Annotated in this window: 217 protein-coding genes, 1 pseudogene and 1 other annotated feature; of the genes and pseudogenes, 205 read left to right on the forward strand and 13 right to left on the reverse strand. The window is 40.9% G+C overall.

Annotated elements, in window-relative coordinates; genetic code table 11:
- Positions 1-291: 291 nt before the first annotated feature.
- Positions 292-1,173: a hypothetical protein gene (locus tag CSV67_RS06700; RefSeq protein WP_099630832.1), complete on the reverse strand. Its 882-nt coding sequence runs from the start codon at positions 1,171-1,173 to the stop codon at positions 292-294.
- A gap of 127 nt (positions 1,174-1,300) precedes the next feature.
- On the opposite strand from CSV67_RS06700, the gene CSV67_RS06705 reads away from it, so the two are divergent.
- On the forward strand, positions 1,301-2,347 hold the full coding sequence (locus CSV67_RS06705) for a SepM family pheromone-processing serine protease (RefSeq protein WP_099630833.1): 1,047 nt from the start codon (positions 1,301-1,303) through the stop codon (positions 2,345-2,347).
- A 4-nt stretch (positions 2,348-2,351) separates the two neighbouring features.
- Here CSV67_RS06705 and CSV67_RS06710 read toward each other — a convergent pair whose 3' ends face one another.
- A complete protein-coding gene (locus CSV67_RS06710) occupies positions 2,352-3,530 on the reverse strand; it encodes a nucleotidyltransferase (RefSeq protein WP_099630834.1) in 1,179 nt (392 codons plus the stop codon).
- 126 nt (positions 3,531-3,656) lie between these two features.
- On the opposite strand from CSV67_RS06710, the gene CSV67_RS06715 reads away from it, so the two are divergent.
- The 44 genes and pseudogenes from CSV67_RS06715 (at position 3,657) to pyrE (ending at position 48,503) form a co-directional block, all read left to right on the forward strand.
- Positions 3,657-4,187, forward strand: coding sequence for a YceD family protein (locus CSV67_RS06715; RefSeq protein ID WP_099630835.1), 531 nt, complete (start codon positions 3,657-3,659; stop codon positions 4,185-4,187).
- A 24-nt stretch (positions 4,188-4,211) separates the two neighbouring features.
- Positions 4,212-4,385, forward strand: a complete 174-nt coding sequence (gene rpmF / locus CSV67_RS06720; RefSeq protein ID WP_099630836.1) for a 50S ribosomal protein L32 — start codon at positions 4,212-4,214, stop codon at positions 4,383-4,385.
- Between the two features lie 106 nt (positions 4,386-4,491).
- Positions 4,492-5,253, forward strand: a complete 762-nt coding sequence (locus CSV67_RS06725; RefSeq protein ID WP_099630837.1) for an enoyl-CoA hydratase/isomerase family protein — start codon at positions 4,492-4,494, stop codon at positions 5,251-5,253.
- A gap of 136 nt (positions 5,254-5,389) precedes the next feature.
- Positions 5,390-5,605, forward strand: coding sequence for an acyl-CoA carboxylase biotin carboxyl carrier protein subunit (locus CSV67_RS06730; RefSeq protein WP_099630838.1), 216 nt, complete (start codon positions 5,390-5,392; stop codon positions 5,603-5,605).
- Between the two features lie 81 nt (positions 5,606-5,686).
- Complete coding sequence (locus CSV67_RS06735; RefSeq protein WP_099631022.1) at positions 5,687-7,174, forward strand: acyl-CoA carboxylase subunit beta; 1,488 nt, start codon at positions 5,687-5,689, stop codon at positions 7,172-7,174.
- 55 nt (positions 7,175-7,229) lie between these two features.
- Positions 7,230-8,123 carry a ketopantoate reductase family protein gene (locus CSV67_RS06740; RefSeq protein WP_099630839.1) on the forward strand — a complete coding sequence of 298 codons (894 nt, stop codon included), beginning with the start codon at positions 7,230-7,232 and terminating at the stop codon, positions 8,121-8,123.
- Positions 8,117-8,497, forward strand: coding sequence for a DUF3397 family protein (locus CSV67_RS06745; RefSeq protein WP_158231992.1), 381 nt, complete (start codon positions 8,117-8,119; stop codon positions 8,495-8,497). The genes CSV67_RS06740 and CSV67_RS06745 overlap by 7 nt, the downstream gene beginning before the upstream one ends.
- Positions 8,498-8,581: 84 nt before the next feature.
- Entirely contained in the window at positions 8,582-10,198 is a 1,617-nt protein-coding gene (bshC, locus tag CSV67_RS06750; RefSeq protein WP_158232896.1) for a bacillithiol biosynthesis cysteine-adding enzyme BshC, read from the forward strand.
- A 531-nt stretch (positions 10,199-10,729) separates the two neighbouring features.
- Positions 10,730-11,161: a division/cell wall cluster transcriptional repressor MraZ gene (gene mraZ / locus CSV67_RS06755; RefSeq protein WP_099631023.1), complete on the forward strand. Its 432-nt coding sequence runs from the start codon at positions 10,730-10,732 to the stop codon at positions 11,159-11,161.
- A gap of 17 nt (positions 11,162-11,178) precedes the next feature.
- A pseudogene (gene rsmH, locus CSV67_RS06760) lies at positions 11,179-12,110 on the forward strand (16S rRNA (cytosine(1402)-N(4))-methyltransferase RsmH).
- A 17-nt stretch (positions 12,111-12,127) separates the two neighbouring features.
- Positions 12,128-12,499 (forward strand): cell division protein FtsL, encoded by a 372-nt coding sequence (ftsL, locus tag CSV67_RS06765; protein WP_099630842.1) that lies wholly within the window; start codon positions 12,128-12,130, stop codon positions 12,497-12,499.
- A complete protein-coding gene (locus tag CSV67_RS06770) occupies positions 12,496-14,721 on the forward strand; it encodes a penicillin-binding transpeptidase domain-containing protein (RefSeq protein ID WP_099630843.1) in 2,226 nt (741 codons plus the stop codon). Before ftsL ends, CSV67_RS06770 begins: the two co-directional genes overlap by 4 nt.
- A 71-nt stretch (positions 14,722-14,792) precedes the next feature.
- Positions 14,793-16,688, forward strand: a complete 1,896-nt coding sequence (locus CSV67_RS06775) for a penicillin-binding transpeptidase domain-containing protein (RefSeq protein WP_099631024.1) — start codon at positions 14,793-14,795, stop codon at positions 16,686-16,688.
- Between the two features lie 45 nt (positions 16,689-16,733).
- Positions 16,734-17,705 carry a phospho-N-acetylmuramoyl-pentapeptide-transferase gene (gene mraY / locus CSV67_RS06780; protein WP_099630844.1) on the forward strand — a complete coding sequence of 324 codons (972 nt, stop codon included), beginning with the start codon at positions 16,734-16,736 and terminating at the stop codon, positions 17,703-17,705.
- Positions 17,706-19,055, forward strand: coding sequence for a UDP-N-acetylmuramoyl-L-alanine--D-glutamate ligase (gene murD, locus CSV67_RS06785; protein ID WP_099630845.1), 1,350 nt, complete (start codon positions 17,706-17,708; stop codon positions 19,053-19,055). It begins immediately after the preceding gene.
- A gap of 57 nt (positions 19,056-19,112) precedes the next feature.
- Entirely contained in the window at positions 19,113-20,201 is a 1,089-nt protein-coding gene (gene ftsW, locus CSV67_RS06790) for a putative lipid II flippase FtsW (RefSeq protein WP_099630846.1), read from the forward strand.
- 14 nt (positions 20,202-20,215) lie between these two features.
- Positions 20,216-21,076 (forward strand): cell division protein FtsQ/DivIB, encoded by an 861-nt coding sequence (locus CSV67_RS06795; RefSeq protein WP_099630847.1) that lies wholly within the window; start codon positions 20,216-20,218, stop codon positions 21,074-21,076.
- On the forward strand, positions 21,051-21,776 hold the full coding sequence (locus CSV67_RS06800) for a DUF881 domain-containing protein (protein ID WP_099630848.1): 726 nt from the start codon (positions 21,051-21,053) through the stop codon (positions 21,774-21,776). Before CSV67_RS06795 ends, CSV67_RS06800 begins: the two co-directional genes overlap by 26 nt.
- A gap of 19 nt (positions 21,777-21,795) precedes the next feature.
- Complete coding sequence (locus tag CSV67_RS06805) at positions 21,796-22,512, forward strand: DUF881 domain-containing protein (RefSeq protein ID WP_099630849.1); 717 nt, start codon at positions 21,796-21,798, stop codon at positions 22,510-22,512.
- 7 nt (positions 22,513-22,519) lie between these two features.
- Positions 22,520-22,885: a small basic family protein gene (locus CSV67_RS06810; RefSeq protein WP_099630850.1), complete on the forward strand. Its 366-nt coding sequence runs from the start codon at positions 22,520-22,522 to the stop codon at positions 22,883-22,885.
- 169 nt (positions 22,886-23,054) lie between these two features.
- Positions 23,055-24,272 (forward strand): cell division protein FtsA, encoded by a 1,218-nt coding sequence (gene ftsA, locus CSV67_RS06815; RefSeq protein ID WP_369802722.1) that lies wholly within the window; start codon positions 23,055-23,057, stop codon positions 24,270-24,272.
- A gap of 49 nt (positions 24,273-24,321) precedes the next feature.
- Positions 24,322-25,491: a cell division protein FtsZ gene (gene ftsZ, locus CSV67_RS06820; RefSeq protein WP_099630852.1), complete on the forward strand. Its 1,170-nt coding sequence runs from the start codon at positions 24,322-24,324 to the stop codon at positions 25,489-25,491.
- 179 nt (positions 25,492-25,670) lie between these two features.
- Complete coding sequence (locus CSV67_RS06825; RefSeq protein ID WP_099630853.1) at positions 25,671-26,519, forward strand: sigma-E processing peptidase SpoIIGA; 849 nt, start codon at positions 25,671-25,673, stop codon at positions 26,517-26,519.
- Complete coding sequence (sigE, locus tag CSV67_RS06830; RefSeq protein ID WP_099630854.1) at positions 26,513-27,223, forward strand: RNA polymerase sporulation sigma factor SigE; 711 nt, start codon at positions 26,513-26,515, stop codon at positions 27,221-27,223. Before CSV67_RS06825 ends, sigE begins: the two co-directional genes overlap by 7 nt.
- 104 nt (positions 27,224-27,327) lie before the next feature.
- Positions 27,328-28,113 carry an RNA polymerase sporulation sigma factor SigG gene (gene sigG / locus CSV67_RS06835; RefSeq protein WP_085133171.1) on the forward strand — a complete coding sequence of 262 codons (786 nt, stop codon included), beginning with the start codon at positions 27,328-27,330 and terminating at the stop codon, positions 28,111-28,113.
- Positions 28,114-28,881: 768 nt separating this feature from the next.
- Positions 28,882-29,127 carry a PRC-barrel domain-containing protein gene (locus CSV67_RS06840; protein ID WP_099675178.1) on the forward strand — a complete coding sequence of 82 codons (246 nt, stop codon included), beginning with the start codon at positions 28,882-28,884 and terminating at the stop codon, positions 29,125-29,127.
- 66 nt (positions 29,128-29,193) lie between these two features.
- Entirely contained in the window at positions 29,194-29,886 is a 693-nt protein-coding gene (locus CSV67_RS06845) for a YggS family pyridoxal phosphate-dependent enzyme (protein WP_233192574.1), read from the forward strand.
- Positions 29,883-30,380 (forward strand): cell division protein SepF, encoded by a 498-nt coding sequence (locus tag CSV67_RS06850; protein ID WP_143560692.1) that lies wholly within the window; start codon positions 29,883-29,885, stop codon positions 30,378-30,380. Before CSV67_RS06845 ends, CSV67_RS06850 begins: the two co-directional genes overlap by 4 nt.
- Before the next feature lie 65 nt (positions 30,381-30,445).
- Positions 30,446-30,736 (forward strand): YggT family protein, encoded by a 291-nt coding sequence (locus tag CSV67_RS06855; RefSeq protein ID WP_099630857.1) that lies wholly within the window; start codon positions 30,446-30,448, stop codon positions 30,734-30,736.
- 69 nt (positions 30,737-30,805) lie between these two features.
- Positions 30,806-31,582 carry a YlmH family RNA-binding protein gene (locus CSV67_RS06860; protein ID WP_099630858.1) on the forward strand — a complete coding sequence of 259 codons (777 nt, stop codon included), beginning with the start codon at positions 30,806-30,808 and terminating at the stop codon, positions 31,580-31,582.
- Positions 31,583-31,681: 99 nt separating this feature from the next.
- Positions 31,682-32,248 carry a DivIVA domain-containing protein gene (locus tag CSV67_RS06865; RefSeq protein WP_099630859.1) on the forward strand — a complete coding sequence of 189 codons (567 nt, stop codon included), beginning with the start codon at positions 31,682-31,684 and terminating at the stop codon, positions 32,246-32,248.
- 42 nt (positions 32,249-32,290) lie between these two features.
- Positions 32,291-32,511, forward strand: a binding site (T-box leader).
- 104 nt (positions 32,512-32,615) lie between these two features.
- A complete protein-coding gene (ileS, locus tag CSV67_RS06870; protein ID WP_099630860.1) occupies positions 32,616-35,375 on the forward strand; it encodes an isoleucine--tRNA ligase in 2,760 nt (919 codons plus the stop codon).
- Positions 35,376-35,513: 138 nt separating this feature from the next.
- Complete coding sequence (gene lspA, locus CSV67_RS06875) at positions 35,514-35,990, forward strand: signal peptidase II (RefSeq protein WP_099630861.1); 477 nt, start codon at positions 35,514-35,516, stop codon at positions 35,988-35,990.
- A complete protein-coding gene (locus CSV67_RS06880) occupies positions 35,990-36,895 on the forward strand; it encodes an RluA family pseudouridine synthase (protein ID WP_099630862.1) in 906 nt (301 codons plus the stop codon). The genes lspA and CSV67_RS06880 overlap by 1 nt, the downstream gene beginning before the upstream one ends.
- A 227-nt stretch (positions 36,896-37,122) precedes the next feature.
- The gene (pyrR, locus tag CSV67_RS06885) at positions 37,123-37,671 is read left to right on the forward strand and encodes a bifunctional pyr operon transcriptional regulator/uracil phosphoribosyltransferase PyrR (RefSeq protein WP_099631026.1); all 549 of its coding nucleotides are present in this window, start codon (positions 37,123-37,125) and stop codon (positions 37,669-37,671) included.
- A gap of 20 nt (positions 37,672-37,691) precedes the next feature.
- Positions 37,692-38,978, forward strand: coding sequence for a uracil-xanthine permease family protein (locus tag CSV67_RS06890; protein WP_099630863.1), 1,287 nt, complete (start codon positions 37,692-37,694; stop codon positions 38,976-38,978).
- A 54-nt stretch (positions 38,979-39,032) separates the two neighbouring features.
- Positions 39,033-39,911, forward strand: coding sequence for an aspartate carbamoyltransferase catalytic subunit (locus tag CSV67_RS06895; RefSeq protein WP_099630864.1), 879 nt, complete (start codon positions 39,033-39,035; stop codon positions 39,909-39,911).
- Position 39,912: 1 nt separating this feature from the next.
- A complete protein-coding gene (locus CSV67_RS06900; RefSeq protein ID WP_099630865.1) occupies positions 39,913-41,190 on the forward strand; it encodes a dihydroorotase in 1,278 nt (425 codons plus the stop codon).
- Positions 41,190-42,290: a carbamoyl phosphate synthase small subunit gene (locus CSV67_RS06905; protein WP_099630866.1), complete on the forward strand. Its 1,101-nt coding sequence runs from the start codon at positions 41,190-41,192 to the stop codon at positions 42,288-42,290. Before CSV67_RS06900 ends, CSV67_RS06905 begins: the two co-directional genes overlap by 1 nt.
- Positions 42,283-45,480, forward strand: a complete 3,198-nt coding sequence (carB, locus tag CSV67_RS06910) for a carbamoyl-phosphate synthase large subunit (RefSeq protein ID WP_099630867.1) — start codon at positions 42,283-42,285, stop codon at positions 45,478-45,480. The genes CSV67_RS06905 and carB overlap by 8 nt, the downstream gene beginning before the upstream one ends.
- The gene (locus CSV67_RS06915) at positions 45,477-46,256 is read left to right on the forward strand and encodes a dihydroorotate dehydrogenase electron transfer subunit (RefSeq protein WP_099630868.1); all 780 of its coding nucleotides are present in this window, start codon (positions 45,477-45,479) and stop codon (positions 46,254-46,256) included. Before carB ends, CSV67_RS06915 begins: the two co-directional genes overlap by 4 nt.
- A complete protein-coding gene (locus CSV67_RS06920; protein WP_099630869.1) occupies positions 46,253-47,167 on the forward strand; it encodes a dihydroorotate dehydrogenase in 915 nt (304 codons plus the stop codon). Before CSV67_RS06915 ends, CSV67_RS06920 begins: the two co-directional genes overlap by 4 nt.
- The gene (gene pyrF, locus CSV67_RS06925) at positions 47,164-47,877 is read left to right on the forward strand and encodes an orotidine-5'-phosphate decarboxylase (protein ID WP_099630870.1); all 714 of its coding nucleotides are present in this window, start codon (positions 47,164-47,166) and stop codon (positions 47,875-47,877) included. The genes CSV67_RS06920 and pyrF overlap by 4 nt, the downstream gene beginning before the upstream one ends.
- Positions 47,874-48,503 (forward strand): orotate phosphoribosyltransferase, encoded by a 630-nt coding sequence (pyrE, locus tag CSV67_RS06930; protein ID WP_099630871.1) that lies wholly within the window; start codon positions 47,874-47,876, stop codon positions 48,501-48,503. Before pyrF ends, pyrE begins: the two co-directional genes overlap by 4 nt.
- A gap of 401 nt (positions 48,504-48,904) precedes the next feature.
- On the opposite strand, the gene CSV67_RS06935 is transcribed toward pyrE, so the two are convergent.
- Positions 48,905-50,590 (reverse strand): Rqc2 family fibronectin-binding protein, encoded by a 1,686-nt coding sequence (locus tag CSV67_RS06935; RefSeq protein WP_099630872.1) that lies wholly within the window; start codon positions 50,588-50,590, stop codon positions 48,905-48,907.
- A 400-nt stretch (positions 50,591-50,990) separates the two neighbouring features.
- Between CSV67_RS06935 and gmk the strand changes: the two genes are divergently transcribed.
- The 13 genes from gmk to spoVM all read left to right on the forward strand — a co-directional run bounded on the left by gmk (position 50,991) and on the right by spoVM (position 63,495).
- A complete protein-coding gene (gene gmk, locus CSV67_RS06940) occupies positions 50,991-51,608 on the forward strand; it encodes a guanylate kinase (RefSeq protein WP_099630873.1) in 618 nt (205 codons plus the stop codon).
- Between the two features lie 3 nt (positions 51,609-51,611).
- On the forward strand, positions 51,612-51,836 hold the full coding sequence (gene rpoZ / locus CSV67_RS06945; RefSeq protein ID WP_099630874.1) for a DNA-directed RNA polymerase subunit omega: 225 nt from the start codon (positions 51,612-51,614) through the stop codon (positions 51,834-51,836).
- Between the two features lie 77 nt (positions 51,837-51,913).
- Positions 51,914-53,134, forward strand: a complete 1,221-nt coding sequence (gene coaBC, locus CSV67_RS06950) for a bifunctional phosphopantothenoylcysteine decarboxylase/phosphopantothenate--cysteine ligase CoaBC (RefSeq protein ID WP_099630875.1) — start codon at positions 51,914-51,916, stop codon at positions 53,132-53,134.
- The gene (gene priA / locus CSV67_RS06955; RefSeq protein WP_099630876.1) at positions 53,124-55,532 is read left to right on the forward strand and encodes a primosomal protein N'; all 2,409 of its coding nucleotides are present in this window, start codon (positions 53,124-53,126) and stop codon (positions 55,530-55,532) included. Before coaBC ends, priA begins: the two co-directional genes overlap by 11 nt.
- Before the next feature lie 29 nt (positions 55,533-55,561).
- The gene (gene def, locus CSV67_RS06960) at positions 55,562-56,053 is read left to right on the forward strand and encodes a peptide deformylase (protein WP_099630877.1); all 492 of its coding nucleotides are present in this window, start codon (positions 55,562-55,564) and stop codon (positions 56,051-56,053) included.
- Positions 56,050-56,988, forward strand: a complete 939-nt coding sequence (gene fmt, locus CSV67_RS06965; protein WP_099630878.1) for a methionyl-tRNA formyltransferase — start codon at positions 56,050-56,052, stop codon at positions 56,986-56,988. Before def ends, fmt begins: the two co-directional genes overlap by 4 nt.
- Positions 56,985-58,325 carry a 16S rRNA (cytosine(967)-C(5))-methyltransferase RsmB gene (gene rsmB / locus CSV67_RS06970; protein ID WP_099630879.1) on the forward strand — a complete coding sequence of 447 codons (1,341 nt, stop codon included), beginning with the start codon at positions 56,985-56,987 and terminating at the stop codon, positions 58,323-58,325. Before fmt ends, rsmB begins: the two co-directional genes overlap by 4 nt.
- A gap of 28 nt (positions 58,326-58,353) precedes the next feature.
- On the forward strand, positions 58,354-59,112 hold the full coding sequence (locus tag CSV67_RS06975) for a Stp1/IreP family PP2C-type Ser/Thr phosphatase (protein WP_099630880.1): 759 nt from the start codon (positions 58,354-58,356) through the stop codon (positions 59,110-59,112).
- The gene (pknB, locus tag CSV67_RS06980; RefSeq protein ID WP_099630881.1) at positions 59,109-61,103 is read left to right on the forward strand and encodes a Stk1 family PASTA domain-containing Ser/Thr kinase; all 1,995 of its coding nucleotides are present in this window, start codon (positions 59,109-59,111) and stop codon (positions 61,101-61,103) included. The genes CSV67_RS06975 and pknB overlap by 4 nt, the downstream gene beginning before the upstream one ends.
- 12 nt (positions 61,104-61,115) lie before the next feature.
- Entirely contained in the window at positions 61,116-61,997 is an 882-nt protein-coding gene (gene rsgA, locus CSV67_RS06985) for a ribosome small subunit-dependent GTPase A (RefSeq protein WP_099630882.1), read from the forward strand.
- A gap of 2 nt (positions 61,998-61,999) precedes the next feature.
- The gene (gene rpe, locus CSV67_RS06990; RefSeq protein WP_099631027.1) at positions 62,000-62,668 is read left to right on the forward strand and encodes a ribulose-phosphate 3-epimerase; all 669 of its coding nucleotides are present in this window, start codon (positions 62,000-62,002) and stop codon (positions 62,666-62,668) included.
- Positions 62,665-63,318 carry a thiamine diphosphokinase gene (locus CSV67_RS06995; protein WP_099630883.1) on the forward strand — a complete coding sequence of 218 codons (654 nt, stop codon included), beginning with the start codon at positions 62,665-62,667 and terminating at the stop codon, positions 63,316-63,318. Before rpe ends, CSV67_RS06995 begins: the two co-directional genes overlap by 4 nt.
- A gap of 15 nt (positions 63,319-63,333) precedes the next feature.
- Complete coding sequence (gene spoVM, locus CSV67_RS07000) at positions 63,334-63,495, forward strand: stage V sporulation protein SpoVM (RefSeq protein ID WP_099630884.1); 162 nt, start codon at positions 63,334-63,336, stop codon at positions 63,493-63,495.
- A gap of 105 nt (positions 63,496-63,600) precedes the next feature.
- Here the strand turns inward: spoVM and rpmB are convergent, their stop codons facing one another.
- Entirely contained in the window at positions 63,601-63,789 is a 189-nt protein-coding gene (gene rpmB, locus CSV67_RS07005) for a 50S ribosomal protein L28 (protein ID WP_029052334.1), read from the reverse strand.
- A gap of 214 nt (positions 63,790-64,003) precedes the next feature.
- On the opposite strand from rpmB, the gene CSV67_RS07010 reads away from it, so the two are divergent.
- The 122 genes from CSV67_RS07010 (at position 64,004) to CSV67_RS07615 (ending at position 188,683) form a co-directional block, all read left to right on the forward strand.
- Positions 64,004-64,366 (forward strand): Asp23/Gls24 family envelope stress response protein, encoded by a 363-nt coding sequence (locus CSV67_RS07010; RefSeq protein WP_099630885.1) that lies wholly within the window; start codon positions 64,004-64,006, stop codon positions 64,364-64,366.
- 18 nt (positions 64,367-64,384) lie between these two features.
- Positions 64,385-66,040 carry a DAK2 domain-containing protein gene (locus CSV67_RS07015; protein WP_099630886.1) on the forward strand — a complete coding sequence of 552 codons (1,656 nt, stop codon included), beginning with the start codon at positions 64,385-64,387 and terminating at the stop codon, positions 66,038-66,040.
- Between the two features lie 118 nt (positions 66,041-66,158).
- Positions 66,159-68,198 carry an ATP-dependent DNA helicase RecG gene (gene recG, locus CSV67_RS07020; protein ID WP_099630887.1) on the forward strand — a complete coding sequence of 680 codons (2,040 nt, stop codon included), beginning with the start codon at positions 66,159-66,161 and terminating at the stop codon, positions 68,196-68,198.
- Positions 68,199-68,298: 100 nt separating this feature from the next.
- Complete coding sequence (gene fapR, locus CSV67_RS07025) at positions 68,299-68,871, forward strand: transcription factor FapR (RefSeq protein ID WP_099630888.1); 573 nt, start codon at positions 68,299-68,301, stop codon at positions 68,869-68,871.
- Positions 68,872-68,877: 6 nt separating this feature from the next.
- The gene (plsX, locus tag CSV67_RS07030; protein ID WP_099630889.1) at positions 68,878-69,870 is read left to right on the forward strand and encodes a phosphate acyltransferase PlsX; all 993 of its coding nucleotides are present in this window, start codon (positions 68,878-68,880) and stop codon (positions 69,868-69,870) included.
- On the forward strand, positions 69,867-70,811 hold the full coding sequence (fabD, locus tag CSV67_RS07035; protein ID WP_099630890.1) for an ACP S-malonyltransferase: 945 nt from the start codon (positions 69,867-69,869) through the stop codon (positions 70,809-70,811). Before plsX ends, fabD begins: the two co-directional genes overlap by 4 nt.
- Complete coding sequence (gene fabG, locus CSV67_RS07040) at positions 70,811-71,557, forward strand: 3-oxoacyl-[acyl-carrier-protein] reductase (protein ID WP_099631028.1); 747 nt, start codon at positions 70,811-70,813, stop codon at positions 71,555-71,557. Before fabD ends, fabG begins: the two co-directional genes overlap by 1 nt.
- 111 nt (positions 71,558-71,668) lie before the next feature.
- Positions 71,669-71,908, forward strand: a complete 240-nt coding sequence (locus CSV67_RS07045; RefSeq protein WP_085133672.1) for an acyl carrier protein — start codon at positions 71,669-71,671, stop codon at positions 71,906-71,908.
- 106 nt (positions 71,909-72,014) lie between these two features.
- Positions 72,015-72,782: a ribonuclease III gene (rnc, locus tag CSV67_RS07050; protein ID WP_099630891.1), complete on the forward strand. Its 768-nt coding sequence runs from the start codon at positions 72,015-72,017 to the stop codon at positions 72,780-72,782.
- A 2-nt stretch (positions 72,783-72,784) separates the two neighbouring features.
- Positions 72,785-76,342 carry a chromosome segregation protein SMC gene (smc, locus tag CSV67_RS07055; RefSeq protein WP_158232897.1) on the forward strand — a complete coding sequence of 1,186 codons (3,558 nt, stop codon included), beginning with the start codon at positions 72,785-72,787 and terminating at the stop codon, positions 76,340-76,342.
- Between the two features lie 12 nt (positions 76,343-76,354).
- Positions 76,355-77,377: a signal recognition particle-docking protein FtsY gene (ftsY, locus tag CSV67_RS07060; protein WP_099630893.1), complete on the forward strand. Its 1,023-nt coding sequence runs from the start codon at positions 76,355-76,357 to the stop codon at positions 77,375-77,377.
- A 63-nt stretch (positions 77,378-77,440) separates the two neighbouring features.
- The gene (locus CSV67_RS07065; RefSeq protein ID WP_085133213.1) at positions 77,441-77,767 is read left to right on the forward strand and encodes a putative DNA-binding protein; all 327 of its coding nucleotides are present in this window, start codon (positions 77,441-77,443) and stop codon (positions 77,765-77,767) included.
- A 12-nt stretch (positions 77,768-77,779) separates the two neighbouring features.
- Entirely contained in the window at positions 77,780-79,135 is a 1,356-nt protein-coding gene (gene ffh, locus CSV67_RS07070) for a signal recognition particle protein (protein WP_099630894.1), read from the forward strand.
- A gap of 92 nt (positions 79,136-79,227) precedes the next feature.
- Complete coding sequence (gene rpsP, locus CSV67_RS07075; RefSeq protein WP_029052320.1) at positions 79,228-79,500, forward strand: 30S ribosomal protein S16; 273 nt, start codon at positions 79,228-79,230, stop codon at positions 79,498-79,500.
- A gap of 15 nt (positions 79,501-79,515) precedes the next feature.
- Positions 79,516-79,749, forward strand: coding sequence for a KH domain-containing protein (locus tag CSV67_RS07080; protein ID WP_099630895.1), 234 nt, complete (start codon positions 79,516-79,518; stop codon positions 79,747-79,749).
- Between the two features lie 76 nt (positions 79,750-79,825).
- Positions 79,826-80,341 carry a ribosome maturation factor RimM gene (gene rimM, locus CSV67_RS07085; RefSeq protein WP_099630896.1) on the forward strand — a complete coding sequence of 172 codons (516 nt, stop codon included), beginning with the start codon at positions 79,826-79,828 and terminating at the stop codon, positions 80,339-80,341.
- Complete coding sequence (trmD, locus tag CSV67_RS07090; protein ID WP_143560695.1) at positions 80,341-81,078, forward strand: tRNA (guanosine(37)-N1)-methyltransferase TrmD; 738 nt, start codon at positions 80,341-80,343, stop codon at positions 81,076-81,078. Before rimM ends, trmD begins: the two co-directional genes overlap by 1 nt.
- A 127-nt stretch (positions 81,079-81,205) precedes the next feature.
- Positions 81,206-81,550: a 50S ribosomal protein L19 gene (rplS, locus tag CSV67_RS07095; protein ID WP_099630898.1), complete on the forward strand. Its 345-nt coding sequence runs from the start codon at positions 81,206-81,208 to the stop codon at positions 81,548-81,550.
- Between the two features lie 103 nt (positions 81,551-81,653).
- Positions 81,654-82,220 carry a signal peptidase I gene (gene lepB, locus CSV67_RS07100; RefSeq protein WP_369802711.1) on the forward strand — a complete coding sequence of 189 codons (567 nt, stop codon included), beginning with the start codon at positions 81,654-81,656 and terminating at the stop codon, positions 82,218-82,220.
- A gap of 18 nt (positions 82,221-82,238) precedes the next feature.
- Positions 82,239-83,093, forward strand: coding sequence for a ribosome biogenesis GTPase YlqF (gene ylqF / locus CSV67_RS07105; RefSeq protein ID WP_099630900.1), 855 nt, complete (start codon positions 82,239-82,241; stop codon positions 83,091-83,093).
- Between the two features lie 115 nt (positions 83,094-83,208).
- Positions 83,209-83,982, forward strand: coding sequence for a ribonuclease HII (locus CSV67_RS07110; RefSeq protein ID WP_099630901.1), 774 nt, complete (start codon positions 83,209-83,211; stop codon positions 83,980-83,982).
- A complete protein-coding gene (locus CSV67_RS07115) occupies positions 83,979-86,195 on the forward strand; it encodes a hypothetical protein (RefSeq protein ID WP_099630902.1) in 2,217 nt (738 codons plus the stop codon). Before CSV67_RS07110 ends, CSV67_RS07115 begins: the two co-directional genes overlap by 4 nt.
- Positions 86,192-86,479 carry an EscU/YscU/HrcU family type III secretion system export apparatus switch protein gene (locus tag CSV67_RS07120; protein ID WP_099630903.1) on the forward strand — a complete coding sequence of 96 codons (288 nt, stop codon included), beginning with the start codon at positions 86,192-86,194 and terminating at the stop codon, positions 86,477-86,479. The genes CSV67_RS07115 and CSV67_RS07120 overlap by 4 nt, the downstream gene beginning before the upstream one ends.
- A gap of 134 nt (positions 86,480-86,613) precedes the next feature.
- Entirely contained in the window at positions 86,614-87,774 is a 1,161-nt protein-coding gene (sucC, locus tag CSV67_RS07125; protein WP_099630904.1) for an ADP-forming succinate--CoA ligase subunit beta, read from the forward strand.
- A gap of 18 nt (positions 87,775-87,792) precedes the next feature.
- On the forward strand, positions 87,793-88,695 hold the full coding sequence (sucD, locus tag CSV67_RS07130; protein WP_099630905.1) for a succinate--CoA ligase subunit alpha: 903 nt from the start codon (positions 87,793-87,795) through the stop codon (positions 88,693-88,695).
- A 73-nt stretch (positions 88,696-88,768) separates the two neighbouring features.
- Positions 88,769-89,647: a DNA-processing protein DprA gene (gene dprA, locus CSV67_RS07135; RefSeq protein WP_099630906.1), complete on the forward strand. Its 879-nt coding sequence runs from the start codon at positions 88,769-88,771 to the stop codon at positions 89,645-89,647.
- 125 nt (positions 89,648-89,772) lie between these two features.
- Positions 89,773-91,848 (forward strand): type I DNA topoisomerase, encoded by a 2,076-nt coding sequence (gene topA / locus CSV67_RS07140; protein ID WP_099630907.1) that lies wholly within the window; start codon positions 89,773-89,775, stop codon positions 91,846-91,848.
- 43 nt (positions 91,849-91,891) lie between these two features.
- Entirely contained in the window at positions 91,892-93,202 is a 1,311-nt protein-coding gene (trmFO, locus tag CSV67_RS07145) for an FADH(2)-oxidizing methylenetetrahydrofolate--tRNA-(uracil(54)-C(5))-methyltransferase TrmFO (RefSeq protein WP_099630908.1), read from the forward strand.
- Between the two features lie 381 nt (positions 93,203-93,583).
- Positions 93,584-94,483, forward strand: a complete 900-nt coding sequence (gene xerC, locus CSV67_RS07150; RefSeq protein ID WP_099630909.1) for a tyrosine recombinase XerC — start codon at positions 93,584-93,586, stop codon at positions 94,481-94,483.
- 8 nt (positions 94,484-94,491) lie between these two features.
- On the forward strand, positions 94,492-95,031 hold the full coding sequence (hslV, locus tag CSV67_RS07155; protein ID WP_099630910.1) for an ATP-dependent protease subunit HslV: 540 nt from the start codon (positions 94,492-94,494) through the stop codon (positions 95,029-95,031).
- 3 nt (positions 95,032-95,034) lie between these two features.
- Positions 95,035-96,423, forward strand: coding sequence for an ATP-dependent protease ATPase subunit HslU (gene hslU / locus CSV67_RS07160; RefSeq protein ID WP_099631029.1), 1,389 nt, complete (start codon positions 95,035-95,037; stop codon positions 96,421-96,423).
- Positions 96,424-96,509: 86 nt separating this feature from the next.
- Positions 96,510-97,286, forward strand: a complete 777-nt coding sequence (gene codY / locus CSV67_RS07165; RefSeq protein WP_099630911.1) for a GTP-sensing pleiotropic transcriptional regulator CodY — start codon at positions 96,510-96,512, stop codon at positions 97,284-97,286.
- Between the two features lie 542 nt (positions 97,287-97,828).
- Positions 97,829-98,218 carry a flagellar basal body rod protein FlgB gene (flgB, locus tag CSV67_RS07170; protein ID WP_099630912.1) on the forward strand — a complete coding sequence of 130 codons (390 nt, stop codon included), beginning with the start codon at positions 97,829-97,831 and terminating at the stop codon, positions 98,216-98,218.
- A gap of 2 nt (positions 98,219-98,220) precedes the next feature.
- On the forward strand, positions 98,221-98,682 hold the full coding sequence (flgC, locus tag CSV67_RS07175; protein ID WP_099631030.1) for a flagellar basal body rod protein FlgC: 462 nt from the start codon (positions 98,221-98,223) through the stop codon (positions 98,680-98,682).
- A gap of 30 nt (positions 98,683-98,712) precedes the next feature.
- Positions 98,713-99,021, forward strand: coding sequence for a flagellar hook-basal body complex protein FliE (gene fliE / locus CSV67_RS07180; RefSeq protein ID WP_099630913.1), 309 nt, complete (start codon positions 98,713-98,715; stop codon positions 99,019-99,021).
- 61 nt (positions 99,022-99,082) lie between these two features.
- Positions 99,083-100,684, forward strand: coding sequence for a flagellar basal-body MS-ring/collar protein FliF (gene fliF / locus CSV67_RS07185; protein WP_099630914.1), 1,602 nt, complete (start codon positions 99,083-99,085; stop codon positions 100,682-100,684).
- A 13-nt stretch (positions 100,685-100,697) separates the two neighbouring features.
- Positions 100,698-101,711 (forward strand): flagellar motor switch protein FliG, encoded by a 1,014-nt coding sequence (fliG, locus tag CSV67_RS07190; protein ID WP_085133234.1) that lies wholly within the window; start codon positions 100,698-100,700, stop codon positions 101,709-101,711.
- The gene (gene fliH / locus CSV67_RS07195) at positions 101,704-102,477 is read left to right on the forward strand and encodes a flagellar assembly protein FliH (RefSeq protein WP_158232898.1); all 774 of its coding nucleotides are present in this window, start codon (positions 101,704-101,706) and stop codon (positions 102,475-102,477) included. Before fliG ends, fliH begins: the two co-directional genes overlap by 8 nt.
- A complete protein-coding gene (gene fliI / locus CSV67_RS07200) occupies positions 102,474-103,814 on the forward strand; it encodes a flagellar protein export ATPase FliI (RefSeq protein WP_099630916.1) in 1,341 nt (446 codons plus the stop codon). Before fliH ends, fliI begins: the two co-directional genes overlap by 4 nt.
- Positions 103,811-104,263, forward strand: coding sequence for a flagellar export protein FliJ (gene fliJ, locus CSV67_RS07205; RefSeq protein ID WP_099630917.1), 453 nt, complete (start codon positions 103,811-103,813; stop codon positions 104,261-104,263). Before fliI ends, fliJ begins: the two co-directional genes overlap by 4 nt.
- Position 104,264: 1 nt before the next feature.
- Entirely contained in the window at positions 104,265-104,876 is a 612-nt protein-coding gene (locus CSV67_RS07210; RefSeq protein WP_099630918.1) for a MotE family protein, read from the forward strand.
- Positions 104,877-104,905: 29 nt separating this feature from the next.
- Positions 104,906-106,312: a flagellar hook-length control protein FliK gene (locus CSV67_RS07215; protein WP_099630919.1), complete on the forward strand. Its 1,407-nt coding sequence runs from the start codon at positions 104,906-104,908 to the stop codon at positions 106,310-106,312.
- 3 nt (positions 106,313-106,315) lie between these two features.
- Complete coding sequence (gene flgD, locus CSV67_RS07220) at positions 106,316-107,005, forward strand: flagellar hook assembly protein FlgD (RefSeq protein WP_233192575.1); 690 nt, start codon at positions 106,316-106,318, stop codon at positions 107,003-107,005.
- A gap of 17 nt (positions 107,006-107,022) precedes the next feature.
- Complete coding sequence (locus CSV67_RS07225) at positions 107,023-107,394, forward strand: TIGR02530 family flagellar biosynthesis protein (protein WP_099630920.1); 372 nt, start codon at positions 107,023-107,025, stop codon at positions 107,392-107,394.
- Positions 107,395-107,477: 83 nt separating this feature from the next.
- Positions 107,478-108,293 (forward strand): flagellar basal body rod protein FlgG, encoded by an 816-nt coding sequence (gene flgG / locus CSV67_RS07230; RefSeq protein ID WP_099630921.1) that lies wholly within the window; start codon positions 107,478-107,480, stop codon positions 108,291-108,293.
- 54 nt (positions 108,294-108,347) lie between these two features.
- On the forward strand, positions 108,348-108,572 hold the full coding sequence (locus tag CSV67_RS07235; protein WP_085133241.1) for a flagellar FlbD family protein: 225 nt from the start codon (positions 108,348-108,350) through the stop codon (positions 108,570-108,572).
- Positions 108,562-108,993, forward strand: coding sequence for a flagellar basal body-associated protein FliL (gene fliL, locus CSV67_RS07240; RefSeq protein WP_099630922.1), 432 nt, complete (start codon positions 108,562-108,564; stop codon positions 108,991-108,993). Before CSV67_RS07235 ends, fliL begins: the two co-directional genes overlap by 11 nt.
- 48 nt (positions 108,994-109,041) lie before the next feature.
- A complete protein-coding gene (fliM, locus tag CSV67_RS07245) occupies positions 109,042-110,043 on the forward strand; it encodes a flagellar motor switch protein FliM (RefSeq protein ID WP_099630923.1) in 1,002 nt (333 codons plus the stop codon).
- On the forward strand, positions 110,036-111,214 hold the full coding sequence (gene fliY / locus CSV67_RS07250) for a flagellar motor switch phosphatase FliY (RefSeq protein WP_099631032.1): 1,179 nt from the start codon (positions 110,036-110,038) through the stop codon (positions 111,212-111,214). The genes fliM and fliY overlap by 8 nt, the downstream gene beginning before the upstream one ends.
- Positions 111,215-111,236: 22 nt before the next feature.
- Positions 111,237-111,599 (forward strand): response regulator, encoded by a 363-nt coding sequence (locus CSV67_RS07255; protein ID WP_099630924.1) that lies wholly within the window; start codon positions 111,237-111,239, stop codon positions 111,597-111,599.
- Positions 111,600-111,608: 9 nt separating this feature from the next.
- The gene (locus CSV67_RS07260; RefSeq protein WP_099630925.1) at positions 111,609-112,274 is read left to right on the forward strand and encodes a flagellar biosynthetic protein FliO; all 666 of its coding nucleotides are present in this window, start codon (positions 111,609-111,611) and stop codon (positions 112,272-112,274) included.
- Positions 112,267-112,932, forward strand: coding sequence for a flagellar type III secretion system pore protein FliP (gene fliP / locus CSV67_RS07265; protein WP_083035438.1), 666 nt, complete (start codon positions 112,267-112,269; stop codon positions 112,930-112,932). Before CSV67_RS07260 ends, fliP begins: the two co-directional genes overlap by 8 nt.
- Positions 112,933-112,943: 11 nt before the next feature.
- Entirely contained in the window at positions 112,944-113,213 is a 270-nt protein-coding gene (fliQ, locus tag CSV67_RS07270; RefSeq protein ID WP_099630926.1) for a flagellar biosynthesis protein FliQ, read from the forward strand.
- Positions 113,214-113,217: 4 nt separating this feature from the next.
- Complete coding sequence (gene fliR / locus CSV67_RS07275; protein ID WP_099630927.1) at positions 113,218-113,994, forward strand: flagellar biosynthetic protein FliR; 777 nt, start codon at positions 113,218-113,220, stop codon at positions 113,992-113,994.
- Positions 113,987-115,078 carry a flagellar biosynthesis protein FlhB gene (flhB, locus tag CSV67_RS07280; protein WP_099630928.1) on the forward strand — a complete coding sequence of 364 codons (1,092 nt, stop codon included), beginning with the start codon at positions 113,987-113,989 and terminating at the stop codon, positions 115,076-115,078. The genes fliR and flhB overlap by 8 nt, the downstream gene beginning before the upstream one ends.
- Positions 115,079-115,102: 24 nt before the next feature.
- Positions 115,103-117,133, forward strand: a complete 2,031-nt coding sequence (flhA, locus tag CSV67_RS07285) for a flagellar biosynthesis protein FlhA (protein WP_099630929.1) — start codon at positions 115,103-115,105, stop codon at positions 117,131-117,133.
- Positions 117,133-118,245 (forward strand): flagellar biosynthesis GTPase FlhF, encoded by a 1,113-nt coding sequence (gene flhF, locus CSV67_RS07290; RefSeq protein WP_099630930.1) that lies wholly within the window; start codon positions 117,133-117,135, stop codon positions 118,243-118,245. Before flhA ends, flhF begins: the two co-directional genes overlap by 1 nt.
- Positions 118,238-119,104 (forward strand): MinD/ParA family protein, encoded by an 867-nt coding sequence (locus CSV67_RS07295; RefSeq protein ID WP_099630931.1) that lies wholly within the window; start codon positions 118,238-118,240, stop codon positions 119,102-119,104. The genes flhF and CSV67_RS07295 overlap by 8 nt, the downstream gene beginning before the upstream one ends.
- A gap of 52 nt (positions 119,105-119,156) precedes the next feature.
- Entirely contained in the window at positions 119,157-120,236 is a 1,080-nt protein-coding gene (locus tag CSV67_RS07300; protein WP_233192576.1) for a protein-glutamate methylesterase/protein-glutamine glutaminase, read from the forward strand.
- A 15-nt stretch (positions 120,237-120,251) separates the two neighbouring features.
- A complete protein-coding gene (locus CSV67_RS07305) occupies positions 120,252-122,321 on the forward strand; it encodes a chemotaxis protein CheA (RefSeq protein WP_099630933.1) in 2,070 nt (689 codons plus the stop codon).
- A 13-nt stretch (positions 122,322-122,334) separates the two neighbouring features.
- Complete coding sequence (locus tag CSV67_RS07310) at positions 122,335-122,802, forward strand: chemotaxis protein CheW (protein ID WP_099630934.1); 468 nt, start codon at positions 122,335-122,337, stop codon at positions 122,800-122,802.
- Complete coding sequence (locus tag CSV67_RS07315) at positions 122,792-123,424, forward strand: chemotaxis protein CheC (protein WP_099630935.1); 633 nt, start codon at positions 122,792-122,794, stop codon at positions 123,422-123,424. Before CSV67_RS07310 ends, CSV67_RS07315 begins: the two co-directional genes overlap by 11 nt.
- Positions 123,425-123,919: a chemotaxis protein CheD gene (locus CSV67_RS07320; protein ID WP_099630936.1), complete on the forward strand. Its 495-nt coding sequence runs from the start codon at positions 123,425-123,427 to the stop codon at positions 123,917-123,919. It begins immediately after the preceding gene.
- A gap of 115 nt (positions 123,920-124,034) precedes the next feature.
- Positions 124,035-124,811 carry a FliA/WhiG family RNA polymerase sigma factor gene (locus CSV67_RS07325; RefSeq protein ID WP_099630937.1) on the forward strand — a complete coding sequence of 259 codons (777 nt, stop codon included), beginning with the start codon at positions 124,035-124,037 and terminating at the stop codon, positions 124,809-124,811.
- Positions 124,808-125,104: an RNA polymerase subunit sigma gene (locus tag CSV67_RS07330; RefSeq protein ID WP_099630938.1), complete on the forward strand. Its 297-nt coding sequence runs from the start codon at positions 124,808-124,810 to the stop codon at positions 125,102-125,104. The genes CSV67_RS07325 and CSV67_RS07330 overlap by 4 nt, the downstream gene beginning before the upstream one ends.
- A 4-nt stretch (positions 125,105-125,108) precedes the next feature.
- Positions 125,109-125,621 (forward strand): hypothetical protein, encoded by a 513-nt coding sequence (locus tag CSV67_RS07335; RefSeq protein ID WP_099630939.1) that lies wholly within the window; start codon positions 125,109-125,111, stop codon positions 125,619-125,621.
- Positions 125,622-125,774: 153 nt separating this feature from the next.
- Entirely contained in the window at positions 125,775-126,512 is a 738-nt protein-coding gene (gene rpsB, locus CSV67_RS07340) for a 30S ribosomal protein S2 (protein ID WP_099630940.1), read from the forward strand.
- 98 nt (positions 126,513-126,610) lie between these two features.
- Positions 126,611-127,498: a translation elongation factor Ts gene (tsf, locus tag CSV67_RS07345; RefSeq protein ID WP_099630941.1), complete on the forward strand. Its 888-nt coding sequence runs from the start codon at positions 126,611-126,613 to the stop codon at positions 127,496-127,498.
- A gap of 79 nt (positions 127,499-127,577) precedes the next feature.
- Positions 127,578-128,306 (forward strand): UMP kinase, encoded by a 729-nt coding sequence (gene pyrH / locus CSV67_RS07350; RefSeq protein ID WP_099630942.1) that lies wholly within the window; start codon positions 127,578-127,580, stop codon positions 128,304-128,306.
- A complete protein-coding gene (gene frr, locus CSV67_RS07355; RefSeq protein WP_099628101.1) occupies positions 128,303-128,860 on the forward strand; it encodes a ribosome recycling factor in 558 nt (185 codons plus the stop codon). The genes pyrH and frr overlap by 4 nt, the downstream gene beginning before the upstream one ends.
- 132 nt (positions 128,861-128,992) lie before the next feature.
- Complete coding sequence (locus CSV67_RS07360; RefSeq protein WP_099630943.1) at positions 128,993-129,784, forward strand: undecaprenyl pyrophosphate synthase; 792 nt, start codon at positions 128,993-128,995, stop codon at positions 129,782-129,784.
- Positions 129,781-130,575, forward strand: coding sequence for a phosphatidate cytidylyltransferase (locus CSV67_RS07365; protein ID WP_099630944.1), 795 nt, complete (start codon positions 129,781-129,783; stop codon positions 130,573-130,575). Before CSV67_RS07360 ends, CSV67_RS07365 begins: the two co-directional genes overlap by 4 nt.
- Before the next feature lie 19 nt (positions 130,576-130,594).
- On the forward strand, positions 130,595-131,749 hold the full coding sequence (dxr, locus tag CSV67_RS07370) for a 1-deoxy-D-xylulose-5-phosphate reductoisomerase (protein ID WP_099630945.1): 1,155 nt from the start codon (positions 130,595-130,597) through the stop codon (positions 131,747-131,749).
- Positions 131,750-131,785: 36 nt separating this feature from the next.
- Positions 131,786-133,045 (forward strand): RIP metalloprotease RseP, encoded by a 1,260-nt coding sequence (gene rseP, locus CSV67_RS07375; RefSeq protein ID WP_099630946.1) that lies wholly within the window; start codon positions 131,786-131,788, stop codon positions 133,043-133,045.
- Between the two features lie 18 nt (positions 133,046-133,063).
- Positions 133,064-134,758, forward strand: a complete 1,695-nt coding sequence (locus CSV67_RS07380; RefSeq protein ID WP_099631033.1) for a proline--tRNA ligase — start codon at positions 133,064-133,066, stop codon at positions 134,756-134,758.
- A 64-nt stretch (positions 134,759-134,822) separates the two neighbouring features.
- Positions 134,823-139,130 (forward strand): PolC-type DNA polymerase III, encoded by a 4,308-nt coding sequence (locus CSV67_RS07385; protein WP_099630947.1) that lies wholly within the window; start codon positions 134,823-134,825, stop codon positions 139,128-139,130.
- A 141-nt stretch (positions 139,131-139,271) separates the two neighbouring features.
- On the forward strand, positions 139,272-139,742 hold the full coding sequence (rimP, locus tag CSV67_RS07390) for a ribosome maturation factor RimP (protein ID WP_099630948.1): 471 nt from the start codon (positions 139,272-139,274) through the stop codon (positions 139,740-139,742).
- An 83-nt stretch (positions 139,743-139,825) separates the two neighbouring features.
- Complete coding sequence (gene nusA, locus CSV67_RS07395; RefSeq protein WP_099630949.1) at positions 139,826-141,019, forward strand: transcription termination factor NusA; 1,194 nt, start codon at positions 139,826-139,828, stop codon at positions 141,017-141,019.
- 21 nt (positions 141,020-141,040) lie between these two features.
- Positions 141,041-141,319 carry an RNase P modulator RnpM gene (gene rnpM, locus CSV67_RS07400; protein WP_099631034.1) on the forward strand — a complete coding sequence of 93 codons (279 nt, stop codon included), beginning with the start codon at positions 141,041-141,043 and terminating at the stop codon, positions 141,317-141,319.
- Positions 141,316-141,666 (forward strand): YlxQ family RNA-binding protein, encoded by a 351-nt coding sequence (locus CSV67_RS07405; RefSeq protein WP_099630950.1) that lies wholly within the window; start codon positions 141,316-141,318, stop codon positions 141,664-141,666. Before rnpM ends, CSV67_RS07405 begins: the two co-directional genes overlap by 4 nt.
- The gene (infB, locus tag CSV67_RS07410; protein WP_099630951.1) at positions 141,644-143,929 is read left to right on the forward strand and encodes a translation initiation factor IF-2; all 2,286 of its coding nucleotides are present in this window, start codon (positions 141,644-141,646) and stop codon (positions 143,927-143,929) included. Before CSV67_RS07405 ends, infB begins: the two co-directional genes overlap by 23 nt.
- Positions 143,926-144,204 carry a DUF503 domain-containing protein gene (locus CSV67_RS07415; protein WP_099630952.1) on the forward strand — a complete coding sequence of 93 codons (279 nt, stop codon included), beginning with the start codon at positions 143,926-143,928 and terminating at the stop codon, positions 144,202-144,204. Before infB ends, CSV67_RS07415 begins: the two co-directional genes overlap by 4 nt.
- Before the next feature lie 22 nt (positions 144,205-144,226).
- A complete protein-coding gene (gene rbfA / locus CSV67_RS07420) occupies positions 144,227-144,577 on the forward strand; it encodes a 30S ribosome-binding factor RbfA (RefSeq protein ID WP_099630953.1) in 351 nt (116 codons plus the stop codon).
- Between the two features lie 97 nt (positions 144,578-144,674).
- On the forward strand, positions 144,675-145,586 hold the full coding sequence (gene truB / locus CSV67_RS07425; protein WP_099630954.1) for a tRNA pseudouridine(55) synthase TruB: 912 nt from the start codon (positions 144,675-144,677) through the stop codon (positions 145,584-145,586).
- Between the two features lie 12 nt (positions 145,587-145,598).
- Positions 145,599-146,537: a riboflavin biosynthesis protein RibF gene (gene ribF, locus CSV67_RS07430; protein ID WP_099630955.1), complete on the forward strand. Its 939-nt coding sequence runs from the start codon at positions 145,599-145,601 to the stop codon at positions 146,535-146,537.
- A gap of 131 nt (positions 146,538-146,668) precedes the next feature.
- The gene (gene rpsO / locus CSV67_RS07435) at positions 146,669-146,938 is read left to right on the forward strand and encodes a 30S ribosomal protein S15 (protein WP_083035469.1); all 270 of its coding nucleotides are present in this window, start codon (positions 146,669-146,671) and stop codon (positions 146,936-146,938) included.
- 140 nt (positions 146,939-147,078) lie between these two features.
- Positions 147,079-149,199 carry a polyribonucleotide nucleotidyltransferase gene (gene pnp / locus CSV67_RS07440; RefSeq protein ID WP_099630956.1) on the forward strand — a complete coding sequence of 707 codons (2,121 nt, stop codon included), beginning with the start codon at positions 147,079-147,081 and terminating at the stop codon, positions 149,197-149,199.
- A 79-nt stretch (positions 149,200-149,278) separates the two neighbouring features.
- Positions 149,279-150,538, forward strand: a complete 1,260-nt coding sequence (locus CSV67_RS07445; RefSeq protein WP_099630957.1) for a M16 family metallopeptidase — start codon at positions 149,279-149,281, stop codon at positions 150,536-150,538.
- A gap of 57 nt (positions 150,539-150,595) precedes the next feature.
- The gene (locus tag CSV67_RS07450) at positions 150,596-150,874 is read left to right on the forward strand and encodes a YlmC/YmxH family sporulation protein (protein WP_099630958.1); all 279 of its coding nucleotides are present in this window, start codon (positions 150,596-150,598) and stop codon (positions 150,872-150,874) included.
- A complete protein-coding gene (locus tag CSV67_RS07455) occupies positions 150,867-151,673 on the forward strand; it encodes a hypothetical protein (protein WP_099630959.1) in 807 nt (268 codons plus the stop codon). Before CSV67_RS07450 ends, CSV67_RS07455 begins: the two co-directional genes overlap by 8 nt.
- Complete coding sequence (locus tag CSV67_RS07460; RefSeq protein WP_099630960.1) at positions 151,646-152,236, forward strand: dipicolinate synthase subunit B; 591 nt, start codon at positions 151,646-151,648, stop codon at positions 152,234-152,236. Before CSV67_RS07455 ends, CSV67_RS07460 begins: the two co-directional genes overlap by 28 nt.
- Before the next feature lie 117 nt (positions 152,237-152,353).
- The gene (gene asd, locus CSV67_RS07465) at positions 152,354-153,379 is read left to right on the forward strand and encodes an aspartate-semialdehyde dehydrogenase (RefSeq protein WP_099630961.1); all 1,026 of its coding nucleotides are present in this window, start codon (positions 152,354-152,356) and stop codon (positions 153,377-153,379) included.
- Between the two features lie 37 nt (positions 153,380-153,416).
- Positions 153,417-154,316, forward strand: a complete 900-nt coding sequence (gene dapA / locus CSV67_RS07470) for a 4-hydroxy-tetrahydrodipicolinate synthase (RefSeq protein WP_099630962.1) — start codon at positions 153,417-153,419, stop codon at positions 154,314-154,316.
- 113 nt (positions 154,317-154,429) lie between these two features.
- A complete protein-coding gene (locus CSV67_RS07475) occupies positions 154,430-156,097 on the forward strand; it encodes a ribonuclease J (RefSeq protein ID WP_099630963.1) in 1,668 nt (555 codons plus the stop codon).
- Between the two features lie 88 nt (positions 156,098-156,185).
- Entirely contained in the window at positions 156,186-158,528 is a 2,343-nt protein-coding gene (locus CSV67_RS07480; protein WP_099630964.1) for a DNA translocase FtsK, read from the forward strand.
- Between the two features lie 339 nt (positions 158,529-158,867).
- Entirely contained in the window at positions 158,868-159,956 is a 1,089-nt protein-coding gene (locus tag CSV67_RS07485; RefSeq protein ID WP_099630965.1) for a BMP family lipoprotein, read from the forward strand.
- Between the two features lie 260 nt (positions 159,957-160,216).
- A complete protein-coding gene (locus CSV67_RS07490) occupies positions 160,217-161,785 on the forward strand; it encodes an ABC transporter ATP-binding protein (protein WP_099630966.1) in 1,569 nt (522 codons plus the stop codon).
- Positions 161,775-162,821, forward strand: coding sequence for an ABC transporter permease (locus tag CSV67_RS07495; protein WP_099630967.1), 1,047 nt, complete (start codon positions 161,775-161,777; stop codon positions 162,819-162,821). Before CSV67_RS07490 ends, CSV67_RS07495 begins: the two co-directional genes overlap by 11 nt.
- A 1-nt stretch (position 162,822) precedes the next feature.
- Positions 162,823-163,776, forward strand: coding sequence for an ABC transporter permease (locus CSV67_RS07500; RefSeq protein ID WP_099630968.1), 954 nt, complete (start codon positions 162,823-162,825; stop codon positions 163,774-163,776).
- 207 nt (positions 163,777-163,983) lie between these two features.
- Positions 163,984-165,258: an EF-P 5-aminopentanol modification-associated protein YfmF gene (gene yfmF, locus CSV67_RS07505; RefSeq protein ID WP_099630969.1), complete on the forward strand. Its 1,275-nt coding sequence runs from the start codon at positions 163,984-163,986 to the stop codon at positions 165,256-165,258.
- Positions 165,255-166,550 carry an EF-P 5-aminopentanol modification-associated protein YfmH gene (yfmH, locus tag CSV67_RS07510; RefSeq protein WP_099630970.1) on the forward strand — a complete coding sequence of 432 codons (1,296 nt, stop codon included), beginning with the start codon at positions 165,255-165,257 and terminating at the stop codon, positions 166,548-166,550. The genes yfmF and yfmH overlap by 4 nt, the downstream gene beginning before the upstream one ends.
- 2 nt (positions 166,551-166,552) lie before the next feature.
- Entirely contained in the window at positions 166,553-167,281 is a 729-nt protein-coding gene (ymfI, locus tag CSV67_RS07515; RefSeq protein ID WP_099630971.1) for an elongation factor P 5-aminopentanone reductase, read from the forward strand.
- Positions 167,282-167,413: 132 nt separating this feature from the next.
- Complete coding sequence (locus CSV67_RS07520; RefSeq protein ID WP_099630972.1) at positions 167,414-168,208, forward strand: DUF3388 domain-containing protein; 795 nt, start codon at positions 167,414-167,416, stop codon at positions 168,206-168,208.
- A 27-nt stretch (positions 168,209-168,235) separates the two neighbouring features.
- Entirely contained in the window at positions 168,236-169,045 is an 810-nt protein-coding gene (locus tag CSV67_RS07525) for a helix-turn-helix domain-containing protein (protein WP_158232899.1), read from the forward strand.
- 74 nt (positions 169,046-169,119) lie between these two features.
- Positions 169,120-169,698 carry a CDP-diacylglycerol--glycerol-3-phosphate 3-phosphatidyltransferase gene (gene pgsA, locus CSV67_RS07530; protein WP_099630974.1) on the forward strand — a complete coding sequence of 193 codons (579 nt, stop codon included), beginning with the start codon at positions 169,120-169,122 and terminating at the stop codon, positions 169,696-169,698.
- Positions 169,699-169,714: 16 nt separating this feature from the next.
- Positions 169,715-170,971, forward strand: coding sequence for a competence/damage-inducible protein A (locus CSV67_RS07535; RefSeq protein ID WP_099630975.1), 1,257 nt, complete (start codon positions 169,715-169,717; stop codon positions 170,969-170,971).
- Between the two features lie 166 nt (positions 170,972-171,137).
- A complete protein-coding gene (recA, locus tag CSV67_RS07540; protein WP_085133293.1) occupies positions 171,138-172,199 on the forward strand; it encodes a recombinase RecA in 1,062 nt (353 codons plus the stop codon).
- Positions 172,200-172,751: 552 nt separating this feature from the next.
- Entirely contained in the window at positions 172,752-174,311 is a 1,560-nt protein-coding gene (gene rny / locus CSV67_RS07545; protein WP_099630976.1) for a ribonuclease Y, read from the forward strand.
- 67 nt (positions 174,312-174,378) lie between these two features.
- Positions 174,379-175,176 (forward strand): TIGR00282 family metallophosphoesterase, encoded by a 798-nt coding sequence (locus CSV67_RS07550; RefSeq protein ID WP_099630977.1) that lies wholly within the window; start codon positions 174,379-174,381, stop codon positions 175,174-175,176.
- A 92-nt stretch (positions 175,177-175,268) separates the two neighbouring features.
- Positions 175,269-175,538 (forward strand): stage V sporulation protein S, encoded by a 270-nt coding sequence (locus CSV67_RS07555; RefSeq protein ID WP_099630978.1) that lies wholly within the window; start codon positions 175,269-175,271, stop codon positions 175,536-175,538.
- 150 nt (positions 175,539-175,688) lie between these two features.
- Positions 175,689-177,236: a tRNA (N6-isopentenyl adenosine(37)-C2)-methylthiotransferase MiaB gene (miaB, locus tag CSV67_RS07560; RefSeq protein ID WP_099630979.1), complete on the forward strand. Its 1,548-nt coding sequence runs from the start codon at positions 175,689-175,691 to the stop codon at positions 177,234-177,236.
- Entirely contained in the window at positions 177,236-177,670 is a 435-nt protein-coding gene (locus tag CSV67_RS07565; RefSeq protein ID WP_029053137.1) for a YlbF/YmcA family competence regulator, read from the forward strand. The genes miaB and CSV67_RS07565 overlap by 1 nt, the downstream gene beginning before the upstream one ends.
- A 117-nt stretch (positions 177,671-177,787) precedes the next feature.
- Positions 177,788-178,348, forward strand: a complete 561-nt coding sequence (gene cotE, locus CSV67_RS07570; RefSeq protein ID WP_255397300.1) for an outer spore coat protein CotE — start codon at positions 177,788-177,790, stop codon at positions 178,346-178,348.
- A 116-nt stretch (positions 178,349-178,464) separates the two neighbouring features.
- Positions 178,465-178,737 (forward strand): hypothetical protein, encoded by a 273-nt coding sequence (locus CSV67_RS07575; protein ID WP_099630982.1) that lies wholly within the window; start codon positions 178,465-178,467, stop codon positions 178,735-178,737.
- A complete protein-coding gene (locus CSV67_RS17115; RefSeq protein WP_369803160.1) occupies positions 178,734-178,964 on the forward strand; it encodes a hypothetical protein in 231 nt (76 codons plus the stop codon). Before CSV67_RS07575 ends, CSV67_RS17115 begins: the two co-directional genes overlap by 4 nt.
- A 196-nt stretch (positions 178,965-179,160) precedes the next feature.
- Positions 179,161-181,728 (forward strand): DNA mismatch repair protein MutS, encoded by a 2,568-nt coding sequence (gene mutS / locus CSV67_RS07585; RefSeq protein ID WP_099630984.1) that lies wholly within the window; start codon positions 179,161-179,163, stop codon positions 181,726-181,728.
- 5 nt (positions 181,729-181,733) lie between these two features.
- Positions 181,734-183,557: a DNA mismatch repair endonuclease MutL gene (gene mutL, locus CSV67_RS07590; protein WP_099630985.1), complete on the forward strand. Its 1,824-nt coding sequence runs from the start codon at positions 181,734-181,736 to the stop codon at positions 183,555-183,557.
- 27 nt (positions 183,558-183,584) lie between these two features.
- A complete protein-coding gene (locus CSV67_RS07595; RefSeq protein ID WP_099630986.1) occupies positions 183,585-185,225 on the forward strand; it encodes a glycerol-3-phosphate dehydrogenase/oxidase in 1,641 nt (546 codons plus the stop codon).
- The gene (locus CSV67_RS07600; RefSeq protein ID WP_099630987.1) at positions 185,222-186,148 is read left to right on the forward strand and encodes an alpha/beta hydrolase; all 927 of its coding nucleotides are present in this window, start codon (positions 185,222-185,224) and stop codon (positions 186,146-186,148) included. The genes CSV67_RS07595 and CSV67_RS07600 overlap by 4 nt, the downstream gene beginning before the upstream one ends.
- Entirely contained in the window at positions 186,132-187,064 is a 933-nt protein-coding gene (gene miaA, locus CSV67_RS07605) for a tRNA (adenosine(37)-N6)-dimethylallyltransferase MiaA (RefSeq protein WP_099630988.1), read from the forward strand. The genes CSV67_RS07600 and miaA overlap by 17 nt, the downstream gene beginning before the upstream one ends.
- 40 nt (positions 187,065-187,104) lie before the next feature.
- Entirely contained in the window at positions 187,105-187,329 is a 225-nt protein-coding gene (hfq, locus tag CSV67_RS07610) for an RNA chaperone Hfq (protein WP_099630989.1), read from the forward strand.
- A 94-nt stretch (positions 187,330-187,423) separates the two neighbouring features.
- The gene (locus CSV67_RS07615) at positions 187,424-188,683 is read left to right on the forward strand and encodes a methionine gamma-lyase family protein (RefSeq protein ID WP_099630990.1); all 1,260 of its coding nucleotides are present in this window, start codon (positions 187,424-187,426) and stop codon (positions 188,681-188,683) included.
- Between the two features lie 54 nt (positions 188,684-188,737).
- On the opposite strand, the gene lexA is transcribed toward CSV67_RS07615, so the two are convergent.
- The gene (gene lexA, locus CSV67_RS07620) at positions 188,738-189,358 is read right to left on the reverse strand and encodes a transcriptional repressor LexA (RefSeq protein WP_099630991.1); all 621 of its coding nucleotides are present in this window, start codon (positions 189,356-189,358) and stop codon (positions 188,738-188,740) included.
- A 192-nt stretch (positions 189,359-189,550) separates the two neighbouring features.
- Here lexA and yneA point away from each other — a divergent pair, with 192 nt between their 5' ends.
- The 6 genes from yneA to CSV67_RS07650 all read left to right on the forward strand — a co-directional run bounded on the left by yneA (position 189,551) and on the right by CSV67_RS07650 (position 193,878).
- Complete coding sequence (gene yneA / locus CSV67_RS07625; protein ID WP_143560693.1) at positions 189,551-189,880, forward strand: cell division suppressor protein YneA; 330 nt, start codon at positions 189,551-189,553, stop codon at positions 189,878-189,880.
- Positions 189,877-190,530: a YneB family resolvase-like protein gene (locus CSV67_RS07630; protein ID WP_199173151.1), complete on the forward strand. Its 654-nt coding sequence runs from the start codon at positions 189,877-189,879 to the stop codon at positions 190,528-190,530. The genes yneA and CSV67_RS07630 overlap by 4 nt, the downstream gene beginning before the upstream one ends.
- A gap of 67 nt (positions 190,531-190,597) precedes the next feature.
- The gene (locus CSV67_RS07635; protein WP_099630993.1) at positions 190,598-190,834 is read left to right on the forward strand and encodes a DUF896 domain-containing protein; all 237 of its coding nucleotides are present in this window, start codon (positions 190,598-190,600) and stop codon (positions 190,832-190,834) included.
- Positions 190,835-190,942: 108 nt separating this feature from the next.
- Entirely contained in the window at positions 190,943-192,949 is a 2,007-nt protein-coding gene (gene tkt, locus CSV67_RS07640; RefSeq protein WP_099630994.1) for a transketolase, read from the forward strand.
- 141 nt (positions 192,950-193,090) lie between these two features.
- Entirely contained in the window at positions 193,091-193,531 is a 441-nt protein-coding gene (gene sirA / locus CSV67_RS07645) for a sporulation inhibitor of replication protein SirA (RefSeq protein ID WP_099630995.1), read from the forward strand.
- Positions 193,532-193,641: 110 nt separating this feature from the next.
- Entirely contained in the window at positions 193,642-193,878 is a 237-nt protein-coding gene (locus tag CSV67_RS07650; RefSeq protein ID WP_029053123.1) for a YneF family protein, read from the forward strand.
- Positions 193,879-193,939: 61 nt separating this feature from the next.
- Here CSV67_RS07650 and CSV67_RS07655 read toward each other — a convergent pair whose 3' ends face one another.
- Both CSV67_RS07655 and CSV67_RS07660 read right to left on the reverse strand, forming a co-directional pair.
- Entirely contained in the window at positions 193,940-194,866 is a 927-nt protein-coding gene (locus tag CSV67_RS07655; RefSeq protein ID WP_099630996.1) for an alpha/beta hydrolase, read from the reverse strand.
- A gap of 21 nt (positions 194,867-194,887) precedes the next feature.
- Complete coding sequence (locus CSV67_RS07660) at positions 194,888-195,586, reverse strand: beta/alpha barrel domain-containing protein (protein WP_369803161.1); 699 nt, start codon at positions 195,584-195,586, stop codon at positions 194,888-194,890.
- A 198-nt stretch (positions 195,587-195,784) separates the two neighbouring features.
- On the opposite strand from CSV67_RS07660, the gene CSV67_RS07665 reads away from it, so the two are divergent.
- The 3 genes from CSV67_RS07665 to CSV67_RS07675 are packed head-to-tail and all read left to right on the forward strand — an operon-like array spanning position 195,785 to position 197,435.
- Positions 195,785-196,042, forward strand: a complete 258-nt coding sequence (locus CSV67_RS07665) for a YqkE family protein (protein ID WP_099630997.1) — start codon at positions 195,785-195,787, stop codon at positions 196,040-196,042.
- 46 nt (positions 196,043-196,088) lie between these two features.
- A complete protein-coding gene (locus CSV67_RS07670; protein WP_158232900.1) occupies positions 196,089-196,553 on the forward strand; it encodes a hypothetical protein in 465 nt (154 codons plus the stop codon).
- A gap of 30 nt (positions 196,554-196,583) precedes the next feature.
- Positions 196,584-197,435, forward strand: a complete 852-nt coding sequence (locus tag CSV67_RS07675; protein WP_099630999.1) for an STAS domain-containing protein — start codon at positions 196,584-196,586, stop codon at positions 197,433-197,435.
- A gap of 40 nt (positions 197,436-197,475) precedes the next feature.
- Here the strand turns inward: CSV67_RS07675 and serC are convergent, their stop codons facing one another.
- Complete coding sequence (gene serC, locus CSV67_RS07680) at positions 197,476-198,570, reverse strand: 3-phosphoserine/phosphohydroxythreonine transaminase (RefSeq protein WP_099631000.1); 1,095 nt, start codon at positions 198,568-198,570, stop codon at positions 197,476-197,478.
- A gap of 217 nt (positions 198,571-198,787) precedes the next feature.
- Here serC and ypfJ point away from each other — a divergent pair, with 217 nt between their 5' ends.
- On the forward strand, positions 198,788-199,630 hold the full coding sequence (gene ypfJ, locus CSV67_RS07685) for a KPN_02809 family neutral zinc metallopeptidase (protein ID WP_099631001.1): 843 nt from the start codon (positions 198,788-198,790) through the stop codon (positions 199,628-199,630).
- A 43-nt stretch (positions 199,631-199,673) separates the two neighbouring features.
- Here the strand turns inward: ypfJ and CSV67_RS07690 are convergent, their stop codons facing one another.
- From CSV67_RS07690 to CSV67_RS07700, 3 genes are all read right to left on the reverse strand, one after another.
- On the reverse strand, positions 199,674-200,954 hold the full coding sequence (locus CSV67_RS07690; RefSeq protein WP_099631002.1) for an L-lactate MFS transporter: 1,281 nt from the start codon (positions 200,952-200,954) through the stop codon (positions 199,674-199,676).
- A 205-nt stretch (positions 200,955-201,159) separates the two neighbouring features.
- Entirely contained in the window at positions 201,160-201,975 is an 816-nt protein-coding gene (gene fdhD, locus CSV67_RS07695) for a formate dehydrogenase accessory sulfurtransferase FdhD (protein ID WP_099631003.1), read from the reverse strand.
- A gap of 14 nt (positions 201,976-201,989) precedes the next feature.
- Entirely contained in the window at positions 201,990-202,331 is a 342-nt protein-coding gene (locus CSV67_RS07700; protein ID WP_099631004.1) for a Na-translocating system protein MpsC family protein, read from the reverse strand.
- 260 nt (positions 202,332-202,591) lie between these two features.
- On the opposite strand from CSV67_RS07700, the gene fdhF reads away from it, so the two are divergent.
- From fdhF to purU, 3 genes are all read left to right on the forward strand, one after another.
- Positions 202,592-205,516 (forward strand): formate dehydrogenase subunit alpha, encoded by a 2,925-nt coding sequence (gene fdhF, locus CSV67_RS07705; protein WP_099631005.1) that lies wholly within the window; start codon positions 202,592-202,594, stop codon positions 205,514-205,516.
- An 18-nt stretch (positions 205,517-205,534) separates the two neighbouring features.
- The gene (locus CSV67_RS07710) at positions 205,535-206,023 is read left to right on the forward strand and encodes a helical membrane plugin domain-containing protein (protein WP_099631006.1); all 489 of its coding nucleotides are present in this window, start codon (positions 205,535-205,537) and stop codon (positions 206,021-206,023) included.
- A gap of 118 nt (positions 206,024-206,141) precedes the next feature.
- A complete protein-coding gene (gene purU / locus CSV67_RS07715; protein ID WP_099631007.1) occupies positions 206,142-207,050 on the forward strand; it encodes a formyltetrahydrofolate deformylase in 909 nt (302 codons plus the stop codon).
- 38 nt (positions 207,051-207,088) lie between these two features.
- On the opposite strand, the gene CSV67_RS07720 is transcribed toward purU, so the two are convergent.
- Complete coding sequence (locus CSV67_RS07720; protein ID WP_099631008.1) at positions 207,089-207,952, reverse strand: YitT family protein; 864 nt, start codon at positions 207,950-207,952, stop codon at positions 207,089-207,091.
- A gap of 160 nt (positions 207,953-208,112) precedes the next feature.
- On the opposite strand from CSV67_RS07720, the gene CSV67_RS07725 reads away from it, so the two are divergent.
- The 9 genes from CSV67_RS07725 to CSV67_RS07765 all read left to right on the forward strand — a co-directional run bounded on the left by CSV67_RS07725 (position 208,113) and on the right by CSV67_RS07765 (position 218,521).
- Positions 208,113-210,011, forward strand: a complete 1,899-nt coding sequence (locus CSV67_RS07725) for a PrkA family serine protein kinase (protein WP_369803158.1) — start codon at positions 208,113-208,115, stop codon at positions 210,009-210,011.
- 368 nt (positions 210,012-210,379) lie between these two features.
- Positions 210,380-211,540 (forward strand): sporulation protein YhbH, encoded by a 1,161-nt coding sequence (yhbH, locus tag CSV67_RS07730; RefSeq protein ID WP_099631010.1) that lies wholly within the window; start codon positions 210,380-210,382, stop codon positions 211,538-211,540.
- A complete protein-coding gene (locus CSV67_RS07735) occupies positions 211,537-212,928 on the forward strand; it encodes a SpoVR family protein (protein ID WP_099631011.1) in 1,392 nt (463 codons plus the stop codon). The genes yhbH and CSV67_RS07735 overlap by 4 nt, the downstream gene beginning before the upstream one ends.
- Before the next feature lie 165 nt (positions 212,929-213,093).
- A complete protein-coding gene (locus tag CSV67_RS07740; protein ID WP_099631012.1) occupies positions 213,094-213,897 on the forward strand; it encodes an amino acid ABC transporter substrate-binding protein in 804 nt (267 codons plus the stop codon).
- Positions 213,898-214,006: 109 nt separating this feature from the next.
- Positions 214,007-214,666 (forward strand): amino acid ABC transporter permease, encoded by a 660-nt coding sequence (locus CSV67_RS07745; protein ID WP_099631013.1) that lies wholly within the window; start codon positions 214,007-214,009, stop codon positions 214,664-214,666.
- Positions 214,667-214,678: 12 nt separating this feature from the next.
- Positions 214,679-215,428: an amino acid ABC transporter ATP-binding protein gene (locus CSV67_RS07750; RefSeq protein WP_099631014.1), complete on the forward strand. Its 750-nt coding sequence runs from the start codon at positions 214,679-214,681 to the stop codon at positions 215,426-215,428.
- Between the two features lie 243 nt (positions 215,429-215,671).
- Positions 215,672-216,682: an ABC transporter substrate-binding protein gene (locus CSV67_RS07755; protein ID WP_099631015.1), complete on the forward strand. Its 1,011-nt coding sequence runs from the start codon at positions 215,672-215,674 to the stop codon at positions 216,680-216,682.
- Positions 216,683-216,705: 23 nt separating this feature from the next.
- Positions 216,706-217,749: an ABC transporter permease gene (locus CSV67_RS07760; RefSeq protein WP_099631016.1), complete on the forward strand. Its 1,044-nt coding sequence runs from the start codon at positions 216,706-216,708 to the stop codon at positions 217,747-217,749.
- Complete coding sequence (locus CSV67_RS07765; RefSeq protein ID WP_099631017.1) at positions 217,724-218,521, forward strand: ABC transporter ATP-binding protein; 798 nt, start codon at positions 217,724-217,726, stop codon at positions 218,519-218,521. The genes CSV67_RS07760 and CSV67_RS07765 overlap by 26 nt, the downstream gene beginning before the upstream one ends.
- A gap of 49 nt (positions 218,522-218,570) precedes the next feature.
- On the opposite strand, the gene CSV67_RS07770 is transcribed toward CSV67_RS07765, so the two are convergent.
- The gene (locus CSV67_RS07770) at positions 218,571-219,671 is read right to left on the reverse strand and encodes a branched-chain amino acid aminotransferase (protein WP_369803159.1); all 1,101 of its coding nucleotides are present in this window, start codon (positions 219,669-219,671) and stop codon (positions 218,571-218,573) included.
- A gap of 130 nt (positions 219,672-219,801) precedes the next feature.
- On the opposite strand from CSV67_RS07770, the gene CSV67_RS07775 reads away from it, so the two are divergent.
- The 3 genes from CSV67_RS07775 (at position 219,802) to CSV67_RS07785 (ending at position 222,681) form a co-directional block, all read left to right on the forward strand.
- Positions 219,802-220,926, forward strand: coding sequence for an NAD(P)/FAD-dependent oxidoreductase (locus CSV67_RS07775; protein ID WP_099631019.1), 1,125 nt, complete (start codon positions 219,802-219,804; stop codon positions 220,924-220,926).
- Positions 220,927-220,990: 64 nt separating this feature from the next.
- A complete protein-coding gene (locus tag CSV67_RS07780) occupies positions 220,991-221,902 on the forward strand; it encodes a pseudouridine-5'-phosphate glycosidase (RefSeq protein WP_099631020.1) in 912 nt (303 codons plus the stop codon).
- A gap of 20 nt (positions 221,903-221,922) precedes the next feature.
- Positions 221,923-222,681, forward strand: a complete 759-nt coding sequence (locus CSV67_RS07785) for an exodeoxyribonuclease III (protein WP_099631021.1) — start codon at positions 221,923-221,925, stop codon at positions 222,679-222,681.
- The last annotated feature ends 231 nt before the right edge of the window (positions 222,682-222,912 follow it).

The raw sequence follows: 222,912 nt of genomic DNA on the forward strand, positions 1-222,912 counted from the left end.
ATGGGATTGTGCCTATTGAAAAAGTAATGGAGATTTACAATGATCAAAATGAAGAGATTACGAAGGACGGCTTTTGCGATTAAAAGCGGTGCGTTAAGAGCATGTATTTGCACTTAGCGACGAGGAGGCTCAAGCGCGCCTTTTGAAGCGTAGGAGAACGGACTGTTTTTTTAAGTTATGTCCCAGCCACCTTTTGTGTAGCAGTAAGTTTTCCAACGAACACTTCCCTTTGAAGCGCACATGCTCTCCCAAACAACTAGACGTGTCACAGCGGTAGTTTTCAATACTTTCTCAATAAATCCAAATGAACAATACAGGGACGAGTAACGTATTCCAGACCCTTGCAAACACGTAAGGAAGTATGCGAATACCAGCGCTCCTCGCGATCGTCATAACCTGCATATGAATACTCATACCGTTGATCGAAAGGATAGCCGCAATGAGCATCGGATAAATCGCATCATCGGCAAAATGCTCGGTAGCCGACTGGACACCTGAAGTCATCTCGAACACTGCGAGCAATAAAGTTTTGGTAACGCCCATATCCACAGTGATGATAGAAGATATGGAATGCGAAAGCACATTACTGAGGGAAGAGAAGAAAATGACCGTGGTGGCCACTAACAATATGACGGATGAACTGTCTTTAATAGAGCGCAGCAAAGGTGACGTTTTATGTTGTTGGGGGATGAATGGGACAGATGGCTGCTGATGCCGACTTCCCACAAGCGACATGGCCAATATGAAAAACACGATATTAGCCAGATGAATGGCGAGCAACAATTTCCAACCACTTGTCGTGCTGCCGAATAATTCGTTACCCACAAAGCCAATAATGAACATAGGTCCTGGTGCATGACAGGATGCGACAAGCAAACAACTTTCAGCGGCAGAGATCTCTCCATTTTTTTTCATTTCGCTAACGGTCACGGCTCCTACCGGAAAGCCTCCAAATGAACCTAGCACATAAGCTTTTATGTAACGACTCCATTGACTAGTGCCTTGTTTGCTAGGCATTTTCAATAACCACTGCGTTAAAATAATATATGGTAGCAAATAGGGAAGTAACGCATGAGTGAATAATTGGATGCCTGAAATGGCTCCTTCATGTGCGACATCTGGTTGCAAAATAAATAAAATAATTAGCGCCCAGATGAAGAGTACGTTACTCATTGTTCAATACGGCAGGGTCGTAAATAAAAAGCATCTGTCGCACTCCTTCCTAATTTTTGAAATACAAGAAAATCTACCGTAATATATATGTAGTATTCGTACAGGCTATTAATGGAGGTGAGCTTTTATGAACATGCGTAAGTGGGGAATCGCTGCGGTAATCCTACTAGTAGTGGCTTTTTTAGCACTTTATCCGTTAGATATGTATAATTCTCGACCCGGCGGAGCTTATGATTTGGCGCCACTCGTAGAAGTAGTAGGCGGAGATACTGACGATGTAGGAACATTTAGCTTGATGACAATTGCGATTGGCAAGGCGACACCTGTAACGTACGCTTGGTCAAAAATTTCAGATAAAATGAAGTTGTTGCCGGCCACGCAAGTGAGAAGACATGGTGAAAGTGATGCGGAGTATGGAGTGCGTCAGAAAAAAATGATGGCTGATTCTAAAACACATGCCATATCGGTAGCATTTGAGAAGGCGGGATTACCTATCAATAGAAAATTCACAGGAGTCTTTGTTGCAGGTGTATTACCAACAGGAGCTTCTGCAGGAAAGCTCGAAGTAGGAGATATCATTCGATCGATTGATCAACTAAAGCTTGCTTCCACAGAAGCATTTATGCGTGAAATCGGTGATATGCATGAAGGTCAGAAAGTGCATCTGCAAGTACAACGTGGACAACAGCTGTTAGATGTTCCGGTAGAATTAAAAGAACTTCCGGGGACGGACGGACGAGTAGGTCTTGGAATAGAGTTTGAAGAACAGATTAAATTGGAGACAGAACCAAAGGTTGATATACGTACAGAAGAAATCGGTGGGCCTTCAGCGGGTTTAATGTTCACACTGGAATTGATGAACCGCCTAGTGGATGTCGATTTAACGAAAGGCTATACTATCGCAGGGACTGGCGAGATGCATGAAGATGGGTCAGTGGGACGAATTGGTGGAATTGATTTTAAAATCATAGCAGCTGATCGTCAAGATATGGAGATATTTTTCGCGCCTGACGATGAATTACCGGAGGAAGTGAAACAGAAGAATCCGCAGCTTCTCTCAAATTATGAAGAAGCGAAAGCAACTGCGGATAAAATCGGCACAAAGATGAAAGTTGTACCGGTCAAAACGATTGACGATGCACTAAGTTATTTGGAAAAACTACAGGAAAAGTGAGTCATCACAGCAATATGGGCGGCGTTTTAAAATCAAGACCTGGCTCTTTGTGAATACCACACATATAAATATCTGTACTTTTACTATCTAACAAAAGTGATGGGTCTTTGTGAGAACCTACCCGAGTGATAAGTGGCAAAGTCATTTCTTTTTTCACTGTGCGTAAATAACTTCGTCCGTTTGCAGACATACCTAATAGCCGTAAATAAGATGGACTCGTAATTTGTGCACGGGTTGATTTTCGATAACCAATCAAAACATGTACTAGCATTCGTTGTATGCGCGTCCATGTGTAACGTTTGGATTTGACGGCATGCATAAATTCTTGAAATGTAGCATGTTCTTTTGCAGCGCGCCATAAAGCAAACTCAATACCTTCCGTAATATCTGCAATGGACGCTAATTGCTCAGGTCCTTCACGAAGAATTGTGTACCGAAGAAATGGGTAGAGATGATTCCAGCTTTGATGAGGCTGTTGACGAAGAAGCTTAAAGGCAGTTGTAGGCATGAAAGACTGAACGTGCGCGACATCGGTCGCAAACAATTCCTTGCGTATTCCCGTTGCGCTAGCAATAGTATCCTCAGGTAATGCGGCATCATGATAATGTGTTCCTTTTCGCTCAAGCGTGACGGCGATCAATCTCGATTGAATTTCTTTTACGGCTTGCATATAATGGAATCCTAGAATGTTATTTGGCTCTGATAAATCAGCGAGTGGTTCTTCAGTGGTGCGTGCAATTGCTTCATATGCAATTCGCAATGCATTCGGATAACTGATCCCTTCCTGTATGGAACTCTTTATGGTTTTTTCATAAAGTTCTTTCTGTGTATTCATTGTGTCCAAACTATTCAAAAATGGTGCGATACGTCCTTCTTCACTTCCGAAGCAAATATACTCGCAGCGGAGAGCGTCTAGGATTTGTACGGCCCCTTTCGCGAATTGAGGAGCATGTGCTGTGGAAAAAGCATATGGCAACTCGATGACAAGGTCTGCACCACTAGCAAGGGCCATGCGTGCTCGTGTCCATTTATCGACTATCGCTGGTTCACCGCGTTGAAGAAAATGTCCACTCATCACAGCAATCATAACATCTGCATCTGTTAGCCTTTTAGCTTCGTTGAGATGGAACAAATGGCCGTTATGAAAGGGATTATATTCGACGACAATACCAGTAGCTATCAATGAAATCCTCCTCTGTACTTGCGTATATTGAATTATACCGTTAAACTTGTTAAGGTGACAAGAAAATATCTTGACATCCCTTATTTAAAATACTATAATCAACATTGTTGTCTTGAGGTGATAGACATGAAATGGTCCATTCATCAATTACGGAAACATAGGCAAGGCCCGCTACTGTTTGACGAAGCAGTGAATTTGGATTCCGTGAAAAATAGGAATGAAGAAATTAGGGCAATTCAGCCTGTTCGAGTAAGTGGAACATGTACAATTGGTGAGAAAAAGTTAACATGCCAGCTTCGGCTAGAAGGTTCAATGATTTTGCCTTGTGCACGTACGTGGGAAGACGTCGATTATCCATTCTCCATTGAAACAGTTGAGCAATTCAGCTGGGACGACGAGACACTTCAGATGGATGATGAAATTCATCCGGTTGATGGGGAAACAATTGATTTTACTCCTGTATTGGAAGAACTGATTTTGCTTGAAATCCCGCTGCAAGTATTCTGTGAAAATGCAGATGAGATGCGACAGGTGGAAGGTAAAGGTTGGTCCTATACAACCGATGAAGAATTGGAAGCGCAACGACAAGAAGCAGAAGAAAAAGTGGATCCTCGTTTAGCGGGATTGGCTAATTTTTTTGAAACCGATAAAGAGTAAACCCTTATAAGGAGGTGCCCCCCAATGGCAGTACCAAAGAGAAGAACTTCTAAAACGAAGAAAAATTTGCGTCGAACTCATTTCAAAATTGAAGCGCCAGGTATGACTACTTGTAACAACTGTGGCGAAATGAAATTGGCACACCACGTTTGCAAATCTTGCGGACACTACAAAGGAAAAGACGTTGTAGGCGAATAATTTAGATTCTACACAACGAATGAAAGGCTATCTTGAGACCATGGCTCAAGGTAGTCTTTTTTGTTGTGCATAAAAATGGTATGCTAAAAGAAAAGGGGGAATTTTTTTGTCTTATTCTATAAAGATCGATCAATCAATTGCATATTTTACAATTAATCGTCCTGCCATGCGAAATGCGGTAAATTATGATGTCATGGAGGGACTCGAATTCTTTCTAGATAAAATCGAGGATGACCCTGAAGTTTCTTTTGCTGTCATTACAGGAGAAGGTGACTTGGCATTTTGTTCTGGTGGAGATCTTAGTGATTTTCACGGCTTTCAGACCGCGGAGGATGCGTTTCCGATGCTTAGCAGGGGGGCAAGTATTTTATATCGTATCGCGACATTACCGATGCCTACAATAGCGCTGGTAAATGGGGCAGCTGTTGGTGGCGGATGTGAACTGGCAACGGCTTGCGATTACCGATTGGTTGCATCACATGCAAGAGCTGGATTCATTCAAGGTACTTTGGCGATCACGGCTGGTTGGGGTGGAGCTACCCTATTATTCGAGAAAAACGGCCCACGTGACCGTTTGCTTCAATTCACGGGCGGTGCTAGCATTCATTCACCTGAACACCTACTAGATCTTGGATGGGCGACTGAAGTGTATGAGGGGGATACGCAAGCAGCTCTTGATCAATTTCTAGCTCCCCAGCTTAAAGTACATAGAAATGTACACCGTGCGTATAAATCTATCGCCACTAGGAAGTGGGAGGCTAACGGGCTTGAACACGCCATGCAGGAAGAAGCTCGCGTCTGTTCCATTCTTTGGGAAAGTGACGCGCATCATGAAGCTGTCCAAAACTTTTTAACAAAAAGTAAGTAAACTTTCAGTCCCGACAGGCATACACTATCGGGACTGTTTAAAATGTACTTGAAAACGGTTTCATAGATAAGATACACTATCTGTAAAGAAGTTATTTTCAGCGAGTGTTTGCATTCGAAATGTGAGGAGTGATTGTATGCAAGATGTAAAAGCCACTATGGCAGGTACGATATTTCAAATTGAAGTAAAAGAAGGAGATCCTGTGACAAAGGGACAAGTTGTCGTCATTTTGGAATCCATGAAGATGGAGATTCCGCTAGAAGCTGAAGTAGATGGAACGATTAGTAAGATCCACGGTGCTGAAGGTGATTTTGTAGATGAAGATGAAGTGTTAGTTTCCATTCAATCGTAATGAAAGGAGGGAAGTTCTTTGACAAACGAATCAACAAGGACGACGTATAATGAAAAACTTCAAAAAATCACTGCACATGTTATGGCGGGTGGTACAGAAAAATATCATGAAAAATTGGAAGAGCAGGGTAAGTTATTCGTCAGGGAACGGTTGCGCCTTTTATTTGATGACGGTAAGTATGCAGAGGATGGAAAATTTGCGAACTGTGAAGCGAAAGATCTACCTGCTGATGGAGTGGTTACAGCCACTGGGAAAATCAACGGTCAAACGGTTTGTGTTATGGCTAACGACTCTACAGTTAAAGCAGGTTCTTGGGGTGCAAGAACGGTAGAGAAGATTATCCGCATTCAAGAAACAGCTGAAAAGCTTCGTGTGCCATTACTATATTTAGTGGATTCTGCAGGTGCACGTATTACAGATCAGCTAGACATGTTCCCGAATCGTCGTGGAGCCGGTCGTATTTTCCATAATCAAGTACGTTTATCAGGTGTCATCCCACAAGTATGTCTTTTATTCGGTCCCTCTGCGGCAGGCGGTGCCTATATTCCAGCTTTCTGTGATATTGTCATCATGGTAGAAGGCAATGCCTCAATGTATTTAGGTTCACCAAGAATTGCTGAAAAAGTTATAGGTGAGAAAGTGACGCTAGAAGAAATGGGTGGCGCACGCATGCATTGTACGGTAAGTGGATGTGGGGATGTGCTAGTAAATACTGAAGAGCAAGCGATTGTAGAAGCGCGTAGGTATCTATCCTACTTCCCAGCGAACTTTGAAGAGTCTACTAGAATAGCGGAACCTCGTGGGGTAAAGGAAGGTCGTTCGTTGGAAGAAATCATTCCCGAAAATCAAAATGCTCCTTTCGATATGTATGAGGCGATCGATCAATTAGTGGATAACGGTAGCTTGTTCGAAATCAAGAAGTTGTTTGCGCGGGAAGTCATCACTACACTTGCACGTATTGACGGACGTCCTGTAGGAATTATTGCCAATCAGCCCAAAGTAAAGGGGGGCGTGCTGTTTGTGGACTCAGCGGATAAGGTAACGAAGTTCATTACATTATGTGATGCTTTCTCTATTCCGTTGTTGTTCCTTGCGGATGTACCAGGGTTCATGATAGGAACGAAGGTGGAACGACAAGGTATTATTCGTCATGGAGCCAAGCTAATTATGGCAATGAGTTCCGCCACTGTACCAAAAATTTCAGTTATTGTACGTAAAGCATACGGAGCGGGACTGTACGCGATGGCAGGTCCTGCATTCGAGCCGGATGTCTGTATTGCGTTGCCGACTGCGCAAATCGCTGTAATGGGTCCTGAAGCAGCTGTCAATGCGGTATATTCGAATAAAATCGAAGCCATTGCGGACCCAAAAGAGCGTATTGCATTTATAAAGAAGAAACAGCTAGAATATAAAGAAGAAATCGATGTCTATAAAATGGCTTCGGAACTTATCATTGATGAAATCGTTGCACCTCATAATCTACGGTCAGTGCTTGCTGAAAGATTCGAATATTATAAAACGAAAAAAATTGTGAATTCTTCGAGAAAACATCCTGTCTATCCTGTATAATAAAATGTACCAACAGAGACGCCTTCACTGGGTCTCTTTTTTAAGGAGGTAAACTATGCGATTTGTAGTGGTAGGAGCAGGATCCATTGGATTATTAATTGGTACCTATTTAGCTCAACACCAGGCAAATGTCATCTTTTGGGTAAGACGTGAGGAACAAGTAAAACACTTACGTAGTGGTCTAGTAAGAGAACCAGAAAACTTTACATATGAAGTAGATTCAACCATACATATTAAAGAGTTGCCGTTAGACGCATTATGGATTATTGCTGTCAAGTATGATGCGTTACACGCTGTATTATCCGAAATCAGTGCTCTACCTATACAACCGGATTTATTATTCATTCAAAATGGAATTGGGCATCTATCGCTGATTGAGCAGTATCCACTTGGACATGTGTCGTTTGCGACGGTCGAGCATGGTGCAAAGAGAATAGATAATCGGACAGTATCGCATAATGGTATTGGACCTATTAACATCGTGGGAAATGAAAAGATTGCTCCCACCATACAGTGGATGCAAGAAATAGATCCACATAATTTTCCCATTACTACACAACAAAATGCAAAACAGTTATTATTTCGTAAAGTCCTCATCAATTGTGCGATCAACCCACTAACAGCATTGTTGGAAATTAGGAATGGACAGTTATTAGAAAACCCCTACTTCCATTTATTATTCCGTCAGCTGTGTGAAGAGTTGCTCAATAACTTTGAAGAGTATAGTGATCTATTGAGTTATGACGATATAGAAGAGGTATGCCGTAAAACAGCCGACAATCAATCTTCTATGCTGGTAGATAGAATAAAGGGTCGGAATATGGAAATTGAAACTATTTTAACGGCAGTGTTGAAAGAAATTAATCAAAAAGGCGGCGATGCTCCCTTTTTGCAAATGCTTGAGACTACACTGCTTGGAATAAACAGGAGTGAATGTGGCGGATGTTGACGAATATACTTGGAGCGTTATTATTGTTCCCTTTTATAATTTTAGTTGTATTAATTATTGTTGCAAAGAAAATAGGGTTACCTAAGAAGAAGAGGGTCGGTTGGGCAGTAGACTGGACTACGCCGTTTATGGTACTCACCGTTTTGATTTTGATTCGTGCAATTTGGGATGCTTGGCTTCCCATTTTGTTAATCGGAATATTGTGTTTGGTTGCTATCGGGTTTGCAGTAATAGAACGTTCGAGGGAAAAAGAGTTTCGGACGTCTTGGGTATTACGCAGAACGTGGAGAGCGTATTTTCTACTCTTAACAACAGCATACTTTCTACTGTTCATTACCGGAATTACAGTGCAGATCATCCGCTACGTGAACTAATGAGTCCTCATAAGCGTATCTATTCAACCAGATCGGATGAGGTGATATACTGGCTGTAGTATGGTACAAAAAGGAGTTTGTGAGATGGACTTGGACACAATGGAGTTGCCGAAAAAGAATAAATTGATGGAAGCGTATCGTCACGATCCACAATTTTTCCATAAATTTTTTGAATATGAAATGACACCTATAGGGTATGAAGAAAGAGCGGCAGAATTACAACGACGGTCTTTTCAAAGGGAACAGCTGGCTGCTACTGTAGAAAATTATATGAAGCCATTTGGAATATCAGACTTGGCTGCACGATATATTCAAGAGCTTTCTGAAGATGCGTTGGTAGTAATTGGTGGACAGCAAGCAGGGGTTTTGACAGGACCTTTATATTCTGTTCATAAAGCTATATCCGTGGTTTTATTGGCACAAAAACAACGAAAAGAATTAGGCAAATCTGTAGTGCCAGTGTTTTGGATTGCTGGGGAAGATCATGATATTAACGAAATCAATCATACATATACTGCGGAGGCAGGAAAAGCAATGAAGCGGCAGTTTAAACAGCCGACCATTTTAAAAACGATGGCTTCAGACACACATTACGATCAAAAAGAAATGACCGTGTATATTAGAAAGATTTTTAAAAGTTATGGAGAGACATCTTATACGCAAAAATTGTTGCGTGATGTGCTACAAACCGTAGAACAACAACAGAATTTCACAGATTTCTTCACTTCGTTAATGAATGACCTATTTACTGCGCATGGATTATTATTTATGGACGCAGCTTATAAGCCATTGCGTCAATTGGAGTCACCTTATTTCTCACAGATGATTGAAAATACGGAAGCAATGGCGAAAAGCATTTACTATGCAGAACAACAGCTTCACACGTATGGTCATGCAAAGCCCATCGAATCGGAAGAACAGGATGCCAATCTGTTTTATGTTCATGATACAGGTAGGGTACTACTCAGAAGAAAAGATGGCAAATTCATTAATGAACAAGTAGGTGTATCTTTTACAGAACAAGAAATGCATACTATTGCGAAAAATGAGCCATGGTTGCTTAGTAACAACGTAGCCACAAGACCCATTATGCAAGATCTCGTATTTCCAGTATTGGCATTTGTCGGTGGACCAGGAGAAATAGCATATTGGTCTTTATTAAAAGAGGCATTTCACATAATGGGAATCAATATGCCGGTAGTCGTACCAAGGCTTTCAATTACTTTGGTCACTAGGCAAGTTCAGGAAGCGTTAAAGCTTACGGGTACTACTATGAATCAAGTAATGAATTACGAACTACCGGAACTACTGGAAAAATGGCAAGAACAACAGCGAGATGAGCAATTCGATCGTTTGTTGGCAGAAACGAAGAATCAATTACAAATGCAGTACGAACAATTGCAGTCACATCTAGAAGCGACAGATCCGGGACTGCTGCAATTGCTCGATAAAAACCTGCAATTCCATAATAGTCAGTTTGAATATTTACAGAGGAAAAAAGAGCAGTCGATTTTGCTTAAGAACCACGTGCAATACGAACGTTTTCACATTATTTCGGAACAGCTATTTCCGGAAGGCTCCCTGCAAGAGCGTCTCTATTCGCCATACTTTTATATGAACCAGTTCGGTGAAGGAATGATTGACGAGCTACTGAAACAACCTTATACGTATAATGGATCGCATCAGTTAGTCTTTTTATAAGAAACCACTTAAACCCGTCATTCGTTCTATACATGGCGGGTTTTGTTTGCGTGTAAAAGATTGGTAAGCAAATTTGTTGTGGTAGGGATTGTCGTTTCAGAGGTGATGTATTTCCGGAATATCGCAGAGAATTAATCGTCTAAGTGATACTCCTCTTATGTTTCGCTTTTTCCGGATGAACTGAATGTAAAATTGAACGCAGATAAGTTTAAATGCAACACAATCCCCCATACTAACTTCAATAAAAGATCTGTAGTCCACTCCGCTTTCTCGGCAGACAAAAAGCAACTCTAACGACAGCTTCCGGCCTTCGTACTCACTTGTAGACTTTCCGATTGATAGTGAACATTCTCAAAGGTGCTAACTTGAGAAAATTGCGAAAAAAGTAGTTTTTTCGGGATACAGAAGGGAAAATAAATTAGAAAGAAGTACTATTGACACATTTTAAAAATTATGCGAAGAAAAATGGTGTAGTGGGTGGAGGAAAGTGGGGGGATGTGGTACATTATTTCATACAGTGGGGTGAATTATATGTTCATGGGTGAGTATCAGCATTCAATCGATATAAAAGGTCGACTGATCGTTCCTTCAAAATTTCGGGAGCAATTAGCAGAAGGCTTTATTTTAACCCGTGGACTGGATAATTGCTTGTTTGGATATCCACTGGATGAATGGCAAAAGCTTGAAGAAAAATTGAAAGCATTGCCGGTTACAAAAAGAGATGCACGAGCATTCACTCGTTTTTTCTTCTCAGGAGCAAGCGAAGCGAATCTCGATAAGCAGGGGAGAGTAAATATACCTGCAAACCTACTAGAATTCGCGAAGATTGAAAAGGACTGTATGATTATCGGCGTATCCAGCCGGATTGAAATCTGGTCTACAGAACTATGGGAAGCGTATTACGAGGAATCTGAAGAATCATTCAATGACATTGCAGAAAACCTTATTGATTTTGAATTTTGAAAGCAGGCGGAATAACCATGTTTAACCACACGACAGTATTACTACATGAAGCCGTTGAAGGCTTGAATGTAAAAGAAGATGGCATTTACGTGGACTGCACACTTGGTGGTGCAGGTCACAGTGAAGAAATTGTCAAACTTCTATCATCCGAAGGACAACTAATTTGCTTCGACCAAGATATGACAGCTATTGAAGCAGCACAAAAAAACTATCAAACTATACTGCACAAGTACACTTCGTCCATGCAAACTTCAAAGACTTGAAAAGTGAATTAGTGAAATTGGGGATCTCTCATGTAGATGGGATTTTATATGACCTAGGAGTTTCATCTCCGCAATTGGATACACCGGAGCGAGGCTTCAGTTACCATCATGATGCACCGCTAGATATGCGTATGGATACCTCTGCACCATTGACAGCTTTTGAAGTAGTCAATGAATGGTCGTATTCCGATTTGGTCAGAATATTCTTCCGCTATGGTGAAGAAAAGTTCTCGAAACAAATCGTTCGCAAAATTGAAGAAGCACGTGCTAATGCACCTATCCGTACAACAGGTGAACTGGCTGAGCTTATTAAGATGGGTATTCCGGCTGCTGCGAGAAGAACCGGAGGTCACCCCGCGAAACGTGTGTTTCAGGCTATACGAATTGCGGTAAATGATGAGTTGGGAGCAGCTGAACAATCTTTGACCGATGCACTCACGTTATTGCGAGAAAATGGTCGGATTAGCGTAATTACCTTTCATTCACTTGAAGACCGTTTATGTAAAACTATTTTTAAGGAAGCATCTTCCATGCCGGAGTTGCCGCCAAACTTACCAATTATACCTGAGGGCATGGATCCGGAATTCCGTCTTATTACACGAAAGCCGGTCATCCCTACAGATGAAGAAATAAAGCATAATAAACGTGCCAGATCAGCGAAATTACGAATTATAGAGAGAAATTAGAAAAGGGGAATAGAGCAATGGGACTAGAACAACGGAACCTTAATACGTCACTGACACCGGAGATAGAACAACATACAGACTTAAATCAGCCGCAGGTTGTCCGTCGTGTAAAAAAACGTTTTTCTAAGGGTGAAAAGATATTGTTTACTTTATTTGCGGCATTTACAATCGGATCTTCTTCAATGCTTTTACAGACACATTCAGATATAAACGCTGTAAATAAAGAAGTGCAGTTGATGAATTCCGAAATTGAAGATACTGCAAAACAGAATACTGAATTGTCCATTCAAGTAAGTGACAAATCCACATACGAACGTATTTGGAAAAAAGCACAAGAGAATGGTTTAAACCTTAACGAAAGTAACGTAAAGGTCGTACCAGGACGATGAAGAAGTTTCGCTTTCAATGGGGAGCCTTTCTAATGTTTGTAGTATTCGGAGGGCTCTTTTTCATATTATTCGGTAGAATTCTTTTTATTCAAATGACCGGCCAAGTAGATGGTAAAGAGTTAGCGAAAATCGCTGCGAACCAATATGAAAAACATGCCGTCTTACAAGCAAACCGCGGGGCAATTGTAGATCGAAACGATGTGCCGATTGCATCGGATACGTTAAGTTATCATGTAGTTGCTGTTCTTAATGAAGCGGCTAGTAAAAACAGCAAGAGAAAATATCATGTTGTTGATTATAAAGAGACGGCTAGAGTACTGGCTAAGTATTTACCTTTAAAAGAACGTGAAATTTACGATAAAATGAAAAATGCTAGAGAAGGCGCGTGGCAAATTGAATTTGGACATGCGGGTAAAGATCTGAACCGTGAAACGGTTTTGAAAATGAAGGAAGAACTCGATAGAAAAAAATTATCGGGTATTTTGTTTGTGGAAGGTAAAAAACGATTCTATCCTAACGGTCGATTCGCATCTTACTTAGTGGGCTTTGCTCAAAAAGAAGAATTGGAAAACAATCTTACCGTCACCAAAGGGAAAATGGGGCTTGAGAAAACATATAATGAGCAACTAACTGGTATCGATGGAAAAGTGAATTATCAATCGGATGGTTGGGGATATTTATTGCCCACAGCTAGCAAACAAATTACAGAACCCAAAGATGGCCAGACGATTAAGCTTACTTTGGACAAGACGATCAGTAACTTTGTAGAAGAAGCAATGGATCAAGTAGAAGAGGAGTATTCTCCAAAGAAAATGATGGTTCTCGTATCTAATCCTAAAACCGGTGAAATCCTGGCAATGAGTCAGCGACCGACATTTAACCCGATGACGCGAGAGGGTCTGACGGAAAACTGGTTGAATGATGCAGTTGAACAGACGATTGAACCAGGTTCCCCTATGAAGATGTTCACATTGGCTGCTGCAGTAGAAGAAGGTAAATGGGCACCGGACGATTACTTCAAATCTGGATCTTATCGGATCTATGACCGAGTGATCAGAGATGTGAATGTAGACGGTTGGGGTACGATTACGTTTATGGAAGGGTTGCAACGCTCCTCTAACGTGGGAATGGCATATCTTCTGGAAAGAATCGGCGATCAGAAATTCATTGAATATGTTCATAAGTTTGGCTTTGGTAAACAAACTGGAATTGATTTACCTAATGAAGCGGCAGGAGTAGTACTCGACAATTATCCGGCTGAACGACTAACGACCTCCTATGGGCAAGGTTCTACAGTTACACCATTACAAATGATACAGGCTGCTTCTGCTATTGCGAATAACGGTGTCATGATGAAACCATATGTAATTGACCAAATCATTGATCCGAATACAAAAGAAGTGCTGGAGAATCATGAACCTGAAGAAAGTGGAACACCGATTTCCGCAGCAACAGCCAAAGAAGTGCGGGAAATCCTTGCGACAACAGTGACATCAGAAAATGGTACTGCACAAAAGTATCATCTTGAAAATTATGCAGTAGGTGGTAAAACAGGTACGGCGGAACTTCCCAAAACAGATGGAAAAGGGTATATGTCTGGCCCCGGGAACTATTTATATTCGTTCCTTGGAATGGCACCGATTGATGATCCGCAGCTTCTGATTTATGTAACTGTTCAGCAACCTAAATTAAAAGCTGGTGAACAAGGGTCTGATCCTGTATCCAAAGTGTTTAATCCAATTATGGAAAACAGCTTAAAATATTTGAACATTGCTCCTGATGATGAACAAGTGATTCCTGTCAAAAAAGTTGGGGATTATGAAAGAGAAGACGCGGAAACAGCAGCTTCTCTAGCGGTGGAAGATGGTTTCCAAACTGTATTAATCGGAGAAGGTGGCAAAGTAACGAAACAAATACCAAAAGCAGACACGAAATTACCGGAGGATTCAATTATTTTGTTGGAAACAAAAGGGGATACGACATTCCCGGATATGACAGGTTGGTCTAAAAAAGTGGTGCTCTCATTTATGAACCTTTCGAAGTTAGACATTCGAATCAACGGAGAAGGTTACGTTGTGGGACAAAGCGTAACAGAAGGAACAGTAGTAAACAAAAAAGATCCGATTGTTGTTGAACTTCGGACGCCTGAACAGCAGTATAATAAAAAGAAAAGTAATGAAGATAAGGAACAGAACGAAGAAGTGCAAATCATGGGAGGCTAATGAATAGCGCATGATTTCACAGCATACCTTAATAGAAAAAAGGTAGTGAGTCATTGCGTTCATTTATTGATATGCAGTCCAAAAAACGTTTACGTGCAGTCTTCCTAGGCTTTCTTATCTGTCTATTACTTGTCATAGGAAAACTATTTCATGTCCAAATCGTCAAGCATGAGTGGCTGACCGAAAAAGCAGAAGAAAATTGGGACATCGAAATCCCTTTCGGTGCCATGCGTGGAAATATTACGGACCGAAGTGGTAAGTTGATTGTTGGTAATAAACTAGCACCCACACTGTATTTCATGCCAGCTCAAAATCCTGACATTTCTAGCGACATACCTGCAATTGCCAAAATCCTTAACATGCCACCGGAAACGTTAGAAGAAAAACTGAAGAAAAAAACCTATATGGTGAAATTAGCTCCGGAAGGAAAAAACATCACGAAGGAGCAGGGAGATGAAATTACTAAACTACAAGTAGCTGGCTTGTATGTAGGTGTAGATTTCGTCCGCCATTATCCATATGACGATCTGTTGGCACGTTTAATCGGTTTTACTGGCTATGATGGCAACGGCTTGGCGGGTATTGAGTATGCGTATGATGAAATTTTAAACGGAACAGGGGACAAAGTGCGATTGTTCACGGATGCCAAAGGAATTGCATTGCCTCATGTAGAGGATAGTTTTGAACATGGAAAAAATGGATCCACCTTAGAACTAACTATCGATTTGAAGATGCACCAAATTGTGGAACGCGAACTGATCCAAGCAATGGAGAAGTATGATGCAACACAGGCACTGGCTATCATAATGAATCCGAAAACGGGCGAATTATTGTCACTGGCCTCCGTACCTGGTTTTGATCCACGGGAATACCAATCAGCCGATTCCACTATCTATAACCGGAACTTGCCTGTATGGATGACATACGAGCCAGGTTCCACATTCAAAATTCTTACCTTGGCGGCAAGTTTGGAAGAAGACGTCATCGACTTGGAGAATGAAAACTTTTATGACCCTGGTTATAAAGTCGTTGCAAACGCTAGATTACGGTGTTGGAAACGAGAAGGACATAAAGATCAAACATTTTTAGAAGTTGTAGAAAACTCATGTAACCCTGGTTTCATTACGATGGGGCAACGACTCGGTAGTGAAAGATTAGATCGCTATATTCGAGAATTCGGTTTTGGTAGCTCGACAGAGTCAGGTATTGCTGGAGAATCGAAAGGTATTTTGTTTTCCAAAGAAGCATTTGGACCGGTAGAGCAGGCAACCACTGCGTTCGGGCAAGGAATCTCAGTCACGCCCATCCAACAAGTGCAAGCAGTTGCCGCAGCAATTAATGGCGGTAAACTCTATAAGCCCTATATCGTCAAATCGATAAAGGACTCTGAAGGCAAAACGTTAAAAGAATTCGAACCTGAATTAAAAAGACAAGTAATTAGCGAGGAGACATCAGCTAAAGTGCGGCATGCGCTTGAATCGGTTGTAGCAAATGGATCGGGGCGTAATGCATTTGCGGATGGACTTCGGATCGGCGGTAAAACAGGGACAGCACAGAAGGTAGAGAATGGTCGCTATAAAGATGGTGATTATATCGTCTCCTTCATTGGTTTTGCGCCTGCAGATGATCCGGAACTGCTCGTATATCTAGCTATTGATAGTCCAAAGAATTCCATTCAATTCGGAGGAGTCATCGCTGCGCCAATTGTCGGACGGATTATTGAAGAAATCGCTCCAATTGCTAATATTGAAAGAAGAAAAGAACAGTTGGAAAAAGAATACCGATGGGGAGACGCGATTACATTCCGTTCACCCGATTTACTTGGAATGAATGAAAAAGAATTACTGTCACAAAATTACACGTTCAAAGTTAAGTGGCATGGAAAAGGCAAGAAAGTCATTCGACAGTTGCCTGCTCCCCATACTTTGATGACCGTGGAAGACACGATTCATTTGTACACAGAATAGCAGTGCTTCACTGACACGCAATTGATAGTAGAAGGAGAACTTGACATGACACTCGGCACCACAGTCACGATAATCGCTGTCGCATTTTTCGTATCAGCGATTATCGGGGTGATCATCATCCCATTACTTAGAAGGTTGAAATTTGGTCAAAGCATACGGGAAGAGGGCCCGCAAGCACATTTAAAGAAAGCGGGTACGCCTACGATGGGCGGGCTCATCTTCCTTCTTTCCATATTGATTTCAACACTCACTTTATCTTACATAAACGACACATTAACTACTCATACGATTGTGTTATTGATCGTGCTGGTTGGTTTCGGAATCATCGGCTTCCTAGATGACTTTATTATCATCGTGGCGAAGCGCAACTTAGGGTTGACATCACTTCAGAAATTAATCGGTCAGATTATCATTGCGATTGTCGCCTTTTTCTTACTGAAACTAGGACCATTCGAAACTAGCGTAATGATTCCTTTCACAGAAATTGGAATAGATTTAGGTGTGTTTTATGTGGCATTTTTGGTCTTTTGGCTTGTAGGTTTTTCAAACGCCGTGAACTTAACGGATGGCTTGGATGGTCTGGTTGGTGGTACATCAACTATAGCATTCTCTGCATTTGGTGTATTTGCTTTAGCATATGAGCAAAACGATATCGCGTTATTTGCATTTGTAGTAGCAGGTGCAATGCTTGGCTTTTTATTATTCAATATCAAACCAGCAAAAGTATTTATGGGGGACACAGGTTCATTGGCACTAGGTGGCGCACTCGCTATGATTTCGGTATTGATCAAACAAGAATTATTGTTGTTGATCATCGGAATTGTATTTGTAGTAGAAACGCTATCTGTCATCATTCAAGTCATCAGCTTTAAACTGACTGGAAAACGCATCTTTAAAATGAGTCCTATTCATCATCACTTTGAATTATCAGGCTGGTCTGAATGGAAAGTAGTGATTGTGTTCTGGGGTGTGGCATTGCTTGCTGCCCTCGTACCGGTCTTCTTGGAGGTCATGTAGATGAAGAATACAGAACAATTCATAGGAAAAAGAGTACTTGTAATTGGTCTTGCGAAGAGTGGAGTGGCAGCAGCTGGTTTGCTTCATCGTTTAGGTGCAGAAGTTGTGGTTAATGACTCTAAACCGCTAGAAGGCAATGAAGAGGCAATGGAACTTCAAACCGAAGGAATTGAAGTTATTGGTGGGGGACATCCAAGTGATTTACTAGAACGGAATTTCGATTTCATCGTGAAGAATCCGGGGATTCCTTATAGTAATTCGTTGGTAGCGAGTGCTGTTGAGCAACATATCCCAATTTGGACCGAAGTGGAATTAGCAGGTATTCTCAGTGAAGCACCGATTATTGCCATTACGGGTTCAAACGGTAAAACCACAACCACCACATTGCTTTATCACATGCTCAATATGGCAAAGAAAAAACCGTTGATTGCCGGCAATATTGGAACGGTTTCTTGTACAGTGGCGGAAAAAGCCCATGCGAATGAAGTAATCGTACTCGAAGCTTCTTCATTCCAATTAGCTGGAACAGAAAGCTTTGCACCGCGAATTGCAATATTTACGAATTTATATGAAGCGCACTTGGATTATCATGGAACGATGCAAGAGTATTTGGATGCAAAATTGCAAATGGCTCGCAATCAAACTTCGGAAGAATACTTGATTTTTAATGCGGATCAAAAGTTAATCAAAGAATCGGTAGAATCATTTGAAGCTCAAAAAGTTCCTTTCACAGTACTTGGAAAAACCAATGAGGGTATCTCGGCAGATGAAGACTGGATTTATTGGCTTGGTGAACCTTTCATAGAAATTAAATATATTAAATTACCGGGTCGCCATAATTTAGAGAATATCTTATCAGCAACAGCAGCGGCCATATTGTCAGGGTGTGAAAAAACAGCGATAGAAAATGTCTTAAGTTCTTTCACTGGTGTTCGCCACCGTATGCAATTCGTTCGTGAAGTGAACAGTCGTACCATATACAATGATTCGAAAGCGACAAATACATTAGCGACAAAAAGTGCGCTTTCCTCATTTAAGAAGCCTATCGTTTTGATTGCGGGTGGACTTGACAGAGGGCATTCATTTGAAGAATTACGACCGTTTATGAAAAATGTCCGCGCAGCCGTGACGATAGGGGAGACAGCAGAGCGTTTTGCAGAGTTTGCGAAGTCTTGTGGTGTAACGGAGACGGCACAGGCATCGACTATGCAGGAGGCTGTTGAGAAGGCCTATGCGTGTAGTTGTGAAGACGATGTGATTTTATTGTCGCCTAGTTGTGCAAGTTGGGATCAATACAAGAACTTTGAAATACGAGGCGACGAATTTATTGATGCTGTTATGAAATTGTAAATTCGTTGTAATAGTTTGTGAGTAAAATGAAGAACTGACTGATTAACTTGAGGAAGGATGCGAACGCTGGAGAGAACCTACCGAATAATCTTTTTGACAACCGCCTTACTATTGTCTTTGATTGGATTAGTTTTTGTACAATCGGCAGGATCTTATTGGGGAGAAGTTCATTATCAAGATTCTTCTCCGTTTATTGTCAAGCAAGGCATTTATATGATTATTTCCTTGGCAGTTGCTTATGTGCTAGTCAAAAGTCCGTTAACATCACATCCCAAATTCTGGACGTATTGCTATATCGCTTCAATTCTTATGTTGATAGCTGTATTGATCCCAGGTATTGGAGCGGTGAGAAATGGTTCTCAAAGCTGGATCGCGTTCGGTCCGATCAGTTTACAACCAGCAGAATTCGTGAAGGTGGCTTTACTTGGGAAGTTAGCCAGCGGTATGAAGAAGCACAAAGAAAAGTCTTGGCAATGGCAACATTTTGCCTGGATTTTATTACCTGCCACGTTGATTATGTTGCAACCAGACCTCGGATCGGCCGTCATCATGATCGTGTCTGCTTTTGTCATTCTTTTCTTGGCGGGCTATCCATTGTCATTCTTTATCTTTCTTTTCGTTTCAGGAATCGGTGCTTTTATCGCACTCATTCTAGCTGCACCGTATCGTTTGGATCGAATTAAATCCTACATTGATCCGTGGAATGACCCTCTCGGTACGGGATTTCAAAGTATTCAATCCTTATTTGCAATTGCCCCAGGCGGATTATTCGGTCACGGCTTCGGGAATAGTCGTCAAAAGTTTTTGTACTTGCCTGAACCTCAAAATGACTTTATCTTTTCAATCATTGCGGAGGAAATTGGCTTTATTGGTGCAGCGTCTATCGTATTGCTGTTTATCTTGTTGTTCGCTTCTGCATTCGGCATAGCGATTCGGCTGAACAACTGGAATTCTTTTTTAATTGTCACCGGTATGGTGTCCATGGTAACTTTCCAAACGTTTTTAAATATGGGAGTCGTTTCAGGGTTGCTGCCTGTGACAGGGGTGACGTTGCCTTTCATTAGTTATGGAGGATCCTCGCTGTTGACCACTTGGCTTGCCGTTGGAACAATTTTACACTACTCTGCGAATAAAAGGGCAGGATGAAGGGAGAATAGGATGTGGAAAAAATAATAGATATTGAAGATCGGATTCCATCCATGCGTAAAAAACGCAGAAGAAAGGCCAATATGAGCTTTCTTTTGCTAGTCGTGATATTCGTCCTTGTTCTTCTTGCCTTGTTGTATTTCCAATCTTCATTAAGCGATGTTTCGAATATATCCATTAATGAGACTGTTTTACACGAAGGTGAGGAGTATAAAGATCAGAGTGGATTGTATAAGGGGCAATCACTATGGGGGTTCCGTGCTAAAGATATAGAAAAAAATATCAAGAAAATTCCTGGCGTGAAGGATGCTCAGGTGAACCGTGATTTTTATAATGATGTTTCTATTCATGTTACAGAATGGGAACCGGTTGCCTTTATAGAGAATAAAGGACAATATGATCTATTGTTGGAAAATGGTGAACGCTTAGAAACTACCGATCCAGATATCCTTTCGCATGCCCCCATTCTATCAGGTTTTACCGATCCTGAAGTGACGGAACGAATGATCAATGAACTACAAATGATGGATAGTACAGTTTTCGAACTCCTGTCAGAGCTTCGTTATCAAGGAGAAGAAAAAATTGACGTATTTATGAGTGATGGATATGAAGTTCATGCGGTAATTCTAGGCTTCGCTGATAAAATGTCCTACTATCCGGATATCATCGCTCAATTGCCTAAAGAAGAAAAAGGCGTTCTAGATATTGAAATTGGCGTGTACTTTAAAACCTATACAGATTTCTACAAAGAACCAGTACCGATAGATGTGGAGATCCCACAGCCTACTGAAGAGTCAAATACAACAAAAAATAAACCGGTCGATGTAGAAACGAATAAGGAGGAAGAAAGTGAGCAAAAAACTGAAGAAAACTAGAGAGAAACGCGGCAAGCAATTAGTGCTATCCATCGTATTTCTAGTCCTAGGCTTCATGCTTGCGTTTTCCTACCGTACAATTGGCAGTAAGCAACAAATGCTGGATTTAGAGCAAACCAATTTATTTCAGCAAGAAGAACAGTATCGGGCAGATTTAATCGAACAGCAAGAAAGAAATAAGGAATTGACGAATGAATTACTAGAGAAGCAGAAAAAAGTGCATTCGTTTGAACAGGATTTCTCCGACAAAGAAAAAAATCATGCGGTCCTTGTAGAAAAAGCACGAGATTTAAGATTATTGCTTGGCGATATTCCGTCAAAAGGTGCGGGGATAAAAGTGACATTGGAAGATGCGGACTATGATCCTTCAATACAAAATCCGAATGATTATATCGTCCATGAGAGTCACGTTTTACGTGTAATCAATGAATTGAAAATCGCAGGTGCGCAAGGAATGACAATCAACGGGCAACGGATTAATTCGAATTCGTACATAAAATGTACAGGCCCTGTTATTATGGTTGATGGTAGAACGTTTCCAGCACCTTTTATTATAGAAGCAGTAGGAGATCCGAAAGTGCTATCACCGGCCCTACATTTAAAAGGCAGTGTTATAGATGGCTTGTTGAGAGATAATATCGTCGTCACATTAGAAGAAATGAAGGAAGTTCAACTACCTGCGATTCGTGACGAAGTATGAGGGATTGTGGGGGGGTAGAGTGAAGCAAAAAACACACTGGAAGTTCACGTTGATTCTCGGTATAGTGGGATTTGTATTGGCTTTACAATATAACACGATGAATACCACATCTCCGCGAGATACACGGGATTTATGGGCTATACGTAAAGAATTATCAAGTGAAAAGAAAATCCACTCTGAACTTTTAGAAGAAATCAGAGGAATTGACCAGACGCTTGCTGCTTATAACGCATCACCCGAAGCGAATGCAGCAAATGTGTTGCAAGATACATTGGATAAATTGTATAAACAAGCGGGATTCATGCCGACCACTGGTCCAGGATTTGTAATAGAAGTCGCGCCATCTCCAGAAAGTATTGCGCTTGGTTATGAAATAAAGCCAGTATCATCTGAACTGCTGGCTTGGTTTATTAATGTGGTGAATCAACAACAAGGTAATGAGTTGGAGATTGACGGCAAACGCTTTACTACATTGAGTTGGATTCGGGATATCAATGGTAATCTGACAGTCAGTGGGGAAGTGGTTTCTACACCACCTTTCAATATTAAAGTCGTTTCTCCTTCGAAGGAAGCAAGTGAAGAGTTGTATAATCAATTATTGACAACTACTATTCAAGATGAGTTTTATTTGGACGACTTAATTTTGACCATTAGTGAACCAACGGACCGTATTACGTTACAAGGCTGGACGGGCGGTTTTGAAAATCGATTTTTAAAAGAACAAACAAAGGAGTAATGACAATATGTGGCTACCCTTACTTGGGCTCCTCCTTGGCGTTTCACTAGGTTTGCTCTCGGATATACAGATCCCGCAAGTTTATAATAACTATTTAACTATTGCGATTCTCGCTGCATTTGATACACTATTTGGTGGAATCAGAGCCTATCTTCAGCAAGTGTATGACGATCGAATATTCGTCAGCGGATTTTTCTTCAATATACTTTTGGCAGCAGCACTTGCTTTTATTGGTGTACACTTAGGTGTTGATTTATATTTGGCAGCAGTTTTCGCTTTTGGTGTACGATTATTCCAAAACATCGCGGTCATCAGAAGAATCCTGCTCGCAAAATGGACGGGGAGAAACAAAAATTCCGACACAAATACGTAATATTACATGTTTTTAGAAGAGGGTGTTGAAAATATTTAGACAAAGCAGTCATAATACAATAGAATGGAAGTTACTAGTTACATTAAGGAGGTGTCAATAATTGAGTAAATCAAATCATTACGTATCACTTGATATAGGATCATCCACAATTAAAGTCTTAATTGGGGAGATGGATCAAAATGCCCTGCATGTAATCGGTGTAGGAAATGTTCAATCTGCTGGAATTCGCAAAGGAACAATTATTGATATTGATGCCACTGTCCAGTCAATCCGTAAAGCGATTGAACAGGCTGAAAGAATGACAGGCTTGAAAATTGAAGAAGTAGTTCTTGGCATACCTGCAAATGGCGTCCAGTTCCAAAACGTCAAAGGCGTTGTGGCAGTGAACTCTGAAAATCGTGAAATCACAGATGATGACCTAGAAAGAGTTATGAAATCATCACAAGTAATGAATGTTCCACCCGAAAGAGAATTCGTCAATTTGGTGCCAAAGCAATTTATTGTCGATGATTATGATGAAATCACAGATCCCCGTGGTATGATGGGAGTAAGATTGGAAATGGACGCAACGTTAATTACGACGTCCAAAACTCAACTACATAACATTTTACGCTGTGTAGAAAAAGCTGGTTTACAAATACGCGAAATTTATTTGCAGCCATTAGCGGCAGGTACATTCGCATTATCCGAAGATGAAATGTATCATGGAACTGCCTTTATTGATATTGGCGGAGGATCAACTACGGTTTCGGTGTTTGCTGAAAATCGTTTGATTAGTACATCTGTATTACCTGTTGGCGGAGACCATATTACAAAAGACCTGTCGATCGTCTTAAAAACACCTACAGAACAAGCAAGAATGATTAAGCATCAGTATGGACATGCCTATTATGATGATGCTTCAGACGAAGAATTATTTGAAGTGCCAGTAGTAGGGTCAGATGCAAAAGATCAATATAGCCAGCGATATATCTCTGATGTTATCGGTTCACGTCTTGAAGAATTGTTCGAATTGATTCTCGAAGATTTGTATGCAACAGGCATCCGTGACTTGCCTGGAGGTATCGTCATCACAGGCGGTACGGCTAAACTGGACGGAATTTTACAGTTGGCTCGTGATGTCTTTAAAACAAGAGCTAGATTGTACACACCAGAATATATTGGTGTCCGTGAGCCAATGTATTCTACTGCGGTTGGCTTGATTCGCTATGCGTATATGGAAGATGTGTTCTTCGGTTATGAAGAAGAGCAGGTTGGGGCACCTCAAACGCCAGATTCCATTTATGAAGTTGCGGAACCTGTAGCTCGGCCAGTTAAACCGAAGAAAGAAAAAGGTCAAGGATTCATGAAACGCGCTAAAAAAGTATTCGACAATTTCTTTGAGTAAAACATTATGTTAGACGGGGAATTGCAGATAATTTAGAGGAGGAAAATCAATGCTTGAATTTGAGACGAACATAGATGCATTAGCGGTAATTAAAGTTATTGGAGTGGGCGGCGGCGGAAACAATGCGGTAAACCGTATGATTGAACATGGAGTGCAAGGCGTAGAGTTTATCGCGGTTAACACGGATGCTCAAGCATTGAAATTATCATCGGCTGAAATCAAACTACAAATCGGTGAAAAGCTGACTAGAGGACTAGGCGCTGGCGCTAACCCTGAAGTAGGTAAAAAAGCAGCTGAAGAAAGTAAAGAGCAGATCGAAGAAGCTTTACGTGGAGCAGATATGGTCTTCGTTACAGCTGGTATGGGAGGCGGAACGGGTACGGGTGCAGCACCAGTTATTGCTCAAATCGCCAAAGATATTGGTGCATTAACAGTAGGCGTGGTCACACGTCCGTTCACTTTTGAGGGGAGAAAGAGATCTACTTCGGCAGCTGGCGGTATTGCAAGCATGAAAGAAGCAATCGATACGCTAATTGTTATTCCGAATGACAAGTTGCTAGAGATTGTAGATAAAAACACTCCTATGCTTGAAGCGTTTAGAGAAGCTGACAATGTATTGCGCCAAGGTGTTCAAGGTATCTCGGATTTGATTGCAGTACCTGGATTGATCAACCTCGACTTTGCTGACGTGAAAACAATTATGTACAACAAAGGTTCTGCATTGATGGGTATTGGTATGTCTACCGGTGAAAATCGTGCAGCGGAAGCAGCGAAAAAAGCTATTTCTAGTCCATTGCTTGAAACATCAATCGATGGAGCCAAAGGTGTCCTAATGAATATTACAGGTGGCTCGAACTTGAGCTTGTTTGAAGTACAGGAAGCGGCCGATATTGTTGCCACTGCTTCAGACGAAAACGTTAACATGATCTTCGGTTCTGTCATCAACGACGATTTGAAGGATGAAATCATCGTAACAGTCATCGCGACAGGATTTAACGAAGAACAATTAGCTCCATCAAGACAACGTGGTGCTGGTGTAACGGGGGGCGTTCGTCCACAACGACCTGTACAACAGCAACCGCCAACACAAAGCAGGTATGAAGAGCAACCACGTTACGAACAACAAGCTGAGCCAAGACAGCCACAGGTTAATCAGCATCAGCACGAAGAACAACTGGACATCCCTACGTTCTTACGTAATCGTACGCGTCGTAAATAATAAATAGAACTAGCTTCCCGCAAGAGATGAAATTCTCATGCGGGAAGCTTTTTTGATTTCAACATCCCGTGATGACTCTACGCATTTAAAAATATGTCGAAGTTTTTATTGGAAACAAACCAAAGCCCGACAGGTTTTTCATTAAAGCCATGATAATCTGTTTGTAAGGAGGCCGGCATATGTATGGAGAACTGATGATAGGGATCAATATGCTCTTTAACTACGCCATCCTATCGTTCACTAATAAAGTGGGAAATCATCAAACGAGCAAAAGGAGGTTATGGAGTGCGGCATTTCTCGGTGCCTTCTTTATTACATTGTTCCCGTATTCTTTGCTAGCGATGATCTTCACTTTTTTAGGAATGACGTATATTGCATTTGGACAAACGTTTAGTAGTTGGAAAAGTTCGATCCTCGCTGTACTGATCGCAGCTTTCTTTGCAGGAGGAATGTTGACCTTGATCTATGCTCAGATAAGTGTCAGCGTAAATCAGAGCTTTTTATTCGTAGCGATTGGTCTAACATATCTATCGTTATACATCGTGAAGCATAAATGGATTGACACACGCATGATGAATAAGTTAATGAGTTTTACACTTGACTCAGAATTAAATTTATGGGAAAAATCTATTCCGCTTAAGGTATTCATCGATACGGGTAATCATTGCGTAGAACCATTGTCAGGAGATCCTGTACATTTTATCGGCTTTTCGGCAATCAAAGAACAGCTGCCAGTCGACTTCGCTTCAGCACTAGTGTCCTGGAACCCTGAAAAATCTCCAGACTTGGCCAGTTTCCCTGCTACTTATCAAAAGAGTCTTCGGTTAATACGATTGCAGACTGTTCAAGGTGCTTCGTGGGCTGTCGGAATCAAGTATGATAGCTGGTTGCTCGAAGGAGAGTTATTGCCTGTAGGATATATCGTCTTGACGAAAGAACAGCATCAATACCCTCAAGGTGCAGCGGCTATTTTGCAAATGAGTGCGATGGATGTACTAAAAGAAGAAGGGAGAACGGCTATATGTTGATAGAAGTAAAGAAATGGGTTTCTTATATTGCGGGATTCTTCAGACGAAAAGGCGGCATATTTTATATTGGTGGACATGAATCTCTTCCTAAGCCTCTCGATAAAGAGCAGGAAGCTAAAATGATTGCTGCATTAATGAATGGAGATGCTGCGGCACGGGATACATTGATTGAAAAGAATTTACGTCTCGTTGTCTATATCGCAAGGCGCTTCGATAATACGAACACGAATATTGAAGATCTTATTAGTATAGGAACTATCGGATTGATCAAAGCAATCGAAACATTTAAAGCGGATAAAAATATTAAGCTTGCGACATATGCTTCCCGTTGTATTGAAAATGAAATTTTAATGCATTTGCGTAAAACGAATCGAATTCGTTCAGAGATCTCATTTGATGAGCCGTTAAATTCGGATGCCGATGGCAATGAGTTACTTCTTTCAGATATCTTGGGGACGGATGAAGATATTATTATAGACGATGTTGAGAAAAAGCTGGAGCGGCAGTATATGATCGATGCGATTTCCATTTTAGATGAAAGAGAACGTTATATTATGGAGCAACGATTCGGACTGATGGGAACGAATGAAATGACACAAAAAGAAGTGGCGGATCTTCTCGGTATTTCACAGTCTTATATATCTAGATTGGAAAAGAAAATCATCTCTGAGCTTCGAGATCGACTAAATCAGCCAATTTCATAACTGGACTTTTCGGCAGAAATTGGCGATTCGTGAATTCGCATATTCTAAAGAGTTGAGGACACACTACTCTGTACACTCACCTATAGAATGCGGAGGAAGAGCCAATGGTACGTACAAGAGTAGAAATTTGTGGCATCAATACGTCCGAGCTGCCTTTATTAACTGCAGATGTGATGAAAGAGACATTCATCCGTTTGCAAAGCGGTGACGAATTTGCTAGAGATGAATTGGTATTTGCGAATTTACGTCTCGTACTTAGCCTTGTTCAACGCTTTAACTATCGTGGAGAGCAGGCTGATGATTTATTCCAAGTTGGTTGTATTGGGTTGTTGAAAGCCATAGACAATTTTGATTTAAAACATAATGTCCGGTTTTCCACCTACGCTGTGCCGATGATCATTGGAGAAATAAAGCGACATCTTCGTGATCATCATGCCGTTCGTGTATCCAGATCGTTACGTGATATCGCTTATAAAGCAATCAGGGCAAAAGAACAGTATGTCAACGAACATCAACACGAACCAAGAATTTCAGATCTCGAGAAAATCACCGGCATACCGGAAGAAGATATACTCTTCGCCTTAGATGCCATACAAGACCCCATGTCGTTGCATGAGCCAATGAACAGCGATGGCGGTGATCCAATTTATATGATGGATCAGCTACATGATCAAAGAGTATCAGAGGATCGCTGGATGAACTACGTATCCATTAAAGATAAAATGAGCGAGCTGGACGAACGTCAACAGCTAATCGTATCCAAACGATTTTACCTCGGTCAGACGCAAACTGAAATTGCCAAGGAGCTCGGGATATCGCAAGCGCAAATTTCGAGAATTGAGAAGCATGCGATGGAGCAGATTCGGCTTGGAATTGAGCAGAAGAAATAGTAATTGATATACAGAGACTGTCCTTTCCACATAAACGTGGGGAGGCAGTTTTTGTTTTTGTTGGCGAAGTGAGTGGGTGAGGGGAAGGCAACGTTACTCTGCGTTCCAGGCGGACGCGTTCCACTCCGATTCACTTTTTTTCTGGATATAGATGGGAGGAGATATAGTCAAACCCAAACCCAAACCCAAACCCAAACCCAAACCCAAACCCAAACCCAAACCCAAACCCAATACGCAAGCGCTCATAGATTCGTCTAAGTGATCATAGCAACTTCACGACCGCTCAATGATCTCAACAAGCGATCATATTCATTAGGTGAACGCTCTTAGAAGCAATTAAGTGATCATACCTGCGTTGTAAGCGCTCATTGAGCTTCAGGCCTTTACAGATTTTGAATTTAAATAAGTAATAAGGCGTCACTAAGTCACTTGCCAATTTCAATGACGTTTAAAACTAATCGCAGTCTCACGGTAGGATTGCAGTGGAAGAGGTGGCGACTCCTGGGGATCAGCACAATCTTGAGACCCTGGACTGAGCGAGAGCCGTTGCGAAGTACGGCTTTCGCGAGTAAAAGCGAAGCGTTAGGAGCACATCTTTGCACGTAGCGGTGGAAGCGGCTCAGATTGTGCCCCGGAAAGCGTCCACATCTGCGACGGAAATCCCAACCCACTAGCCTTATTTCTCTGTATATTTACTAATTGGTGAAGTGATTTTTTACGTTCTCATTAAAATGCCCTATGCATAGTATGAAAGAAGGAGGGGAAACTATGCGTTTTTCCAGCTTACAGAAAAAAGAAGTGATTGAACTGAAAAAAGGGTCTTTCCTCGGTTTTGTTCAAGATGCCACAATTGACATCGAAAAAGGAGAAATTGCGCAACTTCATATAGGAGAACTTGAACGCTCCTTTTTCTCAGACAGCAAGTCAAAAGGTGTTCAAAAAATCAATTACAATGACGTCATGACGATCGGTAAAGATATTATCTTGATTGAGAATAAAAGGCTCAATAAATGACTTATCGTTGATATATAGTGCCCAAATTGATACAATGAAATAAAGCTGATGAAAAGTAGTGATAATATGGGACAAATAGAACAACGACTAGAAACTATACAAAACCAGATAAACGAAGCATGTGAAACGTCAAATCGCAGCCCGGACGACATCACGTTAATAGCCGTCACGAAGCAAGTATCTTCCGCTAGAGCGCAATCGCTACTAGATATTGGGATTAAGAACTTAGGAGAAAATCGCCTCGAAGGATTACTTGATAAACAAGAAACGATTGAAGATCCAGTCAATTGGCACTTTATTGGTAACTTACAGACGCGCAAAGTAAAAGAATTAATCGACACGATTGACTGCCTTCATTCGCTTGACCGTATGAGCCTTGCGAAAGAAGTGAACAAGCGGGCAAGTAAGCCGCTAGATTGTTTTGTACAAGTCAATGTTTCAGGTGAAAAGTCTAAATCAGGTATTACACCGGGTGAAGTAGATCTATTCTTTGAACAATTGGCGGCTTATGAAAACATTCATGTAATTGGACTGATGACGATGGCACCAAACACGGATGATGAATCAGTAGTTCGCAACACATTTCGTTCTCTACGTGAACTACGAGATCGAATCGCAACAAAAGGATTACCCTATGCACCGTGTACAAAACTGTCCATGGGTATGTCCAATGACTTTACAATCGCAATAGAAGAAGGTGCAACTCATATACGCATCGGCACTGCATTGGCCGGATCAGAAAGCGAGGAAACTGAATGAGCCTTAAAAAACGATTGGAAAAAATGTTTTGGGTACAGGAAGAAGATTTAGTTCAACAACCGAAATCTCAAAGTAAACTTACAAAAGGTGAACAAGCAATGGCTCGCAAAGAGATGAAGAAGCTAGGAGGTAAGAAACGAGCTGTCAATGGTCGTCTTCAAGCCTCTCCGCAAAAACCTTCATCTACACAAGCCCCTGTGATTAGTCTACAAAGTCTTCAAAAATCGTCAAAAGTCATTCTACTGGAGCCGCGTTCTTATGCAGAAGTAGAGGACATTGCAGAACATCTGAAGAATCGCCGTTCTGTCGTCGTGAACTTACAGCAGATAGAGCGTGATCAAGGATTTCGTATCATTGATTTCTTAAGTGGTACAGTTTATGCCCTCGGTGGCGACATTCAACGAATTGGCGCAGATATATTCCTATGTGCACCTGACAACGTAGAAGTAGCTGGTAAAATTACGGAGTTTCTATCTGAACAACAAGAACGATAGGCTACGAAACTTAGAGCTTTCAGCCAATGAAAGTTGAACAATTTGAATGAGGTGTACATGTTATTATGATCGCATTATTAAACAACTCGTATTTATTTATTTCTGGGGCCTTGCAATTATATTCTATTCTGTTGGTCATTTATATTTTAATGTCATGGGTTCCTTCCACAAGAGAAACAAAATTTGGGCAGCTTATAGGAAAAGTAGCTGAACCCTATTTAGGCTTTTTCCGTAAGTTCATACCTCCATTTGGTATGATTGATTTTTCACCGATTGTCGCATTGCTGTCTTTACAATTAATCAGCAGAGGAATTGGACAGATTTATTTGATGATCTTCCAAGCATTAGTAAGTTAAGTATATCCTAAACTGAATTCGGAAATCCTCACAAGGTGAGGATTTTTTTATATAAGGAGAAGAAATAGAATGGATTCAATATTTCAACATTTTCGTAAAGAAGAACAACCATTTATTGAAAAAGTGAATAGTTGGGTGAAAGAAGTGGAAGATACGTATGCACCCAAGCTAACAGAGTTTATGGATCCACGTCAGCGGTTCATAACGGAATCCATGGTGAGGAATTCAGATCTCACTTTGACAGCAGGAGGTGGCTTTAACGAGGCTGAACGACAGCGTGTGCTAATCTATCCAGATTATTACACCCCAACTAAAGAGGATTTTCAAATCAGTGTATATAAAGTGAATTATCCACAAAAATTCGTCACAATGAAACATTCCGAGCTCCTTGGTTCCTTACTGTCTGTTGGAATTGAGCGTTCACGATTTGGTGATATTCGACTAACTGAAGAGACAGTGCAATTTGCGGTTGCTCAGGAGGTATCTGAATACATTCACGTCCATTTCACGCAAGTAGGTAAAGTGAAAATTTCAGTAGAGCCAGTTCCAAATACGGAAGATTTTATTAACGTAAGAGAAGAGTGGACGGAAGATCTGCATATCGTTAGTTCATTGCGTTTGGATACCATTGTAGCAACATTAACAAACAGTTCAAGAGCTAAAGCTTCGTCTCTTATTAAGGCGGAGAAAGTTAAAGTGAATTGGGCTATGATTGACCAACAAGCGTTTGAAGTGGAAGAATATGATGTCCTGTCAATTAGAGGGTATGGCCGCTTTAGAATCACGAGTATCGAAGGACGTACAAAGAAAGATAAAATTCGAGTGATGATCGGTGCACTAGTCTGAATTGAATCCTTGATAAATTAAGAAAAGTAGTGTTTAATCAAGTAGTAAACACAATCACACTGTAAACTATGTAAGCATACTGAAAGGAGAAAGCGTATTATGGCTTTAACCCCTACGGATATACATAACAAAACGTTTAATACGAAATTTCGTGGCTATGATGAAGATGAAGTGAATGCATTTTTAGAACAATTGATGAAGGATTATGAAAACGTCCTGAAGAAAAATGAAGAACTTGAAAAAACGGTTTCTGATAATGAAGTGAAGATTACTCACTTTAATTTAATAGAAGAAACGATGCAAAAATCCATTCTGATTGCACAAGAGGCTGCAGAAGATGTTCGGAAAAATGCTATTCAAGAATCAAAGTTAATCATTTCTGAAGCAGAAAAGAATGCGGACCGCCTTGTTAACGACGCACTTGCGCAGGCAAGAAAGATTGCACTTGAAGTTGAAGTGTTGAAGAAACAATCAAAAGTATTCAAAAGCCGTTTCAAGATGATGGTAGAAGCACAGCTAGATATGATCAATACTGAAGACTGGGATGACCTGTTGAAGTATGAATTGGATACATCCAGTGTCGAAAGTGTAGCTGAGCAAGAGTTGGATATTCCGAATATAGATAGTTTAGATGAAGAGCTAGTGAAGCAGACGAAAGAAGCTTGACAACTTTCGAACACATTTTTATAATGAAAAGTAAATTGAAACGAAGAAGCGTTGACGGAAAAAGTACTTTCTGATTTTGCCCATAGCGAGCCGGGGATGGTGTAAGCCCGGTGGTGAATCAAAAACGAAAATCACTCCTGAGCTAGAACCTTTATATAGATCTTGGTTCTCGGTCTCACACTGCCGTTACTAGTGTCTAAGCGGCAATTGCTTTATGCGATTGCAAGTAGGGTGGTACCGCGAGAATGAACCTCGTCCCTTTTTGGGATGGGGTTTTTCTGATTTCTTAAGCAGTTGAGCGCTTGAGCTAGCCGAATTCATTTCTATAGCAATAAAAGAATTACCCATATTTTAAGGAGGAATTATAATGGAATATAAAGATACATTGCTTATGCCGAAAACTGATTTCCCTATGCGTGGAAATTTGCCAAATAATGAGCCGAAAATACAGGAAGAGTGGAATGAGAAGAATATCTATCAGCAAGTTCAAGAACGTACCGCAGACCGTCCGTTCTTCATATTGCATGATGGACCGCCTTATGCGAACGGTGACTTACACATGGGTCACGCACTGAACAAAGTGTTAAAAGACTTTATCATTCGTTATAAATCGATGTCTGGATTCCACGCACCATATGTTCCAGGTTGGGATACACATGGTTTGCCGATTGAGCAAGCACTTGTAAATAAAAAGATTGATCGCAAAAAAATGAGTACTGCTGAATTCCGTAAAATGTGTGAAGAGTATGCCCTACAACAAATTGACAATCAGCGAACGCAGTTTAAGCGTTTAGGGGTTCGTGGAGATTGGGAGAATCCATACATCACACTGAAGCCTGAATTTGAATCACGTCAAATACAAGTGTTTGGTGAAATGGCTAAAAAAGGATACATCTATAAAGGACTAAAACCTGTCTACTGGTCTCCTTCAAGTGAAACTGCTTTGGCGGAAGCGGAAATTGAATATCAGGATAAAAAGTCTCCCTCCATATATGTCAGCTTCCCAATCTCGGATGGGAAAGGTGTACTGGAGCATGATGTGAAGTTCCTAATCTGGACAACAACACCTTGGACCATTCCTGCAAACTTAGGAATTTCCGTTCATCCTAAATTTACGTATGTTGTAGTAAACGTACAGAATGAGAAGTTTGTAATTGCAAAGGACTTAGTCGAGTATTTGGCGAAAGAGCTTGAATGGGAAGAGTACACGATCGAAAAAGAAATTCAAGGCGTAGAACTAGACCGAATTGTTGCAAGACATCCGTTTTATGATCGTGATTCATTAATCATGTTAGGTGAGCATGTTACGGCAGATGCAGGTACAGGCTGTGTCCATACAGCACCAGGTCATGGTGAAGATGACTTCTACGTGAGCAAGCAATATGGAATCGATGCATTATCTCCGGTTGATGACCGCGGTGTCATGACAGATGAAGCACCATTTTTCACAGGTATGTTCTATGAGGATGCGAATAAAGCGGTGACTGAAAAGCTGGAAGAAGTCGGAGCGCTTCAAAAATTGTCATTCTTCACTCACTCGTATCCGCATGATTGGCGTACGAAGAAGCCGGTTATCTACCGTGCGACTGCACAATGGTTCGCTTCTATTGAAACTTTCAGAAGTGATTTACTCGAAGCCATCCGAACTACTTCGTTCACGCCAGCTTGGGGAGAAACACGTTTATTCAATATGGTCCGTGACCGTGGCGACTGGTGTATTTCTCGTCAGCGCGTATGGGGTGTTCCGATTCCGGTATTCTATGCGGAAAATGGTGAGGTCATTCTTACAGATGAAACGGTCAGTCATGTAGCAGATTTATTCCGCGAGAATGGATCAAATGTCTGGTTCGAACGTTCTGCTAAAGAACTATTGCCAGAAGGCTATACACATGAAGGAAGCCCGAATGGCGAATTCACGAAAGAAACCGATATTATGGATGTCTGGTTCGACTCGGGTACTACACATCAAGGTGTACTGGAAGAACGTGACGATCTCCGTTACCCAGCAGATTTATATCTTGAAGGTTCCGATCAATATCGTGGTTGGTTCAACTCTTCATTGACAACGAGCGTAGCCATCAATGGTATTGCACCATATAAAGGCATCTTGAGCCATGGTTTCACATTGGACAAAAATGGTCGAAAGATGAGCAAGTCTCTAGGGAATGTCATCGTCCCTTCGAAAGTGATCAATCAGCTTGGTGCGGATATCGTACGTCTTTGGGTATCGTCTGTAGACTATACAGCTGATGTTCGTGTATCTGATTCGAACTTTAAGCAAGTTTCGGAAGTTTATCGTAAGATCCGTAATACAATTCGCTTCTTGCATGGTAACGTAGCCGACTTTAATCCGGCTACAAATCGTGTAGCATTTAATGATATGCGTGCAATTGATCAGTATGTCTACGTGAAGTTGCAGGATTTGATCGAGGAAGTTCTTACAGCGTACGATCAGTATGCTTTCCCTACGGTCTACCACGCAATCAATAATTTCTGTACAGGTGTACTAAGTTCACTTTACTTGGATATTGCGAAAGATGTGGTCTATATCGAAGCTGCGGATCATCCAGATCGTCGTGCAATGCAGTCAGTGATGTATGATACATTGATTACACTTGTCAAGCTCATCACACCAATCTTGCCACACACTGCAGATGAAATGTGGAAAAACATTCAGTACGTTGAAGAAGATAGTGTCCAATTGACGGATATGCCTGAAGCTGATCATAAAGGTGAAGTAGCGGACACGCTTCGTGAGCGCTTCGATAACTTGATGGAGATCCGTGATGATGTCTTGAAAGCTCTTGAGGAAGCGCGAAACGCGAAAGTAATTGGGAAATCATTGGAGGCAAAAGTGACTGTTGTGTTGCCTGAAATTCAACGCGGCATATTGCAAGCTGATGATATCGACTTTGCACAATTCTTCATCGTCTCGGACTTTGAAGAGAGTACAGATGCAGATTTACCGAATGCATTGAAACTAGATCATGCAACGGTCTTGGTAGAACCTGCTGAAGGTGAAAAATGTGAGCGTTGCTGGACAATCTCTAAAACGGTTGGAGAAGATGCAGAACATTCAACACTATGTACACGATGCGCGACTGTTGTGAAAGAAAATTATGCGTAAGTAATTTTGATGTCGCAGCCATCATCATTCATTCGTGGATGATGATGGCTTTTTTGAATCGTTGAACTAACAAACATAATGAAAGACGTGTTTTTGTGGTAAACTAAAGAAGAAATTAGCTGGACGGAGGGTAATGAAGTGATCGTTTATTATGCAATCGCAGCACTGGTCATTGGCTTGGATCAATTGACGAAATGGCTAGTCGTAAAAAATATGGAGTTAGGTGAATATATTTCTGTTCTAGATCCTTATATTGCGTTGCTCTCTCACCGTAACCGTGGTGCTGCATGGGGGATGCTTGAAGGGAAGATGTGGTTATTTTTTATAGTGACCATTGTAGTAGTAGTAGCTATTGTTTACTTCTTCCATACAGAAGGTAAAAAGGACCGACTACTAGGTATGAGTCTGATGCTATTGCTAGGCGGTGCGATTGGAAACTTTATCGATCGACTAGTAAGGGGAGAAGTAGTGGATTTCATCAGCGTATTGATTCCTGTAATACATTATGATTTTCCGATATTTAATGTGGCGGATGCCGCATTGACAATTGCTGTCATACTTATTTTGTTACACGTAATACTTGACGAAAAAAAGAAAAAGAAAAAGGTGTCCTAATGGAAAGAATTGAATATGAAATAACTGAAGAACTTACAGGCAATCGAATAGATAAAGCATTGGCTACCCTTCAACCGGACTGGTCCCGTACACAAATCCAGCAATGGGTGAAAGAAGAACATGTTAAGGTAAATGGCAGTGCAGTTAAGCCGAACTATAAAGTCAAGACAGCCGATAAGCTTACTGTCGAGCAGCCAGAAATCGAGGAGTATGATGTTGAAGCTGAAAATTTACAACTTGAAATCGTATACGAGGATCAAGATGTATTGGTTGTCAACAAACCTGTAGGAATGGTGGTTCATCCATCGGCGGGGCATGTAAGTGGTACTCTAGTTAATGGATTGATGTACCAGGTGACAGATTTATCAGGCATCAATGGTATCATGCGACCGGGTATCGTACACCGTATTGATAAAGATACTTCGGGGTTATTGATGGTAGCAAAAAATGATAAAGCGCATGTTTCATTAGTTAATCAGCTCGTCGCGAAATCGGTTAATCGGGTATATACTGCTTTAGTTCACGGACATATTCCGCATGATAACGGCACAATAGATGCACCAATCGGACGTGACAAGCGTGATCGTCAACGAATGGCGGTCGTGGATGACGGGAAAAATGCTGTTACACACTTTAAGGTTCTAGAACGTTTTGGCGCATATACATTGGTTGAATGTCGTCTGGAAACAGGTAGAACTCACCAGATTCGTGTGCATATGAAATACATTGGGTATCCCCTGGTAGGAGATCCTAAATACGGCCAAAGAAAAACAATCGATTTTGGCGGTCAAGTACTGCATGCGGGTACTGTTGGGTTTAATCACCCTACAACGGATGAATATATGGAGTTTACTGCACCATTGCCTGAAAATTTCCAACAGTTACTAAATGAATTACGTTCTTAATAGGCGTTGACAAACGTTTAGTAAGGGATGTATACTCTTAATAAGCAATTGAATAGCGATACCTTTAACGTCAGTCCTGTGAGGCTGGGAAGGTTGCACGGAATTACAAGATAACTTACTGCGGTAAGTATCGATGTATGCTTTTTTCTGCACGTCCGCCCTCCAGTCTACTCTGACTGGAGGGTTTTTTTATGGAAAAAGGTAAGAGAGAAAGGGGACTTATTGATATGACGGAAAAAGCAGAAATACTAGACGAACAAGCCATCACGCGGGCGGTCACACGTATTGCCCATGAAATTATCGAAAAAAATCGAGGCATTGATCACTGCATCCTAGTTGGCATTAAAACAAGAGGGGCCATCTTAGCTAAACGCTTAGCGGATAAGATTGAACTAATCGAAGGTAAACCTATCAAAACCGGTGAATTGGATATCACATTATACCGGGATGATCTTCAATTAAAGAATCAGCAAGGAGAAGCATTTGTACAACAAGTCGATATCGAACATAATGTAGCGGATCAAAAAGTCATCTTGGTAGACGATGTTCTGTATACAGGCAGAACGGTTCGTGCTGCACTAGATGCCATTATGGACTTGGGAAGACCTTCTTCCATACAGCTGGCTGTCTTAGTAGATCGAGGTCATCGAGAACTACCGATTCGTCCAGATTTTGTTGGTAAGAATATCCCGACTTCAAATGAAGAACGGGTAGTAGTCAGTATGATCGAAAAAGATGGAACGGATGGAGTCAAGATTCACACACGCACATTATAAAAAGCTGGGAGAAATGATAGATGAGTGTAAAAGTATTGGATGTACATGAAAAACCGCAACCTATTCGTTGGCTGGTACTGAGTTTGCAACATATGTTCGCTATGTTTGGCGCGACAATCTTGGTACCACAATTAGTAGGCTTAAGCCCTGCTATTGCGCTATTAACGAGTGGGATTGCAACCATTGTATTTATTATTGTGACGAAGTTTCAAGTTCCGGCCTATCTAGGCTCTTCATTCGCTTTTATTGTACCCATTCAGATGGCGACGCAATCTGGCGGTATCGGCAGTGCAATGATAGGTAGTATGTTCGTAGCATTGGTCTATGCGATTATATCGTTACTGATTTATAAAACAGGCTATAACTGGATCATGAAATTATTGCCACCCATCGTTGTGGGACCGGTCATAATGGTGATTGGATTGGCGCTCGCACCGACAGCCGTAAATATGGCCAGCACGATCAATGTTGACGGAGCGGATGTTTATAGCGGCTTACACTTTTCGGCGGCTCTAGTAACACTTGCTTCTGCAGTATTTTGCTTAATGTTCTTTAAAGGAATTATCAGCTTGATGCCAGTACTTATAGGAATCGTAGTGGGGTACATCTACTCTGCGTTCATCGGTATTCTAGATTTCAGCAAAGTTGTAGAAGCCAAGTGGTTTGCGGTACCGGAGATGCTGATTCCTGGTGTGGATTATGAATTTGTCGTAACACCGACACTTCTGATCATTATGGTGCCAATAGCGATTGTCACGATCTCTGAGCATATAGGACACCAGTTGGTACTAGGTAAAGTAGTAGATCGCAATTATATTGAAAGTCCTGGATTACACAGATCATTGCTTGGTGATGGACTGGGCACGCTTATGAGTGGACTAGTCGGAGGACCACCTAAAACTACGTATGGAGAAAATATCGGTGTACTTGCTATCACGCGGGTTTATAGTGTGTATGTGATCATGGGGGCTGCGGTATTTGCGATACTCTTCTCCTTCATAGGCAAAATTATGGCGTTGATCGCTACGATTCCTACAGCAGTACTTGGGGGGATATCCATTCTGTTGTTCGGTATCATCGCTTCATCAGGAATACGGATGCTTATCGACCACAAGATCGATTTTGATAATCAACGAAATCTAGTTATCGCGTCCATCATCCTAGTCATCGGAATCGGTGGAGCGACTGTCAATATAAGTGAAACATTCCAAATCGGCGGTATGGCACTGTCAGCAATTGTCGGCGTTCTGTTAAATCTCGTGTTGCCAGGTAAAACAGATGATACTTTGATGGATCGGGAAGAATAGAAAAAAAGCAGTTCGTGCATGAATTACTTGCATTTCGTGAAGGAGGAACATCTGATGGAACATTTAGTTTCAATGAAAGACCTGACAGTTGAAGAGATCATGCTCATACTCGATAGGGCAGCGATTTTTAAGCGGCTGGGCTTCAGGGAATTGCCTGGAACATATACCGTCTGCAACTTGTTTTTTGAACCTAGTACGAGAACAAAAACGAGTTTTGAAATGGCAGAACGTAAAGTAGGCGCGCAAATCATTCCTTTTGAGACGAGTTTCTCGAGTACTTTAAAAGGAGAATCTTTGTATGATACGATTAGGACGTTGGAAGCAATTGGGTTGGATGCTCTAGTCATTCGTCATCCAGCCGATGGTTTCTATGAAGAATTGATAAAACGTACGAATGTTGCCATCATTAATGCAGGAGACGGATCAGGTCAGCATCCGACACAATCTTTGCTCGACATCTTCACGATTCAAGAAGAATTCGGACATTTTGCAGGACTGAAAGTATTGATTGCGGGGGATATCGCCCACAGTCGTGTAGCTCGCTCAAATGCGGAAGCTTTGCGGAAGCTCGGAGCTGAAGTCACGTTCCTCTGCCCACCGGAATGGGCAGGAGAATTCGACAGTGTTGACAACTGGGATGAAGTGATTGAAACGAGTGATGTCGTTATGCTGCTTCGCGTACAACATGAGCGTCACAATACAGAGATGGCTTATACGAAAGCTGCTTATCATGAGCAATATGGTCTCACTATAGAACGGGCTGCAAGAATGAAAAAAGGTGCAATCATCATGCATCCTGCTCCAGTGAATCGTGATGTAGAAATAGCGGATAGTTTAATAGAGAGTCCGCAATCACGAATTTTTAAACAGGTAGAAAACGGCGTCTATATTCGGGCAGCTGTTCTAGAACTTATTTTGAAGGGGCGGAAGTAATATGAACACGTTAATTCAACAAGTGCAAATGGTAAACGAGGAAGGCCAGATCGTCGAAACGGACATTAAAATTGCAGACGGAAAGATTTTGGAAATTGGTAATCAACTAGGTACAGCCGGATGTGAAGTAATTGAAGGAAAAGGGTTACTTGTATCACCAGGGTTCATCGATGTACACGTTCATTTGCGCGAGCCGGGTGGAGAACATAAAGAAACAATTGAAACAGGTACCCATTCAGCTGCAAAAGGCGGATATACAACCATTTGTCCAATGCCGAATACACGTCCAGTACCAGACACAAAAGAAAATCTTGAAAAAATCAACACATTAATTAAAGATCATGCTAAGATTCGTGTGCTCCCTTATGCGTCCATCACCATCAGAGAAGCGGGAAAAGAACGTACCAATCTGTCTGAATTAAAAGAACACGGCGCATTTGCGTTCACGGACGATGGCGTAGGTGTACAAGAAGCCGGCATGATGTATGAAGCAATGCAAGAAGCAGCGAAGATCGATATGGCTATTGTGGCACACTGCGAAGACAACACACTAATCTATGGTGGGGCAATGCATGAAGGGAAACGTAATAAAGAACTTGGACTACCAGGAATTCCTTCTATTGCAGAATCCGTACATATTGCACGAGATATTTTACTAGCAGAAGCGGCAGGCGCACATTACCACGTTTGTCATGTTAGCACGAAAGAATCAGTTCGCGTAATCCGTGACGCAAAAAAAGCTGGTATTCATGTGACAGCAGAAGTCAGCCCCCACCATTTGTTATTAACAGAAGATGATGTACCCGGAGACGATGCGGACTGGAAGATGAATCCGCCACTACGCGCCATCGAAGACCGCGATGCATTACGTGAAGGCTTGATGGATGGGACATTGGACTGTATCGCAACCGATCACGCACCGCATACAGCAGATGAAAAAGCAGTAGGTATTGCAAAAGCACCATTCGGCATCACAGGATTAGAAACAGCATTTCCCTTACTATATACAAACTTCGTAAAGCCAGGATATTGGACACTCAAACAACTTCTTGACTGGATGACAGTAAAACCTGCCGAAGTGTTCAACTTGCCATACGGTAAGCTTGAAGTAGGAGCTGAAGCAGATCTCGTATTACTGGATCTAGAAAAGCAACAAAAAATCGATCGTACGACATTTGTTTCAAAAGGTAAGAACACACCATTTGACGGAGTAGAATGCGCTGGATGGCCTGTAATGACAATTTTCGGTGGGAACATCGTATGGAAGGATGGTCAATGATGACAAAAAGATACTTAGTATTGGAAGACGGTTCCATTTTTGAAGGAAAAGCATTCGGAGCAGAAAGTGCTTCGATAGGGGAAACGGTATTTGCAACAGGTATGACAGGCTATCAGGAGACAATTTCAAGTCCTTCAGGTTGTGGACAAATTATCGTAATGACGTATCCATTGATCGGTAACTACGGAATTAACCGAGACGATTATGAATCTATCGACTTAGCAATCAACGGCTTAGTCGTTAGAGAGCTAACAGAAGAGCCTTCAAATTTCCGGAGCGGCATGTCACTAGGAGACTTGTTAATATTAAAAGGAATCCCAGGTATCCAGGAGATTGATACTCGTAAACTAACGCGTCTATTACGTGAAAAAGGTGCGCTACGCGGTAAATTAACAGCTGCAGGAGAAGAGATCGATACCGATTCAACTGTTGCAGAACTTCAACAATACGAACTGCCAAAAGATTTGGTTGCGAAAGTATCTACAAAACGTCCATATCCATCCCCAGGCTTAGGTAAGCGTGTCGTCGTTATTGACTATGGCATTAAACATGGCATTTTACGCGAATTAAATAAAAAAGATTGCGATGTCATCGTTGTACCTTATGATATATCGGCAAAAGAAATATTAGCATTGTTCCCAGATGGTATTTTATTATCAAATGGACCAGGAAACCCTGAGGATGTAGAAGGGGCAGTCGAAACTATCAAAGAATTACTAGGCAAGAAGCCTATCTTCGGTATCGGACTTGGTCATCAATTATTCGCACTAGCATGCGGTGCGAAAACGGCGAAGATGAAGAACAGTCATATTGGCGGCAACTATCCAGTAAAAGACTTGATTACGAATCGTACCGATCTCACATCACAAAGTCATGGATATGAAGTACTTGAAGACTCTTTAGCAGGAACGGGTCTCGAAGTGACACATATTGCATTGAATGATAAGTGTATTGAAGGGCTTCGAAGTGAGAAGCTAGAAGCATTTACTGTTCAGTTCCACCCGGAAGCTTCACCAGGGCCACAAGATTCTAGCTATATATTCGAACGTTTTATTCAATTGATGACTGCAAGCAACCGAAAGGAGAATACTAATGCCTAAACGTACTGACATAAAATCTATCCTCGTGATTGGTTCAGGTCCGATTGTAATTGGACAAGCAGCAGAATTTGACTATGCAGGTACACAAGCCTGTTTATCTCTTAAAGAAGAAGGATACCGAGTTATTCTTATCAACTCTAACCCTGCAACCATTATGACTGACACAGAAATGGCAGATAAAGTATATATCGAGCCCATCACACTTGAATTCGTTAGCCGCATCATCCGTAAAGAACGCCCGGATGCACTACTTGCGACGTTAGGCGGACAAACTGGTTTAAACATGGCTATTGAATTACATGAATCAGGGATCCTAGACGAATTAGGAATTGAGATTTTGGGTACTAAGCTGGATGCGATTCATAAAGCGGAAGACCGTGATTTGTTCCGTACATTAATGAATGAAATGGGTGAACCTGTTCCAGACAGTGAAATCATTCATAATATTGATGAAGCCTATGCATTCGTCAATGAAATTGGTTATCCAGTTATCGTTCGTCCTGCATTCACGCTAGGTGGTACAGGTGGAGGAATTTGTCACAATGATGAAGATTTAGAAGAAATCGTAGCAAGTGGTTTGAAATATAGCCCAGTTACACAGTGTCTTCTAGAGAAATCCATCGCAGGCTTCAAGGAAATCGAATATGAGGTAATGCGTGACTCAGCAGATAATGCAATTGTCGTTTGTAATATGGAGAACGTCGATGCTGTCGGTATTCATACAGGAGATTCTATTGTAACGGCGCCATGCCAAACGTTGACGGACCGTGAAAACCAGATGCTTCGTAACGTATCGTTAAACATCATTCGTGAGTTAAAAATCGAAGGTGGCTGTAACGTACAGCTAGCACTTGATCCACATAGCTTTGATTATTACATTATTGAAGTGAACCCGCGTGTTAGTCGTTCATCTGCATTAGCTTCCAAAGCAACGGGTTATCCAATTGCAAAACTAGCGGCGAAAATTGCTGTCGGATTGACGTTGGATGAAATGATGAATCCGGTAACAGGTAATACGTATGCTTGCTTTGAGCCGACACTGGACTATGTAGTCACTAAAATTCCACGTTGGCCTTTCGATAAGTTTGAATCAGCGAAGCGTAACTTGGGTACACAGATGAAAGCGACAGGGGAAGTAATGGCGATGGGCCGTACATTTGAAGAGTCCATCATGAAAGCTGTTCGGTCATTGGAAACAGGTCAATTCGATTTGTCACTTCCAGGTGGAAATGAAATGTCTGATGAATGGATCGAACAACGAATTCGCAAGGCAGGCGACGAGCGTCTATTCTTCATTGGAGAAGCATTACGTCGCGGTGTAACAATTGAAACATTACATGAATGGAGCGCAATCGATTTATTCTTCTTGCGTAAATTCGAAAATATCGTTCGTTATGAAGAGATATTGAAAGAGAATCCATACGATACAGCCATTGGTTATAAAGCAAAACGTCTTGGCTTCCCAGATGTGACGATTGCGAAGTTATGGAAGACTACAGAACGTGATGTATACGACTGGAGACAACAACAAGGATTAGTTCCTGTCTATAAGAAAGTGGATACATGCGCTGGGGAATATGAATCAGATACACCGTACTTCTATGGTACGTACGAAGACGAAAATGAATCTGTAAAAACGGATAAGAAGAGCGTGATTGTTTTAGGTTCAGGTCCAATCCGAATTGGGCAAGGTGTAGAGTTCGACTATGCGACAGTGCATTGTGTATGGGCTATACAACAATCAGGTTATGAAGCGATCATTGTCAATAACAATCCTGAAACAGTTTCGACGGACTTCTCGATCTCTGATAAGTTGTACTTCGAACCGTTAACAATTGAAGACGTCATGCATATCGTAGATCTTGAGCAACCTGAAGGCGTCATCGTACAGTTCGGTGGCCAGACAGCGATCAACTTGGCTGATGAATTGGAAGCACGCGGAGTAAAAATTCTTGGTACATCACTTGAAGATATTGACCGTGCGGAAAATCGTGATAAATTTGAGAGTGCTTTGCATGAAATTGGTGTGCCACAACCACTTGGAAAGACCGCTTTATCAGTTCCAGAAGCAGTCGTTATTGCAAAAGAAATTGGCTATCCAGTCTTAGTCCGCCCGTCATATGTACTAGGTGGCCGTGCAATGGAAATCGTCTACTATGAAGAGGAATTACTTCAATACATGGAGAACGCGGTAAAAGCTAGTCCTGAACATCCGGTATTGATCGACCGTTACTTAACAGGAACGGAAATTGAAGTCGATGCAATTTGCGACGGTGAAACAGTTTTGATACCTGGCATCATGGAGCATATCGAACGTGCAGGCGTTCACTCAGGTGACTCAATTGCAGTCTATCCTCCGCAAAACCTTTCACAGTCCATGATCGAAACGATTGCTGACTATACGAAACGTTTGGCTCTTGGGCTTAAAATTCGTGGTTTAATGAATATCCAGTTCGTTATTTCGGAAGGACAGGTGTATGTAATCGAAGTGAACCCGCGTTCTAGCCGTACAGTACCATTCTTAAGTAAAATAACGAATATCCCGATGGCAAATGTCGCAACTCAAGCTATCTTGGGGAAATCCATCTTAGAACAAGGCTATACCGACGGACTTGCAGAAGCACCAGCAGGCGTCTATGTCAAAGTACCGGTCTTCTCTTTCGCAAAACTTCGTCGTGTAGACATTACACTCGGGCCTGAAATGAAATCAACAGGTGAAGTAATGGGTAAAGATATAACATTGGAGAAAGCATTGTACAAAGGCTTAGTAGCGGCAGGAATGGAAGTAAAAGAATACGGTACCGTGTTAATGACAGTTTCCGATAAAGATAAAGAAGAAATTGTAGATATTGCAAAACGTTTCATTGAAACTGGCTATCGTATTGTGGCAACAGAAGGTACTGCTAAAGTACTCGAAGCAGAAAATATCGAAGTGAAAACAGTAGGTAAAATTGGCACAGAAGGTCCGACGTTGATCGATGTGATCCAAAAAGGACAAGCACAATTGGTCATCAACACATTGACTAAAGGAAAACAACCCGCACGAGATGGCTTTAGAATTCGCCGCGAAACAGTGGAGAATGGTGTTCCTTGTTTAACTTCGATTGATACAGCTGCCGCGATGTTATCCGTAATCGAGTCCATGACATTCCAGACGGATGCAATGCCACAGCCGCAGGTGGTTCAATGATCATCCAAGATTTAATGACTGTCGGATCACAGAGGGAAATTGCGAAAAACATTTTTGAGATGAAATTAACAGGCAAGCTGGTCGGAGAAATTACTTCTCCGGGCCAGTTTGTCCATATCCGAGTGTCGGATTCATTTGAACCATTATTGCGACGTCCAATTTCAGTTGCTGAAATTAATCCCGAGAAAAATGAAATGACCATCATTTATCGCGCAGAGGGTCGAGGTACATCGTTCTTATCTGAAAAACGTAAGGGAGATACAGTTAATGTACTAGGACCTCTAGGAAATGGCTTCCCAGTTGAAGAAACAACGGCTGGTCAAACAGCTGTATTGATTGGTGGCGGGATCGGCGTGCCCCCACTCTATGAATTGTCAAAACAGCTAACAACAAAAGGCGTGAAATGCATTCACATACTGGGTTTCGAATCGGATCAAGTAGTTTTCTATGAAGAAGAATTTGCTGCTTTAGGCGAAACATATATAGCAACAGTGGATGGCAGTAACGGTACACAAGGCTTTGTTACAAACGTCATGAGTGAATTATCTCATGACTTCGAAACGTTTTATAGTTGTGGACCTATGCCGATGCTTGATGCCGTACAAAAAGCGTATGTGCATAAAAAAGGATTCTTATCTTTTGAACAACGTATGGGTTGCGGTATCGGTGCTTGTTTTGCTTGCGTCTGTCATACGAATGAAAATGCGACAGATCAGGCATATGTCAAAGTATGTTCAGATGGACCAGTATTTCCAGCAGGGGTGGTGCAGATATGAATAGATTAGCGGTTACATTGCCAGGACTCGAATTGAAAAATCCCATTATGCCTGCATCTGGCTGTTTCGGTTTTGGTAAGGAGTACGGTAATCTGTACGATTTGTCCCAGCTCGGAGCTATCATGATTAAAGCGACAACGGAAGAAATGCGTTATGGTAACCCTACACCACGTGTAGCTGAAACTGCTTCAGGGATGTTAAATGCTATCGGTCTTCAAAACCCTGGGCTTCAAGGCGTGTTGACTAATGAATTACCATGGTTAGAGAAATTCGATGTTCCAATTATAGCGAACGTTGCGGGATCTGAAACTGCAGATTACGTTGAAGTGGCGAAACAAATTTCAAAAGCATCAAACGTGCATGCGCTCGAATTGAATATCTCTTGTCCAAACGTCAAATGTGGCGGGATCCTGTTTGGAACGGATCCTGAAATAGCAAAAGAACTGACAGCGGCTGTAAAAGCTGTTTCATCTGTTCCTGTGTATGTGAAACTATCACCGAATGTCACGGATATTAAAGCGATGGCATTGGCGGTAGAAGCAGGCGGAGCAGATGGAATTACGATGATTAATACATTGGTTGGCATGCGTCTAGATGAAAAAACAGGTAAGCCGGTGATTGCGAACAAAACAGGCGGCTTATCTGGACCTGCAATTAAGCCAGTTGCGATTCGCATGGTCTATGAAGTAAGCCAAGTGGTTAATATTCCAATCATTGGAATGGGTGGCGTAACATGTGTACAAGATGTTGTGGACTTTATGTCTGCCGGCGCAAGTGCAGTAGCAGTAGGTACAGCGAACTTCGTTGACCCATTTATTTGTCCAACAATAATCGAGCAACTACCTGCTAAATTGGATGAACTAGGAATCGATCATATTTCTGAATTAGTTGGAAGGAGCCATCGTGTATGAACCACTCCCCAATTATCGCATTAGATTTTGATTCAGCTGAAAAGACATTCGATTTCTTACAAGCCTTTGATCACTCAGTCAATGTCAAAGTAGGAATGGAATTGTACTATAAAGAAGGCCCCGCTATGATTGCACGATTGAAAGAAGAGGGATATTCCATCTTTTTAGATTTGAAATTGCATGATATCCCGAATACGGTAAAATCGGCAATGAAAGTATTGGCTTCACTTGAAGTAGATATGGTCAACGTACATGCGGCTGGCGGGAAGACAATGATGGAAGCGGCACTTGAAGGACTTGACGCTGGAACTGCTGTGGGAGTTCAGCGTCCTGCATTAATTGCTGTGACTCAACTGACGTCAACAGATGAACGACAAGTAAACGAAGAACAATTAATTCGTGTACCGCTTCGTGAATCTGTGGAGCATTACGCAAAATTGGCTTCATCCGCACAGTTGGACGGCGTGGTTTGTTCAGTACAGGAAGCGAAAATTATTGAAGAAGTATGCGGCAAGGATTTCTTCAAAGTGACACCTGGCATTCGCATGGCACAAGGTGATGTCCACGACCAGAAGCGCGTGGCCACCCCAGCAAAAGCAAGACAGGAAGGCTCTACACATATCGTAGTGGGCCGTGCCATTACAGGAGCTGATAATCCGCTTGAAGCATATGAACATGTAAAGACATTGTGGGAGGGAATGACATCATGACGAGAGAAAAAGAAGTTGCACAAATCCTTTTAAATGTAGGAGCAGTAGCAATTAATCCAGAAGAGCCGTTCATTTGGGCCTCTGGGATCGAGTCACCTATCTACTGTGATAACCGCTTGACAATGGCAGATCCGGTAGGGCGTAAAGAAATTGCTGAAGGGCTTGCGGCATTGATCCGCGTTCATTATCCTGAAACTACTGTAATTGCAGGAACGGCGACGGCAGGCATCCCCCACGCAGCGTGGGTTGCAGATATTTTGAAATTGCCTATGGTTTATATCCGATCTACAGCTAAAGCACATGGCAAGAGCCGTCAAATCGAGGGGAAAATTGAGGCGAATGCGAAGGCTGTTATTATTGAAGATTTAATCTCGACTGGTGGAAGTAGCTTAAATGCAGCGAATGCATTGATTGCAGAGGACGTGGAAGTATGTGGGATTGTCTCAATCTTTACATATGAGTTGCAAAAGGCTGACGAGAAGTTTGCGGAGGCGAATCTTTCTTATCATAGCTTGACAAACTTTGCGGCACTTGCTGAAGTAGCGAAGGAAGAAGGCGCGGTTAAGGAAGAGTCTATGAATGAATTGATGGAATGGCATACGAAGTTGAAGCTTGGCACGCTGTAAGTAAATAAATAAAAACGGTTCCCGTAATGGGAGCCGTTTTGCTTTCTAGAAGAAAGAGTGGTGAGTGGTTGGGCAACGTTGATCGACGTTCCAGGCGGATGCTTTCCTGCGGGCATCAGTCCAGGGTCTCAAGGCTCATGCTCATAACGCTTCGCTTATAATCGCAGAAGTAATTGCTATTCCCGCGGGAAGAGCCGTCACGTAGAACGACTTTTGCGAGTAAAAGCGTAGTGTTAGGAGCACATCTTTGCACTCGCCGCCTTCCACTTTCGATCAACTGGGGTCATTTTTTAATGTGGAACGATGATGCATCTTTAAAGAAAAAAGACAGAACAGAAACCTATAATAAAAGGAATTCACTTCTGTCTTAAGATGTTCAAAACATATAGCCATACAGTGCATTATTTCCGTAATTTACGTACTAAATCTTCGTCAGGTGTAACGAACACAGTTTTCTGTTCAAAGTAAATGACGAAGCCTGGTTTTGCTCCTGAAGGCTTTTTCACATGACGAATTTGCGTGTAATCGACTGGGACGGAAGATGATTCCCGGGCTTTGCTGAAGTATGCAGAGAGTGCGGTTGCTTCTTCAATTGTTTGGACGTCTGGATCGGTGTCGTGAATGACGACGTGTGAGCCTGGTATGTCTTTTGTGTGAAGCCATATGTGATCCCGAGCGGCAAGTTTGAATGTCAGGTAGTCGTTTTGTTTGTTATTTTTCCCTACTGAGATCGGAATGCCAGTGGAAGAAACGAATGCTTCCGGTTTCGGTTTCTGTAGTTTTACTTTCTTTTTACTTCTACGAGCACGCATGAACCCAAGTTCTACTAGTTCTTGACGAATTTCTTCAATATCGATTGGTGAAGCTTGATATACTTGCTGTCTGACCATTTCGAAGTATTCGATGTCGTCTTTAGTTTTTTCAAGCTGTTCTGCAATTCGAATCAATGCTGTTTTTGCTTTTGAGTAACGCGAGAAGTAGCGTTGTGCGTTATCAATTGGTGATTTTCTTGGATCGAGTGGAATTGTGACGGTTGTGCCTTGTTCATAATAATTCTCTACAGTCACTTCTTTATCGCCTTTATGCAGCATGTAGCTGTTCGCAGTCAATAATTCACCGTATAATTTCAATGTATCCAAGTCTTGCGCTGTCTCTTGTTCTTTTTGAAGTTTCTTTGTTTTGTTTTCCAATTTGGCAATCTCATTTGATAACCAACGCTCTAGATCGATAGCTTGGGATTTTACGCGTTCCCGTTCTGCCCTAGCAAAATAGACTTTGTCCAGCAACTCACCTAAAGTGGAGAACGATTGAGTGATTCCTTGTGCATGGGTTAATGCAGTTGCGGAAAACAAAGTTTTTCTATCGTTTTCCACGGTAGTGGGTTTCATTGTACGTAAGCTGAAACTCTCAAGAAATGATCGCCACACAGTAAATGATTGATTATCATCCTGTAAACGATATAGCAATTCCGCAGCTGTTAATGGAGAAAAGCCTGCGAAATGCTGTACAATATCCTTTGGTTCTTGTAAAGAATCTACTATTGTATTGAATTCCGTCTCGGTTACTTTGAACGGGTCTACTTTGTCTTGTGGTGGTGCTGGAATATATGGCTGTCCAGGTAAAACAGTCCGGTAACTATTAACGGAAGGCGGTAAATGTTTCATACTGTCAATAATCATATCTCGTGAAGCGTCGAGTAAAATTAAGTTACTGTGTCGCCCCATGATTTCAATGACTAGCTTCCGTTCGATTTGGTCCCCCAATTCGTTTCGAGCCTGGACGTGAATATTCACAATCCGGTCATTCTCATGCTGTTCAATTGATGTAATCATTCCACCTTCAAGTTGCTTGCGTAATACCATACAAAACAACGGTGGCTCAGAAGGATTCGTTAACACTTCATCAGTCAACTGTAATCGTGAAAATGAAGGGTGTAGCGATACTAATAATTTATGATTTTTATTATTAGCTCGGACTTGAAAAATGATTTCCTGTGAATTCGGCTGATGAATCTTCGAAATCCGCCCCGTCTTCAGTTGCTGCAATTCGCTTACTATTGCTCTTGTAAATAAACCATCAAATGCCATACGGATTCCTCTTTCATATCGTTTTGTTCCATTTTAGCACTCATCGTATGATTATGGTATAATATGAACAGATTGCACACATGGGCCTACGTAGTCTAATCAGACAATTTTGTATTAATACTTCTTTCAATTTTAAAAATATAGGATATCTAGTTGATTTTCGTTTCAGGTGGGCGACTCCTGCGGGAATAGCAATTACTTCTGCGATTATAAGCGAAGCGTTATGAGCATGAGCCTTGAGACCCCGCAGGTAGCGAAGCGGACGAGGAGGCTCAAGCCATGCCCGCGGAAAGCGTCCCACCTGGAACGGAAATCAACGGTGCTATCTGCTTTAATTGTCTGGTGTATAGGTTATAGTTAGGTATGACGTGCTAATGAATACATAACAAAGAGGGATTACATGTACAAACATCGAGGACTCCTAATCGTCCTTTCTGGTCCATCCGGCGTCGGAAAAGGAACCGTACGAAAAGAATTATTTACAAGTCCGGACACCAACTACGAATACTCCATATCCATGACTACTAGAAACCCGCGCGAAGGTGAAGTTGACGGCGTTGACTATTTCTTCCGATCAAAAGAAGTATTTGAAGAAATGATCGGAGAAGGAAAGCTTCTCGAATATGCGGAATATGTAGGGAACTACTACGGAACTCCACTCGACTACGTTAACGCAACGCTCGACGCTGGTCGTGACGTATTCCTTGAAATTGAAGTAGTCGGTGCAGCCCAAGTGCGTGAAAAAGTACCAAACGGCCTATTTATTTTCTTAGCACCTCCAAGTTTAAGTGATCTAGAAACTCGTTTGATTGGGAGAGGTACGGAAGCATCTGACATCATTGCAGACCGTGTATTAAAAGCAAGAGAAGAACTCGAAATGATGCATCTGTATGATTATGTAGTAGAGAACGACGAGGTCTCCAAAGCATGTGATCGAATCAATGCAATTGTTACGGCAGAGCATTGCAGAAGAGAACGTGTGGAAATGAGATACTTACAAATGTTGGAGGGAGAATAAACTATGTTATATCCATCAGTTGATTCACTAAAAGGAAAAGTTGATTCTAAATACACTCTGGTTACACTGGCAGCTAAGCGCGCACGTGAACTACAAGAAAAACAGAACGAATCACTTCATTCATACCGATCAGTAAAAAGTGTTGGTAGGGCTCTTGAAGAAGTGGCAGCGGGCGTCTTAATCAACATAGCAGCAGATGAATCAATTATTTATGAAGACGAAGTTTGATTTGAAATAAAAAACAACTCCCTTGGAATTCAACCGTTCTCAGGGAGTTTATTATTTTTAGAAAGGACGAGAGTTCCATGAAGATAGATAATAAAAATATTTTACTCTGCGTAACAGGTGGTATTGCGGTTTATAAAGCTGTTGCACTCGTCAGCAAATTAAGTCAGACAGGCGCGAATGTAAAAGTTGTGATGACTGATTCTGCGAAAGAATTTGTTCAGCCATTATCCTTTCAAGTCATGTCAAGAAACGATGTGTATTTTGATACATTTGATGAAAAAGATTCCCGTGTCATTGCGCATATTGATTTAGCAGACTGGGCAGATTTAGTAGTCGTTGCGCCTGCAACAGCTAACGTAATTGGCAAGCTTGCACACGGAATTGCAGATGATATGGTAACGACTATTTTACTTGCAACACAAGCAGACGTTTGGATTGCGCCTGCAATGAATGTACATATGTATGCCCATCCCGCTGTCATGCGTAATATAGATCAATTGCATAGGGATGGCTATCAGTTTATCGAACCGTCAGAAGGTTTTTTAGCTTGCGGTTATGTGGGTAAGGGGCGTTTAGAAGAGCCCGAAAAAATTACGGAGTTAATTTGCAAGCATTTTAATGAAGGATCTTATCAACCTTTATGTGGTAAAAAAGTTGTGATTACAGCTGGTCCGACTCGTGAACGTATAGATCCTGTCCGCTATGTATCTAATTTTTCAAGTGGCAAAATGGGCTACGCAATGGCGGAGGCAGCACAGAAGCTGGGTGCACAGACTGTACTCATTTCAGGACCGGTCGAGCTATCGGTTCCATCAGGCGTCCATGTGATCCATGTAGAAAGTGCTGCTGAAATGTTCGATGCTGTAATCAGTCAGTATGATGATGCGTCCATTGTAGTAAAATCGGCAGCTGTTGCAGATTATCGACCGAAAAACATACATGATCAAAAAATGAAGAAAAAAGATGGCGATGATGTACTGGAATTAGAGCGGACGACTGACATCCTAAAAACACTTGGAAAACGCAAAGAAAATCAATTGCTAATTGGCTTTGCAGCTGAAACGACGGATGCGATTGCCTACGGACAGAAAAAATTAGAATCTAAAAATCTAGATTATATTATCGTCAATGATGTCACGGATCCTGGTGGCGGATTTGGCAGTGAAACAAATGTTGTGACATTGATTTCTAGAGAAGGAGAAACTATTCCTTTTGCCGCCATGCCAAAAACTCAACTGGCCGAACGGTTATTTGAAACCATCCTTCAGCATGAAAGTAGTAAACTGCATGATTGCTGAAGTCATTGTAGATGTAGCGGCCTATCCGATTGACCGGCCATTTGATTATGTAGTACCTATCGATTGGGAACATGTGATGGAGCCGGGTTTACGGGTAAAAGTACCTTTTGGTCCACGAAAAGTAGCAGGCTATGTGACGGGTATCAAAGTAGAAAGCCAACTAGACCAAAATAAAATTAAACCGCTCGCGGAGATTATAGATTTAGAGCCGGTGCTGTCTGCGGAATTATTAGCTTTGTCGAAATGGTTGGCAACGGAAACGATCGCCTATGAAATCGATGCACTGCAAGTCATGTTACCAGCAGCTATGCGTGCTAAATATGAAAAGATTATGACTGTCATCAAACCAGATGAGCTTGATGAATCATTCCGCGCGTTTTTAGGCAATCGCAAACAAATCACCTTAAAAGCACTTCAAGATGCGAATTTATTAAATGAAGTAAAGAAATATAATAAACTAGGAATTGTCGAAATTGATACGGCGATCAAACAGAAAACCAAAATGAAAAAAGTGCGAATGATTCATGTGCCGGATGCGAAACAACTTGAAATGGCGTTAGAAGAAGTACATCCAAATGCAAAAAAACAACAAGAACTACTTCGTTGGCTGTTGCAGCATCCGACAGAAACAATAGAAGCGAGTAAAATCCTCGATGAATCCGGAGTTACCGCTACTGTATTGAAATCACTTGTAGATAAAGAGATAGTAGAACAATCGCAAGTGGAAGTGTACCGAGAATTAGAAACACCCAAAATGCAAGATAGTGGCAAGCCGGAACAACTAACAGACGAACAGCAAGTAGCCCTTTCCGCTATTGAACAGTCGAGTGACAACAATATTCAGGAAACCTTTTTACTTCATGGTATTACAGGAAGTGGTAAGACGGAAGTTTATTTACAGGCTATCGATCACGTGTTGAAGCAAGGGAAAGAAGCGATTGTGCTAGTGCCTGAGATCGCATTGACACCTCAAATGACGGCTAGATTTAAAGGGCGTTTTGGGGAATTAGTTGCGGTTTTGCATAGCGGTTTATCTGCGGGCGAAAAGTATGATGAATGGCGCCGAATCCATCGTGGTGAAGTGAAAGTTGCAATTGGTGCACGTTCAGCAGTATTTGCTCCCTTCATGAATTTAGGATTATTGATTCTCGATGAAGAACACGAGACTACCTATAAACAGGAAGAGTCACCCAGGTATCATGCACGTGATGTAGCGATTTGGCGTGCTGAATACTATCAATGTCCTGTTATATTAGGAAGTGCGACACCGTCATTGGAGTCTTATGCTAGGGCTTCCAAAGGGGTGTATTCATTATTAACATTATCCAAACGAGCCAAAAACCAATCTTTGCCAAGTGTTGAAGTGGTAGATATGCGAGAAGAACTAAAAGTAGGAAACCGTTCGATGTTTTCTGTAGCGCTTGCTGAAGGGATTCGCGAACGATTAGCAAGGAAAGAACAAATTGTCCTGCTGCTTAATAAACGTGGGTTTTCGAGCTTCGTTCTCTGCCGTGATTGCGGAACAGTTGTCGAATGTCCAAACTGTGATATTTCATTGACGTACCACCGTGCCAGTGAAAGTTTAAAATGCCATTATTGTGGCCATGAAGAACCGGTACCTTCCGAATGTCCGGAATGTACAAGCGAGCATATTCGGTTTTTTGGAACAGGAACACAAAAAGCGCAAGAAGAATTATATAAATTGGTACCTGAAGCCCGCGTAATACGGATGGATATCGATACGACGAATACAAAAGGTGCCCATGAACGTTTGCTATATGATTTTGGTGAAGGAAAAGCAGATATTTTACTTGGAACACAAATGATAGCCAAAGGACTGGATTTTCCGCGTATAACTTTAGTAGGCGTATTGGCAGCTGACACATCTCTCCATTTGGCCGATTTCCGCGCTGCCGAGAAAACATTCCAATTATTGACGCAAGTGAGTGGTAGGGCCGGTCGTGATCAATTACCTGGTGAAGTAGTCATTCAGACATATGATCCTGAGCACTACGCAATTGAATTATCCAAAACACAAGATTTTGTACCTTTTTACGAAATGGAAATGGATAGAAGAAGACAACTTGGTTATCCACCGTACTATTACGTGACGGTTGTACAGTTTAGTCATGAAGATGTATTAAAAGCAGCTGACTATGCACACAAAGGCACTGAATTTATGGCGGAGCGACTATCACAAGGCACAGTCATCATTGGACCGACAGCAGCTGCTATCAGTCGTCTCAACAATAGATATCGATACCAATGTTTGATAAAATACAAACGTGAACCCGCACTTATACCGGTTCTGCAACAACTTTTGAAACACTACAAAACAAGTTGGGCAAAAGATGGCTTGGTCATGTCGATTAACCGTGAACCAACATCGATCTTTTGACCTTTCTACGAAGAAATGAGGAAATTATTTTGACTATATTAACTATCATTAAGCACCCATCATCTATTCTCACGACTCCATGTGAGGAAGTGACTGTATTTGATGATGAATTGGGTATCTTACTAGATAATATGCATGAAACGATGATTGAACATGACGGCGTGGGTATAGCTGCTCCACAAGTTGGTAAATCGATTCGTGTGGCAATAGTAGACTTCGATGAAGGACAAGATATTATTGAAATGATCAATCCTGTCGTCACGGCAACTGGAGGATCTGAAGTAGAAGTAGAAGGATGCTTAAGTTTCCCTGGATTGTTCGGAGAAGTAGAGCGTCCTTTCCATGTAAGGATTGAAGCACAAGAACGTAGTGGTAAGTTATATGAATTAGAAGCAGAAGGCTATGAAGCGCGTGCAATCTTACATGAGATCGATCATTTGAACGGCGTTCTATTTGATAAGAAGATTCAACGTGTCGTTGATCCATCTGAATTCGAAGACGAAGAGGAGGATGACGAATGACAAAAATCATTTTTATGGGGACGCCTGAATTTTCTGTAGGTGTTTTGAAGATGCTATACAATGAGGGATATGAGATTCTTGCCGTCGTGACACAACCGGATCGTCCAGTTGGCCGTAAGCGCGTATTGACTCCACCTCCTGTAAAGGAAGAAGCGGTGCGTTTAGGACTTCCTATCATTCAACCTGAGAAGCTAAAAGGCTCTGCAGAGTTACAGGAAATCCTCGAACTGCAACCTGATTTAATAGTAACCGCTGCATTCGGTCAATTGCTTCCGAATGATCTTCTCGTGGCGCCTAAACTCGGCTGTATAAATGTTCATGCTTCTTTATTACCTAACTATCGTGGAGGCGCACCGATTCATCAGGCTGTTATCGATGGCCAAAAGGAAACGGGTGTCACGATCATGTACATGGCGGAGAAACTGGATGCAGGTGATATCATTTCACAAGTTACCACTCCAATTGATGAAACAGATGATACGGGAACGATGTTTGCAAAACTATCTGTAGCAGGAACAACATTATTAAAAGAAACATTACCATCGATCATTGAAGGCACGAATGAGCGTATAGTACAGGATGAGACGCAAGTAACGTTTGCTAGAAACATCTCGAGAGAACAGGAACGAATTGATTGGACAAACTCAGCTAGATCCATCTATAACCAAGTACGGGGGTTACACCCTTGGCCTGTCGCCTATACAAAGTTTGCTGGTGATCAAGTGAAAATTTGGTGGACCCAGTTGGAAGAACAAGTTTCAGATGCACCACCTGGAGAAATTATCGGTTTGGAAAAGGACCGTATTATTGTGCAGACAGGTGAAGGAGCATTAGCAATTACCGATTTACAACCAGCAGGAAAAAAACGAATGACAGCTACCGTATTCTTAAATGGAATCGGATCCAAATGGCAAGTGGGAGACACGTTTGAATGACAAATTATAAAAAGAAAATTTGGCGCGGTAATGTACGTGACGCGGCATTATCCATGTTGATGCAAATTGAAGAAGAGCAAGCGTATAGTAATTTATTGCTTCATAAAACGATTGAAATTTATAAACTTCAACCAAAAGACCGTGCGTTATTGACGGAACTAACTTACGGTACATTACAACAACAAATGACACTGGATTATTATTTAGCACCATTTGTTAGAGGGAAACTACAACCATGGGTACGACAGCTACTTCGTCTGTCCGTTTATCAAATCATTTACTTATCTAAAATTCCTGAGCACGCCGTTGTCAATGAAGCAGTGAAAATTGCGAATAAGCGTGGACACAAAGGTGTTTCATCCATGGTCAATGGTATATTGCGCTCGATTTTGCGTGAAGGCGTACCTTCTTTAGATGAAATAGATGACCCTGTTACTCGTTTGTCTATAGAGACAAGTCACCCTGAATGGTTGATCCGAAGATGGATTGAGCAATACGGCATGGAAGAAGCAACCGCTGCGGCAGTTGTCAATAATCAGCCACCCATCACGACTGCTCGAATCAATAGAACGAAAACCAATATAGGTGAAGTAATCGGCTTGCTGAAAAAAGAAGGGATTACTGCAATAGCTGGCACTCTTTCTGACAGCAGTATCCAAGTAGAGTCAGGTAATCTCGCTTCCACAGAAGTGTTTAAACAAGGTTTGCTGACAATTCAAGACGAGAGTTCTATGCTTCCGGCTATCGCATTACAAGTGGAGCCAGGTATGCGTGTACTAGATATGTGTGCGGCTCCCGGCGGCAAGACCACACATATTGCAGAACGTATGAAAAACGATGGCGAAATTCAAGCACATGATCTGCACCCCCATAAATTACGATTAATTGAACAAAATGCAGAGCGTCTCGGGTTGACTTCCATTCATACAAATAGTGGGGATAGCCGAGAGTTATTGAAAACATATGAACCTCAATCTTTCGACAGGGTGTTAGTAGATGCGCCGTGTAGCGGGCTAGGGGTTATTCGCAGAAAGCCTGAAATTAAATATAAAAAAACTTTACAAGATATTGAAAATCTGACAGTCATTCAAAAAGAACTACTTGAAGTTGCCTGTCAGTTGGTCAAAAAAGACGGACTTTTAGTATATAGTACATGCACGATTGATAAGTCAGAAAATGAAGAGATAGTGGAATGGTTCTTGAGAGAGCAACCTGACTTTGCACTCGTCCCGCACCATATTCAGGAAGATGACAATGATTCTCAATACTTACAAATATTACCACACGACCATCAAACTGACGGTTTCTTTGTAGCGACGTTACAAAGAATTCACTAACCTGACCAATTGGAATGGAGGGTAGCCTATGGAATATGAAATACGGTCAGACACAGGACGAAAGCGAACTGTCAATGAAGATGAAGCCGCCGTATTCGTTCATCCTGAAATGCAGACGGTACTTGCAGTTATTGCTGATGGAATGGGCGGTCATAAAGGCGGAGATTATGCCAGTTCCACAGCGGTGCGTATGATAGGCGAGCGATTCATGTCCGCCGACGAAGAAGTCGTAACAAAGCAGGATTGGATTGACTTGTTGTATGATGCGGTGGTCGATATTAACCAGTTATTGTATACAACTGCCCAAGCAGATGCCACGTATAAAGGCATGGGTACTACGCTAGACCTTGCACTAATATTGGATGATCACTGTGTAGTTTTTCATGTGGGCGACAGCCGAATTTATCAAGTGACAGGCAAAGCGATTCGCCAAATAACAAAGGACCATTCTTTTGTTAATGTGTTGATTGATAGCGGAGAAATTACGGAACAAGAAGCCGAAGTCCATCCGCAACGGAATTGGATTATGAAAGCGGTCGGTTCAGAGAAATCTATTGTACCTGATCGCTACTCATTTTCATTATTGTCACAGTCGTATGTATTACTTTGTACAGATGGTTTAAGCAATAAAGTCGAAAAGGAAACTATGCTCGATATTATGTCAAAGCAAAGTTCTTTAGCAGACAAAGCAGATGAGTTCATTGCCTTGGCGAACCAGCGTGGTGGGGAAGACAATATTACAGTAATATTGCTGGCTATACCTGAAATTGAGGTGACTCCGGTATGATTGGAAAACGAATCGGTAAGCGATACGAAATTATTCGGGTGATCGGTGACGGAGGTATGTCCAGAGTTTACATGGCGCATGATATCATTCTCGACCGCGATGTAGCAATCAAGGTATTGCATTATGATTTTTCCAACGAAGATGAATTGAAAAAACGGTTTCAGCGCGAAGCACTTTCTGCTACGAGCCTGACACATCCCAATATTGTAAATATTTTCGATGTCGGTCAAGAAGACGAACTCCATTACTTAGTGATGGAATACATAGCCGGCAAAACACTAAAAGACTATATCCATACCCACGGCGCATTATCGGCGGACCATGCTGTATCTATTATGAAGCAGCTTGTATCTGCCATATCACACGCTCATCATAACGGTATTGTTCATCGAGATATTAAACCTCAAAATATTTTGATGAACGGTGAAGATGACGTAAAAATAACAGACTTTGGAATTGCCATGGCTTTAAATTCAACGGCACATACGAAGACAAACTCTGTTATTGGAACTGTCCATTATCTGTCTCCTGAACAAGCCAGAGGCGGTATGGCTACGAAACGATCAGATATCTATTCACTCGGTATTGTATTTTATGAATTACTGACAGGGGAATTGCCGTTTTCAGCGGAGACAGCGGTAGCGATTGCATTAAAGCACTTGCAAGAAGAAACACCATCCGTCCGTGAACAGTATCCTGAAATACCTCAAAGTGTAGAAAACGTCATTTTAAAGGCAACAGCTAAAGATTCATTCTATCGCTACACGACTGCAGATGACATGTATGATGATTTACTAACTGTTTTATCTCCAGAACGATTAAATGAAAGAAAATTCGCCTTGCCGTTTGATGATGATAAGACAATGGCTATTCCTGTTATTAAAGACGTTGCGAAATCCGCTGTTGTGGAAGACACAATGAAAATAGATCCTGTAAAACCCGAATTAGTAGCACCTGTGAAAAAGAAAAAGAAGAAATGGCCGTATGTATTAGTAAGTAGTATTCTGCTACTTGCGATACTGGCATTCTTTTTGGTTATGATGATGAAACCAAAAGAGATTATCGTACCTGAAGTAGTAGGGGAAGAAGAGCTTGTTGCGACAGAGATACTCGAAAAAGAGGGCTTTGTTATAGATGAGCGTTTTGAAGAGACGTCCGACGAGTACACAGCAGGACAAGTTATTAAAACAGTACCTCAAGCGGGAAAGAAACGTAAAGAAGGAGACGGTGTGAAATTATTTATTAGCGCCGGGAAAGATCCTATGGTACTTAGTGATTATACGGGCCGTAACTTTGAAGCGACTAAACGCTTTTTAGATGGCTACGGATTTTTACCTATTGAATCAGTTGAAGTCTATTCGGATGAGCCAAAAGGAACGATTCTTAGCCAGCAACCTGAAGCGGATCAGTCTGTTATCCCTGAGGAAACAGAGTTAATCTTCACTGTAAGTAAAGGCAAAGAGTTGCAATCTCTTGATGATTTATCGGGTATGTCTGCAAAACAACTAGAAGAGTATGCGAAGAAATCCGGCCTGAAAATTCACATCGTCAGTGAGGAACATTCAGATAAAGTGGATAAAGGATATGTCGTTTCTCAGAAACCTTCCAAAGGGGAAAAAATGGAGAAAGGGGAACGGGTGGATGTCGTAGTTTCGAAAGGGCCTGCATCCAAGCCGATTAAATTGTTGGTGAAGACCGTGATGATCCCGTATGACTATCCTGAAGAATCAACGGATGAAGATGATGGAGATGAAATAGATTCAGAAACAGAACCGAAACCTCAATTGGAGCCGATTCCTCAGAAAGTCCAGATTTATATACAGGATCGCACACACACGATGAATGATCCTGTCGAGGAATTTGAGATTACAGAAGATACGACACGTAAGATTACGATCGAACTTCTTGAAGGCGAGCGCGGAGGATATAAAATCATGCGTGATCAAACGGTGATTGAAGAAGATAAATTCAACTATACAGATTTAGAATAGAGGAGGAGTTCGATGGCTGAAGGCCAAATTCGTAAAGCAATCAGTGGCTTTTATTATGTAGAACAGAATGGGAATTTAATTCAATGTAAAAGCCGGGGCGTTTTTCGATTAAAGAAAATTAATCCCTTGGTAGGAGACTTCGTTACGTATGTACCTGACGGAGCCAATGATGCGACGATTACAGATGTCCATGAGAGGAAAAGCGAGTTAGTCAGACCGCCCATTGCCAATGTAGATCAAGTATTACTGGTCTTTTCGGTCGTGGAACCCAATATGAGTCTTCGTTTACTCGATCGTTTCTTGACAGTCATTGAATCACATCAATTAGAACCAATTTTGTATATTTCTAAAGAAGATATCGCCAACCCTAATACACTAGAAGAAAATGAAAAAAATCTCGCGTATTATCAACATATCGGTTATACCGTTTTGCGTAATGTCGAGAACAAGCATTCATTACTCGAAACACTGCGCCCGTATTTTAGTGGTAAAACTACTGTACTAGCAGGTCAGTCCGGAGTGGGCAAATCCACGTTATTAAATACGTTATTACCTGAATTGCAACTAAAAACCGGTGTGATCTCCGACGCGCTTGGACGGGGGAAACACACTACACGCCATGTAGAGTTATTGGAAGTGGCGGATGGCTTGGTAGCCGATACACCTGGGTTTAGCTCTCTCGATTTTGAACATATCGAAAAAGAAGAACTGCGGGATTATTTTGTGGAGATCTCAGAAGCGGGTGAAGGTTGTAAATTTAGAGGATGTCTTCATGTCAAAGAACCGGGTTGTGCAGTTAAAGCACAAGTAGAAAAAGGAATCATTTTGGAAGGTCGCTACGAAAATTACTTACTGTTCTTGCAAGAAATTACGGATAGAAAGCCGAGGTATTGATTATGATAAAAATTGCACCATCTATTTTAGCCGCAGACTTTGCTAGACTTGGTGAAGAAGTGAAAGAAGTAGAAAAAGCAGGAGCTGAATTAATTCACATCGATGTAATGGACGGACATTTCGTACCGAATATCACGATGGGTCCCATTGTCGTCGAAGCGTTGCGACCATTGACGGAGTTACCGCTAGATGTCCATTTGATGATTGAAAATCCAGATGCTTATATCGAGGACTTTGCGGCGGCGGGTGCAGATTATATTACTGTACACGTAGAAGCATGTCCACACTTGCATAGAACACTCCAATTAATTAAATCGACAGGTGCGAAACCAGGTGTAGTATTGAATCCTCATACACCGGTTGAGCAAATCATGCATGTCCTTGAAGATATTGATATGGTATTGTTCATGACAGTCAATCCAGGTTTTGGTGGACAGTCGTTTATTCATTCCGTCTTACCAAAAGTGAAGCAACTCTCCGATATTATCAAAGAACGAAATCTTTCTATTGAAATCGAGATTGATGGGGGTATCAACGAAGAAACAATCAAACCTTGTGTGGAAGCGGGTGCGACTATTTTTGTTGCAGGTTCAGCAATCTATGGGAAAGAAGACCGGGCAAAAGCACTCCAAGCTATTAAATCAGCAGGTGAGAGTGTGATGGTGAAATGAAATATGCTATCGTGTGTGCAGCAGGCCCTATAGAGGAAGTGGTTGACTTAGCTGAATACGTTCAAGAAGATACTGTGTACATCGGTGTAGATCGCGGTGCTTTGTATTTATTGGAAAAAGGCATTCAGCCCAATGAAGCAGTTGGCGACTTCGATTCTGTGACGGAAGAACAGTTAAAACAAATCAACTCGAACGTAGAAATTGTCCATCGTGCGAATGAAGACAAAGATGAGACAGACACAGAACTGGCTGTACAGCGAGCGCTTGCATATGAACCTGATTATATTATTTTGACCGGTGTGACGGGTGGTCGCTTGGATCACTTACAGTCTGCTTTGCATTTATTGTATCGCATGCAAGCGGAAAATCGTAAAGTGAAATTCAAGATACACAATACTACGAATGATATCCGTGTCATGCTTCCTGGCGTGAGACGTGTAAAGAAAGACACGCGCTATCCATACACTTCCTTTTTCTCGTTTGGCCCCGTCGTGACAGGGTTGACGTTGACAGGATTCAAATATGAAACGGTGAATGAACGATTAGAAATGGGGGTAACACGTTTTACAAGTAATGAAACAGTGGCGGATGTTTGTACTATCTCTTTCCGTGAAGGCATATGCTTAATGGTAAGGAGTTCAGATTCCTGAAAGGAGTTGGGGGATTTGCGAGTATACACATTCACGCTTCCGAAGTTTGTCAGTAACATTGTAAGAAAGTGCGCAGTAGCTTTCCAAAAGGACAGCCGTACAAAAACAACCGTTGCTGCCAATCCAAAAGCCACCAAGACAAAAAAACGCAAAAAAGAAAAATCACAAAGCGCCTAAGAAGGTGCTTTGTGTTTTTTCTTTTTTAGGGAAGCAAAAAAGCGCCTTGATGGTAATTCCTCCAACATCTGTCGAGGCTACCCAGGCGCTTTCAGCTTTAGATTATTATACTCGTTGTACTTTGCCTGATTTCAAAGCTCTTGCAGATACCCAAACGCGTTTAGGTTTGCCATCGATTAGGATTCTAACTTTTTGAAGGTTAGCGCCCCAAGTGCGCTTGCTAGAGTTCAAAGCGTGTGAACGAGTGTTTCCAGAACGAGCTTTACGTCCAGTAATAACACATTGTTTAGCCATTTTAGTTCCTCCTCGTGAATTTATTTAGCGATTCACGTTACAATTCGCATACCATAGTACTTTATCATAAGCTTCGTATCGATGCAACAATTTTTTTTGATACTTTCAAGGTTTTTTCCTTTACACTATATTTTAACGGTTTCAATACTTTCATTCCTGATGAATTCCCGTATAATGTACGTATGATGTGTCTAGAGATGGGAGGAGAAGAGGAATGTCAATCGAACTGAGAAATGAGCATGGTACGATAGATATTACAAATGATGTAATTGCGCAAGTGGTCGGAGAGGCTGCGGTCGAGTGTTATGGAATTGTGGGGATGGCTTCTCAGCACCAAATTCGCGATGGGCTTACAGAAATTCTTCGCAAAGAAAACTATTCTCGTGGCGTAATTGTTCGTAACGAGGGAGATGCATTCCATATCGATATCTACGTCATCATGAGCTATGGCACGAAAATTACTGAAGTGGCCTATCAAGTACAATCAAAAGTGCAATATATAGTGAAAACCACGTTAGGTTTATCAGTAAGTTCAATAAATATTTTTGTTCAGGGAGTTCGTGTAACGAACGTGTAAAAGGAGGCCTTTAAGTCAATGACTTCAATCAATGGATTGCAATTTGCGAAGATGGTAGAAATGGGTGCGCATCATCTTCATCAAAATGCAGATTATGTGGATTCTTTAAATGTATTCCCGGTGCCAGATGGTGATACGGGAACGAATATGAATTTATCCATGACATCCGGTGCGAAAGAAACAGAAAGAAATGCGCAACAACATATTGGCTTGACGGCACAGGCATTTTCAAAAGGATTGCTAATGGGTGCCCGTGGGAATTCTGGAGTGATTTTATCCCAGCTATTTAGAGGATTCAGCAAGCAAATTGAGAATGAAGCAGAAGTAAATGTAAAACAATTTGCGGAAGCACTTAAATATGGTGTAGATACAGCTTATAAAGCTGTTATGAAACCTGTAGAAGGAACCATTTTGACAGTCGCTAAGGATGCAGCCAATGCAGCTGTTGAGCATATAGAAGAAACAGCGGATTTAACAGCGTTACTAGAAATTATTGTAGAAGAGGCCAAGGAATCGCTGAAACGGACGCCTGATCTATTGCCGGTTCTAAAAGAAGTAGGAGTAGTAGACAGTGGTGGACAAGGTCTCGTATATGTATATGAAGGATTTTTGGCATGCCTAAAAGGTGAGGACTTACCTGAGAAGGTGGTTATGCACTCAATGGATGACCTAGTGATGAATGAGCATCACCGCAGTATACAAGGCTTCATGAACTCAGAAGACATCGAGTTCGGCTACTGTACGGAATTCATGGTCAAATTGGATTCGGGTAAGTTGCTTGACAAACCATTTGACGAGGCAACATTCCGTCAAGACTTAAGCGAACTAGGTGACTCACTGCTCGTCATTTCAGATGATGAAGTAGTAAAAGTACATATTCACACTGAAGAACCTGGAGATGCTTTATCTTATGGACAGAAATATGGTTCATTGACGAAGATGAAGATCGATAATATGCGTGAGCAACACAGTGATATTATGAATCGGGATGAAGCGTCCACAGCAAAGCCGGTTCAGCATAAATACGCAATTGTAACGGTTTCGATGGGTGAAGGTATCGCAGAACTACTGAAAAGTATCGGGGCATCTGCCGTGATTGAAGGCGGTCAGACGATGAATCCATCTACGGAAGATATCGTCAAAGCGATTCAGGAAATCGGTGCGGAACGCGTATTGATCTTGCCAAATAATAAAAACATCATTATGGCGGCTGAGCAAGCGGCTGAAGTGTTGGAAATTGAAGCGGCAGTTGTGGCAACGAAATCCGTTCCGGAAGGTTTAGCGGCTATTTTGGCATTTAACCCCGAAGCGACAGTCGAGAAGAACGCGAAAGCAATGTTACAAGCGGCTTCTACTATTAAAACTGGTCAGGTCACTTATGCTGTTCGTGACACATCGATTGATGGTGTAACGATTCATAAAGATGACTTCATGGGAATCGCACAAGGGAAAATCACTAGCTCTAATTCTTCTTTAGAGGATGTAACGAAGAACCTCATTTCTTCCATGATCGATGAAGAAGATGAGATTGTCACGATTATTTATGGTGAAGATGTGACACATGAAGAAGCAGAAATGATCAGTAGCTATATCGAAGAACAATTCGAGCATGTGGATATAGAAGTGTACGCTGGAAAACAGCCGCTCTATCCATATATTATCTCTGTTGAATAAATACATTACGTTGTCCTGTAAGTGGGGGCAACGTTTTTATTATCCTGTCTTTTCATGGTAAACTAAAAAAGAGGAACATTCGTTTTCCAACAAGGTATGGAAAGGAGGTAATTTTCACGTGGAGAACATCTTTAAAAACAGTGTAGGTACAGTAAAAGGAATAGGCAAAACGACAACTGAACAATTCGGAAAGCTGGGAATTCTGACGATTGAAGATTTGTTATATACTTTCCCATATCGCCATGAAGATTTTCGTATGACAGATTTGACTGAAACACCGCATGGCGAGCGTGTCACAGTGGAAGGTCGGGTAGAGTCCGAACCGACAGTATTTTATTCCGGGAAAAATCGCTCCAGAATGCAAGTCCGTTTATTGGTCGGCCATCATTTGGTGAAAGCTGTTTTTTTTAATCAACATTATTTAAAAGATCGTCTGCCCACAGGAATGCAAATAAATGTTACCGGTGCATGGGACCGTGGTCGTCAGACGATTACGGTGAATCGTTTACATGCCGGTGAGCAGACTGATTTTGAGCCGGTTTATAGTTTGAAGGGAATTATGCATCAAAAAACGTTTCGTCGTTATATGCGTACAGTCATAGACTTAACTGCCAAAGATATAGAAGAGACACTACCGCGTGAGATGCTGGATGTATACAAGCTACCTTCTATAGCTGAAGCATTGGAGATGGTCCACTTCCCAACTAAAGCTGAAGACGTTAAGCATGCCCGGAGACGTTTTGTTTATGAAGAATTATTGCTGTTTCAATTGAAAATCCAAGGAATGAAAAAGTTGCGCAAAGAACAGGAAAAAGGACTCGTCATTCAATATGATTTGAATTTATTGAAGAAGTTCATTAGTACATTGCCATTCGAATTAACAAATGCGCAAAAACGTGTGGTGAATGAATTATGTGCAGAGCTGAAATCACCACTCCGTATGAATCGTTTACTGCAAGGGGATGTGGGGTCAGGTAAGACAGCTGTCGCAGCCATAGCGCTATATGCAGCGGTTACTGCAGGATTCCAGGGCGCATTGATGGCACCGACGGAAATATTGGCTGAACAACACGCTGAATTATTAGCCAACTGGTTCGAACCATTCGGTGTGACTGTTGCTTTTCTTGCTGGATCTACAAAAGCGAAAGCAAGAAAAGAGTTGTTGGAACGCTTGGAAGCCGGGGATATTGACTTGCTAATCGGAACGCATGCACTCATCCAACCTGAAGTGCAGTTTCATAAACTAGGCTTTGTTGTGACGGATGAACAACACCGTTTCGGAGTGCAACAACGTCGTGTTTTGCGAGATAAGGGCTTAAACCCCGATGTACTATTCATGACAGCGACTCCTATTCCGAGAACATTAGCGATTACGGTATTTGGTGAAATGGACGTTTCGATCTTAGATGAACTACCGGCAGGACGAAAAGAAATCGAAACACATTGGTTGAAAGAAGACTCCTTACTACCTGTGTTACAGAAAATGGAGAAAGAGTTACGTGCAGGAAGGCAGGCGTATGTCATTTGTCCTTTGATCGAGGAATCTGATAAATTGGATGTCCAAAACGCAGTCGAAGTACATGCCGAATTGAGTAATTATTTTGGTGGACGCTATAATGTGGGTTTGATGCACGGTCGATTACCTCCAGCCGAAAAGGATCAGGTCATGAGGGAATTCAGTGAAGGACAGTTAAATATCCTTGTTTCCACGACAGTAGTAGAGGTAGGTGTCAATGTGCCGAACGCAACTTTCATGCTGATTTATGATGCAACAAGATTCGGTCTGGCTCAGTTACACCAATTAAGGGGACGTGTAGGGCGAGGATCAGATCAGTCGTATTGCGTATTGCTCGCTAATCCGTCAACAGAAGAAGGAAAGATGCGCATGCAATCGATGACGGAAACGAACGACGGATTTATTTTAGCTGAAAAAGATTTGGAGCTACGCGGGGCAGGAGATATTTTTGGCAAGAAACAGAGTGGAATGCCAGAGTTTAAAATGGCTGACTTGGTCCATGATTTCAAGGCACTCTCAATAGCGCGTGATGATGCGGAACGCTTGTTGAATTCGGATGCGTTTTGGACAAATGACGAGTACGCAACGTTACGCGGACGTCTTGAGCAATCGGGTGCACTCACTGATAAGCGGATAGACTGATAGATGTGAACGTAGTATATTCGATAACCTCTTGCAATCTCATTTACCTCTTTATATACTTAGTATTAATACCAAGTGCTAATCTAAAGGGGTGTAGTAATTGAGAGTTCCTAAACAGGAGAGGCAACAATTACTCGTAACGCTGCTTGAAGAAGATCCATTCCTGACAGATGAAGACATTGCCAGGCATTTTTCTGTGAGCATCCAAACCGTGCGGCTGGATCGGCTAGAATGTCGTATTCCGGAATTGCGAGAGCGATTGAAATCCGTAGCGTCGCAACAAATGTTAGGTACAGTGAAGTCCATGCAAGCTGAAGAAATTTTTGGAGAAATTATTGATGCGGAATTGGATAATAAAGCCATTTCAATTTTTGATGTAAAAGAAGTGCATGTGTTTAAACGAAATGGTATTGCCAGAGGTCATCATTTATTTGCACAGGCGAATTCATTAGCTGTAGCAGTCTTGGATGATGACTTGGCATTGACGGTTCGTTCCTCACTGCACTTCCAAAAGCCAGTTAGAGCCGGTGATCGCGTAGTGTGCCGTGCTACTGTGCGCAAGGAAACCTTGAAAAATAAAAGTACGGTCGTCGACGTCCTGTCGACAGTAGAAAGTGAGCCTGTTTTCTCGGGAGAGTTTCAGATGTATCGTACAACAAAAAAAGGCGGGTAATTACATATGATTATTGCAGTAGACGCAATGGGTGGAGACAATGCACCCGGGGAGATTGTGAAGGGTGTATTACAGAGTCTTCATGCATTTGATGACATTAGGATACATATATTTGGTGATGAGCAAAAAATGGCACCATTTCTCGAAACACATCCACGCCTTCAAGTAGTACACTGCTCCGAAGTCATTGAACCTGATGATGAGCCTGTGCGTGCAATTCGAAAGAAAAAAGATGCTTCCATGGTCCGTATGGCGCAAGCCGTAAAAGATGGAGAAGCGCAGGCATGTGTGTCAGCCGGTAATACAGGTGCTCTCATGTCGGCGGGACTCTTTATCGTAGGTCGCTTGGAAGGGATTCAAAGACCAGCACTAGCACCGACTTTACCGACGATTGACGGCAGCGGCTTCGTGTTGTTGGATGCTGGAGCGAATTCAGATAGTAAACCTTCGCAGTTGGCGCAGTTTGCCGTCATGGGTAGTATCTACGCGGAGAAAGTGCGCGGAATTGATAAGCCGCGTGTAGGATTATTAAATATCGGAACAGAAGCTGGAAAAGGGAATGAGCTTACAAAATATGCCTATGAAGAGTTACAAGCTGCACCCATAAACTTTATCGGCAATGTGGAGTCGCGTGATTTATTGAATGGCGTGGCAGATGTTGTGGTCACAGATGGCTTTACGGGTAATATGGTGTTGAAAACTATTGAAGGTACTGCAATGAATGTGTTTTCCATGATCAAAGAAGTGTTCATGTCTTCGTTAAAAACTAAGCTTGCGGCTGGATTAGTGAAAGATGATCTAAAGGTTTTAAAAAATAAGATGGATTACTCGGAGTATGGTGGAGCAGGTTTATTTGGTTTGAACCATCCTGTCATCAAAGCGCATGGTTCGTCGAATGCCAATGCATTTTTTAATGCAGTTCGCCAAGCGAGAACCATGGTACAATACGAAGTATGCGAAACAATGAAAAAAACAATCGGAGAGGAAGAGGAATCTTGAGTAAACTCGCATTTGTTTTTCCGGGACAAGGCTCACAAGCTGTAGGGATGGGGAAAGTATTCACAGAGAAGAACGAAGCGTGTAAGGAATTCATGCGAAACGCTGACGAAGCTCTTGGATTTGAACTGAGTGCATTGATGCTAGAAGGCCCTCAAGATGAATTGACGTTGACTTATAATGCTCAACCGGCTCTACTCACGGTAGGTGCAATGATCGCTGCGCGTTTGGAAGAAGAAGGCATTATACCAGATTATACAGCAGGACACAGTCTGGGTGAGTATACGGCTCTTGTTGAATCCAACGTTCTTTCATTTGAGGATGCAGTAGTTGCTGTTCATAAAAGAGGTCTGTATATGAATGAAGCTGTACCTGTAGGTAAAGGTGCCATGGCGGCCATACTTGGAATGGATCGTGATGTTTTGGAGTCAATTACAGCGAACATCACAGAGTCCGGACATCCTGTACAACCAGCCAACTTAAATTGCCCCGGCCAAATTGTTATTTCCGGTGCAAAAGAGGGTGTGGATAAGGCGTGTACAGCCTTGAAAGAAGCGGGTGCGAAACGTGCATTGCCATTGAATGTAAGCGGACCTTTCCACTCAGTTCTAATGCAACCAGCGGCTGGAGAGTTACAAAAGACGCTTGAAGGTATTGAAATGAAGGATGCTGAAATTCCTATCATCGCAAACGTTACGGCAGATCAAGTAACGAAGCAGGACGAAATAAAAAAATTACTAGTTGAACAATTGTATTCCCCGGTACGCTGGGAAGAGTCTGTTGAAAAATTACTTGAACTGGGTGTTACCCGTTTCATAGAGTGTGGACCTGGAAAAGTATTGAGTGGATTAATCCGTAAAATAGACCGTACAGCAAAAGTATACCCAGTATATGATGAAGAAACGCTTGAAAAGTTGCTTGAAGAGGCGAAAGGATGGTCATGATGGGAAGATTCGATGGGAAAACAGCAGTAGTCACAGGAGCATCTAGAGGGATTGGGCGCACTGTCGCTTTACGCTTAGCGTCTGAAGGTGCTAAAGTAGTCGTCAACTATAGCGGTAGCCAAGATCGAGCAGAGACTGTAGCAGCCGAAATTCGCTCTGCGGGCGGAGAAGCGCTCGTATTTCAAGCAAATGTCTCCAATGCTGATCAAGTGAAAGCTATGATGGATGAGACGATTAAACAATTCGGTAGCATTGATCTCCTCGTCAATAACGCTGGCATCACGCGAGATAATTTATTGATGCGCATGAAAGAAGACGAGTGGGATGATGTATTGTCCATTAATTTAAAGGGTGTTTTCCTATGCACTAAGGCTGTTACGCGCCAAATGATGCGTCAGCGTGCAGGGAGAATCGTCAATCTGGCTTCTGTTGTAGGAGTTGTAGGAAATGCAGGGCAAGCAAATTACGTGGCAGCAAAAGCAGGAGTTATTGGATTGACGAAAACAACTGCAAAAGAATTGGCGGCACGTAATATTTTAGTAAATGCTGTTGCTCCAGGATTCATCACAACGGATATGACAGATGAGTTGGGCGATGATATGAAAGAGCAATTATTGTCAACGATCCCTTTAGGTAAGCTTGGAAGTGCGGAAGATGTAGCGAGCGTTGTGGCATTCTTACTATCCGACGAAGCAAAATATATTACGGGTCAGACTATCAATGTAGATGGCGGCATGGTGATGTAAAAGAACTACTTCTCTGAAAGCGCTATTTATGGTTGCGTAACGAGGGGGCTAACCTCTATAATTCAATAGTAGCTAATGAGCCGACTTTGGCCTTGAGAGGAGGTGACTATGTTGTCAACAGTACTTGAGCGCGTAACAAAAGTAGTTGTCGACCGTCTAGGTGTCGATGAAAGCGAAGTAAAACCTGAAGCTTCTTTCCGTGAGGATCTTGGAGCTGATTCACTAGATGTAGTAGAACTTGTTATGGAATTTGAAGATGAGTTTGAAACGGAAATTTCTGATGATGATGCAGAGAAAATTGCAACTGTCGGAGATGCAGTAACGTACATTACAGCAAAAGTAGGCGAATGACCTTTTTTGTGAGACACTTTCTTCCTTTCATCTGAAAAGAGGAAAGCGTCTCTTTTCGCTTTCTAAGTGTGTACAGACTATTAATAGATGAGAGGCAGAGTAGTTTATGAAAAATAAGAGAACTTTGAAAGAAAACGTATCACACCCTACATTGCCACAAGCTGTACGCGAGAAATTTAGTACACTCCAGCAGAAACTAGGTGTTCAATTTCAGGATGAGAATCTATTGTATAATGCATTTACCCATTCATCCTATGTCAATGAACATCGTCGCAAGAAATTTTCCGATAATGAACGATTGGAATTCCTTGGAGATGCTGTATTAGAACTTGGGGTATCTAAATTTTTATTCCGAACAGAACCGGCAAAAAGCGAAGGGGAACTGACGAAACTTCGTGCAGCGATTGTTTGTGAGCCATCACTTGTTAAGTTTTCAAATGAATTGAACTTTGGAGACTATATTCTTCTTGGTAAGGGTGAAGAACTAACTGGTGGGAGAATGCGCCCTGCGTTATTAGCAGATGTATTTGAAGCGTATATCGGTGCGCTTTACTTGGATCAAGGCATGGAAGTCGTTGAAGAGTTTCTAAAGCGAATCGTTTTTCCGAAAATTAGTATCGGAGCTTTTTCGCATGTGACAGATTATAAGAGTCGCCTGCAAGAATTGGTGCAACAAAAAAATAACGGACCCCTTCAGTATGAAGTCGTTGAAGAAAAAGGTCCTGCACATGCGAAAAAGTTTGTTACAGTAGTTAATCTGAATGAACAACCACTTGGAAAAGGAATTGGTAAGTCCAAGAAAGAAGCCGAACAGGAAGCTGCCCGTCGTGCGATAGAACATTTATTGATGCAGACAACCGAAGGGGAGAACTAATCGTGTTTTTGAAGAGGCTGGAAATCGCAGGCTTTAAATCTTTCGCGGAAAAAATCCATATAGACTTTGTACCAGGAGTAACGGCCATCGTAGGACCTAACGGAAGTGGAAAGAGTAATATTATTGATGCGATTCGTTGGGTGCTCGGTGAACAATCTGCAAAATCATTGCGTGGCAGTAAAATGGAAGACGTCATTTTTGCAGGCAGTGACTCACGGAAAGCAGTTAATTTCGCAGAAGTCACACTCATTTTGGATAATACTCAAAATCTATTTCCGCTTGATTATACGGAAATCAGTGTAACTAGAAGGGTTTTTCGATCTGGAGATAGTGCGTATCTTCTGAACGGCCAGACTTGTAGGTTAAAAGACATCACCACGCTATTTATGGATTCGGGATTGAGTAAAGAAGCATTCTCTATTATTTCGCAAGGTCGGGTAGATGAGATCTTGAATAGCCGTGCTGATGAAAGACGCAATGTCTTTGACGAAGCGGCAGGTGTCTTGAAGTATAAAACCCATAAACAGCAAGCGGAGCATAAATTATTTGAGACGACTGATAATTTAGATCGTGTACTAGATATATTAAAAGAAATTGATGATCGACTTGTTCCTCTTGAAAAAGAAGCAGGTTCGGCTCGTAAAGCTTCAAATTTGCGTTCTGAACTTCGAGAGGCAGATGTTCGTTTACTCCATCACGACGCTTCTACTTTGCAACAGCAGATTTCTGAAAAAGCGGCAGTTGTGAAAAATGATGAAACTGAACAGCGAAAGATTTCGGATACTCTTACACAATATGAAAACGATCTGGATATTGACAAGAAGGTTCTTATGACAGTAGAGCTTCAACTGGATGAGTTCCAAAATGAATTGATTAAACAGACAGCAGAAGCTGAAAAGTGGGAAGGTAGAAGATTGCTGTCCGTTGAAAAGACCCGCAATACGAAGCAGCAAGTGGAGCGTATTAGACAAGAGCTGCAATCAGCAGAGGACACTCAACGAATGGCAAAAGATAAACATCGCGCTATGCAGATGAAGCAGAAAACTGCTCAGCATGAACTTGAAGAAGTGACGAAAGAAAGTAAGCAAGTCACGGCCATGCTAAACAGTTCATTAAAAGAAACAGAACAGCAAATTGAACAGTTGAAATCAGTTTATATTGAGCGCCTCAATGAGGAGGCCACTGTGCGCAGTGAAATCAGGCATGTAGAGGAGCGGCTTCAGGGAGAAAAATCTTCTACAGAAAAGATTACAGTTCAGACTACATTACTTTCCGAACGCAAACGACAATTAGCTAAAGACCAGCAAGAAAAAAATGAGCAAAAAAAGACTGTTCAGAAACAGCTAGATGAGCTAGAGAAGTCAGCTAGAGCTTGTCAGCAACAATTAACAGAAGAAGAGCAACGTCTATCTACGCAACAGCAAATTCTGCAGAAAGCATTGCGTAAACAATCCGAAATGCAAGGAAGACTCCGTGCCCTAGAAAGTCTTGAAAAGGATTTTTCGGGGTTCTATTCTGGTGTCAAAGAAGTACTCCATGCAAAGAAACAACAACGTATTCAAGGGATCGAAGGAGCTGTAGTTGAACTCATTAAGACGGAGCCAGCCTATACTAAGGCAATTGAAACAGCCCTTGGCGGTGCTATGCAACACATCATTACTACGACTGAGCATGATGCAAGACGAGCCATCGGTTATTTAAAAACGAAAAACTTCGGTCGCGCTACGTTTCTTCCTATGGATATCTTGAAGCCGCGTGAGCTTCCTATAAATAGCCGACACGTACTCTCTCAACAGCAGGGCTTCATCGGTACGGCATTTGAACTCATTCAAACGTCTGCGGCATATGAGTCGGTTGCCAAAAACTTATTGGGTCAGACGATTATTGCCAATGATCTTGAAGCTGCATCAGGTTTAGCTAAAACGATAGGACACCGCTATCGCATAGTGACACTCGATGGGGATATTATAAACGCAGGCGGTTCATTGACCGGTGGCGGTGCGAAAGGGCAGACCACGCTATTCTCCCGCAAGGCTGAGCTGGAGACTCTTACCAATCAACTGCAAAAAATGGATGAATCTATTCAACAGGCTACTGCACAAACGTCTGAAACTCGTAATTTAGTGGGTGCGAGTTTACATCTTCGTGATCAATTGCGCGTAAAGTTAGAGGAAACCCAACAGAAAAAGTCCATCATTCATGCATCATTACAAGAAACCGAAATGGAATTGCGTTCTGTCGAAATGGAAATATCCACAATTGAAATCGGACGTACTGACACAGTCTCTGCAGAAAAGCAGTTATCGACCAAAAAACGAAATTTACAAACACGGCATGAAGTATTGAAAAGTGAACTTCAAGAGACGTTAGAAAAGCTAGAAGGTTTAGAGAGACTAGTAGAGAATAGACGTGAAGAACAACAGTCATTACAGAAGAGATTACATGACTTACAGCAAAAAAGTGCTGTATTAAAAGAGCAGAACGCCTATCATTCAAGCAGTATTTTGGAAACCATCACTCAAATAGATGAGTTGGAGTTGACAATTAGCCGCTTGCGAGAAGAACAGCACTATGTGCAGGAGTTTGTGATCGGTAAGGAATTAACACCTGAAGAAATAGAGAAGCAGAGTCAGCAAGCAAATGATACAAAAAAACACTTGCAACAAACGATTGAGATAGAAAAAGCTAAGCGTGTTCAGCAAGCTACACGTGTTCGTGATCATGAAGAGCGTATAAAAATGATCAGACAACAGGCAGGTATTATTTCCGAACGCTTGAACACACTGAGGATTCAATTATCCAGGCTTGAAACACAGTTTGAAACGGTCAAAGATCGACTGGATGAAGAGTATGGCTTACGACCGAATGAATTGCATTTTGAATCATTGGATATTCCGCTACTACGCAAGACGGTAGAAGATTGTAAGCAACAACTAGCTATAATAGGACCTGTCAATCCGAATGCAATTCAGGAATTCGAAGAAGTATCTGAGCGTCATGAGTTTTTACAATCACAACGGAATGACTTGGTCGAAGCTAAAAATACGTTACAAGAAGCTATGGCGGAAATGGATCAGGAAATGAAGAGTCGCTTCGAGACGACGTTTGAAGCAATCCGCAGCCATTTTCGCCGCGTGTTTAAGGATATGTTCGGTGGGGGAGAAGCGGATCTTGTTTTAACGGATCCAACCAATTTACTGACTACCGGAATTGATATCATGGCACGACCTCCAGGAAAGAAGTTGCAGAATTTGCGTTTATTATCTGGCGGGGAACGTGCGTTAACTGTTATTTCCTTGCTGTTCTCTATTCTAGAAGTTCGGCCTGTACCGTTTTGCATATTAGATGAAGTGGAAGCAGCACTGGATGAAGCGAATGTGGTACGATATAGTAATTATTTAAAGAAAGTTTCGGATCAGACGCAATTCATCGTGATCACACATCGAAAAGGCACGATGGAGGGTGCAGACGTCCTATACGGCATTACGATGCAAGAATCAGGTGTTTCGAAATTGCTTTCTGTTAAACTATCTGAAGTGGCAGAAGAAATCAGTAGCTAAGGAGTGAAATGAATGTCTTTCTTCAAGAAGATTAAAGATAAAATATCAGGAACAAACGAAGCGGTAGCGGAGAAGTTTAAAGATGGACTGACCAAGACACGCGATTCATTTACATCGAAAGTAAACGATTTAGTGTTTAGATTCCGTATCGTTGATGAAGAATTCTTCGAAGAACTGGAAGAATTATTACTTCAAGCGGATGTTGGTTTTGAAACCGTAATGGAATTAATTGATTTACTAAAAGAAGAAGTGCAACGTAAGAATATTAAAAACACGACAGGTATGCAGTCATTGATTTCTGAGAAGCTTGTAGAAATTTATAATTCAGGTGAAGCAGTTACCAGTGAATTGGATATCAAAGAAGATAGACTAAACGTAATTTTGATGGTTGGCGTGAATGGTGTGGGTAAAACGACAACGATTGGTAAAATGGCTGCCCGCCTTAAAAAAGAAGGGAAAACCGTTATGTTAGCTGCTGGAGATACATTCCGCGCAGGTGCCATTGAACAGCTTGTTGTCTGGGGAGAGCGTACGGGCGTAGAAGTCGTACGCCAGGCGGAAGGTTCGGATCCGGCTGCCGTTATTTTTGATGCGGTGAAAGCAGCTAAGAAGCGTAACGTGGATGTTTTAATCTGTGATACAGCAGGTCGCTTACAAAATAAAGTGAACTTGATGAATGAGCTGGAAAAAGTACATCGCGTTATTGGCCGCGAAATTGAGGGGGCCCCTCATGAAGTATTGTTGGCATTGGATGCGACGACTGGACAGAACGCATTAATTCAAGCGCAGACATTTAACGAAGTAACGAATGTTACGGGTATTGTATTGACGAAACTAGACGGTACAGCGAAAGGTGGTATCGTGCTCGCGATTCGCAATAAGCTCGATATTCCGGTGAAGTTTGTTGGCCTTGGTGAAGGCATCGATGATTTACAACCTTTCGACCCGGAGAAATATGTCTATGGATTATTTGCGAACGGATTAGAAATGGAAGAAACAGATGATCATGAAGCTGAAATCGAAGAAGACAAGTAAAAATACTTGACGGCAATACACATGCGCGATACTATATAATAGTGACTGAAGGGGGTCGTGATCTTGCTTGAAAAAACGACAAGAGTGAACTTCCTCTTTGATTTTTATCAATCATTATTAACTGACAAACAACGTTTATATATGCAATTATATTATTTAGATGATCTTTCTCTCGGTGAAATCGCTGAACAATATGGTGTATCGAGACAGGCTGTGTATGACAATGTGAAACGGACTGAGGCAATGCTCGAAGATTACGAGAAGAAACTCAATCTGTTCGAAAAACATGAAGGTCGACTTGAAATTGTAGAGTTGCTAGAAGAAATGGTGCCTACCGAAAATTCAAATCGCTTCATGAAATTGCTACATACCTTAAAAGACTTTGAATAGGGGGGATTGTCTATGGCATTTGAAGGACTAGCCGAACGCCTGCAAGTAACAATGAACAAAATTACGGGCAAAGGTAAAATTAACGAAGCTGACGTAAAAGAAATGATGCGTGAAGTACGTTTTGCACTAATTGAAGCAGACGTTAACTTGAAAGTCGTTAAACAATTTGTCAAGACGGTCAGCGAGCGCTCAGTAGGTCAGGATGTAATGAAGAGTTTGACACCTGGTCAGCAAGTGGTAAAAATCGTAAAAGACGAATTAACGAATCTAATGGGTGGAGAACAAAATCCCATTCAATTCGCGCGTAAATCGCCTACGGTCATCATGATGGTAGGTTTGCAAGGTGCTGGTAAAACAACAACTACCGGTAAATTGGCTACAGTTTTACGTAAAAAACATAATAAGAAACCTTTGCTTGTAGCGGCAGATATATATCGCCCAGCAGCGATCCAACAACTCGAAACCTTAGGTAAACAAATCACTGTGCCCGTATTTTCTATGGGTACCGATCAGTCTCCTGTTGAAATTGCACGCAAAGCAATGGAAGAGGCAGAACGTGAGCATAATGACGTCGTAATCATTGATACTGCAGGTAGACTCCATGTAGATGAAGAACTTATGCAAGAATTGAAAGATATTCGAGAGTTAACGAATCCTGATGAAGTATTCCTCGTAGTGGATGCCATGACAGGTCAAGACGCTGTCAACGTGGCAAAAAGTTTCGATGAGACAATCGGAATCACTGGCGTCATATTGACAAAACTTGATGGGGATACACGTGGTGGTGCGGCGTTATCGATTCGTACCGTTACTGAAAAACCTATCAAATTTGTCGGTATGGGTGAGAAGATGGATGCACTTGAACCATTCCATCCAGAACGTATGGCGTCACGAATACTTGGCATGGGCGATGTCATGTCTTTGATTGAAAAAGCACAAGAAAACGTGGATGAGGATAAAGCGAAAGAGTTAGAGCAGAAATTGCGCACACAAAGCTTTACACTTGACGATTTTCTTGATCAAATGCAACAGGTGAAAAAAATGGGACCACTCGACGAAATTTTAAAAATGATGCCGGGTGCAAACAAGATCAAAGGACTCGACAATGCCAAAGTGGATGAGAGTCAAATGGGGCGTGTAGAAGCCGTCATTTATTCCATGACGCTTGCAGAACGGGAAAACCCAGAAATTATTAATGCGAGCCGAAAAAAAAGAATTGCTACAGGATCTGGAACTTCTACCCAGGAAGTCAACCGTTTGCTAAAGCAGTTTGAAGAAATGAAAAAAATGGTTAAGCAAATGACCAACATGCAACAAAAAGGTAAGAAAAAAGGTAAAATGCCTGGTTTTGATGCGTTTTTTAAATAAAATAGAGGGTGTTAAGAAAAAAACCTTTACAAACAAATAAAAACTTGGTAATATACTATCTTGTGTGAAACTATTCGGAGGTGTAGATAATAATGGCAGTTAAAATTCGTCTAAAACGTATGGGAGCTAAAAGATCTCCTTTTTATCGTATTGTAGTAGCTGATGCACGTGCACCACGTGACGGCCGTCAAATCGATCAGGTTGGTACATACAACCCGCTTACAAAGCCAGCAACAGTTGAAATCAACGAAGAATTGGCTTTGAAATGGCTTCAAGATGGAGCTAAACCATCTGATACAGTTCGTAACTTGTTCTCAGAACAAGGTATCATGGAAAAATTCCATAACGCTAAATACAGCAAGTAATTTGGAGGGGTGGACATGAAGCAGCTGATTGAAACAGTTGTAAAACCGTTAGTCGATTACCCGGACGACGTGAAAGTGGTATCTGAAGAACAGTCTCAACGAGTCGTTTATCAGTTATCAGTGAATGCGGAGGATATGGGTAAAGTGATCGGGAAACAAGGTCGTGTGGCAAAAGCGATCCGTACGATTGTTTACTCAGCAGCAGGCAGCCACCACGGCAAAAAAGTGTATTTGGATATCTTGGATTGATCCAAAAGGAAGGAGCCTCGGTTCCTTCCTTTTTTGCACGTATAAATACTTTTACTCATATAATGGAGGCGAAATAATGGAATGGTTTAATGTAGGCACGATTGTGAATACACATGGTATTAAAGGTGAAGTACGTGTAATGTCCAAAACAGATTTCCCAGATGAGCGATATGAAGTGGGAAGTGAGCTCGCAATCTTCATGCCGAAAAGCAAAGCACCTACATTCGTGAAGGTGATCAGTCATCGGAAGCATAAAAACTTTGATTTACTTATGTTTGAAGGCTATCCGAATATCAATGACGTCGAGAAGTTCCGAGACGGCGTAATCAAGGTCTCGGAGAAAGAATTGACAGAACTCGGAGAAAATGAATTTTACCATCATGAAATCATTGGGTGCCGCGTGATTACAGAAACGGGAGACGAGATCGGTACAGTTTCTGAAATTATCGAAACAGGCGCAAATGATGTATGGGAGGTAACGCCTGCTGAAGGCAAGCCGCATTATATCCCGTATATCGAAGATGTGGTAAAAGATGTGGATATAGATAAGCAAATTATCAAAATTGAATTGATGGATGGGTTGCTTTCATGATGAAAATCGATGTGCTCTCTTTGTTCCCCGAGATGTTTGAAGGTGTATTTCATTCTTCAATCATGAAAAAAGCGCAAGAACAACAAGCCGCATCGTTTAAGGTTACAGATTTTCGTGACTACGCAACGAACAAACATAGAAAAGTGGATGATTATCCGTACGGTGGTGGCGCGGGAATGGTACTAAAACCCGAACCTCTCTTTGCGGCTGTAGATGCTGTCACAAGTTCAAGCAGTAGTAAGCCGCGCGTTATCTTAATGTGTCCGCAAGGCGAACGGTTCACGCAGAAGAAAGCGGAAGAACTAGCGAAAGAGCAACATCTTGTTTTCATTTGTGGTCACTATGAAGGATACGATGAAAGAATTCGTGAACATTTGGTTACGGATGAAATTTCACTTGGCGATTTTGTATTAACGGGTGGTGAGGTAGCTTCTATGGCCATCATTGATAGTGTAGTGAGGCTACTCCCTGACGTGCTAGGAAACGATCAATCGGCTGTCCACGATTCGTTTTCAACGGGTATGCTAGAACATCCACAATACACTCGACCCGCTACTTTCAACGGCTTTGAAGTGCCTCCAGTGCTGTTGTCGGGCAATCATGCAGAGATTGATAAGTGGAGGGAAGAGCAGGCGTTCCTTCGCACGGCACAGCGTCGTCCGGAATTATTGCAAGAAGCACCCTTAACAGATTATCAGAAAAAGCTCTATCAGCAATGGATACAAAAAAGAGACTAAATTTGCTTGATTCGTTAACAGGCGTGTGCTATGATTTATTAAGCGCTTTTTAAGAGCGCCTATTTTACTGTTGTTCCGCTGCAAAGCAAAACGTGCAAGAGCATCAGAAAAGAAGGAGAGAAAAAACATGCAAAAACTAATTGCAGATATTACAAAAGAGCAGTTGCGCACTGAACACCCTTCATTCCGTCCTGGCGATACACTTCGCTTGCACGTGAAGATCATCGAGGGAACTCGTGAGCGTATTCAGTTATTCGAAGGTATTGTTATCAAACGTCGCGGTGGCGGAATCAGCGAAACTTTCACTGTACGTAAAATTTCAAATGGTGTTGGAGTGGAACGTACATTCCCATTACACACGCCTAAGCTAGCTCAAATTGAAGTAACTCGTCGCGGTAAAGTTCGTCGTGCGAAGTTGTACTACCTACGTAAACTACGTGGTAAAGCAGCGCGTATCAAAGAACTCCGCTAATAAGATAAACAGAAACGAAGGGGGCCTTGCATTTGGCCTCCTTTCTTTTTGCTCAGAAAGACAATTGGCTGTACAATAAAAACAGACAGGGCAGGAGGCTGGATTGATGGAAGAGAAAAAAACGAGAAGTGAAGGACTGGAATGGATTAAAGCATTATTGATCGCATTTGGATTAGCCGCCATTATTCGTATCTTTTTATTCACACCAATCGTCGTTGACGGTATTTCTATGATGCCAACATTGGAACATGGTGACCGCATGATCGTTAATAAAATCGGTTATACGATTGGTGAACCGCATCGTTTTGATATCGTAGTATTCCATGCACCCGAGCAGAAAGATTATATTAAACGTGTAATTGGACTGCCAGGCGATACAGTGGAATATAAAGATGATGTACTCTATGTAAATGGTAAAGCATATGAAGAGCCGTACCTTGATCAATATAAATCGGAAGTACAAGATGGTACGCTGACGGAAGATTTTACACTACAGGATGTACCGCAAATCGATGCAGAAACAGTGCCTGAAGATCACATATTTGTAATGGGTGATAATCGTCGGAAAAGTAAAGATTCTAGACATATAGGTGCAGTCTCAATCGATGAAGTCATCGGTAGTACCAGTGTAGTATTCTGGCCGATTAAAGATTTTGGTCTTGTGAAATAATGAAAGGAGACGATTCGAATGACTATTCAATGGTTTCCGGGCCATATGGCGAAAGCGAGACGAGAAGTCTCAGAAAAACTTAAGTTAGTTGATATTGTATTTGAATTAATTGATGCTAGATTGCCACTTTCCTCACGTAATCCAATGATAGACGAAGTAACCCAGCAAAAACCAAGATTGCTTATTTTGAATAAAATGGACTTGGCGGATGAAGTTCAAACTAAACGTTGGATTGCCTACTTTGAAAATCAAGGCTTACGCACAGTGGCGATCAATTCATTTGAAGGGAAAGGTCTCCAAACAGTCACCAAAGCCGCTAAAGAAATCCTGCAGCCGAAATATGACCGCATGAAGCAGCGAGGCATACGTCCTGGAGCCATCCGTGCAATGATTGTCGGCATTCCCAATGTCGGAAAATCTACTTTGATTAACCGATTAGCGAAGAAAAATATCGCTAAAACAGGAAATAAGCCAGGTGTAACCAAAGCGCAACAATGGATTAAATTTGAGAAAGAATTAGAACTTCTTGATACGCCGGGAGTCCTTTGGCCGAAGTTTGAAGACCAGAATGTAGGGTATAAGTTAGCGTTAACAGGCGCCATTAAGGACTCGGTATTGAATATGGAAGAGCTTGCAGTATATGGACTTCGATTTTTAGAGTCGCATTATCCTGAAAGACTAGCACAGCGTTATGAAATGACAACGGTGGGCGATAATATTCAATCATTGTTTAATAAAATCGGTGAACGTCGAAAAGTATATACGGTTGGTGGAGAAATTGACTATGACAAAGTAGCAGAAATAATCGTACAAGACATCCGTGACCAGCAAGTAGGAAAATTAACATTCGATTTCCCTGAAGAATTCGAATGACTAGAAGCAACGGCTTGGAACTCTGTTTCCGAACCGTTGCTTTTTTGTCGAAAAAATCATGTAGAAACCGATATACTACTTAGACAAACATATTTTAGATGGACAGGTGAAGAAAATGACAACGATACAGCATATAAAAAATCAGTTAGCAGAGTTACAAGAACCGAATGATTGGCTTACAGAACTTGAAGCGGACGGTAGAAAAGGCGTCCAGCAAGCAATTAGTCAATGGCGCACTCGATACGAAAAAAAACAAGCGATTATTCAAGAATTTCAAAAGAAAATAGCCTTTGACGATTCATATAGATCTTCACGCGTTGTATTGGTTGCAGGAATTGACGAGGCGGGAAGAGGACCGTTAGCGGGGCCGGTAGTTACAGCTGCCGTTATACTACCTGAGGATTGCACTGCCCTAATTGGATTAGACGACTCGAAAAAAGTTTCTAAGGAGAAAAGAGAAGAATTCGCCCGACTGATTAAAGAACAGGCCGTGGCGTACGCTATACACGTGCAGCCTGTTAAAGTAATTGATGAATTGAATATATACCAAGCAACAAAGGAATCGATGGAGATAGCTATAAGTGAACTTCGGGTAGCGCCCCATGTAGTGATAGCAGACGCAATGAATCTACAGACAGCATGCCTGTGTTACTCCGTCATAAAAGGAGATGAAAAAAGCTTAACTATCGCAGCAGCTTCTATATTAGCGAAAACAACACGTGACGCTCTAATGATTGAATTACACGAGGAGTTCCCCTGGTATGGATTTAATGAAAATGCCGGATATGGAACGGCGAAACATCTACAAGGTCTTGAAACGCATGGACTTTGTGAACATCATCGCAAATCTTTCGAACCGATTAAAACGATGTGGAGGGATCGACAATGAATTTACATTCATTATCTGCTACATCTGCAAAGGCTATTACGGAAACCCAACCGTTATCTCTAAAAGAAGGACAAATGATACACGGAAAGGTTACCCAATTATTTCCTGGTCAAATGGCGCAAGTGCAAGTTGGAAATCAGCAGTTATATGCTAAATTGGAAGTGCCGATGCAAGCAGGAGATCATTATTACTTCAAGGTCAATGGCACTGAACCTGAATTACAGTTACAGGTCATTTCTGGACCGATGCGTGGAGAAAGCCAGTCATCACAACTAACCCAGTTAATGGAGTCATTACATGTACCTAAAACACAGGAAATGAAAGATATACTCGCGACAATTATTAAGCAAAAAATTCCTATGACAAAAGAAAATATACTAGAGGCTGTCAGTCTTCTGAAATCATTACCGGATGGAATGAAAGCGGAAGCGCTAGCGACGCTCGGTAAAATCGCTGAAGCGAAACTACCTTTCACGCCAGCTATATTTCAATCACTCTTACAAGTTCAGACAAGCACGATTACGCAGCAATTGAAGACTTTGCTAGCTGGCGTACAAAGTGACTCTAATCTCCCTTCAGCGACGTGTGAGCAGCTTCTGGCGACCATTCAATCTCTTTCTTCTCCTTTAAGCGCAGTGATAGGGAAAGAACTGCTGAATCAAAGTGTAGCCCAACTGCTAAATCCACAAGCTACTCAAGCAGATCGATTTACCGCGCTACAGTTATTGAAAAATGCCGCTATATTGCCTGCTCAAACATCGTTGGCCAATTTGCCGCAAGTGATGGCTGAGCTGGTCACGAAGGCAAATACACAAACTGCCTATGCTACTGACGACATGATAAATCAAAGGGATTCTAATAAAGCTATACATTCTTTAGTGAGTCAACTGAGTCAAACGCCTGCTGCAAATCAACAAACAATAAAAGCGCTTGTGCAAAATATCACGCAACAACTACCCAACGTAGCACTTCCGGAACATGTGAAAAACACGTTGCGGACTGTAATTAATCAGTTGAACGAACAGCCGCTGACAGCTAGTTCCAAAGCTACTATCGTTGAGCAATTCACTAAAGTATTGACTCAAGCCACTGCAACACCAACAACCGCGCCGTTAGCACCAAGTAGCATTGCGCAACAAGCTACAGTTATCCCTGCAACTGTGCAAGCGGTCCAAGCGGCCATAAGTCAAATAAGCCAATCTCCAGTATCTGACCAAGAAACAATCAAAGTGAATATGCAGCACCTAACACAACAGCTGAGTAGTAATTCCGCTTTACCTGAATCAATGAAACAAGCATTGCAAAATATATTGAATCAATTTGTGCAACAACCAGTGACAGAGGGAGCAAAAACAGCACTAGTTGAACAGCTTAGTCACACATTGATCCAACAAGCGAGTAGGCAGGATGTGCCAGTTCAGCAGCAACCGGTCATGAAGGAAGTACAACAGTCAGTCCAGTCACTCTTACTACCATTTGATCAAGCGGATGAGGCAATTCGTGCATTAATGCAAACGGCCGAAAAATCGGGGAATATTCTAGTAAAACAACTGATCAAGACAGCTGAAGCTCAAGTGTCACAGGCGATGAACGGTGTGGTCATGAAAGAGGCAATACAACATGTATTAAGTACACTAGGCGTGAATTACGAGGCGATGCTCGGGGGGAAAGAACCTGATATCGCACATTTGGCTAGCACATTAAAACCACAGTTACTGAGCATGCTACAGGATCCTTCGCTATCCCCGCCACTGCGTGATGCAACAGAGGCAATGGTGCTTCGCATGAATGGGACTTTACTACAGTCAGGGGATTTAGGCGCACAACAACAGCTGATCATGCAACTACCTCTCGAAATGTTCGGCAAGAAAATCGATGCTACGTTGCAATGGAATAGTCGAATGAAAGAAAACGGAAAAATTGACCCGGACTTTGCGCGAATATTATTTTATTTAGAATTGGAATCACTATCGACGACTTTGGTTGATATGAATGTGCAAGACAAAGTGGTAAACTTGACGATTTTTAATGATATGCCTTCCTTAAAAGTAGTAGCGACCGATTTTCAAGATCAATTAAAAGAAGGTCTCGAAGGAGTCGGCTATAAACTGTCGGGTATTACTTTTAAACCATTCACGGAAAAACAGCAAGAGGTCAAATTATCAGCTAGTACCTTCCAATCAGATGAGGGAGGAGTAGATTTCAAAATATGAGAGAAGAACAACGTTTTACTAGAAAAGAGGCCATTGCACTATCCTATGACCCTGAAGTTTCGGATGCCCCGAAAGTAATAGCTAAAGGAAAAGGAAAAATTGCGGAGAATATTCTCGAGCGTGCGCAAGAACATGCTATTCCCGTACAACAAGATCCGAGTCTGCTGGAATTGCTTGGTCAATTAAATGTCAACGAAACGATACCTGAAGAACTATATCAAGCGGTATCGGAAGTATTTGCCTATATTTATCGTTTAGATCGTGAAAAAGGTAGTGTGAAGTAAGCGCGTATTTAAATTGTTGGAAATTAAAGAATTTTGATTTGCAATAGCGATTCTTGGACAATGTGTGACAGTTTGATTACAATAAAGCAGTAGTTGAACATCAAGCAATTGTAAAACGAATGGAGGCAGTACGTATGAACATCCATGAATATCAAGGGAAGCAGTTATTGAGAGATTACGGAGTAGCTGTTTCAAAAGGCCGTGTCGCGTTTTCTCCAAAAGAAGCAATGGCAGTGGCAAAAGAGATCGGTACAGTACCTATTGTGGTAAAAGCCCAAATACATGCAGGTGGACGAGGTAAAGCAGGCGGAGTCAAAATTGTAAAAACTCTTGACGAAGTGCGTGCAGTAGCAGCCGATTTAATTGGCAAGCAACTCGTAACACACCAAACAGGTCCTAAAGGACAAGAAATAAAGCGTCTTCTTGTTGAAGAAGGAATTGATATCGAAAAAGAATTTTATATTGGTCTTGTCGTTGACCGCGCAACAGATCGAGTTACGTTGATGGGATCTGCAGAAGGCGGCGTGGAAATCGAAGAAGTGGCAGAAAATAATCCCGAAAAGATTTTCTATGAAGTAATCGACCCAGTAGTTGGATTGGTTCCTTTCCAAGCACGTCGTATGGCGTTTAATATGGAAATTCCTAGCAACTTAATCAATAAAGCAGTCAGCTTTTTCTTAGGGTTATATAAAGTGTTCAGCGAAAAAGATGCATCGATTGTTGAAATTAATCCTTTGGTTGTTACAAAAGACCAGCGTGTACTTGCATTGGATGCGAAATTCAACTTTGATGACAATGCTACATTCCGTCATAAAGATATTATGGAATTACGTGACTTTGATGAAGAGGATCCGAAAGAAATTGAAGCATCGAAGTATGACCTGAGCTATATTTCTCTTGACGGAAATATTGGCTGCATGGTAAATGGAGCCGGTTTAGCGATGGCTACAATGGATACGATCCATTACTACGGCGGAGAACCCGCTAACTTCTTAGATGTTGGGGGCGGTGCAAAGAAAGAAAAAGTAGCAGCCGCTTTCAAAATCATTTTATCCGATCCAAAAGTTAAAGGTATTTTCGTGAATATCTTTGGTGGAATAATGAAATGTGACGTAATTGCTGAAGGTGTTATTGAGGCAGCTAAAGAAGTTGGTCTTCAAGTACCTCTTGTCGTACGTCTTGAAGGAACGAATGTAGAACGTGGGAAAGCCTTGCTACAAGAATCCGGCATCAATATCGTTGCAGCGGATTCTATGGCAGAGGGCGCGAAAAAAATCGTTGAGTTGATAGGATAAGAAAGGCAGGTACAAATCATGAGTATTTATGTGAATAAAGATACAAAAGTAATTGTACAAGGAATTACAGGTTCCACTGCCCTGTTCCACACACAGCAAATGTTGGAATATGGTACGAAAATTGTCGCTGGCGTAACGCCTGGTAAAGGCGGTCAGACGGTGGAAGGTGTGCCGGTATTTGACACTGTGGAAGAAGCAGTAAAAGAAACAGGTGCAACAGTTTCCATTATTTATGTACCTGCACCGTATGCGGCAGATGCCATTATGGAAGGCGTCGATGCAGGACTAGACATGACTATCTGTATTACGGAGCATATTCCAGTCTTAGATATGATCAAAGTGAAACGTTATATGGAAGGCAAAAAGACACGATTGATTGGTCCAAACTGTCCAGGCGTTATTACGGCAGACGAGACGAAAATCGGTATTATGCCAGGTTATATTCATACTAAAGGGCATGTGGGCGTAGTTTCTCGTTCAGGTACACTGACTTATGAAGCAGTTCACCAGTTAACTCAAGAAGGCATTGGTCAAACTACAGCTGTCGGAATTGGTGGAGACCCGGTAAATGGTACAAACTTTATCGATGTCTTGGAAGCGTTCAATGAAGATCCAGAAACTTATGCAGTCGTCATGATCGGTGAAATTGGTGGTACTGCAGAGGAAGAAGCAGCCGCTTGGATCAAAGAAAATATGACGAAGCCTGTAGTAGGCTTTATCGGTGGTCAAACTGCACCTGAAGGCAAGCGTATGGGACACGCAGGTGCTATAATTTCCGGTGGTAAAGGTACAGCTGCTGATAAAATCAAAGCCCTACAAGCAGCGGATGTTCAAGTTGCAGATACACCTTCAGTCATAGGTGAAACGTTAATCAAAGTCCTGAAAGAAAAAGGACTATACGAGAAATGTAAAACGAAGTAAACTAAAAGGAGTAGCTTAATTGCTACTCCTTTTTTCGTGCTCTTGCTTGTAGTGTCGAACAAAGGAGAATTCGATGCTCTATACTAATCAACAACTACATTTACTGTACGTACATTATATCCATCCTGTACCTTTTAATCGTTTTACGAAGCTATTGCAAGAGAACCCTTTATTAGAGGATCTACATTCTTACTCGGCCTTTCAATGGTCGTATATTTTTAATTTGTCCCTAGAAAGAACGAAGCAATTCCCAGCGAAATATAAAGAAATTTCCTGTCTCCCTATAGTAGATATGCTGAAGAAAAACCATGTGATACCCATCACATACTATCATTCGAATTATCCCGAAGAATTAAAGCAATTATGTGATCCGCCATCGGTTCTTTATACGAAAGGGAATAGACTTTTATTGAAAAAACATCCCCGTGTTGGAATAATTGGCTCCCGTACAGCTACAAGCTATTCCAAAATGGCGCTGGAATTTATTGTGCCACCACTCGTCGACCGTCAGATCCCAATTGTTTCAGGCTTAGCAGCCGGAGCTGACACGATGGCGCATCAAGCTGCGATCGACTATGGCGGGGAAACAATTGGCGTATTAGGTCATGGATTTTCTCACATGTATCCGAAAAGGAATCAAAAAATAGCTGAAGAAATGGCGGAAAATCATTTACTTGTGACGGAATATCCACCATACTTTCCGCCAGCCAAGTGGACATTTCCTATGCGCAATCGGATTATCAGTGGTTTATCTAACGTGCTAGTCATTACAGAATCTGTCGAAAGAAGTGGAACGATGAGTACAGTTGAGCATGCTCTTGATCATGGAAAAGAAATATTTGCAGTACCTGGGGCCATAGATTCTCCTCTTTCAGTAGGTCCAAATAAGCTGTTAGATGAAGGGGCCAAGCCGTTGTGGAGTGGTTATCAGATTATCGATTCTTTACGGTAAATAGGAATATCCTCTTTTTGTAAAATGTTTAAAGGGTTGCTTTATTTCAAAAACTGTTATACATTTTGCAACAGATATTCTTTTGCTGAATAAATATAAAGAAATCTCTCTGAGGAGGGAACGATATGGCAGATTACTTAGTAATAGTGGAATCGCCTGCTAAAGCGAAAACGATTGAACGTTACTTAGGAAAGAAGTATAAAGTCAGTGCATCACTCGGTCATTTACGCGATTTACCCCGCAGTCAAATGGGTGTAGATACCGAAAATAATTATGAACCGAAGTATATTACAATCCGAGGTAAAGGACCGATACTTCAAGATTTGAAAAAAGAAGCGAAAAAAGCGAAGAAAGTTTTCCTCGCAGCTGACCCGGATCGCGAAGGAGAAGCGATAGCTTGGCATTTATCACATCAATTAGGTGTAGATATAGAATCAGATTGCCGCGTGGTGTTCAATGAAATTACAAAAGAGGCAATTAAAGAATCATTTAAACACCCCCGTCCAATTGATATGGATTTAGTAGATGCGCAGCAAGCAAGAAGGATTTTGGATAGACTAGTAGGCTATAACATCAGTCCGATTCTTTGGAAGAAAGTTAAGAAAGGATTATCCGCGGGGCGTGTGCAATCAGTTGCTTTGCGTTTGATTATCGATCGGGAAAATGAAATCAATGCATTTGAGCCTGAAGAGTATTGGTCCATCACTTCACAATTCACTAAAGATGATAAAACGTTTGAAGGGCAATTTTACGGCGATGCAGTTGAGAGAGTGAAACTAACGAATCAAGAACAAGTGGAAAAAATCGTCAATTCGATAAAACCGGACGAATTCGAAGTATCCACAGTAGTGAAGAAAGAACGTAAACGTAATCCAGCGTTGCCGTTCACTACATCATCACTTCAGCAGGAGGCAGCACGCAAGCTGAACTTCCGCGCAAGGAAGACGATGATGCTTGCGCAACAATTATATGAAGGAATTGCGATTGGAAAAGAAGGTACAGTTGGTTTAATTACTTATATGCGTACCGACTCGACGAGAATTTCTGATACCGCAAGAGAAGAAGTGAAGTCATTCATCCATACGATGTACGGTGAAGAGTTTATTTCAACTAGTACGAAAAAAACGAAAGCTAAAGCGAAGACGCAGGATGCGCACGAAGCAGTAAGACCTACTTCAGCTATGCGTCCCCCGGATGCCATGAAAGCGTTTTTAACAAGAGACCAACATCGTCTTTATAAACTAATTTGGGAACGTCTCATCGCTAGTCAAATGGCACCGGCTGTTTTGGATACAGTGACTGCAGATTTCTTAAATGGAGATATCCGTTTTAGAGCATCGGGATCTCAAGTGAAATTCCCGGGGTTTATGAAAGTATATATTGAAGGCAATGATGATCAACAAGAAGAAAAAGAAAATATATTACCGCCACTTGAAGAAGGTGAGCGTATTAAATATGCAGACGTGGATCCGAAACAGCATTTCACACAGCCACCGCCTAGATATTCGGAGGCGCGTTTAGTGAAGACGCTTGAGGAGCTAGGTATAGGGAGACCTTCTACGTATGCACCTACTCTTGACACCATTCAAAAGCGTGGCTATGTCACACTAGATGCCAAGCGGTTTATTCCGACAGAACTTGGAGTAATCGTTCATCAGGCAGTTAATCAATACTTCCCTGATATCATTGACATCGAATTTACGAGGCAGATGGAACAACGTCTTGACCATGTGGAAGAAGGTACGATCGAATGGCGTACAGTGATCGATGATTTCTATCGTGATTTCGAAAAGCACGTAGAAGTAGCAGATGCCGAAATGGAAAAGATTGAAATCAAAGATGAGCCAGCGGGTGAAGATTGTGAGAAATGTAGTTCTCCAATGGTCTACAAGATGGGCCGTTACGGAAAATTCATGGCATGCTCCAACTTCCCAGATTGTCGTAATACGAAGGCCATTATCAAACCAATTGGTGTAAAATGTCCAAAGTGTAAAGAAGGCGAAGTCGTCGAGCGAAAAAGTAAGACGAAGAGAATTTTCTTTGGTTGTGATCAATATCCTGAATGTGACTATGTTTCATGGGATAAACCAATCTCAAGACCGTGTCCGAAATGTCAGCACACAATGGTCGAAAAACGATTGAAAAAAGGTGTTCAAATCCAATGTACGGAATGTGATTATAAGGAAGAACCACAAAACTAGTAAGTTAGAAATAATTCAACATAATGAGAAAGAGGTAGTTGAAATGACGCAAATTGTAAATGTGATCGGTGCAGGGTTGGCTGGAAGTGAGGCAGCTTGGCAATTAGCTAATAGGGGAGTTCAAGTGAAATTATTCGAAATGCGTCCTGTGAAGCAAACCCCTGCCCATCATACAGATAAATTTGCGGAGTTAGTATGCAGTAACTCGTTACGTGCGAATAATCTGACAAACGCAGTAGGTGTCATCAAAGAAGAGATGCGCCAATTAAATTCATTGATTATTCAAGCGGCGGATGATTGCGCGGTACCTGCTGGCGGAGCGCTTGCAGTAGATCGACACGAATTCGCTGGCAACGTCACTGAGAAGGTCCGGAATCATCCGAATATAGAAGTGATCAATGAAGAAGTGAAAAAAGTACCGGAAGGAATTACGGTAATCGCATCTGGTCCATTAACATCTCCAGCATTAGCTGAAGAAATTAGACAGCTAACTGGTGAGGATTATTTATATTTCTATGATGCTGCGGCTCCCATCGTAGAGGCTGATTCCATTGATATGGATAAAGTTTATTTGAAATCACGCTATGATAAAGGTGAAGCAGCCTATTTAAACTGTCCTATGAACGCGGAGGAATTCGAGCGTTTCTATGAGGCTTTAACATCAGCTGAAGTGGCGCCTTTAAAAGATTTTGAGAAAGAACTTTACTTTGAAGGATGTATGCCAATTGAAGAGATGGCGAAGCGCGGTGTGAAAACGATGTTATTCGGTCCTTTAAAACCGGTTGGACTTGAAGACCCTAAAACAGGAAAAGAACCAATAGCAGTTGTTCAGTTACGCCAGGACAACGCAGCGGGAACATTATATAACCTAGTAGGATTTCAGACGCATCTAAAATGGGGAGCCCAGAAAGAAGTATTGAAACTGATACCTGGATTAGAAAATGTGGATATCGTACGTTACGGCGTAATGCATCGTAATACATTCATCAACTCCCCTAGAGTATTGAACTGCACATATCAACTGAAATCACAACCAACCATCCTATTTGCCGGTCAAGTAACAGGGGTAGAAGGCTATGTTGAATCAGCAGGATCAGGATTGATTGCAGGTATTAATGCGGCACAATTGGCAAAAGGCAAGAGACCGGTCCGATTTCCAAGAGAAACGGCACTTGGCAGCATGGCGCGTTATATTACGGAAGCTGATCCAAATAACTTCCAGCCGATTAACATCAACTTCGGATTATTCCCTGAGCTGAATAGGCGCTATAGAACAAAAGCCGAACGAGCGGACAAACATGCGACACGCGCATTGGATGCATTACAAGAATTTAAATCTACGACAAAATTATAAAAAACTTTACTTTAACAACTTAAAGACGAACTGAAGTTAGGACTCCATCTAATCGGAGTTTTATCTTCAGTTTTTTGTTGTGGTCGCATTGTGCAACTTTCTAGTTGGTATAACGTCTTACAATTAGGGAAATGATGAACAGTATGATAAATAATTACTTAGTATTAAAGTAATTTGACTGTTATGTGACGGAAATGGTTCTTTAATTTAAAAATGATAAAGAATCAGTTTTTCAAAGTTGCCCAATAATCCTTGCTAATGTATAGTGTTTAATGGACTACATTCGGCTTTGATAGTTTATATCGCACTATATATAATCAACAATCTTTCGTATTTTCAGGTGCACGTTGTACGATGATCAATTCGTATTGAGGTGATAAAATGATTCCTGAAATAAAACAATTGGCAGAAGAATATGTATCCTATATTCGACTAGAGAAAAACTACTCATCCTACACGGTCGCGGAGTATGAAAAAGACCTTCGGGATTTTTTATTGTTTCTGCAAGAAGAGGGAATTGGGAAGTTGGAAGACGTCGACTATCCTGTAGCTAGATTATATGTTACACGTTTATATAATCGTTCGTATGCAAGAACAAGCATTTCCAGGAAAATATCAGCCATTCGGTCATTTTTTACATTCATTAATGCTCGTTACGGGATTGAAGATCAAGCATTTCGATTATTGTATCATCCGAAGCAAGAAGAACGCCTTCCTGCTTTTTTCTATCAGCAAGAGTTGGAAAAGCTTTTTGAAGTTACGACGGGTGAGGATTTTCGCTCTTTGCGTGATCGTGCTTTACTCGAGTTGCTTTATGCGACGGGAATCCGTGTTGGGGAACTAGTAGAAATCGAAGTGCAAGATGTGGATCATTATTTAGGAATTGTAAAAGTAATGGGTAAAGGACGGAAAGAACGTTTTGTGCCATTTGGAAGTTTTGCAGGGGAAGCATTGCAGAACTATATAGACAGTAGTCGGCCACAATTGATAAAGCAAAAGAAGCATACAAAACTGTTTGTCAATTTACGTGGAGATCCTTTGACGGATCGTGGCGTGCGCTATGTATTAGATGACTTAATGAAGAGAGCGTCCTTGCATACTAATATTACGCCACATATGATTCGCCATACGTTTGCGACACATTTGCTTGGCGCAGGTGCGGATCTTCGGTCAGTACAAGAGCTGCTGGGACATAGCCATTTATCTTCAACTCAAGTCTATACCCATGTCACAAATGAACACTTACGCCAAACTTATTTACAAACGCACCCTCGTGCTTAGGAGGAACTATAATGAAATTTCATGCAACAACGATATTTGCTATTCATCATGATGGGCAATGTGCAATGTCAGGTGATGGGCAAGTGACGATGGGCGAGTCGGTCGTCATGAAGCACACAGCGAAGAAAGTTCGTAGATTATTCAACGGCAAAGTCTTAGCTGGTTTTGCTGGTTCCGTAGCGGATGCATTTACGCTATTTGACTTATTTGAGGCTAAACTCAATGAATACGATGGAAATCTTCAACGCGCGTCAGTTGAACTTGCTAAAGAATGGCGTGGAGATAGGATCTTACGTAAGTTAGAAGCACTGTTACTCGTTATGGATGAAAATACACTATTACTTGTTTCAGGTACTGGTGAAGTAATAGAGCCGGATGATGGGGTATTGGCAATCGGTTCCGGAGGCAATTATGCACTAGCGGCTGGACGTGCACTGAAGAAGCACAGCCATGAATTAACGGCGGAAGAAATAGCTAAAATTTCACTTGAGACAGCTGCCGATATTTGTGTGTTTACTAATCATAATATTATCGTGGAGGTGCTTTAAGTGATGAAGCAGGAAATGACTCCTAAAGCGCTAACAGCGTATTTAAATCGTTATATTATTGGGCAGGAAAAAGCTAAAAAGGCTGTTGCGGTTGCTATGCGAAATCGTTATCGTCGTATGCAATTGTCTGCTGAGGAACAAGAAGAGATCATTCCGAAAAACATTTTGATGATTGGACCTACTGGTGTCGGGAAGACAGAAATTGCTCGAAGAATTGCCAAGTTAATTCATGCACCTTTCGTAAAGGTCGAAGCAACAAAGTTTACGGAAGTCGGATATGTAGGACGAGATGTAGAGTCAATGATTCGCGATTTAACCGAAGTCGGAGTACGAATGGTAAAAGAAGATATGCGTGAAGCCGTAAAAGAGCAGTCCCAAAAGTTAGCGGAAGAACGTTTAGTAAAGCTATTGGTCCCTGAAGCGAAAAAGAATACCGAAGGTCAAAACCCTTTCGAAATGTTTTTCGGTCAAAAAACACAGCCTGAACCCGAACAAAAAGAAGATCAATCCGAAATTAGACGAAAGCGTTCAGACATCGCTGAACAACTTGCGAATGGTAGCATCGAAGAAAAAATGGTGACGGTAGAAGTACAAGCGCAACAACCCTCTTTATTTGATGCGTTGCAAGGGTCTGGTATGGATCAAATGTCGGGTATGCAAGACGCCTTATCTTCGCTTATGCCGAAGAAGAAAATTCAGCGTCGCATGAAAGTAAAAGATGCAAGAATTGTACTGGAAGCGGAAGAAGCGGATAAGTTAATTGATCAAGATGAAGTGGCACGTAAGGGAATCGAATTAACTGAACAGGCGGGAATTATTTTCCTGGACGAGATGGATAAAATAGCAAGTAGCAATCAAAAGTCTTCTGGGGAAGTCTCCCGTGAAGGTGTACAACGTGATATTTTGCCGATTGTTGAAGGTTCTACAGTCACAACAAAGTATGGCGCTGTTAAGACAGATTATATATTGTTCATTGCTGCTGGAGCATTCCATATGTCGAAGCCGTCCGATATTATTCCTGAGTTACAAGGTAGATTCCCAATTCGTGTAGAATTGGACAAATTGAAAAAAGATGATTTTGAGCGCATACTACGTGAACCGGATTTTTCTTTATTAAAACAATATGAACGCCTTCTTGCAACAGAAGAGGTTGAAATTGAATTTACGGATGAAGCGATCAGTAAACTGGCTGAAATCGCATTTGAAGTAAATAATGAAACAGAAAATATTGGCGCAAGAAGATTGCATACGATTTTGGAGAAGTTGTTAGAGGATTTATCATTCGAAGCAGCAGAAATCGGACCTGCATCTATCAAGATTACACCAGCATACGTGGATGAAAAGCTGGATGGAATTGTAAAGAACAAAGATTTGTCACATTTTATTCTATAAGGAAGTCGTAATAGTTTATTTAACGATTGAAAACCTTTAGAATATTCATTAAAGTCAGAAGAAATCCTTGAGGAGGAACAATAGAAATGAGTTTATTAGTTAAAACAAGAAAAATCAATGCAATGTTACAAAAAGGTGCAGGCGGTCCTGTTAACTTTAAAGAGATGGCAGAAGAGCTGAGCGATGTAATTGATTGTAATGCGTTTATCGTGAGTAGAAAAGGTAAATTACTTGGTTTAGAAATTCATCACCAAATTGATAATGATCGCATGAAAAAGATGTTTGAAGATCGTAAATTTCCTGAAGAGTATACAACTCGTTTGTTCCAGATTAATGAAACGTCTCCAAATATCGATATTGAGAGCGAACATACAGTATTCCCTGTCGAAAACAAAGAACTATTCCAAGAAGGTTTAACTACGATCGTACCTATCATTGGTGGTGGCGAACGCTTGGGTACTTTGATTCTTGCGCGATTAAAAGATGGTTTTACTGAAGATGATCTAATCCTTGCTGAATATGGTGCAACAGTAGTAGGTATGGAAATCTTACGTGAAAAGTCCGAGGAAATTGAACATGAAGCGCGTAGCAAAGCGGTTGTACAAATGGCGATCAACTCATTGTCTTACAGTGAGCATGAAGCGATTGAGCATATCTTCAAAGAGTTAGACGGAAACGAAGGATTGCTTGTAGCGTCTAAAATTGCCGACCGTGTGGGAATTACACGTTCAGTAATCGTCAATGCGCTCCGTAAACTTGAAAGTGCTGGCGTTATTGAATCGCGTTCTTTAGGAATGAAAGGTACGTATATTAAAGTATTGAACGATAAATTCTTAGAAGAGCTTGAAAAACACAATTCATAATAATAAATACCACTTTGAAGAATAGTGTGTAGAAACTGAAGGAATATCCGTAATTACGGATTTTCTTCGGTTTTTTATTTTTCTCAATAAATAAACACTTTTACTGAACCGGACTCATCTTGTTTTGTATACTACGTAGGGAAAAGTCATTCAATTATTAAAATGAGTAGAAGGAAGGATAGTGGGGAAATTTATAATATTTGATATCGCATTTTAATTTACATATTACGACAAATTATGCCAAAGAGACTCAAAGTTACATATAAAACAGCACTTACTAATTATATGAAAAATGAATTTATATGTTACTAAGTAATTAGTAGTAATGTATTTATTACTATGAAATATACAAAGTAGTTACTTTGAACTATAAAAAATATTATAAAACATTGGACAAAAATCATTAGTCTCCGCTACAATAGAGTAGTAGAAAAATAGAGTATATTATTTATTTAATATAGTATCAAAGAATAGTATGAAATAAGTAGAGTTCTGAGAAAAATCGCGAAAAATGAACTAAATGAGGGAAGGGTGGGGAAACGATGGAGATTTATGGTGGTACCATCAACCTGCTTGAAAAAGGATTGAATTACTCGTCTGCGAAAGGAAAAGCAATCTCGCAAAATATAGCGAATGTAGACACACCTAACTATAAAACTAAAAATGTTAACTTTAAAGAAGTGTTTTCTAATGAGAATAGTAAAGTTTTAGAAGCATATAAGACCGACTCCAAGCATTTAGACTTTACACATTCCACGCCAAGTAAAACATTCGACGTATCAAACTTCCGTTACCGACAAGATCGCAATGGCGTGGATATGGACAAACAACAGGCAGACTTAGCGGCAAATCAAATTTATAATTCAGCGCTAATAGAGCGATTAAATGGGAAATTCAATTCATTACAAAGTGTTATTAAAGGGGGACGTTGATGATGAGTATATTTCATAGTCTGAATTCATCGGCTTCTGCATTGACTGCTCAACGCTTACGTATGGATGTCATTTCTTCAAATATGGCGAATGTTGATTCAACTCGGGCCAAGCAAGTAGATGGCGAGTGGCAGCCGTATAGAAGAAAAACCGTCACGTTACAACCGAAGGAAGGACAGTTTTCTTCATTTTTGCAAGCGGCAAAGGGAGTTCACTCACATGGGAATGCAGGAAATGGAGTGGCCGTAACACGTGTGAAAGAAGATCGGGAGACTCCATTCAAATTGGTATTTGATCCCTCTCATCCAGATGCGAATGAAGAAGGGTATGTGGAAATGCCAAATATCGACCCTTTACGCGAAATGATTGATTTAATGTCTGCAACTAGATCGTATGAAGCGAATGTAACAGCGTTGAATGCAAATAAATCTATGTTAATGAAAGCATTGGAAATCGGAAAATAATATACTAGTATTCTATTAGGAGTGAACTAGATGGCAATACAATCAATTACAGGTGCTATGCCTGCTATGTCAATCCAGCAACCTGAAGTTAAAGCACAAAAAACACCTTTTGAAGCTCAACAGAATTTCTCGGCAATGTTAAACGACGCGATTCATCAAGTAAATGAAACACAAAAGGTCTCGGATACTATGACAGCAAAACTTGTAAAAGGTGAAGATGTCGATTTACATAATGTGATGATCTCGGCACAAAAGGCGAGTATCGCATTCAATGCAACAATGGAAGTGCGTAATAAAGTGGTAGAAGCATACCAAGAAATCATTAGAATGCCTGTCTAATTGATAGAAAGCACTAGGCGTAAATGGAATTGCGCCTAGTGAGGCTGACCGGGGGATTAGAATGAAAGAAAGATTGACAAAGCTCAGGGCGGATCTCAAAGCTTTCTGGGGAAGTCGAACAAAGAATCAAAAAATTATATATATAACGATAGCGGCTGGCATTATTGCGCTGGCGGTTTTTTTAACAATGACTATGTCCCGTACCACATATGTAACGCTTTATTCAGAAGTGTCGCCATCTGAGATTGGACGTATAAAAGAAGTCCTAGATGGACAAGGAGTACCTTACCTGGTGGAACCGGGCGGTACTGCAATTTCGGTACCTGAAAAACAACTGGATAATCTACGTGTATCACTAGCGGCAGAAGGATTTCCAGATTCCGGTCTAATCGATTATTCATTCTTCTCGGATAATGCGGGGTTTGGTACTACCGATAATGAATTTAATATGATTAAGCTTGCTGCGATGCAAACAGAATTAGCTAATCTAATAAAGGGAATAGAAGGTATTAAGGACGCAAAAGTAATGCTTACCTTACCGACAGAGGGAATTTTCGTAAATGACACAACATCAGAAGCTAGTGCAGCGATCATGTTAAAGACGAATCCCGGACAAAATTTTTCAGAGCAACAAATTACAGCACTTTATAATTTAGTATCAAAGAGCTTGCCTAATCTATCTAATGAGAATATCGTCATCCAGAACCAATATTTTGAGTACTTTGATCTAAAAGATTCAGGAAATTCTTACGGGGCTAATGTGACGGATCAAATGGACGTGAAAAAGACGATCGAGCGTGACTTACAACGACAGGTTCAAATGATGCTCGGTACGTTGATGGGACAAGATAAAGTAGTTGTGTCTGTTACGACAGATATCGACTTTAAGAAAGAACAACGTGAAGAGAACCTTGTGACGCCTGTCGATCCAGAAAACATGGAAGGTATTGCATTAAGTGTACAACGGATAACTGAATCATTCTCGGGTACGAATCCTGCAGTAGGCGGTACACCTGAAGCGGAAGATCCGACTGATAGTCGTACTACGTATGTTGAAGGTGAAGGTGGAAACGGTGATTACGAACGTCTAGAAGAAACAATTAATAATGAAGTAAATAGAATTAGAAAAGATATAGTAGAGAGCCCATACAAGATAAGTAATATCGGTATACAAGTTATGATTGAACCGCCTACTGCTGATGATCCAACTTCATTGGCTCCAGAAGTGCGACAAGATGTTGAACGAATTTTAGAGACAATAGTACGTACTTCATTGGACAAAGAAGTAGCTGGAGAATTAACCGATGAAATACTAGCTGAGAAAATAGCCGTTTCGGTTCAACCATTAAAAGGGAAAAACGCTGCGTTTGAAGATACTAAGACTGTCATCCCTTGGTGGGTATATTTGATTGGCGGTGTCTTGCTACTTGCAGTCATTGTTCTTGTTGTACTGTTCGTGCGCAAGAGACGCAACGAAGCAGAAATGGAAGAAGAGTTGGCAATGGAACAAGCTCAGACTCAATTTGATTCAGTACAAGTCGATGACATCAATATGGAACAAGAGACAGAAGCGACAGCTCGTAGAAAACAACTAGAAAAAATGGCTAAAGATAAACCAGAAGAGTTTGCGAAATTATTGCGAACATGGATCGCCAAGGAGTAACGGAGGGGTTTAGTTGGTTAAGAAAGATAAAGACATGTCAGGAAAACAAAAAGCTGCTCTTTTGCTTATCTCATTGGGGCCTGAGGTGTCGGCTTCAGTCTATAAGCATTTGAATGAAGAAGAGATTGAGCAACTGACGTTGGAGATTTCCGGTGTGAAAAAAGTGGAATCCTCTGTAAAAGAAGAAATTATTGAAGAATTTCATAATATCGCTCTTGCGCAGGATTATATTTCTCAGGGTGGGATTGGCTATGCCAAGACTGTACTTGAAAAAGCACTCGGAAAAGAACATGCCCAAGCAATCATTAACCGTCTGACATCTTCACTCCAAGTGCGACCGTTTGATTTTGCAAGACGCGCGGAACCATCGCAAATACTAAACTTTATCCAAAATGAACATCCGCAGACAATTGCATTAATTTTGTCTTATTTGGAAGCGGAGCAAGCAGGATTAATCTTGTCGCAGCTTCCGCAAGAAATGCAAGCGGATATTGCCAAACGAATAGCTACTATGGAATCAACCTCACCTGAAGTAATCAGTGAGATAGAAGCAGTACTTGAACGAAAATTATCATCTACTGTAACTCAAGACTTTACCGAAACAGGTGGCGTAGACGCAGTCGTTGAAGTGTTAAATGGCGTAGATCGTTCGACAGAGAAAACGATTCTGGATGCTCTTGAAATTCAAGATCCTGAGCTAGCCGAAGAAATTCGCAAAAGAATGTTTGTTTTCGAAGATATTATCACGTTGGATAACCGCTCAATTCAACGTGTCATCCGTGACTGTGAAAATGAAGACTTGATTTTAGCGATGAAAGTATCCAGTGAAGAAGTGAAAGATATATTATTCAAGAACATGTCACAACGTATGGCAGAATCTTTCAAGGAAGAAATGGATGTAATGGGTCCTGTTCGACTTCGTGACGTGGAGGAAGCGCAGTCTCGAATTGTAGGAATCATTCGCAGACTTGAAGATGCCGGAGAAATCATCATAGCGCGTGGTGGAGGAGATGACATCATTGTCTAATCTGTTTCGTTCCGAGCGAACTGTAATGAATCAACGTCCCACAAAAGCAATATCCATACGCAATTTGCAATCGATGGAACCCGCTGAGACAGTGGAGGAGCCAGTTAGCACAGGCGAGATGTTTATGGAACGCAATCGCTTGTTGCAAGAGATGGAGCAACGAAAGAATATTGTAGATACCGAAATTAAACAGCGATTGGATCAAGCAGCAGCGGATATCGAATCGATGCATGCAGCTTGGGAGAGTGAAAAAGAAGAACTGCAACAACGGGCATATGATGAAGGGTTTCAAGTCGGATTCGATGATGGGCGCAATAAAGCAATAGCGGAAATGCGTGAAATGGTAGAGGCTGCGAACGAAACTACTACATTATCTTACGAGAACGCAACGCAATATTTAATCAATCAAGAACGAGTAATTTTGAATATCGGAATGCACTCGGCGGAACGAATAATTAATAAAGCGTTAGAGGAAGACGAGGAGACGTATTTATCAATCGTACGTAAAGGGATTAAGGAAGCGCAAGAGAGCAAAGAGGTAAAATTATTCGTACCGACTGAACAGTTTAAAATGGTAACGACACATCGCTCTGAACTTGCTTCAATCTTTCCACCCGAAACTCCATTCCTTATTTTCGTCAATGAAGATTTCAATGCAACAGATTGTTTTATCGAAACGAACCATGGTCGAATCGTAGTAAGTGTAGATGAGCAACTGAATGAACTGAAAGAGCAATTGGTGAAAATCATGGAAGATGGTGTGTGAATTTGAAGAAAGCCGAAGATTTAATTCCAATCATTCCAAATATCAACACATTGAAAAAATATGGTCGGGTAATACGGGTTGTAGGATTATTAATAGAATCTGAAGGTCCTGAATCGTCGATCGGAGATGTATGTTTCATCCATTTGAATGTTCCTGAAGGAGGACGTTCTCTAATTCAAGCAGAAGTTGTAGGATTTAGGGAAGAAATTGTCATGCTGATGCCTTACACCGATATACGCAATATTTCAAGTGGCTGCTTAGTCGAAACATTAGGTAAGCCTCTTGAAGTGAAAGTGGGTATGAATCTATTGGGAAAAGTCCTCGACTCTTTAGGGAAACCTATTGATTCAAGCGCGTTACCTAAAGGTTTGGCAACTGTTCGTACAGAAAACAGTCCACCGAACGTTTTGACACGTCCTACTATTAACGACAAGTTAGCTGTAGGGGTGAAAGCCATCGATGGAATGTTAACGGTGGGTAGCGGTCAGCGTGTAGGGATTTTCGCAGGTTCGGGTGTTGGTAAAAGTACATTGTTAGGGATGATTGCACGCAATACAGAAGCGGATATTAACGTTATCGCCCTTATAGGAGAACGTGGCCGGGAAGTCCGTGAGTTTATCGATAGAGACCTAGGACCAGAAGGTTTAAAAAGAACAATCGTAGTTGCAGCGACTTCTGATCAGCCCGCACTTATGCGAATTAAAGGCGCCATGACAGCAACTGCTATTGCAGAGTACTTCCGGGATAAAGGTCTGAACGTTATGTTGATGATGGACTCCGTCACACGCGTAGCCATGGCGCAGCGTGAGATTGGTCTAGCGGTAGGTGAACCGCCTGCAACGCGAGGCTATACGCCTTCTGTTTTCGCTATTCTACCAAAATTATTAGAACGTAGTGGAACTAATGAAAAAGGAGCGATCACTGCATTCTACACAGTGCTAGTTGATGGTGATGATATGAATGAGCCGATAGCGGATGCTGTGCGAGGTATTCTTGACGGTCATATAGTCTTGGATCGTACGCTTGCTAATAAAGGTCAGTACCCCGCGATCAATATTTTGAAAAGTGTCAGTCGTCTGATGAATCACATTGCAGATCCTGACCATTTGAAAGCGGCCGCAAAATTACGCGAACTGTATTATGCCTACGATAAATCTGAGGACTTAATTAATATTGGTGCATATAAAAAAGGGACGTCACGCGAAATCGATGAAGCGATTGAATATGAACCAATCATTACCGACTTTCTAAAACAGAAATTTAATGAGAATATTCAATTGGAAGATACGGTAAATGAAATGATTGCGTTAGCTTCTGGAGGAGGAGAACGTAGATGACTTCTTTCCGTTATCGTTTTGATAAAGTGCTGAATTTACGGGAACAAGAACGTGATGAGACAGAAATGGCTTATAAAGAGGCGATTGAAGAATTTGAAAAAATCGCAACACAACTGTATGACCAGATGAAAAAGAAAGAAACGGTCTTAGAAGAACAGCAACAACGAATGACAACAGGTTTTTCCATCGATGATTTGCACAGTTACTCCCGATTCATTAATACACTTGACCTAACGATTGATCATATTCAGCAAGAAGTGATGAAGTCTCGTTCGAAAATGAATTGGTATGAATCACAATTGCTGGAGAAAAATATCGAAGTGAAGAAGTTTGAAAAAATGAAGAAAATTGGGAAAGAACAATATGATGCCGAAATGGAACACATAGAGATAAATCGAATTGACGAACTATCGACGATGAAGTTTCGTTCAAGAGAAGACGGGTGGTAAAGTGGCTAAATTGAAAAAGAAAAAAGAGGCTGAAGAATCAGTTGAAAGGCAAAGCAAAAAGTCTATTGGCTTTTTCCAAATATTGCTCGCCTGGATCATCATACCTCTTATGTTCACAACGGCAGTCGTTTTAATCATAGCCAAAGTAGCTGATGTAAACGTCTTTGATCAGGCGAAAGAGTGGACGTCAAAAGTTCCATTCCTTGAACAAAAAGCACCTGATGAAAAGGTCGAAGGAGATCTAATATTAGAGGAACGGGTCATTTCTCTTCAAGCAGAGATTCAAGAAAAAGAAGCGCAATTATTTGAAGTTCAAGATGAACTTACACAAGTAAAAGATTCGAACGAAACGCTTGTAATAGAAAAAGAAAAATTGAATGAAGAAATCGAAAAATTAAAACTAGCGCAAAGTGAATCTAAGCGTGATTTCAAAGAAATTATAACGACTTACGAGCAAATGTCGGCCAAATCTTCAGCTCCTGTTATTACAAAAATGGGAGATGCGGAAGCTGTCCAAATATTATCTAGTCTAAAGCCCGCTACTTTAGCAGCTATCCTAGAGAAAATGTCCCCTGAAGATGCAGCTAAATATACTTCTATGCTTACAAAGTAGTATAATGGTATTTGAGGGAGGTGAAAAAAGTGAATTTAGGACTATTAATGAATGTGAGTTCTTCAGGGATGCCTTTGAAATCATCTATTCCTACAGTTAATAATGGGAGTGAAGGATTTGGAAGTGTGTTTCAGGGTCTCATGTCTGCTATTTCTGTTCCGGCTAAGCAACAAATAGTGGGTACTAATCAAGAGCTAACTACATTAGCAGGTCATGTTCTCAACACCGATTCCTTAGAAAAGTTAGAAGGAATGGTTGAGGAGTTAAAGCAATCTGTTAAGTCACCCGTTGTAGCGCAGCTAGTAAAAGAGTCTAGACTGCTTCAAACACAGTTAGTAAATGAAGTGACTGTCAAAAAAATGTTATCTGGAATAGTAGAAGAAGAACAGCTTCAAAACAATCCAGTTTTGTTAAATGAAGATGTTGAAATGAAATTAACGAATATAGTAAATCTGCAGAAGTTTCCTAGTCTGCAACAATTAGCACATCAAATTAGCGAAGAACCTGATAAACTAATAGAAACGATTACAAACGTCCTAGAAAATGCCGGTATGACCAAAGAACAGTTTGATCAGTTAGCAGCAACAGGAGACATATGGTTTGTGCTCGATGTGTTACAACAATTACCAACTGAAAACATTAAAGAAGCTTTGGGACAATTACCGCCAAAATCCGCAGTAGAATTGATCGCATTGCTAAAAGCAGTTGAACTGGCAGCAGCTAAGATGGATTTGTTTACAAAGCAAGTAGATCTCGTGAAAACGATCCAGCCGATTTTTTCACAAATCGCAAGTCAGTTAGAACAAAAGATCATACAACCTGAAGTGAAACACTCTGTACAAATTCCACCGACTATGCAAAACTTCATTCGAATTTCGACAGAACAAATGAGCGCAGATACCGAGCAGCAAAATCACCAGTCAAAGCCAAGTGAAACAGTGGCTCCATTGTCAGCTGTCGCTACTACTGAAACTAGACCAGTATTCCAAATGAATGCTACAGAGAAAGTACCGGAAAGCCGAAATGAGGCATTGATGCGGGAATTCCAAGCCATTTTGAACCGAGCAAACTTTGGCCAGACGAATGGAATGAATCGTATTTCAGTCAAACTGTATCCGGAACATCTTGGACAAATTCGTATTGAATTATTGGAAGTAAACGGTGTAATGACTGCGAGAATCTTGGCATCTACTGCAATGGCACGTGAAATGCTCGATAGCCAGATGCATCAGTTGCGTCAAGCTTTCAATCAACAAAATCTGCAAGTTGACCGAATTGACCTATCACAAACGCTGCAAGATCCATCGAAGAGCGATCGAGAACAGGCATTCAATAAGCAGAATCACCAACAAAAAGAACAAGCTACCGAACAAAATGAAAATCCGGATGAACAAGAACAAACATTCCAAGAATTCATGATTGAATTGGAGGCGTAAAAATTGCCAGAAGGAATAAATTCAGCAACAACGAAAAACGCGATTACTGAATCGATGTATTTAGTCAACAAGCAACGAGATCAACGGAAAACAGGACCCGATACGATGGGGAAAGACGCTTTTATGAAAATCTTAATTGCCCAGATGGCTAACCAAGATCCAACCAATCCGATGAAAGATACCGAGTTTGTCGCACAAATGGCGCAATTTTCATCATTGGAACAAACTATGAACTTGGCAAAAGCATTTGAAAAGTTCGCGGATTCACAAAACCAGAGTCAGTTAATTCAGTACAATAGCTTTGTAGGTAAAGAAATTCGTTGGCATGAAGTATCAGATAAAAAAGGTCAAGACGACAAGCCGATTATTAATGAAGGGACTGGCGTTATACAGTCTATTAAGTATATGAATGGTTCAGTAATCTTTACGATGGCGGATGGCAAAGAACTCTCGCCTGGAAACATTTCGGAAGTAATGGGAAATGGATCTAGTTCAGGAACTGGAGCAGTCGGTCAACCAAGCAGCCTAGTACAAGCCAGTATGTTAATTGGTAAGACAATAGGCTATATGGAAGGCGAAGAAGAACGTACAGGGAAAGTCGTATCGGTTACCAATAAAGAAGGTAGTCTGCATTATGTGTTGCAAGACGGCACGAAAATTGAAGGAAATCAATTTACTACTATAAGTGAATAATTGAATGGGGCGATGTTATGAACAAGATCGATATCCATCGCATTCCATCACCACCACCCATACGCCAAGGACAAATACAAGCACAGTCAAAGCAGTCATTTCTCGAACATTTACAGCAAGCAACGCAGCCTGAAAAACTAAAGATTAGTAAACATGCTAACGATCGGCTGCAAGAACGAGGCATTCAAATGACCGATGCAGAATGGGCGCACATCTCAGAGAAAGTAGACGAGGCGAAGAGGAAGGGAATCCACGATTCACTCGTGTTGACTGATCAAGCCGCACTCATTGTCAGTGCTAAAAACTCAACCGTCATCACCGCGATGAACCGAATGGAAGCGAAGGACCAACTATTTACGAATATTGACGGCACGATACTACTCAGCTAAACACGGCAGGACCTTAACAGGATGCCATCGCACCGCCGACTGATTGACGCGGTGCACTCTAAAACCGAGAGGGGAAACTATTTATGATTCGCTCAATGTATTCAGGAATTTCAGGATTAAAAAACTTCCAAACTAAGTTGGATGTAATCGGTAATAATATCGCTAATGTGAATACGTATGGCTTTAAGAAAGGGCGTACGGTGTTTAAGGATTTGTATTCGCAGACTGTTGCGGGGGCTTCTGAACCTGGAGGAAACCGTGGTGGTGTGAACCCAAAACAAGTCGGTTTAGGTTCCCAGTTAGCTACAATTGATACCATTCACTCGGGGGGATCGATGCAAACTACTGGTAATACATTAGATTTAGCTATTGAAGGTGATGGTTTTTTTGTAGTTGAAGATGGAACACAAAGATTTTATACAAGAGCAGGTAACTTTTATTTAGATGCAGGTGCAGATGCTGGAGCTACAGAAGGAACCTTAGTAGATAGCGATGGAAGGTTTGTTTTGGATGTTGAAGGAAATCAAATAACCGTGCCATTAGAAGCCACGTCTCTTTCTATAGGGCAGAATGGTGCGGTTAAATACGTAACTGAAGCTGATGGATTGACGGGAGAACAAGTAATTGCTATAGCTAAATTCAATAACCCGGGCGGACTTACAAAAGTGGGGGGGAATATGTATCAAGAATCCGCAAACTCAGGCGCTCCATCCGATGAATTAACTCCTCTTGAAGAAGGCCGAGGCGCAATCAAATCCGGTTCCCTAGAAATGTCCAACGTAGACCTATCCGAAGAATTCACAGAAATGATTGTTGCACAACGTGGTTTCCAAGCCAACACACGGATTATCACGACTTCAGACGAAATTTTACAAGAACTAGTAAACTTGAAACGATAACATAGTATAGTTTGAGAAGGAGGGTCGGGCCGGCCTTGGCCTGGCCCCTTACATATGATTAAAGTGACGAGATTGAATCGAACGACTTTTACGTTAAACGCATTGTACATAGAGAGAGTCGAGTCGTTTCCAGACACGACAATTACGTTGACGACTGGGTCAAAATATGTCGTGCTTGATTCAGCTGACGAAGTAAATAACCGAATCATTGAATTTTATCAAGCGGTCCAGCTGCTATCCAATCCGCATATCCGAGGTGATGAAGAAGATGAAGAATAAATTATTGACGATTTCATTAATTATCTTAGTGAGTATTACGTTGATCGGTGTCGTGGCGGTCGTATTGATATTGAATTTCAATAAGGATAGTGACGGAGAGGAAAAAGCACCGTCAATTGATGAAATTATTGAGGCGTCAGTGGATATGGAAGAAATTACGACGAATTTGTCTGGCCGTAATTTTGTCCGTATATCCCTAAAAATCCAGACAGACAGTAAAAAAGCAGCGGAGGAATTAACGAAGCGTGATTTCCAAGTGAAGAACCTCGCTATTCAAGAACTGTCTGAAATGACAGCGAAAGACCTTGAAGGAAAAGCAGGGAAACAGCAATTTGAAGATACTATTAAAGCGAAGCTAAACGAGCTGATGCAAGATGGTGAAATACAGAAGGTGTATATTGTCTCATATATCATACAGTGACGGCCGGAATGATCTACAAGAGAAATGTGCGCGATGGGAGGTGGGCCTATGTCGGGAGATGTACTGTCCCAAAATGAAATAGATGCGCTGCTGTCAGCTTTATCGACAGGTGAAATGTCAGCAGAAGAAATGAAGAAAGAAGAAGAAACAAGAAAAGTACGTGTCTATGATTTTAAGCGTGCACTTCGTTTCTCTAAAGATCAGATTCGGAGTTTGACTAGGATCCATGAAAACTTCGCCAGATTACTGACGACGTACTTCTCCGCTCAGCTGCGTACGTATGTACAAATTAATGTCATGTCAGTAGACCAGATTCCGTTTGAAGAATTCATTAGCTCGATACCCAATATGACATTGATCAATATATTTGATGTATCCCCCCTTGAAGGGAATATTTTGATGGAAGTCAATCCAAATGTCGCCTACTCGATGTTGGAGCGATTGATGGGTGGTTTTGGATCGAGTTCAGGAAAAACGGACAATATGACAGAAATTGAAACGAAGATCTTGACGAATTTGTTTGAACGTTCATTTGATAGCTTACGTGAAGCTTGGTCCGGGTTAATTGATATCGATCCGTATTTAACGGAAATGGAAGTCAATCCCCAATTTCTTCAAATGATTTCACCGAACGAAACCGTGGTCGTGATTTCATTCAATATTATGATTGGTGAATCTAGCGGTATGATCAACATGTGTATCCCGCACGTTGTGTTGGAACCTATTATTCCGAATCTTTCTGTGCAGTACTGGATGCAGACGAATAAGAAAGAACCTACCGCTGAGCAAAGTGTCGAATTGGAAAGACGAATTAAAAATGCAACACTCCCTATAGTTGCTGACCTTGGGAAAGGCCAGATCTCTATTGAAGATTTCTTGCACTTGCAGCTTGGTGATGTGATTTCATTGGATACAAGCATTGAGGAACCTTTAACAATAAGAATAGGGGAAAAGCCTAAATTCACAGCACAGCCGGGGAAATTACGTAATCGTATGGCTGTTCAAATACTGGAAATATTGACTACGGGAGAGGATGACGATGATGAGTGATAATATTCTCTCACAGGAAGAGATTGAAGCGTTGTTACGGGGTGAAACTCTGGAACCTATCCAAGCAGACGAACCTGAATCGGAAACTATCGATATTAGCGATTACTTGACCGAAATGGAGCAAGATGCTTTAGGTGAAATTGGTAATATCTCGTTCGGTAGTTCAGCAACAGCACTTTCTGCTTTATTGGGTCAAAAGGTAGAAATCACAACACCACAGCTGTCGCTAATCCAACGTGATAATTTGGAGGGGGATTTTGTCCATCCGTATGTAGCAATCAAGGTGGAATATACTGAAGGATTAAGCGGTGTCAATCTGTTGGTGATCAAACAGAGTGATGCGGCTATTATTGCAGATTTAATGCTTGGAGGAGACGGTATTACTCCAAATCAAGAGTTAAGTGAAATTCATTTGAGTGCAGTGCAAGAAGCAATGAATCAAATGATGGGATCTTCAGCGACTTCGATGTCTACCATCTTCAATAAAAAAGTAGACATTTCACCGCCCACTATTGATTTGATGAATATTCAAGTAGATCAGGGAACCGAAAATATTCCTGCGCATAATTTATTAATTCGTGTGTCTTTCAATTTGAAAGTTGGTGAGTTGATTGATTCTGATATTATGCAATTGTTCCCATTGGAGTTCGGTAAAAAATTAGTGTCTTCTCTAATGGGGGAAGAAGAAGCGGCTACTATGATGGAAGTACCACCTAGTCCACAGGCACCACAATATTCGGAACCAGAAGCGACATATGCACCAGAGCATACGCCAATGCAACAGCCGCAATCTGCATATCAAGCACCACCAAGTCAACAAACCGCAACACCACGTCAGACTCAGGAGCCAGTGCAAGTTCAGCAAGCAGAGTTTGCGAGTTTCCAAGCACCTTCTTTAAAAAAAGAAGAATCAAATAATTTGAATTTGCTACTTGATATACCGCTTCAAGTAACAGTAGAATTAGGACGTACGAAACGTTCTGTTAAAGAAATACTAGAAATGTCTGGTGGTTCAATTATTGAACTAGATAAATTGGCAGGGGAGCCGGTCGATATATTAGTCAATAATCGCTATATTGCAAAAGGTGAAGTCGTAGTCATTGACGAAAACTTCGGAGTGCGTATTACGGATATTTTAAGTCAAATGGATCGATTAAATAATTTACGATAGAAGATACTTGGAGGGAATATGAATGGGAAAACGAATTTTAGTAGTAGACGACGCGGCATTTATGCGCATGATGATCAAGGATATTTTAACAAAGAATAATTATGAAGTAGTAGGAGAGGCAGCAGACGGTGCTCAAGCTATTGAAAAGTATAATGAGTTGAAGCCGGATTTGGTTACAATGGATATCACGATGCCTGAAATGGATGGCATTGCGGCATTAAAAGCAATTAAAAGTACTAATCCATCTGCAACCATCATCATGTGTTCTGCAATGGGCCAACAAGCAATGGTAATCGATGCAATCCAAGCTGGAGCAAAAGACTTTATCGTTAAACCATTTCAGGCGGACCGTGTGATTGAAGCGATCGACAAAGCGTTGAGCTAAGAGCAACAGATGAATGTGAAACGAGTTATCTATTGTTTACTACTATTCTTTCTGTGCTTTACTATCACACCATTTGCACATGCAGAAACTAATCCTAATGTCAGCGTATCAGACTGTATTGGAAAAGATAAAGACTGCGAAGAGAAAGCTCCTGCTGCAGAAAGTGATAAAAAACTAGTAACCAATAATGAATTGGACGAGCCTAAAGGTCCCACAGCGAAAGATTATATCCGTACTCTTTTTGCTTTTGTATTTGTAATTGGTTTACTCGTGTGGTTACTGCGCTTCATGAACAAACGTAATAGAAACTTCGACTCGAATCGACTGATGACGAATATGGGCGGCGTTCCATTAGGTCAAAATAAGTCCATTCAACTAGTGAAAATGGGCAATCACTATTTTGTGGTCGGTGTTGGAGAAAATGTACAGTTGCTAAAGGAAATAGAAGATCCTGATGAAATTGCTGAATTACTTGCACGTTATGACCAAAGTGATGAAGTTCAGAAGGGACTATTTTCAAAACTGTATACTCGATTTTATTCAAAGGCTGAGCAAACACCTTCTGAAGAAGCCACTTTTAGTCAATTGTTTTCTACCAAAATGAATGAAATCAAATCTGATAGAAAAGAGCAATTAAAACATTTAAATCGGAAGGAGAGCGACCGCGATGGTTGATTTTCTGGGTACATTCTCTGACAGTGATCCCACCAATGTCTCAACTTCCATTAAGATGTTGCTATTACTTACGGTATTGTCACTTGCACCAGCAATTTTAATCTTGATGACTTCGTTTGCTAGGATCATTATCGTCCTGTCATTTGTTCGGACGGCGCTAGCTACACAGCAAATGCCTCCTAACCAAGTTTTGGTTGGGTTAGCATTATTTCTGACGTTCTTCATCATGTCGCCTGTATTATCTCAAGTGAATGAAGAAGCATTAACACCTTTGTTTGATGAAGAAATCAGTTTGGACGAAGCATACGAGCGGGCCAGTGTGCCATTCAAAGAATTTATGAGCCAACATACAAGACAGAAAGATTTAGAATTATTCATGCGCTATAACCAGATGGAGCGACCGGATACAATTGAAGATATTCCGCTAACTATGATGGTGCCTGCTTTCGCCCTCAGTGAAATTAAGACAGCATTTCAAATGGGCTTTATGATTTTCATTCCCTTTCTCGTTATCGATATGATCGTAGCCAGTGTGCTTATGTCTATGGGTATGATGATGCTTCCACCCGTTATGATTTCATTACCATTCAAGATATTATTATTTGTACTAGTTGACGGTTGGTATCTCATTATCCAGTCATTGCTACAAAGCTTTTAGGGGGGATTTGAATGACGAGTGAATTTGTTATATCCATTGCAGAACGGTCAGTTTGGGTTATTCTCCTCGCTTCGGGACCTCTCTTAATCGTAGCGTTAGTAACGGGGCTTGCCGTAAGTATCTTTCAGGCAACTACACAAATTCAAGAACAGACATTGGCATTCGTGCCGAAAATCATAGCGGTTATGGTTGCTATCATATTTTTTGGACCTTGGATGTTATCCTATGTCACCGGCTATGCTAGTGAAATCTTTTCCAATCTCTCTAGGTACGTTGGGTGATTAAATGAATGAACTTATTCCGTCGTTGCCCGCATTTTTACTTATACTAACCCGTGTTACTTCTTTCTTCGTAACACTGCCATTATTCTCTTACAAGACCATTCCAGCTACGCAACGATTATTATTTGGGGCAATACTGGCCTGGATGATGTCTTACTCTATCACGATGCCCGAACTGGTAATCGATGGTCAATACATATTACTTGTACTTAAAGAAGCGGTAGTCGGCTTATCAATCGGCATTGCCGCTTTTATTATTATGTCAGCCATTCAAGTGGCTGGTGGATTTATTGATTTTCAGATGGGATTTGCTATTGCGAACGTTATTGATCCCCAAACGGGTGCGCAGTCACCATTGCTAGGGCAATTTCTTAATTCGTTAGCGATTTTATTGTTATTAGTAGTCAATGGTCATCATTTGCTGTTGGATGGGATATTTTACAGCTACGAGTTTGTCCCGATCACGTCTATGTGGCCGCCTTTTGGTAGTCCTAACATGGCAGAATTTATCGTTTTGACCTTTGCGAAATCTTTTGCGATTGCGTTTCAAATGGCGATTCCAGTTGTAGCTACGTTATTTCTTGTCGATTTGGCACTCGGGATTACTGCACGTGCCGTACCACAATTAAATATTTTTGTAGTGGGGTTTCCAATTAAAATTGGTGTCAGTTTCTTAGTAATCGTTACGATGTCTAGTGTCTTTATAATCGTCATGAAGAAAATGTTTGAAATTATGATTGTGACGATGAGAAATCTGATGATACTGCTTGGGGGTGGCTAACTTGTTACTAAGGCTAGATTTACAATTCTTTGCCGGTGAGAAGACGGAAAAAGCTACTCCGAAAAAGCGGGAAGATTCTAGGAAGAAAGGCCAAGTACTAAAAAGTCAAGACGTAACAGCTGCTATTGTACTTTTCTCTATTTTTACATTTATGTTCTTTGCCGCAGGTTTTATGCGGGATAATTTCTTTGTGTTTTTCCGTGAATCTTTTACACACTTTATCCCGATCAAATCGCTGGATGAAGAACAAGTCATGTTAGTATACATAAGCGTTATTAAACAAATGGCGATCATTTTACTGCCGATTATGTTAATAGCAGTTATTGCAAGTGTTGCAGCGAATTTGCTACAATTTGGTCTCTTATTTACTGCAGAGACATTGAAGTTTGATTTAAAGAAAATAGATCCAATTAAAGGATTAAAGCGAATCTTTTCTATTCGTGCAATTGTAGAGTTATTGAAATCCATATTAAAAATTTCTTTTATTGGGACCGTTACAACCCTTATTGTATGGAGTAATCTGGACCAAGTGCTGGACTTGGCATTTAAGACACCGCAAGTAACCTTGGTGACTGTAGCAAAGTTAGTCGGAATGATGGGGATTATCGCATCATTGGTATTATTGTTTATTTCTATCTTGGACTTTCTTTATCAGAAATTTGACTATGAAAAAAATCTTAAAATGTCTAAACAAGATATTAAAGATGAAAGTAAAAATATGGACGGTGACCCGCTTATCAAATCCCGTATTAGACAACGTCAGCGTGAAATGGCCATGCGTCGGATGATGCAAGAGATCCCTGAAGCGGACGTAGTAATCACCAATCCTACTCACTATGCCATTGCGCTAAAGTACGATGAAGATCAGATGGATTCACCAATCGTCGTTGGGAAAGGTGCAGATTTTGTCGCACAAAAAATTAAAATGATTGCGTCGGAGCACGATATTGTAATGGTAGAAAATCGACCTCTAGCACGTGCTATGTATGATGAGGTAGAGATTGGAGATCGAATACCGGAGCAATTTTTTAAAGCAATCGCAGAAATTCTAGCGTATGTATATCGTATTCAAAAGAAAATATAAGTTATTGAAGAAAGTAGGGATGGCATGCAGTTTAGAGATATAGGAGTACTCGCGGCGGTTATTATGATCATTGCGATGCTTGTCATCCCATTACCACCTTGGTTATTAAGTTTCTTGATTATTATCAATATTACACTTGGGTTGATGGTTTTACTAACTGCGATGAATATGCAGGAAGCACTGCAATTCTCTATCTTTCCATCATTGTTATTATTACTTACATTATTCCGTCTAGGTCTTAACGTTTCTACAACACGTGCGATTCTTTCGGAAGGTGATGCGGGTGGAGTAGTTGACACTTTTGGTACATTCGTTACGGGTGGAAATATTGTTGTAGGACTAGTAGTTTTTGTTATTTTAATCATCATTCAGTTTATTGTTATAACAAAAGGTTCGGAGCGTGTTTCCGAAGTTGCTGCACGTTTTACTCTTGATGCAATGCCAGGTAAGCAAATGAGTATTGATGCCGACTTAAACGCAGGAATGATTTCCGATATAGAAGCTCGCACACGTCGTGAAAAAGTGAGTAACGAAGCTGATTTCTATGGTGCGATGGACGGTGCGACAAAATTTGTTAAAGGGGATGCCATTGCCGGAATCATTATCGTTATGATCAACTTATTGGTCGGTATGATTATTGGCGTTGTACAGATGGGATTGCCGTTTGCGGAAGCAGCAGTTCAATTCTCTACACTCACTGTCGGGGATGGGATTGTTTCACAAATACCAGCACTGTTGATTTCTACGGCAACGGGTATTGTAGTTACCCGTGCTGCATCAGAAGGAAACTTAGGCACGGATATTACGAATCAATTATTAGGACAACCAAAATTACTTTACGTAGCATCTATTACAATTTTTTTACTAGGTCTTGCTACACCGATTAATGACATCTTAACCATTCCCATTGCGGGTGCACTAGCAATGGGGGCATTTATGATGTCACGTAAAGAAGATGAAGATCCAAACGAATTATTAGAGATGGAAGAAAATGTTGAGACAGAAGGGTTGAAACGGCCTGAAAATGTCGTTGACCTCTTGAATGTCGACCCGATTGAATTTGAATTCGGTTATGGCCTCATTCCACTTGTTGATGCAACACAGGGTGGGGATTTGCTGGATCGAGTCGTTATGATTCGTCGTCAGTTAGCGATAGAACTTGGTCTCGTCATTCCAGTCGTTCGTATTCGGGATAATATACAATTACAACCGAACGAATACAGAATCAAAATCAAAGGGAATGAAATGGCTAGGGGTGAACTATTGTTAGATCATTATCTAGCCATGAGCCCAGGCGGTGAAGATTTAATAGAAGGAATAGATACTATTGAACCTTCGTTTGGATTGCCAGCGAAATGGATTACTGAAGAAGCGAAAGAAGAAGCAGAAATCATGGGTTACACAGTCGTGGATCCACCAAGTGTTGTATCTACTCATTTGACTGAAGTCATTCGTGCCAATGCATCCGACTTACTTGGACGTCAGGAAACTAAACAACTGGTCGATCACGTACATGAAACATATCCGATTTTGGTTGATGAACTTACACCGACTCCATTATCAATTGGCGAGATTCAAAAAGTGCTTGCTAAATTATTGAACGAACAAGTTTCCGTCCGTAATTTACCTATCATTTTTGAGACACTCGCAGACTATTCGAAGTACACGTCCGATGTAGATGTTCTGACAGAATACGTCAGACAATCATTGGCACGTCAGATCACAGGTCAATTTGTTGTAGGTAATGGGGCGTTAAAAGTATTAACAGTCGCTGGAAAAGTAGAGAAACTCATTGCGGATAGTATTCAACAAACTGAACAAGGAAACTTTCTTTCAATAGACCCATCACAATCTCAAATAATCTTGGAACGAATTGCGCAAGAAATCGAACGGGTAGCTATGCTGGACCAATCTCCTGTCATTTTATGTTCACCTGCCATTCGTATGTACTTACGTCAAATCACGGAGCGGTATTTCCCACAGATACCTATACTGTCTTATAATGAATTGGAAGCATCAGTGGAAGTGCAAAGTGTAGGGGTGGTGGATATTTAATGAAAATGAAAAAGTATACAGCATCTACAATGGTTGATGCTATGGCGAAAGTCCGTGAAGATTTTGGAGACGACGCGATCATCCTCAGTTCAAACGTCACGAAAACAAAAGGTTTTTTGGGGCTGTTTCGTAAACGATCTGTAGAAGTAGTTGCAAGCTATGATAAAACGAACGCAGAACGTATCTATGAATCACGAGTTCATTCTGTGCAACCCATTGCGGAGACAGAGTCTGTTGAACAAATTGAACAAGAAATGCGGGAGATCAAACAAATGCTAAAAGATATTCAGCCAGTGGATCGTGCATTTGAAAAATATCCCGATGAACTATTACCCATATTGAAGAAATTACAGATGCAAGGTGTGGAAAGTAAATATATTACAGAGATTGGTAATCTAGTTTTCAATCGAATGAAGCAAGACAAGATCGATTTTACTGAAGAACAGCAAATGGAATTGATTAGAACATGGTTCAGCGATCAACTTCACGACATACCTTTCGGTGGAATCACTTATCAGAAGCAGTTTATTAATGTACTAGGGCCGACTGGGGTAGGAAAAACCACGACCATTGCGAAAATTGCCGCACGTGCCTTACTGGAAGAAAAAAAGAAAGTTGGTTTCATTACGACCGATACGTATCGAATTGCAGCAATTGAACAATTGCGCACATATGCCAATTTACTTCAGGCTCCAGTTGAAATCGTTTATAGTGAAGAAGATTTCCGTACCGCAATCGAAAAGTTAAAAGATCTCGATCTCATATTTATCGACACAGCGGGCCGAAATTATAAAGAAGCAAAATTTGTCGATGATTTATCGAAACTCATTGATTTCTCTTTGGATATGGAAACATTTCTTGTGTTATCTACCACATCAAAGGAACAGGATATGGATACCATCATTAGACAATTTACTAATTTCCCAATCGAGAAATTTATATTTACTAAGACAGATGAAACCGATTCGGTCGGATCTATAATTAATTTAATTCTGAAATATGGTATAGGTGTATCCTACTACACAGACGGACAAGAGGTACCTGAAGATTTGACAGAAGCCAGTTTGGAAAAGATAGTGGACCTTCTATTAGCAGGTGATTCACATGCATGACCAGGCGGAAGCACTTCGACTAAAAATGATGAAAAGTCAAAGACAAGTAGCTCGCTCAATTGCCATTGTTAGTGGAAAAGGCGGAGTAGGCAAATCGAATTTCACTGCTAATTTCTCTTACGGACTCGTAGCGAAAGGGAAGAAAGTATTAATTGTGGATATGGATATTGGGATGGGGAATATTCATATATTATTTGGGGCTACGCCAATGTTTCATCTAAAAGATTACTTGTCTGATAAACAACCATTGCAGAGCGTTGTGACTCCTATTGAAGACAATCTTGCGTTTATAGCAGGTGGTTCCGGACTGGAGAATGTGGTGGAGTGGTCAGGTGAAATGTTTGTTCGATTGATTGAGGCATTTTCTATTTTACAGATGGAATATGATGTTATTTTATTTGATATGGGTGCAGGAGCAACGAAGAGTTCAATTGATTTAATCTTGGCGATGGATGAGATTATATTAATAGCGACACCGGAGCCAACTTCTATTACGGATGCGTATTCAATGATTAAGTTTATATGTCTGCAAGATGCAAATAAATCTATTCACATAGTAAGTAACCGTGTTCTAAAAGAGCAAGATGGACGTGATTCCGTCGCACGGCTTCAGTTAGCCATGCGAAAGTTTTTATCCATAGATACTAGTGTTTTAGGGTTTTTGCCAGATGACATTCATGTACGTAATGCAGTAATTGCTCAGATCCCTTTTGTCAAATTATATCCCAATTCAAAAATTAGCAAGCGAATGTTGGCAATAACGGATACATTTTTACACAGCAACAAACCGAGCACTTCTATTGAAACTTCTGGATTCATAGATAAAATCAAAGGTGTTTTTCTAAAGGGGCGTGTGTAATGTGATTACTGCAAAGAAAAAACGCGTTCTTGTTGTAGACGACTCAGCTTTTATGCGGAAGTTAATCTCTGATATGTTGAATAAACACCCCATGATGGAAGTCATCGGCATCGCTAGAAATGGCAAAGATGCAGTGGAAAAGGTTCGCAATCTTCAACCAGATGTCCTTACAATGGATATTGAAATGCCTGTGATGAATGGACTGGAAGCTTTAAAGTTTATTATGGATCACATGCCAATCCCTGTGGTGATATTATCAAGTACGACAAAACATAATGCAGAAAATGCAGTTCTAGCGATAGAATACGGTGCTGTCGACGTGATAGCAAAACCTGGCGGAGCTATTTCGTTAAATCTTCATGAAATCGAACAAGAAATTGTGGAGAAAGTATTTGCTGCTTCAAATGTGGTAATTCACACACTAACGCGTCAAATAACATCCACAAATAACCGTCATACACCAACGCCAAGCAAACAAAATACTGCAAATGAAAGTAGAAGCACTTCGACACTTCCTATAAAAACAGTAAACATACCTAAAAAAAATACACTTATTGCTAAACAATTTGTTATAATAGGTACATCGACCGGAGGACCAAGGGCCTTGCAGGAAGTCATTACAAAGTTTCCAGCGAACTTCCCACATCCAATTCTAATTGTCCAGCATATGCCACCTGGCTTCACCAAGTCATTGGCCGAACGACTGAATAATTTGAGTGAAATAACCGTTAAAGAAGCAGAACATGGTGAACCGATCGAAAATGGTACAGCCTATATTGCACCAGGCGGCTTGCATTTGAAGTTTGAGAAATCTAGAACGGGCTATAAGATCGTATTAGACGGAGACGAAGCGCCGCGTTCAGGACATCGCCCAGCGGTAAATGTGTTATTAGAATCAGCAGCAACACATAAAGAACTTGGGTTTATAACGGCTATCATGACAGGTATGGGTTATGACGGTAAAGAAGGTATGGAGTTATTACGTGCTTCATGTAAAACGTTTACTATAGCGGAATCTAAAAACACGTCCGTTGTATATGGCATGCCCAAAGCTATAATTGATGCAGGTCTCAGTGACGAAATCAAAGATATACAACAAATCGCTGATGCGATAATAGGAAATTTGAAGTAACTAGGGGGCTTTACAATGGATGTAAGTCAGTATTTGGATATGTTCATAGAAGAAAGTAAAGAACACTTGCAAGCTTGTAGTGAACAGTTGCTAGCGTTAGAAAATAATCCGGATGATTTGGCCATTGTCAATGAAGTCTTTAGAGCTGCACATACGCTTAAAGGAATGTCGGCGACAATGGGATATGAAGATATTGCAGATTTAACACATAAGATGGAGAACGTCCTTGATGCGATTCGAAACTCAAAGATCCAGGTTTCAACGGAGATTTTAGATGTGGTATTTGAAGCAGTGGATGATCTTGAACTAATGGTACAAGACATTGAATCAGGTGGCGATGGAAAAAAAGACGTGAGTAATTTAGTAGACACTCTCAATCGCATTGAAGCTGGACAACCAGTAGATGTAACGAACGAGCCTGCAGCAACAGCCGAGGAAGTTTCAATGGAGGTCGTCACTTCGAGAGGAATTCCTTATGATGAGTTTGAATTAACGGTTATTTCTCAATCTGCTGAACAAGGCTTTAATGCATTAGAGATCACTGTCACATTACGTGATGATTGCTTGTTGAAAGTTGCTCGTGTATTCATGACTTTTGAAATTTTGGAAAAGTCAGGCGAAGTCATCAAAACGGTTCCTACAGTAGAACAATTAGAAAATGAGGATTTTGATCAGAACTTTACGATTGTCTTATTAACCCAAGAAGATGCTGCAGATTTAAAGGCGAAAGTACTGAAAGTTTCTGAAATAGAAGACGTACATATTACACACATCACGGATGAATACGTGCAGAAGTACAAGCAAGCCTCATTGAATACATGTGACCCAGAACCTAGTGTGTTCGAAACAACAGTCGTACCTGTTACTAAAGCCGCAACAACCAACGAAACGCCTAAAGAAACTATAAAGACTAAAAAGACCACTACTTCCAATTCCAATAAAACGATACGGGTCAATATTGATCGACTTGATATTTTAATGAATTTATTTGAAGAACTGGTCATTGACCGTGGACGCCTTCAATCGATTGCCAGTGAATTGCATAACCCGGAATTGAATGAATCAGTAGAAAGAATGACTCGGGTATCAGGAGACTTGCAAAACATCATTTTGAACATGCGAATGGTACCTGTAGAAACAGTCTTCAATAGATTCCCCAAAATGGTTCGGCAATTGGCGCGTGACCTGAATAAGAAAATTGATTTAGAAATTGTCGGCGCTGAAACAGAGCTTGACCGTACCGTTATCGACGAAATAGGAGACCCCCTTGTTCATTTGATTCGAAATGCTCTAGATCACGGTATTGAAATGCCGGAAGAGCGAATTGCGAATGGCAAGCCAGAGACTGGAACTGTGACATTACGAGCCTATCATTCGGGTAACCATGTATTTATTGAGCTTGAGGATGATGGAGCGGGTGTAAATCGTGAACGAGTAGTTAGTAAAGCGATTGAACGGGGCATTATCAGTCCGGAAGCTGCGGATACATTGACAAATAAGCAAGTAGCGGAATTGATATTAGCTTCAGGGTTTTCCACTGCCGCTTCCATTACGGATGTATCAGGTCGCGGCGTTGGTTTGGACGTTGTAAAAAACACTATTGAATCTCTTGGCGGACATATTTCGATTGATTCCACTGAAGGAAAAGGATCGTTATTCCAGGTGCAATTACCTCTAACTCTTTCTATTATTTCTGTAATGTTAGTAGAGTTGGATGAAGAAATTTATGCAATTCCTTTGTCGTCTATAATTGAAACTGCCATTATTCAGAAGTCAGATATTTTAAATGCCCATAATCAGCCAGTCATCGATTTCCGTGGAACCATTGTACCGTTGGTAGACCTAAAAGACATATTTGAAATGGAGAATAGAAGTAATGAAGAAGATGAGTTCCAATCTATTGTGATCGTTCGTAAAGGTGACAGTTTAGCTGGGTTAGTCGTAGATTCATTTATTGGCCAACAAGAAATCGTTCTGAAATCTCTCGGTGAATACTTGCAGAGTGTCTTTGCGATATCTGGTGCTACGATTCTAGGAAATGGTCAAGTCGCATTAATTGTTGACTGTAATGCATTGATTAAATAATCGAGGTGATGACATGACAAAAGTATCGGAAGTAAGCGAAATGAAAGTAATTGTCTTTCAATTGATGAATAAGGAATATGCAATTGGCCTAGACGTAGTAGAATCCATCGAGAAATCGCTGTCGATTACACGTGTTCCCCGTATGCCTTCTTATGTTAAAGGCGTGTTAAATTTACGAGGTGTAGTGACGCCAGTGGTGGACTTACGTGAACGTTTTGATATGGAGTATAAAGAGTTTGATGAGACAAGCTGCATTATTATCGTTTCGCATGCGGGTGCAGAAGTAGGATTAATTGTGGACGATGCGAATGATGTAATGGATGTTCCGACAAGCGCAATAGGTCCTCAGCCGGAAGTAGTGGGATCTGTGGAATCCGAATTCATTTCAGGAGTGGCGAAAGTTGATAAGCGATTATTGGTTATGCTAAATCTGGAAAAAGTACTGCAACCGATAAAGAAGGGGAATACGGATGAATTCTAAAAATGACATCACCGAGATGCATCTGGATGTCTTAAAGGAAATCGGGAATATTGGAGCAGCACATGCTGCAACTTCATTATCACAACTGTTAGGTCAGAAAATTGACATGCGTGTACCTAACGTGGAGCTGGTTACGTTTGATGAAATGTTTGATTTAGCAGGTGGTACGGAAAAAGTGGTGGCGGGTATCTTTTTACGTATTGAAGGTGATTTGACGGGCACGATGTTTTTTGTACTGACTATTGAATCTGCTACACAATTTATTCGCAAATTGACAGGGGACGCGGCATTTACATTTACGGATGTAGATGATTTGGGAATGGGTGCTTCTGCGCTACAAGAGTTGGGGAATATATTGTCAGGTTCCTATTTGTCGGCGCTCTCTGATTTTACATCATTAAATATCTATCCAACTGTACCTTCATTAAGTATTGACATGGTGGGTGCCATTGTTAGCTTCGGCCTGATCGAAGTATCCCAGTACAGTGATGAAGTTATCGTCATTGAGACGGAAATATTACAAGAAGGGGAACAGGGTGTGTCAAGTTTAGCGGGGCACTTCTTTTTATTACCTGATCCACCCTCATATCGCACGATATTTAGTTCGTTGGGTGTCTTATAGATGGCAAGCGTTCAAACAGTAGTGCGTGTAGGGATTGCTGATATGAATATCGCAAAATCCCCTCATACGATTCGCACATCAGGACTGGGTTCGTGTGTTGGTGTAGTACTGTATGATTCTTCGAAAAAAATAGCAGGTATGGTGCATGTCATGTTGCCTGATAGCGAGTTGGGTAAGTCAACAAAACTAAATGTAGCGAAATTCGCAGATACGGGCATTCATGCAATGTTGGAACTTTTAAAATCTGAAGGAGTTAGACCTTTCAGCATCAAAGCGAAAATTGCGGGTGGAGCACAAATGTTTCAGTTCGGTTCAAATGATACGATCCGTATAGGTCCTCGCAATGTAGAAGCGGTAAAAAAAGAATTGAAAAGATATTCAATCCCGATTGTCGCAGAAGATACAGGCGGATCCAGTGGACGTACAATTGAATTTGATCCTGCTACGAGTATCCTGTTTGTTCGTACCGTCAATGCTGGAACGCAGGAAATTTAACAGTACAAACGAAGGCGGCTAATACATTAGTCGCCTTTATCTATTGTGATTTGCTATACTTATACATAAGACATAAAATCGGTAGAAGGAACCTGACAGGAAAGGCGTGAATTCGATGACAAATCAAGATGTAACTGAACGACATCAGTGGAAGTTATGGATCGAAAACCGTGATCCTGATGCAGGTGATATGCTAGTACGAATGTATACACCTCTTGTGAATTATCACGTCCAACGAATCAGTGCTGGACTGCCGAAAAACGTATCACGTGATGAAATCAAATCTCTTGGTTATCAAGGGCTTTTCGACGCGTTAACGAAATTTGATCCTTCGCGTGATTTGAAATTCGACACATACGCTTCATTCCGGATTCGGGGTACAATTATAGATGGTTTAAGAAAAGAAGATTGGTTATCACGTTCCCTAAGAGAAAAAACTAAGAAAATGGATGAAGAAATTAGTAAGCTCGAACAGTCCTACTTGCGAACGGTGACACCCGAGGAAGTAGCAGATCATTTAGGCGTTACAACAGATCAAGTCTATCAAACTATGCATGAACAGTATTTTGCCAATGTATTGTCCATTGATGAAAAAATGAATGATGAAGATGATCACGATCAAACCTTTGTATTGCAGGATGATCAAACGAAAACACCTGAACAACAAGCGGTCAAAGGCGAATTGATTGAAGACTTGATAACGAAAATCAAAGAACTAAATGAAAACGAACAATTGGTACTTAGTTTGTTTTACCAGGAAGATATGACGCTAACAGAAATTGGAGAAATTTTAAGCTTATCTACATCGAGAATCTCACAAATACATTCAAAAGCATTATTTAAGTTACGGTCGCTGTTGGCGGCTGAAATTACCGACGGAGGGATTTTATGAGTTTGAAAGCTATCGAACTTCAAATTGCTATCCCGAAGACATTTGAGGCAGGTAAAATAGCGGAGCAAAAGCAGCAACAGTCTCAACTTGCTCAAGACAGTGCCAATTTGCAAACAGAAAAACAAGCCTTAAAAAGCAAGGAAACGGTTTTAAAATCATCTCCATATGCAAAAATGGATGGAGATCATCAGCAGCCTAGCGAAGAGTCACAACAACAACAAGAAAAAAAAGAGAAAGAACAACAGCAAGCCAAGCATCCGTTTAAAGGTTCGTTCGTTGATTACAGTGGATAATAGTATGGGAATTTTACTAGCTCTTTTGTTCATCTTACAAATTATCGGATTTATGGTCATGACATTGCTGTACGTAAAAATTACAAAATTTAATAATCTGGAGAAAAAGCAACAACGTCTTATGAAAGAAATGGATCAATCCATATTAGCTTATCTAGGAGAAATCAAAGAAGAAAACGATCGTTTGATTCATCAATTGAATCAACGAACGGATGCTCAAATGAAGCCCACCACAAACTCAGCTCCAAGCGAACAGTCAATAACAGAAGTGTCTGATTCGAGACAGAAGCCACATCCGGTTCCTTTACATTTCGCTTTACGTTCCTACCAAAAGACGGTGGAAACTGAAAAGAATGTGAAAGAAAAGAATTCAGAACTACATTCAAAATCATTTGACGACCTGGACGACAAAGAAAAAGCCAAACAGCTGTATGCCGAAGGTAAATCAATAGAGGATATTGCAAGAAAGTTGAAAAAAGGTAAGACGGAAATCGAATTGATAATTAAGTTTGACTGAAGTTACACACAGTAGTTGCAAACAACGTAGAGTTGTGTTAATTTAATAGATGGTATTACTACACACGCGTGCGGATGAATGAGTGGGTGCCATTATGGTCACTTATTCGTAGGAAGTACGCGGAGGACAAAAAACCAATAGGAGGAATTAAACATGTCAGTAATCTCAATGAAACAATTGCTAGAAGCTGGTGTACATTTCGGACACCAAACACGTCGTTGGAATCCAAAAATGAAGAAATTTATTTTCGTGGAGCGTAACGGCATCTATATTATCGACCTTCAAAAAACGGTCAAAAAATTAGAGGAAGCTTACAACTTCATGCGCCAAGTCGGTGCGGATGGTGGTAAAGTTCTTTTCGTAGGTACGAAGAAACAAGCACAAGAAGCAATCAAAGAAGAAGCAGAACGTGCTGGAATGTATTACATCAACCAACGTTGGTTGGGTGGAACATTGACGAACTTCGGTACTATTCAAAAACGTGTAGCGCGTATGAAAGCTATTGAGAAAATGGAAGAGGATGGCACGTTCGACGTACTTCCTAAAAAAGAAGTTTCTCAATTAAATAAAGAACACGAGCGTCTTGTGAAATTCCTAGGCGGTATCCGTGACATGAAAGGCTTGCCTGATGTAATCTTTATCGTAGATCCACGTAAAGAGCGTATCGCGGTAGCTGAAGCAATCAAATTGAATATTCCACTCGTTGGAATCGTTGATACTAACTGTGATCCGGACGAAATCGACTATGTCATCCCTGCGAACGACGATGCAATCCGCGCAGTACGTTTACTTACAAGCAAAATGGCAGATGCTTTGATTGAATCCCGTCAAGGTGAAGACGACGAAGTAGCTGAAACAGTAAACGAAACAGCAACTGTTACTGCAGACTGAAATGAGTACATGATGAGACGATAAGTGGCGTACCCCTTATCGTCTCTTTTTAAAGCAAAAAGAAATTTCAAATGATATCTAATAGGAGGAATTTTCAAATGGCAACAATTACAGCCCAAATGGTTAAAGAACTTCGTGAAAAAACAGGCGCAGGTATGATGGACTGCAAAAAGGCATTAACTAAAGTAGACGGTGACATGACTGCAGCAATGGAGTATATGCGTGAAAAAGGCCTTTCAAGTGCAGCGAAAAAAGCAGATCGTATTGCAGCTGAAGGTGTTGCAAACATTTTAGTTCAAGGTAATGATGCAGTTATACTTGAAGTGAATGCTGAGACAGACTTCGTAGCAAAAAACGAAGGCTTCCAAACTCTTGTTAAGGAAATTTCTGAGTTCTTACTTGCAACGAAACCTGCTTCAGTAGAAGAAGCTAACGCAGCGAAATTAGACAACGGTTTGACAGTGTCTGAACACATTTCAAACGCAGTAGCTAAAATTGGAGAGAAAATTACTCTTCGCCGTTTTGTAATCCGTGAGAAAACAGATCAAGACGCTTTTGGTCCTTACCTACACATGGGCGGACGTATTGCCGTGTTGACTGTTCTTGAAGGTTCAACAGATTCTGAGGCAGCGAAAGATGTAGCAATGCATATCGCAGCAATGAATCCAAAATACATTTCACGCGACGAAGTATCTGCTGACGAAGTAGAAAAAGAGCGTAATGTATTGACTGAGCAAGCTTTAAACGAAGGTAAGCCAGAAAATATCGTAGCGAAAATGGTAGAAGGACGTCTTGGAAAATATTTCGAGGAAATCTGTGTCTTGGATCAAGCTTTCGTTAAGAATTCTGATCAAAAAGTTCGCGATTTCGTGAAAACAACTGGCGGAACATTAGTAGAGTTTATTCGTTATGAAGTAGGCGAAGGTATTGAAAAGCGTGAAGACAACTTTGCAGACGAAGTAATGAGCCAAGTAAAAGGTAACTAAGTATAATCCAATCGTACAGAGGGGCACATCCATCATGTGTTCCTCTTTTTTGAGAATAGGAAATTGCAGGAGGGCCAACATGAGTATTCCAAAATATAAGCGCATCGTGTTAAAATTAAGTGGGGAAGCATTAGCTGGAGACCAAGGCTTCGGATTGTCTCCGGAAGTTGTTAAATCAGTTGCAAGCCAAGTGAAAGAAGTAGTAGAACTTGGTGTAGAAGTAGCAGTAGTGGTAGGTGGCGGAAACATTTGGCGTGGGAAAGTCGGAAGTGAAATGGGAATGGACCGTACAACAGCTGACTACATGGGAATGCTTGCAACGGTTATGAACTCACTTGCTCTTCAGGATGCCCTTGAAAAGCTAGGACCAGAAACACGAGTAATGTCTTCCATTGACATGAGACAAGTAGCTGAACCTTACATACGTCGGAAAGCAATCCGTCATCTAGAGAAAAAACGTGTCGTAATATTTGCGGCAGGAACGGGTAATCCTTATTTCTCCACAGACACAACGGCTGCCTTGCGTGCTGCTGAAATCGAAGCGGATGTCATTTTAATGGCGAAGAACAACGTTGACGGTGTGTATTCTGCTGATCCGATGAAGGACTCCACAGCTACTAAATACTTAGAACTGTCCTATCTTGAAGTGATTAGTCAAGGACTTGAAGTGATGGATTCCACTGCTTCGACTCTATGTATGGACAATGATATCCCGCTCGTAGTATTCTCAATTATGGATAATGGTAATATTAAAAAAGCCGTACTAGGTGATGAAATCGGGACGGTCGTCAGGAGGAATAAGCAATGACAAAAGAAGTAATGGATCAGACGAGAGAACGTATGGATAAAGCGCATAGTGCCTATTCAAGACAGTTGGCATCTATTCGTGCTGGTAGAGCTAACGCGAGCTTATTAGACAGAATTTCTGTTATTTATTATGGAGCACCTACACCATTAAACCAAATGGCTGGAATTTCTGTGCCAGAACCACGTTTGTTAGTAGTTCAGCCTTATGATAAGACTACAATTAGTGAAATCGAAAAAGCCATCATGAAATCAGACATCGGAATCACACCGTCTAACGATGGATCAGTTATTCGCTTAGCTGTACCTGCACTTACAGAAGAGCGTCGTAAAGATTTAGTGAAAGATGTAAAACGTGAAGCGGAAGATGCAAAAGTGGCGATTCGTAATGTTCGTCGTGACAGCAATGAAGATTTGAAGAAGCTTGAAAAAGATGCAGAAATTACTGAAGATGAATTACGCCGTTACAATGAACAAGTACAAAAGATGACAGATGAATTTATCGAAAAGATTGACCAAACTGCAAAAGATAAAGAAAATGAAATCTTGGAAATCTGAGTACAGAACTTTCTATAAGGAGGAGCGTCCTACTTTTAGGACGCTCTTTTCTTTCTTTTGCATGCTATTTACCATGCAATTTGGTAGGATAGTCAGTAGGAGTATCCGAATTGAGCCAAGTGGGGGAACGCTATGCTTAGAAAACTAATGGGAAAAAAAACGGCAGACATTCAGTTGCTGGACGAACGGATTGAAGCCGTTAAAAATAGACAAATTCCTAACCATGTGGCGATTATCATGGATGGAAACGGTAGATGGGCGAAGCAACGTAAAATGCCACGAATTGCAGGCCACCATGAAGGAATGAAAACGGTTCGGCAAATTACCAATTTTGCAAATGCCATGGGTGTAAAAGCACTCACCCTCTATGCATTTTCAACCGAAAATTGGAAGCGGCCCAGGATGGAAATTGACTTTTTAATGAATCTTCCGGGCGAGTTTCTTAATACGTATTTGCCTGAGTTAATGGAAAAAGGCATCAAAGTGGAAATGATCGGAGATATGGATGCGCTTCCGAGCCATACAGAAAAAGCGATTAAGAAAGCAATGGAACAAACTAAAGAAAATAAAGGGTTAATTTTGAATTTTGCTATGAATTATGGGAGTAGAGTAGAACTGGTTCATGCAATGAAAGAGATGGCAGAAGAAGTGGCTTCCGGAACATTAAAAGTGGAGGAAATTGATGAAGGTTTAATTGAATCCAAGCTAATGACAGCCCATTTGCCGGAACCTGACCTACTAATTCGCACAAGTGGTGAAGTACGTTTGTCTAATTTTATGCTATGGCAACTTGCCTATGCGGAATTCATTTTTACGGATGTATTATGGCCAGATTACGATGAAGACTGCTTTTTACAAGCAATAGAAGATTTCCAAAAAAGAAATCGACGCTTTGGAAGCTTGGAAGGAGATCAGAAAAGATGAAGCAAAGAATCATCACTGCTATTGTAGCTCTCGTGTTTTTTGTGCCATTGATTATCATTGGTGGATTACCGTTTATAATGATGATTTTTGCGATATCTACGATTGGTTTATACGAACTACTGCGTATGCGTAATATGTCTCTTTTTTCTATCGGCGGATTACTCTCTTGGTTACTTCTGCTCGTCATTTTACTACCATCAAGGTGGACAGAACAGGTTGAAAGTTTCCTGAGTTTAGAAAAGCTTGAAATGATCTATGTATTGATATTATTGTTATTGGTTTATACTGTAATAATGAAAAATAAATGGACATTCGAAGATATTGCATTCAGTGCAATTAGTGCGCTGTATGTTGGTATTGGTTTTTATTATTTGATCGAAACTCGACTATTCGGTTTAGAGTACATAGGCTACGCATTACTCATTATCTGGTCAACAGATTCTGGTGCGTATTTTGTTGGACGTAAAATAGGAAAACGAAAATTATGGCCGGATATTTCACCTAATAAAACGATTGAAGGATTTATTGGAGGGATAATTTCTGCGGTCGTGATTACGTTGATTTATAATATGTTCTACCCTATCGCCACGTCATTCGTGTCGTTTATTCTCATTACAATAGTGGCATCAATTGTAGGACAAATGGGTGACTTAGTTGAATCAGCACTGAAACGTTTCTATAACGTGAAAGATTCAGGGAAGCTGCTGCCTGGACATGGAGGCGTTTTGGACCGATTTGACAGTTTACTGTTTGTACTCCCGTTGCTTCACTTTGTTCAATTCATAGGATAATGGAAAGGAAGTTCATAATATGAAGAAAATCAATTTGCTTGGTGCCACGGGTTCAATCGGGACTCAAACATTAAGCATTATTGCAGCTCATCCTGATCGCTTTGAATTAACAGCGATGTCGGCAGGAAGAAATATACAAAAAACAAGTGAAATCATTACAAGATTTCAACCCAAATTAGTTTCTGTTTTAGAAGCGGCGGATGCAGAGCGCCTAAAAAAAGAATTTCCTAAAATTCAATTCGTTCATGGTGATGAAGGATTAATTGAAGCGGCAGTTGGACTGGAAGCAGATGTCTTGCTAAACTCAGTAATTGGAAGTGTAGGACTAAGACCGACACTTGCGGCGATCAAAGCCGGCATGACGATTGCCATTGCGAATAAAGAAACACTGGTGGCAGCCGGTAATCTTGTCGTAGAAGCAGCACAACGTCATAATGTTCCACTTGTTCCAGTAGATAGTGAACACTCTGCATTATTCCAGTCGTTAAATGGTGAGAATCCGAAGAGAGTCACAAATTTGATATTAACAGCATCTGGTGGAAGCTTTAGGGACTACACGCGGGATCAACTTCAGCACGTTACAGTAGAACAAGCACTCGCGCATCCAAACTGGTCGATGGGTAATAAACTAACTATCGACTCAGCAACGATGATGAACAAAGGGTTGGAAGTGATAGAAGCCCATCATTTATTTGCGATGCCATATGATCAAATAGAATGTCTACTACATAAAGAAAGTATTATCCACTCGATGGTGGAGTTTGAAGATACAAGTGTCATGGCGCAACTAGGTTCACCAGATATGCGTGTTCCGATTCAATACGCACTTACCTATCCGGATCGTATTCAAATGGCTGATGCTAAACGTCTTCGTCTCGATGAAATTGGCAAGTTACATTTCGAAAAAATGGATTATAAACGATTTAAAGCCTTGTCACTTGCATATGATGCAGGTAGGGAAGGAGGCACTATGCCTACAGCGATGAATGCGGCAAATGAAGTGGCGGTTCAACTGTTCATGGAAGGTCATATTCCTTTCTTGCAAATCGAAGAAATCATTGAAGACATAATGCAGCAGCATCAAACTATTCAAAATCCCGATTTGGAAGAAATTTTGGAGACAGATCGCAATACGCGAAAAAAAGTCTATGGTATAGTGAAGTATCAAGATTAATTTCAGGCTATTATAGCCGGTGAAGGTGGTTACTGAATGGAAACGGTTATTGCGTTTATAGTAATATTCGGGACACTTGTAGCATTTCATGAGTTTGGTCATTTCTTGTTTGCCAAGAAAGCTGGCATCATGGTTCGAGAGTTCGCTATTGGAATGGGACCTAAAATTTTAGCGATCCGCAAAGGTGAAACGCAATACACAATCCGCCTATTACCTATAGGGGGATATGTACGGATGGCTGGTGAAGATTTCGATACAGTTGAATTACAGCCAGGTTACCGTGTAGGATTATTATTGAATGCTCAAGACGAAATAGAAAAGATTTACTTAAATCGAAATGTTTCCAATCCGAATATTTTAAACGTGGAAGTTGAGTCATCCGATCTCGATAAAAAATTATATATTGAAGGATATGACGAAGATGGACAATTGGTTCATCTGAAAATTTCTAGAACAGCTTTGATTATTGAAAAAGGGCAGGAGACATTAATCGCTCCCTACGATCGTCAATTTGAGTCCAAATCATTGGGAAGCAGAGCATTGGCAATATTTGCAGGGCCGCTTTTCAATTTCATCTTGGCGTTTTTCATATTTCTAGCTCTTGGTTTAATGAATGGTGTACCAACCAATGAACCGATTATTTCGGAAGTGAAGTCGGATACGCCGGCGGAGATGGCTGGTATGAAAAAAGGTGACTTAATCACAGGAGTCGACGGTAAGTCGATTGATTCCTGGATGAAGTTTTCCGAAGCAATCCAAAAAAGCGCCGGAGTCCCGATGTCAATTGAAGTAGATCGGGCGGGTAAGCAAGTGGTTTTGGATGTAGTACCTGATACGGTGGAAGATGCTGGACAGGAATTTGGTCAAATTGGTGTTATGTATTCAAGTCCATTAGAAAAAGGATTTATTAAATCCATAGTGTTCGGAGCCGAGCAGACTTATTCATGGACTGTGAAGATCTTTGAATTATTAGGTATGCTCATTACGGGTCAGTTCACAATAGACGCACTGTCGGGTCCAGTAGGAATCTATAAAGCGACAGAAGAAGTGGCTCAACACGGTATTTTCAATTTAATGAATTGGGGCGCTGTGCTAAGTATCAATCTAGGGATCATGAACTTACTGCCATTACCTGCGTTGGACGGCGGAAGACTATTGTTCTTCTTGTTTGAAGGCTTAAGGGGTAAACCGATTGATAAACAAAAAGAAGGTATGGTGCATTTTGTAGGTATCATGTTATTAATGGTGTTGATGCTTGTTGTGACATGGAATGACATCCAACGATTTTTCTTCTAAAAAAGGTGGAAGTATATGATGAAACAATCGAAAACGTTTATACCCACAATGCGTGAAAATCCATCTGAAATAGAGATGCGTTCGCATCAGTTATTACTGCGGGCAGGTTATATTAGACAGAATGCCAATGGTGTTTACACATATTTAACTCTTGCACAAAAAGTATTTAGAAAAATCGAATCGATTATCCGGCAGGAAATGGAAGCTATTGAAGGCGTGGAAATTTCTTTGCCTGCGTTGCAAAGCTCAAGTATTCTAAAGGAAACTGAACGATGGGATTCATACGGCAGGGAAATGTTCCATGTCGCTGACAGACAGACCAATCAATTGGCTTTGAGCTCAAGCGATGAAGAAGCAATCATTGACCTACTGCGTGATGAAGTTCAATCGTATAAAAAGTTACCATTAACAATTTTTCAAATCAAAACAAAATTCCGTGATGAAATAAAGCCACGTGCTGGTTTACTTCATAGCAGAGAATTCATTAGAAAAGATGCCTATTCATTCCATTCAACGCAAGAGAGTTTGGATGAAAAGTATTTAGAAGTCATGCAGGCATACACCAATATGCTAACCCGTCTTGGTATGCATTTCCGCATGGTAATATCGGATGGTGGAACAGGTTCCCATGAGTTCATAGCGTTAACCGAAAACGGAGAAGATCAAATAGCATATAGCGATAGTTCTTCCTACGCTGCGAATATGGAGTTTGCCGAAGTCCACGTAGAATACGAGCCGTCCGATGAAAAGCAGTTAGAGATGATAAAAATCTCGACTCCGAATCAACGAACGATTGAAGATCTCGCTTCATTTTTATCAGTTAGTACGGAGCGTATAATCAAATCATTGGTGTATAAAGTGGACAATGATTTTGTTATGGTCATTTGTCGAGGCGATCATAGCCTCAATGAATATAAATTGAAGCGGTTTCTACATGTGAAACATATGGAGCTGGCAACAGAACAACAGATTGAAGAATTATTAGGCTGTCATGCCGGTTCGATTGGGCCTGTGAAACTACCGATTGGTGTAAGGGTATATGCCGATCATGCAGTCAAAGCAATGGTGAACGTAGTAGCCGGAGCGAATATGGACGACTATCACTTATTGAATGTCAATCCTGAACGTGATTTTGCTATTGATGATTATGTAGATATTCGTTTCGTTCAAGAAGGGGACAGTTCTCCTGATGGAATAGGTACGATTAAATTCACTGAAGGAATAGGCGTGGGACATTTACGAAAATTAGGCACCGTCTTCAGTGAACAGATGAAAGGAACATTCCTCAATGAACATGGCAGAAAAAAGCCTTTCATTATGGGAAGTTATAGTCTCGGAATCTCTCGGTTACTGGCTACAATTGCCGAGCAGTTCAATGATGAAAAAGGATTGAAGTGGCCGAAGCATTTAGCACCTTTTGATATTCATTTGATTACAACGAATGTTAAGGATGAAGTACAAACGCAGCTGGCGGATGAGTTATATGCTGTTCTAGAATCGTATCGATACGATGTGTTATATGATGATCGTGCTGAACGTGCGGGTGTGAAATTCGCTGATGCTGACTTGATTGGTTTACCAGTACGCATTATAATTGGTAAAAGAGCAAATGAAGGCATTGTGGAGGTTATGTACCGCCATAGTGGCGAGTCAATAGATTGGCAAAAAGAAGAAGTGTTGGAAAAGCTACAATCCTTCTTTAGTGCAGATTAATCCAAGAAGGGGAGTCCGTTAACGGAACTTCCCTTCTTTTCGCGATAGAATGGAGGAAATTTAGATGGATGCCGCTCAAAAGTTTTTAACTTTGCTGCAACAGACCGGACTGACAGATGATCAGTTCATGACCTATTTTCAAAACGGTGAGTTAAATCGTGTAACTATACAGAAGAAAACAAGAGTGTGGAAATTCAATATAACACTCGATGAAGTGTTACCTATCGAAGTATTCCAAACTATGCAACAACGTGTTCATGAATCGTTCGCAGCTATTGCGAATGTCCATATTGAAATGGAAGTTAGAAAAAATGAAGTGAATGAACAATTAATCATAGATTATTGGCCACTAATCGTAGATGAGCTAGCGGATATATCTCCTCCTATACGTCAATGTTTAGTGGAACAAAAGCCTAAGATACACGGCGAGAAATTATTGCTTACTTGCTCAAACGATTTAGAGTGTCAAACATTAAAAAATAAATATGTGGATATATTATCGTCACTCTATCAGCAATTCGGTTTTCCAAAGTATATGTTCGATGTATCGATTGTTGAATGCCATAACGCAGAAGAAGAACGTCAGCAATTTCTTTCGCAAAAGCAGCAGGAAGAAGACCTGTTATCCAAGCAAGCGTACCATCAGTTGCAACAACGTGAAACGATGAAAAGCGAGCAAGGTGATTCTGACAGAGTATTATCTCTTGGTACACCGATCAAAGCAGGCGAGCCAGTTATTCCGATCCATGAAATACAAGATGAAGAAAGACGTTTGATTATTGAAGGTTTTGTATTTGATGCGGAAGTACGAGAGTTGCGAAGTGGCCGTTCATTATTGACACTGAAAGTAACAGACTACACCGATTCAATCTTAGTCAAAATGTTTTCGCGTGATAATGAAGATGCAGAAATTATGAATTCCTTTAAAAAGGGTATGTGGGTAAGAGCTCGCGGTGGTATACAGAACGATACATTCGTACGTGACTTAATCATGATGGCGCAAGATATTGCCGTTATTCCCACTATTGAACGAATAGACAAAGCGCCTGATGGACAGAAACGTGTGGAATTACATGCGCACACATCCATGAGTCAAATGGATGCAGTCGTTTCAGCGCCAGCATTAGTGGCACAAGCAGCTAAATGGGGACATCCAGCGATTGCGATAACTGATCATGCGAACGTTCAGTCTTTCCCTGATGCTTATAACGCCGGTAAAAAACATGGTATTAAAGTGTTGTTTGGCTTGGAAATCAATCTGGTGGATGACGGTGTTCCAATTGTCTATGAAGAGCAACACCGTCTGCTTGAAACAGATACGTACGTTGTATTTGACGTCGAGACTACAGGCTTGTCAGCTGTGTACGACACGATTATCGAGCTTGCAGCTGTACGAGTGAAAGATGGAGAAATCATTGATCGGTTTGAACGCTTTGCCAATCCGCATCATCCGTTGTCGTCCGTGACGACGAATCTGACGGGTATTACAGATGACATGGTAGAAAATGCACCAGAAGTTGAAGACGTAATGGCAGAGTTTATAGAGTTTATCGGGGATGCAGTGTTGATTGCACATAATGCTTCGTTTGATATGGGTTTCTTTTATGCTTCATGCAAGCGCGCAAAAATAGAAACAATTGCTTATCCGGTCATCGATACATTGGAGCTATCTCGTTTCCTTTATCCCGAACTGCGAAATCACCGTTTGAACACATTGGCTAAAAAATTCGATATTGAATTAACACAGCATCACCGCGCCATTTACGATACAGAAGCTACTGCGTATCTGTTTTTACGCCTGCTATCCGAGACACAAGAAAAAGGTATCAAGTGGCTGGATGATCTAAATAAGAATATTGGTGAAGGGGATGCTTATAAACGCTCACGACCTTCACATTGTACTTTACTTGCGACAGATGATGAAGGGCTGAAAAACTTATTTAAGCTCGTATCTATTTCGCATATGGACTTTTTCTATCGCGTGCCCCGTATACCGCGTTCGTTACTTGTGAAATATAGAAAAGGGATAATCGTGGGTTCAGGCTGTGATAAAGGTGAAGTATTTGAAGGGTTAATGCAAAAGCCGATGGAAGAAGTAGAAGAAATCGCAAGCTTTTATGACTATTTGGAACTTCATCCAAAGCCCGTCTACTCGCATTTACTCGAACTCGATTTAATACGAGATGAGTGGAACCTCGAGGATATTATGCGGAAGATGATCAAGCTTGGTAAAAAAACGGGATTGCCAGTTTGTGCAACAGGGAATGTGCATTACTTAAATGAGACGGATGCGACCTACCGGAAAGTTCTTGTTCGTTCACAAGGTGGAGCAAATCCGTTAAATCGACACTCGCTACCTGAAGTTCACTTCCGTACGACAGACGAAATGTTGAAAGAATTTGAGTTTTTAGGTGAAGACGTAGCAAAAGAGATTGTAGTAGACAATCCATTGAAAATTGTAGAACGTATTGGTGATGTGAAACCAATTAAAGATGACCTGTATACACCTACAATTGAAGGGGCGGAAGACGAAGTACGTGATCTGACGTATTCTATGGCACATCAAATATACGGTGAAACATTGCCAGAGATCGTTGAAGCGCGAATCATAAAGGAATTAACGTCTATTATTGATAATGGTTTCTCAGTTATTTATCTAATTTCGCATAAGCTGGTGAAAAAGTCATTAGACGATGGCTATCTAGTTGGTTCGCGGGGATCTGTCGGCTCCTCATTTGTTGCAACCATGATGGAAATCACTGAAGTGAATCCGTTGGCGCCACATTATGTTTGTCCGTCATGTAAAACATATGAATTTTTTGATGATGGTTCAGTTGGTTCAGGATATGATTTGCCAGATAAAGCATGCCCAAATTGCCAGACGATGTTCAAAAAAGATGGTCAGGATATCCCGTTCGAAACCTTCCTTGGGTTCGCGGGTGATAAGGTTCCAGATATCGATTTGAACTTCAGTGGTGAGTATCAGGCGCATGCGCATAACTATACAAAAGAGCTGTTCGGAGAAGATTATGTGTTTCGTGCAGGAACAATAGGTACAGTAGCTGAAAAAACTGCATATGGATATGTTCGAGGGTATATGAATGATAACGATATCCAAATGCGTGGTGCGGAAATTGACCGGCTTGTACAAGGGTGCTCAGGCGTGAAACGAAATACAGGACAACACCCTGGTGGGATTATTGTAGTGCCTGATACAATGGACATTTTTGATTTTACACCGATTCAATTCCCAGCGAATGATCTAGAATCAAGCTGGAAGACAACACACTTTGATTTCCACTCCATCGATAATAATTTATTGAAATTAGATATTCTAGGGCATGATGATCCGACGATGATTAAAATGTTGGAAGATTTATCAGGCATCGATGCGATGACTATTCCGCCCGACGATAAAGGCGTTATGGAATTGTTTAGTGGTACGTCTTCTCTTGGCGTAACAGAAGAACAAATTGATTGCAAAACAGGAACTCTTGGCGTGCCGGAATTTGGAACACGATTTGTGCGACAAATGTTAGAAGAAACGAAGCCGTCTACTTTCTCTGAATTAATACAGATATCCGGTTTGTCACACGGTACGGATGTTTGGCTTGGTAATGCACAGGAATTAATCCAGAATAAAACTTGTCAGCTATCAGAAGTGATTGGCTGTCGTGACGATATTATGGTTTATTTGATCTATCAGGGACTTGAACCTTCACTTGCATTTAAGATTATGGAATCTGTACGTAAAGGAAAAGGATTGACTCCCGAATTTGAAGAAGCAATGAAAGAGAATAAAGTTCCAGGTTGGTATATCGGATCGTGTAAAAAAATCAAGTACATGTTCCCGAAAGCTCACGCCGCAGCATATGTATTAATGGCACTACGAATCGCATACTTCAAAGTGCATCATCCAATTATGTATTATGCGACGTACTTCACCGTTCGAGCGACCGACTTCGATTTGGTGACGATGTGTAAAGGTTCTGCAAGTATTCGAGCGAAAGTTAAAGAGATCAACGCCAAAGGATTGGACGCACTTCCGAAAGAGAAGAGCTTAGTAGTTGTTTTGGAAATAGCGTTGGAAATGGTTGAACGAGGATTTACATTTGCGAAACCTGATCTCTATAAATCGGATGCGACACAGTTTCTTATTGAAGACAATAAACTGATTCCGCCATTTAACTCGATTCCTTCACTAGGAACTAACGTTGCAAAGACGATTGTTGAGGCGAGAAAAGACGGTGAATTTTTATCGAAAGAAGACTTCCAGAAGAGAGGTCGAGTTTCTAAAACGGTTGTGGAGTATTTGGATAACCTCGGTTGCTTGGAAGGGATGCCTGAAGCGAACCAACTATCCCTATTCTAATGGGCTTGCAGCGGTTGCTTCAGTTGCATTGTAAATGGCCTTGTGATACGATTAAAACAACTTTTGCTATACGTCTTGCGGAAAAGAGTGGGGTTTCCCGCTCTTTTCTGTTGTTATTTTGAATTTCGGGAGGGATACCATATGAGTAAAATTATAGAGGAAGTCGAACAGTTAGCAAGGCCGATCGTTGAAGAATTGGGTCTTGAACTGGTTGATGTTGAGTTCTTGAAAGAAGGTCGCGATTGGTTTTTACGCGTCTACATCGATACACCTGAAGGTAATATTGACATAGATCAGTGTGCGGCAGTTAGTAATAAACTTAGCGAGGAACTAGACGTTGTGGATCCGATTTCGCAAAATTACTTCCTTGAAGTGTCTTCTCCCGGGGCGGAAAGACCTTTGAAAAAAGATGAAGATTTTGAAAAATCCGTGGGCCAATACGTGTTCATCAAAACGTATGAACCGATTGATGGAATGAAAGAATTCGAGGGGTATTTACTCGGGTACGGACCGGAACATGCAAAAGTGGAAATACGGATCAAGACGAGAAAAGTACTAGTGGAAATTGACAAAACAAAAATTGCATTCGCACGACTGGCAATTGATTTTTAAAGCGAAAAACAACCTCTGTCTAGCCTTGCGCTAATGACTGAGGAACCAAGAGCAACAACAATTGGAATGTAGGAGTGATGAACATGAGTAGTGAGCTACTCGACGCACTGACAGCTCTTGAACAGCAAAAAGGTATTTCAAGAGACGTAATAGTCGATGCAATTGAAGCAGCGCTTGTGACAGCGTACAAACGAAATTTTAACCAAGCACAAAACGTGCGTGTGGACTTGAATTTAAACAAAGGCACAATGGCTGTCTATTCACGTAAAGATGTAGTAGAAGAAGTAGAAGACGAGCGATTACAAATTTCATTGGAAGATGCACAACTCATCAATCCAGTATATGAACTACATGATGTCGTTGAGGAAGAAGTCACACCGCGTGACTTTGGACGAATTGCTGCCCAGACTGCTAAGCAAGTTGTAACCCAGCGTGTTCGTGAAGCTGAACGCGGTTTGATCTATGAAGAGTATATCGATCGTGAAGAAGATATCGTCAACGGAATCGTAGAGCGTATGGATCCGAAAAACCTATTCGTTGGATTAGGGAAAGTGGAAGCGGTGTTACCGTCAAGCGAACAAATTCAAACAGAATCATATGCACCCCACGATCGCATCAAAGTATACATTACAAAAGTAGAAAGAACAGCACGTGGACCTCAAGTCTTTGTTTCCAGAACACATCCAGGTCTATTACGGCGTTTATTTGAACTTGAAGTGCCTGAAATATATGATGGTACAGTAGAAATCAAATCGATTGCACGTGAAGCGGGCGATCGCTCAAAAATCTCTGTCTATACAACAAACGAAGAAGTGGATCCAGTAGGTTCCTGTGTAGGTTCAAGAGGAGCACGTGTCCAAACTATTTCGAACGAATTGAATGGCGAAAAAGTAGATATCGTAGAGTGGTCTGAAGATCCGGTCATCTTCGTCGCAAATGCTTTAAGCCCTTCAAAAGTTATTGATGTACAAGTAAATGAAGAAGAGCGTTCTACTACTGTTGTTGTACCAGATTACCAACTCTCCTTGGCAATCGGGAAAAGAGGCCAGAATGCAAGATTGGCTGCTAAATTAACGGGTTGGAAAATTGATATCAAAAGTGAAACGGATGCCAGAGAATTAGGGATCTATCCCCGTGAGGAATCTCTTGCAGTGCCAGTAGAAGAGGTAGATGGTAGTGCAGATGAGTTCCTAGAAGCTTATGAGTATGAAGATGAAACGCCAGCTGAATCAGCTGAAGATTTTGATTTATACGCAGATGAAGACAAAGAAGATTGATTTGGAAAGGATTGCATGCTGATGGCGAACAATCGAAAAATCCCTTTGCGTAAATGTGCAGCGACTGGTGACATGTTACCTAAAAAAGAAATGATTCGAATTGTCCGTACGAAAGAAGGCGAAGTATCCGTGGATTTGACAGGAAAGAAGTCAGGCCGCGGTACATACGTTTCCAAAACGGAGGATGCCGTAGAAAAAGCACGTAAGCAACACTCGATTGAACATCAATTGAATGTCAAAGTACCGGAAGAAGTATACGAAGACCTTTTGCATGCAATTCGTCGAGAGGCGATTAAATGACAAAAGATTCGATACCTATTTATCAATTGCTTGGTATGGCGGCACGTGCACGTAAAATTGTAACGGGTGAAGATTTAGTCGTACAGTCAGTTCGTGCAGGCGAAGCGCATCTGGTTATCCTATCTGATGATGCATCAAAGAACACAATGAAAAAATTAACGAATAAATGTAATACGTACAACGTTGAGAAGCATGTATTTGGAAGCCGTGAAGAACTCGGGCATGCAATTGGAAAAGAAGCTCGAGTCGTTTTGGCACTAACAGATAAAGGATTCGCAAAAAAGTTATCCGAGCTTCTCAATGAATATAATCGGAGGTGGGCTAATGACGAAAATGAAAGTACATGAATATGCCAGATCAATAGGCAAAACAAGTCGAGATATTGCTGCTGAATTAAGTAAAAGTAATATTGTAATAAAGAGCCATATGGAAGAACTGGATCCAGTATCTATTGCAAAATTAGATGAGAAGTTTGGTGATCTTAAAAAGCCGGAGGCGAAAACTGCTACAGTTAAGCCAGCGAGCAAACCAGCAAACCAGAGAACAGATCGTCCAAACAACACAAATAAACCAACTGGCGCGCAAGGTACTAACCGACCTGCAAGTAGCCAAGGCGGATCTAACCGTCCAGCTTCCACTCGTCCTCAAGGACAATCTACATCCGCACCGAAAGCGGGTAGCTCGCAACCACCACGTCAGCAGGGTGCAGGTTCAGCACGTCCAGCTGGCGGAGGCGGACGTCCAGGCGGGGGGCGCGGTGGTAGACCACCAGCACGCGGTATTAATCAAGGTCGCCGTAGATACCGTCCGGCGGTACCTGCACAAAAGATTGAAATACCATTACCGGATAAAATTACTTTTTATGAGTCATTATCAGTGGGTGAGCTAGCTAAAAAATTAGGTAAAGAACCTTCTGAAATCATCAAAAAGTTGTTCATGCTTGGTGTAATGGCAACCATTAACCAAGAATTAGATAAAGATGCAATTGAGTTGATTTGTGCGGAATACGACGTTGAAGTAGAAGAAGAGATCCGCATTGACGTAACAGACTTGGAGATCTACTTCGAAGATCCTGAAGAGGAAGAAGAAGTACAAGGTGAACTAACAGAAAGACCACCAGTTGTCACAATTATGGGTCACGTTGACCATGGTAAAACGACGTTGCTTGACTCTATTCGTAACACTAAAGTAACGCAAGGTGAAGCAGGTGGCATTACTCAGCATATTGGTGCATACCAAATTACAGCTAACGACAAGAAAATCACATTCCTTGATACACCAGGCCACGAAGCTTTCACAACGATGAGAGCGCGCGGTGCGAAAGTTACGGACTTGACAATCTTAGTTGTAGCAGCCGATGACGGTGTTATGCCACAAACAATTGAAGCGATCAACCATGCAAAAGCAGCAGAAGTTCCAATCATTGTTGCAGTTAACAAAATGGATAAACCTTCTGCAAATCCTGACCGCGTTATGCAGGAATTAACTGAACACGGTTTAGTCGCAGAAGACTGGGGCGGCGATACGATTTTCGTACCAATTTCTGCACTAAAAGGTGAGGGAATTGATCAGTTACTCGAAATGGTTCTATTAGTTGCAGAAGTAGGCGAATTTACTGCTGATACTTCCATTAGAGCTAGAGGTACTGTAATTGAAGCGCAACTCGACAAAGGAAAAGGTTCTGTAGCTACTTTGCTTGTGCAAAATGGTACATTGCATGTAGGAGATCCAATTGTTGTCGGGAATACGTACGGCCGTGTTCGTGCAATGGTCAGTGACCTTGGTCGTCGCGTAAAAGAGGCAGGTCCTTCAACACCAGTAGAAATTACTGGGTTGAGTGATGTTCCATTTGCAGGAGACCGTTTCGTCGTATTTAAGGATGAAAAAACGGCTCGTCAAATCGCTGAATCACGTGCTGGAGAAGCGCTTCAAGAACAGCGTGTGGAGAAAACACGTGTAACACTCGATAACTTGTTTGATCAAATGAAACAAGGCGAAATGAAAGAATTGAACTTAATTGTTAAAGCAGACGTACAAGGTGCGGTTGAGGCAATGGCGGCTTCTCTAATGAAGATTGAAGTAGAAGGCGTTAATGTAAAAATTATCCACACTGGCGCAGGGGCGATCAATGAGTCCGATATATCTTTGGCAGCTGCATCTAACGCGATCGTTATTGGATTTAACGTACGTCCTGATACCAATGCAAAACGTGCCGCTGAAGCAGAAGGCGTAGATATTCGTCTGCACCGTGTTATTTATAAAGTAATTGAAGAAATCGAATCAGCTATGACAGGCCTACTTGATCCGGAGTATGAAGAGAAAGTAATAGGTCAGGCAGAAGTTCGTGAAACATTTAAAGTATCTAAGATCGGAACGATTGCAGGAAGCTATGTAATCGATGGCAAAATCACTAGAGATGCTGGCGTTCGTGTTTTGCGCGATAACATTGTAGTCTTTGAAGGCGAATTGGATACATTGAAGCGTTTCAAAGATGATGCAAAAGAAGTTGCAAAAGGCTATGAATGTGGTATTACAATTAAAAAATTCAATGATGTCAAAGAAGGAGATATCATCGAAGCGTACGTTATGGAAGAAATTAAAAGAGTATGATTGTTTACGCGGAATGTTCTTTCTACATCCCAGCAGCGGCTTCTTTAAAAGAAAAGCGAGCTGTTTTGAATAGGATGAGGGATCGGGTGAAAAACTCCTATAATGTATCGGTTGCAGAAATCGATCATCAAGATCTATGGCAACGTACTACATTCGCATTAGTTGCCGTGGCATCTTCCAAAGACGCCGCGGAACGGGAAGTGAGACGTGCGATTCGTCTGTTTGAATCCAATCCTGATTGGGAAATGACTACGTGTACAGTTGACTACTTATGAGCAAAGAACGAGGTGAATTGCCATGTCAGTGCGTGCTAATCGTATAGCAGAGCAAATGAAGAAGGAATTGGGCGATATTATCGGCCAAAAACTGAAAGATCCACGTATCGGATTTGTGACGGTGACCGGTGTTGATGTAACTGGAGATTTACAACAAGCGAAAATCTTTATTTCTGTTCTAGGAACAGATAAAGAAAAGGAAGATTCGTTACTTGGGCTTTCCAAAGCAAAAGGTTTCATTCGATCAGAAATTGGTCAGAGAATCCGCCTTCGCAAAACACCCGAAATTGAATTCGAAATCGATGAATCAGTCGCTTACGGTAATCGGATTGAAAGTTTGATCCGCAAAGTAAAAGACGAAAATGAACAATAAACACGAGGAGGAAGTTCATAGTCGCTTAGGCGGCATGACTTCCTCCCTTCTTACATAGAGCAAGTTTTTCTGAATGAATTTAGGAAGAAGGGGTAAGATGAACGGTATTCTACCTTTATGGAAAGAGAAAGGTATGACGTCGCATGACTGTGTCTTTAAGTTACGAAAGATATTACGGACAAAAAAAGTCGGACATACAGGCACGTTGGATCCTGAAGTAGAAGGTGTCTTGCCTATATGTATAGGAAGAGCCACAAAAGTCGCTTCATATATTACAGATGCAGGTAAAGAGTATATCGCAACCGTATCTATAGGGCGCTCAACGGAAACAGAAGACGCGCAAGGCGAGACTGTAATAAGTGATTTAACACAAAAAGAATTCACCAGGAATCAAATTGTAGAAGCATTAGAGCAACTAACAGGTGAAATCACTCAAATCCCACCTATGTATTCAGCGGTAAAAGTAAACGGCAGACGTCTGTATGAATATGCGAGGAAAGGCATTGATGTAGAACGTCCTGTTCGTAAAGTGCAGATCTATCAAATGGATTTATTGAATGAAGATCAACTTTTTAGTGGCGAAGAAGTAATGTTTTCCATTAGAGTACGTTGTGGTAAAGGAACTTATATCCGAACGTTAGCTGTGCAAATTGGCGAACTGCTTGGATATCCAGCACATATGGATTCCTTAGTCCGAACTATTTCAGGTAATTTTGACGAATCACATTGTAAAACTCTCGAAGAAGTAGCACAAGTGATGGAGTTAGATCAATTACAGACAATTTTGCGTCCTATCGAAGATGTATTGACTGATTTTCCACAACTTGAAATCGATGCAGCATCATTGGAATCTATACGAAATGGTCAAGTGCTTCCCGCAGTACCACTGCTAACTGATCACCCTTCTATCATGATGATGTTCGAAGGTCGTGTGTTGGCAATCTATCAAAAACATCCAACAAAGCCCGGTTTAATGAAACCGGAAAAAATGCTGCTAGCTAGTGAGTAAGGAGAGATAGAAATGAAAATCTATAGATTACGGTATCCGGATTCGATAAATATTCGACAACATCTTGCTTCTTCGTTAGCTATTGGATTTTTTGATGGTGTACATAAAGGACATCAGGAAGTCATTCGCAGTGCTAAAAAAGTTGCAGATGATTTATCGATCGAGACAGCTGTCATGACGTTCGACCCCCATCCATCACAGTTGTTTTCAGGAAAAAATGTTGGATATATTACACCGATTGAAGAAAAAATCAGGGTGCTTGAATCTCTTGGTGTGGATACTCTATTCATCGTCAGTTTTGATTGGGAATTGGCTAGTCTTTCACCGCAAAGATTTATCGATATCTTTATCAAAGGACTTGGTGTTAAACATGTTACGGCCGGCTTCGATTTTACATTTGGTTCAAAGGGTTCTGGGACGATGAAAGATATGCAGGAGCTATCGGAAGGTGAGTTTGGGACAACAGTCATTTCTAAAGTGACTTTCAATCAAGACAACAAAGTATCTTCCACGGAAATTCGCCAACTATTATCTAATGGTGATGTAGAAGCGGCAGCGGTACTTCTCGGTCGTCCATTCCGTACAATGGGTGAAGTAATACATGGAGAAAAACGGGGACGTCAGTTAGGTTTCCCTACAGCTAATATCCAAACTGCCGAAGAACATGTAGTTCCCGCTAGTGGTGTGTATGCCGTGCGTTGCCTGATAGGAGATACATGGTACCGCGGTGTCTGCAATATGGGTGTAAAGCCAACCTTTCATGATCCAGAACATCGAATTCCTACAGCTGAAGTACATCTGCTGGACGTCAATATGGATCTGTACGGACAAAAAATGGCAATTGAATGGTTGTACCGTATACGTTCGGAACAAAAATTCGATTCACTTGATGCATTAAAAATGCAAATTGGAAAAGATAAGCAAACGGCAAAGGACTTATTAACCGACTAGTTGGTTGTTGCAACTGACATAATGCCGTGATATGATACAATAGTGTTCATTACACGAACCTCTTCTTGGCAACACGAGTCACCAACGTTTGCTCGGGGGACGGGGATACTTTTATTTAGGAGGTGAAAAGGATGGCTATTACACAAGAGCGCAAAGCTGAATTGATTAACGAATTCAAGACTCATGAAAATGATACTGGATCTGCTGATGTTCAGATTGCTATCCTTACTGAAGAGATCAATAACCTGAACAGCCACTTACGTACTCACAAGAAAGATCACCACTCACGTCGTGGTTTGTACAAAATGGTTGGTACACGTCGTCGTCTATTGAGATATCTACGTGAAACTAACGTTCAACGTTACCGTGATCTTATTGCATCACTTGGCTTACGCCGTTAATAAGACTGAGAAGCGGGCTTTGCCCGCTTTTTTCTATGGAATTAAGATGAAATATTTCGCATATATGTATCACGTTTGATACACTATGAATAATTACATACAAGGATGTATACAGTTTTACAATAGAGAGGAGTTCTACAATGTCAGAACAGAAAAAAGTTTATACACTCGATTGGGCAGGACGTACGCTTACAATCGAAGCCGGCCAACTTGCAAAGCAAGCTAACGGTGCGGTGCTCGTTCGCTATGGCGAAACAACAGTACTTTCCACGGTAACAGCTTCTAAGAAACCAAAACCTCTAGATTTCTTCCCACTTACAGTGAATTATGAAGAACGCATGTACTCGGTTGGTAAAATCCCAGGAGGATTTATCAAGCGCGAAGGACGTCCTTCAGAAAATGCAGTATTGACTAGTCGGTTGATTGACCGTCCGATAAGACCATTATTCCCTGAAGGCTTCCGTAACGACGTCCAAGTAATTTCACTTGTTATGTCAGTGGATCAGGATTGTTCATCTGAAATTTCAGCTATGATTGGTTCTTCTTTGGCTTTATCTATCTCAGATATTCCATTTGATGGACCAATCGCAGGCGTTCAAATAGGTCGTATAGATGGAGAATTCATCATCAATCCTACACCGAGTCAGCTTGAAACATCAGAACTTGATTTAGTCGTTGCGGGAACAAAACATGCAATCAATATGGTCGAAGCAGGAGCTAAAGAAGTTTCTGAAGAGATCATGTTAGAAGCAATTATGTTTGGTCACGATCAAATTAAGAAATTAGTCGAATTCCAAGAGAAAATTGTAGCTGAAATTGGCAAACCAAAGTTCGAAATCGAATTGTTCACATTGGATGCAGACATCAGTAAAGAAGTAAAAGATCGTTGTGAAAACGAACTAATGACAGCAATCCAAACTGAAGAAAAGCATGCACGTGAGGAAGCGATCAATGAAGTGAAGGCAGCTGTACTTGAGCATTACACAGAAGCTGACGAAGAGACTATCAAGCAAGTGAAAGCGGTTCTTGAGCAAATGGTGAAAGATGAAGTACGTCGTCTAATTACAGTCGACAAAGTTCGTCCAGATGGTCGTTCGCTTGACGAAATTCGTCCACTATCATCCGAAACTGGGATCTTACCTCGCACTCATGGTTCTGCATTATTCACACGTGGACAAACACAAGTACTAAGTGTATGTACATTAGGGGCGCTTGGTGAAAATCAGATTATTGATGGTCTAGGTTCAGATGAGTCTAAGCGCTTCATGCATCATTATAATTTCCCGAACTTTAGTGTCGGTGAAACAGGTCCGATTCGTGGTCCAGGTCGTCGTGAAATTGGTCACGGTGCATTGGGAGAGCGGGCATTACAGCCTATGCTTCCCGATGAAGTGGAATTCCCTTACACAATGCGTCTAGTTGCAGAAGTATTGGAGTCTAATGGTTCCTCTTCACAAGCATCAATTTGTGCCTCTACAATGGCTATGATGGACGCTGGTGTACCACTCAAAGCACCTGTAGCTGGAATTGCTATGGGATTGATCAAAAAAGAAGAAGACTATTCCATTCTGTCAGATATTCAAGGAATGGAAGACCATTTAGGCGATATGGACTTTAAAGTAGCAGGTACTAATAATGGTATTACTGCTCTTCAAATGGATATCAAAATTGATGGTTTATCCCGTCAGATTTTGGAAGAATCTCTTGAGCAAGCGAAAATTGGTCGTATCAAAATTCTTGATCATATGTTGACGACAATATCTTCAACTCGTGAAGAATTATCTGAGTACGCACCGAAGATTATAGTCATCCATATCAAACCCGATAAGATTCGTGATGTGATCGGACCAGGTGGAAAAGTCATTAATAAAATTATTGAAGAAACTCAAGTGAAAATCGATACAGAGCAAGATGGAACGATTTATATTTCGTCGCCAAACTCTGAAATGAATGAAAAAGCTAAGAATATGATCGAAAATATTGTGCGTGAAGCAAAAGTAGGCGAGTACTACTTGGCGAAAGTTAAGCGTATTGAGAAGTTCGGTGCATTCTTGGAAATCTTCCCGGGCAAAGACGGCTTACTTCATATTTCTGAGATTCAGGAAGCACGTACGAAAGAAGTAGAAGATGTATTAAAATTGGATGATGAACTATTTGTAAAGGTAATTGAAATCGACAGACAAGGTCGAGTGAATCTTTCACGAAAAGTAGTCATTCAGGAAGAAAAAGAACAAGAACAAGAACAAGCTAACAAAGAGTAATCAATTCGTGAAAAAAGCCTCTTCCTGCACAAGTTGCGGCGAAGGAGGCTTTTTGTTCTTACAATAAGGAGTGAAGTCTGTGATTCAAAAATATAATTGTTCAAATGGTGTACGCATTATCCATGAAAAAATGCCGCATTTACAGTCCGTGGCAATCGGTGTCTGGGTGCATGCAGGTTCAGCCAATGAAACTAAAGAGCAAGAGGGCATTGCCCATTTTATTGAACATATGTTGTTCAAGGGAACGGACACAAGAAGTGCACGAATGATTGCTGAGCAGTTTGATCAGATTGGGGGCGATCTAAATGCCTTTACTTCTAAAGAAATGACTTGCTATTACACTACAGTCTTAAGTCATCATGCTTCATACGCATTAACTGTTTTATCTGATATGTTTTTCCATTCTCAATTCAAAGAAGAAGAGATGGAAAAAGAAAAATCTGTCATTCTGGATGAAATATCTTCTGTTGAAGACATGCCTGATGAAGATGTGGACGAAAGATTATGGGCCGGAATGTTCTCAGAGGATGCAATTGGAAAGCCTGTAGGTGGAAGGATTGAAACAATAAAGTCATTTACGAAAGAAATGGTTGAAGAATTCATGGTGAAACATTATCGTCCCGAAAACTTGGTAATTTCCATTGCAGGAAATTATGATGAGCGTTTAATCAAGCTGATTGAAGCAAACTTCGGAAGCTATCAAAGTAAAGACCAGGCTTCTGTTTCGATAAAAGACGAAAAAGTACCGAATTTTACAGCACAACAAATCATCAAAACAAAAAATATTGAACAAGCTCATGTATGCTTTGGTTATCCTTCTCTGCCTTCGACTCACGATAAAATTTACGAGTTAAGCTTATTTGATAGTATCCTCGGCGGAACGATGTCATCTAGGTTATTTCAGGAAGTTCGAGAGAATCGCGGTCTAGCCTATTCGATTCACACATATTATGCCGCATATAAAAATGCTGGCTCCTTTGTGATTTATTGCGGAACCTCTCCGGAAAACATTTTAGAGACGTATCGCACAATTGATCAGGTCATTGCGGAAGTACTCCATGATGGTCTAACAGACAAAGAATTGCGAAATGCCAAAGAACAACTTAAAGGTAGTTTTGTTCTTGGTTTGGAAAGCTCTGAATCGCGTATGTATAGGAATGGACGCAATGAATTAGTGCTTGGCAAACATCAGACGATCAATGAAGTCGTTGAACATATTGAGAATGTTGAAAAACGAAATGTCTATCGACTGGGACAGCAAATGTTAGAAAGTGATCGTGCACTATCCATTATCGCGCCTAAATCAAGTATTCAGCAATTAAAAAAATTGCAGAACTAGTCGACTTCTCGCCTCTGATACATATGATGAAAGAGATCTTTATAGGGGAGGGCTTTCATGAAATTATCAGAACTGGCACAAAAAGAGCTGATTCAAGTAGAAGAAGGCATGAGGTATGGCTTCTTGGCAGAAACAGATTTGCTGTTCGACCGCAAAACAGGAGCAATCATCGGATTTGAAATACGGAAAAAATTAGGAAAAACTCTTTTTAGGCAAAAAGATCAAGATATAATTGAATATATTCCTTGGCATGAAATTGTGTTGGTGGGCGAAGATCGGATTTTATTTGGCAAAACGCATGAACTGAATAGAAAGGAAGTGGAAGAATATGACTAAATGGCTTGTAGTAGGCACCGATCAACGTTTGCGCATTGCGAATGAACTATTGGTAAAATCAGGAATTGACAGTGAGTATATATGTTCTGATACGTTTGATGAACAGTTAAAGCAAACTTTGATAGATACAAAGCCTGATCATCTTCTACTTCCTTTGTTGATGATGGAACAAAGCATACCCGTAGACTATTTGAAAAAAGGCTCTTCTGTTTATTCCGGTAATACTTCAGCGAAATGGAGACAAGAGCTTGCTGAGAAATGTATAACGCATACGAATTATCTAGAAAATGAGCAATTCATTTGGAGAAATGCTCAATTGACTGCAGAAGCATTCGTTCATGTCTTTTATGAACATACCAAACGACAGATTGCAGGTAAGCATTTTTATATTGCTGGATTTGGCAGAGTAGGAAAAGCAATTGCCCATACATTGTATCAATTGCAGGCCACTGTCACCATCGTTGCACGTGCTGACGGACAATTGGCGGAAGCAGAGGTGTTTGGATATAACACTCTAAAACTCCATGATGCCACAACATTCACACATGGATACTTAGTTAACACTATTCCAGCTCCATGGCTCGATACAAATCAAAGCGGCACTGTTCATGTATTTGATGTCTCTTCAACACCTGGGTGCCTAAAGCATTCCAATTCCGCTGAATACTATACGATACACCTCAAATTGCCCGGGAAGCATTTTCCTGAGGATGCGGCTGCTGTATTAGTTGACGCGATTTTGAGAATAAGTATAGACGAAAGGGGAACTAAATGCTCAAAGGAAAACGAATCGGATTAGGCATCACTGCTTCACACTGCACATACGACCAACTGCTTCCGATGATCGCTTCGTTGCAAAAAGAGGGAGCGATTGTCGTTCCAATTATTACACATTCAGTTCTTCATGCTGCAACGCGTTTTGGTACGGGTGAAGAGTGGATTAAACGAATAGAAGAAGCGACAGGCGAGAAGGTAGTGACAAGTATTGTTGAAGCAGAACCATTCGGACCATCCAATCCGCTTGACTGCATGGTAATTTCACCGCTTACGGGTAATTCCATGAGTAGGTTCGCAAATGCTGCTACTGATTCACCTGTTTTGATGGCAGCTAAAGCAACATTGCGTAATGGTAAACCGGTAGTACTTGGTATTTCTACAAATGACGCACTAGGACTTAACGGAATGAATCTCATGAAGTTATTGAATATGAAACACGTCTTTTTTATTCCATTCGGTCAGGATGATTGCATAAAAAAACCGAACTCCTTAATATCGGATTTCTCATTATTACCTGCTACTGTTGCATCCGCGATAGAAAGTAAACAATTACAACCGTTACTAATAATTCATAATAATGCATGAAAATAGATTTTTAAATTCTTCAATATATGTTATAATTCGTTCAATCACAATTAACGAGACGAGGACATGACAATCTGTCCCTACTATTGCTTGTTAATAATTGAAAGGAAGATATAGATGAAGAGTGTTACTGTTGCAATTGTTGGCGCGACCGGAGCGGTAGGTACAAAAATACTTGAGAAATTGGTGGAACGTAATTTCCCTGCCACTTCCATTAAGTTACTAGCATCTAAACGTTCAGCGGGCAATGAAATCATAGCGGGTGGAAAAACGTACGTTGTACAAGAAACAACGCCGGAAGCTTTTGAAGGTATCGACATTGCATTCTTTAGTGCCGGTGGAAGTATTTCCGAGAAGTTTGCACAAGACGCAGTGAAAAGCGGAGCGGTTGTAATTGATAACACAAGCGCATTCCGCATGGACCCTAATACGCCACTTGTCGTTCCAGAAGTGAATCCACAAGAGTTGAAAAACCATTCAGGAATCATTGCGAATCCAAATTGTTCTACCATTCAGATGGTAGCAGCGCTTAAGCCTATTAAAGATCAATATGGACTGAGCAAGCTCATCGTATCTACTTACCAGGCAGTCTCAGGTGCCGGTGTGGAAGCGATTGATGAACTAGCGGAACAAAGCAAGCAATTCACGGATCGTAGTGAAATTGAAGCAGAAGTATTACCATCCGCTTCTGCAAAACGTCATTATCCAATCGCATTCAATGCGATTCCACAAATTGATTCATTTGATGAGTCGGGCTATACATTGGAAGAACTGAAAATGATCAATGAAACAAAGAAAATATTCGGCGATCAAAACATGGCAGTAGCAGCAACGTGTGTCAGATTACCAGTTGTATCCGGACATTCAGAATCCGTTTACATTGAAATTGATCAAGACGACGTCACAGTGAAAGATATCCAGGCATTGATCGAAAATGCCCCAGGAATTGTCTTGCAAGATGATCCGGCTTCACAGCTCTATCCAATGCCACTTTATGCAGAAGATAAAGATGAAGTATTTGTAGGAAGAATCCGTAAAGATTTAGATAACAGCAAAGGATTCCACCTATGGATTGTATCGGATAACTTATTAAAAGGTGCTGCATTAAACTCCGTGCAAATCGCAGAGGCACTTATCAAATAAATTGTGTAAGTAGAATTAAGAATGATAACGAAAAGGAATGGTCAATGTGCAACTTGGAAATGTAGGGACAGCAATGGTCACTCCTTTTTCTCCTGACGGTACGATTGATTACGCCCAAACAACCAGCTTGCTTGAGCATTTGATCGCAAATGGGACAGATTCTGTCATCGTAAGCGGTACAACTGGTGAATCACCGACGCTAACTGTTACGGAGAAGAAGGAATTACTGGATTTTGTAGTAAAGGTTGTGAATAAGCGTATTCCAGTGATTGCAGGTACAGGGACAAACAATACTGCGGAATCCATAGAGCTGACTAAGGCTGCCGAGCGATCAGGGGCTGACGGAATCATGCTCGTGACACCTTATTATAATAAGCCAGACCAAAAAGGTATGTATGCACACTTTTCAAAAATTGCTAACGTTACAACATTGCCTGTATTGTTATATAATATTCCAAGTCGTTCCATCGTCAATTTGCTTCCAGAAACCGTTATTGCATTATCGAAAATCGATAATATTATAGCAATCAAAGAAGCAAGTGGAAATTTGGAGCAGATGGCAGAAATCATTGAAGGAACCGCGGACGATTTTGAAGTGTACAGTGGTGACGACGGATTGACTTTGCCATTGCTTGCAATTGGCGGTAGAGGAATTATTTCAGTTTCTGCACACATAGTAGGAAATGAAATGCAAGAAATGATTCAAGCTTTCCAAAATGGCAACATAAAAGAAGCCGCTGAACTTCATCGTTCATTATTACCGGTATTCAGAGCATTGTTCTCGATGCCGAATCCTGTGCCTGTGAAATATGCGCTGGAAAAAGCAGGTGTACCAACAGGCGGCGTTCGTTTACCACTTGTGGCAATGGATGAAAATGAAGCCGCGATCATCGACGAAGCGCTTGAAAAATTTGAAAAAAGAACACGGATTCTGTAATAAACAAAAGCCGGACGACCATTCCGGCTTTTTTTGTTTGTACTGAACGCCTACTATCTCGTATAATGGTGTTTAGTCGTTGTGGGCGGGAATAGAATATAGGAGGAAACAATGTGACGAAAATACAAAATGAATTAATTAGAGTGATTCCACTAGGTGGAGTAGGGGAAATTGGAAAGTCTATGTATGTCGTTGAAATCGACGACGAACTATTTGTTATGGATTCGGGGTTAATGTTCCCAGAAACGGAAATGCTAGGTATTGACTTTGTAATACCTGACATGACGTATCTTGAAGAGAATAAAGATCGGATCAAAGGAATATTCTTAACTCATGGTCATGAAGATGCAATTGGGTCTATTGCGTATTTATTACAGAAAGTACAAGCTCCTGTCTACGGTACAAAGTTGACATTGGCTTTGGCGAAAGAACATTTGAAAAAAATGCCGGCACCATCTAATGTCCGCTTCTTCGAAGTGACAAGCAAAAGCCGAATGAACTTCAAGCGTACGCATGTGACATTCTTTTACACAACGCATAGTATTCCGGATTCTTTAGGAATTGTCTTCCATACAAGTGAAGGTGCAATCGTCAATACAGGGGAATTCAAATTCGACCAAGCAGCAAAAGGCAAATATCGCCCTGATATTGCGAAAATGGCTACACTTGGTGAAGAAGGAGTCTTTATCTTGATGTCCGACTCTACAGAAGCAGAGCGTCCAGGTTATACGACATCTGAGTCTGTAATCGAAAAACGTCTTTTTAAAACATTCCACGAAGCACAAGGAAGAATTTTAGTAGCGTTGTATGCATCAAACTTCATTCGTATTCAGCAAGTACTAGATCAGGCAGCAGCACAGAAAAAGAAAGTTGCAGTTGTTGGTAAAAGTTTAGAGAGCTACTTTGAGGTCGGGTTAAAATTAGGTTATTTACAAGTGGATGAAGATATTGTAATCCCAGTTAAAGACATGGAGCGTTATGATGATCAGGATATCGTAATCATTGTAACAGGTAACCAAGGTGAGCCACTAGAAGCATTGGAAAAAATCGTCCGTAAACATCATAGAGAAATTAATATCAAAAGTTCAGATACGGTCTTGATTACATTCACGCCGTCACCCGTTATGGAAATTTCCATGTACAAGATGATGAATGAATTAGCAAAGGCTGGAGCGACTGTACTGACGTCCACACGAAATGTACATGTCTCCGGTCACGGTTCTGCTGAAGATTTGAAAATGATGTTAAACTTAATGCGACCTCAATATTTTATTCCGATTCAAGGGGAATATCGTATGCTGATTGCACACTCCAAGCTCGCTCAAGAAGTTGGTCTACCTAAAAGCCGTATCTTCATTGCGGATAAAGGCGACATTGTTGAATTCAAGAATGAAAAGCTTCGCATGGCGGGTAGAGTCCAGGCTGGTAACGTCTTGATCGATGGTATTGGTGTAGGAGATGTAGGAAACATCGTGTTGCGTGACCGTAAGCTGTTATCGCAGGACGGGATCTTTACAGTCGTTGTGACATTGAACAGAAAGCAAAAACGAATCGCTGCAGGTCCTGAAGTCGTCTCACGAGGGTTTGTCTATGTACGTGAATCAGAGGAATTATTTGAAGAAGCGACAAAACTGATTACTAAAATTGTCGAGAAGTACGTGAATAAAGAAACATTTGAATGGACAAACATTAAACAAGAGATCCGTGAGACATTGAGTTCGTATTTATATCAGCAAACAAAACGTCGCCCGATGATTATCCCAATTATCATGGAATACTGATCCATATTGTTTGTTGACTAATTAAAGAACAATTGGATTTCCATGCCTTTATGGCTGGAAATCTTTTTTTCAGAAAGGGGGTTAGCAAATGGCGAAGAAACGTGCTAAAAAGAGAGCACCAGCGAAGAAAAGACAACAGAAAAAACAGCAAAGTCAAATGCAACCGCTCTGGTTTGAAATTTTAGGGGTCATTTTAATCGGTATCGCAATTATCATGATCTTTGAATACGGCGTAATCGGTCGAGGGTTATCGGCTTTCTCTAGATTCTTATTTGGTAATTGGTATGTTGCATTGCCATTTTTGATTATTGTGCAAGCATTGATTTTCATGGTCAAGAGACAAATCGGCGGATATAAGCACCGAATCGTCATCGGTTGTTTATTCATTTTAGGTAGTATGCTGTTGTTCAGTCATGTTCATTTATTTCAGACATTGTATGAAAGCAAGGTTCTGATGTCAAATTCCGCACTGAAGGAAACATGGAAAGTTCTCATCACCAATGATGGTATACATGACCAAACGGGGACGCTAGGTGGCGGTATGATAGGCGCTGTACTATTCGCAATGTTTTATTCACTGGTTGATTCATCAGGCGCTACAGTGGCTGGTGTACTGTTACTGCTCATTGGCATGATCTTATTGACGGGAAAGGCTTTGATTCCCATCTTGGTCGAACAAACACCTATCTTGATGAATAGTATCAAGAACAAATGGATGGCGAGAGAAAAGAAACCTGTCAAGTCACCTGAAGAAAAACGTAAAGAAAGTGCGCGCAGTAATAGAAAGAGTAAGCCAAAACTAGTAAACACTGCTGAAATGGAATCAGTAGAAGAACATCCAGAACCGGTCAGTGAACCAATTATCTCTAGCTTCACGGCAAAAATCGAACAGGCTGTACAACCAGAAGTTGTACAAGAAAGGGAATCGATAGATAAAGTAGACACAACCCTTGATCCTAAAGATCCTACGGTTGATTATCCAGTAATGGGCGGAGAACAAGAAAACGAATCGTATATTTTGCCATCCACCAATCTATTGGAACCACCTGTAGCAAGTGATCAGTCTGGAGAATATAATTTAATTCAGGCAAACGCCAAGAAACTAGAGAAAACGTTCCTAAGCTTTGGCGTCAAAGCACGAGTGACACAAGTCCACTTAGGACCAGCAGTCACTAAATATGAAATCCTACCTGATACAGGTGTAAAAGTAAGTCGCATTGTTAGTTTGGCGGATGATATTGCATTGGCATTGGCAGCTAGTGGTATTCGTATTGAAGCACCAATCCCTGGTAAGTCAGCAGTTGGAATCGAAGTACCGAACAATGCAGTGGCGATGGTAAGTTTACGTGAAGTGTTGGAATCTAAAGAAAATAATTCTCATGAATCCAAGTTGCTAGTAGGTTTAGGCCGTGATGTGACAGGACAAGCCATGATGACAGAACTCAATAAAATGCCCCACGTATTAATTGCGGGTGCCACGGGCAGTGGTAAAAGTGTTTGTGTCAACGGCATCATTATGAGTATTATCATGCGGGCGAAACCACATGAAGTGAAAATGATGATGATCGATCCGAAAATGGTAGAGTTGAACGTATTTAATGGTATTCCACATTTGTTGGCGCCTGTCGTTACGGATCCGAGAAAAGCGGCGCAAGCGTTGCAACGTGTTGTATCGGAGATGGAGCGCAGATATGAGTTATTCTCCCATACCGGCACACGGAACATTGAAGGGTATAATAACCATATTGAACAGTGGAATGAAGAACATGATGAGAAACATCCTCGCATGCCATATATTGTTGTTATCGTCGATGAACTGGCAGACTTAATGATGGTGGCATCAAGTGACGTAGAAGATTCCATTACACGTCTCGCACAGATGGCGAGGGCCGCCGGGATTCACTTAATTATCGCTACTCAACGACCAAGTGTTGATGTCATTACAGGAATCATTAAGGCAAACATTCCGTCACGAATTGCATTTGCTGTCTCTTCAGCCATCGATTCTCGAACTATTTTGGACGGTGGCGGTGCCGAGAAGTTATTGGGACGGGGAGATATGTTATTCCTGCCTGCGGGTGCTTCAAAACCTACGCGTATTCAAGGCGCATTTGTCTCGGATGAAGAGGTCGAAGCTGTAGTAGATTTTGTTATCGAACAGCAAAAAGCTCAGTATCAAGAAGAGATGATTCCGACGGAGGTTGAAGTATTAGCACCGCATGAAGAAACCGATGAGTTATATGATGAAGCGGTACAAATGGTAGTGGAGATGCAAACCGCGTCCGTATCGATGATCCAGCGTCGTTTCCGAGTCGGTTATGCTAGAGCTGCACGTATAGTGGATCAAATGGAAGCACGGGGTGTGGTTGGGCCGCCTGAAGGCAGTAAGCCAAGACATGTACTACTCAATAAATCTGAGCTGGAAATGTAAGTCTTCTTTCGTTCTTATTTTGATAAGTCAAAGTTATTCGTGATTTTGGCTAGATATTTCCTTCTACCTAAGTAAATGTTATAGTGAAGGCAGAAGGAAATTATCATTGCAGGCTATTGAAATAGAGTCCGTCATCCGATATTTAGTAGAACCGAAAGCGCTACCATGTAATGTAACTTCATCACTGTTATCATGAACATCATATACGGGCGGGGTAAAAAATTCCCGAATATTTCACTAACAATATTCAGTTTTCAAGTAAAAAGTAATGTCGATAGGGGTATAAGACGTACAACGTCCTAACATAATACCAAAATTAGCCAGGGGAGGTCATTATTGATGAAAAAAAGAAAATTTGGTCTAGCGATGTCTTTAGTGTTAGCCGCAGGTACAATGTTAGCAGCATGTGGCTCTGACGATAAAGGCAAAAACAATGCGGGTGAAAAGCCGGCAACAGGGGACAACGGTGAGAAAAGCGAATTTTCAATTGCTATGGTAACTGATGTTGGAGGAATTGATGATAAATCATTCAACCAATCTGCATGGAAAGGCGTTAAAGAGTTTGGAGAAGAACAAGGATGGGAAAAGGGGACTGGCGGCTACGATTACCTTCAGTCAACTGGCCCAGAAGATTATACAACAAACCTTAACAACTTGGCTCGTCGTGACTTTAACCTAATTTACGGAGTAGGTTTCTTGATGGAAGATGCAATTGAAGATATTGCAGCGCAACAAAAAGATACTCAGTTCTCAATTATTGATGGTGAAGTAGATGCTCCAAACGTAGCTAGCATCCTCTTTAAAGAACAAGAAGGCGGATACTTAGCTGGTGTCGCAGCTGGATTAATGACAAAATCAAATAAGATTGGTTTCATTGGTGGCATGGACAATCCTGTAATCGAGCGTTTTGAAGCTGGATTCCTTGAAGGTGTCAAATCAGTTAAGCCTGAAATCAAAGTAGATTCAAAATATGTAGGTGCATTTGATAAAGCAGAACTTGGTAAAGCTGAGGCGGGCCGTATGTATTCTTCAGGCGTAGACATTATTTTCCACGCTGCAGGCGGAACAGGTAACGGTGTATTCTCAGAAGCGAAAGAACGTAAGCAAGCAGATAAAGATGCATACGTTTGGGTAATCGGTGTTGACTCTGACCAGTATGAAGAAGGAAAAGTGGGAGATGCCAACGTTACACTTACATCTATGTTGAAGCGTGTAGACGTAGCAGTTAAAGACATTGCTGATTTATCGATGGCTGGTAACTTCCCTGGTGGTGAAACAAAAGTCTACGGCCTTTCAGATAATGGTTTAGGTCTTGCTGATTCACGTGGCGCTATTCCACAGGACGTTTTGGATCAAATTGATGAACATGCACAAAAGATTGCAAATGGTGAAATTGAAGTACCAGAGTTTGTAGAAAAGAAGAAATAAGGTCATTAAATAACTGAAGGCCGGTTTTATATCCGGCCTTCATTTCATTGAGTTAATAAAATAAAGGCTCCTTGATATTTGTTCTGGAACTTTTATTTTATTAATTTTTAAGATTAATAAAATAAAATATCGGCAGGCTACTTATAAAAAATGGCAAAGCTTTCAACTTTTCATATAGGGGCTTTATCACGTATTATTAAAGATAAGAGTTGTGCTACTTAATTCTATTGAATTCAATTATAGGCAAGGAAGTGATGGGGATGAATTATGTAATTGAGATGCTAGATGTTTCAAAAAGGTTTGGAAATTTCTATGCAAATGATCATATTACATTACAACTGGAGAAAGGCGAAATTCACGCATTGCTGGGTGAAAACGGTGCGGGGAAATCTACCTTAATGAATGTGTTGTTTGGTTTGTATCAACCGGATGGTGGAGAAATCCGTGTCCGTGGCGAAAATGTAGCAATCACTGATCCGAACGTGGCGAACGATCTCGGAATCGGGATGGTGCATCAACACTTTATGTTGGTGGAGAATTTAACTGTAACCGAAAACATTATTTTAGGTAGTGAGCCAACTAAATCTGGAGTTATTAACATTAAGGATTCTGCAAAAAAAGTTGCAGAAATTTCTAGGATGTATGGTCTCGATGTGGATCCTTACGCCAAAATCGAGGATATTTCAGTTGGTATGCAACAACGTGTCGAAATTCTTAAGACACTTTATCGTGGAGCAGATATTCTAATATTTGATGAACCTACTGCATCACTAACGCCTCAGGAAATTGATGAATTATTGAATATCATGAAAAAGCTCGTAGCAGAAGGAAAATCCATCATCTTGATCACCCATAAACTGGCGGAAATCATGAACGTCTCAGACAAAGTTACTGTCATCCGCAAAGGTAAAGGAATTGGTACTGTTATTACATCGGAAACGAATCCCGAAGAGTTGGCGACGTTGATGGTAGGACGTCAAGTCACATTTAAAACAGAAAAAGGTCCATCCCAACCGACTGAAGAAGTATTGAAGATAGAAAATCTTCAAGTGAATGACTATCGTGGTGTTGCTAAATTAAAAGGCCTTAACCTTTCAGTACGACGCGGTGAAATTGTTGGGATTGCTGGCATTGATGGTAACGGTCAATCGGAGTTAATCGAAGCAATCACGGGCTTAACTAAAGTGAAGAGCGGTAAGATTTTTATCAATGATGAAGATGTCACAAATAAAAAACCGCGAAAAATCACCGAAACCGGTATTGGACATATTCCGCAAGACCGCCACAAGCATGGACTTATATTAGACTTTTCGGTAGCGTATAATAGCGCGTTGCAATCGTATTATCATGAACCATTATCTAAAGGCGGAATCATGAATTATAAAGAGATCAATGAAAGAGCAGGAGAACTGATCAAAGAGTATGATGTCAGAACCCAAGGAGCACACGAATTAGCGAGGGCGTTATCCGGAGGAAATCAGCAAAAGCTCATCATCGGACGGGAAATAATGAGAAATCCGGATTTACTAATTGCCGCATTACCTACACGTGGTTTGGATGTGGGAGCAATCGAGTTTATTCATCGCCGTTTGATTGAACAACGTGATAAGGGAAAAGCAGTTTTACTCATTACGTTTGAGTTAGATGAAGTCATGTACGTTTCTGATAAAATCGCCGTTATTTATGATGGGACTATTGTAGGTACCGTAATACCTCAAGAGACAACGGAACAAGCCCTAGGATTAATGATGGCAGGTCATTCAAAAGATGTTGCTGAGAAAAAGGTGCTAGCCGCTGAGAAAGATGGTGATGAACATCATGTCGAATAGAATGATCAATATACTTGTCCCAATAATTTCGATCCTTCTAGGACTCTTAGTAGGCGCTGTCGTGATGTTGATCAGTGACTATAATCCAATCACAGGCTATATAGCATTATGGAATGGTATTTTTGGTGATTCTTATGCAATTGGTGAAACCATTCGTCAAATTAGTCCATACATACTTGCCGGACTTGCAGTGGCATTTGCATTCAGAACTGGACTTTTCAATATTGGTGTTGAAGGACAATTGATCGTTGGCTGGTTTGCTGCAGCTTATGTAGGGATGGCATTCGATCTACCAAAAATTATTCATTTACCTTTCGCACTGATAGCAGCAGCTGCCGCTGGAGCGCTGTGGGGGCTTGTGCCGGGTATTTTAAAGGCGACATTGAAAGTGCATGAGGTTATTGTCACCATCATGATGAACTATATTGCCTTACACGTGGTGAACGCATTAATTAAAACACTCTCCGGTGGTGGATTCAAATTGGAGCGTATCCATCAATCGGCTTCGCTTCGGTCAGAGTTCTTATCTAATCTAACGGACTATTCTACATTGCACTACGGAATATTCGTAGCATTGGCTATGGTTGTTGTCATGTGGTTCATTTTAGAGAAAACAAAGACTGGATTTGAGTTAAAGTCTGTTGGATATAACGATAATGCTGCTCGCTATGCGGGTATGAGCGCAAACAAGAATATTGTTCTTGCAATGGTCATTTCGGGTGCTTTTGCTGGACTTGGAGGCGCAATGGAGGCGCTTGGTACGTTTGGTAATATGTCCTCCATGGGTGGCTTTACAGGAATCGGTTTTGATGGAATCGCCGTAGCCTTGCTTGGTGCGAATACGCCACTTGGTGTCATCTTCGGAGCCACATTATTCGGCTCATTGAAATATGGTGCGAATAATATGCCGAACGAAGCAGGAATTCCAGTAGAAATTGTTTCAATTATTATAGCATTGGTGATTTTCTTTGTTGCCTGTGGATACATCATCCGTGTAGGACTCATACGTTTGCGTAATAAGAAGGAGGAGAAGTAACATGTTAGATGTATTATACTTTATCATACCTATAACAATTGCTTCTGCAGCTCCTCTTATTTTCACAGCAATTGGCGGTGTATTCTCTGAACGATCCGGAGTGATCAATATCGGATTGGAAGGCCTTATGATTATGGGGGCATTCATTGGTATCTTATTCAACTTGTTTTTTGCGGATACCTTTGGCGCCTGGACACCTTGGATTGCGTTACTTGTGGCAATGCTCGTTTCAGCTCTATTTGCAACACTTCACGCTGTAGCGTCTATCTCGTTCCGGGCGGATCAAGTAGTGTCAGGTGTTGCAATTAACATGTTAGGTCTGGCTATCGCATTATTTTCGGTAAAAATGATTTTCGGCAAAGGTCAAACAGATTTTATTCAACAAAAAATCCCGAGATTCAACGTGCCGTTTTTAGAAGATATTCCAATCATTGGCCCCATGTTCTTTAAGTTAGTTTATGGCTCTTCAATTATGGCGATCGTCGTAGCGTTTATCGCATGGTTTGTTATTTATAAGACACCATTTGGTTTGCGTCTTCGCTCAGTAGGAGAACATCCGATGGCGGCAGATACAATGGGCATCAAAGTAACAAAAATCCGCTATATTGCAGTACTAATTTCTGGCGGCCTAGCTGGAATTGGTGGGGCAGTTTATTCACAGACCATCACGAATGATTTCGGGCATGCAACAATTAATGGACAAGGATTTATGGCTTTAGCAGCAATGATCTTTGGGAAATGGCATCCACTGGGAGCTTTAGGTGCTGCGCTATTCTTCGGATTCGCGCAGGCGCTAGCAATCAGTTCTTCCAGTATTAAGTTACTAGCAGATATCCCATCAGTATACTTCCATATATTCCCTTACGTTTTAACTATCCTAGCTCTTGCTGGATTCCTTGGAAAAGCGAAAGCACCAAAAGCACTTGGTAAACCTTACGTTAAAGGAAATAGATAAATGTTAGAAAAGCTATCTGGAGATACGAATTCTTCAGGTAGCTTTTCTAAGGTTGTAGCAATATTACTCCGAATTTCTTTCAACTTCCGTTTCAGTCTTAGCTAAACACGATCTTCAGTGCGCGAAAGTTGTATCATTTTCCAAATGACAGGCTAAAATGTATAGTGAGACTAGGAATACATATAATAAGGTAAACGAGGTGTTTGTATGTTCAATAAAACAAAATTACAAAATGGTGTACATTTGTATATACGTAAAACGGAACAGTTTAAAACAGTTAATGTGACAATTAAGTGGAAAGCACCACTGGATCAAAAGAAAGCCTCTGAACGTGCGGTGTTGGCGAATGTAATGGAGGATTCAACGAAGCAGTATCCAACAGTAGGTTCCATGCGCAAGGCGCTTGACGAGTTATACGGTACGGTATTATTTACGGACGTCTCCAAAAGAAGTTCTCAACACATGGTTTCACTTTATACGGAATGTGTAAATGATGAATTTTTTGCAGGGGAAGATATCTTTAAACAGTTATGGCAATTGATTCGTTCTGTAGTGTTTGATCCGAATGTATCGAATAAAGCATTTGATCCTGACGTTACAGAAAGGGAAAAACGTAATGTCCGTGATCGGATTCGTTCTATTTATGACGACAAAACACGTTTTGCACAGAAACGTATGCTTGAAATCATGAGACCAGATCACCCAGCATCCATTTCGGCTTATGGTACAGAAACTGCGGTGTCGGAAATTACTAATGAAAGTCTTTATGCTACATACGAAGATATGATGAATAATGATTTGATTGATATTTATGTAGTAGGCGATATAGATGAAAATGATATCATTAAGCAAATTAAGCAGTTCCTACCGTTTGCGGCTAGAGATGCAGTGAAACAAAATGAATTACCGGATGTGAAAGTGTCAGATTCCGTGAATACAGTGAGAGAAAAACAAGACATGAAACAAGGTAAACTTCATCTTGGTTTCCATACACCGGTATCTTTCCATCATCCGGATTACCATAAGATGCAAGTAACCAATGGGGTTTTCGGAGGCTTTGCCCACAGTAAACTATTCATGAATGTGCGAGAAAAGGAAAGTATGGCATACTATGCGAATAGTGCATTTGCTTCGCATTACGGTATCGTCTACGTCACAGCAGGTATTGATGCGGACTTGGAAGAAAAAGCTGTCAAGCTAATTCTTGAGCAACTTACGGCATTACAAAATGGTGAAAGTACAGAAGTCGAGTTAAGTCAGACAGTCGCACTTCTAGAAAACAGTATCTTGAGTGCAAACGATTCGGCCCGCAGTCAGATTGAAATTTTTGATCAATATAAAGAATTAGACGAGAACTTCTCGGCTGAACGATTAATCGAAAAGTGGGAATCGGTCACATTGGAAGACGTAAAGGAGATGGCAAAGACCATTCAATTGGAAATTGTGTATTTGCTGTCAGGTAAGGAGGATGTTTCCGAATGAAAGAAGTAAATTTTGATCAACTACAAGAGAAGATTTATACTGAAACACTTGATAATGGGTTGAAAGTGGTTATATTACCGAAACGTGGATTTTCTAAAACATTTGTAACGTTTACGACGAAATACGGGTCTATTGATCGTACGTTCAAACCACATGGCAAAGATGAACTTATTACAGTACCTGATGGGATTGCCCATTTTCTAGAGCACAAAATGTTTGAGAAAGAAGATGGAGATGTTTTTCAGAAGTTTAGTTTAAATGGTGCTTCTGCCAATGCTTATACAACATTTGGAAGAACGGCTTATCTTTTTTCTGCAACCAATAAACTAAAAGAAAACACCAAAATATTACTCGATTTTGTTCAACAACCATATTTCACCAAGCAAACTGTTGATAAAGAGAAAGGCATCATTGCCCAGGAAATTACCATGTATGACGACCAGCCTGACTGGCGCCTATATTTCGGCACAATTGAAAATCTCTATGAAAACCACCCAGTGAAGATTGACATTGCGGGAACTGTTGAGTCGATTCAGGACATCACAGCGGAACATTTATATACATGTTATGAGACGTTCTACCATCCGTCCAACATGTTACTGTTTATCGTCGGAGCAGTAAAGCCGGAGGAAATGATGGAATTTATCAAAGAGGATCAAGCAAAGAAATCATTCGATAAACCAGAGGCGATTGAACGCCAATTTCCGACCGAGTCAACAGAGGTTGATGTATCTGAACGTACATTGACGATGGACGTTTCAAAACCGAAATTGAATATCGGTATGAAATGTAACAAGGTAGATTTACAGGGGCAAGAGATGCTTGAAGCGGAATTGTCAGCAAACCTCGTATTAGATAGTCTATTCGGTCGCACGTCTGCATTTTATGAAAAAGCAAATGCGGAAGGCTTAGTTGATGAATCGTTCTCATATGAATTTACCATGGAAGAAGGCTACGGTTTTGCGATGGTCGGTTCCGATACAGATGAGCCGGAGCGCTTAGAAAAACTGATTCGTCATACGATTAAAGACGCAAAATCAAATTGGCCTGTGCTTGAAGAAGATTTGAATAGAATGCGTAGGAAAAAAATTGGTCAATTTATGCGTTCATTGAATTCCATTGAATTTATCGCCAATCAATACACGCGATATGAATTTAACGAAATGAATTTATTCGATGTCGTACCGACTTTAGAGAAGTTATCGATGGATAAACTAAAAGAAGCATTTGCAATGTTTTCCGATGACAATAGCTATACAATCTTTAAAGTCATGCCACCGAAGACGCAATGAGTATGACGCGTTTCGCACTCGTTTTAGGGGCTTCCGGAGGAATTGGGGAAGTGATCTGCAAACAACTAGCAAAAGCGGGCTGGTCTTTGTATATGCACTATAATGCAAATGAAAACCAGCTCGATCTATTGCGTTATGAGTTAGAAGAGAATTATCCCAACCAGCAATTCCGTAGTGTGCAAGCTGATTTTAGAGTAGAATTAGCGGCAGAGAAATTGGCGGGTAGCATTCAAAGCGTTCAAGCAATTGTTGTAGCCAACGGTCAGGCAGTTGTCAAACTGTTATCGGAGACAAGCGAACTGGAAATGTCGGAATTATGGCAAGTCCATGTGCAGAATCCGGCTCGTTTAATCGCACTGTTATCTGAAAAACTGCGCAAGCAAGATGTCTCCTATATTGTATTCATCGGATCGATATGGGGTAGTACAGGCGCAGCAGGTGAAGTAATGTATTCTGCAGTTAAAGGTGCCCAGCATGCCTTTGTCAAAGCATATGCAAAGGAATCCGCCTTTTCTGGCATACGGGTAAATGCAATTGCCCCAGGTTGGATCGACACCCGCATGAATCAAGAGTTTTCCGCGGAGGAACGTCAGATGGTGCTTGAACAAATTCCGCTTTTGTCAGTGGGGACACCGCAGGAAATAGCGAATATGGTCGAATTTATGTTGAGTGGCAAAGCAGATTATATGACAGGTGAAATAATTCAAATCAATGGTGGTTGGTATATGTAAAGCCTTTGGAGAAGGACAATGCCTGTTGTCCTTTTCTTTTTTTCTTTTATTCACTTTGGCTATCCGCTATTATAGAACTAAGTGCATACTTGTGCATTCTGGAAAAAGTATTTTTATGAAGGAGTGTGTTGAATGGGACAATGGTATGTCGAATATGAGTTGCAAGTCAATCGGCCTGGATTACTAGGAGATATTGCTTCCTTACTTGGTATGTTGCGTGTAGATATTGTGACGATTAATGGGGTAGATGGCAGATACCGTGGTATGCTCGTTCACACCGATCATGACCAGCAGATTAAACGTTTTGAGCTGATCGCTTCTACTATGGATGCGATTGTCATCCATAAGATCAGAGAACCTAAATTGCGTGATGTATTGGCTGTTCGGCATGGACATTATATTCAGCGCGGTACCGATGACCGGAGAACGTATCAGTTTATAAGAAGTGAGCTTGGAATCTTAGTGGACTTTTTAGCAGAGATCTTCAAACAAGATGGTCATAAACTAATCGGTGTCCGTGGAATGCCGCGCGTAGGAAAAACAGAATCCGTAGTAGCGGCGAGTGTTTGTGCCAATAAAAAATGGGTATTTTTATCTTCTACGATGATTAAACAAACAATTAGGACGAGTATGATGGGGGATGAATTCTCGGACGATAACATCTTCATACTTGATGGGATCGTGACACGAAAAACTTCCGACGAACGTCATATGCAATTAGTGCGTGAAATTATGGGCTTGCCGACAATTAAAGTGGTTGAGCATCCGGATATGTTTGTGAAACAATCCGAATATACAATTGAAGATTTTGATATTATCATAGAGTTGCGGACAACAGTAGACCAAGAAATTACTTATGAGATTTTAGAGAAAAATGATCCGCTATCCAACCGTAACCCTATGGGTGGCTTTAATATGTTTAATTGATTGAAATGAGTTAGGTGGGTGTTGAATTTGATCGGAATAGGTGCTCGCTTAAAAGAAGCGAGGATTTTAAAAGGATTGACTCTAGAAGATCTGCAAGACAGTACGAAAATCCAACAACGTTATCTGTCAGCAATTGAAAATGAGGATTTTCAAATTATTCCGGGTGCTTTTTACGTACGTGTTTTTATTAAAGAGTATGCGGAAGCGGTTGACTTGGATGCGGATGAAATTCTGAGTCTTTATCAGGATGAGTATGAACCAGCAGTGCAAGAAAAACAGGAAAAAGTTGTGCCGGCGACTATGCAACGTAGTGCGGTTTCAAAGCAGAGTGACCAATTAAAAGAAGCAATGCCAAAAATACTTGTAGCACTATTAATTATTATGATTTTTGTAATTGTTTATACTTTACTAAGAGACAAGGCAACAGATCCGGAGATAGGTAATGAATCAACAGAGCCCGGTTCTTCGGTAATAGCTGATCCACAAGGGGATTCAGGTGAAGTTGGGCAATCTAAGCAACCATTTGAACACGCTTCTACTATAGGTGAAACGTCTACATTCAAATTATCAGACTCCGAAAATATCACAGTCGTTATCAAGACTACGGGGAGATCTTGGATTTCAGTAACGGATCAAGATGGCAACGAACGAATGCCGAAACCAAGTGGTGCCCGAGTAGTACAAGAAGGCGAAACAATCGAAATACAAGCGAACGATGCGGAAAGTTTGAGAATCCGAGTTGGTAATTACGAAAACGCGGAACTGACTGTTAATGGACAACGTGTAGATTACCCAACAGACCTTGTACCACAAAACATTGTGTTAAAAAAACCATAATAAAATAGTCATCTAAAAAGGTGGCTATTTTATTCTTTATAAATAGATTTTACCGTTAGAAAGGCGGACAAGTAATGAATTTACCAAATAAAATTACACTCTCTAGAGTATTTATGATCCCTGTCTTCATCCTGTTTCTTACAGTGGATTTTGGATGGGGAATGATTCGGCTAGGTGGAGTAGAAATGCCTGTTGAACATTTGGTGGGCGCGATTATCTTCATCATAGCTTCTACAACTGACTGGCTAGATGGATACTTAGCAAGGAAAAACAACTTAGTAACAAATATGGGAAAATTTTTGGATCCGTTAGCAGATAAGCTACTAGTCTCGGCTGCTTTTATTTTATTAGTGGAGATGGGGGCGGCTCCTGCATGGATAGTCATCGTTATCATTAGTAGAGAATTTGCGGTTACAGGATTACGTTTGATTTTAGCGGGTGGTGGGGAAGTAGTAGCAGCGAACCAGTTAGGTAAAATTAAAACAGTTACGCAACTACTAGCGATATCATTTCTTTTATTGCATAATATTTTCTTCGAAGTTATTGGTATTCCATTCGGAAACATCATGTTGTACATCGCATTAGTATTTACAGTATGGTCAGGTGTCGATTACTTTGTTAAAAATCGTAAAATTTTAGTGGAGTCAATGTGAGGAGTGGAGTGTATTCATGAAAGCAGAAATTATTGCGGTAGGATCTGAACTTCTTCTGGGACAAATCACGAATACCAACGCTAGGTTCATATCGGCTAAATTAGCTGAAGCTGGAATAGATGTATATTGCCACACGGTTGTAGGGGATAATCCTAAACGCTTGTCACAAGCCATTCAGTTAGCTCAGCAACGTGCAGACATCCTGATCTTTAGTGGCGGTCTCGGGCCGACAAAGGATGACTTAACAAAGCAAACTATTGCAAGTGAATTGGGTTGTACGCTTATATCTGATGACGATGCGATGAAAACGATCGAAGATTATTTTACCCGTGTGGGAAAAGTGATGACTGAAAATAATAAACAGCAAGCTCTTGTTTTAAAAGGTTCTACAGTATTGCCAAATCGAAATGGTATGGCACCAGGTATAGCGATAGGCAAAGACGGTAAGCAGTATATTTTGCTACCGGGGCCACCTCACGAAATGGAGCCCATGTTTGAACAAGAGGCGATTCCATACTTACTTGGTGTATACGGTAAACAAGATGTAATCTCTTCAAAGGTATTGAAGTTGCAAGGAATTGGCGAGTCGGAATTGGAAGTCCGTATCCAGTCTATTCTTGAGAAGCAGACCAATCCAACAATTGCACCACTTGCTTCACCGGGTATGGTTAACCTACGTATTACCGCAAAAGCCAAAACAGAAGAAGAAGCGCAGAAATTGATAGCACCTGTGGAACAGGAAATCCGTTCTATTGTAGGGGAGTTTATCTATGGTGTGGATGATGATACACTGGCTTCCAAAACGACTGAATTATTGCTTCAAAATGACTGGACTATCTCTGCGGCAGAAAGCCTCACAACCGGAATGTTTATGGCGGAGCTTGGTTCAGAAGCGGGAATAGGCAATGCACTTAAAGGTGGCCTTGTGGTGTATAATAAAGAGATGAAGATTGAGCAATTGGGTATTCTACCATCATTACTTGATTACCATGGCATTGTCAGTGCAGAGTGTGCGGAATCGATGGCTGAAAGCGTTAGAGAGAGATTCACAACAACATTTGGAGTGAGTCTGACTGGCGCTGCAGGCCCTGAACCACATGATGGTCAACCAGCCGGTACAGTTTGGATTGGCATTGCAGCAGAAGGTGTGAAGACAACATCCTATAGACTTCAGCTGTCAGGTTCCCGTAATGTAAATCGTAAACGTTCTGTTCAATTTGCTTTACATTATCTCATTCAGACAATCAAAGAGAAAAAAGAACTGAAGTATTGAATTTTGCTATTGAATTAGCTAGCAAAAATTCATTCTTCCTAGCTTTTTACGCTTTTTTTTCAATTTCTATAACCAATTTATCGAATGCCCGTTCGTTTAATTCTTGTGTATTCTGTCGGGAAAAGGTATAATAAGAGTAGAAAAAGAGTTTGAGGAGGAATTGTAATTGAGCAATCGTAAAGCGGCATTAGATATGGCATTAAAACAAATAGAGAAACAATTCGGTAAAGGTTCTGTCATGAAAATGGGAGAAAAAACAGATCTTCAAATTGATACATCATCATCAGGTTCATTAGCTTTGGATGCAGCGCTAGGAATAGGCGGATATCCACGTGGACGAGTAATTGAAATATATGGACCGGAAAGTTCCGGTAAAACAACCGTTTCATTGCATGCAATTGCAGAAGTGCAAGCAAGCGGTGGTACTGCGGCATTTATTGATGCAGAACACGCACTAGATCCTGTCTATGCACAAAAGCTAGGTGTCAATATTGACGAGTTGCTATTATCACAGCCGGATACAGGTGAGCAAGCATTGGAAATTGCGGAGGCACTTGTTCGTTCAGGTGCTGTAGATATCGTGGTAGTGGACTCGGTAGCAGCACTTGTACCAAAAGCTGAAATCGAAGGCGAGATGGGTGACGCGCACGTTGGTTTGCAAGCTCGTTTGATGTCTCAAGCATTGCGTAAACTTTCTGGTGCTATTAATAAGTCAAATACTATTGCGGTCTTCATTAACCAGATTCGTGAAAAAGTAGGCGTCATGTTTGGTAATCCGGAAGTAACGCCAGGTGGACGAGCATTGAAGTTCTATGCGTCTGTTCGTCTGGAAGTACGTAGAGGTGAGGCGATCAAGCAAGCCAACGATATTATGGGGAATAAAACAAGGATTCGCGTCGTCAAAAACAAAGTAGCTCCACCTTTCCGTACAGCGGAAGTAGACATCATGTATGGTGAAGGGATTTCAAAAGAAGGTGAAATTCTAGATTTGGGATCTGAATTGGAAGTAGTCCAAAAGAGTGGTGCTTGGTATTCTTATGAAGGCGAGCGCTTAGGTCAAGGTCGTGAAAACGCAAAACAATTCTTGAAGGAAAACTTGAAAATGCGTGATGAAATTGCGTCCAAGATTCGTGAATCATACGGTTTGAATGCAACAAACTATGTGATTGCAGCCCATGATGAAGAAGACGAGCTTGATGATTTACTTACACTTTCAGAAGAGAAGTAAGTCGTATATGTTAGCAAAGCCGCCAATTTATTGGCGGTTTTTTTATAAAAATTATTCTTGTCGACCTGTTTAGATCATGAGCTTGGGAATGACATACTTTTTGCCTTTATGGAACTAAAATATTTTTTGAATGAATAAGTGAAATATAAAGTGGAAAGACTCTTGCAAACAAAACAAAAAGCATCTATAGGAATGAATTTTCCTTCATCATTCCTTGACACAATAAAAATACAACTATACAATTAAAGTGGCGTATTATATACGTCCTATATTTAACAAACCAATCAATTGTTTTTGGCGGTATGTTGATTTTAACTTAATTCAGCAAAATGAAAAGATAAGTAAAAAGTAGTGACATCAATAGAAAATTAGTCCCGAAACAGCAGGTTTTCTACTACCCGTTGGATTAAGTTAAGCCTTAGGCGTTTTCACAGATCATCGGGACATTACCGGGAAGCTTCGGTAACTAGTAAAGTGAATGTATTCGCCGTGGCAAAATTGATTATACGAGCCGACTGAAAAGAAAAGAATAAGCAGGAGGAGGTGACCTCAATGGGTATTGAAATACTCATCTCCGTTTTGCTAAGTCTCATCGTCGGTGCAGTTGTTAGCTTTTTTATATTGAAAAATGTGAATGATTCAAAAGTAACTGGTGCCAAACATACTGCCAACCAACTCGTCGAAGAGGCGAAGCGTGAAGCGGAGTCAGTAAAGAAAGAGGCACTGTTAGAAGCGAAAGATGAAACTCACGAACTGCGGATTGAAGCAGAAACAGAAGTCCGTGAGAGAAGGACGGAATTACAGAAACAGGAAAACCGTCTCTTACAGCGTGAAGAAAACCTTGATCGCAAGGATGATGCGCTCAATAAAAGAGAAGCAGGTCTAGAGCGCAAAGAAGATGCGCTATTAGAAAGACAACAGCATATTGAAGAGATGGAACGCAAAGCGGAACAACTCGTTACTACACAGAAGACCGAATTGGAAAGAATTTCTTCTTTAACAAAAGATGAGGCAAAGCGAATCATCTTGGAAGATGTAGAAGAAGAGCTTTCTACGGATATTGCTGTTATGACAAAAGAATCTGAGCAACGGGCTAAAGAGGAATCTGAGCGTAAAGCACGTGAAATTCTATCACTGGCATTGCAACGATTTGCGGCAGATCATGTGGCAGAAACTACAGTTTCCGTTGTTAATTTGCCGAATGATGAGATGAAAGGTCGCATCATTGGTCGTGAAGGACGAAATATTCGTACACTTGAGACGCTAACAGGCATTGATTTGATTATTGACGATACGCCAGAAGCCGTTATTCTGTCTGGTTTTGATCCAGTTCGAAGAGAAACGGCAAGATTGGCCTTGGAGAAATTGGTTCAGGATGGACGAATTCATCCTGCACGTATCGAAGAAATGGTCGACAAATCCAGAAGAGAAGTGGACGAGTTAATCCGGGAAAAAGGAGAACAAACTACATTTGATGTAGGTGTCCACAACTTGCATCCAGATATGATTAAAATTCTTGGTCGTTTGCACTTCCGTACGAGTTACGGACAGAACGTCTTGAAACACTCTATTGAAGTAGCCTATTTAACAGGTTTACTGGCAGCAGAGCTTGGCGAAGACGTAACACTTGCTAGACGTGCTGGTTTACTACATGATATCGGTAAAGCGATTGACCATGAAGTGGAAGGCAGTCACGTGCAGATCGGTAAAGAGTTGGCAGTGAAATATAAGGAACATCCAGTTGTTATTAACAGTATAGCTTCCCATCACGGTGATGAAGAGGCTACCTCTGTTATTGCAGTGCTTGTAGCTGCGGCAGATGCATTATCTGCAGCAAGACCAGGTGCTCGCAGTGAAACATTGGAAAACTATATTAAACGTCTGCAAAAGCTCGAAGAAATTTCGGAATCATACGAAGGTGTGGAGAAATCATTTGCCATTCAGGCTGGACGGGAAGTACGAATCATTGTTCGTCCTGAACAGATTGATGATATTACCGCACATCGCTTAGCGCGTGATATACGAAAACAAATCGAGGAAGAATTAAACTACCCAGGGCATATCAAAGTGACGGTCATACGGGAGACCCGCGCAGTAGAGTATGCAAAATAATACCTAACACAAAACAGCTTCCGATTCGTTTGGAAGCTGTTTTCATTTTGGAAAGAGGTTATTACAAATGAAAGTACTATTTATTGGAGATATTGTAGGATCTATGGGAAGAGAAATGGTAATGGATTATGTATCGCGTTTGAAGCGAAAATATCAAGCGGACGTAATTATTGCGAATGGTGAAAATGCAGCTTCAGGCAGAGGGATTACAAAATCCATTTATCATGATTTATTGCATTCGGGAGTAGATGTCATTACGATGGGAAACCATACATGGGATCAACGTGAAATTTATGATTTCATTGACGAAGTGGATTACTTGATTCGTCCTGCCAACTTCTCAGAACAAGCACCTGGTAAAGGCATGACGTCCATTACGAAAAATGGGGTTACACTATCCGTAATTAATTTACATGGTCGCACATTTTTACCGCCACATGATGACCCATTTGCTAAAGCAGATGAACTAGTAGAAGAAGCCTTGCAAACATCACCATTGGTTTTTGTAGACTTTCATGCAGAAGCAACAAGTGAAAAGATTGCAATGGGATGGCACTTGGACGGAAAAGTATCTGTCGTTGTGGGGACACATACACATGTCCAAACTGCAGACGAACGAATTTTGCCAGGGGGTACTGCATATTTAACAGATGCAGGGATGACCGGCCCGTATGATGAAATTTTAGGAATGAAAAAAGAGGATGTATTGTACCGCTTCTATACCAACTTGCCAACCCGCTTTGAAGTACCGAAAAGTGGAAGACCACAGCTAAACGGCATGTTTGTGGAATTGGATGACAAAACCGGTAAAGCGCTCAAGATTGAAAGAATCCGAATTAACGAAGATCATCCGTTCAAAAACTAATTATCTAGGTGTCTAAATCCTCCTTGCCTATCATAGGATGTCGTATGGAATATACGCGTTCCATAGACATTGCAAAATAAGGAGGAAATATCGTGAGTCCCTTGAAAGTATCATCTCGCTCAAATCCGAACTCAGTAGCAGGAGCATTGGTTGCAGTTATCCGTGAACAAGGCTTTGCCGAGATCCAAGCGGTCGGTGCTGGTGCATTAAATCAAGCAGTAAAAGCAATTGCTATCGCAAGAGGATTCGTAGCACCAAGTGGAGGCGATCTAGTTTGCGCACCTGCCTTTACCGATATCGAAATCAACGGAGAAGCTAGAACAGCGCTCAAACTTTTCGTTGAAAAAAAGGAACGTAAGTAGAATACAAAAGACCACGAAACCATCTGTGGTCTTTTTTTCATGACAAACCAGCGACATTTTATCCGCTTTGCTGTCATATCATACAAAAGTTCAGTATAATAACATCAGGTATGCTTATTTCCCGATAAGTAATAGAAAGGGGCTTCTGCAATGAATGAAGAACAGCGCTTGCAAGCTGGACTCGTAACAAATGACAAATCGAAACGAGACATTATAGAAAAAGACTATAGCAAATATTTCGAGTCTGTGTATAGCGGGCCTTCTCTAAAAGACGCAAAAAAACGCGGGAAAGAAGAAGTGGAATATCACGATAACTTTCAAATAGATCAGCGCTTTAAAGGAATGGGACAAGGTCGTAAATTCTTTATTCGAACATTTGGTTGTCAAATGAACGAACATGATACGGAAGTAATAGCTGGTATTCTCATGGCATTAGGATATGATGCTACTGAAAATGTAAAAGAAGCTGATGTCATACTACTCAATACATGTGCAATCCGTGAAAATGCGGAAAACAAAGTGTTTGGAGAATTAGGGCATTATAAACCACTCAAACTGACAAACCCAGATTTACTAATCGGAGTATGTGGCTGCATGTCACAAGAAGAATCTGTTGTAAATAAAATCTTAAAAACGTATGATCAAGTGGATTTGATTTTCGGAACACATAACATCCATCGCTTGCCAAATATCTTACATGAAGCGTATATGTCTAAAGAGATGGTCATTGAAGTGTGGTCCAAAGAAGGCGACGTGATCGAGGATTTGCCAAAAGTCCGTCACGGTAAGATTAAAGCATGGGTGAATATCATGTATGGATGCGATAAGTTCTGTACGTACTGTATCGTGCCATATACGCGCGGTAAAGAGCGTAGCAGACGCCCAGCAGATATCATTCAAGAAGTTCGCCAATTAGCCGCACAAGGGTATAAAGAAGTTACCTTACTAGGGCAAAATGTAAATGCATACGGAAAAGATTTCGGTGATATTACGTATCGTCTAGGTGATCTGATGGATGAGTTACGGTTAATTGATATCCCAAGAATTCGCTTTACTACAAGTCATCCTCGCGACTTCGACGACCATTTGATTAAAGTCCTAGCAAAGGGTGGGAACTTGGTAGATCATATTCATTTGCCTGTACAATCGGGCTCATCTGAAATGCTGAAGATTATGGCTCGTAAATACACGCGGGAAAGTTATTTGGAACTGGTGGATAAAATTAGAACCGCAATACCTAATCTATCACTCACAACGGATATTATCGTAGGCTTCCCAAATGAAACAGAAGAACAATTTCAGGAAACGATGTCTCTGTATCGTGAAGTTGGTTTTGATATGGCGTTTACATATATTTATTCACCACGCGAAGGTACGCCAGCAGCTAAGATGCAAGATAATATACCAATGGAAGTGAAGAAGGAACGCCTGCAACGTCTTAACAAGCTAGTGAACGATATGTCTGCTGAAGCAATGAAGCCTTACGAAGGACAAATTGTTAAAGTGCTAGTTGAAGGGGAAAGTAAAAGAAATCCCGATGTACTTGCGGGCTATACAGAAAAAAGTAAACTAGTGAATTTTGTAGCGCCGCGTTCTGTAATTGGTGAAATTGTAGAAGTTCGTATTAAAGAAGCAAAATCTTGGTCACTCAATGGTGAATTCATTGGAGTAGTCCGACAAGAAAAGGTGATGGGATAATGGAGAAGAAGTTTACGAAAGACGAAATTATAGAAAAAGCACGCGATTTGGCACATATGTTGGCAAACACGGAAGAAGTAGAGTTTTATAAACGTGCAGAAGCGCAAATCAATGAAAACCAAAAAGTACGTGAAAAAATTGCTAGTATGAAATCTCTTCAAACCCAAGCAGTGAATTTCCAAAACTACGAAAAAGAACGAGCGTTAAAAGCGATTGAAAAGAAAATCGAACAAGTTCAAGGTGAAATTGATGCGATTCCATTGGTACAAGAATTTAAACAGTCACAAGATGAAGTGAATAACTTGCTTCAATTGGTTTCGAATACGATTGCAAACAGCGTGACGGATGAGATTATCGAGTCTACTGGCGGCGATCTATTACGTGGAGAAACAGGATCATACGTAGAGAATACTCAAAAAAAATCACTTTCTTAAATAAAAAATCGGTTAAGGATAAAATTCCTTGCCGATTTTTTTCAATTTCTGGGCAGCTGTTGCATAGGATGGATAGAAGCCAAAGAAGGAGGAAGAAAACTGAAAAACTTACGACAAATTGTAACGAAAGCTGTTATTGCCAAAGGGAAGCATCGATCGGAAACAACTGAGCTGCTGAAGCCACCTAATCGTCCTTCCAGCATATTGGGTTGCTGGGTGATCAATCACACGCAACAAGCAAAGAAAGTCGGCTCGCATGTGGAAGTAACAGGTAGTTTTGATGTCAATGTTTGGTACTCACATCATGATCATTCCAAAACGTCCGTCTTTACTGAATCGATTCCTTATAAGGATAAAATCGCATTGCATTACCGCGATGAGCCGACATCTGCTAAAGAAGAAACGATTGTCACGGTATTACAGCATCCGAATTGTACAGAGGCAAGTATTTCTGAATGTGGTCAAAACTTCTCAATTTCCATTGAAAGAGAATTATTGGTTGAGATGATTGGTGAAACAAAAGTCTCTGTAACCATCCATCCTCATCCATATGATGAGGATTGGCCGATACTAGAATCAGAATCTTCGTCTATTGTGATGGAGGAAAAAAAGAATAATGAAGTGCCGAATAAAGAGAGACCACACCAACCGCCACAACGTAAAGATTCACCATTCTAAAAGCCGGGTATTCACCGGCTTTTTTTATTTGTTTTTTTACGTTGAGTAGAAGAATATGATGCAGGTCAAGTGAATTTTGTAACAATAAATGTAGTCTATAGATAGGAGGAGATCCTATGGTAAAGATAAAATGGCTTACACTTCTATCTGTCTTGATACTGCTGACAGGATGCGCGAAAGGAAATGAAATTCAAACTCTTACTGCTCCTTCACCCGAACAGACATTAATGGCGAATGAGCAAGGTCTGACATTCCTAATGGTAGAACATCAATACGAGGAAGGAACGCCGTTGTTCCGCACGATATTAAAGAATGACAGTCAAACCATTTATGAGTATGGTGAATACTATCAAATAGAAGTACGGAAAATGACAAATGGTACACTCTGACACATTCTGATTCCGTATTCTATGAAAATTCAAAATTTACTAATTTGGGTAAATTGCTTGCGCCAGGAGAAGAAATTCAACATTCTTTTTCTGTAGAAACTATTGGAGTGACACTCGTACCTGGTCAGTATCGCTTAGTGAAAATCTTTTTGAAACCTGTCGCTCCCTATTTTACAGTCACACTTGCTGTGCCATTTATAGTGACTTCTAAACACGAAACAGAATGATTGTGGAATATAGATATAGATAATCTTAAACTATCTCAGCTAATCAAAAGCTAGGATAGTTTTCATTAAAAGATATATTTTGTTGATGACCTATGTCTATTCTCCTTTTAAAATTACTTCAACCCCTTTTGATTCGTTAACTCCTAGGGTGTTTGGTATAATGTATAGAAAATGAGCGAGAAAAAGAGGGTTTACCATGTCTGAACATACACCAATGATGAAACAATATTTGAAAATTAAAGAACAACATACAGACGCATTTTTATTCTTCCGTTTAGGGGACTTCTATGAAATGTTTTTTGAGGATGCCGTCAACGCATCTGCATTATTAGAAATCACATTAACGAGTAGGGATTCTGGCGCAAAGGAACGTATACCTATGTGCGGCATACCTTACCACTCCGCAACAGGATATATTGAAACATTAATCCACAAGGGTCATAAAGTAGCGATATGTGAACAAATGGAAGATCCGCGCAACGTAAAGGGAATTGTGAAACGTGAAGTCGTGAAAGTGATTACACCTGGGACATTAACAGAAGGTAAAACAATTGATGTCGAAGCCAATCATTTTATCGGTGCCATCGATAGCTTGGGAAATCAATGTTATGCATTAGCTTACCTTGATGTTGGCACTGGAGAAGGAAAAGTAGAGTTGATTGAAGGAAGCGAGCGCACGTTACTAGCAGAAATAGAAGCCCTTAGCATGAAGGAAATTGTTGTGGATCAACAACTTCATGTGATGCTGGCGGAACTGTTTGAAAGCCGCGAAATCATGCTTTCAATAGAAGATACGGAGCATTCAGGATCCATTGCTCACGATACATATGAGCATCTGCCAGAAGAGTTGCAGGAAGTCTGCCGTAAGTTGCAATCATATCTACTCCGTATGCAAAAGATGGTTTTTGGTCATATTCGACCTTTCATCTATATAGAGAAAGATGCAAAGTTATCGATTGATGCGAACTCCATGCGGAATTTGGAACTCGTGCAAACTATTCGTTCGGGTAAAAAAGAAGGCACGTTGTTCTGGGTGCTTGATGAAACCGTTACTGCGATGGGTGCGAGGAAATTACGGATGTGGATTCACCAGCCTTTGGCGCAGCGCCAAGCGATTGAAGAACGTCTAGAAACGGTAAACAACTTACTGGATGAGTATTTCTTGCGTGAGGAATTACTGGAAGAATTGCAGGATGTATATGATGTAGAACGTCTTGCGGGAAGAATTTCCATGGGCAGTGCAAGTGCACGTGATCTTGCACAGTTACGAAACTCATTGTCACATATACCCAAACTAAAACAATTGCTTGAAGAATCAAAGCGACCGATGTTACAGCGATTTGCTGATCGAATGGATCCTTGCGCGGAAACATTCCAATTGTTGACGGATGCTATTGCAGTAAACCCACCGATATCCAGTAAAGAAGGTGGACTCATTCTAGACGGCTATCATGAAAAGCTGGACGAACTTCGTAATGCATCTCGTAACGGAAAGACATGGCTAGCGCAGCTGGAGCAAAAAGAGCGGCAGCTAACAGGAATTAAAACGTTGAAGATCGGTTATAATCGGATTTTTGGATATTATATTGAAATTACCAAGTCCAATATTCATTTAGCTGACTTATCACGCTATGAACGTAAGCAGACACTCGCAAATGCGGAGCGATATATAACAACGGAGCTAAAAGAAAAAGAAGAACTGATTCTAAATGCGGAAGCAGATAGCCAGACATTGGAACTTGACTTATTTCAGTCGATTCGTGACCAAGTGAAGGGCGATGTGCAAAGAATTCAACAACTAGCCTCTGTTATTAGTGAACTAGATGTTTTGCTGTCATTTGCTAAAGTATCCGAAAAGAATCAATATGTCCGACCAGAATTTCATACAGGAAAGGCTGTTGACATTCAAAATGGCCGACATCCAGTTGTTGAGAAAATGATGAGCCATTCATTATATACACCGAATTCTTGTACGCTAGCTGAAGATGAAAATATGTTACTCATTACCGGTCCGAATATGTCCGGTAAAAGTACGTATATGCGCCAAGTCGCTTTGACTGTAGTGATGGCTCAAATCGGTTGTTTCGTCCCTTGTGAAAAGGCTATACTGCCTATTACAGATCAAATCTTTACACGAATTGGGGCCGCAGATGATGTAGCGTCTGGACAGAGTACATTCATGATGGAAATGATGGAGTCTCAATATGCATTGGCCCATGCGTCGTCCCACAGCCTATTGTTGTTTGACGAGATTGGACGCGGAACGTCCACGTATGACGGGATGGCTCTCGCACAAGCGATGATGGAGTATATTCACGAAGAAATCGGTGCTAACACATTGTTTTCTACGCATTATCATGAACTGACACAACTAGAAAACGTTTTGGATCGGTTGTTGAATGTCCATGTCGCGGCGAAAGAGCAAAATGGTAAAGTCGTGTTTTTGCACAAAGTACTACCAGGTGCTGCTGATCGAAGCTACGGGATTCATGTAGCCGAACTTGCGGGTCTTCCTGCAGACGTGGTTGGACGTGCAAAAACCTTATTACAACGATTTGAGGAAGACAGCTCAACAAAAGGTGTATCTTCGGTTTCGGAGCAGTTGGCTTTGTTTGAGACTGATAGTGAACCGACATTTTCAGCGGAAACTCAAAAATTACTTAATGAAATTGAAGCAGTCGATTTGATGAATATGACACCTATGCAAACTATGCAAAAAATAATGGAGTGGAAAGAACGCTTGACAACAGAGAAGAAGGGGTGAAGCGGATGAATCAAATTCACATCATGGAAGACACACTGGCCAATAAAATTGCGGCGGGGGAAGTGGTGGAACGTCCTGCTTCTATCGTCAAGGAGTTAGTGGAGAATGCAATTGATGCGCAAAGTACCAAGATAGAAGTATCTCTTATTGAGGCAGGTTTAACTTCGATTCGTGTTACCGATAACGGCAAAGGGATGTCTGAAGAAGACGCGATCCGCTGTTTTGAAAGGCATGCTACCAGTAAAATATCTAATGAGCATGATCTATTTCGAATCCGTACACTAGGCTTCCGTGGAGAAGCATTAGCAAGTATCGCTGCAGTATCAAAAGTATCGTTATGGACCTCGGATGGTGTTGAAGGGGCTGTAGTGGAAATTGAAGGCGGTAAAGTTCTGAAATATGAACCAGGAGCATTACGAAAAGGTACAGACTTTCACATACAACATGTATTCTTTAATACACCGGCACGTTTGAAATATATGAAAACAATTCAGACGGAACTTGGACATACGATAGATTTATTAAATCGATTAGCACTAAGTCATCCAAATATATCCTTTACATTAACTCACGATCATCATGAAATTCTTGGAACATCAGGTTCAGGAGACTTATTACGGGTATTATCAGATATATATGGTGTTGCGGTTGCACGTAAAATGATACCGTTTCAAAAAGAAGATGCTGATTTCAAAGTGAAGGGTTTTATTACACTTCCTGAGATGACACGCGCATCAAAAAATTATATTTCACTTCTAATGAATGGCCGTTGGATTAAAAGCTATGCAGGGACTCAGGCAGCTATTGATGCAATGCATACGTACTTGCCGATTGGAAGGTTTCCGATTGCAGTCATTGATATTACAGCAGATCCCATTTTAACAGATGTCAATGTTCATCCTGCGAAGCGCCATATCCGTATCAGTAAAGAAGGCGAATTATTTTCTTTGATAAAGGAAGCCATCAAAGAGGCTATTCAAGGAGTCACTATTATTCCCGACGCAGTAAAAAAAGAACAGCCTATAAAAAGAGACTCAGAGCAGCAGACAATTTGGACGCCACCTTATCACCGGCCGGAAGTAACGATTCCGTTACATGAACATGAAACTCAGCCAACCATTACGCCTATGGAAGAACCTATTATAGAACAACCTTCACCTGTCTTCCCTGAAGCCGTTTTTGAGTCGCAGGAAGAATCAGTGCCCGAAGAGCCTGTCGTTGAGCAGAAACAGCAGGACATGAATCATTTTCCTTCCATTGTACCTGTAGGACAAGTTCATGGGACATATATAGTGGCACAAAATGAAGATGGATTTTATTTGATTGATCAGCATGCAGCGCAAGAGCGAATCAAATATGAATATTTTAAAGTGAAGCTTGGTCAGGTGGATGCGGGTGAACGTCAGCAATTACTTTTGCCACTTGTTTTTCACTACTCGGCTGATGAGCAAGTGAAGATCGAAGAGTGTAAGAGTGCACTAGAAGAAGTCGGGGTGTTTTTGGAAGCGTTCGGACCAGCGACATATACAGTGAAAGAGTATCCCTCATGGTTCCCTGAAGGACAAGCTACTTCGATTATAGAAGAAATGATTGAGCAAGTACTCGAGAAACGCAAAGTAGATGTCGAGAAATTGCGTGAAGAAAGTGCAATTATGATGAGTTGTAAAAAATCTATCAAAGCAAATTATTACTTAAGACAAGAAGACATGGAACGACTGCTCACTGATCTAGGGGCTTGTTATAATCCCTATACATGTCCACATGGTCGTCCGGTATTGATTCATTTTACAACGTATGAACTAGAGAAAATGTTTAAAAGAGTGATGTAACAGTGCGTATCAGAGAGGAGCGATTATATGTTTTCTACATTAGAAAGATCAAGCAGAATTCAGGACTTGAGAACCTTTTCATTCGATGTATTAGTTATCGGTGGAGGAATTACAGGTGCGGGTATCGCATTGGATGCGGCTGCTAGAGGATTTTCGGTTGCCCTAATTGATATGCAAGATTTTGCGGCGGGTACATCTAGCCGTTCAACAAAGCTGATACATGGTGGTTTACGTTATTTAAAACAACTAGAAGTGAAAATAGTAGCAGAAACGGGAAGGGAACGGGAAATCGTCTTTCGTAATTCTCGTAATATCACGAAGGCCAGACCGATGCTATTGCCGATCTATCAAAAAGGAACGTATGGCAAGTACTCTACTTCTGCTGGACTTCTCGTTTATGATTTACTAGCAGGTGTTAAGCCCACTGAACGACGTGAAATGCTAACGAAAGAAGAAACGGCCGAACTTGAACCATTACTGAAAAAGGAACAGTTAAAAGGTGGCGGGCATTATGTGGAGTATCAGACTGATGATGCGCGGTTGACAATTGAGGTACTAAAGAAAGCGGCAGAAAAAGGTGCGCTTTGCCTGAATTATATGAAGTGCGAACAATTCAACTTTGAGAAGGATCGTGTCGTGGGAGCGGTCTTAAGTGATCAACTAACCGGTGAACGATTCTCCGTAGCGGCTTCTATGGTGATCAACGCAGCGGGTCCATGGGTTGACGAGTTGCAGAAGAAAATCAACAGCAAGCAAACGAAACAATTGCATAGCACAAAAGGCGTCCATATCGTAGTAGATCAATCTATTTTCCCGTTACAGCAAGCAGTATATTTTGATAACTCAGATGGCCGGATGTTATTCGCCATTCCACGCGATAATAAAACGTATATTGGTACGACGGATACATTTTATACGGATGATAAACAGCATCCGATAGCGACAGAAGATGATATACGCTACATCATCGATGCGGTTCGCGAAACCTTTCCAAGTATTCATCTGCAACGTCAACATGTGGAATCTACATGGGCTGGAATCCGCCCATTGATTGCACAAGAAGGCAAGAATGCATCTGAAATATCACGAAGAGATGAATTGTGGGAAACAGTTCCTGGAATGCTGACGATTGCAGGAGGAAAGTTAACAGGCTACCGACAGATGGCGGAAGTCGTAGTGGATCGAATTGATGAACAGCTAGAAAAACCATCTATTAAGCGATGTGAAACAAAGAATATCACCGTTTCAGGAAGCGATTTCATAGACGATGAAGCTTTAAAGCAATTTATTGATCTGCAAGCTAAAAGAGCACCATTGTTCGGCTTAACTTCACAGCAAGGAGCGCGTCTTGCTTCATTTTATGGAAGAAATAGTGACCAAGTGTTCCAATTCGCTCATGCGATTTCAGCGGAAAAGAATAATTTGCCAATAAGTTTACGTGCAGAGATTTTATATAGTATTCATTGCGAAATGGTCACATCGCCAAGTGATTTCTTTATCCGTAGAAAAGGGGATTTATATTTCCAAATTGATGTGGTGGAATCATTGGCGACACAAGTAACAAACTACATGGCAAAGTTACTGCACTATACGGAAAGCGAGAAAACCATCTATGAAAATGATTTAAAAAATGCGGTTGCGGAAGCGAAAGGAAGTGCAAGTTCATGACAGATCAATGGATAGAAATGCGTGACGGCATTAAAGTGTATAGTATAAGTTATATACCTAAAACAAATCCGATTGGCCGTGTGCATATCATTCACGGACTGGCTGAACATAGCCGTCGCTATGAACGATTCGCACAGTACTTGCGATCACAAGGGTATGTCGTGACGTTACATGACCAGAGGGGTCACGGGAAGACAGCTGTAGAAAATGGCTATGTATACGGCTATCTCGGTGACTCTACTTCATTCGACCAATTGGTAGACGATGCGTTTGAAGTGAATCAATCCTATAAACAGCAATACCCCGGGCTTCCTGTAGTACTAATCGGACATAGTATGGGTTCGTTCGTTGCAAGACGTTATATACAGCTATACGGTTCAACGGTTAGTAAAGTGGTCTTATTGGGTACTGGGACCAATTCCGAACTCATGGCACATGCTGCGATTGCACTAGCTATGTACAGAGAAAATACATTACCTAAAGAGCAACCGGATGAGTTTTTAAATGGTTTGGTCTTTGGCAATTACTCCAAACAATTTCCTGATGAAGGGGAATTTGCATGGTTATCACGCAATGTAGAAAGTGTAACGGAATATCAAGCAGACGAAGCATGTGGATTCGTGCCTACAGCACAAATGTTTCGTGTATTGCTAGAAGGATTAAATTCTTTGGAAGCGCCCGAATTCTTATTGAACATTCCAGATGAACTGCCGATATTATTACTCTCAGGTACAGATGATTTAGTAGGAGACCGTGCGAAAGGTGTTTGGAAAGTAGCCAAACAATTTGATAAAGCGAATCAACAGCAAGTCACTGTCGTGCTCTATGAAGGCGGAAGACATGAAATGCTTCAGGAAACCAACTATAAACATGTGTATACGACTATCGTAGAATGGATGAAACGACATGAACCTACCCGTTGATGTACTAGCAGTCGTAGGACCGACTGCTTCAGGGAAGACAGCACTTAGCATAGCACTTGCAAATTCATTTAATGGGGAAATCATTAATGGAGATGCCATGCAAGTATACAAAGAATTAAATATCGGTACAGCAAAAATACATCGTTCTGAAATGCAAGGAATCCCGCACCATTTCTTTGATGTAAAAGAACCAACCGAATCGTTTTCTGTAGCGGAATATCAACAAGCAGTCAGACAATGGATAGCGGATATTCAATCTCGCGGAAAACTACCTATTATTGTCGGAGGTAGTGGAATGTATGTTCAGTCCGTTTTGTTTGATTATCGATTTACAGAACAAGCGGCTGATCCTGCAGTGCGAGTGCGCTTAGAACAGGAACTTGAATCAGAAGGCGCGGATGTATTACATGCACGACTTGCAGAATTAGATCCGAAAAGTTCGGAAAAAATACACCCAAATAATCATAGACGTCTAGTACGTGCGCTAGAAATCCTTGAAGTGACGGGTCAAACAAAACAAGATCATGAACAGCAGCAAGGAAATCAACCCATGTATCATTCCTTAATTATTGGATTAGATCTTCCGCGAGAATTACTGTATAAACGAATCGATCTGCGTGTGGAACAAATGGTTCAGGCCGGATTGTTCAATGAAGTAAAGCAACTCTGGAATAAAGGAATTCGTCAAACCCAATCAGTACAAGCGATAGGTTATAAAGAACTCATTTCCTACTTTAACGGACAATTGACAAAAGAGCAGGCAATAGAGGCGGTAATGAAAAACACACGTAATTACGCAAAGAGGCAGCTTACATACTTCCGTAATAAGTTGCCTGTCCAGTGGGTAGATGCTAATCAGTTAGAGGAAGAAATTTTTCAAACAACCTGTAAGATAATAAAGGATTTTGAGAAGTGAGTATGGAATAACTACATAACAGTGACAAGGAGGCAATTGAATGGCACAAGGAAATATGCAAGATACGTTTTTAAATACTTTACGGAAGAATAACACATTTGTTACGATTTTTTTATTAAATGGTTTTCAGTTGAAAGGTCTAATTAAGTCGTATGATAATTATACGGTTTTACTGGAAACTGAAGGTAAGCAACAACTTATTTATAAGCATGCGATTTCCACGTATTCTCCTGCAAAACCAGTAATTTTAAAAGATGAACTATAAACAGGCGCTTGCCTGTTTTTTTGTTGTCTTTCGTTTAGTATATGGACTCCATCTGCTAAAATAGGATATGACAAAATGAAATGAGGTACTACACATGCAAATTACTCCCATTAATGAAGAATTACTAACTAGATCACAAGAAGCGGAAGAACTAATCGCTCCGTATGTGAAGACGGTAGAAGAAATTGCGTTTTTTAACCAAAGAAAAGTCTTACAAGCATTCAAACAAAATCATGTAAGCGACTTTCATTTATCGGGCTCAACTGGGTATGGCTATGATGACAGCGGTCGTGATGTATTGGAAAAAGTATACTCAGATGTATTCGGTGCGGAAGACTGTCTCGTAAGAAATCAAATCATTTCCGGTACACATGCAATTACGATTAGCTTGTTTGGAATATTGCGCCCGGGTGATGAACTTCTATATATCACAGGTAAACCATACGATACGTTGGAGTCTATCGTTTCGGGAAATGGCAAAGACACAGGTTCACTAGAGGATTTTCAAATTTCTTATCGGCATATTGATTTGAAAGAAGATGGCTCAGTTGATTTTGAAAAAGCAAAAGAAATGATTTCATCGAAGACGAAAATCGTGGCGATTCAACGTTCTAAAGGCTATTCAAGCAATCCATCATTCAGAATCCATGAAATTGAAGCGATTATTAAGGAAATCCGTAACATGAAAGAGGACGTTGTAATCTTTGTAGATAATTGCTATGGAGAATTCGTGGAAATGAAAGAGCCTGTTGAGGTTGGAGCAGATCTTATGGCGGGCTCACTCATTAAAAATCCAGGTGGTGGACTTGCCAGAACAGGTGGTTATATAGCCGGTAAGAAAGACTTGGTTGAGAAGTGTGCATATCGTATGACATCTCCCGGTCTAGGGGCTGAAGCAGGAGCCTCTCTCGATACGTTACTGGAGATGTATCAAGGTTTCTTCTTGGCACCACACGTAGTCAGTCAGGCCGTTAAAGGTGCGCTATTCACATCCGCATTTTTAGGCAGCTTTGGTATGGACACGACTCCGCATTACAGTGAGCTTCGAACAGATTTAATTCAATCCGTGAATTTTAAGAACGCTAAACAAATGATTGCATTTTGCCAAATGATTCAGCAAAATTCACCAATCAATGCCCAATATGCACCGGAGCCTTCCTATATGCCTGGTTATGCTGATGACGTCATCATGGCCGCGGGAACGTTCATTCAAGGCTCTAGTATTGAATTGACAGCTGACGGTCCGATTAGGCCACCATATACGGCATATATTCAAGGAGGATTGACTTACGAGCATATAAAATCCGCAGTACTAGATTCTATGGAACAATTACTTGAAAAGAAATTGGTATAAAGAAAAAAGTGTATCGAAAACCTATTGAGGTTTCTCGATACACTTTTTTGATCATTAATGAATCATACGGAATACACCGATCACTTTTCCTAGTATAGAAACTTGATCTACAATGATTGGCTCCATGGAGGAGTTTTCCGGTTGGAGTCGGAAATAGTCTTTCTCTTTAAAGAAACGTTTGACTGTTGCCTCATCTTCTTCTGTCATAGCCACGACAATTTCACCATTACTTGCGGAATGCGTTTGTCTGACAATCACGCGGTCTCCGTTTAGGATGCCCGCTTCGATCATGCTATCCCCTACAATCTCCAACATGAAGACTTCATCCTCAGATGAACCGAATGTATCCGGCAAAGGAAAGTACTCTTCAATATTTTCAATCGTCGTAATTGGATTACCTGCTGTAACTTTACCGATCAACGGTACATGCATAACACCACTTTTTAACTCGTCCAATCCCTCTGGATCCAATATTTCAATGGCGCGAGGTTTTGTCGGGTCTCTCCGTATGAAACCTTTACTTTCGAGTCGTGATAAATGACCGTGGACCGTTGAACTTGATGCAAGACCGACAGCTTCTCCAATTTCACGAACGGAAGGGGGATACCCTTTTAATCGTACTTCTTCTTTTATAAACGCAAGTATTTCTTCTTGTCTCTTTGATATTTTCTTCAACAGATTCACCTCTTCTACTAGTTTGCAAGCAATGGAATACTGAACCACTATTTTGAATATAGTATAACATGTGTTCGATTACTAATCAAACAAAGGTTCTAATTTTACTTGACATAGAATCATATGTTCTCTTATAATTAAGAACAGGTATTCCGAACATGTATTCTAAAAGCGTAAATTAGAGGAGGAGTTATGATGGAGATTATTAAAGAATTTATTAAAAATAATTATTATTTTGCAGTATTATTAGTAGTTTGTGTATCATTTGCTTGGGTTCAATTCGATAAAATGGCTGAGGAAGATCACTATATGGAGATCGTTATTAATGAAGGAGATACACTGTGGCAGTTGGCTTCCAATTACTCGGAAGATATACCAACTACCCACTGGATCGAACAGGTACGTTCTTTAAATGAATTACCTACGGATCAAATCGTTTCAGGTGAATTACTGCGTGTGCCTGTTAAAATTAATAAACAAACAGATATTCGAGTAGCTGAAATAGGAGTGGGATCTAAATGATGGAAAAGAAATGTGTAATATACTGCCGAGTGAGTACGGAAAAAGAAACACAAGAACAATCTATTGTAAGGCAGCAAGAAGAACTAGAAAAATTAGCTGCTGAATTATCATATGATTGCGTTGGAATCTATACAGATCGTCAGAGTGGATATGTCATGGATCGTGAAGGTCTTCTGTCCATGTTGGATCGAATTCAAAACGGTTCAGTGGATGCAGTATTCATTCAAGACGAAACACGATTAGGGCGGGGCAATGCAAGAGTCGCGATATTGCATGTAATTGCCAAAAGTGAAACGATCGTGATTACCAATCATTCAAACGGTACGATAGAATTGAATGAAATGGACTCGATGTTGTTGGAAATTCTGGCAATCGTAGAAGAATACCAACGCAAACTACATAATGCAAAAATACGTAGAGGGATGAAGCGTGCTGTTGACAGAGGCTATGATCCATCGAAGAATTTGCGAAATATTGACCAAGGAGTGGGGCGTGAAAGACTTGAGCTTCCGATAGAAGAAATTGTCTCGCTTCGTAACAAAGGTCTTACATATGAAGAAATTGCAAACGTGTTAAATGGATTAGGTCATGCTGTCAGCAAGGCCACGGTTCATAGAAGATATAAAGAGTTTGTGGCACAAGAACACTAATAGGTTGCACTTTTCCTCCAGGTTGTTTACATTTTATTAAACGACTAACTTATGGAGGTTTTTAAAGATGCTCTCAGAAAAAAAAATAAAACGTATTAATGAATTAGCAAATAAAAAGAAAACAACAGGATTATCGATCGAGGAAGCAAAAGAACAGACCCAGCTCAGAAAGGAATACTTGGAAACATTCCGTTCCAGTATGCGTGAAACTATCGAATCGGTCAAAGTAATGGACCCAGAAGGAAATGACGTAACACCTGAAAAAGTCAAACAAGCTAGAGCGAATCAAAAACCACTAAATTGATGATAGGTAAAGGATTAACATTGTAATTAACCGTGGAATTGACTACACTAGAGAAGGAATATCTACTATAAAACACTCATATGAGACAGGACGGAAAGGATGTACAGCATGACCGAAAAAATCGATCAACTGGCAATAACGACAATCCGAACATTATCAATCGATGCGATTGAAAAAGCAAATTCTGGTCACCCCGGATTACCGATGGGCGCAGCGCCAATGGCTTATACACTATGGACGCAACATTTACACCACAATCCATCAAATCCACAATGGTTCAATCGTGATCGCTTTGTACTTTCGGCAGGACACGGCTCGATGTTACTCTATAGCTTGTTGCATTTAAGTGGCTATGGTCTGACGATTGATGACTTGAGAAATTTCAGACAATGGGATTCAAAGACACCAGGACATCCGGAATATGGACATACAGTGGGAGTTGAAGCAACTACTGGACCACTTGGACAAGGAATTGGTATGTCTGTAGGTATGGCAATGGCTGAAAAACATCTTGCAGCAACGTATAACAAGCCAGGTTTCGATATTGTAGATCACTACACATATGCACTGTGTGGAGATGGTGATTTGATGGAAGGTGTAGCAGCAGAGGCAATCTCGATGGCAGGTCACCTTCAGTTAAACAAACTAATCGTACTTTATGACAGTAACGATATTTCTTTAGATGGCGATTTGGATATGTCATTCTCTGAGAACATTAGAAAACGCTTTGAATCATATGGCTGGAACTACGCACGAGTAGAAGACGGCAATGATACAAAATCAGTTTCTGATGCAATCGAAAAAGCAAAAGGCAATACCGGTGGGCCAACAATCATTGAAGTGAAAACTGTGATCGGCTATGGTTCACCAAACAAATCTGGTAAAGCAGATGCACACGGTGCGCCATTAGGTGAAGATGAAATGGCACTTACGAAAGAGTATTACAAGTGGACATTCGAAGAGGACTTCCACGTTCCTGAAGAAGTCTATGACCGTTTTAATTCAGCAACGGATCAACTGGGTGTTCAGTCAGAGCAACAATGGAATGATTTATTCGCAAGCTACGAAAACGAGCATAAAGAATTGGCGGCACAGTTCAAACAAGCGATTGCAAATGAACTGCCAACTGATTTGAAAGAACAAATGCCAGTTTATGAAGCGGGTGCTTCTGTAGCGACTCGTTCAGCATCCGGTGAGTCAATCAATGCATTAGCGAAAGCAGTTCCAGCTTTATTCGGCGGTAGTGCGGACCTTGCAGGTTCAAACAAGACGACGATTAAGAATGCAGGTGATTTTACTGTAGACAACTATGCGGGCCGTAATATATGGTTTGGTGTTCGTGAATTCGCGATGGGGACGGCTTTAAACGGCATGGCTCTCCATGGCGGGGTGAAAGTGTTTGGCGGAACATTCTTCGTGTTTAGTGATTATGTACGTCCTGCTATTCGTCTGTCCGCATTGATGGGCTTACCTGTGACTTATGTCTTCACACATGACAGCGTGGCTGTCGGTGAAGACGGACCTACTCATGAACCTGTGGAGCAATTGGCTTCATTACGTGCAATGCCTGGATTGTCTATCATCCGCCCTGCTGATGGAAATGAAACATCTGCGGCATGGCATATTGCTACCACTTCAAAAGACACGCCAACTGTCCTAGTATTGTCTAGACAAAACCTTGAAGTATTGCCTAAATCACAAGAACTTGCGATGGAATATGTACCAAAAGGTGCGTATGTCATATCACCTGCTACTAAAGAGCAAGCAGACGGTTTACTACTTGCAAGTGGCTCGGAAGTAAGTCTTGCGGTTGAGGCACAGAAAGCTCTTAAAGAGCAAGGTATCGACGTTAGTGTTATTTCCATGCCTTCTTGGGATCTATTTGAGAAGCAGGATCAAGCATATAAAGATACTGTTCTGCCAAAGAACATCAAGAAAAGAGTAGCGATTGAGATGGGCGCTTCTCTGGGGTGGCATAAATACTCAGGCGATGAAGGAACTGTCATGGCAATTGATACATTCGGTGCAAGTGCACCAGGCGACTTAGTCATTGAAAAGTTTGGCTTTACGGTTGAAAATGTCGTGAAGGAAATGACAAATCTAGTAAATAAATAAACAGACCTAACGCACGGCTTTTATTAAAGAGCCGTGTGTTTTTTTGCGCAGCTTTACGACAATAATAGTGAGGAAGTTTTCCGCAAACTGACACGATTTACTAAGGACAAGTTCTATGATAGATAGTAGGAGGTGTTCGTTATGAGGAAGTATGAAATTTTTAAAATTAAGTCAGCGTATCAATCCTTCATAATGGGGCGTGAACGTTTATTATTTGAGCTACTAACAGTAGGTCCTTCTACGAACTATCATGAAATTGAATATTTATGTGATCAATTAAATCAAAGAGAACTTGATCATATCATTCAGAATAACTTGGCGAAAAGTTTTGATGAACTGGATTCATATCATAATGAATACCGTTTGACACACTTAATCAAAGGAGAAGTCTTCATCAAAATGGGTACGCATAGTATACAAGTGTATTGTCAAGGATCACGGATGTTGGATCTAGATCTATTTGTAGCGCTATCCTCTTCAACAGATCGTTTTTTTGCCGTGATGAATGAACAGGAAGAATGTGGGTGGCTCAAACCACTTAAACACTCTGAACGCATGATACTAGAAAATTCGATGATGTAAAAACTTCCGCACAATTTGCATACAGTCATTGCTATTCACTGCTGCTATGTTGTATAATCCTTCTTGGTAGTATGTAATCGAACTATTTTTATGAGGGAGGTTTGGCAGTAATGACTTTATGGATAGCAATTTTATTGATCGTCGTCGCTTTGATCGGCGGAGTAGCTCTCGGCTTTTTCATAGCACGTAAATATATGATGAATTATTTGAAGGACAATCCGCCAATTAATGAACAAATGTTACGTATGATGATGATGCAAATGGGACAGAAACCTTCTCAAAAGAAAATTAATCAAATGATGGCTCAAATGAACAAGGTTCAAGACAAGCCAGCCAAAAAAAAATAAAGTAAAACTCCGTGATTAGCAAGTTCGCTGACACGGAGATTTTTTATTTTCTATTATATTGTCATGAATATAAACGGAAGCGATTCAAAAACCTTTGAACCGTTTGTAAATATTCATCGGGGTTATCATTATACGATTTGGCATGTGCTCCTTTCGCAAAAAGCTTCATCATTTTATCGCCTTCTTTTAATTCGTATAACTCTTCCGTCATTTGCGGCAAAATGAACGTGTCTTCCATGCTGTGGATGAATAACACGGGTTTATCAATAAACTTCATTACTTCGCGGGGGGAAACCGCCGCTGAAGTATAGCCATCACGAATTTTTAAAAATAAATTGGCGATTCGCAAACTCATAGAAGTCTTAAACGGCATCTCCGTACGAATGATATGCAATAGTTGCTCTGAGAAATCCGAGAATGGACAATCGGCTATATAGAAATCTGCCTCATCTTCATAGGTACCTGCGTACAAAAGCGTAGTGGCGGCTCCCATGGATTCACCGTGTATGCCAATTAAAGCGCGCTTACCTACACGTTTACGAACAGCTGTTACAACTTCTTTCAGGTCCATTTTTTCATAGAATCCAAAACTTGTTGTTTTTCCACCAGAGTCACCATGCCGCCGATGATCAAAAATAACAGAATTAAATCCTAAACGTTCAAACAGACGTGCATATTTGATGGAATTCACTTTGTTTTCTGTTACGCCATGGCAAATGACAACCGTTCGCGTTGTATCCAAAGGCCGCAAGAAAATCGCGCGTAAGTTATAGCCGTTAGGTGAAGGGATCCAAATGTCATCTTTTCTAATAGTTTCAAACCACTGACGATCAAAGCGTTTAGCAATCATCTCGCGCTGCAAAATAACTTCTGAGTCTTTGGTTTTTAAATACATTAGACGATTAGTGACAAGTATCCCGAAAAATGTTAGAAGCGCCGTAAAAACACTTGACGTGATACCGAAAATATACATTACTCTACGTCTCAACAAAATCCTCCTTCCTATTTACTATTTTCTCCTATATAAGTTATACATGGTTGTTTCAATAGGACGTGATAGATAAGGTGCAACTTCATCCACTGCTACACGTATTTTGTCCATATCAATCCCTGCTTGCATAGAGGCGTAATTATTAGCCAACCCAAATTTATAGGTATCATGGAAATGTGCTGTGAGCAAAATGTCTGGAAATTGCTTTTTCAGTTCATGAAACAGTGTAAAACTGGCTAAAGGATTTGCCATACTATCAGTATCTGCCACACTTAATTCATCTACACCCATATCGACAAACTTCTTACAAAGAGCTAGAGTTTTTTCAAGTGGAATGAAATCTTCATACGGACAGTGAAATGCTGTAGAAAGACAGGCTCTCACAAACTGATGATTATTTTTGAGCCGATTGATAATTGGTCGTAGTGTCTCCGTGCTTTCTGTAGTGGATTGATTGATATTATGTTGGTTGAATGTGTCACTTACGCCTAAAAACACCGCCATACTATCTGCACCAGCTTTTAGGGCATTCTCCACACCATGTGCATTCGGTGTGAGAACAAGTTGCCTGCCTTGTTTGCTTACCCGATTCATAATTTCTTTGGAGTCTGACATTTGAGAAACCCACTTAGGCGATACAAAAGAAGTAACTTCCATTTCATGTATACCTGCCCGCTGTAAAGCGTGTATAAAAGCTAATTTTTGATCAGTTGGGATACTGTGTTTTCATTTTGTAAACCATCGCGTGGTCCAACCTCGATTAACGTTACGTTCTTTGGTAAACTATACATAAACATCCCTCCTTCAATCTATTGTACTTAAAATAAGTGAATAAGGGCAATGTAAAAACCTTGCCAATTAACTTGATATAACAATAATATGCAACTCTTTATCAAATAGAAAGTAGTGATTAGTATGTCAAAAAAACAACGAAAAGTATCAAATAATCGGAGCAACCATATCATAGATGATTCTGCAACTTCACTTTCAGATTTAGTAAGTGATGATATGTTAGCTAAATTAAAAGGAATGAAACGAGAGATGAAAGTGGAAGAAGAAATAAAACTAGAACAAGAAAAAGAAAAACGCATTCAAGAGCGAAAAGAACGTGAAAAAAATAAAAGTTTTGAAGAATTACTGGAGGAATACGGATATGACGGAACAAAGTATTAAGAATACTAGAACAGTAGGTGTGGGAATTGGTATACTTGTCATATAAATGTTTGATAAAAAGGTCTTTTACACAGGAGATGAAGAAATGAAGTTTTTGTATATTACGTATCATAAGAAACTACATCTTCAAAAAGAACTTATATCTGAAAGCCTTTTGAAACGTGTTCATTCAGCACCTATTGAGCATGCAATTGTTTATTGGTTGCAAAAAAATCTAGAAACTGTTGAAACAGTAGATTCTATTATATCTTATGATTTACCTAAGGAAATGGTAGAAATTTTTTATACTACATTATTAGATGTGTATGCGGAAAAATCCAAGGAGTCTCCAAGACCCTGGAAATTTTTGCCGAACCCAACTGACGAACAGTATATGTTTCCAATTGCGCAATATGAAAAAGAATACGGAATCACGTATTATGAATCTATATACAAATACATAACGGTTCTCGGGGTCATATTAAATATATTTGACTTTGAATCTAATCAATTAATTATATACATTCGATAACATAGAGGAATGTATCCAGGGGGATGTAAGATGAAACAGCTCGATGTTAAGCTTTATGAGTATTTACTAGCAAAGCTACCTGAAATTACAACTTCTTGGCTAGCAATGAGAAAAGTGGAAAAAAACTCTATTTATTCGATAACTGCACATCCAGAAATGGAACAAACACTTCGGGAACAAAATAAACTCACAAATTTAACAGTCATCAGCAGTTTACTTGATGATCCTGAAATCTTTGAGAAGAATAAAATAAAATGGGCAGCGGTTGTCGCCCGTAGCAGAGTGAAAAGTAATACACCTATAGAAGATGTAATTCAAGCTTTGAGTAATGTTCGTTTAACATATTGGCGCTTCGTAAAAGAATTTTATTTGGTCCATAAAGACGAAATTACAATTGATGATTATATGCGCTGGAGTGAAACCATTAATAATGCATTTGATCAGATCTACATTAGTTTCGCAGAAGCCTACAATGAATATATTAGTGGCAAGTTCGATATCCAACAAAGCTTAATTAATGAATTAAGCTCTCCCGTCATCAAAATTACTGACGAAATTGGCGTGGTACCGCTAATTGGAGAGTTGGATGAACTGCGTGCACAAAGTATGTTGGAAAGCATTCCAGAGAAAAGTTTAGAGTCTGGTATTGAACACTTATTCATTGATTTATCGGGTGTGACCGTTATTGATACACATGTAGCCCAGCAGATTTTTCAAGTGACAAAAGTGTTATCTCTATTAGGGACGAGATGCACAATTACGGGGATTTTACCGGCAATTGCTCAAGCATCGACAGAGCTTGGTTTAGACTTTAAAAATATCCAAACATTTAGTTCTTTACAATTAGCATTTCAAAAAGAATTTTTAATTGTGGAGCAGTAAAAAGCCAAGTCACTTATAAAGTGACTTGGCTTTTTAGGTTTTATTTATGTTTTTCTTGAAAATCCAGCATGAATTTCTGTAAAGCCAGACAAGCTTCAAATGGTACTGCGTTGTAAGTAGAAGCACGACATCCGCCTACGGAACGGTGACCATTCAGCCCAACGAATCCCGCCTCTTTAGCCTCTTCTAAGAATTGTTTTTCCAACTCTTCATCCGCTACACGGAACGTGATGTTCATTAATGAACGACTTCCTTTTTCAGCATGTCCTGTATAGAAACCGTTGCTGTTATCGATCGCGTCATAGATCAGATTCGCTTTTTCTTCATTGCGCTCTGCAATCTTCTCAATGCCGCCTTGTTGTTGCATCCAACCAAGAACTTCACCCAACATGTAAATACCGAAAGATGGGGGAGTGTTATATAAAGAATTACTTGATGAATGTGTTTGGTATTTCAATATAGTTGGAATTTCACTATTCGCTTTGTCCAACAAGTCTTTGCGGATAATCGCAACTGTAACGCCCGAAGGTCCGAGGTTTTTTTGTGCACCTGCATAAATCATTCCGAATTGACTGACGTCAAGTGGTCTTGACAGAATATCACTAGACATATCTGCTATTAACGGAACATTTCCAGTAGAAGGGAACTCATGGAATTGGGTGCCGAATATCGTGTTATTTGAAGTGATGTGCACGTAGGCATCCGTCTCTTTAAATGTAATTTCATCAGAAGATGGGACGCGATTATAATTTGTATTTTTTGTAGAAGCTGCTTCGTATACTTCACCTATTGTCTTTGCTTCTTTAAGTGCTTTATCTGACCATGCACCAGACATAATGTAGCTAGCTTTTTTCCCTTCTGATAAGAAATTCATTGGCACCATTGCAAATTGTAGACTAGCTCCGCCTTGCAAGAATAGTACTTCATAGTTTTCAGGAATTGAGAATAAAGAACGTAAACGCTCAATTGCTTGATTATGTACTTGTTCATAGGTAGCACTGCGGTGACTCATTTCCATAATAGACATTCCAGATTCTTCGAAATCCACTAGTTCAGCTTGTGCTTTTTCAAGAACTTCGCGTGGAAGTGCGGATGGACCCGCGTTAAAATTATAGACGGACTTTTGCTCAATCAAAAAAATCACTCCTTCATTAGTTTACAACTCTAAAGTAAAGTATATATGAAAAATCATACATGGGGAATAGCTAACTGCCAATTCGCAACAATTCGTCCAATCAATTAAGAGGGTTGTCTTGTTTGTTTCGGTGAGAAATAGGGTAAATTGAAGTCAAGTAGCTACTACATAGTGATGTAAAGTTCAGCTCACATAAAGCCGAAACGAGGGAGAGAGTATGAAAACAGATGGACGCAGAAAAAGTTCAAATGTAGAGGAGCGAAGAGGAAGGAGTGGCGGAGGCGGTGCGATTGCATTAGGCGGGGGTGGTCTTGGAATTGTTGGTATTATATTATTTCTCATTTTGGGTGGAAATCCAACAGACTTATTAGATAATAGTTCAGCAGTCCCTGAACAACCATACGTGGAAACTGCACAAGATAAAGAATTGGCGGATTTTGTTTCGGTTGTGCTTGCAGATACAGAAGTTATTTGGTCGGAGTTATTCGCTCAACAAGGAATTCAATATGAGAACCCTAAGTTAGTTCTTTATTCAGGACAAGTGGATACAGCTTGTGGCTACGGAAGTGCAGCTGCAGGGCCATTTTATTGCCCGGGTGATCAAAAACTGTATATTGACTTAGCATTTTATAATGAATTACAGAGTTCATTTAAAGCACCCGGTGATTTTGCCATGGCCTATGTAGTAGCCCATGAAGTAGGGCACCATGTGCAAACGCTCCTTGGAATTTCAGATCAAGTGATGCCGCTACGTCAAAAAATGAGTGAAAAGGAATTTAATAAATATTTAGTAAGATTTGAATTGCAAGCAGATTATTTTGCGGGAGTCTGGGCACATCATGCAAAAGGACGAGGATACTTGGAGCAAGGAGATTTACAGGAAGCAATTACTGCCGCGAGTGCGGTTGGTGACGATACGATTCAAAAACGCGCGAGAGGGTATGTTGTTCCAGAGAGTTTCACACACGGTACAGCAAAACAACGAATGTACTGGTTCGAACGTGGTTTTGAATTAGGCACTATTGAGGGTGGAGACACCTTTAATCAAACGGAAAAATAAATCTCGCGAACGTCATTCCTTTCGAAGTGACGTTCGCGAGTTTTTATTTTGTTGCGGCTATAGCGGGTTCAACTGGCATAATTCCTTCTCTTTCATTGCGTAGTCTTTTAATATCCACTCGAATGAGTAAGGAAATTAGTAGAGCCACTGCGAACAAGCCGGCGAAAAATAATAAGCTGCTTTCGTAACTGCCTGTTGTATCTTTCATCCATGCAGCAAACATCGGTCCAGCCACTCCAGCCGCAGACCATGCAGTTAAAATATAACCGTGGATGGCCCCAAGTTGTCTCGTTCCAAAAATATCACCAATATATGCCGGGATAGAGGCGAACCCCCCTCCGTAGCATGTATAGATCACGGCTAGAATCACTTGGAATATAATTGCGTTCGTGGTGAATGGTAAAATGGCAAATAGGACAAGTTGAATGACAAAGAACGTGGTATACGTATTGGGACGACCGATATAATCCGAAATCGCAGCCCAGCCAAGTCTGCCGGCCCCGTTAAAGATGCCTAGCACACCAACTAATGCGGCTGCCTGAATAGTCGTCATGCCAATACTATCAATCGCCATTGGTTTGGCAGCCGAGAGAATGGCGATACCGCAAGTCACATTAATAAACAACATTAGCCATAAATAATAAAAGCGTTTTGTTTTAACTGCTTGATTTGCTGTTAACTGAGAAAGATCTTCTTTAACTTCCGTTTTACCTAAACGAACTTTTTCAATAAATCCAGGCGGTGCCCATCCTTCTTCTGGTTTTTCTAGATACAGGGAAGAAAGTAACATAATTAAGAAGTACGATACACCGAGAATATAAAAAGTGTTCTGTAATCCGACATTGCTGATCAAGTATTCCATGATCGGACTACTGATGGCTGCAGCAAACCCAAATCCCATGATGGCCAGTCCCGTAGCGAGCCCCCTGCGATCAGGGAACCATTTGACGAGTGTAGAAACGGGTGCAATATAGCCTACCCCTAAGCCAATTCCGCCTAGCATACCGTAAAAAATATACAGCAACGGTAATGAAGACATTCCTACCGCGAGTCCGGAACCTGTCACGCCCACTCCGAAGAACACAGCTGCAAGTAACCCTGCTTTTCTTGGACCATATTTCTCTACAAAATGGCCTAAAAAAGCAGCTGATAAACCAAGAAATAAAATAGCTATACTAAACGTCAGCTGTACTTGGCTTGTGGTCCATCCAAATTCTTCAATGAGTGGATTAGTGAAGTTACTCCAGGCATAAACAGATCCGATAGAAATGTGAATACCTACTGCAGATAACGCGATCAGCCATCTGTTCTTCGTTTTTCTCATTCGTAGTCCTCCTTTTAACAATATTCTTCCACAGCTCCAATTTCAGTAACAAAAATTTGACTAATCGGTATTGTAAAAGAATAGTTGACACACTACCTGGTCATAAAATTACAATAAAAGGAATATAATTAAACAATTACTGGAATGTAAGAAGTGATTAAGGAGTATAATATTAGTAATTCACAAAATTGTCAATATTACATTTTCATGGAATCGAAAAAAGATTAGTGGTATCCATGACGATTCTTTCAGGATGTGTGTACACATTAAAAGATCTTCCACGAATGAATCCAACCGTCGTTATTCCTAAATCGTCAGCTAAACTCAAAGCTAATTCAGTAGGTGCAGACTTTGATAATACAATTTCACAACCAATTTTAGCGACTTTAAGTAATATTTCGGAGGAGATTCGTCCGCTGAACACAATGATTTTATCTCGCACAGAAATATCGTTCCTCAGACAGTGTCCATAAATTTTATCTAACGCATTATGGCGGCCGATATCCATACGGGATAATAATAATTGATCTGGAGCGCACAAAGCAGCATTGTGTACACCACCAGTATGGCGGAACATTTCTGCCTGTTCTTCCAATTGATTCATCAAGGAAAATATTTGTGCAGGTATCAGTTGAACAGAAATACTATCCATCTTTTTCGCTGTCAGTGCATCATTTGCAAAGATATAGCCTTGTCTGCTCATGCCGCAACAAGATGTGATATACCGTTTATTCTGCAATTGTTCAAAGAAAGGGTAGACTTTATCCGTATCGATGTAAATGAAGCCATTTTCAAGATCAAGTCGAATATCTTTGATTTGTTCCCACTTAGGTACGATTCCTTCTGAAGCCAAGAAGCCCACAGTCATATCCTCAATATATTCCGGAGTACATACGATCGTCGCAAATTCTTTGTGGTTTAGTTTAATTGTGATTGCATATTCAACAGCGACCTGATCTGCTTTTTCAAAAACTTTTCCATCCTGAAATCGAATAATGGATCGTTGTTGTTGCTGTTTCATAATCTTTTCTCCCTTCAGTCAATCGATCGATCGAATAAAAATACTGAAACTGCAATATCATCATCAATTTTAAAATCGCTGAATAAATGCAGAAACTTCGCCTCGACTAATTCTTCCAATGCTACAGGTGGTTCTTTTGCATATACTGCCTGAATCATGCTAGTTCGTGCACGATGCACCATCTCTTTTCCCTCTGGCGTTCCCGCTATGAACTTTTCAGTGGGAGTCAAATTACCATAGAGAGTAGAAACCACCATATTATCTATAAATATTGTATGAATTCGTTCGGGACCTTTTCCGAATAAGTCTTTTCGTAATTTACGGATGATATCATTAAATTCATGAACTTTCTTCATAGGGCACTTCCTCTTTTTGTTTGCAGAATAGTCAAATTGTTTTAATGTGGTCATTGTATTATACGCTTTATTACTTTATACTAAATACATAATAGATGGAAATCTAGTATGTGATTGCTAGATGTTCATCAACCTACATGTAATAGTAAGTATGGATTGGTTCTTTAGCAAGTCCTGTTAAGAAACTATTCCACCATAGAAAATACCGTCTTAACGGTTTTTTTATGGTGGATTTTTTATTTGAGAAGGAGGACGCCTGTATGTCAATTTCAATCAATAATAAGATGTATAATTTCGAACCAGGGTCGACGCTCATTCAAATCATCAATGCAAATAAGATTGAGCACCCTCAAATATGTTATTTGCCGGAAGTCGATCCGATACAAACGTGTGATACGTGCATCGTCGAAGTGAATGGCCAATTAACACGTGCTTGTTCAACACAAGCCGTCGACGGCATGGATGTCAAATTAGCGTCTCCGCGTGCAAAGGAAGCGCAGACGGAAGCAATGGATCGGATATTAGAAAATCATTTACTATATTGTACGGTTTGCGATAACAATAATGGAAACTGTAAAGTACATAATACCGTGGCACTTTTGGAAGTGGAAGAACAAAAATATCCCTACGAACCGAAATGTTCAAAAGATGCGGTGGATTTCACACATCCGTTCTATCGTTACGATCTAAATCAATGTATCGCATGCGGACAGTGCGTGGAAGTATGTCAAAACTTACAAGTAAATGAGACACTTTCAATCGACTGGGAACGGGATCGTCCGATTGTTCTATGGGATGGCGGTGCGAAGATTAATGATTCTTCTTGCGTAGGCTGCGGTCATTGTATTACGGTTTGTCCATGCAATGCCTTGATGGAAAAAACGATGCTAGGTGAAGCTGGATTTATGACGAAGATGAGTGACGAATTGATGGAGCCTATGATTGATTTGATTAAGGATGTAGAACCAGGTTATAGCAGTATCATGGCGATTTCCGATGTTGAATCCGCGATGAGAGAATCCACAATCAATAAAACCAAAACAGTCTGCACATTTTGTGGAGTAGGTTGTTCTTTCGAAGTCTGGACGAAAGATCGTACGATATTAAAAATTCAACCGGTTTCCGAGGCACCTGTCAACCAGATTTCTACTTGTGTCAAAGGGAAGTTCGGTTGGGATTTCGTGAACAGTGAAGAACGCATTACAACGCCTCTTATTCGTAAAGGTGACGATTTTGTTGAAGCATCATGGCAAGAAGCGTTAGATCTAGTCGCGAAAAATCTAGGTCAAATCCGTGACGAGCATGGCAAAGATGGAATTGGTGTCATCTCCTCATCCAAAATTACCAATGAAGAGAACTATGTCATTCAAAAATTTGCTCGACAAGTGTTCGGTACAAATAACGTGGACAATTGTTCCCGCTATTGCCAGTCACCTGCGACAGATGGGTTATTCCGTACAGTTGGAATGGGTGGTGACGCTGGAACTATTAAAGATATTGCTGAAGCAGGATTGGTCATCATTGTAGGTGCCAATCCTGCAGAAGGTCATCCCGTTCTCGCGACGCGTGTAAAGCGCGCACATAAGCTACACGGTCAAAAGTTAATCGTAGCTGATCTCAGAAAGCATGAAATGGCTGAACGTGCAGATATCTTTATGACACCACAACAAGGAACCGATCAAGTATGGCTTATGGCAGTGACCAAATACTTAATCGACCAAGGTTGGCATGATCAGCAGTTTATTGAGGAAAATGTCCTTCATTTTGATGACTTTAATGAAGTATTGAAACGCTATACACTCGAATATGCAGAACAAGTAACAGGCGTTTCAAAAGAAGTACTGATTCAAACAGCTGAAATGATTCGTGATGCGGATGGTACATGTATCTTATGGGGAATGGGAGTTACACAAAATACAGGAGGTTCAGACACTTCAGCTGCCATATCCAATTTATTACTGGCATCAGGAAATTACCGCCGTCCAGGCGCTGGTGCTTATCCGTTACGTGGTCATAACAACGTACAAGGTGCATGCGATATGGGAAGTTTGCCGGGGTGGTTGCCTGGCTATCAACATATTACAGACAATGCCGCACGCGAAAAATTTGAACGCGCTTATGGTGTAGAGATAGAGGGTAAGCCGGGTCTTGATAATATTCAAATGCTTCATTCGATTGATGATGGGGTTATGAAGGGGATGTATATTGTAGGGGAAGATATGGCACTAGTGGACTCGAATGCAAACTATGTACATGATGTACTGTCGAAGCTCGATTTCCTTGTTGTCCAAGATATTTTCTTCTCACGTACAGCACAATACGCAGACGTCATTTTACCTGCAGTGCCTTCACTTGAAAAAGATGGTACATTTACAAATACAGAACGTCGTGTTCAACGACTTTATAAGGCATTACCGAATAAAGGTGACTCCCGTCAAGATTGGTGGATCATCCAAGAAGTTGCAAATCGCTTAGGCGCTGATTGGAATTACACACACCCAGGGGACATCTTTGCTGAGATGGCAAGTTTGAGTCCTATTTTCAAAGAAGCTTCTTACGACATGTTGGAAGGTTGGGGTAGTTTCCTTTGGGGAAGTCTAGAGGGGGTTAGTACGCCACTTCTTTATACAGACGGCTTTAATTTCCCAGATAAGAAAGCTCGCTTTGCATTATCGGATTGGGTTGAACCAGTAAAATTCCCTGAAGAGTTTGATCTTCATATCAATAATGGTCGTATGCTTGAACATTTCCATGAAGGAAATATGACGAACAAATCAGATGGTATTCAAGAGAAAGTTCCCAATATATTTGTAGAGATTTCTCCTGAATTAGCAAAAGAACGTGGTGTAGTCACAGGTACTTATGTAAGACTCATTTCTCCATATGGTGCGTTGAAACTGCCCGCACTTGTCACGGACAGAGTACGAAAAAATGAATTATTCTTACCGATGAACTCAGTAGAGAAGCAATCTGCAATCAATTTCCTAACAGGGCCTGCTACAGATGAACGCACGAATACACCGGCTTACAAGCAGACAAAGGTTCGCATGGAAGTACTTGAAAAGCAAGGGGATAATCCACTACCTAAGAGTAACCACCGTGATAAGAAACGTCATCCGCAAAACGGTGTAGAAGTGGAGCGGAAGTGGAATCGACCAGGATATGTCCAATTAACAGATCAATGATTAGTGAGGTGAAGATCAATGGCGGCACCCATAACTTCGATTAAAAGAAAAGAACGATCCGAACTGGAAATACAGCAAGATAAGTTGGATGAACTGCAGAAAAAAATTGCTGAACAGGAAGAGTCTTTGCAGAAAATTATGGAGATCACGGGTGAGTTGCATAAGATTGGTGCGTTAGACGCACTACAAGCAATGCTTCATTCAAAGGAAAAGATTACGGGCATAGCGTTAGAACAAGTATCAAGAGAACCTGTTACAAACATGCTCAATAATTTAATGGCGGGTGCAGGAATTCTGACGGCATTAGATCCAGCTACAATTCAGCAACTCTCAAAAAGTGTTCAAAACGGATTATCTGAAGCCGAGCAAGCAAATGAAGAAGGTCAGAAAACAGGTGTTTTACAACTGATGAAATCCATTAACGATCCTGATATCAATCGGGCGTTAACATTCGGTATGAACTTCCTAAAAGGGATGGGCAGAGGTTTAGAAAAACCAGTGGAATAAGATTTTTGCGAAAAGCGTCACTTTGCTTCATACTGTATTAGAAGAGTTCACCCGATCCCTGGCCATTCTGGCTGGGGAACTTATTCTTTCAGTAACATTATTTGTAGGAGATGAAAACATGTCAGCCCAAAGTAAAATTGCAACACATTTAGAAGAACAATCAACAGCACAGAAAAACATCGGTAGACTGCTTATACAATGCCCCGATAAACCAGGAATTGTATCCGCAGTCTCAACATTTTTGCTGCAATACGAAGCCAATATCGTAGAATCTAGCCAATACTCAACGGATCCGGAGGGTGGCACGTTCTATCTACGTATCGCCTTCCATTTAGACAATTTATTGGATAAAAAAGAAGAAATAGAAGAGGATTTCAAGTACATTGCGAAACAACATGAGATGGACTATCGCTTTTCATACGCAGTGGAACTAAAGCGAACGGCCATTTTCGTTTCCAAAGAACCGTATTGTTTAATGGAATTACTATGGGAATGGCAGAATGGTGATTTAAATACTGATATCGTTGTAGTGATCAGTAACCATGAAGATGCGCGCGGAATGGTTGAAGCACTTGGTATACCTTTCCATTACATCCCGGCGAACAAGGACATACGTCAAGATGTAGAGAGACAGCAAGTGAAGTTAATGGAAGAATACGACGTAGATGTACTCGTATTAGCACGCTATATGCAAATACTTACACCTGAATTCGTCCGTCACTTCCCGAATCAGATTATCAATATCCATCATTCCTTCTTACCAGCCTTCATCGGTGCACGTCCTTATGAAAGAGCATTTGGACGCGGTGTAAAACTGATTGGGGCAACGTCACATTATGTAACGAATGACTTAGATGAAGGTCCAATCATTGAACAAGATATCGAGCGTGTGGATCACCGGGACGATATTGTTCAATTGAAGAAGATTGGCCGAACTATCGAACGACGTGTTCTTGCACGTGCAGTAAAGTGGCATCTTGAAGATCGAGTAATTGTAGAGAACAATAAAACCATTGTCTTCCATTAAGAGACACGAAACCGCCACTCGAATGAGTGGCGGTTTCTTTAATGTATAGGTGATTTGAAGGTCGCTCCATGCGTTTCATGTGTATTCATGATGGTCAGAAAAGCATTAGGGTCTATATCAGTAGTGATTTGTTTAAGCTTGGAAATTTCTAGCCTTGTCACGACTACATAGATCACGTCTTTTTCATTGTCTGTATAGCCGCCGCGACCGTGCAACATGGTAACGCTGCGGCCGAGTCGCAGACGAATCGCCTCCTTAAGCTCATGGTATTCATCGGAAATAATAAAGACAGCCTTGGTTTCGTCTAAGCCTTGGATCACAATGTCGATCGCTTTTGAAGCGATATAGTATGTAATGATCGAGTACATCGCTTTTTCTGGTCCGAGTACAAAGCCTGCCCATCCAAAGATGAAAAGGTTGAAGAACATCACGAATTCCCCAACACTGTAGGGGATTTTTTTTGTAAGTAAAATGCCGAGAATCTCCGTTCCGTCAAGCGCCCCGCCATTCCGTATGATGGTTCCGACACCCGCCCCTAGCAACAATCCTCCAAAGACTGTAGCTAACAGTGAGTCTGTTACAAATGGACCTAGAGTTTTAAGTGGGAATTCCACAATGGCAAGCAAAGCAATCGAATAGGAAGAGGAGAAGAAGAAGTTCTTGCCGATATGTTTATACCCGAAAAATAAGAAGGGCAAGTTTAAGATCAAAATCAAAATACCAAAAGGTACTCCAGAGATGAAATTCAATATGAGTGCGATCCCGATGATGCCACCGTCAATTACGGAGTTAGGGATTAGGAATAAATCTAACGCAACTGCTGTAATTACGACGCCAATTGAGATGAATAAGTAGCGTCTAAGTAAATGTCCTACAGTTTCCTTTTTATGTTGTTTGCGCATAAAACTCCCCTTTTTCAAACGTGTTTATTCTATCTTAACGGAATTTTAAAAAAGAAAGTAGTGGCAATATAAGCTTTTCAATTTTTCTTCCAATGTACGTGATGAATCTTTTACACTTCATGAACATAAGATAATACATCATAGCCTAATTGGAGGAGATATGTTGGATATCATTCGTCAGTTGCATAATTATCGCAAAGAAGAAAATCAGTTGAAGTGGGAAGGTACATTTTTGGAATATCTGGAATTAATAAAAGAGCGGAAAGAAGTTGCACAGACCGCTCATTCTCGTATTTATGAAATGATAAAAAGTGCAGGAATTGAAAAAAGAGACGGCAAGAAAATTTATAATTTCTTTGATGAAGAGTTATTTGGTCTGGAAGAGTCTATCGAACGTTTGGTAGAAGAATATTTTCATCCAGCAGCAAAGCGTTTGGATGTAAAGAAGCGTGTATTGTTATTGATGGGACCTGTTAGTGGTGGTAAATCTACTATTGTGACGATGTTAAAACGTGGGCTAGAAGCCTATTCTCGAACGGATGAAGGAGCGGTTTATGCTATTAAGGGGTGTCCGATGCATGAAGACCCTTTACACTTGATTCCGGAATCTTTAAGGAAGTCATTTTTTGAAGAGTATGGTATACGAATCGAAGGTAGTTTATCTCCTTTAAATCAATTGCGACTGGAAGAAGAATTTGAAGGTAAAATTGAAAATGTACTAGTGGAACGCATTCTGTTCTCGGAAGATCGCCGTGTTGGGATTGGAACATTTACACCATCCGATCCGAAGTCACAAGACATTGCTGATTTAACCGGAAGTATAGACTTCTCCACAATTGCTGAATATGGTTCAGAGTCAGATCCACGTGCGTACCGATTTGATGGGGAATTGAATAAAGCGAATCGTGGCATGATGGAATTCCAAGAGATGCTGAAACTCGATGAAAAGTTTCTTTGGCATTTATTATCCTTAACACAAGAAGGAAACTTTAAAGCAGGAAGGTTTGCGCTGATTAGTGCAGATGAACTAATCGTTGCTCATACTAATGAAACGGAATATCGTTCATTTATTAGTAATAAAAAGAACGAAGCACTTCATTCAAGATTAATCGTCATTCCTGTTCCATACAATCTGAAAGTAAGTGCGGAAGAAAAGATCTATGAAAAAATGATTCGTGACAGTGATATGGCTCACGTCCACATTGCGCCGCATGCATTGCGAGTGGCTGCTATTTTTTCTGTTTTGACACGTTTGAAAGCGTCGAAAAAACAAGGCATCGATCGATTAAAGAAATTGCGCCTGTATGATGGACAGAATGTTGAAGGGTTTAACGATGCAGATGCGGAAGAACTGAAGAACGAATTTATAGATGAAGGTATGGACGGAATCGATCCACGCTACGTCATCAATCGTATTTCTTCAGCGATTATCCGAAAAGAAGTCCCAAGTATCAATGCACTAGACGTATTACGTGCGTTAAAAGATGGCTTCGATCAACACGCCTCCATTTCAAGTGAGGACCGTGACACGTATATGAATTATATTTCAATGGCGCGTAAAGAGTATGACGAAATCGCGAAAAAAGAAGTTCAGAAAGCTTTTGTTTATTCTTATGAAGAGTCTGCAAAAACTTTAATGGATAATTACTTGGATAACGTCGAAGCATACTGCAATAAAAATAAACTACGCGACACGCTGACGGGAGAGGAAATTAACCCTGATGAAAAGTTGATGCGTTCGTTAGAAGAGCAGATAGGAATTTCGGAAAATGCGAAAAAGGCATTCCGTGAAGAAATCCTTATTCGTATCTCCGCATACGCTAGAAAACACCAGCGCTTCGACTACCGTTCCCATGACCGCTTGCGTGAAGCAATTCAGAAAAAATTATTCACCGATCTAAAGGACGTCGTGAAGATTACTACAACATCTACTACACCCGACGAGACACAATTGAAGAAGATGAATGAAGTCGTAGCGCGCCTAGTAGACGAACATGGCTACAATTCCGTCTCAGCAAACGATCTTCTGCGTTACGTTGGAAGTTTGTTAAATCGGTAAGCCGATTAGGAAATATGAATAGAATTAATGTCTACGTTGGGGTTGCAACTACAGCTTGAAAAGCTTGCCGCTCGGCGTAATGACTTAAACTAGTCATCATAGGTAGTGTGTATTTTTGTTGTGACTATACTTATTTCAAGTCATGTCTAAGTTCAAGTCGGAAAACGAACACAAGCCTAGCTTTAATACACGTCAATAAATTATTACCCAAATCCACTGCCTAAGTCTAATTCCAGCTAGTGAATCTTGAATTCAGAGACCTCAATACACGAGGTCTCTTTTTAGTTTTGTTGCCGTTTTGTAAATATTCAATCAGCTGCCGCATATGATAAGGAAACAAATTGTTCGAGAGATAGGCGGGGATACGAGTGGAAGAAAACCAGAAAAGTCGATTCGTTGTCACTGAAGAAAATTGGTCTCTCCATCGCAAAGGCCACCAAGATCAGCAACGCCACCTAGATAAAATAAATGAAGTACTAAAAAGTAACTTACCTGACTTAATCAGTGAAGAGAACATTATACTATCAAATGGAAAAGACATGGTCAAAATACCAATTCGCTCATTAGATGAATTTAAAATTCGCTACAACCACGACAAGTCCAAGCATGTTGGTCAAGGTGATGGCGACAGTGCGGTAGGGGACGTAGTGGCGCAAGGAGAAAAGAAAGCACAGCCAGGTGAAGGAAAAGAAGCGGGTGATCAACCAGGGCAAGATATCTATGAAACAGAGGTCTCGATAGAAGAGTTGGAAGAGATGTTCTTTAAAGAATTGGAGCTACCGGACTTAGAGCAGAAAGAACAATCGGTAACAACGCTTGAAGACATTGATTTCACAGACATTCGTAAAAAAGGATTAATCGGTAATATTGATAAAAAACGAACATTGTTATCTGCCATTAAACGTAATGCGATAAATGGGAAAGCTGAGGTCGCACCGATTCTGGAAGACGATCTACGATTTAAAACATGGAATCCCGTAGAGAAACCACAGTCTAAAGCGGTTGTCATCGCCATGATGGACACGAGTGGTTCAATGGGCAAATTTGAGAAATATATGGCACGAAGTTTCTTCTTTTGGATGACGAAGTTTTTACGGACAAAGTATGAGACGGTAGAAATCGAATTCATTGCGCACCATACGGAAGCGAAAGTAGTATCTGAGGAAAATTTCTTCAACAAAGGGGAAAGTGGCGGAACCAGATGTTCATCAGCTTATAGTAAAGCATTGGAAGTTATTAAAGAATTTTATCCACCCACTAGTTATAATATCTATCCTGTACACTTTTCGGACGGGGAAAATATGACAAGTGACAATAAGAAATGTTTGGAACACGTGGATGAATTATTGGCGATATCGAATATGTTTGGTTATGCCGAAGTCAATGAGCATCGTAGAATGTCCACGTTGATGTCCGCGTATAAATCAATTGAACATCCCAAATTCAATTATTATATTTTGCAAAAAAACCGCGATGTCTACTTTGCGCTCAAGAAGTTCTTCGAAAAGCGAACGGAGGGATTACGCTGACTGATCAACAGGCATTATATTATGCAATTGATGAGATCACGGAGATTGCCAGTGGATTTGGACTCGACTTTTATCCGATGAGGTATGAGATTTGTCCAGCAGATATACTGTATACATTTGGTGCCTATGGAATGCCTACGCGTTTTACACATTGGAGTTTTGGTAAGCAATTCCATAAGATGAAGTTGCAATATGATATCGGATTAAGCAAGATATATGAGCTCGTTATCAATTCAAATCCGTGTTACGCATTTTTATTGAATACGAATAGTTTAATTCAAAATAAATTAATCATTGCGCATGTATTGGCGCATTGTGATTTCTTCAAAAATAATACCTATTTTTCAAAAACGCGTAAAGACATGGTTGAAAGCATGGCAGCTACAGCCGAACGAATTGCGGACTATGAAGTACGCTATGGTAAGAAATGTGTGGAAACATTTCTTGACGCGGTATTAGCCATTCAAGAACATGTGGATCCAAGTATGATGCGGGACATCATTCCGTCATCTTTTATTGACCAACAACCCCGAAGAAGCGCATATGAAGATTTATGGGACCTTGATCAACGGAAAATACCTGGACAACAAGCGATTGAAATGCACAAAAAGAATCCGAAAGAACCAGAAAAAGACATCCTATTATTTATTCTTGAAAACAGTCGTAATCTAACGGAATGGCAAGCGGACATTCTGACGATGTTACGTGAAGAGATGCTTTATTTTTGGCCACAGTTGGAAACGAAAATCATGAATGAAGGTTGGGCATCTTATTGGCATCAAACGATTCTTCGACAAATGGATTTAACGCCTTCAGAGACAATTGAGTTCGCAAAACTTAATGCTAGTGTTCTGCAGCCTTCCAAGACTTCAATTAATCCATATTACCTCGGTGTCAAAATATATGAAGATATAGAGAAACGGTACGATATACTAGCTAAGGAAGCTACTTCACGTGGTGAAGAGATGGTGACGGGACGCGAAAAAATATTTGAAGCGCGTGAAATTGAAAATGACACATCGTTCATTCGAAATTATTTGACCGATGACCTAATTAAACAAGAAGATCTGTACGTGTTTCAAAAGCAGGAAGACCAATACAAAATCTCTGATAAACAGACCGATGCTGTTCGGAATCAACTAATTGGACAGAGAGTGAACGGTGGCTTTCCTTATATAGTAGTAGACGATGGAGATTATATGCGAAATGGGGAATTGTATCTTGTTCACCGCTATGAAGACACTGAACTTGATCTCCCGTACTTGGAACATGTTTTACCGCATATTCATCAACTGTGGGGACGTATCGTGCATATCGAAACAATACTTGAGAACAAACCTTTGGTCTTTTCATACGATGGCCACAAAGTGTTTAGGAGAAGTAAATAACAAAAAAATAGACACAGATTATTCATAGACTGAAGATAACTCCAGACATATGGAGATTACCTTCAGTTTTTTCATTTTACTACTTTTCATTTCGTGCATCTAATGTTATTTTTATAGTATACTAACTCATTAACGTACTAAAGAATTAAGAAAAGAGGAAAAATAATGAAAAAGACAACCATTGCTTTATTATTTGCAGCATTATTCCTACTGCTGGCTGGATGTTCGGGCAAGTCGTCTGAGGGGGGCAAATCACCCGCGGATGCAGATAACAAAGAAACGAAAGAAATTATCATCGGTGTAGATGACAAATTTGCACCTATGGGATTCCGTGACGATAAAAATAATTTAGTAGGTTTCGATATTGACATGGCAACAGCAGCGGCTGAGCATATGGGCGCTACTGCAAAATTCCAGCCTATTGACTGGAAAACGAAGGAAACAGAACTTAGCAGTGGAAGAATCGATTTAATTTGGAACGGCTATACCATCACAAAAGAACGTCAAGAAAAAGTATTATTCACGAAGCCTTATTTGGATAATAATCAAGTCGTTGTGACGTTAGTAGATTCTGATGTGAAAACAATTGAAGACCTAGATGGAAAAACTGTAGGTGTTCAAGCATTATCATCTGCCGGACCAGCATTAGAAAGTCACCCAATCCACGAAAAAATAAAAAACATCACAGAATTTGCAGACAATGTTCTAGCGTTAACAGATTTGAAAACAGGTCGTCTAGATGCAGTAGTACTTGATGAAGTCGTCATTGATTACTATATGACAACTGAAGAAGGGGTCTTTACGAAACTTGACGGATCATTGGCAGTGGAAGAATATGGCGTTGGAGTGAAGAAAGGCAATGAAGAATTGCTTGAAAATCTTCAAAAAGCATTGGATACGATGAATGAAGATGGTACTTCAGCTGAAATCTCCACAGAATGGTTCGGAGAAGACAAAGTTCTTCGTTGAGTTGTAGAATAAGTTATGTCAACGGAAGTTGCATTTGCGACTTCCGTTGGTATGCGTATTGTAAGAGAAGTACATAAAATCTTGAATGGTTTTTTGGAGGAATTAACTAATGAGTTATGAATATTTTATGTCTATGCTGATTCCTATGTTGGAAGGAGCGAAAGCGACTGTACTATTATTTGTAATAGCGATCGTCTTATCTATTCCACTCGGATTCTTGCTGACACTTGCCGTAAGAAGTAGTATTAAACCAATTTCTTATTTGGCGCAGACTTTTATATACGTCATGCGTGGGACTCCTTTGTTATTACAGCTATTGTTCTTTGTATTTGGTTTACCACTTCTGCCGGTAATTGGTGAGTATTTAGTTCTTGATCGTTTTGTAGCAGCTACACTAGCGTTCATTTTGAACTATTCAGCGTACTTTGCTGAAATATTCCGAGGTGGTTTGATCTCCATTGATAAAGGGCAATACGAAGCTTCGAAAGTACTTGGATTATCGAAATGGCAAACGACTGTGCGCGTCATCCTACCACAGATGTTTCGTGTAACGCTACCACCTATTGCAAATGAATCGGTATCGTTAGTAAAGGATACGGCGCTATTATATGCGGTAGCAGTTCCAGAACTTCTACACTATGCGCAAACAGTCGTAAACAGAGACTTCACAATCATACCGTTCTTCATTGCAGCTGGGATCTACCTGCTGATTGCATTCGGATTGACTATAGTCTTCAAGTATTTAGAAAGAAAGCTGCAATACGAATGAGGAGAGGAAATTATGTCTTTCATAGAAGTACGCAACTTACAGAAATCATTCGGTCCATTGGAAGTATTGAAGGATATATCGTTTGATGTTCAAAAAAATGATGTCATGGCAATTATCGGACCTTCGGGTTCTGGAAAGAGTACAATGTTAAGAAGTCTAATTCAATTGGAGCAAGTTGGTGGCGGTAGTATTATCGTGGATGGAGATTACCTAGTTAAAGATGGCATTTACACAAATCCTACCGATAGTAAAATGATCAACTCCAAAATGGGAATGGTATTTCAACAATTTAACCTATTTCCTCATTTAACTGTAAAGCAGAACTTGGAACTAGCACCGAAACTGGTGAAGAAAGAAAAAGTCGAAGATTATGGGCATAGAAGTATCGAATTGCTAGAAAAAGTGGGGTTGGCTTCAAAGGCTGATGAATTACCTTCGAGACTTTCGGGTGGTCAGAAACAACGTGTTGCGATTGCGAGAGCGTTGATGATGAATCCGGATATTTTATTATTCGATGAACCGACTTCCGCTTTAGATCCGCAATTGACGAAAGAAGTATTGGAAGTGATGAGAAATCTTGCGGAAGAGCATATGACGATGATTGTGGTGACGCATGAGATGGAATTCGCAAGCAATGTGGCTAATCATGTGATCTTTATGGACGATGGAAAGATTGTTGAAGCGGGTACTCCAGATGAAGTAATCAAATCACCGAAAGAATTACGTACAAAGAGATTCCTGAATTACGAGTTAAATAAATAACCAAAAATAGTGATGCGAATGGTATAATCGCGTCACTATTTTTTATGTAGATTAATTTGTTTTCCTGTAAGTTATCTTAATATATGGAGAATTATATCAGGTAGTTCATTAACTTTTGAGAATTCACACAAAATATTGAATAATGCATTGACGAATAACATTGTAAAGGGTACGATTACGTATAATTATTATCTTTTCTACATACATCGAAAGGGTAATAGATCATAGTCGAGGGGGATTTACATGAAGAAACATTGGGTGACTTATGCAGTAGCACTATTTAGTATTGTGCTCATTCTTGCTGCGTGTGGTGGAAAAGGGGAGTCATCTGATCCTGTAGCAGATGATAAGAATAATGATAAAGCAAGCACTGAAGAAAAATACATAATTGGTGTGACACAAATTGTTGAACACCCGTCTTTAGATGCGGCGTTTGAAGGGTTTCAAAAGGCAATTGAAGATGCTGGATTGAATGTAGAATACGATAAGCAAAATGCGCAAAATGATAATAGTTCCAACTCAACCATTGCAAACAACTTGGCAGGCGCAGGCGTCGATTTAATATTTGCTAACTCTACACCAAGTGCACAAGCGGCAGCTAGCGCGACACAAGACATTCCGATCATCTTCACATCAGTTACAGATGCAGTAGCAGCGGAACTTGTTGCATCCAATGAAGAGCCGGGCGGCAATGTTACAGGCACTACTGATAATCATCCTGATGCCATTCCAAACACAATGAAGTTCTTGAAAGAAAACGTGGGTGCAAAAAAAGTAGGAATGATATTTAACTCAGGGGAGCAAAACTCCCGCCTACAAGTGGATCATGTAAAAGGAATTCTTGCAGATATGGATATGGAAGTTGTAGAAGCATCCGTTGCAACTTCAGCAGATGTAAAGCAAGCAGCCGAATCTTTGATTGGTTCAGTAGATTCATTTTATATCATTACGGATAACACTGTAGTATCAGCACTTGAATCAGTCATCTCTGTTGCGAATGACAATAAGATTCCGATGATGGTGGGTGAATTTGATTCTGTGAAACGTGGTGGACTTGGAGCATACGGCTTTGAGTATTACGATATCGGATATGAAGCGGGTGAAATGGCAGTAAAGATTCTAAAAGGTGAAGAAACGCCTGAATCATTACCTGTCCAATTACCACAGAACTTGAAGCTAGTGATGAATGAAGAGACTGCAGACGCAATCGGTTTGAAGATTCAAGATGAGTGGAATGCCGAGATTGCAAAATAAATAAAATTAGGAGATGATCTTGCATGTTTTCAGCTGTATTTGGCTCAGTTGAGCAGGGTATCATCTATGCGATCATGGCACTCGGAGTGTATCTAACATTCCGGGTGCTTGATTTTCCAGATTTAACAGTGGACGGAAGTTTTGTAACAGGCGCAGCAGTAGCGGCTACGATGATTGTATTTGATTATCATCCACTTGTTGCAACACTTACCGCAATCCTGGTTGGCTTTTTTGCTGGGTGTATAACTGGTTTATTACATACCAAAGGAAAAATCAATCCACTTCTATCCGGAATCCTCATGATGATAGCTCTTTACTCGATAAACCTTCGGATAATGGGACTGACGACAGAAAATTCAGTGGGTCGTCCGAATATTCCGCTTTTAAATTCAGAAACGATTTTCAGTAAGTTCCAAGGTTTCTGGAGTACTCTTGGAGTTGATGAAACCATCAATGGTTTCCTAATGGGACTTGGCTTGGAACATTTACCATCGACTTGGGGAACATTAGTTTTGATGATCCTAGTTGTGGTTCTCATTAAATTCATAGCGGACTGGTTTTTGCAAACCGAAGTTGGTTTAGCCATCCGTGCAACTGGTGATAATAAAAAAATGATTCGTAGTTTCTCTGCCAATACAGATACTCTTGTTATTCTCGGATTAGGAATTTCCAATGCACTAGTTGCTTTCGCAGGTTCATTGATTGCACAGTATGGAAAATTCGCTGATAATGGAATGGGAATTGGTATGATCATCATCGGATTAGCTTCTGTTATTATCGGTGAAGCGATATTCGGGACGAAAACCATTTTCCGTACAACAATGGCCGTCGTCATTGGTGCCGTAATCTATAGAATCGTACTCGGACTGTCATTGAAAGTGAAGATTCTCGATTCAGGTGATATGAAATTAATTACTGCAGTCATCGTAATTGCGGCATTAATTATTCCGCAGATTCTCGAAAAAAGACGGGAAAAAGCGCGTAAAGCGAAAAGACAATCTGAACGAATGGCGATGAAATCATCACAAGGAGGTCATAGCGTTGTTGAAACTGGATCAAGTCAATAAAGTATTTAATGAATCGACTCCGGATGAGAAAGTAGCGCTGGACCAAATTAACTTACATTTACAACCGGGTGATTTCGTAACAGTCATAGGGAGTAACGGTGCAGGAAAATCTACCATGATGAATATGATATCCGGCGCATTGACACCGGATTTTGGTTCTATTTATATCAATAACAAAGATGTTACACGTTTGGCAGAGTTCAAACGATCCAAAATGATAGGACGAGTATTCCAAGATCCGATGTCAGGTACAGCACCGACGATGACGATTGAAGAAAATTTGGCGATGGCTTATTCTCGCAATCGACGGCGTTCATTGCATCGTGGAGTAGATAAGAAACGGAAAGACTTATTCCGAACCTCACTGGAAACATTGCATTTGAATCTTGAAAATCGGATGACAGCGAATGTTGGACTATTGTCCGGTGGTGAACGTCAAGCGTTGTCATTATTGATGGCGACCTTTACGCAACCTTCTATTTTGTTGTTGGATGAGCATACCGCAGCACTCGATCCGTCCCGCGCAGAGTTAATCACCGATTTAACGAAACGATTAGTTGAGAAGGATCGGCTGACGACGTTAATGGTAACGCATAACATGCAACAGGCACTTGACCTTGGAAATCGGTTAATTATGATGGATAAAGGCCAAATTATTCTTGAGGTAGAAGAAGAACAGAAACAGCATTTAACTATTGCGAAATTGATGGATGAATTTCAGCGTATTCGTGGAGAACAACTTACGAATGATGCAGCTTTACTTTCTGTATAAACAACAGCCCCCGCTTTCCAGTTGTGGAAAACGGGGGCTTTTCAATGTCTTAAGCAAGCCGTGCCATACTTTTCTTAATTTCATATACCCAACCAAATGGATCTTGTTCTTTGCCTGTTTGGATATTCGTTAACGTGTTATATAGACGGGTAGATAGTTCCCCTGTTTCACCGTTGCCAATGATCATTTTATAACCATCCCAATTCAGTTCGCCGACTGGAGAAATAACAGCAGCTGTGCCTGTACCGAATACTTCTTCAAGTTCACCGCTTTCATAGGCAGATCGGATTTCATCCATTGAGATTTGACGCTCTGCAACTGGCATATTCCAATGTCTTAGCAACTGTAAAATGGATTTTCGTGTAATTCCCTCAAGAATACTGCCGTTGATTGCAGGCGTTACAATTTCACCGTTGATCTTGAAAAAAATATTCATACTTCCTACTTCTTCCACGTATTTACGCTCGACACTATCGAGCCATAAAACTTGTGAGTAGCCTTGTTTGTCTGCTGTCTCCTGTGCCTTTAAAGCCGCTGCGTAGTTGCCAGCAGTTTTAGCGCTACCCGTTCCGCCTTTTGCAGCACGGACGAATTCATTTTCGACGAGGATTTTAACTGGATGAATCCCTTCTTTATAGTAAGAGCCAACAGGGGACAGAATCATGAAAAATTGATATTTTTTAGCTGGCGCTACACCTAGGAAGGCTTCTGTTGCAATGACAAATGGGCGGATATATAATGATGTTCCTTCTAGTGTAGGAATCCAATCCTGCTCGGTTTGCAACAATTGGTTCAGCGCGTACAATGCGTTCTTTTCATCAATCCGTGGCATACATAGACGATCGAGCGAATAATTCAAACGCTTCATATTTTGATCTGGACGGAACAAACGGATGGTTCCATCTTCTGAACGATATGCCTTCATTCCTTCAAAAACCGTTTGACCGTAATGTAAAACGATTGCAGCTGGATCGAGTGTTAAAGGTGCGTAAGGAGTAATGCGATGATTATGCCAACCTTTGCCTTCCTCATAGTCTATAATGAGCATGTGGTCTGTAAATGTTTTCCCAAAAACTAAAGTGCTAGGATCTGGCTTTTCTTTTTTATTTTGTGCTAGTTGAATTTGCATAGGTAATCTCGTCATAATCATCAAAACTCCTCAAGATATAGAATATTCCGAAAGTTCAATTCCGAATAGTGTAATTATACTGCTTTTTCAGAAAAAATAAAGTGAAAAGTTTGTCGATTTTAAAAACTATTATATAAAGGAGCAAATTTTCATGAGAAAAGTATTAGTTATAGGCGGGGGTATCGTTGGTGCTTCCGCTGCTTATCATTTATCCGACCAACAAGCAGAAGTCGTACTAATCGATAGGCAAGAGCCAGGACAGGCTACAAAAGCCGCGGCAGGCATTATTTGTCCGTGGGCATCTCAAAGACGAAACAAAGCATGGTATGCCCTAGCATCAGCTGGTGCTGCGTATTATCCTGAATTCATTCGGTCATTAGAAAAGCATGGCGAAGTGGAAACAGGATATAAGAAAGTGGGTGCCTTGGCGATTCATACTGAGTTAGATCGTTTGGAGAAGAAAGTCGAGTTGTTAAATATAAGGAAAGAACAATCTCCTGAGATCGGGGAAGTGGAATTACTGGATACAATACAGCTCGCTAGCTATTTTCCGATTTTATCTGAGGAATATTCAGCTGTTCGTATTTCAGGTGCTGCCAAAGTAGAAGGGGATCAACTACTTAAAGCAATGGAGCGTGTGGCAGTTCAACGTGGTGTTCAAAGTATAAAAGGCTCTGCATCGCCGTACATAAAAGAAGGAAAAGTCTGTGGTGTTATGGTCGGGGGGCAAATTATTGAGGGAGATCAAATCATCGTAGCGTCAGGTGCCTGGGCTAGTGAATTTACAGAGCCCTTAGGTAAGAAGCTGCAAGTGACAGGACAGAAAGCACAAATACTCCATTTACAATCAAATCATGTAGCGTCAGGGGAATGGCCAGTCATCATGCCACCTGGTACTCAGTACCTCGTGCCATTCCGAGATGGCAGATTCGTTGCGGGCGCAACACATGAGGATACAGATGATTTCAATATTCAACCGACCACTGGTGGGATACTGCAGGTGTTGTCGAATGCTCTACCCATTGCACCTTTACTGAGCGAAGCAGTACTGGCTGAAGTCCGTGTGGGTATTCGTCCACATACACCGAATTTTATGCCGGTCATCGGTCAACTACCTGATCACCCGCAAGTTTGGATGGCTAACGGTCTTGGTTCATCTGGTTTAACAGTAGGACCTCTTCTCGGCAAGCTTTTATCCCAGCTAGTACTAGGCGAGGAGACTGGATGGGACTTAGAAAGCTACTCTATTAACCAAATAATTGCCGATGAACATTGAATAAAGTGCGTATAATGATTATTATGAATATATAGCGATTGAACGGTAAAGGGGAAGATTCATAATGAGAAGATATGTTTCGTATTCAGAAGAAGTGAAAGAAGCGATGAAATATGGCAAGCCGCTAGTCGCATTGGAATCCACAATTATTACGTATGGCATGCCATATCCTGAAAATGTGAAAGCTGCACGGGAAGTTCAGCAGATTGTGCGCGATCATGGTGCGGTTCCGGCAACAATTGCAATTATGGACGGTAAAATAAAAATAGGTCTATCTGATGAAGAGCTAGAACGGTTCGGAGATAGCAAAGGTGTTGTCAAAGCTTCTAGACGCGATATTAGTTACTTAATTGCTACTAAAAAACCAGGTGCAACGACGGTTGCTGCATCGATGTTCTTTGCTGACTTAGCGAGAATACGCGTATTCACGACTGGGGCCATTGGCGGTGTGCATAGAGGTGTGGAACAAACGATGGATATTTCTGCAGATCTTGAAGAGTTCGCACGCACAAATGTAGCTGTTGTTTGTTCAGGAGCGAAATCTATTTTGGATCTCGGTAAAACACTTGAGTATTTGGAAACAAAAGGTGTTCCAGTCATGGGGTATCAAACAGATATATTCCCCGCCTTTTACGCAAGAAGCAGCGCACATCATGTAGACTACCGGATAGATGAAATCGATATGATGGCAGAGATGTTGCGCGTTAAATGGAATTTAGGCTTGGAGGGTAGCGCGATTATCGCGAATCCGATTCCTGAAGAATATGCAATGGATCAGGAGTATATGGATGGATTGGTTTCAGATGCACTTAAAGAAGCTGAACAAATGGGCATTAGCGGAAAGTATCTTACACCACATATGTTAAAAAAGGTTCAGGAAATGACAGGCGGTAAAAGTCTGGAGGCCAATATCGCCTTAGTGAAGTCAAACGCTGAACTTGCAGCAAAACTAGCAGTGAGTTTTAACGGCAATTAATTTAGACGGGTTGTGTAAAATTGAAAGTAGTATCTTGGAACGTGAACGGTATTAGGGCATGCGTAAAAAAAGGTTTTAGTGACTTTTTTGAACAAGTACAGGCAGATATATTTTGTGTCCAAGAGATCAAATGTCAAGAAGGACAAATCGACCTTTCTTTCGATGGGTATGAATCCTACTGGAACTATGCAGCGAAAAAGGGATATTCAGGTACCGCAGTCTTTACGAAGAAATCCCCTCTTTCTGTACGCTATGGATTGAATGATCTAGACCACGAAGTAGAAGGACGAGTGCTAACGCTAGAATTTGAAGAGTTCTTTCTCGTTAATTGTTATACGCCCAATTCACAACGGGACTTAGCGCGATTATCATTTCGACTGGCATGGGAAGATGAATTACTTGAGCATTTGCAGTCATTAGATGCCATCAAGCCCGTCATCTATTGTGGAGATTTGAACGTGGCACATGAAGAAATTGATATTCGTAACGTTAAATCTAATATTGGCAATTCGGGATTTACGAATGAAGAACGCGGGAAAATGACGCGGCTGTTAGATGCCGGATTCATTGATACGTTTCGCTTTATGTATCCCGATCTAAAAGATAACTATACATGGTGGTCTTATATGCGCGATGTACGGGCACGAAATATCGGCTGGCGTATCGATTACATTATTATTTCAGAGCGTCTCCAGTCAGCCTTGCAAACAACAGCTATTCATTCAGAAATTATGGGCAGTGATCATTGTCCGATTTCTACAGAATTAGAACTAAAATGAGAGCAAGTACCTCTCGGGTTAAGTTGTTCAGTTGAGAGGTACAATAGCTGAAAATAATAAATCGCATCACAAGTTTACCTTGTGGTGCGATTTATTAATGTGCGCCCAGCATGGGTGTAGTCTATAGGGTGCAAGTCCCGAACTGTGAAGGCAGAAGTAACAGTTAGCTCAACGCAAGGGTGTCCATGGTGACGTGGAATCTGAAGGAAGCGAGCGGCAAACCTCCGGTCT

The organism is Sporosarcina sp. P2, from assembly GCF_002743255.1.
GTDB lineage: Bacteria > Bacillota > Bacilli > Bacillales_A > Planococcaceae > Sporosarcina.

What these genes read in the sequence shown, in the direction of transcription:
- truB (WP_099630954.1), top strand. Translation starts at nt 144,675, where the DNA reads ATGAACGGTATTCTACCTTTATGGAAAGAGAAAGGTATGACGTCGCAT.
- CSV67_RS06735 (WP_099631022.1), top strand. Translation starts at nt 5,687, where the DNA reads ATGGCGGGTGGTACAGAAAAATATCATGAAAAATTGGAAGAGCAGGGT.
- CSV67_RS06775 (WP_099631024.1), top strand. Translation starts at nt 14,793, where the DNA reads ATGCAGTCCAAAAAACGTTTACGTGCAGTCTTCCTAGGCTTTCTTATC.
- murD (WP_099630845.1), top strand. Translation starts at nt 17,706, where the DNA reads ATGAAGAATACAGAACAATTCATAGGAAAAAGAGTACTTGTAATTGGT.
- CSV67_RS07630 (WP_199173151.1), top strand. Translation starts at nt 189,877, where the DNA reads ATGATGGAAAAGAAATGTGTAATATACTGCCGAGTGAGTACGGAAAAA.
- CSV67_RS06730 (WP_099630838.1), top strand. Translation starts at nt 5,390, where the DNA reads ATGCAAGATGTAAAAGCCACTATGGCAGGTACGATATTTCAAATTGAA.
- yfmH (WP_099630970.1), top strand. Translation starts at nt 165,255, where the DNA reads ATGAAAGAAGTAAATTTTGATCAACTACAAGAGAAGATTTATACTGAA.
- fliF (WP_099630914.1), top strand. Translation starts at nt 99,083, where the DNA reads ATGAAAGAAAGATTGACAAAGCTCAGGGCGGATCTCAAAGCTTTCTGG.
- ftsZ (WP_099630852.1), top strand. Translation starts at nt 24,322, where the DNA reads ATGCTTGAATTTGAGACGAACATAGATGCATTAGCGGTAATTAAAGTT.
- flgC (WP_099631030.1), top strand. Translation starts at nt 98,221, where the DNA reads ATGAGTATATTTCATAGTCTGAATTCATCGGCTTCTGCATTGACTGCT.
- ileS (WP_099630860.1), top strand. Translation starts at nt 32,616, where the DNA reads ATGGAATATAAAGATACATTGCTTATGCCGAAAACTGATTTCCCTATG.
- pyrR (WP_099631026.1), top strand. Translation starts at nt 37,123, where the DNA reads ATGACGGAAAAAGCAGAAATACTAGACGAACAAGCCATCACGCGGGCG.
- rsmB (WP_099630879.1), top strand. Translation starts at nt 56,985, where the DNA reads ATGACAAATTATAAAAAGAAAATTTGGCGCGGTAATGTACGTGACGCG.
- CSV67_RS06715 (WP_099630835.1), top strand. Translation starts at nt 3,657, where the DNA reads ATGAAATGGTCCATTCATCAATTACGGAAACATAGGCAAGGCCCGCTA.
- nusA (WP_099630949.1), top strand. Translation starts at nt 139,826, where the DNA reads ATGAGTAGTGAGCTACTCGACGCACTGACAGCTCTTGAACAGCAAAAA.
- tsf (WP_099630941.1), top strand. Translation starts at nt 126,611, where the DNA reads ATGGCAACAATTACAGCCCAAATGGTTAAAGAACTTCGTGAAAAAACA.
- hslU (WP_099631029.1), top strand. Translation starts at nt 95,035, where the DNA reads ATGAAGCAGGAAATGACTCCTAAAGCGCTAACAGCGTATTTAAATCGT.
- hfq (WP_099630989.1), top strand. Translation starts at nt 187,105, where the DNA reads ATGGCACAAGGAAATATGCAAGATACGTTTTTAAATACTTTACGGAAG.
- sucD (WP_099630905.1), top strand. Translation starts at nt 87,793, where the DNA reads ATGAGTATTTATGTGAATAAAGATACAAAAGTAATTGTACAAGGAATT.
- CSV67_RS07770 (WP_369803159.1), bottom strand. Translation starts at nt 219,671, where the DNA reads ATGATTATGACGAGATTACCTATGCAAATTCAACTAGCACAAAATAAA.
- CSV67_RS06700 (WP_099630832.1), bottom strand. Translation starts at nt 1,173, where the DNA reads ATGAGTAACGTACTCTTCATCTGGGCGCTAATTATTTTATTTATTTTG.
- gmk (WP_099630873.1), top strand. Translation starts at nt 50,991, where the DNA reads ATGTACAAACATCGAGGACTCCTAATCGTCCTTTCTGGTCCATCCGGC.
- CSV67_RS07665 (WP_099630997.1), top strand. Translation starts at nt 195,785, where the DNA reads ATGTCAAAAAAACAACGAAAAGTATCAAATAATCGGAGCAACCATATC.
- fliM (WP_099630923.1), top strand. Translation starts at nt 109,042, where the DNA reads ATGTCGGGAGATGTACTGTCCCAAAATGAAATAGATGCGCTGCTGTCA.
- rpmF (WP_099630836.1), top strand. Translation starts at nt 4,212, where the DNA reads ATGGCAGTACCAAAGAGAAGAACTTCTAAAACGAAGAAAAATTTGCGT.
- ylqF (WP_099630900.1), top strand. Translation starts at nt 82,239, where the DNA reads ATGACTATTCAATGGTTTCCGGGCCATATGGCGAAAGCGAGACGAGAA.
- CSV67_RS07385 (WP_099630947.1), top strand. Translation starts at nt 134,823, where the DNA reads ATGGATGCCGCTCAAAAGTTTTTAACTTTGCTGCAACAGACCGGACTG.
- CSV67_RS07315 (WP_099630935.1), top strand. Translation starts at nt 122,792, where the DNA reads ATGAATTCTAAAAATGACATCACCGAGATGCATCTGGATGTCTTAAAG.
- fdhF (WP_099631005.1), top strand. Translation starts at nt 202,592, where the DNA reads ATGTCAATTTCAATCAATAATAAGATGTATAATTTCGAACCAGGGTCG.
- CSV67_RS07725 (WP_369803158.1), top strand. Translation starts at nt 208,113, where the DNA reads ATGTTGGATATCATTCGTCAGTTGCATAATTATCGCAAAGAAGAAAAT.
- CSV67_RS06855 (WP_099630857.1), top strand. Translation starts at nt 30,446, where the DNA reads ATGATCGCATTATTAAACAACTCGTATTTATTTATTTCTGGGGCCTTG.
- rbfA (WP_099630953.1), top strand. Translation starts at nt 144,227, where the DNA reads ATGTCAGTGCGTGCTAATCGTATAGCAGAGCAAATGAAGAAGGAATTG.
- CSV67_RS06810 (WP_099630850.1), top strand. Translation starts at nt 22,520, where the DNA reads ATGTGGCTACCCTTACTTGGGCTCCTCCTTGGCGTTTCACTAGGTTTG.
- CSV67_RS07495 (WP_099630967.1), top strand. Translation starts at nt 161,775, where the DNA reads ATGTCGAATAGAATGATCAATATACTTGTCCCAATAATTTCGATCCTT.
- ftsL (WP_099630842.1), top strand. Translation starts at nt 12,128, where the DNA reads ATGGGACTAGAACAACGGAACCTTAATACGTCACTGACACCGGAGATA.
- rnpM (WP_099631034.1), top strand. Translation starts at nt 141,041, where the DNA reads ATGGCGAACAATCGAAAAATCCCTTTGCGTAAATGTGCAGCGACTGGT.
- ypfJ (WP_099631001.1), top strand. Translation starts at nt 198,788, where the DNA reads ATGAAAACAGATGGACGCAGAAAAAGTTCAAATGTAGAGGAGCGAAGA.
- CSV67_RS07235 (WP_085133241.1), top strand. Translation starts at nt 108,348, where the DNA reads ATGATTAAAGTGACGAGATTGAATCGAACGACTTTTACGTTAAACGCA.
- trmD (WP_143560695.1), top strand. Translation starts at nt 80,341, where the DNA reads ATGAAAATCGATGTGCTCTCTTTGTTCCCCGAGATGTTTGAAGGTGTA.
- bshC (WP_158232896.1), top strand. Translation starts at nt 8,582, where the DNA reads ATGGACTTGGACACAATGGAGTTGCCGAAAAAGAATAAATTGATGGAA.
- fliP (WP_083035438.1), top strand. Translation starts at nt 112,267, where the DNA reads ATGGTTGATTTTCTGGGTACATTCTCTGACAGTGATCCCACCAATGTC.
- sirA (WP_099630995.1), top strand. Translation starts at nt 193,091, where the DNA reads ATGAGGAAGTATGAAATTTTTAAAATTAAGTCAGCGTATCAATCCTTC.
- fliR (WP_099630927.1), top strand. Translation starts at nt 113,218, where the DNA reads ATGAATGAACTTATTCCGTCGTTGCCCGCATTTTTACTTATACTAACC.
- CSV67_RS07415 (WP_099630952.1), top strand. Translation starts at nt 143,926, where the DNA reads ATGATTGTTTACGCGGAATGTTCTTTCTACATCCCAGCAGCGGCTTCT.
- CSV67_RS06745 (WP_158231992.1), top strand. Translation starts at nt 8,117, where the DNA reads ATGTTGACGAATATACTTGGAGCGTTATTATTGTTCCCTTTTATAATT.
- CSV67_RS06890 (WP_099630863.1), top strand. Translation starts at nt 37,692, where the DNA reads ATGAGTGTAAAAGTATTGGATGTACATGAAAAACCGCAACCTATTCGT.
- CSV67_RS06850 (WP_143560692.1), top strand. Translation starts at nt 29,883, where the DNA reads ATGAGCCTTAAAAAACGATTGGAAAAAATGTTTTGGGTACAGGAAGAA.
- ffh (WP_099630894.1), top strand. Translation starts at nt 77,780, where the DNA reads ATGGCATTTGAAGGACTAGCCGAACGCCTGCAAGTAACAATGAACAAA.
- CSV67_RS06920 (WP_099630869.1), top strand. Translation starts at nt 46,253, where the DNA reads ATGAATAGATTAGCGGTTACATTGCCAGGACTCGAATTGAAAAATCCC.
- CSV67_RS07120 (WP_099630903.1), top strand. Translation starts at nt 86,192, where the DNA reads ATGAGAGAAGAACAACGTTTTACTAGAAAAGAGGCCATTGCACTATCC.
- CSV67_RS07225 (WP_099630920.1), top strand. Translation starts at nt 107,023, where the DNA reads ATGAACAAGATCGATATCCATCGCATTCCATCACCACCACCCATACGC.
- CSV67_RS06880 (WP_099630862.1), top strand. Translation starts at nt 35,990, where the DNA reads ATGGAAAGAATTGAATATGAAATAACTGAAGAACTTACAGGCAATCGA.
- rsgA (WP_099630882.1), top strand. Translation starts at nt 61,116, where the DNA reads ATGGCTGAAGGCCAAATTCGTAAAGCAATCAGTGGCTTTTATTATGTA.
- dprA (WP_099630906.1), top strand. Translation starts at nt 88,769, where the DNA reads ATGCTCTATACTAATCAACAACTACATTTACTGTACGTACATTATATC.
- pnp (WP_099630956.1), top strand. Translation starts at nt 147,079, where the DNA reads ATGTCAGAACAGAAAAAAGTTTATACACTCGATTGGGCAGGACGTACG.
- pyrH (WP_099630942.1), top strand. Translation starts at nt 127,578, where the DNA reads ATGAGTATTCCAAAATATAAGCGCATCGTGTTAAAATTAAGTGGGGAA.
- fliJ (WP_099630917.1), top strand. Translation starts at nt 103,811, where the DNA reads ATGACTTCTTTCCGTTATCGTTTTGATAAAGTGCTGAATTTACGGGAA.
- CSV67_RS06975 (WP_099630880.1), top strand. Translation starts at nt 58,354, where the DNA reads ATGGAATATGAAATACGGTCAGACACAGGACGAAAGCGAACTGTCAAT.
- CSV67_RS07015 (WP_099630886.1), top strand. Translation starts at nt 64,385, where the DNA reads ATGACTTCAATCAATGGATTGCAATTTGCGAAGATGGTAGAAATGGGT.
- plsX (WP_099630889.1), top strand. Translation starts at nt 68,878, where the DNA reads ATGATTATTGCAGTAGACGCAATGGGTGGAGACAATGCACCCGGGGAG.
- CSV67_RS07690 (WP_099631002.1), bottom strand. Translation starts at nt 200,954, where the DNA reads ATGAGAAAAACGAAGAACAGATGGCTGATCGCGTTATCTGCAGTAGGT.
- dapA (WP_099630962.1), top strand. Translation starts at nt 153,417, where the DNA reads ATGGTCAATGTGCAACTTGGAAATGTAGGGACAGCAATGGTCACTCCT.
- dxr (WP_099630945.1), top strand. Translation starts at nt 130,595, where the DNA reads ATGAAGAAAATCAATTTGCTTGGTGCCACGGGTTCAATCGGGACTCAA.
- rpmB (WP_029052334.1), bottom strand. Translation starts at nt 63,789, where the DNA reads ATGGCTAAACAATGTGTTATTACTGGACGTAAAGCTCGTTCTGGAAAC.
- CSV67_RS07405 (WP_099630950.1), top strand. Translation starts at nt 141,316, where the DNA reads ATGACAAAAGATTCGATACCTATTTATCAATTGCTTGGTATGGCGGCA.
- rimM (WP_099630896.1), top strand. Translation starts at nt 79,826, where the DNA reads ATGGAATGGTTTAATGTAGGCACGATTGTGAATACACATGGTATTAAA.
- CSV67_RS07460 (WP_099630960.1), top strand. Translation starts at nt 151,646, where the DNA reads ATGCTCAAAGGAAAACGAATCGGATTAGGCATCACTGCTTCACACTGC.
- flhA (WP_099630929.1), top strand. Translation starts at nt 115,103, where the DNA reads ATGCAGTTTAGAGATATAGGAGTACTCGCGGCGGTTATTATGATCATT.
- fabG (WP_099631028.1), top strand. Translation starts at nt 70,811, where the DNA reads ATGGGAAGATTCGATGGGAAAACAGCAGTAGTCACAGGAGCATCTAGA.
- fdhD (WP_099631003.1), bottom strand. Translation starts at nt 201,975, where the DNA reads ATGAAACAGCAACAACAACGATCCATTATTCGATTTCAGGATGGAAAA.
- pyrF (WP_099630870.1), top strand. Translation starts at nt 47,164, where the DNA reads ATGAACCACTCCCCAATTATCGCATTAGATTTTGATTCAGCTGAAAAG.
- coaBC (WP_099630875.1), top strand. Translation starts at nt 51,914, where the DNA reads ATGAAGATAGATAATAAAAATATTTTACTCTGCGTAACAGGTGGTATT.
- CSV67_RS06935 (WP_099630872.1), bottom strand. Translation starts at nt 50,590, where the DNA reads ATGGCATTTGATGGTTTATTTACAAGAGCAATAGTAAGCGAATTGCAG.
- flhF (WP_099630930.1), top strand. Translation starts at nt 117,133, where the DNA reads ATGAAAATGAAAAAGTATACAGCATCTACAATGGTTGATGCTATGGCG.
- frr (WP_099628101.1), top strand. Translation starts at nt 128,303, where the DNA reads ATGACAAAAGAAGTAATGGATCAGACGAGAGAACGTATGGATAAAGCG.
- CSV67_RS07520 (WP_099630972.1), top strand. Translation starts at nt 167,414, where the DNA reads ATGGGACAATGGTATGTCGAATATGAGTTGCAAGTCAATCGGCCTGGA.
- CSV67_RS07310 (WP_099630934.1), top strand. Translation starts at nt 122,335, where the DNA reads ATGACAAAAGTATCGGAAGTAAGCGAAATGAAAGTAATTGTCTTTCAA.
- infB (WP_099630951.1), top strand. Translation starts at nt 141,644, where the DNA reads ATGACGAAAATGAAAGTACATGAATATGCCAGATCAATAGGCAAAACA.
- CSV67_RS07255 (WP_099630924.1), top strand. Translation starts at nt 111,237, where the DNA reads ATGGGAAAACGAATTTTAGTAGTAGACGACGCGGCATTTATGCGCATG.
- xerC (WP_099630909.1), top strand. Translation starts at nt 93,584, where the DNA reads ATGATTCCTGAAATAAAACAATTGGCAGAAGAATATGTATCCTATATT.
- CSV67_RS07740 (WP_099631012.1), top strand. Translation starts at nt 213,094, where the DNA reads ATGAAAAAGACAACCATTGCTTTATTATTTGCAGCATTATTCCTACTG.
- mraY (WP_099630844.1), top strand. Translation starts at nt 16,734, where the DNA reads ATGACACTCGGCACCACAGTCACGATAATCGCTGTCGCATTTTTCGTA.
- tkt (WP_099630994.1), top strand. Translation starts at nt 190,943, where the DNA reads ATGACCGAAAAAATCGATCAACTGGCAATAACGACAATCCGAACATTA.
- CSV67_RS06825 (WP_099630853.1), top strand. Translation starts at nt 25,671, where the DNA reads ATGTATGGAGAACTGATGATAGGGATCAATATGCTCTTTAACTACGCC.
- CSV67_RS06865 (WP_099630859.1), top strand. Translation starts at nt 31,682, where the DNA reads ATGGCTTTAACCCCTACGGATATACATAACAAAACGTTTAATACGAAA.
- pknB (WP_099630881.1), top strand. Translation starts at nt 59,109, where the DNA reads ATGATTGGAAAACGAATCGGTAAGCGATACGAAATTATTCGGGTGATC.
- CSV67_RS07775 (WP_099631019.1), top strand. Translation starts at nt 219,802, where the DNA reads ATGAGAAAAGTATTAGTTATAGGCGGGGGTATCGTTGGTGCTTCCGCT.
- CSV67_RS07780 (WP_099631020.1), top strand. Translation starts at nt 220,991, where the DNA reads ATGAGAAGATATGTTTCGTATTCAGAAGAAGTGAAAGAAGCGATGAAA.
- CSV67_RS07745 (WP_099631013.1), top strand. Translation starts at nt 214,007, where the DNA reads ATGAGTTATGAATATTTTATGTCTATGCTGATTCCTATGTTGGAAGGA.
- rny (WP_099630976.1), top strand. Translation starts at nt 172,752, where the DNA reads ATGGGTATTGAAATACTCATCTCCGTTTTGCTAAGTCTCATCGTCGGT.
- CSV67_RS06905 (WP_099630866.1), top strand. Translation starts at nt 41,190, where the DNA reads ATGACAAAAAGATACTTAGTATTGGAAGACGGTTCCATTTTTGAAGGA.
- rpe (WP_099631027.1), top strand. Translation starts at nt 62,000, where the DNA reads ATGATAAAAATTGCACCATCTATTTTAGCCGCAGACTTTGCTAGACTT.
- CSV67_RS07600 (WP_099630987.1), top strand. Translation starts at nt 185,222, where the DNA reads ATGACAGATCAATGGATAGAAATGCGTGACGGCATTAAAGTGTATAGT.
- CSV67_RS07700 (WP_099631004.1), bottom strand. Translation starts at nt 202,331, where the DNA reads ATGAAGAAAGTTCATGAATTTAATGATATCATCCGTAAATTACGAAAA.
- mutS (WP_099630984.1), top strand. Translation starts at nt 179,161, where the DNA reads ATGTCTGAACATACACCAATGATGAAACAATATTTGAAAATTAAAGAA.
- flgB (WP_099630912.1), top strand. Translation starts at nt 97,829, where the DNA reads ATGGAGATTTATGGTGGTACCATCAACCTGCTTGAAAAAGGATTGAAT.
- CSV67_RS07710 (WP_099631006.1), top strand. Translation starts at nt 205,535, where the DNA reads ATGGCGGCACCCATAACTTCGATTAAAAGAAAAGAACGATCCGAACTG.
- topA (WP_099630907.1), top strand. Translation starts at nt 89,773, where the DNA reads ATGGCAGATTACTTAGTAATAGTGGAATCGCCTGCTAAAGCGAAAACG.
- CSV67_RS07650 (WP_029053123.1), top strand. Translation starts at nt 193,642, where the DNA reads ATGACTTTATGGATAGCAATTTTATTGATCGTCGTCGCTTTGATCGGC.
- CSV67_RS07295 (WP_099630931.1), top strand. Translation starts at nt 118,238, where the DNA reads ATGCATGACCAGGCGGAAGCACTTCGACTAAAAATGATGAAAAGTCAA.
- rnc (WP_099630891.1), top strand. Translation starts at nt 72,015, where the DNA reads ATGAAAAATAAGAGAACTTTGAAAGAAAACGTATCACACCCTACATTG.
- CSV67_RS07320 (WP_099630936.1), top strand. Translation starts at nt 123,425, where the DNA reads ATGGCAAGCGTTCAAACAGTAGTGCGTGTAGGGATTGCTGATATGAAT.
- trmFO (WP_099630908.1), top strand. Translation starts at nt 91,892, where the DNA reads ATGACGCAAATTGTAAATGTGATCGGTGCAGGGTTGGCTGGAAGTGAG.
- yneA (WP_143560693.1), top strand. Translation starts at nt 189,551, where the DNA reads ATGATGGAGATTATTAAAGAATTTATTAAAAATAATTATTATTTTGCA.
- yfmF (WP_099630969.1), top strand. Translation starts at nt 163,984, where the DNA reads ATGTTCAATAAAACAAAATTACAAAATGGTGTACATTTGTATATACGT.
- fliQ (WP_099630926.1), top strand. Translation starts at nt 112,944, where the DNA reads ATGACGAGTGAATTTGTTATATCCATTGCAGAACGGTCAGTTTGGGTT.
- flgG (WP_099630921.1), top strand. Translation starts at nt 107,478, where the DNA reads ATGATTCGCTCAATGTATTCAGGAATTTCAGGATTAAAAAACTTCCAA.
- rpsB (WP_099630940.1), top strand. Translation starts at nt 125,775, where the DNA reads ATGTCAGTAATCTCAATGAAACAATTGCTAGAAGCTGGTGTACATTTC.
- CSV67_RS07305 (WP_099630933.1), top strand. Translation starts at nt 120,252, where the DNA reads ATGGATGTAAGTCAGTATTTGGATATGTTCATAGAAGAAAGTAAAGAA.
- pyrE (WP_099630871.1), top strand. Translation starts at nt 47,874, where the DNA reads ATGACGAGAGAAAAAGAAGTTGCACAAATCCTTTTAAATGTAGGAGCA.
- CSV67_RS07330 (WP_099630938.1), top strand. Translation starts at nt 124,808, where the DNA reads ATGAGTTTGAAAGCTATCGAACTTCAAATTGCTATCCCGAAGACATTT.
- mutL (WP_099630985.1), top strand. Translation starts at nt 181,734, where the DNA reads ATGAATCAAATTCACATCATGGAAGACACACTGGCCAATAAAATTGCG.
- ftsY (WP_099630893.1), top strand. Translation starts at nt 76,355, where the DNA reads ATGTCTTTCTTCAAGAAGATTAAAGATAAAATATCAGGAACAAACGAA.
- sucC (WP_099630904.1), top strand. Translation starts at nt 86,614, where the DNA reads ATGAACATCCATGAATATCAAGGGAAGCAGTTATTGAGAGATTACGGA.
- CSV67_RS07455 (WP_099630959.1), top strand. Translation starts at nt 150,867, where the DNA reads ATGACTAAATGGCTTGTAGTAGGCACCGATCAACGTTTGCGCATTGCG.
- CSV67_RS07550 (WP_099630977.1), top strand. Translation starts at nt 174,379, where the DNA reads ATGAAAGTACTATTTATTGGAGATATTGTAGGATCTATGGGAAGAGAA.
- rpsO (WP_083035469.1), top strand. Translation starts at nt 146,669, where the DNA reads ATGGCTATTACACAAGAGCGCAAAGCTGAATTGATTAACGAATTCAAG.
- CSV67_RS07615 (WP_099630990.1), top strand. Translation starts at nt 187,424, where the DNA reads ATGCAAATTACTCCCATTAATGAAGAATTACTAACTAGATCACAAGAA.
- CSV67_RS07760 (WP_099631016.1), top strand. Translation starts at nt 216,706, where the DNA reads ATGTTTTCAGCTGTATTTGGCTCAGTTGAGCAGGGTATCATCTATGCG.
- CSV67_RS07365 (WP_099630944.1), top strand. Translation starts at nt 129,781, where the DNA reads ATGAAGCAAAGAATCATCACTGCTATTGTAGCTCTCGTGTTTTTTGTG.
- CSV67_RS06770 (WP_099630843.1), top strand. Translation starts at nt 12,496, where the DNA reads ATGAAGAAGTTTCGCTTTCAATGGGGAGCCTTTCTAATGTTTGTAGTA.
- CSV67_RS07450 (WP_099630958.1), top strand. Translation starts at nt 150,596, where the DNA reads ATGAAATTATCAGAACTGGCACAAAAAGAGCTGATTCAAGTAGAAGAA.
- pgsA (WP_099630974.1), top strand. Translation starts at nt 169,120, where the DNA reads ATGAATTTACCAAATAAAATTACACTCTCTAGAGTATTTATGATCCCT.
- CSV67_RS07010 (WP_099630885.1), top strand. Translation starts at nt 64,004, where the DNA reads ATGTCAATCGAACTGAGAAATGAGCATGGTACGATAGATATTACAAAT.
- CSV67_RS07300 (WP_233192576.1), top strand. Translation starts at nt 119,157, where the DNA reads ATGCGGAAGTTAATCTCTGATATGTTGAATAAACACCCCATGATGGAA.
- CSV67_RS07575 (WP_099630982.1), top strand. Translation starts at nt 178,465, where the DNA reads ATGGTAAAGATAAAATGGCTTACACTTCTATCTGTCTTGATACTGCTG.
- CSV67_RS06840 (WP_099675178.1), top strand. Translation starts at nt 28,882, where the DNA reads ATGCGTTTTTCCAGCTTACAGAAAAAAGAAGTGATTGAACTGAAAAAA.
- sigG (WP_085133171.1), top strand. Translation starts at nt 27,328, where the DNA reads ATGGTACGTACAAGAGTAGAAATTTGTGGCATCAATACGTCCGAGCTG.
- rseP (WP_099630946.1), top strand. Translation starts at nt 131,786, where the DNA reads ATGGAAACGGTTATTGCGTTTATAGTAATATTCGGGACACTTGTAGCA.
- ymfI (WP_099630971.1), top strand. Translation starts at nt 166,553, where the DNA reads ATGACGCGTTTCGCACTCGTTTTAGGGGCTTCCGGAGGAATTGGGGAA.
- CSV67_RS07755 (WP_099631015.1), top strand. Translation starts at nt 215,672, where the DNA reads ATGAAGAAACATTGGGTGACTTATGCAGTAGCACTATTTAGTATTGTG.
- miaA (WP_099630988.1), top strand. Translation starts at nt 186,132, where the DNA reads ATGAACCTACCCGTTGATGTACTAGCAGTCGTAGGACCGACTGCTTCA.
- sigE (WP_099630854.1), top strand. Translation starts at nt 26,513, where the DNA reads ATGTTGATAGAAGTAAAGAAATGGGTTTCTTATATTGCGGGATTCTTC.
- CSV67_RS07115 (WP_099630902.1), top strand. Translation starts at nt 83,979, where the DNA reads ATGAATTTACATTCATTATCTGCTACATCTGCAAAGGCTATTACGGAA.
- CSV67_RS07360 (WP_099630943.1), top strand. Translation starts at nt 128,993, where the DNA reads ATGCTTAGAAAACTAATGGGAAAAAAAACGGCAGACATTCAGTTGCTG.
- fliE (WP_099630913.1), top strand. Translation starts at nt 98,713, where the DNA reads ATGGCAATACAATCAATTACAGGTGCTATGCCTGCTATGTCAATCCAG.
- CSV67_RS06740 (WP_099630839.1), top strand. Translation starts at nt 7,230, where the DNA reads ATGCGATTTGTAGTGGTAGGAGCAGGATCCATTGGATTATTAATTGGT.
- CSV67_RS07720 (WP_099631008.1), bottom strand. Translation starts at nt 207,952, where the DNA reads ATGCGCAAACAACATAAAAAGGAAACTGTAGGACATTTACTTAGACGC.
- CSV67_RS07635 (WP_099630993.1), top strand. Translation starts at nt 190,598, where the DNA reads ATGCTCTCAGAAAAAAAAATAAAACGTATTAATGAATTAGCAAATAAA.
- CSV67_RS06705 (WP_099630833.1), top strand. Translation starts at nt 1,301, where the DNA reads ATGAACATGCGTAAGTGGGGAATCGCTGCGGTAATCCTACTAGTAGTG.
- fliY (WP_099631032.1), top strand. Translation starts at nt 110,036, where the DNA reads ATGAGTGATAATATTCTCTCACAGGAAGAGATTGAAGCGTTGTTACGG.
- CSV67_RS06860 (WP_099630858.1), top strand. Translation starts at nt 30,806, where the DNA reads ATGGATTCAATATTTCAACATTTTCGTAAAGAAGAACAACCATTTATT.
- CSV67_RS07485 (WP_099630965.1), top strand. Translation starts at nt 158,868, where the DNA reads ATGAAAAAAAGAAAATTTGGTCTAGCGATGTCTTTAGTGTTAGCCGCA.
- CSV67_RS07595 (WP_099630986.1), top strand. Translation starts at nt 183,585, where the DNA reads ATGTTTTCTACATTAGAAAGATCAAGCAGAATTCAGGACTTGAGAACC.
- CSV67_RS07325 (WP_099630937.1), top strand. Translation starts at nt 124,035, where the DNA reads ATGACAAATCAAGATGTAACTGAACGACATCAGTGGAAGTTATGGATC.
- fliL (WP_099630922.1), top strand. Translation starts at nt 108,562, where the DNA reads ATGAAGAATAAATTATTGACGATTTCATTAATTATCTTAGTGAGTATT.
- CSV67_RS07335 (WP_099630939.1), top strand. Translation starts at nt 125,109, where the DNA reads ATGGGAATTTTACTAGCTCTTTTGTTCATCTTACAAATTATCGGATTT.
- CSV67_RS07490 (WP_099630966.1), top strand. Translation starts at nt 160,217, where the DNA reads ATGAATTATGTAATTGAGATGCTAGATGTTTCAAAAAGGTTTGGAAAT.
- CSV67_RS07380 (WP_099631033.1), top strand. Translation starts at nt 133,064, where the DNA reads ATGAAACAATCGAAAACGTTTATACCCACAATGCGTGAAAATCCATCT.
- CSV67_RS06895 (WP_099630864.1), top strand. Translation starts at nt 39,033, where the DNA reads ATGGAACATTTAGTTTCAATGAAAGACCTGACAGTTGAAGAGATCATG.
- rpoZ (WP_099630874.1), top strand. Translation starts at nt 51,612, where the DNA reads ATGTTATATCCATCAGTTGATTCACTAAAAGGAAAAGTTGATTCTAAA.
- ribF (WP_099630955.1), top strand. Translation starts at nt 145,599, where the DNA reads ATGAAAATCTATAGATTACGGTATCCGGATTCGATAAATATTCGACAA.
- CSV67_RS06900 (WP_099630865.1), top strand. Translation starts at nt 39,913, where the DNA reads ATGAACACGTTAATTCAACAAGTGCAAATGGTAAACGAGGAAGGCCAG.
- CSV67_RS07670 (WP_158232900.1), top strand. Translation starts at nt 196,089, where the DNA reads ATGTTTGATAAAAAGGTCTTTTACACAGGAGATGAAGAAATGAAGTTT.
- CSV67_RS07750 (WP_099631014.1), top strand. Translation starts at nt 214,679, where the DNA reads ATGTCTTTCATAGAAGTACGCAACTTACAGAAATCATTCGGTCCATTG.
- miaB (WP_099630979.1), top strand. Translation starts at nt 175,689, where the DNA reads ATGAATGAAGAACAGCGCTTGCAAGCTGGACTCGTAACAAATGACAAA.
- CSV67_RS07565 (WP_029053137.1), top strand. Translation starts at nt 177,236, where the DNA reads ATGGAGAAGAAGTTTACGAAAGACGAAATTATAGAAAAAGCACGCGAT.
- mraZ (WP_099631023.1), top strand. Translation starts at nt 10,730, where the DNA reads ATGTTCATGGGTGAGTATCAGCATTCAATCGATATAAAAGGTCGACTG.
- CSV67_RS07480 (WP_099630964.1), top strand. Translation starts at nt 156,186, where the DNA reads ATGGCGAAGAAACGTGCTAAAAAGAGAGCACCAGCGAAGAAAAGACAA.
- fmt (WP_099630878.1), top strand. Translation starts at nt 56,050, where the DNA reads ATGACAAAAATCATTTTTATGGGGACGCCTGAATTTTCTGTAGGTGTT.
- CSV67_RS07535 (WP_099630975.1), top strand. Translation starts at nt 169,715, where the DNA reads ATGAAAGCAGAAATTATTGCGGTAGGATCTGAACTTCTTCTGGGACAA.
- CSV67_RS06845 (WP_233192574.1), top strand. Translation starts at nt 29,194, where the DNA reads ATGGGACAAATAGAACAACGACTAGAAACTATACAAAACCAGATAAAC.
- asd (WP_099630961.1), top strand. Translation starts at nt 152,354, where the DNA reads ATGAAGAGTGTTACTGTTGCAATTGTTGGCGCGACCGGAGCGGTAGGT.
- priA (WP_099630876.1), top strand. Translation starts at nt 53,124, where the DNA reads ATGATTGCTGAAGTCATTGTAGATGTAGCGGCCTATCCGATTGACCGG.
- codY (WP_099630911.1), top strand. Translation starts at nt 96,510, where the DNA reads ATGAGTTTATTAGTTAAAACAAGAAAAATCAATGCAATGTTACAAAAA.
- CSV67_RS07110 (WP_099630901.1), top strand. Translation starts at nt 83,209, where the DNA reads ATGACAACGATACAGCATATAAAAAATCAGTTAGCAGAGTTACAAGAA.
- rpsP (WP_029052320.1), top strand. Translation starts at nt 79,228, where the DNA reads ATGGCAGTTAAAATTCGTCTAAAACGTATGGGAGCTAAAAGATCTCCT.
- ftsA (WP_369802722.1), top strand. Translation starts at nt 23,055, where the DNA reads ATGGATCAAAATGCCCTGCATGTAATCGGTGTAGGAAATGTTCAATCT.
- CSV67_RS07675 (WP_099630999.1), top strand. Translation starts at nt 196,584, where the DNA reads ATGAAACAGCTCGATGTTAAGCTTTATGAGTATTTACTAGCAAAGCTA.
- purU (WP_099631007.1), top strand. Translation starts at nt 206,142, where the DNA reads ATGTCAGCCCAAAGTAAAATTGCAACACATTTAGAAGAACAATCAACA.
- rimP (WP_099630948.1), top strand. Translation starts at nt 139,272, where the DNA reads ATGAGTAAAATTATAGAGGAAGTCGAACAGTTAGCAAGGCCGATCGTT.
- CSV67_RS07080 (WP_099630895.1), top strand. Translation starts at nt 79,516, where the DNA reads ATGAAGCAGCTGATTGAAACAGTTGTAAAACCGTTAGTCGATTACCCG.
- carB (WP_099630867.1), top strand. Translation starts at nt 42,283, where the DNA reads ATGCCTAAACGTACTGACATAAAATCTATCCTCGTGATTGGTTCAGGT.
- rplS (WP_099630898.1), top strand. Translation starts at nt 81,206, where the DNA reads ATGCAAAAACTAATTGCAGATATTACAAAAGAGCAGTTGCGCACTGAA.
- CSV67_RS07500 (WP_099630968.1), top strand. Translation starts at nt 162,823, where the DNA reads ATGTTAGATGTATTATACTTTATCATACCTATAACAATTGCTTCTGCA.
- CSV67_RS06915 (WP_099630868.1), top strand. Translation starts at nt 45,477, where the DNA reads ATGATCATCCAAGATTTAATGACTGTCGGATCACAGAGGGAAATTGCG.
- ftsW (WP_099630846.1), top strand. Translation starts at nt 19,113, where the DNA reads ATGCGAACGCTGGAGAGAACCTACCGAATAATCTTTTTGACAACCGCC.
- CSV67_RS06995 (WP_099630883.1), top strand. Translation starts at nt 62,665, where the DNA reads ATGAAATATGCTATCGTGTGTGCAGCAGGCCCTATAGAGGAAGTGGTT.
- CSV67_RS07260 (WP_099630925.1), top strand. Translation starts at nt 111,609, where the DNA reads ATGAATGTGAAACGAGTTATCTATTGTTTACTACTATTCTTTCTGTGC.